This is a genomic window from Pedobacter sandarakinus (assembly GCF_026240095.1).
GTDB classification, from domain to species: Bacteria; Bacteroidota; Bacteroidia; order Sphingobacteriales; family Sphingobacteriaceae; genus Pedobacter; species Pedobacter sandarakinus.
Genome location: NZ_JAPIVG010000004.1, coordinates 230,686 through 461,371, shown reverse-complemented (window position 1 = coordinate 461,371; position 230,686 = coordinate 230,686). Strand labels below are relative to the sequence as shown.

Annotated in this window: 223 protein-coding genes and 2 tRNA genes (2 of these 225 running past the window's edge); 98 read left to right on the top strand and 127 right to left on the bottom strand. The window is 38.7% G+C overall.

The genetic code is table 11. The features are described from left to right. From accC to OQ268_RS13485, 4 genes are all read left to right on the top strand, one after another. Positions 1–329: the 3' end of an acetyl-CoA carboxylase biotin carboxylase subunit gene (accC, locus tag OQ268_RS13500; RefSeq protein ID WP_265856751.1), read on the top strand. Its footprint begins 1,189 nt before the window's first position; the window shows 329 of its 1,518 coding nt (coding positions 1,190–1,518); the start codon falls outside the window, past its left edge; its stop codon occupies positions 327–329. A gap of 47 nt (positions 330–376) precedes the next feature. Continuing rightward, a complete protein-coding gene (locus tag OQ268_RS13495) occupies positions 377–961 on the top strand; it encodes a riboflavin synthase (RefSeq protein WP_265856749.1) in 585 nt (194 codons plus the stop codon). A 106-nt stretch (positions 962–1,067) separates the two neighbouring features. Continuing rightward, positions 1,068–3,710 (top strand): glycoside hydrolase family 78 protein, encoded by a 2,643-nt coding sequence (locus OQ268_RS13490; protein ID WP_265856747.1) that lies wholly within the window; start codon positions 1,068–1,070, stop codon positions 3,708–3,710. A 43-nt stretch (positions 3,711–3,753) separates the two neighbouring features. Then, on the top strand, positions 3,754–4,215 hold the full coding sequence (locus OQ268_RS13485; RefSeq protein WP_265856745.1) for a DUF4268 domain-containing protein: 462 nt from the start codon (positions 3,754–3,756) through the stop codon (positions 4,213–4,215). Positions 4,216–4,219: 4 nt separating this feature from the next. Here the strand turns inward: OQ268_RS13485 and OQ268_RS13480 are convergent, their stop codons facing one another. Further along, the gene (locus tag OQ268_RS13480; protein WP_265856743.1) at positions 4,220–5,362 is read right to left on the bottom strand and encodes a tetratricopeptide repeat protein; all 1,143 of its coding nucleotides are present in this window, start codon (positions 5,360–5,362) and stop codon (positions 4,220–4,222) included. A gap of 134 nt (positions 5,363–5,496) precedes the next feature. Between OQ268_RS13480 and OQ268_RS13475 the strand changes: the two genes are divergently transcribed. Next, positions 5,497–5,793 carry a hypothetical protein gene (locus tag OQ268_RS13475; RefSeq protein ID WP_265856742.1) on the top strand — a complete coding sequence of 99 codons (297 nt, stop codon included), beginning with the start codon at positions 5,497–5,499 and terminating at the stop codon, positions 5,791–5,793. 23 nt (positions 5,794–5,816) lie between these two features. Then, a complete protein-coding gene (locus OQ268_RS13470; RefSeq protein ID WP_265856740.1) occupies positions 5,817–6,407 on the top strand; it encodes a porin family protein in 591 nt (196 codons plus the stop codon). A gap of 59 nt (positions 6,408–6,466) precedes the next feature. Here OQ268_RS13470 and OQ268_RS13465 read toward each other — a convergent pair whose 3' ends face one another. Together OQ268_RS13465 and OQ268_RS13460 are read right to left on the bottom strand one after the other, a co-directional pair. Next, the gene (locus OQ268_RS13465) at positions 6,467–7,393 is read right to left on the bottom strand and encodes a YihY/virulence factor BrkB family protein (protein WP_265856739.1); all 927 of its coding nucleotides are present in this window, start codon (positions 7,391–7,393) and stop codon (positions 6,467–6,469) included. Between the two features lie 65 nt (positions 7,394–7,458). Further along, positions 7,459–7,857, bottom strand: coding sequence for an META domain-containing protein (locus tag OQ268_RS13460; RefSeq protein WP_265856737.1), 399 nt, complete (start codon positions 7,855–7,857; stop codon positions 7,459–7,461). A gap of 277 nt (positions 7,858–8,134) precedes the next feature. On the opposite strand from OQ268_RS13460, the gene OQ268_RS13455 reads away from it, so the two are divergent. Next, a complete protein-coding gene (locus OQ268_RS13455) occupies positions 8,135–8,935 on the top strand; it encodes a hypothetical protein (protein ID WP_265856734.1) in 801 nt (266 codons plus the stop codon). Positions 8,936–8,938: 3 nt separating this feature from the next. Here the strand turns inward: OQ268_RS13455 and OQ268_RS13450 are convergent, their stop codons facing one another. Next, positions 8,939–9,547: an alpha-ketoglutarate-dependent dioxygenase AlkB family protein gene (locus tag OQ268_RS13450; protein WP_265856732.1), complete on the bottom strand. Its 609-nt coding sequence runs from the start codon at positions 9,545–9,547 to the stop codon at positions 8,939–8,941. A 291-nt stretch (positions 9,548–9,838) separates the two neighbouring features. After that, complete coding sequence (gene fmt / locus OQ268_RS13445) at positions 9,839–10,747, bottom strand: methionyl-tRNA formyltransferase (protein ID WP_265856730.1); 909 nt, start codon at positions 10,745–10,747, stop codon at positions 9,839–9,841. 87 nt (positions 10,748–10,834) lie between these two features. On the opposite strand from fmt, the gene OQ268_RS13440 reads away from it, so the two are divergent. Continuing rightward, the gene (locus OQ268_RS13440; RefSeq protein WP_265856727.1) at positions 10,835–11,881 is read left to right on the top strand and encodes a DNA topoisomerase IB; all 1,047 of its coding nucleotides are present in this window, start codon (positions 10,835–10,837) and stop codon (positions 11,879–11,881) included. A gap of 21 nt (positions 11,882–11,902) precedes the next feature. Beyond that, positions 11,903–13,771: a PAS domain-containing sensor histidine kinase gene (locus OQ268_RS13435; protein ID WP_265856724.1), complete on the top strand. Its 1,869-nt coding sequence runs from the start codon at positions 11,903–11,905 to the stop codon at positions 13,769–13,771. Between the two features lie 89 nt (positions 13,772–13,860). Here OQ268_RS13435 and OQ268_RS13430 read toward each other — a convergent pair whose 3' ends face one another. Together OQ268_RS13430 and OQ268_RS13425 are read right to left on the bottom strand one after the other, a co-directional pair. Beyond that, positions 13,861–14,067, bottom strand: coding sequence for a hypothetical protein (locus OQ268_RS13430; protein ID WP_265856722.1), 207 nt, complete (start codon positions 14,065–14,067; stop codon positions 13,861–13,863). Positions 14,068–14,199: 132 nt separating this feature from the next. Next, positions 14,200–15,471, bottom strand: a complete 1,272-nt coding sequence (locus OQ268_RS13425) for an exo-beta-N-acetylmuramidase NamZ family protein (protein ID WP_265856720.1) — start codon at positions 15,469–15,471, stop codon at positions 14,200–14,202. A gap of 151 nt (positions 15,472–15,622) precedes the next feature. Between OQ268_RS13425 and OQ268_RS13420 the strand changes: the two genes are divergently transcribed. Next, complete coding sequence (locus tag OQ268_RS13420; RefSeq protein ID WP_265856718.1) at positions 15,623–16,843, top strand: ABC transporter permease; 1,221 nt, start codon at positions 15,623–15,625, stop codon at positions 16,841–16,843. 152 nt (positions 16,844–16,995) lie between these two features. On the opposite strand, the gene OQ268_RS13415 is transcribed toward OQ268_RS13420, so the two are convergent. The 7 genes from OQ268_RS13415 to mdh form a co-directional block, all read right to left on the bottom strand. Next, a complete protein-coding gene (locus tag OQ268_RS13415) occupies positions 16,996–17,922 on the bottom strand; it encodes a bestrophin family protein (RefSeq protein ID WP_265856716.1) in 927 nt (308 codons plus the stop codon). A 25-nt stretch (positions 17,923–17,947) separates the two neighbouring features. After that, complete coding sequence (locus tag OQ268_RS13410) at positions 17,948–18,442, bottom strand: hypothetical protein (RefSeq protein WP_265856714.1); 495 nt, start codon at positions 18,440–18,442, stop codon at positions 17,948–17,950. A 134-nt stretch (positions 18,443–18,576) separates the two neighbouring features. Then, on the bottom strand, positions 18,577–19,929 hold the full coding sequence (locus OQ268_RS13405) for a sensor histidine kinase (RefSeq protein WP_265856713.1): 1,353 nt from the start codon (positions 19,927–19,929) through the stop codon (positions 18,577–18,579). Further along, entirely contained in the window at positions 19,929–20,606 is a 678-nt protein-coding gene (locus tag OQ268_RS13400; protein WP_265856712.1) for a response regulator transcription factor, read from the bottom strand. Before OQ268_RS13400 ends, OQ268_RS13405 begins: the two co-directional genes overlap by 1 nt. Before the next feature lie 332 nt (positions 20,607–20,938). Continuing rightward, positions 20,939–21,475 (bottom strand): SRPBCC family protein, encoded by a 537-nt coding sequence (locus tag OQ268_RS13395; RefSeq protein ID WP_265856711.1) that lies wholly within the window; start codon positions 21,473–21,475, stop codon positions 20,939–20,941. Between the two features lie 503 nt (positions 21,476–21,978). Beyond that, entirely contained in the window at positions 21,979–22,416 is a 438-nt protein-coding gene (locus tag OQ268_RS13390; protein ID WP_265856710.1) for an aspartyl protease family protein, read from the bottom strand. 13 nt (positions 22,417–22,429) lie between these two features. Further along, positions 22,430–23,368 carry a malate dehydrogenase gene (mdh, locus tag OQ268_RS13385; protein WP_265856708.1) on the bottom strand — a complete coding sequence of 313 codons (939 nt, stop codon included), beginning with the start codon at positions 23,366–23,368 and terminating at the stop codon, positions 22,430–22,432. Positions 23,369–23,485: 117 nt separating this feature from the next. On the opposite strand from mdh, the gene OQ268_RS13380 reads away from it, so the two are divergent. The 6 genes from OQ268_RS13380 to OQ268_RS13355 all read left to right on the top strand — a co-directional run bounded on the left by OQ268_RS13380 (position 23,486) and on the right by OQ268_RS13355 (position 31,721). Beyond that, entirely contained in the window at positions 23,486–24,028 is a 543-nt protein-coding gene (locus OQ268_RS13380) for a lipocalin family protein (protein ID WP_265856706.1), read from the top strand. Positions 24,029–24,060: 32 nt separating this feature from the next. Further along, the gene (locus tag OQ268_RS13375; RefSeq protein WP_265856705.1) at positions 24,061–24,513 is read left to right on the top strand and encodes a lipocalin family protein; all 453 of its coding nucleotides are present in this window, start codon (positions 24,061–24,063) and stop codon (positions 24,511–24,513) included. An 89-nt stretch (positions 24,514–24,602) separates the two neighbouring features. After that, on the top strand, positions 24,603–25,280 hold the full coding sequence (locus tag OQ268_RS13370; RefSeq protein WP_265856704.1) for a type 1 glutamine amidotransferase domain-containing protein: 678 nt from the start codon (positions 24,603–24,605) through the stop codon (positions 25,278–25,280). A gap of 190 nt (positions 25,281–25,470) precedes the next feature. Continuing rightward, on the top strand, positions 25,471–29,904 hold the full coding sequence (dnaE, locus tag OQ268_RS13365; protein ID WP_265856702.1) for a DNA polymerase III subunit alpha: 4,434 nt from the start codon (positions 25,471–25,473) through the stop codon (positions 29,902–29,904). A 167-nt stretch (positions 29,905–30,071) separates the two neighbouring features. After that, on the top strand, positions 30,072–30,392 hold the full coding sequence (trxA, locus tag OQ268_RS13360; RefSeq protein ID WP_322974008.1) for a thioredoxin: 321 nt from the start codon (positions 30,072–30,074) through the stop codon (positions 30,390–30,392). A gap of 129 nt (positions 30,393–30,521) precedes the next feature. Continuing rightward, positions 30,522–31,721 carry a PQQ-dependent sugar dehydrogenase gene (locus OQ268_RS13355; RefSeq protein WP_265856701.1) on the top strand — a complete coding sequence of 400 codons (1,200 nt, stop codon included), beginning with the start codon at positions 30,522–30,524 and terminating at the stop codon, positions 31,719–31,721. 280 nt (positions 31,722–32,001) lie between these two features. Here the strand turns inward: OQ268_RS13355 and OQ268_RS13350 are convergent, their stop codons facing one another. Next, positions 32,002–32,205: a hypothetical protein gene (locus OQ268_RS13350; RefSeq protein ID WP_265856699.1), complete on the bottom strand. Its 204-nt coding sequence runs from the start codon at positions 32,203–32,205 to the stop codon at positions 32,002–32,004. A gap of 286 nt (positions 32,206–32,491) precedes the next feature. Between OQ268_RS13350 and OQ268_RS13345 the strand changes: the two genes are divergently transcribed. The 3 genes from OQ268_RS13345 to OQ268_RS13335 all read left to right on the top strand — a co-directional run bounded on the left by OQ268_RS13345 (position 32,492) and on the right by OQ268_RS13335 (position 34,457). Next, positions 32,492–33,409: a DUF58 domain-containing protein gene (locus OQ268_RS13345; RefSeq protein WP_265856697.1), complete on the top strand. Its 918-nt coding sequence runs from the start codon at positions 32,492–32,494 to the stop codon at positions 33,407–33,409. Positions 33,410–33,473: 64 nt separating this feature from the next. Beyond that, a complete protein-coding gene (locus tag OQ268_RS13340; RefSeq protein WP_265856694.1) occupies positions 33,474–33,932 on the top strand; it encodes a redoxin domain-containing protein in 459 nt (152 codons plus the stop codon). A gap of 6 nt (positions 33,933–33,938) precedes the next feature. Next, positions 33,939–34,457 (top strand): DsbA family protein, encoded by a 519-nt coding sequence (locus OQ268_RS13335; RefSeq protein ID WP_265856692.1) that lies wholly within the window; start codon positions 33,939–33,941, stop codon positions 34,455–34,457. A gap of 253 nt (positions 34,458–34,710) precedes the next feature. Here OQ268_RS13335 and hppD read toward each other — a convergent pair whose 3' ends face one another. Continuing rightward, the gene (hppD, locus tag OQ268_RS13330) at positions 34,711–35,841 is read right to left on the bottom strand and encodes a 4-hydroxyphenylpyruvate dioxygenase (RefSeq protein WP_265856691.1); all 1,131 of its coding nucleotides are present in this window, start codon (positions 35,839–35,841) and stop codon (positions 34,711–34,713) included. A 90-nt stretch (positions 35,842–35,931) separates the two neighbouring features. Further along, positions 35,932–37,098 (bottom strand): homogentisate 1,2-dioxygenase, encoded by a 1,167-nt coding sequence (locus OQ268_RS13325; protein WP_265856689.1) that lies wholly within the window; start codon positions 37,096–37,098, stop codon positions 35,932–35,934. Positions 37,099–37,447: 349 nt separating this feature from the next. On the opposite strand from OQ268_RS13325, the gene OQ268_RS13320 reads away from it, so the two are divergent. From OQ268_RS13320 to OQ268_RS13310, 3 genes are all read left to right on the top strand, one after another. Further along, entirely contained in the window at positions 37,448–38,443 is a 996-nt protein-coding gene (locus OQ268_RS13320; protein WP_265856687.1) for a fumarylacetoacetate hydrolase family protein, read from the top strand. Between the two features lie 222 nt (positions 38,444–38,665). Next, a complete protein-coding gene (locus tag OQ268_RS13315) occupies positions 38,666–39,553 on the top strand; it encodes a flavin reductase family protein (RefSeq protein WP_265856685.1) in 888 nt (295 codons plus the stop codon). A gap of 17 nt (positions 39,554–39,570) precedes the next feature. Then, complete coding sequence (locus OQ268_RS13310) at positions 39,571–40,176, top strand: YdeI/OmpD-associated family protein (RefSeq protein WP_265856683.1); 606 nt, start codon at positions 39,571–39,573, stop codon at positions 40,174–40,176. A 1-nt stretch (position 40,177) separates the two neighbouring features. On the opposite strand, the gene OQ268_RS13305 is transcribed toward OQ268_RS13310, so the two are convergent. From OQ268_RS13305 to OQ268_RS13285, 5 genes are all read right to left on the bottom strand, one after another. Next, the gene (locus OQ268_RS13305; protein WP_265856681.1) at positions 40,178–40,726 is read right to left on the bottom strand and encodes a C40 family peptidase; all 549 of its coding nucleotides are present in this window, start codon (positions 40,724–40,726) and stop codon (positions 40,178–40,180) included. A 166-nt stretch (positions 40,727–40,892) separates the two neighbouring features. Next, positions 40,893–41,594: an SDR family oxidoreductase gene (locus OQ268_RS13300; RefSeq protein ID WP_265856679.1), complete on the bottom strand. Its 702-nt coding sequence runs from the start codon at positions 41,592–41,594 to the stop codon at positions 40,893–40,895. A gap of 36 nt (positions 41,595–41,630) precedes the next feature. Beyond that, complete coding sequence (locus OQ268_RS13295) at positions 41,631–43,448, bottom strand: aromatic amino acid hydroxylase (RefSeq protein ID WP_322974007.1); 1,818 nt, start codon at positions 43,446–43,448, stop codon at positions 41,631–41,633. Positions 43,449–43,824: 376 nt separating this feature from the next. Further along, positions 43,825–44,343, bottom strand: coding sequence for a GtrA family protein (locus OQ268_RS13290; RefSeq protein ID WP_265856677.1), 519 nt, complete (start codon positions 44,341–44,343; stop codon positions 43,825–43,827). Positions 44,344–44,390: 47 nt separating this feature from the next. After that, positions 44,391–45,080 (bottom strand): CAP domain-containing protein, encoded by a 690-nt coding sequence (locus OQ268_RS13285; RefSeq protein ID WP_265856676.1) that lies wholly within the window; start codon positions 45,078–45,080, stop codon positions 44,391–44,393. 135 nt (positions 45,081–45,215) lie between these two features. On the opposite strand from OQ268_RS13285, the gene OQ268_RS13280 reads away from it, so the two are divergent. Further along, positions 45,216–46,412: a C40 family peptidase gene (locus tag OQ268_RS13280; protein ID WP_265856675.1), complete on the top strand. Its 1,197-nt coding sequence runs from the start codon at positions 45,216–45,218 to the stop codon at positions 46,410–46,412. A gap of 49 nt (positions 46,413–46,461) precedes the next feature. Here OQ268_RS13280 and OQ268_RS13275 read toward each other — a convergent pair whose 3' ends face one another. From OQ268_RS13275 to OQ268_RS13260, 4 genes are all read right to left on the bottom strand, one after another. Beyond that, on the bottom strand, positions 46,462–47,226 hold the full coding sequence (locus OQ268_RS13275) for an SDR family NAD(P)-dependent oxidoreductase (RefSeq protein ID WP_265856673.1): 765 nt from the start codon (positions 47,224–47,226) through the stop codon (positions 46,462–46,464). 89 nt (positions 47,227–47,315) lie between these two features. Continuing rightward, the gene (locus tag OQ268_RS13270) at positions 47,316–47,723 is read right to left on the bottom strand and encodes a helix-turn-helix domain-containing protein (protein ID WP_265856672.1); all 408 of its coding nucleotides are present in this window, start codon (positions 47,721–47,723) and stop codon (positions 47,316–47,318) included. A 142-nt stretch (positions 47,724–47,865) separates the two neighbouring features. Further along, positions 47,866–48,738 carry a DUF6252 family protein gene (locus OQ268_RS13265; RefSeq protein ID WP_265856670.1) on the bottom strand — a complete coding sequence of 291 codons (873 nt, stop codon included), beginning with the start codon at positions 48,736–48,738 and terminating at the stop codon, positions 47,866–47,868. A gap of 251 nt (positions 48,739–48,989) precedes the next feature. After that, positions 48,990–50,636: a glycine--tRNA ligase gene (locus OQ268_RS13260; RefSeq protein WP_265856668.1), complete on the bottom strand. Its 1,647-nt coding sequence runs from the start codon at positions 50,634–50,636 to the stop codon at positions 48,990–48,992. 327 nt (positions 50,637–50,963) lie between these two features. Here OQ268_RS13260 and OQ268_RS13255 point away from each other — a divergent pair, with 327 nt between their 5' ends. The 9 genes from OQ268_RS13255 (at position 50,964) to OQ268_RS13215 (ending at position 59,107) form a co-directional block, all read left to right on the top strand. After that, on the top strand, positions 50,964–51,881 hold the full coding sequence (locus OQ268_RS13255) for a glycerophosphodiester phosphodiesterase family protein (RefSeq protein WP_265856666.1): 918 nt from the start codon (positions 50,964–50,966) through the stop codon (positions 51,879–51,881). 52 nt (positions 51,882–51,933) lie between these two features. Continuing rightward, positions 51,934–52,641 (top strand): ATP-binding cassette domain-containing protein, encoded by a 708-nt coding sequence (locus OQ268_RS13250; protein ID WP_265856664.1) that lies wholly within the window; start codon positions 51,934–51,936, stop codon positions 52,639–52,641. A 3-nt stretch (positions 52,642–52,644) separates the two neighbouring features. Beyond that, positions 52,645–53,184: a hypothetical protein gene (locus OQ268_RS13245; RefSeq protein WP_265856662.1), complete on the top strand. Its 540-nt coding sequence runs from the start codon at positions 52,645–52,647 to the stop codon at positions 53,182–53,184. Between the two features lie 76 nt (positions 53,185–53,260). Further along, positions 53,261–53,986: a gliding motility-associated ABC transporter permease subunit GldF gene (gene gldF, locus OQ268_RS13240; protein ID WP_265856660.1), complete on the top strand. Its 726-nt coding sequence runs from the start codon at positions 53,261–53,263 to the stop codon at positions 53,984–53,986. Continuing rightward, positions 53,965–55,671, top strand: a complete 1,707-nt coding sequence (gene gldG / locus OQ268_RS13235; RefSeq protein ID WP_265856658.1) for a gliding motility-associated ABC transporter substrate-binding protein GldG — start codon at positions 53,965–53,967, stop codon at positions 55,669–55,671. Before gldF ends, gldG begins: the two co-directional genes overlap by 22 nt. 33 nt (positions 55,672–55,704) lie before the next feature. Beyond that, positions 55,705–56,829 (top strand): DNA polymerase III subunit beta, encoded by a 1,125-nt coding sequence (dnaN, locus tag OQ268_RS13230; RefSeq protein WP_265856656.1) that lies wholly within the window; start codon positions 55,705–55,707, stop codon positions 56,827–56,829. A gap of 84 nt (positions 56,830–56,913) precedes the next feature. After that, a complete protein-coding gene (locus tag OQ268_RS13225) occupies positions 56,914–57,591 on the top strand; it encodes a DUF4397 domain-containing protein (protein ID WP_265856654.1) in 678 nt (225 codons plus the stop codon). Positions 57,592–57,649: 58 nt separating this feature from the next. Further along, a complete protein-coding gene (locus tag OQ268_RS13220) occupies positions 57,650–58,348 on the top strand; it encodes a DUF4397 domain-containing protein (protein ID WP_265856652.1) in 699 nt (232 codons plus the stop codon). 72 nt (positions 58,349–58,420) lie between these two features. After that, the gene (locus OQ268_RS13215; RefSeq protein WP_265856650.1) at positions 58,421–59,107 is read left to right on the top strand and encodes a DedA family protein; all 687 of its coding nucleotides are present in this window, start codon (positions 58,421–58,423) and stop codon (positions 59,105–59,107) included. 9 nt (positions 59,108–59,116) lie between these two features. Here the strand turns inward: OQ268_RS13215 and OQ268_RS13210 are convergent, their stop codons facing one another. The 4 genes from OQ268_RS13210 to OQ268_RS13195 all read right to left on the bottom strand — a co-directional run bounded on the left by OQ268_RS13210 (position 59,117) and on the right by OQ268_RS13195 (position 64,831). After that, the gene (locus OQ268_RS13210; protein WP_265856648.1) at positions 59,117–60,073 is read right to left on the bottom strand and encodes a zinc dependent phospholipase C family protein; all 957 of its coding nucleotides are present in this window, start codon (positions 60,071–60,073) and stop codon (positions 59,117–59,119) included. A 111-nt stretch (positions 60,074–60,184) separates the two neighbouring features. Beyond that, positions 60,185–61,216 (bottom strand): Atu2307/SP_0267 family LLM class monooxygenase, encoded by a 1,032-nt coding sequence (locus tag OQ268_RS13205; RefSeq protein WP_265856646.1) that lies wholly within the window; start codon positions 61,214–61,216, stop codon positions 60,185–60,187. Positions 61,217–61,490: 274 nt separating this feature from the next. Then, complete coding sequence (gene hscA / locus OQ268_RS13200) at positions 61,491–63,347, bottom strand: Fe-S protein assembly chaperone HscA (RefSeq protein ID WP_265856644.1); 1,857 nt, start codon at positions 63,345–63,347, stop codon at positions 61,491–61,493. 257 nt (positions 63,348–63,604) lie between these two features. Continuing rightward, a complete protein-coding gene (locus tag OQ268_RS13195; RefSeq protein ID WP_265856641.1) occupies positions 63,605–64,831 on the bottom strand; it encodes a glycosyltransferase in 1,227 nt (408 codons plus the stop codon). A 154-nt stretch (positions 64,832–64,985) separates the two neighbouring features. Between OQ268_RS13195 and miaE the strand changes: the two genes are divergently transcribed. Continuing rightward, complete coding sequence (miaE, locus tag OQ268_RS13190; RefSeq protein WP_265856639.1) at positions 64,986–65,567, top strand: tRNA-(ms[2]io[6]A)-hydroxylase; 582 nt, start codon at positions 64,986–64,988, stop codon at positions 65,565–65,567. Between the two features lie 90 nt (positions 65,568–65,657). On the opposite strand, the gene OQ268_RS13185 is transcribed toward miaE, so the two are convergent. From OQ268_RS13185 to OQ268_RS13175, 3 genes are all read right to left on the bottom strand, one after another. Beyond that, positions 65,658–66,725 carry a DUF3810 domain-containing protein gene (locus OQ268_RS13185; RefSeq protein WP_265856637.1) on the bottom strand — a complete coding sequence of 356 codons (1,068 nt, stop codon included), beginning with the start codon at positions 66,723–66,725 and terminating at the stop codon, positions 65,658–65,660. A gap of 185 nt (positions 66,726–66,910) precedes the next feature. After that, entirely contained in the window at positions 66,911–67,102 is a 192-nt protein-coding gene (locus tag OQ268_RS13180) for a hypothetical protein (RefSeq protein ID WP_265856635.1), read from the bottom strand. Positions 67,103–67,132: 30 nt separating this feature from the next. Beyond that, positions 67,133–68,467: a dihydroorotase gene (locus tag OQ268_RS13175; RefSeq protein ID WP_265856633.1), complete on the bottom strand. Its 1,335-nt coding sequence runs from the start codon at positions 68,465–68,467 to the stop codon at positions 67,133–67,135. A 397-nt stretch (positions 68,468–68,864) separates the two neighbouring features. Between OQ268_RS13175 and OQ268_RS13170 the strand changes: the two genes are divergently transcribed. The 3 genes from OQ268_RS13170 to OQ268_RS13160 all read left to right on the top strand — a co-directional run bounded on the left by OQ268_RS13170 (position 68,865) and on the right by OQ268_RS13160 (position 71,400). Beyond that, the gene (locus OQ268_RS13170; protein ID WP_265856631.1) at positions 68,865–70,208 is read left to right on the top strand and encodes a DEAD/DEAH box helicase; all 1,344 of its coding nucleotides are present in this window, start codon (positions 68,865–68,867) and stop codon (positions 70,206–70,208) included. Between the two features lie 384 nt (positions 70,209–70,592). Next, a complete protein-coding gene (gene gldC, locus OQ268_RS13165; RefSeq protein WP_265856629.1) occupies positions 70,593–70,928 on the top strand; it encodes a gliding motility protein GldC in 336 nt (111 codons plus the stop codon). Between the two features lie 70 nt (positions 70,929–70,998). Next, the gene (locus OQ268_RS13160) at positions 70,999–71,400 is read left to right on the top strand and encodes a hypothetical protein (protein ID WP_265856628.1); all 402 of its coding nucleotides are present in this window, start codon (positions 70,999–71,001) and stop codon (positions 71,398–71,400) included. Here OQ268_RS13160 and OQ268_RS13155 read toward each other — a convergent pair. The 9 genes from OQ268_RS13155 to OQ268_RS13115 form a co-directional block, all read right to left on the bottom strand. Then, on the bottom strand, positions 71,397–71,900 hold the full coding sequence (locus OQ268_RS13155; protein WP_265856627.1) for a lipocalin family protein: 504 nt from the start codon (positions 71,898–71,900) through the stop codon (positions 71,397–71,399). The genes OQ268_RS13160 and OQ268_RS13155 overlap by 4 nt on opposite strands. Before the next feature lie 52 nt (positions 71,901–71,952). Then, positions 71,953–73,017, bottom strand: a complete 1,065-nt coding sequence (locus OQ268_RS13150) for a hypothetical protein (protein ID WP_265856625.1) — start codon at positions 73,015–73,017, stop codon at positions 71,953–71,955. Then, positions 73,004–74,659, bottom strand: a complete 1,656-nt coding sequence (locus OQ268_RS13145; protein WP_265856623.1) for an FAD-dependent oxidoreductase — start codon at positions 74,657–74,659, stop codon at positions 73,004–73,006. The genes OQ268_RS13150 and OQ268_RS13145 overlap by 14 nt, the downstream gene beginning before the upstream one ends. Then, positions 74,637–76,148: a polyamine aminopropyltransferase gene (locus tag OQ268_RS13140; RefSeq protein ID WP_265856621.1), complete on the bottom strand. Its 1,512-nt coding sequence runs from the start codon at positions 76,146–76,148 to the stop codon at positions 74,637–74,639. Before OQ268_RS13140 ends, OQ268_RS13145 begins: the two co-directional genes overlap by 23 nt. A 1-nt stretch (position 76,149) precedes the next feature. Continuing rightward, positions 76,150–76,374: a DUF350 domain-containing protein gene (locus tag OQ268_RS13135; protein ID WP_265856619.1), complete on the bottom strand. Its 225-nt coding sequence runs from the start codon at positions 76,372–76,374 to the stop codon at positions 76,150–76,152. Between the two features lie 182 nt (positions 76,375–76,556). Beyond that, on the bottom strand, positions 76,557–77,873 hold the full coding sequence (locus tag OQ268_RS13130) for a DUF4178 domain-containing protein (protein ID WP_265856617.1): 1,317 nt from the start codon (positions 77,871–77,873) through the stop codon (positions 76,557–76,559). Further along, entirely contained in the window at positions 77,873–78,226 is a 354-nt protein-coding gene (locus OQ268_RS13125) for an S-adenosylmethionine decarboxylase family protein (protein WP_265856615.1), read from the bottom strand. Before OQ268_RS13125 ends, OQ268_RS13130 begins: the two co-directional genes overlap by 1 nt. Before the next feature lie 78 nt (positions 78,227–78,304). Next, positions 78,305–78,604: a cupin domain-containing protein gene (locus OQ268_RS13120; protein WP_265856613.1), complete on the bottom strand. Its 300-nt coding sequence runs from the start codon at positions 78,602–78,604 to the stop codon at positions 78,305–78,307. Between the two features lie 98 nt (positions 78,605–78,702). After that, entirely contained in the window at positions 78,703–79,182 is a 480-nt protein-coding gene (locus OQ268_RS13115) for a methylated-DNA--[protein]-cysteine S-methyltransferase (RefSeq protein WP_265856611.1), read from the bottom strand. 196 nt (positions 79,183–79,378) lie between these two features. On the opposite strand from OQ268_RS13115, the gene OQ268_RS13110 reads away from it, so the two are divergent. From OQ268_RS13110 to OQ268_RS13050, 13 genes are all read left to right on the top strand, one after another. Beyond that, positions 79,379–80,044 (top strand): heme exporter protein CcmB, encoded by a 666-nt coding sequence (locus tag OQ268_RS13110; RefSeq protein ID WP_265856609.1) that lies wholly within the window; start codon positions 79,379–79,381, stop codon positions 80,042–80,044. 55 nt (positions 80,045–80,099) lie between these two features. Continuing rightward, positions 80,100–80,762: a cytochrome c biogenesis protein CcsA gene (gene ccsA / locus OQ268_RS13105; RefSeq protein ID WP_265856607.1), complete on the top strand. Its 663-nt coding sequence runs from the start codon at positions 80,100–80,102 to the stop codon at positions 80,760–80,762. Between the two features lie 66 nt (positions 80,763–80,828). Next, positions 80,829–81,035, top strand: a complete 207-nt coding sequence (locus OQ268_RS13100) for a CcmD family protein (RefSeq protein WP_265856606.1) — start codon at positions 80,829–80,831, stop codon at positions 81,033–81,035. A 145-nt stretch (positions 81,036–81,180) separates the two neighbouring features. Further along, on the top strand, positions 81,181–82,602 hold the full coding sequence (locus OQ268_RS13095; RefSeq protein ID WP_265856605.1) for a Glu/Leu/Phe/Val family dehydrogenase: 1,422 nt from the start codon (positions 81,181–81,183) through the stop codon (positions 82,600–82,602). Positions 82,603–83,023: 421 nt separating this feature from the next. Beyond that, complete coding sequence (locus OQ268_RS13090; protein WP_265856604.1) at positions 83,024–83,458, top strand: cytochrome c maturation protein CcmE domain-containing protein; 435 nt, start codon at positions 83,024–83,026, stop codon at positions 83,456–83,458. Between the two features lie 4 nt (positions 83,459–83,462). Beyond that, positions 83,463–85,928 (top strand): heme lyase CcmF/NrfE family subunit, encoded by a 2,466-nt coding sequence (locus OQ268_RS13085; protein WP_265856603.1) that lies wholly within the window; start codon positions 83,463–83,465, stop codon positions 85,926–85,928. A 2-nt stretch (positions 85,929–85,930) separates the two neighbouring features. Continuing rightward, on the top strand, positions 85,931–86,695 hold the full coding sequence (locus OQ268_RS13080; protein WP_265856602.1) for a Rossmann-like and DUF2520 domain-containing protein: 765 nt from the start codon (positions 85,931–85,933) through the stop codon (positions 86,693–86,695). A gap of 40 nt (positions 86,696–86,735) precedes the next feature. Further along, positions 86,736–87,068: a 2Fe-2S iron-sulfur cluster-binding protein gene (locus OQ268_RS13075; protein ID WP_265856601.1), complete on the top strand. Its 333-nt coding sequence runs from the start codon at positions 86,736–86,738 to the stop codon at positions 87,066–87,068. Between the two features lie 80 nt (positions 87,069–87,148). Next, positions 87,149–87,394: a Fe-S cluster assembly protein IscX gene (gene iscX / locus OQ268_RS13070; protein WP_265856600.1), complete on the top strand. Its 246-nt coding sequence runs from the start codon at positions 87,149–87,151 to the stop codon at positions 87,392–87,394. A gap of 50 nt (positions 87,395–87,444) precedes the next feature. Further along, entirely contained in the window at positions 87,445–87,972 is a 528-nt protein-coding gene (locus OQ268_RS13065) for a KdsC family phosphatase (RefSeq protein WP_265856599.1), read from the top strand. 105 nt (positions 87,973–88,077) lie between these two features. Beyond that, positions 88,078–88,479, top strand: a complete 402-nt coding sequence (locus OQ268_RS13060; RefSeq protein ID WP_265856598.1) for a hypothetical protein — start codon at positions 88,078–88,080, stop codon at positions 88,477–88,479. 71 nt (positions 88,480–88,550) lie between these two features. Then, the gene (locus OQ268_RS13055; RefSeq protein ID WP_265856597.1) at positions 88,551–89,114 is read left to right on the top strand and encodes a Maf family protein; all 564 of its coding nucleotides are present in this window, start codon (positions 88,551–88,553) and stop codon (positions 89,112–89,114) included. Positions 89,115–89,251: 137 nt separating this feature from the next. Further along, on the top strand, positions 89,252–89,917 hold the full coding sequence (locus tag OQ268_RS13050) for a carboxypeptidase-like regulatory domain-containing protein (RefSeq protein ID WP_265856596.1): 666 nt from the start codon (positions 89,252–89,254) through the stop codon (positions 89,915–89,917). A gap of 5 nt (positions 89,918–89,922) precedes the next feature. On the opposite strand, the gene OQ268_RS13045 is transcribed toward OQ268_RS13050, so the two are convergent. The 6 genes from OQ268_RS13045 to OQ268_RS13020 all read right to left on the bottom strand — a co-directional run bounded on the left by OQ268_RS13045 (position 89,923) and on the right by OQ268_RS13020 (position 96,497). Next, positions 89,923–90,837, bottom strand: coding sequence for a Ppx/GppA phosphatase family protein (locus tag OQ268_RS13045; RefSeq protein ID WP_265856595.1), 915 nt, complete (start codon positions 90,835–90,837; stop codon positions 89,923–89,925). Between the two features lie 151 nt (positions 90,838–90,988). After that, the gene (locus tag OQ268_RS13040; RefSeq protein WP_265856594.1) at positions 90,989–91,519 is read right to left on the bottom strand and encodes a hypothetical protein; all 531 of its coding nucleotides are present in this window, start codon (positions 91,517–91,519) and stop codon (positions 90,989–90,991) included. After that, positions 91,516–93,828, bottom strand: a complete 2,313-nt coding sequence (locus OQ268_RS13035; RefSeq protein ID WP_265856593.1) for a patatin-like phospholipase family protein — start codon at positions 93,826–93,828, stop codon at positions 91,516–91,518. Before OQ268_RS13035 ends, OQ268_RS13040 begins: the two co-directional genes overlap by 4 nt. Positions 93,829–93,862: 34 nt before the next feature. Continuing rightward, positions 93,863–94,336 carry a TspO/MBR family protein gene (locus OQ268_RS13030; protein WP_265856592.1) on the bottom strand — a complete coding sequence of 158 codons (474 nt, stop codon included), beginning with the start codon at positions 94,334–94,336 and terminating at the stop codon, positions 93,863–93,865. Between the two features lie 21 nt (positions 94,337–94,357). Next, the gene (locus OQ268_RS13025; protein ID WP_265856591.1) at positions 94,358–95,707 is read right to left on the bottom strand and encodes a M20/M25/M40 family metallo-hydrolase; all 1,350 of its coding nucleotides are present in this window, start codon (positions 95,705–95,707) and stop codon (positions 94,358–94,360) included. A 256-nt stretch (positions 95,708–95,963) separates the two neighbouring features. Continuing rightward, complete coding sequence (locus OQ268_RS13020; RefSeq protein WP_265856590.1) at positions 95,964–96,497, bottom strand: OmpA family protein; 534 nt, start codon at positions 96,495–96,497, stop codon at positions 95,964–95,966. A gap of 215 nt (positions 96,498–96,712) precedes the next feature. Between OQ268_RS13020 and tatA the strand changes: the two genes are divergently transcribed. Next, positions 96,713–96,904 (top strand): twin-arginine translocase TatA/TatE family subunit, encoded by a 192-nt coding sequence (gene tatA / locus OQ268_RS13015; protein ID WP_265856589.1) that lies wholly within the window; start codon positions 96,713–96,715, stop codon positions 96,902–96,904. Positions 96,905–97,122: 218 nt separating this feature from the next. Here the strand turns inward: tatA and OQ268_RS13010 are convergent, their stop codons facing one another. Beyond that, entirely contained in the window at positions 97,123–101,124 is a 4,002-nt protein-coding gene (locus OQ268_RS13010) for a hybrid sensor histidine kinase/response regulator transcription factor (RefSeq protein ID WP_265856588.1), read from the bottom strand. Between the two features lie 166 nt (positions 101,125–101,290). On the opposite strand from OQ268_RS13010, the gene OQ268_RS13005 reads away from it, so the two are divergent. Genes OQ268_RS13005 through OQ268_RS12970 form a run of 8 tightly spaced genes read left to right on the top strand, consistent with a single transcriptional unit; the run spans position 101,291 to position 113,950 of the window. Beyond that, positions 101,291–103,000: an arylsulfatase gene (locus OQ268_RS13005; protein ID WP_265856587.1), complete on the top strand. Its 1,710-nt coding sequence runs from the start codon at positions 101,291–101,293 to the stop codon at positions 102,998–103,000. 12 nt (positions 103,001–103,012) lie between these two features. Next, positions 103,013–104,236: a hypothetical protein gene (locus OQ268_RS13000; RefSeq protein WP_265856586.1), complete on the top strand. Its 1,224-nt coding sequence runs from the start codon at positions 103,013–103,015 to the stop codon at positions 104,234–104,236. Positions 104,237–104,255: 19 nt separating this feature from the next. Beyond that, on the top strand, positions 104,256–107,345 hold the full coding sequence (locus OQ268_RS12995; protein ID WP_265856585.1) for a SusC/RagA family TonB-linked outer membrane protein: 3,090 nt from the start codon (positions 104,256–104,258) through the stop codon (positions 107,343–107,345). A 17-nt stretch (positions 107,346–107,362) separates the two neighbouring features. Further along, positions 107,363–108,838, top strand: a complete 1,476-nt coding sequence (locus OQ268_RS12990; protein WP_265856583.1) for a RagB/SusD family nutrient uptake outer membrane protein — start codon at positions 107,363–107,365, stop codon at positions 108,836–108,838. Between the two features lie 60 nt (positions 108,839–108,898). Beyond that, on the top strand, positions 108,899–109,963 hold the full coding sequence (locus OQ268_RS12985) for a glycoside hydrolase family 2 TIM barrel-domain containing protein (protein WP_265856581.1): 1,065 nt from the start codon (positions 108,899–108,901) through the stop codon (positions 109,961–109,963). Positions 109,964–109,976: 13 nt separating this feature from the next. Continuing rightward, positions 109,977–111,155: a family 43 glycosylhydrolase gene (locus OQ268_RS12980; protein WP_265856579.1), complete on the top strand. Its 1,179-nt coding sequence runs from the start codon at positions 109,977–109,979 to the stop codon at positions 111,153–111,155. Continuing rightward, positions 111,152–112,321, top strand: a complete 1,170-nt coding sequence (locus OQ268_RS12975) for a hypothetical protein (protein WP_265856577.1) — start codon at positions 111,152–111,154, stop codon at positions 112,319–112,321. The genes OQ268_RS12980 and OQ268_RS12975 overlap by 4 nt, the downstream gene beginning before the upstream one ends. 51 nt (positions 112,322–112,372) lie before the next feature. Continuing rightward, a complete protein-coding gene (locus OQ268_RS12970) occupies positions 112,373–113,950 on the top strand; it encodes a sulfatase family protein (protein WP_265856575.1) in 1,578 nt (525 codons plus the stop codon). 170 nt (positions 113,951–114,120) lie between these two features. On the opposite strand, the gene OQ268_RS12965 is transcribed toward OQ268_RS12970, so the two are convergent. After that, positions 114,121–114,192, bottom strand: a tRNA-Arg gene (locus tag OQ268_RS12965). Positions 114,193–114,525: 333 nt separating this feature from the next. On the opposite strand from OQ268_RS12965, the gene mgtE reads away from it, so the two are divergent. Both mgtE and OQ268_RS12955 read left to right on the top strand, forming a co-directional pair. Beyond that, positions 114,526–115,902 (top strand): magnesium transporter, encoded by a 1,377-nt coding sequence (mgtE, locus tag OQ268_RS12960; RefSeq protein WP_265856573.1) that lies wholly within the window; start codon positions 114,526–114,528, stop codon positions 115,900–115,902. Between the two features lie 9 nt (positions 115,903–115,911). Further along, a complete protein-coding gene (locus tag OQ268_RS12955; RefSeq protein WP_265856571.1) occupies positions 115,912–116,523 on the top strand; it encodes an HAD hydrolase-like protein in 612 nt (203 codons plus the stop codon). Positions 116,524–116,640: 117 nt separating this feature from the next. Here the strand turns inward: OQ268_RS12955 and ychF are convergent, their stop codons facing one another. Continuing rightward, positions 116,641–117,741 (bottom strand): redox-regulated ATPase YchF, encoded by a 1,101-nt coding sequence (ychF, locus tag OQ268_RS12950; protein WP_265856569.1) that lies wholly within the window; start codon positions 117,739–117,741, stop codon positions 116,641–116,643. A gap of 189 nt (positions 117,742–117,930) precedes the next feature. Here ychF and OQ268_RS12945 point away from each other — a divergent pair, with 189 nt between their 5' ends. Continuing rightward, complete coding sequence (locus tag OQ268_RS12945) at positions 117,931–118,392, top strand: hypothetical protein (RefSeq protein WP_265856568.1); 462 nt, start codon at positions 117,931–117,933, stop codon at positions 118,390–118,392. Positions 118,393–118,489: 97 nt separating this feature from the next. On the opposite strand, the gene OQ268_RS12940 is transcribed toward OQ268_RS12945, so the two are convergent. Next, on the bottom strand, positions 118,490–118,813 hold the full coding sequence (locus OQ268_RS12940; protein ID WP_265856567.1) for a DUF3276 family protein: 324 nt from the start codon (positions 118,811–118,813) through the stop codon (positions 118,490–118,492). A gap of 78 nt (positions 118,814–118,891) precedes the next feature. Continuing rightward, complete coding sequence (locus tag OQ268_RS12935) at positions 118,892–120,682, bottom strand: ABC transporter ATP-binding protein (RefSeq protein WP_265856565.1); 1,791 nt, start codon at positions 120,680–120,682, stop codon at positions 118,892–118,894. A gap of 262 nt (positions 120,683–120,944) precedes the next feature. Between OQ268_RS12935 and OQ268_RS12930 the strand changes: the two genes are divergently transcribed. The 8 genes from OQ268_RS12930 (at position 120,945) to OQ268_RS12895 (ending at position 126,784) form a co-directional block, all read left to right on the top strand. Beyond that, a complete protein-coding gene (locus OQ268_RS12930; protein WP_265856563.1) occupies positions 120,945–122,033 on the top strand; it encodes a Glu/Leu/Phe/Val family dehydrogenase in 1,089 nt (362 codons plus the stop codon). Positions 122,034–122,080: 47 nt separating this feature from the next. Further along, the gene (gene nusB, locus OQ268_RS12925; protein WP_265856561.1) at positions 122,081–123,031 is read left to right on the top strand and encodes a transcription antitermination factor NusB; all 951 of its coding nucleotides are present in this window, start codon (positions 122,081–122,083) and stop codon (positions 123,029–123,031) included. 1 nt (position 123,032) lies between these two features. Beyond that, positions 123,033–123,476, top strand: coding sequence for a DUF1573 domain-containing protein (locus OQ268_RS12920; protein WP_265856560.1), 444 nt, complete (start codon positions 123,033–123,035; stop codon positions 123,474–123,476). 54 nt (positions 123,477–123,530) lie between these two features. Continuing rightward, positions 123,531–123,854 (top strand): preprotein translocase subunit YajC, encoded by a 324-nt coding sequence (gene yajC / locus OQ268_RS12915; protein ID WP_265856559.1) that lies wholly within the window; start codon positions 123,531–123,533, stop codon positions 123,852–123,854. 144 nt (positions 123,855–123,998) lie between these two features. After that, entirely contained in the window at positions 123,999–124,946 is a 948-nt protein-coding gene (locus OQ268_RS12910; protein ID WP_265856558.1) for a YbbR-like domain-containing protein, read from the top strand. Then, positions 124,946–125,554, top strand: coding sequence for a dephospho-CoA kinase (gene coaE, locus OQ268_RS12905; RefSeq protein WP_265856557.1), 609 nt, complete (start codon positions 124,946–124,948; stop codon positions 125,552–125,554). The genes OQ268_RS12910 and coaE overlap by 1 nt, the downstream gene beginning before the upstream one ends. A 66-nt stretch (positions 125,555–125,620) precedes the next feature. Beyond that, the gene (locus tag OQ268_RS12900; RefSeq protein ID WP_265856556.1) at positions 125,621–126,562 is read left to right on the top strand and encodes an exonuclease; all 942 of its coding nucleotides are present in this window, start codon (positions 125,621–125,623) and stop codon (positions 126,560–126,562) included. Positions 126,563–126,640: 78 nt separating this feature from the next. Continuing rightward, on the top strand, positions 126,641–126,784 hold the full coding sequence (locus OQ268_RS12895) for a DUF5522 domain-containing protein (RefSeq protein ID WP_265856555.1): 144 nt from the start codon (positions 126,641–126,643) through the stop codon (positions 126,782–126,784). 536 nt (positions 126,785–127,320) lie between these two features. On the opposite strand, the gene OQ268_RS12890 is transcribed toward OQ268_RS12895, so the two are convergent. Genes OQ268_RS12890 through OQ268_RS12880 form a run of 3 tightly spaced genes read right to left on the bottom strand, consistent with a single transcriptional unit; the run spans position 127,321 to position 129,332 of the window. Then, positions 127,321–128,037 (bottom strand): ZIP family metal transporter, encoded by a 717-nt coding sequence (locus tag OQ268_RS12890; RefSeq protein ID WP_265856554.1) that lies wholly within the window; start codon positions 128,035–128,037, stop codon positions 127,321–127,323. Positions 128,038–128,040: 3 nt separating this feature from the next. Beyond that, positions 128,041–128,604 (bottom strand): phosphatase PAP2 family protein, encoded by a 564-nt coding sequence (locus OQ268_RS12885; protein WP_265856553.1) that lies wholly within the window; start codon positions 128,602–128,604, stop codon positions 128,041–128,043. After that, the gene (locus tag OQ268_RS12880) at positions 128,601–129,332 is read right to left on the bottom strand and encodes a class I SAM-dependent methyltransferase (RefSeq protein WP_265856552.1); all 732 of its coding nucleotides are present in this window, start codon (positions 129,330–129,332) and stop codon (positions 128,601–128,603) included. Before OQ268_RS12880 ends, OQ268_RS12885 begins: the two co-directional genes overlap by 4 nt. A gap of 431 nt (positions 129,333–129,763) precedes the next feature. On the opposite strand from OQ268_RS12880, the gene glmM reads away from it, so the two are divergent. The 8 genes from glmM (at position 129,764) to gyrB (ending at position 139,086) form a co-directional block, all read left to right on the top strand. Next, positions 129,764–131,149, top strand: a complete 1,386-nt coding sequence (glmM, locus tag OQ268_RS12875) for a phosphoglucosamine mutase (RefSeq protein ID WP_265856551.1) — start codon at positions 129,764–129,766, stop codon at positions 131,147–131,149. 87 nt (positions 131,150–131,236) lie between these two features. Further along, positions 131,237–132,385, top strand: a complete 1,149-nt coding sequence (locus OQ268_RS12870) for a cysteine desulfurase family protein (RefSeq protein ID WP_265856550.1) — start codon at positions 131,237–131,239, stop codon at positions 132,383–132,385. Between the two features lie 216 nt (positions 132,386–132,601). Next, positions 132,602–132,805 (top strand): hypothetical protein, encoded by a 204-nt coding sequence (locus OQ268_RS12865; protein ID WP_265856549.1) that lies wholly within the window; start codon positions 132,602–132,604, stop codon positions 132,803–132,805. A gap of 134 nt (positions 132,806–132,939) precedes the next feature. Further along, the gene (locus OQ268_RS12860) at positions 132,940–133,143 is read left to right on the top strand and encodes a hypothetical protein (RefSeq protein WP_265856548.1); all 204 of its coding nucleotides are present in this window, start codon (positions 132,940–132,942) and stop codon (positions 133,141–133,143) included. Positions 133,144–133,214: 71 nt separating this feature from the next. Then, positions 133,215–134,114 carry an MBL fold metallo-hydrolase gene (locus OQ268_RS12855; protein WP_265856547.1) on the top strand — a complete coding sequence of 300 codons (900 nt, stop codon included), beginning with the start codon at positions 133,215–133,217 and terminating at the stop codon, positions 134,112–134,114. Positions 134,115–134,291: 177 nt separating this feature from the next. Further along, positions 134,292–135,608 carry a cytochrome ubiquinol oxidase subunit I gene (locus OQ268_RS12850; protein ID WP_265856546.1) on the top strand — a complete coding sequence of 439 codons (1,317 nt, stop codon included), beginning with the start codon at positions 134,292–134,294 and terminating at the stop codon, positions 135,606–135,608. 52 nt (positions 135,609–135,660) lie between these two features. Then, positions 135,661–136,665, top strand: coding sequence for a cytochrome d ubiquinol oxidase subunit II (locus tag OQ268_RS12845; RefSeq protein ID WP_265856545.1), 1,005 nt, complete (start codon positions 135,661–135,663; stop codon positions 136,663–136,665). Between the two features lie 462 nt (positions 136,666–137,127). Further along, positions 137,128–139,086, top strand: a complete 1,959-nt coding sequence (gene gyrB / locus OQ268_RS12840) for a DNA topoisomerase (ATP-hydrolyzing) subunit B (protein ID WP_265856544.1) — start codon at positions 137,128–137,130, stop codon at positions 139,084–139,086. 645 nt (positions 139,087–139,731) lie between these two features. Here gyrB and truA read toward each other — a convergent pair. Then, the gene (gene truA, locus OQ268_RS12835) at positions 139,732–140,535 is read right to left on the bottom strand and encodes a tRNA pseudouridine(38-40) synthase TruA (protein ID WP_265856543.1); all 804 of its coding nucleotides are present in this window, start codon (positions 140,533–140,535) and stop codon (positions 139,732–139,734) included. Positions 140,536–140,611: 76 nt separating this feature from the next. Between truA and OQ268_RS12830 the strand changes: the two genes are divergently transcribed. Then, on the top strand, positions 140,612–140,983 hold the full coding sequence (locus OQ268_RS12830) for a YchJ family protein (RefSeq protein ID WP_265856542.1): 372 nt from the start codon (positions 140,612–140,614) through the stop codon (positions 140,981–140,983). Positions 140,984–141,009: 26 nt separating this feature from the next. On the opposite strand, the gene OQ268_RS12825 is transcribed toward OQ268_RS12830, so the two are convergent. The 6 genes from OQ268_RS12825 to mnmD all read right to left on the bottom strand — a co-directional run bounded on the left by OQ268_RS12825 (position 141,010) and on the right by mnmD (position 145,768). Continuing rightward, entirely contained in the window at positions 141,010–141,408 is a 399-nt protein-coding gene (locus OQ268_RS12825) for a hypothetical protein (protein WP_265856541.1), read from the bottom strand. A gap of 10 nt (positions 141,409–141,418) precedes the next feature. Beyond that, positions 141,419–142,225 carry a nucleoside triphosphate pyrophosphohydrolase gene (gene mazG, locus OQ268_RS12820; RefSeq protein WP_265856540.1) on the bottom strand — a complete coding sequence of 269 codons (807 nt, stop codon included), beginning with the start codon at positions 142,223–142,225 and terminating at the stop codon, positions 141,419–141,421. Positions 142,226–142,235: 10 nt separating this feature from the next. Next, positions 142,236–142,685: a DoxX family protein gene (locus OQ268_RS12815; protein WP_265856539.1), complete on the bottom strand. Its 450-nt coding sequence runs from the start codon at positions 142,683–142,685 to the stop codon at positions 142,236–142,238. 17 nt (positions 142,686–142,702) lie between these two features. Then, positions 142,703–143,812 (bottom strand): AI-2E family transporter, encoded by a 1,110-nt coding sequence (locus OQ268_RS12810; RefSeq protein WP_265856538.1) that lies wholly within the window; start codon positions 143,810–143,812, stop codon positions 142,703–142,705. Positions 143,813–143,892: 80 nt separating this feature from the next. After that, positions 143,893–144,840, bottom strand: coding sequence for an aldo/keto reductase (locus tag OQ268_RS12805; protein ID WP_265856537.1), 948 nt, complete (start codon positions 144,838–144,840; stop codon positions 143,893–143,895). Positions 144,841–145,099: 259 nt separating this feature from the next. Continuing rightward, positions 145,100–145,768 (bottom strand): tRNA (5-methylaminomethyl-2-thiouridine)(34)-methyltransferase MnmD, encoded by a 669-nt coding sequence (gene mnmD, locus OQ268_RS12800; protein WP_265856536.1) that lies wholly within the window; start codon positions 145,766–145,768, stop codon positions 145,100–145,102. A gap of 107 nt (positions 145,769–145,875) precedes the next feature. Between mnmD and OQ268_RS12795 the strand changes: the two genes are divergently transcribed. Further along, on the top strand, positions 145,876–146,232 hold the full coding sequence (locus OQ268_RS12795) for an MmcQ/YjbR family DNA-binding protein (RefSeq protein WP_265856535.1): 357 nt from the start codon (positions 145,876–145,878) through the stop codon (positions 146,230–146,232). A gap of 2 nt (positions 146,233–146,234) precedes the next feature. Here the strand turns inward: OQ268_RS12795 and OQ268_RS12790 are convergent, their stop codons facing one another. Beyond that, on the bottom strand, positions 146,235–146,951 hold the full coding sequence (locus OQ268_RS12790) for a DUF2625 domain-containing protein (RefSeq protein WP_265856534.1): 717 nt from the start codon (positions 146,949–146,951) through the stop codon (positions 146,235–146,237). 259 nt (positions 146,952–147,210) lie between these two features. Next, positions 147,211–149,244, bottom strand: coding sequence for a M13 family metallopeptidase (locus OQ268_RS12785; protein ID WP_265856533.1), 2,034 nt, complete (start codon positions 149,242–149,244; stop codon positions 147,211–147,213). 532 nt (positions 149,245–149,776) lie between these two features. Between OQ268_RS12785 and OQ268_RS12780 the strand changes: the two genes are divergently transcribed. The 6 genes from OQ268_RS12780 to OQ268_RS12755 all read left to right on the top strand — a co-directional run bounded on the left by OQ268_RS12780 (position 149,777) and on the right by OQ268_RS12755 (position 160,923). Beyond that, entirely contained in the window at positions 149,777–151,747 is a 1,971-nt protein-coding gene (locus tag OQ268_RS12780) for a heavy metal translocating P-type ATPase (protein ID WP_265856532.1), read from the top strand. Between the two features lie 343 nt (positions 151,748–152,090). After that, positions 152,091–154,769 (top strand): valine--tRNA ligase, encoded by a 2,679-nt coding sequence (locus tag OQ268_RS12775; protein ID WP_265856531.1) that lies wholly within the window; start codon positions 152,091–152,093, stop codon positions 154,767–154,769. Between the two features lie 955 nt (positions 154,770–155,724). Beyond that, on the top strand, positions 155,725–156,636 hold the full coding sequence (locus OQ268_RS12770; protein WP_265856530.1) for a sugar phosphate isomerase/epimerase family protein: 912 nt from the start codon (positions 155,725–155,727) through the stop codon (positions 156,634–156,636). Between the two features lie 26 nt (positions 156,637–156,662). Further along, positions 156,663–158,018, top strand: coding sequence for a Gfo/Idh/MocA family protein (locus OQ268_RS12765; RefSeq protein ID WP_265856529.1), 1,356 nt, complete (start codon positions 156,663–156,665; stop codon positions 158,016–158,018). 40 nt (positions 158,019–158,058) lie between these two features. Next, positions 158,059–159,423, top strand: coding sequence for a 3-keto-disaccharide hydrolase (locus OQ268_RS12760; protein WP_265856528.1), 1,365 nt, complete (start codon positions 158,059–158,061; stop codon positions 159,421–159,423). Between the two features lie 333 nt (positions 159,424–159,756). Next, on the top strand, positions 159,757–160,923 hold the full coding sequence (locus OQ268_RS12755; protein ID WP_265856527.1) for a Gfo/Idh/MocA family protein: 1,167 nt from the start codon (positions 159,757–159,759) through the stop codon (positions 160,921–160,923). 25 nt (positions 160,924–160,948) lie between these two features. Here OQ268_RS12755 and OQ268_RS12750 read toward each other — a convergent pair whose 3' ends face one another. Beyond that, on the bottom strand, positions 160,949–161,407 hold the full coding sequence (locus tag OQ268_RS12750; protein ID WP_265856526.1) for a type I restriction enzyme HsdR N-terminal domain-containing protein: 459 nt from the start codon (positions 161,405–161,407) through the stop codon (positions 160,949–160,951). Between the two features lie 89 nt (positions 161,408–161,496). On the opposite strand from OQ268_RS12750, the gene holA reads away from it, so the two are divergent. Together holA and OQ268_RS12740 are read left to right on the top strand one after the other, a co-directional pair. Then, on the top strand, positions 161,497–162,519 hold the full coding sequence (gene holA, locus OQ268_RS12745; RefSeq protein WP_265856525.1) for a DNA polymerase III subunit delta: 1,023 nt from the start codon (positions 161,497–161,499) through the stop codon (positions 162,517–162,519). A gap of 34 nt (positions 162,520–162,553) precedes the next feature. Next, positions 162,554–162,916 carry a VOC family protein gene (locus OQ268_RS12740; protein WP_265856524.1) on the top strand — a complete coding sequence of 121 codons (363 nt, stop codon included), beginning with the start codon at positions 162,554–162,556 and terminating at the stop codon, positions 162,914–162,916. Here OQ268_RS12740 and OQ268_RS12735 read toward each other — a convergent pair. Both OQ268_RS12735 and OQ268_RS12730 read right to left on the bottom strand, forming a co-directional pair. Next, positions 162,913–163,275 carry a hypothetical protein gene (locus OQ268_RS12735; RefSeq protein WP_265856523.1) on the bottom strand — a complete coding sequence of 121 codons (363 nt, stop codon included), beginning with the start codon at positions 163,273–163,275 and terminating at the stop codon, positions 162,913–162,915. The genes OQ268_RS12740 and OQ268_RS12735 overlap by 4 nt on opposite strands. A gap of 70 nt (positions 163,276–163,345) precedes the next feature. Continuing rightward, positions 163,346–164,809 carry a S41 family peptidase gene (locus OQ268_RS12730; protein ID WP_265856522.1) on the bottom strand — a complete coding sequence of 488 codons (1,464 nt, stop codon included), beginning with the start codon at positions 164,807–164,809 and terminating at the stop codon, positions 163,346–163,348. A 264-nt stretch (positions 164,810–165,073) separates the two neighbouring features. Between OQ268_RS12730 and OQ268_RS12725 the strand changes: the two genes are divergently transcribed. The 3 genes from OQ268_RS12725 to OQ268_RS12715 all read left to right on the top strand — a co-directional run bounded on the left by OQ268_RS12725 (position 165,074) and on the right by OQ268_RS12715 (position 166,450). Beyond that, positions 165,074–165,451, top strand: coding sequence for a nuclear transport factor 2 family protein (locus OQ268_RS12725; protein WP_265856521.1), 378 nt, complete (start codon positions 165,074–165,076; stop codon positions 165,449–165,451). Between the two features lie 172 nt (positions 165,452–165,623). Further along, positions 165,624–165,953, top strand: coding sequence for a hypothetical protein (locus OQ268_RS12720; RefSeq protein ID WP_265856520.1), 330 nt, complete (start codon positions 165,624–165,626; stop codon positions 165,951–165,953). Next, positions 165,953–166,450, top strand: coding sequence for a DUF2231 domain-containing protein (locus OQ268_RS12715; protein ID WP_265856519.1), 498 nt, complete (start codon positions 165,953–165,955; stop codon positions 166,448–166,450). The genes OQ268_RS12720 and OQ268_RS12715 overlap by 1 nt, the downstream gene beginning before the upstream one ends. A gap of 161 nt (positions 166,451–166,611) precedes the next feature. Here OQ268_RS12715 and OQ268_RS12710 read toward each other — a convergent pair whose 3' ends face one another. After that, positions 166,612–168,609 (bottom strand): PAS domain-containing sensor histidine kinase, encoded by a 1,998-nt coding sequence (locus OQ268_RS12710; protein WP_265856518.1) that lies wholly within the window; start codon positions 168,607–168,609, stop codon positions 166,612–166,614. A 780-nt stretch (positions 168,610–169,389) separates the two neighbouring features. Here OQ268_RS12710 and OQ268_RS12705 point away from each other — a divergent pair. Next, entirely contained in the window at positions 169,390–169,794 is a 405-nt protein-coding gene (locus OQ268_RS12705) for an EVE domain-containing protein (RefSeq protein ID WP_265856517.1), read from the top strand. Between the two features lie 21 nt (positions 169,795–169,815). Here OQ268_RS12705 and OQ268_RS12700 read toward each other — a convergent pair whose 3' ends face one another. Together OQ268_RS12700 and OQ268_RS12695 are read right to left on the bottom strand one after the other, a co-directional pair. Beyond that, positions 169,816–171,006: a cation:proton antiporter gene (locus OQ268_RS12700; RefSeq protein WP_265856516.1), complete on the bottom strand. Its 1,191-nt coding sequence runs from the start codon at positions 171,004–171,006 to the stop codon at positions 169,816–169,818. Between the two features lie 69 nt (positions 171,007–171,075). Then, entirely contained in the window at positions 171,076–171,597 is a 522-nt protein-coding gene (locus OQ268_RS12695) for an acyl-CoA thioesterase (RefSeq protein WP_265856875.1), read from the bottom strand. A gap of 191 nt (positions 171,598–171,788) precedes the next feature. On the opposite strand from OQ268_RS12695, the gene amyA reads away from it, so the two are divergent. Further along, a complete protein-coding gene (amyA, locus tag OQ268_RS12690) occupies positions 171,789–173,279 on the top strand; it encodes an alpha-amylase (protein ID WP_265856515.1) in 1,491 nt (496 codons plus the stop codon). A gap of 49 nt (positions 173,280–173,328) precedes the next feature. Here the strand turns inward: amyA and OQ268_RS12685 are convergent, their stop codons facing one another. From OQ268_RS12685 to OQ268_RS12660, 6 genes are all read right to left on the bottom strand, one after another. Continuing rightward, complete coding sequence (locus OQ268_RS12685) at positions 173,329–174,255, bottom strand: hydroxypyruvate isomerase family protein (RefSeq protein WP_265856514.1); 927 nt, start codon at positions 174,253–174,255, stop codon at positions 173,329–173,331. Positions 174,256–174,278: 23 nt separating this feature from the next. Then, positions 174,279–175,226 (bottom strand): FAD:protein FMN transferase, encoded by a 948-nt coding sequence (locus tag OQ268_RS12680; RefSeq protein WP_265856513.1) that lies wholly within the window; start codon positions 175,224–175,226, stop codon positions 174,279–174,281. 47 nt (positions 175,227–175,273) lie between these two features. Beyond that, positions 175,274–176,593, bottom strand: coding sequence for a Gfo/Idh/MocA family protein (locus OQ268_RS12675; RefSeq protein WP_265856512.1), 1,320 nt, complete (start codon positions 176,591–176,593; stop codon positions 175,274–175,276). 27 nt (positions 176,594–176,620) lie between these two features. Further along, positions 176,621–177,586 (bottom strand): formylglycine-generating enzyme family protein, encoded by a 966-nt coding sequence (locus OQ268_RS12670; protein WP_265856511.1) that lies wholly within the window; start codon positions 177,584–177,586, stop codon positions 176,621–176,623. A 132-nt stretch (positions 177,587–177,718) separates the two neighbouring features. Then, the gene (locus tag OQ268_RS12665; RefSeq protein WP_265856510.1) at positions 177,719–178,996 is read right to left on the bottom strand and encodes a type IX secretion system plug protein; all 1,278 of its coding nucleotides are present in this window, start codon (positions 178,994–178,996) and stop codon (positions 177,719–177,721) included. A 149-nt stretch (positions 178,997–179,145) separates the two neighbouring features. Then, positions 179,146–181,053: an ABC-F family ATP-binding cassette domain-containing protein gene (locus OQ268_RS12660; protein ID WP_265856874.1), complete on the bottom strand. Its 1,908-nt coding sequence runs from the start codon at positions 181,051–181,053 to the stop codon at positions 179,146–179,148. A gap of 119 nt (positions 181,054–181,172) precedes the next feature. Between OQ268_RS12660 and OQ268_RS12655 the strand changes: the two genes are divergently transcribed. The 3 genes from OQ268_RS12655 (at position 181,173) to OQ268_RS12645 (ending at position 183,491) form a co-directional block, all read left to right on the top strand. Beyond that, positions 181,173–181,583: an Rrf2 family transcriptional regulator gene (locus OQ268_RS12655; protein ID WP_265856508.1), complete on the top strand. Its 411-nt coding sequence runs from the start codon at positions 181,173–181,175 to the stop codon at positions 181,581–181,583. 130 nt (positions 181,584–181,713) lie between these two features. Beyond that, a complete protein-coding gene (locus tag OQ268_RS12650; RefSeq protein WP_265856507.1) occupies positions 181,714–182,364 on the top strand; it encodes an NAD(P)-dependent oxidoreductase in 651 nt (216 codons plus the stop codon). A gap of 95 nt (positions 182,365–182,459) precedes the next feature. Continuing rightward, positions 182,460–183,491, top strand: a complete 1,032-nt coding sequence (locus OQ268_RS12645; protein ID WP_265856506.1) for a quinone-dependent dihydroorotate dehydrogenase — start codon at positions 182,460–182,462, stop codon at positions 183,489–183,491. A 410-nt stretch (positions 183,492–183,901) separates the two neighbouring features. Here OQ268_RS12645 and OQ268_RS12640 read toward each other — a convergent pair whose 3' ends face one another. The 33 genes from OQ268_RS12640 to OQ268_RS12480 all read right to left on the bottom strand — a co-directional run bounded on the left by OQ268_RS12640 (position 183,902) and on the right by OQ268_RS12480 (position 211,328). Further along, positions 183,902–185,383: a cryptochrome/photolyase family protein gene (locus tag OQ268_RS12640; protein ID WP_265856505.1), complete on the bottom strand. Its 1,482-nt coding sequence runs from the start codon at positions 185,381–185,383 to the stop codon at positions 183,902–183,904. A 222-nt stretch (positions 185,384–185,605) separates the two neighbouring features. Continuing rightward, on the bottom strand, positions 185,606–186,547 hold the full coding sequence (locus OQ268_RS12635; RefSeq protein WP_265856504.1) for a hypothetical protein: 942 nt from the start codon (positions 186,545–186,547) through the stop codon (positions 185,606–185,608). A 4-nt stretch (positions 186,548–186,551) separates the two neighbouring features. Then, on the bottom strand, positions 186,552–187,310 hold the full coding sequence (locus OQ268_RS12630) for a DUF3667 domain-containing protein (RefSeq protein ID WP_265856503.1): 759 nt from the start codon (positions 187,308–187,310) through the stop codon (positions 186,552–186,554). Positions 187,311–187,564: 254 nt separating this feature from the next. Continuing rightward, positions 187,565–188,281, bottom strand: coding sequence for a phytanoyl-CoA dioxygenase family protein (locus OQ268_RS12625; protein ID WP_265856502.1), 717 nt, complete (start codon positions 188,279–188,281; stop codon positions 187,565–187,567). A gap of 222 nt (positions 188,282–188,503) precedes the next feature. Beyond that, positions 188,504–188,947, bottom strand: a complete 444-nt coding sequence (gene arr, locus OQ268_RS12620) for an NAD(+)--rifampin ADP-ribosyltransferase (protein WP_265856501.1) — start codon at positions 188,945–188,947, stop codon at positions 188,504–188,506. 99 nt (positions 188,948–189,046) lie between these two features. Further along, positions 189,047–189,559 (bottom strand): molybdopterin-binding protein, encoded by a 513-nt coding sequence (locus OQ268_RS12615; RefSeq protein WP_265856500.1) that lies wholly within the window; start codon positions 189,557–189,559, stop codon positions 189,047–189,049. Between the two features lie 330 nt (positions 189,560–189,889). Continuing rightward, entirely contained in the window at positions 189,890–190,270 is a 381-nt protein-coding gene (locus tag OQ268_RS12610) for a DoxX family protein (protein ID WP_265856499.1), read from the bottom strand. A gap of 230 nt (positions 190,271–190,500) precedes the next feature. Then, complete coding sequence (locus OQ268_RS12605) at positions 190,501–190,962, bottom strand: MarR family winged helix-turn-helix transcriptional regulator (protein WP_265856498.1); 462 nt, start codon at positions 190,960–190,962, stop codon at positions 190,501–190,503. Positions 190,963–191,385: 423 nt separating this feature from the next. Beyond that, a complete protein-coding gene (locus OQ268_RS12600) occupies positions 191,386–191,748 on the bottom strand; it encodes a VOC family protein (protein ID WP_265856497.1) in 363 nt (120 codons plus the stop codon). Positions 191,749–191,839: 91 nt separating this feature from the next. Further along, positions 191,840–192,193 carry an MmcQ/YjbR family DNA-binding protein gene (locus OQ268_RS12595; RefSeq protein WP_265856496.1) on the bottom strand — a complete coding sequence of 118 codons (354 nt, stop codon included), beginning with the start codon at positions 192,191–192,193 and terminating at the stop codon, positions 191,840–191,842. Positions 192,194–192,469: 276 nt separating this feature from the next. Then, positions 192,470–193,132 (bottom strand): hypothetical protein, encoded by a 663-nt coding sequence (locus OQ268_RS12590; protein ID WP_265856495.1) that lies wholly within the window; start codon positions 193,130–193,132, stop codon positions 192,470–192,472. Positions 193,133–193,454: 322 nt separating this feature from the next. Then, a complete protein-coding gene (locus OQ268_RS12585) occupies positions 193,455–193,892 on the bottom strand; it encodes a hypothetical protein (protein ID WP_265856494.1) in 438 nt (145 codons plus the stop codon). Between the two features lie 331 nt (positions 193,893–194,223). Beyond that, positions 194,224–194,946 carry a DUF4240 domain-containing protein gene (locus tag OQ268_RS12580; RefSeq protein WP_265856493.1) on the bottom strand — a complete coding sequence of 241 codons (723 nt, stop codon included), beginning with the start codon at positions 194,944–194,946 and terminating at the stop codon, positions 194,224–194,226. Between the two features lie 76 nt (positions 194,947–195,022). Beyond that, positions 195,023–195,430 (bottom strand): FEKKY domain-containing protein, encoded by a 408-nt coding sequence (locus tag OQ268_RS12575; RefSeq protein ID WP_265856492.1) that lies wholly within the window; start codon positions 195,428–195,430, stop codon positions 195,023–195,025. Between the two features lie 381 nt (positions 195,431–195,811). Continuing rightward, positions 195,812–196,405, bottom strand: a complete 594-nt coding sequence (locus OQ268_RS12570; RefSeq protein WP_265856491.1) for a hypothetical protein — start codon at positions 196,403–196,405, stop codon at positions 195,812–195,814. 180 nt (positions 196,406–196,585) lie between these two features. Then, a complete protein-coding gene (locus OQ268_RS12565) occupies positions 196,586–197,071 on the bottom strand; it encodes a hypothetical protein (RefSeq protein WP_265856490.1) in 486 nt (161 codons plus the stop codon). A 189-nt stretch (positions 197,072–197,260) separates the two neighbouring features. Then, entirely contained in the window at positions 197,261–197,752 is a 492-nt protein-coding gene (locus OQ268_RS12560; RefSeq protein WP_265856489.1) for a hypothetical protein, read from the bottom strand. A 160-nt stretch (positions 197,753–197,912) separates the two neighbouring features. Further along, positions 197,913–198,815 carry a YwqG family protein gene (locus OQ268_RS12555; protein ID WP_265856488.1) on the bottom strand — a complete coding sequence of 301 codons (903 nt, stop codon included), beginning with the start codon at positions 198,813–198,815 and terminating at the stop codon, positions 197,913–197,915. Positions 198,816–198,982: 167 nt separating this feature from the next. Then, positions 198,983–199,351, bottom strand: a complete 369-nt coding sequence (locus tag OQ268_RS12550; RefSeq protein ID WP_265856487.1) for a hypothetical protein — start codon at positions 199,349–199,351, stop codon at positions 198,983–198,985. 308 nt (positions 199,352–199,659) lie between these two features. Next, positions 199,660–200,769: a leucine-rich repeat domain-containing protein gene (locus OQ268_RS12545; protein WP_265856486.1), complete on the bottom strand. Its 1,110-nt coding sequence runs from the start codon at positions 200,767–200,769 to the stop codon at positions 199,660–199,662. Positions 200,770–201,148: 379 nt separating this feature from the next. Further along, positions 201,149–201,856, bottom strand: a complete 708-nt coding sequence (locus tag OQ268_RS12540; RefSeq protein ID WP_265856485.1) for a hypothetical protein — start codon at positions 201,854–201,856, stop codon at positions 201,149–201,151. Between the two features lie 158 nt (positions 201,857–202,014). After that, the gene (locus OQ268_RS12535) at positions 202,015–202,296 is read right to left on the bottom strand and encodes a hypothetical protein (protein WP_265856484.1); all 282 of its coding nucleotides are present in this window, start codon (positions 202,294–202,296) and stop codon (positions 202,015–202,017) included. A 42-nt stretch (positions 202,297–202,338) separates the two neighbouring features. Further along, a complete protein-coding gene (locus OQ268_RS12530) occupies positions 202,339–202,650 on the bottom strand; it encodes a hypothetical protein (protein WP_265856483.1) in 312 nt (103 codons plus the stop codon). Between the two features lie 346 nt (positions 202,651–202,996). After that, positions 202,997–203,701 carry a hypothetical protein gene (locus tag OQ268_RS12525; protein ID WP_265856482.1) on the bottom strand — a complete coding sequence of 235 codons (705 nt, stop codon included), beginning with the start codon at positions 203,699–203,701 and terminating at the stop codon, positions 202,997–202,999. Positions 203,702–204,085: 384 nt separating this feature from the next. Further along, positions 204,086–205,051 carry a DKNYY domain-containing protein gene (locus tag OQ268_RS12520; protein WP_265856481.1) on the bottom strand — a complete coding sequence of 322 codons (966 nt, stop codon included), beginning with the start codon at positions 205,049–205,051 and terminating at the stop codon, positions 204,086–204,088. Positions 205,052–205,290: 239 nt separating this feature from the next. After that, positions 205,291–205,455, bottom strand: coding sequence for a hypothetical protein (locus tag OQ268_RS12515; protein WP_265856480.1), 165 nt, complete (start codon positions 205,453–205,455; stop codon positions 205,291–205,293). 2 nt (positions 205,456–205,457) lie between these two features. Then, positions 205,458–207,878 (bottom strand): AAA family ATPase, encoded by a 2,421-nt coding sequence (locus tag OQ268_RS12510; protein WP_265856479.1) that lies wholly within the window; start codon positions 207,876–207,878, stop codon positions 205,458–205,460. Positions 207,879–207,887: 9 nt separating this feature from the next. Next, a complete protein-coding gene (locus OQ268_RS12505) occupies positions 207,888–208,031 on the bottom strand; it encodes a hypothetical protein (RefSeq protein WP_265856478.1) in 144 nt (47 codons plus the stop codon). Positions 208,032–208,242: 211 nt separating this feature from the next. Then, positions 208,243–208,671, bottom strand: a complete 429-nt coding sequence (locus OQ268_RS12500) for a hypothetical protein (RefSeq protein WP_265856477.1) — start codon at positions 208,669–208,671, stop codon at positions 208,243–208,245. Positions 208,672–209,044: 373 nt separating this feature from the next. Then, positions 209,045–209,926 (bottom strand): hypothetical protein, encoded by an 882-nt coding sequence (locus tag OQ268_RS12495; protein ID WP_265856476.1) that lies wholly within the window; start codon positions 209,924–209,926, stop codon positions 209,045–209,047. Positions 209,927–210,233: 307 nt separating this feature from the next. Next, positions 210,234–210,404 carry a spore protein gene (locus OQ268_RS12490; protein ID WP_196100435.1) on the bottom strand — a complete coding sequence of 57 codons (171 nt, stop codon included), beginning with the start codon at positions 210,402–210,404 and terminating at the stop codon, positions 210,234–210,236. 34 nt (positions 210,405–210,438) lie between these two features. After that, positions 210,439–210,512, bottom strand: a tRNA-Cys gene (locus OQ268_RS12485). Positions 210,513–210,578: 66 nt separating this feature from the next. Beyond that, a complete protein-coding gene (locus OQ268_RS12480; protein WP_265856475.1) occupies positions 210,579–211,328 on the bottom strand; it encodes a TrmH family RNA methyltransferase in 750 nt (249 codons plus the stop codon). On the opposite strand from OQ268_RS12480, the gene tamL reads away from it, so the two are divergent. Continuing rightward, complete coding sequence (gene tamL / locus OQ268_RS12475; RefSeq protein ID WP_265856474.1) at positions 211,319–213,730, top strand: translocation and assembly module lipoprotein TamL; 2,412 nt, start codon at positions 211,319–211,321, stop codon at positions 213,728–213,730. The genes OQ268_RS12480 and tamL overlap by 10 nt on opposite strands. Positions 213,731–213,882: 152 nt before the next feature. On the opposite strand, the gene dnaJ is transcribed toward tamL, so the two are convergent. The 6 genes from dnaJ to OQ268_RS12445 form a co-directional block, all read right to left on the bottom strand. Then, complete coding sequence (gene dnaJ / locus OQ268_RS12470; protein ID WP_265856473.1) at positions 213,883–215,049, bottom strand: molecular chaperone DnaJ; 1,167 nt, start codon at positions 215,047–215,049, stop codon at positions 213,883–213,885. A gap of 171 nt (positions 215,050–215,220) precedes the next feature. Beyond that, positions 215,221–215,802: a nucleotide exchange factor GrpE gene (locus OQ268_RS12465; protein WP_265856472.1), complete on the bottom strand. Its 582-nt coding sequence runs from the start codon at positions 215,800–215,802 to the stop codon at positions 215,221–215,223. A 190-nt stretch (positions 215,803–215,992) separates the two neighbouring features. Beyond that, positions 215,993–216,676, bottom strand: a complete 684-nt coding sequence (locus OQ268_RS12460) for a cell division ATP-binding protein FtsE (protein ID WP_265856471.1) — start codon at positions 216,674–216,676, stop codon at positions 215,993–215,995. Between the two features lies 1 nt (position 216,677). After that, positions 216,678–216,881, bottom strand: coding sequence for a fructose-6-phosphate aldolase (locus OQ268_RS12455; RefSeq protein ID WP_265856470.1), 204 nt, complete (start codon positions 216,879–216,881; stop codon positions 216,678–216,680). A gap of 156 nt (positions 216,882–217,037) precedes the next feature. Beyond that, complete coding sequence (locus tag OQ268_RS12450; protein ID WP_265856469.1) at positions 217,038–218,918, bottom strand: T9SS type B sorting domain-containing protein; 1,881 nt, start codon at positions 218,916–218,918, stop codon at positions 217,038–217,040. 69 nt (positions 218,919–218,987) lie between these two features. Next, on the bottom strand, positions 218,988–220,007 hold the full coding sequence (locus OQ268_RS12445; RefSeq protein ID WP_265856468.1) for an acyl-CoA reductase: 1,020 nt from the start codon (positions 220,005–220,007) through the stop codon (positions 218,988–218,990). A gap of 78 nt (positions 220,008–220,085) precedes the next feature. On the opposite strand from OQ268_RS12445, the gene OQ268_RS12440 reads away from it, so the two are divergent. After that, positions 220,086–220,436, top strand: coding sequence for a 4Fe-4S dicluster domain-containing protein (locus OQ268_RS12440; RefSeq protein ID WP_265856467.1), 351 nt, complete (start codon positions 220,086–220,088; stop codon positions 220,434–220,436). Positions 220,437–220,490: 54 nt separating this feature from the next. Here the strand turns inward: OQ268_RS12440 and OQ268_RS12435 are convergent, their stop codons facing one another. Together OQ268_RS12435 and OQ268_RS12430 are read right to left on the bottom strand one after the other, a co-directional pair. Then, positions 220,491–221,768: a serine hydrolase domain-containing protein gene (locus tag OQ268_RS12435; protein ID WP_265856466.1), complete on the bottom strand. Its 1,278-nt coding sequence runs from the start codon at positions 221,766–221,768 to the stop codon at positions 220,491–220,493. Then, positions 221,761–222,210 carry a universal stress protein gene (locus OQ268_RS12430; protein WP_265856465.1) on the bottom strand — a complete coding sequence of 150 codons (450 nt, stop codon included), beginning with the start codon at positions 222,208–222,210 and terminating at the stop codon, positions 221,761–221,763. The genes OQ268_RS12435 and OQ268_RS12430 overlap by 8 nt, the downstream gene beginning before the upstream one ends. Positions 222,211–222,320: 110 nt before the next feature. Here OQ268_RS12430 and OQ268_RS12425 point away from each other — a divergent pair, with 110 nt between their 5' ends. Continuing rightward, the gene (locus OQ268_RS12425; RefSeq protein ID WP_265856464.1) at positions 222,321–223,106 is read left to right on the top strand and encodes a C40 family peptidase; all 786 of its coding nucleotides are present in this window, start codon (positions 222,321–222,323) and stop codon (positions 223,104–223,106) included. Positions 223,107–223,122: 16 nt separating this feature from the next. Here the strand turns inward: OQ268_RS12425 and OQ268_RS12420 are convergent, their stop codons facing one another. The 9 genes from OQ268_RS12420 to hisD all read right to left on the bottom strand — a co-directional run. Beyond that, positions 223,123–224,022, bottom strand: a complete 900-nt coding sequence (locus tag OQ268_RS12420; RefSeq protein ID WP_265856463.1) for a WD40 repeat domain-containing protein — start codon at positions 224,020–224,022, stop codon at positions 223,123–223,125. 12 nt (positions 224,023–224,034) lie between these two features. Next, on the bottom strand, positions 224,035–224,409 hold the full coding sequence (locus tag OQ268_RS12415; RefSeq protein WP_265856462.1) for a hypothetical protein: 375 nt from the start codon (positions 224,407–224,409) through the stop codon (positions 224,035–224,037). Positions 224,410–224,486: 77 nt separating this feature from the next. Continuing rightward, entirely contained in the window at positions 224,487–225,089 is a 603-nt protein-coding gene (hisIE, locus tag OQ268_RS12410; RefSeq protein WP_265856461.1) for a bifunctional phosphoribosyl-AMP cyclohydrolase/phosphoribosyl-ATP diphosphatase HisIE, read from the bottom strand. Between the two features lie 60 nt (positions 225,090–225,149). After that, positions 225,150–225,905 (bottom strand): imidazole glycerol phosphate synthase subunit HisF, encoded by a 756-nt coding sequence (gene hisF / locus OQ268_RS12405; protein WP_265856460.1) that lies wholly within the window; start codon positions 225,903–225,905, stop codon positions 225,150–225,152. 302 nt (positions 225,906–226,207) lie between these two features. Next, on the bottom strand, positions 226,208–226,957 hold the full coding sequence (gene hisA, locus OQ268_RS12400; RefSeq protein WP_265856459.1) for a 1-(5-phosphoribosyl)-5-[(5-phosphoribosylamino)methylideneamino]imidazole-4-carboxamide isomerase: 750 nt from the start codon (positions 226,955–226,957) through the stop codon (positions 226,208–226,210). Between the two features lies 1 nt (position 226,958). Then, positions 226,959–227,552, bottom strand: coding sequence for an imidazole glycerol phosphate synthase subunit HisH (gene hisH / locus OQ268_RS12395; protein WP_265856458.1), 594 nt, complete (start codon positions 227,550–227,552; stop codon positions 226,959–226,961). Positions 227,553–227,885: 333 nt separating this feature from the next. Continuing rightward, positions 227,886–229,019, bottom strand: coding sequence for a bifunctional histidinol-phosphatase/imidazoleglycerol-phosphate dehydratase HisB (gene hisB, locus OQ268_RS12390; RefSeq protein WP_265856457.1), 1,134 nt, complete (start codon positions 229,017–229,019; stop codon positions 227,886–227,888). Position 229,020: 1 nt separating this feature from the next. Beyond that, on the bottom strand, positions 229,021–230,061 hold the full coding sequence (hisC, locus tag OQ268_RS12385; RefSeq protein WP_265856456.1) for a histidinol-phosphate transaminase: 1,041 nt from the start codon (positions 230,059–230,061) through the stop codon (positions 229,021–229,023). A gap of 64 nt (positions 230,062–230,125) precedes the next feature. Continuing rightward, positions 230,126–230,686: the final stretch of a histidinol dehydrogenase gene (gene hisD / locus OQ268_RS12380; RefSeq protein WP_265856455.1), read on the bottom strand. 735 nt of this gene lie beyond the right edge of the window; the window shows 561 of its 1,296 coding nt (coding positions 736–1,296); the start codon falls outside the window, past its right edge; its stop codon occupies positions 230,126–230,128.

Sequence of the window (230,686 nt, the reverse complement as noted above, 5' to 3'; positions counted from 1 at the left end):
CAAAGCTCATAACCTATGGTAAAGACCGGGAAGAGGCTATTGCTAGAATGATAAGGGCTATCGACGAATATGAGATTACCGGGATACAAACTACCTTGGGTTTTGGTAAGTTTGTAATGCAACACGAGGCCTTTAAGTCGGGCCAGTTTGATACTCACTTTGTATCAAAATATTTTACCCCAGACAGGCTGATGGCACAAAATGAAGATGAGGCTATAATTGCAGCCCTGGTGGCAAAAGCATTTTTTCAAACTAAAAAGCGTGTTGATGTAACTGCTCCAATTGTTGATGAACCATCTAGTTGGAGAAAGAATAGATTGAAATTTTAACAAATCATCCCGATAGGTTTAATATTTATTGGGCAGCAAATAGAATTATGTTTACCGGAATTATTGAAACCCTGGGTGAAGTTAGCGCCATAGACCGCGATCAAACAAATATCCATTTCACGATCAAATCGCCAATTAGTCATGAACTAAAGATCGACCAAAGCGTAGCACATAATGGTGTTTGCTTAACAGTTGTTGCGCTACAAGACGAAAGTCATACGGTTACTGCAATCGATGAAACCCTAAACAAAACAGCCTTAGGGCAATTAAAGCTTGGGAGCAAGGTAAACCTGGAACGCTGTATGCAGATGAATGCACGCCTGGATGGGCATATTGTACAAGGGCATGTAGACCAAACGGCTACTTGTATCAAAAGAGAAGCATTGGACGGCAGTTGGGAATACCGTTTTAAATATGATGCCAGTTTAGGTAATGTAACGGTAGAAAAAGGATCTGCGTGTGTTAATGGTATCAGTTTAACGGTAGTAAATGCTGCTGTTGACGAATTTTCTGTCTTCATTATTCCCTATACTTTCGAGCATACCAATTTACAGGAAGTTGCTGTGGGTGATTTGGTTAACCTGGAATTCGACATTATTGGCAAGTACGTTGCTAGATTGATGAATCGATAAGGATAGTATCATTAACCAGAATATGCATAACAGTGCATGATGGTTAGTTGCGGAATATTTTCGATTATCGTAAAACTAAACCACAACTGTTACAAAACTAACCAATATGAGCTTCTTACGTCGTAGTCTTTTAATTGTATTTATTAGTGTTTCGTTCTTTCCTGTAGCAACCTTTTCTCAAAAAATTGAGACTCGCGGTCTTACAGTCGAGCATTTAGTAAATCCGCTTAGCATTGATAGCGCTACGCCAAGATTTAGTTGGAAGCTTGTTTCTACGGTGAAAAACACAACGCAAACAAGTTACGAAATTCGCTTAGGCACATCACCCTCATTTTCGAAAAAACCGATCTGGATCTCTAAAAAAACGAACGATCAATCGGTTCTCGTTCCATACACAGGTTCAGCATTACTGTCGAAAACTAAATATTACTGGCAGGTTAGGGTAAGCGACAACCATGGCAACAAATCTGCCTGGTCGCCTGTACAGTTCTTTCAAACGGGACTGAAGGCACAGGATTGGCTGGCGAACTGGATTACTGTCCATGGCAAAGATACAGTTCAGGCTAGCCCAATGTTTAGGAAGGAAATCAATATAACTAAAGCGGTTCGATCTGCCACAGCATATATCACCGGAAAAGGACTTTATGAAGCCAGCTTAAATGGTAGTCGCATCAGTAATCATTATTTCGCACCGGGGTGGACTAGTTATAAAGATCACCTTCAGTACCAGGTTTACGATGTAACGAACCAGATTGCGAAAGGTAAAAATGCAATTGGGGTAATGTTGGGCGATGGGTGGTATAAAGGTAGAATCGGCTTCGCCAACCAACAGCATTTCTATGGTGATACAAGAGCACTGCTTTTCCAGTTAGAAATATCGTTTAGCGATGGTACCAAAAGTACTTTTTGTAGCGATAGCACCTGGAAGATGGCTTATGGTCCCATAATGGCATCAAATATCTACGATGGTGAAACTTATGACGCTAGAAAAGAATTAGGTGGTTGGAACAATGTGGGGTTTAACGCTAACGACTGGAAATCCGTTCGAGTAATACCCGCCGGAAGTGAAAAACTCGTAGGTATGAGCGGTCCGCCCGTTACGAAGCATGAAATATTTAAAGCACAGAAGCTTATAACAACACCAAAGGGAGAAAGGGTAATCGATTTTGGACAAAATTTGGTTGGATGGGTAATGGTTAAAGCAGCTGGCGAGCGTGGCAAAGCGATCACCATAAGCCATGCTGAGGTTCTAGATAAAGCAGGAAATTTTTATACTACCAACTTACGCTCTGCCAAGCAACAGAACAAGTATATTCTAAAGGGAGGAGATGCACAGGTTTTTGCCCCTCACTTCAGCTTTCAAGGTTTCAGGTATATTAAGGTGGAGGGTTTTACCGAGCCTTTGCATCTAGAAGATTTTAACGCAGTAGCGCTCTATTCTGATATGACTGAAACAGGTCAGTTCTCTACCTCTAATGCTTTGTTAAACCAGTTGCAACACAACATCCAATGGGGACAAAAAGGCAATTTTGTTGATGTACCCACAGATTGCCCACAACGAGATGAGCGTTTAGGTTGGACTGGTGATGCCCAGGCATTTGCGGCTACGGCAGCTTATAATATGGATGTGGCTGGGTTTTTCAGCAAGTGGCTTAAAGATGTAAGTGCAGATCAACACCAAAATGGTAGCGTTCCATACGTTATCCCCGATGTGCTAAAAGAGTGGGATGCTGGTTCGGCTGGGTGGGCAGATGTTGCCACCATTATACCATGGGATATGTACGTCGCCTATGGAAACAAGGGGATCCTGGAACAACAGTATAGTAGCATGCAGAAATGGGTAGATTATGTTTCTACGAAAGCCAACAATCACCTTTGGAATAGTGGTTCCCATTTTGGAGATTGGCTTTTCTACCGACCTAACGATGATAACGATGGTAGGGCAGCGGTAACGGACAAATACATGATTGCGCAATGTTTTTACGGACACTCACTTCAGTTGATGATCAATACTGCAAAAGTATTGGGCAAAGAAGACGATGTTGCGAAATACGAGAATCTACTGAAAGAGGTTAAGCTCGCTTATCTTAAAGAATATGTTACGCCAAACGGAAAACTGGTGTCAAACACACAAACGGCTTATGTTCTTGCTTTACAATTCGATATGTTGCCAGAGGAGCTTCGGGCACAAGCCGCCTTGCGCTTGGTTGCAAATATTAAAGATTATGGCAACCACCTTACCACGGGCTTTTTAGGTACACCCTACTTGTGTCATGTTTTAAGCAAATTCGGGCATGATGATGTAGCTTACGATCTTCTTATGCAACAAAGCTATCCGTCTTGGCTTTATCCGGTAACGAAGGGTGCAACAACCATTTGGGAACGCTGGGACGGCCTTAAACCGGATGGATCTTTCCAAACAGCAGACATGAACTCATTTAATCATTATGCCTATGGCGCTGTGGGAGACTGGATGTATAAAAATATTGCCGGAATTATGCCTATAGTAGAACATCCAGGCTACAAAATGTTTAGCATCGCACCAAAACCTGGCGGAAAACTAACCAGTGCAACGGCAACATTCGAAAGTGTATATGGCTCCATAAAATCTTCTTGGGCTGTTGAGAACGGGATATTTAAAATGGATGTCGTTATACCTGCAAATTCTAGCGCTACCATCATTTTTCCTACCAATAAAGAAAAGCAAACTGTTGGTTCTGGAACCTACCATTTTGAATCTAAGTATTAATGCTTTAATATTGCAGCTCGCCGGATAAAGGCAAGATATCGCAATGTATAGTAAAGAAGAGGCGGCTAGGCTAAAGCAACAATTTTGGATCAGTTTTGGACAATATATGAAGCCAGTTCCTTCTGCAAGTGGGAGTACCGTTCACTGGGTAAACTACAAAACAGGGGTCAAAAATATTTTCTTCAAATTAGATGTAAACAATAAAAAAGCAAAAATTGCTATCCAGTTAAGCCATCCCGATTCAGACATCAGGCATCTTATTTTCAATCAATTTGAAGAATTTAAGTTGTTTTTTACCAACACACTTAACGAGGAATGGGAATGGCATCAGGATTTTACCGATGAATATGGCAAAACTATAAGTCAAATCTGCATCAATTTAGAAGGCATTAGCGTATTTAACCAACAACACTGGCCAACATTAATTTCATTCTTTAAGCCAAGAATTATTGCTTTGGATGAGTTTTGGGATCATGTAAAACCTGTGTTCGAAAGCTTGGTTTAGTGTTTTATTCGAGTTGGGCTACCCTTTTTTTAGTAAATTCAATTTCGGCTTGGTCCTCCTTTGGGTCTGGTTTACTTTTCAAATATAAATTATAGTAGTTTTTGGCGGTCTTGGGCTGATTAAGTTTAGTGTCATACAGTGTAGCCAGGTGATAATATATGCTCGGTATCGTTTTAAATTGGAGGCCTTTTTTATAAGCTGCGTTGGCCAACTTATATTGGCCGCCTTCCTCGTAGCTTAGCCCCAATAGGGCATAGTAGTTTGCCGTGTTTGGCGAAATTGCCTCATCAATCGTTTTTTTTGCGTAAACTGCTGCCATTATATAATTCTTCAGAAGCCGATAGCTTAAACTGGTAAAATAAAGTGTATTCTCATTTTGCATGCCTTTCTCTTCCAATAGTGTAAACAGGGTAATGGCCCGACTAAAATTACGGGTATAATAGTAAGCTTTTGCCACATCTTTTGCTACGCCGGCATCAAAACCATCCATTAAGAGCGATTGGCCTGATACAATTACTTCTTTGTATTTTTTCAGTTGGTTAGCCAATGGGAGTATAGTACGTTGCAATACCAGATTTTGCGTGTCTGCTTTTATCGCAACCTTCAATACTTCATAAGCCTGATCATACTTTTGATAAGCCGCATGCACCTCTGCTAGGTCTATGGCAACATCAGCATCCTGCGGGTTCAAAAGGTTTGCTTTATTTAAGTATACCTGTTTCAATGAGTCTTTGGTAGAAGAATAAAGATTCGCCAGAAGTTTGTAAACACTAAAATTACTGCTATCAATACTTACGATTTGCTTATATAGGGTGCGTGCTTTTTCTGTATTCCCTCTTCGGGTATTAATACTGCCCAAACTAAACAAAACGGGCAAACTGTTTGGTGTTAGAGCCTGCGCCTTTAAATAATATTTTTCGGCATCCGGTAAATTGCCAGCCATTAAATAGCAATAGGCAATCTGATTGATAACTTTGATATCTGATACCTCATCTCCATAGGTTGCGGTTAGGTAAGCTGCAGCATCAGCATATTTTTGGCTCTGGTAAAAGTCGAAGAGTTTATCCTTATCTATCGCAATGTTTTGCTGTGCCATACAAAAACTGGTTATTACCATTAACAGCGTTACTGATGTGAAGAATCTCATATTCTAATTATTTTAAACTAAAATATTAGTTGTTTTTGATAAATCCAAATAATCCTTCTCTCAAGTCGATAAAAAACAATTCTGATAGCTAAACGTTTATAGTGTATTAAGTATAAACTTTAAAAAAAAGACCTATGAATACGTTAAAAAAATTCGAATTAATGGAAAAAATTGTACGTGAATTAGAAGATGTACAAAATTCGCAAACTGCTCTAATTCAGAAAATTGGAAAGATTGAAGTAGATAATATAGAGCTGGGAGATTCGAGATTAGAAAAAGATTTACCAGATATTCATCAGAATTTAGCAGATAACCTGGAAACAATTTCAGGTATTATGGCTTATTTTGCGGATAAAACTCAAAACTTTGGCGATAAAAATAATGTTGATGCTTTGAAAGAACAAGAAGCTATCAACAACGCAACTAGCTAAGTAATTTTTAAACATCCCATTATATGAAATCGATATTTCTAACCTTACTTTGTGCATGTGCATGCGTCATTGCAAGCGCACAAGTACTGCCATCTGTACAGTTTGGACTAAAAGCTGGCGCAAACTTTTCTAAATTTGACAGTGACAACACCTTCAGCAGTGAAAATCGTACTGGTTTTTATGGTGGACTATGGGCAAGGGTTGGCGCAGCTGGAATACACTTCCAACCTGAGCTTTACCTCTCAGGCAAGAAGACAAATTTAGTAAGCGAAGCTACTGGACAGGTTAATAAAGTAAGTTTTACAAGTTTGGATGTACCTCTATTAGTGGGAACGAAGATTGGTGCTGCAGGTATTGGCCTAAGGTTAAATACGGGACCCATGTTCTCACTTATTTTAGATGAAAATCAAAGCTTTAGTCAGGCGGCTGGTAATGTTTTTCAAGCTAACTTCAAAAACCAAGCCTTTGCCTGGCAGTTTGGGGCGGGTGTTGATCTTAAAAAATTAAGCGTTGAAGCCCGCTATGAATTGGGTTTATCTAAAATTAACAAGGTAGGTTATCCGGATACTAAACTAAATCTTTTTACAGTTGGCTTAGGATATCGACTTTTCTAGAATTGGTGATAACAATACTAAATGCCGCATCGAAAATAATGATCGATGCGGCATTTTTTTTATTCACTCCTGCTTTGACCAATTTCTGTCAGCTCGTAAGCAAATGAACCATTTTTCGGGATGATTGGTGTTTCACGTCCGATGCTTAAAGCTTTAATATAAGATGCACCGAAATAGAAAATTAACGAAGAGTAGAAAACAAACAGCATGATTACGATAATAGATCCTGCGGAGCCATAGATGTTGCTAATGTTACTTAACGGAAGCAATATGCGAAGGATATATTTACCAATTGTGAATAAACAGCCTGTTAACAAACCGCCAGAAAAGGCAGCCTTCCAGGTAGGGCGACCATTCGTTAAATATCTGAACAACATGGTAAACCAGGTGGTAACAATGATCACAAAAATAACTTGATTGAGAATGGAAGTTAGTACCAGGCTGAAGGATGGGGAATTACTTTTAAGGTAAGCCCCTATAAATGCCTGCACACTATCAGCAAGCAAACCGATAAAAAATAAGATGCCGGCGAGCAAAATAATGGTTACCGATATGGCTCTCGATTTTAGTGTAGTAATGATCCCTTTCTTATCCTTATATCCAATATTCCAAATTTGTTCTAACGAATTTTTAATCACATTAAAAAGTGTGGTTGCAACAAAGAGAAAAAACACAAAACTAAATAACGTAATGTACCATGCCTGATCTACGCCTCTAATATTTTTAAGTGTTAGCCTAATTTGTTTAATGCTGTCATCATCTAGTATGTTAGCCAATCTTTCGAAGATATGCGTTACCAGCATGCGCCTGTCGGTAAACATTCCAAACAGCCTGATCAAAATAATCAATATTGGAGGCAGCGCAAAGTTGGTAAAAAAGGCGGTTGCGCCAGCTAAACGCAAAGGATCATTTTTTTGGAATAGTTGAAAAGCATTTTTTCCAGTGGAGAAAAAGAAACTTACTTCAGCTTTAATTTTTGATAGCATGTTAATTTTATAAAGGGCACAAAAGTAGGCAAATTTTGCCAAGCTAACATTTGGACGTCGTGATTCTAATTAACCCGGTTAAAAACGAGCAATTTCTTAGTTCCGTGGAAGAGTTGAAGTTCATCTCCGGAAACCTTTGCCATGTTTACTTGATTCATCGCCTGCAAATATGCCCGCTCTGCAGCATCACTATCCTGACAAAACATTTTTGTGCCATAGATATTTTTAAGGGTAATACTTTCTTTATCGGCAACAGCTTGGCCGCCATAGCTATTGCAAAAAGATTTGCCACTTAATTTTAGGCTATCGCCAAAATTCAAGGTTGCTTTGGTATTTTCAGGAAGCTTAAGACCTGGCAGTTCTTTTAATTCCCAGCGGGTATTTTCGATATCCTTAGGATTAAATTTTTCAAGACAACTGCTTAAGAGCGAAATTATTAATAAACAAAAGAAAACGTTTTTCATAGTAAAATAGATTTTTACCGATTGCAACAAAAACTAAACCAAGTTATGTTGATGAACCCATTTAACCAAAGGTTGAATGCGAATAACTCGAATTTAACGATTTAACTAGCGCCTGTTGGAAAAAAAAACAGCATTCACAAAGAGGACCACCCGTTGGTTTAGCTAAGCGTAGGGCCAAAGCCAGATTTTGTACAGCATTTTTGTGCGGTTAATCAAATTTTTGATAATTTAACAGTTTGAAATATTAACTTAATCATTAGCACAATTTGCTACTACTATGAAGAAAATAACATTTTTAGCATTTCTATTCTGCACCGCCTTGGTTGCTTGCAAGCCAGGTGTAGAAGAAAAAACATATGAAGCCAGGCAGTATACTAGTGAAGATTTCAATGAGCCGCCTAAGTCGAAACTTTCTGTATTAACAATAGAAGATGTTATCTCTAAAGATCCTGAAGAAGAAGAAGAAAGCGGTATGATGATTAAGTATAGAGACACTACAATTGCTATTGCAGATGGAAAAAGACCGGTGGCTAAAATTTTTAAAGATGCCAGGTTTATTAATACCCAGAAAACAGCTGCATTGGTGCAGGTGGAAGACGGAGTAGGCTTGGTATCTCCATTCTACATTATTTCGTTAAAAGATGGTGTTGTTGGCATAACCAGCCTTAATAAACCATCGAATGGTAAAAATGATAAGAAATATACCAAAGGGATTGAAGACATTAGCATCAGCAATATTATTTTGAATAATGATTTCGCTATTGCCCTGGTAAATGGAAAAGTATATCCAATAAAAAGGGAGAACGAGCGTGAGCGTATACAGGGTGATTTTTTATTTAATTCGATGGATAAGCGAACCCTTGTTTTTGCAACGGCTAATTCGCTCTACCAGGTAGACTACAAAAGCGGCGAAACACAAGTGTTGCCTTTACCAGAAAGCATAGCTAAAAGCGATTTTGTGGGTGATGAAATTCGTGCCCGTTATAGTTGGGGTGTTAATGAGAAAGGCACATCGTTTCTAAAGAAAAATCCTGATGAAAATCGCATCGTAGATATCAGCGAGTTTAAGAAAAAATAAGCGTCAACTGAGCATCGTTCTAAAAGTGAGATTTATTCTTGCCCCCTTTATCTTTTTTGTGGGCGGTAAACGATGCAGCCAAAATGTTTGTGTAGCATCTTTCATTTCTAGTAGACTACCATTTTCGAGGTATAAGCCTACCGTTTCTTTAGTTGTTTTATGTTTGAAGAGAAATTTCCTTTCTTCCCCGAAACTCATTGAAGCAATACTCGAATTGGGTGCCAGCGATTTTTCATCGTCACTGTGATACGCCATACCCTCATCTCCATTGTGGTATAGGTTTAGGAGGCAGGAATTATAAGATGCTCCTGTATGTTTCTCAGCGATTTGTTTTAGCAGAAGCAAATGATTTGTAAATGGAAGTGCAAATTTAGTGGCTTTAGAGTAAGTGTAAGGGAAGTTTTCTTCGCCGTACCAGGCCACTTTTCTTTTGGTGATAATGTGTTTGCCCATTATAAATGCCTCATCATTTTTCCATTCGATGGAAGATAGCAGATTTTGAAAGCAGGCGTTTGCTTCCGCGACGGTATACAAAGAACCGAAATATTTTACCGTACCATCGTATGGCAAGAGATTTTTATCCTGATTGATATGTGTGCTAAATAAGTTCATTTCCTTTACACAAAATTATAGTAAAACAACATTTTAAGCTTATTTCTGCGCAAAAAAATAAAAAAGTCAGTAAGGAATAATGAGCCAGTTATCGATTGATTTTTTGGTAACCAAGAATTTGTCGCTTTTTTGCTGGACTTAATGATGATTTGCCTCCATAGTGCTTGGTTGTGGCCTGCACTAATTTTGTGTTTAAACCCGATTATAGCGGGCACGAAGTGTAACGAAGTAAAGCGGAAAGCGGGAGCAAACATTGAAAAGATTTACTGGCATTGCTTTCCTCAATCTTTTTTACAGCCGCATTCCACGCAAAAAATCTTCAATCAACATGCGCTTTTTGCCCTCATATTGAATATCTAGCAGCTTTATAAATCCATCTTTAGCTGCAAATTTCAGGTAAGTTTTGCCATCAGAAAGAAAGCCTCCGGCCGAAATTCCGGGTTCTGCTTCCTCGATTTCTGCATTAAATATTTTAAGCGTTTTGTTGTTTAAAAGCGTAAACGCTGTAGGATAGGGACTTAAACCCCTTATTTGGTTATAAATTTTTTGGACACTGTTGTTCCAGTCGAGCTTGCAGTCCTCTTTAAATATTTTGGGTGCATGTTTTAGCGTATCGCGTTGAGGTTGTGCTTGTTCTGTATAGCTGTTTTGTGCAATGGCCATAACAGTTTTAACCAGCAAATTAGCACCAAGGTTCATTAATTTATCATGCAATTCTCCTGCAGTTTCATTGGCAGTGATAGCAACTACATCGCTAAAGATGATGTTTCCTGTATCTATTTCGTGTGTTAAAAAAAATGTAGTTACGCCGCTTTCGGTTTCGCCATTAATAATGGCATGGTTAATTGGGGCTGCGCCGCGATAATTTGGGAGTAGAGAGGCATGCAAATTTATTGTTCCCTTTGGCGGCATGTTCCAAACTACTTCTGGGAGCATTCTAAAGGCAACCACCACCTGCAAATCGGCCTGATAAGATTTTAATTCGGCTAGAAAATCGACATTTTTTAATTTCTCTGGTTGCAAAACAGGGATGGAATGTTCGATTGCATATCTTTTTATGGCGCTTTCGCTCAGTTTTTGTCCGCGGCCAGATGGTTTATCTGGTGCGGTAACAACAGCAACAATGTTAAAATTGGCTTGTAATAAAGCATCTAAGGAAGCAACGGCAAAATCGGGCGTGCCCATAAAAACTATTTTCATATGCAAGTGTTGTGTTTCTACTATTGCGTAGCGTACGTTTTGTGTTCCGCAAAATAACTAAAAATTAAATCAACCTTAAAGCTAAAAATGGTACAAGGCGAAGAAGTGGTTAAAGAACATGGCTTGGTTTATGTAACCGATGCGATGCCAGGTTTTTACAGAAAAGGCAAGCCAGCCAAATTTCATTATGAAGATAAGAAAGGCAATAAAGTTGTTGATGAAAAGCATCTGCAGCGAATTAAAGCCCTGGTAATTCCGCCGGCATGGCAAAATGTTTGGATAGCCAATAAGCCGAATGCTTATTTGCAGGTTACCGGTATAGATGCTGCGGGCAGAAAACAATATAGATACCACCAAAAATGGACCTCGAGGAGATCGGACCATAAATACTACCGACTATATGAATTTGGTAAGATATTGCCAGTGGCAAGGAAACAAATAGCTAAAGATTTAAAAAGGAAAGAGTTTGATGAACGGAAGGTTTTAGCCATTTCGCTTGATGTTTTACAGAAAACGTTAATTAGGGTAGGCAATGAAAATTACAAGCAACTTTATGGTTCGTTTGGTTTAAGCACACTTAGAGACAAGCATGTAAAAATTAATGGTAGCAAAATTAATATCGATTTTGTTGGCAAAAAAGGTGTGCGCCAAAATGTAGAGTTGAATGATAAAACACTGGCCAAGCTGGTAAAGAAGTGCCGTGATATACCAGGGCAGGAGCTCTTTCAGTTTTATACTAACGGTAAGGAACATAAAGGTATAGATTCTGGAAAGGTGAATAACTACATTAAGGAGATTACCGGTAGTGATTTTACAGCCAAAGATTTTAGAACCTGGGGCGGAACTTTAGAGGCATTACGACAATTTTCTAAGTGCTCGGTAGACCAGGATTTGAAACTGAATACCAAAAAAACGATTGTAAATGTACTCGATTGCGTAGCTAAAAAATTAGGAAATACTAGAGCCGTGTGTAAAAGTTCGTATGTTTATCCGCTATTAATTACGGCGTATGAAAATAATGAACTGGAAAAGTTTATGAAGAAGATGAACAATAATAAAACAATCGGAAAAATCAATCTGGAACACGATGAAAAGGTTTTGCTTTCATTTTTAAAAGCTACTGGCAGTAAATAATACGCTATCTTAGTTGTTTATATGCGAATAGATCCAAAATATAAGGGCGACATTTTTAACGAACTGATAGAAGAATCTGAGATGCCCATAGCACTTTATGCAGGCGAAAATTTAAACATCAGCATTGCTAATAAAGCCATGTTACAGGCTTGGGGAAAAGATGAAAGTGTTAAAGGTATGCCGCTTGAAATGGCTTTGCCAGAACTAGAGGGACAGCCATTTATTCAGATATTAAAAGATGTTTTTAAAACTGGAAACCGTTACGAGGCAAAAAGGGATAAGGTTCTTTTAGAAAGCGGTGGTGTTTTACGAACTTTTTATTTTGATTTTGTCTACAAGCCTTTGTTTGATGAAAATGGCAAAGTTTGGGGAATTTTGAATAACGCCAACGATGTAACAGAATTGGTAAGTGCGCAAATTAGAAGTGAAGAAGGGCAGGAGCTCTTCAGGCAAATGATATATGATGCGCCTATTGCGATAGGGCTTTTAAGTGGAGAAGATTTTATTGTAGAAGATGCCAACGATGACTTGCTTCAGATTTGGGGTAAAGGGAAAAATATATTGGGCTTAAAGGTTACTGAAGCTTTGCCCGAGATCGTTGATCAACCTTTTCCAGATATATTAAGGCAAGTGTATCGTACCGGTATTGCGCATTATGGTTATGAAACTCTGGCTCGTTTGGAGCGAAATGGTGTAACTTCAGATTATTACTTCAACTTTGTTTACGACCCAATATGGAATAAAAATACCAATACCGTTACCGGCATTATGATTATTGCGCATGATATTACACTGCAGGTAAATGCCCGGTTCGAATTTAAAGAAAGCGAAGATCGCTTCAGAAATCTGGTACTTGAAAATCCTATGCCTACTGCTTTATATGAAACAGAAGACATCATTATAAAAATCGCAAATAAGGAGATGCTCAAACTTTGGGATAAAGATGAGCGAATTGTGGGCAAACCGATGATTGAGGGTATTCCTGAATTGGAAGGGCAGCCTTTTATAGGAATTTTGAAGGACGTTTTCCTTACAGGGGTTCCTTACCATGCCGACCAACAGGAAGCTAAATTGATGTTTAATGGCAAACTGCAAAGCTTTTGGTTCAATTTTACATATAAGCCTTTAAGAAATGCTGAAGGTAGGGTTTATGCAATCTTACACGCTGCGATTGACGTAACGCATCAGGTGCAACTTCAAAAACAAAAAGATGAGTTCTTGGGAATAGCCAGTCACGAATTAAAAACGCCAGTAACGAGTATAAAAGCTTATGCACAGGTACTAGAAAAAATGATTAGAGCCGAAGGAGATGAGCGAAAGGCACAAATGGTGCACAAAATGGATCTTCAATTGAACCGGCTAACTCATCTTATTGGAGATCTTTTAGATGTAACTAAAATCCAGTCTGGCAAAATGGCTTTTAACCCAACTAAATTCGACTTCGATAATTTAGTAGGAGAAATTGTAGAGGAAATTCAGCATACCACTTCTAAACACAAAATAATTACCGATTTAACTTGCCAGAGTTTTGTTCTTGCTGACCGGGAACGTATCGGGCAGGTGATTACGAATTTTTTATCTAACGCAATTAAATATTCTACCGATGCAAATAAGTTAGATGTTCGTACCACTCTGGTAGGCAATGAAGTAATTTTAGCCGTTCAGGATTATGGTATTGGTATCTCTCACGAGCTGCAAGATCTTGTATTTGAACAATTTTACCGTGTTGGAGGAAGCTTGCAACACACTTACCCTGGCTTAGGTTTAGGACTTTATATTTCCGCAGAAATCATTAAAAATGAAGGTGGCAGAATCTGGCTGGAAAGTGAAGAAGGTGTAGGCTCAACTTTTTACTTCGCCTTGCAAATTACCAAATCAGTTAATATTTAAAAGGTCTTAATAATCTGCTAGCCGAAGATTAATCGTTTAGTAATAAAACATAACCAACTTACTCTACCACCTAGAAATGGTATGGGCCGCTATTCTTTTGGTGCCTTTTTAATGGGATGAACAGGCTGCTCTTCATTCTCTCTTTGTGCTGCCGGATCTTCAGTTTTTGGTGGCCTTACGGGATCTGTATCGTTTTCTTTGCGTACGGTTTTATGGTCAACAGGTTCGCGGCCTTTTGGTACTTCTTCCTGGTAGTTGCTACCAGGGTTATCATTTGTTTCTTTAGGTCCGGTCATGGTATTTGAGTTTTGATATAAATAGAAGCGTTGAAAAGTTCACGCTTCCACTCAATAACAAATGCCTTTAAAGTATTGTTTTATTCACTTTTATTAACAGGCTATCTAACTACCCAACAATCGTTGCCAGAACTAGTTATAGAGCAAATACTTTTTGCGCATTTTCTTGTATGCACTAAGCCCCGGTTCCCAGCTCGCTCTGATCTCTTTTTCACTCTTGCCACCAATTACCTGCGTCCTGAAATCTGCTACACCAACCAACCGCTCTATAGTACCCATTTCTTTGCTTAATTTGGTGTTGAAGAAATCCTCTTTTTTTGGTGAAGCATTGTAGAGTTCTATTAACCAAGAGATATTAATCTGCCCAGATTTTCTGAGTTGTTTTGTATCATAGTTTCTTAAATCTAAGCCATAACAAATCTGGTCTTGAAATAAGGGTGTTTCAGACATTCCCTTAATGCTTTTTGGTATATAATTGAACTCAAATTTTCCCTTAAGATAAGGTGCGCCAACAATGGTAAAAGGGAACATGGTGCCTCTCCCGTGATTTAAGTAGGTACCCTCAAACAAGCATGTTGATGGATAAAGCAAGATAGCCTGTTGTGTATTTAGGTTTGGCGATGGTTTCACAGGTAGGGTATATTCCATACTGTGGTTGTAATTTAAATTTTTGATGATGGTAATTTTGCATTTCAACTTATCTTTTAACCAACCTTCGCCATTCAACATTTGTGCATATTCGCCAACGGTTAATCCATGTGCAATCGGAATCGGTTGTACGCCAATGCCCGACTTAAATTTTGGATCCAAAATAGGTCCGTCGATCAAATATCCGTTAGGATTAGGCCGATCTAGAATAATTAATTCCTTGTTATTTGTGGCACAAGCTTCCATAACATGTTGCAAAGTATTAATGTAAGTGTAAAAGCGAACGCCCACATCCTGAATATCAAAGATCATTATATCAATATCTGCTAAATCTTCTGCAGTAGGTGTGCTGTGCTTGCCATAGAGGGAAACCGCTTTAATTCCTGTTTTCGTGTCAACGGCATCATCTACCTTAACACCCGCACTTGCATCGCCCCTGAAGCCATGCTCTGGTCCGAATATTTTTTGAATTTTAACGCCAAGTTTTAGCAAACTGTCTACCGAAGTTTCTTCCCCAATTACTGAAGTTGGGTTTACTACCATACCTACTCGTTTCCCCTTTAATAGTGGAAGGTATTTTTGTGTTTGTGCAGCACCAGTAAGTATATTGGATGGCAGTTTAAGATTATCTTTAATAAGAAGTTTTCTAGCTTGCGGTTCTTGTCTATTTGTTTCCTGATTGGTAGGTTTTTGTGTTTGTCCACAGGCAGATAAGGCAACCAGGCATCCAACCGCTAGGCTATAGTATTTTTTCATAGATGGATATTTTGTGTTCCAGATATTTATTTCAGCAATGAAAACAATTGCGTACGATAATGATTTACTATTAAGCTGACGCTAATATATTCCAAATATATGCCATTTTTAAAAAGGATTTAAGCATTTTTGCTGTTACATAATTAATAAATTGAATTTCGAATATTTTATAGCGGGGCGTATTGCCATCAAGTCTGAGCGCACATTTTCTAAACTAATTGTGCGCATAGCCATTACCGGGGTAATGCTTAGTCTTGCTGTGATGATTTTATCAATTGCCATCATCAAAGGTTTCAAAACCGAAATTCAAGATAAGGTTCGGGGCTTTTTGGGCGATGTACAGGTTACTCGCTACGACCTTAATAATTCTTTCGAGCATTCTCCATTTATATTGGATGCTAAAACCAATAAACAACTTAAAGATAATCCTGCAATAGATTTCTACTATCCATTTGCAACCAAGCCAGCCATTCTATCAGCAAATAACGAAATTGAAGGTATCAATTTCAAGGGGGTTGATAAGAATTATAATTGGGATTACATTAAAAAGCACATCATTAGCGGCACCATTATCGATTTCAGAGACAGTACAGCGGCCATGCAAGAGCTTTTGGTTTCTAATTATACCGCTAAGCGATTAAAATTAAAAACCGGCGATGATTTTATTATGTATTTTGTTCAAAACCAGTTGCGACCTAGAAAATTTAAGATCGTTGGGGTGTACGATATTGGCGTAGAAGATATCGATAAGGGCTTTGTACTGGGTAACCTGAACATCATTAAGCGCTTAAATAATTGGAAGCCTGATGAGATTGGTGGCATCGAGATTCGCATAAAGAATTTTAAAGAACTGAAACCTGTTTCGGATCAAATTTTCGAAAGTCTTCCGCAGAATCTAAGATCGTTTTCTATTAAAGAAAATTTTCCAAATATTTTTACATGGCTGGGTTTGCTTGATGTAAATACCAATGTATTATTGATTTTAATGTTAGTTGTAGGTGTAATTAACATGGTTACGGCCCTATTGATTATGATTTTAGAACGTACCAACATGATTGGAATGCTCAAATCTTTTGGTGCAAGCAATTGGAGTATCATGAAAATATTCCTATATAATGCTGCTTATCTAATTGGGATCGGACTATTGCTAGGCAACATTCTAGGTTTAGGTTTAGGCTTTCTCCAACAATCTACCCATATATTTAAATTAGATCAGGGATCGTATTTCTTATCCTATGCACCTATAGAATTTCATCTTCTGGATATTGTAGGCTTAAACGTGATAACAGTAGTGGTTTGCCTGACTGTTCTACTCATTCCCTCACTATTGATCAGCAAGGTCTCCCCTTTAAAAGCCATCCGTTTCAAGTAATTTATCATTAGCAAAATAAAAAATGCGGAAGGTGAAATGCACCCCCCGCATCAGATTATTATTATTGAACTTGCCATTATAGCTTCTCTCCATCCAGAGAGAAGACTTATGGCTTTAACTAACCATTCCAAACAGGAATAGAACTAAGAATTTTATAAAATATAATACGAACCTATCGGGGCAAGTGCGGTTTGCGGCTTGTCTTCGTATATTTTGTTATCATCAATCATTTGAAGCAGATCTCGCTCAATGTTTCTACAGATGGTGGTAGTGGGCGTGTCTGTTGGTTTATTTTCAAATGGATCTTGAAGATGAACAGCCATTTTTTCAACAAGTAAAAAGAAGGCGGCAATAGCAATTACAACTGGAACTTCTACATATCCAAAATATTCAATCAACCCAAAAGGCAAAAGCACAATAAATAGGTGAATAGACATGTTGATGTACTTGCTATAAGTTACAGGGAAAACAGTATTTTTGATTCTTTCCGAGCCCCCCATGTGGTTACAGAGTGCGCAGAGCGTTTTGTCGATTTCCACTTGTTGGTACTTATTAATATAACCTTCCATCAATGCTTTCTTCAAATCCATAGCGTGTAATTCTAAAAGTGATGTGGTTACATTGCGTCGTTTCTTAATAAACGCTAACTCCTCTGGCGAGAGGTATTCCTCTAATCCTTTACGTGCATTAAAACCTCTCAAAGCCTGGCTTAATGCATAGCACCAACCAATCTGCCTTTTTATAAAACGCTCTTTAAAACGTTCAACTTCGGGTAAATTATAGGGGTTCTCTACAAAAGACAATATCTGGCGGGAAACGGATCTGGAATCGTTAACTATGGAACCCCAGAGAATCCGGGCTTCCCACCATCTATCGTATGCTTGGTTAGACCTAAAAGCCAGTAACAGAGAAATAATTGTTCCTAATAATGCTGGTACGGCAATAGGAATGGAGATTCGAGTAACATGGAAATTTTGGTATAGCACTACAATTCCAACCGAATATGCAATTACAAAAAGTAATTCTTTCTTGATCTTACCGAATATATAAGTGAGCGGAATATTATTTCGTAACAGCATAATATAATTATTTATGGGTTATAAGTTAAGCGTTAACTGCTGCTAACTTGCGCTCTTCAATTTTCGTATCAATCAGGTTTTCCTGATGATGTAGTGATAAAATATTTAAAGCCAACACCTGGCAACCGCAACGCGATGTTAGCAATTGAGGATCTATACTATACTTATTTATCGTTTTAAACTGATAGTCTTTAGGATAAGCAATATAAGAGATAGCCAGGTTCTCTATAAAGTTCTTGAATGCATAAACTGTACTTCCATAGAAATACTCAATGCCTATGCGCTCTACGCTGGGGTATTGCTGTTTTATATCGTTTAGCTTCTGGTAGAACGTGTCGCTAACGTTTTCGTAATCTCGGCTTCTACGGCTCAACATCAGCATATCTGTAATCGAATCCGACAATTTAAAAGCATGAAAAAAAATGATATTCAGCTTTTCATCAGGCTGGGCATTTACGAGGGCATCAATAATTTTTGTACTTTCTAAGCTAAAGTCGGTTGGTATTAATACTGTTTTCATGGCCAAACTTGTTTAAATAAGGTGGATGTTTATTTATACAAGTATAGGCAGGGCTTATTACAGCGAAATAAGAATAGGATTAAAATGAGATTAGAATTTAGGTGGTTTAGATAAATAATCACCAAGCCAATTATTTAGTTAAAATATGGGAGGATAATTTTGATTTCTGTACCGATGCCTTCCTGCGATTTAATGCCAATACTACCACGGTGCATGCGTATGATGTTTAGCGATAGTGGAAGCCCAACGCCATATCCCTTGTATGCGTTAGTGTTGGATGCTCTGTAAAAAGGCTCGAAAATATGTTGAATGTCTGACTGCGGGATGCCAATTCCCCTATCAGTAACAGCGATGGAAAGGCTTTTGTAATTGTGCGCTATACTAACAGTTACTGGCTGCTCATTTGAATATTTACATGCATTGCTTACCACATTGCTGATGGCAAGTTTGATCAGGTTTTTATTTACCCGTAAAGTTAGCAGTGATTCATCTTCAGGAAGCTCACTAAAATCGACTAAAATCTTACTATTTGGATGTACTTGATTAACAGAGGCTTTAATCTCCCAAAGCAATTCATCCATTCTTACTTCTTCACGTGGCTGGTTTTTACCATTAAAACCAGATTGAGCCAATCCAAGCAAGCTTGTTAATATGTTTTCCAGGCGTTCAGTCTCGCCTTTAATTTTGGATAGTGCTTCATGCTGTTTGCTAACATCCTGATTGGCTTTGAGCGCTAATTCAACCTCGCCGCTGATGACTGTGAGTGGCGTTCTCAACTCGTGTGATGCATTGCTGATGAAGTTGTTTTGGGTTTCAAAAGCGGTTTCCAACCGGTTAAGCATATTATTAAAAGTTTCGGCAAGTTGCGACATCTCATCGCTTCCTTTCTTAACTTCTAAACGCATGTGTAAATTTTCGGCTTTAATTTTCTTTACGCTTCTGATTACTTTTCGTAATGGCGTGAGCATATAATTTGAAAATCTCCATCCCACAATAAATGATAAAAGTATAGATAAGAAGAAGCCAATAATGAGCGTCTTCTGCAGGTCTCTAAGTTCCCTAAACCCAACAGGATCATTTGCGGAAATGACTACAATATAATTTCCTTTAGATGTTTTAAAGAATTTACCGGCATAAAAATGGTTTTCTACTCTATAACGGGCCATTGCTCCGGCACCGATCTTTTTATAGAAACTATTCGGTAGATCTAATTCGAGTCGTGGCAGGGGTTTTCTTGGATCGATGATAAACTCTTTCTCAGAGGGCAGCCGCTCCAGGTAACGGTTGCGCATAGTAGCATAAGCTGTGTTATTATCGTCTTCGTATAATTTTAATTGGGCTGCAATGTTAACCCTGGCTTCCAGTCGCTTATAAAAATCTTCAAAAGCAAACTCATTAGAGAAATACCACACAAAGCCACTCAGCAATGATATAATGACTGCAGATAGGATAGCGAAAAGAAGGGTAATTTTTTTAGCTATCTGCATTATTTTTCTTTAAGTACATAGCCCAAACCCACTGCGGTATGAATTAACTTTTGAGTGGCATTTTTATCTATTTTCTTTCTTAGATAGTTTACATAAACATCTACCACATTAGTTCCAAGGTTAAAATCGATATCCCATACGTGTTCAAGAATATCTATGCGTGAAAGAATTTTGCCTTTATTTTTCGCAAGATAAGCGAGTAAGCGATATTCTGTAGCAGTAACCGCAATTTCAATATTGTTTCTTTTAACCGTTTTTGCACTTAAATTGATCTGGAGATCTGCAATGTTAATAATTTGATCTCCATTTACCTGCCCGCTATATCGCCTAAGCAACATTCTTATTCGTGCAAAAAGCTCGGCAAATTTGAAAGGTTTGATCAGGTAATCATCTGCACCATTGTCAAGCCCGTTTACTACATTCTCTGTAGTACCTAAAGCTGTGAGCATAATAATTGGTGTACTTGGTTTCACTTCTTTTACCATTCTGCACAACTCCAAGCCATTTATTCCTGGTAGCATAATATCTAGAATGATTAGGTCGAAATGATTTTCCAAAGCCATTTGCTTACCAACGTTGCCATCGGGCGCAATGCTAACAATAAAACCTTCGTCGGTTAAACCTCTCGAAATTATCGATACCACATTTGGCTCGTCTTCTACTAGTAACAAATTCATTTAAGCACAAATAATCGTAAAAATTACCAAATTACAAAATGTAATTCGACGGCCGTGGTGGTTTTTAATATTTCTTAACGGCGTAAGTAATCATTTGTTTGACGCACAAATTCTTTATTCACAATAAAGAGGCTATACTACAGGTAAATAAGATTTTCGAAATAAATCTTTTGATGCAGATTTTGGCTGATGAGTAATTGTTGCCAGGCTAAGCTTGTCGAAGACTTTTTTATGGCGCTTCAACAAGCTTAACATAACAATTGCTGGAGTTATTTTGGGTAATCACCAGCAGAAATTACCTTTTATAAAACCGCTAATATTGCAAAGAAACATTACATTTTTTGCTCTGATTTTTCTTTTAATCCCTTAAGGCCGTTTTCGAAATCCTTGCCAACCATTTTATCCATGCTCACAAAAACGCACATCCATTTGCCAATCATGTTATTGGTGCCACTCATTGTCCAGGTAACTTTGTTGCTAGTACCCTGGGGCAATATCTCAAATTTTGTGTCTGCCATGCTTTCAAACGGCTCGATAAATTTCAAATCCATGTCAATCATTTTGTTGGTTTCTAATGATTTGATTTTCATGTAACCCGATCCCGTTTCATTGCCCTTCCAATCATACTGATGGCCAATGCTCTCGGGAGCGCCTTCAAATGAAACCTTTGCCGATGTCTCCATCTTAGCCCATGGATTCCACTTGTAGAATTCGCGGAAGTCGGCTACATTTTTATAGATTACACTGTCGGGTGCATCTACAATTATTGATCTGGTTACAACGTAAGTTTTTGGTAGTAAGAATGATCCTACCACGAATATTATTGCTAATACTGCAACAATACCTAGTAATACTTTTAAAATTTTCATGTTTGTTTATTTGGTAACTAAAAATAATGATAAAGACCTATAAACAAGAAAGTTGTTAATTAATTTCTTTTGTGTAAAGAAGGGTATTAAACCTACGAATGAACTAAATCGGCCAAAGATTGTGCTTTCGGCATAGTTATATCCGCATTTTATCCATAAACCATTTCATTCACAGTTTCTGAAAAAAATTTTTACAGGCCTCGAATTCCAGCGCATTAAAGATTTTTCGCCTAAAGCGAAATGTGTGGGCATCGAATTTAGTTTACAACCCGCTTTTCCAAAAGCACACGATCACCGCAAGCATACACCCGAGCTAAAAGATGGGTTCAATCAGCCTAAGCTTTACCTGTGAAAATAATTCCGATTTAGCAATCATTTTAATGCCTTGATAGAAGTTATCACCAGCTGGATGAGATCTTTCTTCTGATATCACTTTTTACAAGAACGGTATTTCGCTGTGCATCAAATATCAATCAAAAATTGATTACACTCATTTAATTAAATTACTTAAAAAGCTTTAAGCTAAGTTTTTTGTAATGAATGATTGCTTGATGTTCCATTAGAATATCGCCACCAATAATACAAGCAATGGGAGGATGGCCAAACTGCTGGTAAGTATCACTAACCGATTGCAGATCGAAGGCAACTGTTTCGTAATTTTTAAGTTTTAGTGAGCCAAGCTTAAAATTGGGGATGGTGGCCTGAATAGTTGTGGTGGTGGTAAAAAGCGTGGCTGCATTAATTTCATCAGAAACATGCAGCGTGCCCGCGAGGTGCGTTTCGATCAGCTTCTTATCGAAAACTGTTCTCGATGCGCCCGTATCTAAAACAGCAAAGTGCTTTTCTTTGAAAACAACAACTTCCACCAGCAGGTGGAAGCCATCGTCTTGTAAATTAATCAATCGTAATGGAATTGATATTCGTTTCTTTTCTTTGGCCATTAAGCAAGGCAGATTAAATGAGGTTCATTTCTGCCAAAACACTATTCATATTTCTTACTGCTTCGGCACTTTTATTAAAAGCGGCTTGCTCATCATTGGTCAGCTTAAAATCGATAATTTTCTCCCAGCCGTTACGCCCAATAATTACAGGAACGCCTAAACAGATATCTTGTTGTCCATATTCTCCATCTAGTGATACGCAGCATGTGAAAAGTTTCTTTTCATCTCTCAAAATGGCTTCAACCAACGCTGCGCCTGCCGCCCCTGGTGCATACCATGCTGAGGTTCCAATAAGCCCGGTTAAAGTTGCTCCACCAACCATTGTATCGGCAGCAACCTTATCCAGCGTAGCCGCATCAAGCAAATTGCTTACAGGCAAGCTTTGGTAAGTCGCTAAACGTGTTAACGGAATCATTGTGGTATCGCCATGGCCGCCAATTACAAAACCTTGCAAATCGTTAGGGTTACAATTTAAGGCTTTTGATAGGTAGAACTTAAATCTTGAACTATCCAGCGTGCCACCCATGCCAATGATTCGGTTTTTAGGTAAGCCCAAAGATTTTAGTGCCAAGTAAGTCATCGTATCCATTGGATTGCTGATGATGATAAAAATAGCCTCTGGAGAAAACTTTAAAATATTTTCTGCAACACCTTTAACAATTCCGGCGTTAATGCCAATAAGCTCCTCACGGGTCATTCCAGGTTTCCTCGGTAAACCAGATGTAATTACAACTACATCAGATCCGGCTGTCTTACTGTAGTCGTTAGTAACTCCAGTAATATTGGTATCAAATCCTAAAAGCGTGGCCGTTTGCATCATGTCGATGGCTTTGCCTTCTGCAAACCCTTCTTTAATATCTAATAAAACAAGCTCATTTGCTAATTCTTTACGTGCAATGTTATCTGCACAAGTTGCGCCTACTGCGCCTGCTCCTACAACCGTTACTTTCATATATCTATATTTTATGGTTTGCTGTTAATCACCTATCGAAGGTATAAATAAATATAGGGTTTAAAAACCCTTTTGAAAACTTTCTAACTATCAAAATGTTATGTTGTTAAATGTTTTATGAAAGCTACATCTGCTAAAATTTATTGTTTTTCATTACTTGTTATAATTGCTTTTGGGTTTTCTTCATTTAAACAATCTACTGTTTTTTTTAGTGTCGATAACAGACCGGTAGAGAAAATTAACTTAGAGAAATTTCAAGGTGAATGGTATTCGTTAACGAGTATTCCTACTTTCTTAGATAAGAAGTGGCGACAGACTATAGAAAACTATACGCTCAAGTCCGACCATTTTGATGTACTTACCACTTATCATAAAATCGGAAATCCCGAACAGCAATCGATTAAATCAAAATTATTTTTTTATCCTGATAAGGCCGCCGGAGAAATGAAAGCCCAGTTTGTTTGGCCAGTCAAAGTTGGCTATCGCATTATTGAGCTTCCAGAAGACTATAGCTACGTTGTTATTGGCCACCCGAACCTAAAATATCTTTTCATCATGTCTCGAAAACCATTATTAGGAAAAGAATTGATGGATCAGATTATAAAACGATGTGCCGAGAGGGGATACGCGGTAACAAAACTGGTTAGCCAAGAACACTAATAAAATTTATAATTATCAAGAAATATTATATTATGGAAAATAAACCCGTTTCAAATTTAGATTTACAGGCCTTTGAAGGCAAATGGTACTCGCTATATTCTATTCCAACTTTAATGGATAAAAATTGGAAGCAAACAACGGAAACGTACACGCTTAAGACTGATGATCATTTCGATGTATTAACAACCTATCATAAAGATGGTAAACCCGAAGAGAAAACAATCACTTCAAAATTGTTTTTTTATGATGATAAGGCTGACGGCGAAATGAAAGCGCAGTTCTTATGGCCTTTCAAAATTGGTTATTGGATCATTGAAATTGATGAAGCTTATAGCTATGTTGTAGTTGGCCATCCAGATGAAAAATACTTATTTATTATGGCTAGAGAACCTAAAATGGAAGCAGACTTGCTTGCTGATATTATAGAGCGCTGCAGACAGAAAGGTTATAATGTAAGTGAATTGGTTAGCCAGGAACATTTTTAAGGTTGTTCGTAAACGGTTTGTCAATTTTTGATCTAAGCCTAACATCGTTATCATACTATTGTTAATCGAATAATAAAATTTAAAAAGACATGAAAGTATTGATGATATTGACATCGCATAGCGAACTTGGAAATACTGGGGAAAAGACAGGATTTTGGATTGAAGAATTTGCCGCACCTTATTATGTGCTGGCAGACGCTGGAGTAGCGATTACTGTTGCTTCTCCCAAGGGTGGTCAACCACCAATTGACCCAAAAAGTGATGCGCCAGATGCACAAACCGAGGCCACTAAAAGATTCAAGGCAGATAACAAATTAAAGGATATTCTAGCGAATACCGTAAAGCTGAGCGAGGTAAATGACCAGGATTTCGATGCAGTTTTCTATCCAGGCGGACATGGGCCACTTTGGGATTTGGCTAATGATGAAAAGTCAATTAAGTTGATTGAAGATTTCTACCAGGCAGAAAAGCCTATAGCATTTGTTTGCCATGCACCAGGTGTGCTTATCAAAGTGAAAGATGCAAGTGGCGAACCCCTTGTTAAAGGAAAGGAAGTTACCGGATTTTCAAACACTGAAGAAGATGCCGTGAAATTGACAGATGTAGTTCCGTTCTTATTGGAAGATGAATTGAAAAATTTAGGTGCCAATTATACCAAAGGTGCAGACTGGAGTTCTTATGTGAAAAAAGATGGCCTGCTCATTACCGGCCAAAACCCGGGGTCTTCAGAGGAAGCGGCCAAAGTTTTATTAAATACCTTGAAATAATTAAACCATATTGGTTCTTAGAAAGGCTAAAGCATTCAGTTGTTTTAGCCTTTTTTTTGTAATAGTGTCGACACGATAAGGTAAGCCAAATTACTTTTTGTTGATAAAATAACCATAGCATCCAATTTCAAATTCCCTACTTTTGAAAAACCGTGATGATGCTGCAACGGCTAATTCTTTTTAACACACTATGTATTTAATTTTCGATACTGAAACCACGGGTTTGCCTCGTAACTATAATGCACCTATTACCGATACCGATAATTGGCCGCGTTGTATTCAAATTGCCTGGCAGCTACACGATGAGATGGGAAGGATGGTGGAACATCAAGATTATTTGGTTAAGCCAGAGGGTTTTAATATTCCGTACGATGCTGAGCGCATTCACGGAATTTCTACCGAATTGGCAGCTGAGCAGGGCGTAGCTTTGGCAGAGGTGTTATCGAAATTTAGTATGGCGCTTTCTAAATCCAAGTTCATCGTGGGCCAGAATGTAGGCTTCGATGTAAACATTATGGGTTGTGAGTTTTATCGTTTCGGCATCGAAAATCATCTGGCAGAGATGCCGGTTTTAGATACCTGTACAGAAATCACCGCCGATTTACTGAAACTTCCCGGCGGTAGGGGGGGCAGATTTAAATTGCCCACTTTAACAGAGTTGCACGGCTACCTTTTTGGAGTGCCATTCAACGAAGCCCACAATGCTACAGCCGATGTAGAAGCCACTACGCGATGCTTTTTAGAGCTCATCAAAAAAGAAGTTTTCAAAAAGGAAGAACTTCTTGTAGACGCTGAGTATTTTCCACGTTTTAGGGAGTTTAACCCGGGCGCTATCCCGAGTTTTGGTATCCAGCATATTAATCTCAAAGCTGCGTCTGATGAAATTCGCAAACGCCTTCAAAAAGAAGAGGGTGGGGGTGTGTCTAAACAAGAGTTAGCCAACAATAAGCAAGAGCTAGCCGCTGCTACATTCGTGCATCTTCACAACCACACCCAATTTTCAGTTTTGCAGAGTACCATTAGCATCCCTGCACTGGTAAAGGCAGCGGCATCTTTAAAGATGCCAGCCGTAGCCATGACGGATCATGCCAATATGATGGGTGCTTTTCATTTCGTGAACAACGTACTCAACCATAATAAAGCTGCAGAGGCGAAAAATGCAGCCGCTATTGAGGCTGGCGAACGGCCTACCGAAGTAATCATGACGCCCATTGTTGGGGTTGAATTCTTTGTATGTGATAATCACCTCGATAGAACTGCAAAAGATAATGGATACCAAATGGTGTTGCTGGCCAAAAACAAAAATGGCTACCATAATTTGGCCAAGATGTCGTCAATTGCTTATACTAAAGGGTTTTACTATGTGCCCCGTATCGATAGGCAGGTAATCGAGCAATATAAAGACGATATTATTGTGTTATCTGGAAACCTTTCTGGCGAAATTTCTAACAAAATCTTAAACATGGGCGAAAACCAGGCAGAGGAGGCGCTGCTATGGTGGAAAGCTCAGTTTGGCGATGATTTCTACATAGAGGTTATGCGCCATAATCAGGAAGACGAAGATCGGGTAAATACCGCATTGATTGCTTTATCGAAAAAGCATGAGGTAAAGCTGGTAGCCACCAACAATACCTATTACATCAATAAAAAAGATGCTAATGCACACGATATTTTACTTTGTGTAAAAGATGGCGAGAAACAGGCAACCCCTATTGGTCGTGGTCGCGGCTACCGTTATGGCTTGCCTAATCAAGAATACTATTTCAAGTCTGGTGATGAAATGAAGGCGCTTTTCGCCGATTTGCCAGAGGCAATTTTAAACATACAGGAAATTGTTGATAAAATTGAAACTTACAAGCTTGCTCGCGAAGTATTATTGCCAAAATTCGATATTCCTGAGCAATTCCTGGTTCCTGAAGATGAACTCGATGGTGGCAAAAGGGGGGAGAATAAATTCTTAAGACATTTAACATACGAAGGTGCTAAAATCAGGTATGGGGAACTTACTCCACCAGTAATCGAACGCTTAGATTTTGAATTGGCTACCATAGAAAAGACAGGCTACCCGGGTTATTTTTTAATTGTTCAGGATTTTATTGCCGAAGCACGGCGGAGAGATGTATCAGTAGGCCCCGGCCGTGGTTCTGCTGCTGGCTCTGTGGTGGCTTATTGCTTATGGATCACCAACATCGACCCTATAAAATACGATTTGCTTTTTGAGCGTTTTCTAAATCCAGATCGTGTTTCGATGCCCGATATCGATATCGACTTTGATGATGAAGGTCGTGGAAGGGTAATGGAATATGTAATCAATAAATATGGTTCCAGTCAGGTAGCCCAAATTATTACTTATGGCACCATGGCTGCCAAGTCTTCTATTCGGGATACAGCGAGGGTGTTAGATTTGCCATTGTTCGAGGCCGATAAAATTGCCAAACTCATTCCTAATATGAAGTTAGCGAAGATCTTCAACCTCGATGAAAAGAGTTTAAAGGATGCGCTTCGCCCAGATGAGTATGAACGTGTTGTTGAATTAAAAAACCTTGGTGGTTTAAAAGATTTAAGTGCAGAAACCATTCAGCAGGCACAGGTTCTGGAGGGTTCTTTGAGAAATACCGGTATCCATGCCTGTGGCGTAATCATTACCCCGAGTGATATTACGAATTTTGTTCCCGTTGCAACAGCTAAAGACTCTGATCTTTATGTAACCCAATTTGACAACTCTGTTGTAGAAAGTGCTGGCTTACTAAAGATGGATTTCCTAGGCTTAAAAACCCTTACGCTTATTAAAGACACGGTGAAGTTGGTTAAGAAAAGACATGGTATCGAATTAAATCCAGATAATTTTCCTATTGATGACGTCATGACTTACGAGCTTTTCCAGCGAGGTGAGACCATTGGTATTTTTCAGTATGAAAGTCCTGGAATGCAGAAATACATGAAAGAGCTGAAACCAACCGTTTTCGACGATTTAATCGCCATGAATGCCTTGTATCGCCCAGGCCCGATGGAGTATATTCCTAGCTTCGTACGGCGCAAGAATGGTGAAGAAGAAATTCAGTACGATTTGGATGCCTGCGAAGAATACCTTAAAGAAACATACGGGATCACCGTTTACCAAGAGCAGGTGATGCTTTTATCGCAAAAACTAGCAGGCTTTACCAAAGGTGAGGCAGATGTTTTGCGGAAAGCTATGGGTAAGAAACAGAAAGATGTTCTGGATAAAATGAAACCCAAGTTTGTAAAACAAGCGGCAGAAAAGGGACATGATGCCACTACATTAGAAAAAATCTGGAAAGATTGGGAAGCTTTTGCATCCTATGCATTTAATAAATCGCACTCTACCTGTTATGCATGGATTGCTTACCAAACAGCTTATTTAAAAGCACATTACCCGGCAGAGTATATGGCTGCTGTGCTTTCAAATAACATGAGCGACATTAAACAGGTAGCGTTTTTTATGGAGGAATGTAGGCAAATGGGCGTAACCGTATTGGGTCCAGATGTTAACGAATCTGATTTGAAATTCTCTGTAAATCAAAAGGGAGAGGTACGGTTTGGCATGTCGGCGGTTAAAGGTGTTGGCGAGAAAGCGGTAGAAAGTATTATTGAAGAACGCTTGAGCAATGGCGCCTACCAGTCGGTGTACGATTTTGCCAAGCGATCTAACACGCGTATTGTAAATAAGAAAGCTTACGAAAGTTTCGTCTACAGCGGTGCATTTGATGCGTTTGGCGGGCATAGGGCGCAATATTTCTACATTGGTCCCCATGATAAAATGAATGGAATCGAAAAAATTATCAAGTTTGCCAACGACTTCCAAAACAATGAAAGTACATCTCAGGGATCGCTGTTTGGAGGCTCTAAGGCCGATTTAATTTTGGAACCTTCGTTGCCGGTTTCGCCAGAGTGGGCACTAATGGATCGTTTAAAGTATGAAAAAGACGCCATTGGGATTTTTCTCTCTGGCCATCCTTTAGACAACTATAAACTTGAACTCGATCGCTTTTGTACCCATAATGTAAAGCAGCTGAGCATTATTAATAAAGTGCGCATGGGCGATAGCAACGAAGAGGTACTTGCAGAATTTGATAAACTTAAAAATCGCGAACTTTGCGTAGGCGGCTTGGTTGTTTCTGCATCTCAACGAATCACGAAAACAGGTAAGCCCTTTGGTACCTTCGTTTTTGAAGATTATGACGATGCCTGCGAAATGGCCCTGTTTGGAGAAGACTTTCTAAAGTTTAAGTCCTTTTTAACAGAAGGGTATTTCTTGCAGATAAGGGGACGAGTTGGCGAGCGTTTTGGCAAGGCAGGCGATTGGGAATTTAAAATCACGGCCATTAACCTCATGTCTGAACTTCGAGATAAGTTAACCAAAAGTTTAACCATTCAGGTACCTATAGAAAGGGTAAATGATGAGCTTATGCGGGAAATCGAAGCCATACTTGCAGACAATAAGGCAAATACCGAACAGCAAAACTGTCAGTTAAATTTTGCTGTATTCGATAATGAGAAACAAATCATGTTAGACTTGCCTTCGAAAAATCTGAGGATTAATCCCAATAACAAGTTCTTAGAACAATTGCTGGGGTTGAATGTTGTGAATTATAAGCTTAACTAGCGCTGTCCTATCATTTTATTAAAGAAGCAATATGTTTTAGGCAAATAGATGGGGGAAGGTGCTTAGTGCTTCATGATGCTTCAAACGTTTAACTAATGTCAAATTGACATTACAGATGTGTTGGCATTGCAATTGAATACATATATTTGAACATAAAAAAAAGAATTATGGCATTAGAAATCACAGATGCAAACTTCGAGGAGCTTGTATTGAAATCAGATAAACCCGTATTAGTAGATTTTTGGGCAGAGTGGTGTGGCCCATGTCGCATGGTTGGTCCAGTTGTAGAAGAGATTGCTAAAGAGTACGATGGCAAAGCAGTTGTAGGAAAAGTGAATGTTGATAACAACCCGCAAATTTCTATGCAATTTGGTATCCGTAACATCCCAGCTTTATTATACTTCAAAGACGGTCAAGTTGTTGATAAACAGGTTGGTGCAGTTCCAAAATCAGTTTTAGCTGAAAAATTAAACAAGCAAATTGTTTAGTTGGCACAAACAAGAGAATACTAAAGCTGTTAAGCTTGTAACATATTTAAAACCCAAGTTCAATTACCGACCTTGGGTTTTTTAATGCAAAAATATTTTCGTTTCTTTAATCAAAATCTAACTATACAAATGCACCCATTTAATAAAAAGAACCTAAGCCTGCTGGTGGCAGGTTTTGCGTTTAACATTGCAAGCGCATTTGCGCAGAAACCTGTAGAAACCAATCAGCCATCTGCAGATTACAAGCCAGCCTTTGCAGGGCAAACACGTATTGCAGGTGTTAAAACCACTACACCGTTAAGTATATCAGTTCTTAACGAGAAATTAGATCGCCCGTGGGCCATTTCAGTACTTCCAAACGGTGGCTTTTTAATTACCCAAAAAGGTGGAACCATGGTGGTACTTACTGCCGAGGGAAAGTCGAGCAAAGTAATTACCGGCTTACCAAAAGTAGACGATTCCGGGCAAGGTGGTCTTTTAGATGTTACCATCGATCCTAACTTCGCTAAAAACAGAATGATTTATTGGGCTTACTCAGAGCCACAAGATAAAGGTGTGTTGCTTGCTATTGCCAAAGGAAAGCTATCAGCTAGCGAAACTGCAGTAGAAAATCAACAGGTAATTTATCGTGCAACACCATCCTATGGAGGTAAACTGCAATATGGTTCCAGAATCGTGTTCGATAAAAGCGGTAATTTGTTTGTAAGTACGGGCGAGCGCTCTGGTGGCGACATCCGCATTCAGGCGCAGTACCTTAATTCTTCGTTGGGTAAAATTCTACACCTTACTACAGATGGAAAACCAGTAGCCAATGGCCCTTTCGCTGGTAAAGGCGATGCTAAACCAGAAATTTATGCTTTGGGTTTACGTAATCCTGATGGATTGGCGATTAATCCCCTAACAGGCGATTTATGGGAAGCTGAATTTGGTCCAAAAGGTGGCGACGAAGTAAACCTTATAAAGCCGGGTAAAAACTACGGTTGGCCAATTATCACCTATGGTACCGAATATAGCGGCAAAAAAGTCGGCGACGGTATTCAACAAAAGGAAGGCATGGAACAGCCCGTGTATTATTGGAACCCAAGTATTTCTCCAGGCTGTATCGCTTTCTATAACAGCACTGCTATCCCGGAGTGGAAAGGTAACCTTTTCGTTGGCGGCTTGGGTGGTTCTCACATCATTCGCCTGGTTATTAAAAACGACAAGGTTGTTGGCGAAGAGCGGTTGTTAGAAGGTAAAGGCGAGCGTTTTAGAGATATGGTAGAGAAAGACGGAGCCATGTATTCAGTAACCGATAACGGCAAATTATACAAAATAACCAAGCAATAGGCTTATAAAATAAACCATAATAATCCTTACGATTAGAAAATGAGCGGGATGGTGTTTCTTCGGGAAATGCAGTCCCGCTTTTTGTTTCAATCTTTTTGCTATCGGCATCGTAAAACAGCAAGGTATGTACAGCAAAAAGTATTTTCACGTCAATCGGGTTTAAGTGGATACTTTGGCTTACTATTTTCGTTTCTATACCATACGCAAAAATAAGAAGCTTGCGATAAAGGGGGTTCAGTAATACTTCTCATTAATTCATTAATATCTGCATCGATAAATTTTAAAGCAGTTTTATCAGGGCATTTATTTTCTTATTGGCCCAAACATAGAATAGCACACCAAATACCGCGGCTACATAAACCGCTGGTGCAAAGGTTTCTTCGTAGTACCCAAACAGATAAGCAATTTGGATCACTGTCAATACAATAATAAAAAATATCAGACTGTACAATATGGCCACTACCAAATCCTTTAATTTTGGCAAATCGGCTTCGCGTGCTTTTTGAATGGGTAAATGCCTAAAGCAATATCCGGAAAATACAATACCTGCAAGGATATAGGAAAAACGTTGGCAATCTCTGCTGTCTTAAAAGTTTTTAGAAGTTCAGTAATTATGCCCACCGATACAGAAAGCGTTAACAGCGAAGAGATAAAATGATGAGGTTGAGAAGGCGATAATCTTGTTTGTTCATGATGATTTTGTTGCAAGCTAAATATGGAAAATCATTGCAAAAGAATTAAATTGGCGATATATTTTTTAGTTTTACGATATGGATGCAATAAATTACGAGAACAATACAAGCTTTGGAAACCTCGAATTATTAGCAAGCCAAGTGGTAGAAGGATTTATCACCGGTCTCCATAAAAGTCCTTTCCACGGATTTTCTGTAGAATTTGCCGAGCATCGCCAATTCAATGCCGGCGACAATGTTAAAAACATCGATTGGAAATTATATGCTAAAACCGACAAGCTCTACAGCAAGCGTTTCGAAGAAGAAACTAATCTGCGTTGCCAGTTTGTGATCGATGTTTCATCCTCTATGTATTTTCCGGCGCCAAAGGAAAACAAATTTACTTTTGCAATTCAAGCCTCTGCAGCACTAATGTACATGCTTAAAAAGCAAAGAGATGCATTTGGGTTAAGTTTATTTACCGATGAGATTTTGCTCAACACGCCTGCAAAGTCCACTACGGTACACCAAAAATATTTGTTTGCCAAACTCGAAGAATTATTGGAAAGGCCTAAAGCCAATGCAAAAACCAACATCAGCGAGGCGCTGCACCAAGTTGCTGAATTAGTTCATAAACGTTCGCTGGTCATCATTTTTAGCGATCTATTTAATACCAAAACCGATGATGCGGAAACTGATGCATTTTTTGATGCATTACAGCACCTAAAATTCAACAAACATGAAGTGGTGGTTTTCAATGTATCAGATAAACCAAAAGAAGTTGCATTCGAGTTTGATAATCGCCCATACCAATTTATAGATATGGAATCTGGTGAAAGTATTAAAGTGCACACCAATCAGGTCAAAGCTAATTATGTTGCTGCCGTAGATATTTATAGAAAAAAAATTGCCATGCGCTGCGCCCAATATAAGATTGATCTCATCGATGCAGATATTAATGAAGGGTTTTATCCCATACTTCAATCGTATTTAATTAAGAGGCAGAAATTAGGTTAAAACCAACAATGTAAAACAGCTCATTCCTTATGTTGTTAAGTAAAAATTAATAGAATTAATCCCCATGTTATCACCAGGCACTACCGCACCAGATTTTGAGCTAAGCGCAGCTCCAAATCAAAAAATAAAGCTATCAGACCTCAGAGGAAAAAATGTAATTTTAGCATTTTACCCGGCCGATTGGAGCCCCGTTTGTAGCGACCAAATGGCATTGTATAACGAAATGACAAGCTATTTTACAAAGCACAACGCAGAAATCTTTGGCATATCAGTAGATGGTGCATGGTGCCACCTTGCCTTTGCTAACGATCGAAAATTGCAGTTTCCACTACTAGCAGATTTCGAGCCTAAGGGTGAAGTAGCTAAAGCTTATGGTGTTTACGATGAAACAGCTGGTATAAGTAAAAGGGCACTCTTCGTTATTGATAAAAAGGGACAGATTGCCTGGAGCGACCTCTCAGCAATGGATATTAACCCTGGAGCCGACGGGATTTTAGATGCACTTGAGAAATTAGAGAAATAGCAGCACATGAGCACATTAAAACCACCTGTTAGTGCCAACGACCATATCGTGGGTCTAGAGAATGCACCCGTTACCATTGTAGAGTTTGGCGATTACCAGTGTAGGTATTGTGGCGATGCGTTTCCCATTATAAAGGAAATTCAGGATGCTTTTGGCGATCAGATCAGGTTAGTCTTTAGGCATTTTCCTATGCGCCAAGCGCACGAAATGGCTGTGCCTGCTGCAATTGTTGCCGAGGCTGCTGCAATGCAGGGTAAATTCTGGGAAATGCATGATGCTATATACGACAATCAATATCGTTTAGAAGATGCACTTTTTAACGAATTAGCCGAGCAACTCGGACTAGATTTGCAGCAATTTCAGCAAGACCGTATATCAAAATCGGTAATCGAAAAAATAGAAAATGACTTTGATAGTGGCGTTCGAAGCGGTGTGAATGGTACCCCTTCATTTTACGTTAATGGAACCAAATTCGATGGCGGAGCAACTGATCTCCATCAAATGCTTAAAGAAAGTACATCATAAAAAACCTCATGTATTTTGCAACACATGAGGTATCAGATAAGGGTAACCGGAAAACTAAAAAACTAAGTATGAGTTTTTAGAATTTAACAAAACGGAAATCGCTTCTGGTGTTTTGTTAAATCAAAGGTGCGTTTCAATTATGAAGTTTTAGTGAAGATAATGGTTAACTGCAAAATAAGTACGGCGGTGAAATCCATGTATAAAAAAAGCAAGCCATATTATGCGCTTGCCTTCCTTTACATGCAAATTTAAATTATAAATTGCCTCTTAACTCTTGTTCCCTTTCCAGCGATTCAAACAACGCTTTGAAATTTCCTGCACCAAAACTTTGGGCACCTTTACGTTGTATAATTTCGAAAAATAACGTCGGTCGGTCTTCAATCGGTTTTGTAAAAATCTGGAGCAGATACCCTTCTTCATCACAATCTACCAAAATCCCTAGTCGCTCTAGCAAAGCAATTTCCTCATCTATTTTGCCCACACGCTGTGGCATCATATCGTAATAGGCTTCTGGAGGCGCACTTAAAAATTCAACACCTCTGGCTTTGAGTTCCTCAACAGTTTTCACAATGTCTTTTGTGGCTACCGCAATGTGTTGTACACCTTCTCCTTCGTAAAATTCAAGATATTCTTCAATTTGCGATTTCTTTTTTCCTTCGGCAGGTTCGTTTATAGGGAATTTAGAAAAGCCATTTCCATTGCTCATCACTTTGCTCATCAACGCCGAATATTCGGTATTAATTTGCTTATCATCGAAAGAAAGGATGTTTACAAATCCCATCACCTCTTCATACCACTGTACAGCCTCATTCATCCTGTTCCATCCTACGTTACCAACACAATGATCTATGTACAACAATCCCGCATCTGCAGGATTATAGTCGCTTTCCCATACGCGGTAACCTGGTATAAAAGGCCCATTATAGTTTTTTCTTTCGATAAACAGGTGTACGGTTTCGCCGTAGGTATAAATGCCACTCATGCGTACCTCTCCATGTTCGTCACTAATCGTCTTGGGTTCCATATAAGGTTTTGCACCGCGTTTTGTGGTCTCTTCAAAGGCACTATAAGCATCGTCTACCCATAAAGCTAAAACCTTAACACCATCGCCATGTTTTTTAACATGTTCCGAAATAGGGTGTTCTGATTTTAATGCTGTCGTTAAAATTAGTCTGATTTTTCCTTGCTGAAGCACATAAGAAGCCCGATCTCTTACGCCAGTTTCTGGTCCGGAGTAGGCCAAACTTTGAAAGCCAAATGCAGTTTTGTAATAGTGGGCAGCCTGCTTGGCATTACCCACATAAAATTCTACGTAATCAGTTCCGTTAATTGGCAGAAAATCCTGTGCTTTTGCTATTTTTTCTGCAAATGTTTGTGTTTCCATTTTTGTATGTTTTTACCCGAATGTAATCTCTAAAGACTGGGTATGATTTTAATTATTGTTTTAGCCAATAGGCTTGGTCACCATTTCTCTTTACTCAATGTTAATTTGCCAGCTTTTGTGGTAATTTTCATCTTCAATACTTATGGCATAATCTGTAAGCATTAGCGGTTTAAAAGGGTCGATCATTACGGCCAGTTCTTCTGTTTTTTCTTTTCCAATAGATTTCTCTACAGTACCCGGATGTGGGCCATGCGGTATGCCACCCGGATGCAGGGTAATTTGTCCTTTAACTACGCTTTTTCTACTCATGAAATCCCCATCTACGTAATACAAAACTTCATCACTATCTACATTGCTGTGGTTATAGGGTGCCGGAATAGAATCCGGGTGATAATCGTATTTGCGTGGCACAAATGAGCAAATCACAAAATTTCGTCCCTCGAAGGTTTGATGAACCGGAGGTGGTTGATGCAAACGGCCAGTTATGGGTTCGAAATCATGAATTGAGAATGCATATGGGTAATGATAGCCGTCCCAACCCACGTAATCAAAAGGATGAGTGCCGTAGGTGTACGGATAAATTAAACCCTGTTTTTTTATCAACACTTTAAAATCGCCATACTCATCGTGTGTTTGCAGGTTTTCTGGTAAGCGTAAATCACGCTCGCAATAGGGCGAATGCTCCATCAATTGACCATATTGATTTAAATAACGTTTTGGCGGTCTTAACGGACTAAAACTTTCTACAATAAACAGGCGGTTTTGAGCATCGTTAAATTCCAATTGATAGATGGTTCCCCTGGGGATAATCAGGTAATCGCCGTAACTAAACTTAATTTCGCCAAAGCCTGTTTTAAGTTTTCCAGATCCTTCGTGGACGAAGATCATTTCATCAGCCTGACTGTTTTTGTAGAAATAGTCGGTCATCGATTTCTTTGGGGCAGCAAGCACGATATGTAAATCATCATTAACCAGTACTGGCTTTCTGCTTTCCAGGAAATCATCTTCAGGCTTAATATTAAAACCAATTAAGCTGGTATGTTTCAAATGTTTTTCACGGGCAATGGTTGGTGCTACACTATATGGCTCGGCCAAATGTTTTACTATGGTCGGCGGGTGGCAGTGGTAAACGAGCGAATATAAGCTCGAAAATCCCTCTGTAGATACCAGTTCTTCTGCATAAAGATTTCCATCGGGTTTGCGAAAAACAGTATGACGTTTCGCTGGAATTTGCCCCAATTTGTGATAAACAGGCATATTGATTTATGTTAGGTTAGAAAATAAAGTCTAAAAGACTAAACAATTAAAACGGCAGGACGTTTCAATTAAGCGTGATGCAAATGAAATTTTATAGAGAATATTGAGCCATGATGAGTTTGGAAAGCATCTTGTAGCGACGAGCTGCAATGGCATCGTTAACTAAATTGATATGTAATGCTTTTAAAATCATGGTCTTGATGTGGCTAAATTACTGAAATTATTTTGAACTAGAAATTTCTTTGTTTTTTACATGGCTTATACGATAAAAAAAATGGCTACAGCGTTACATAGCGTTTTGATTACTCTCTTAAATTATTAGCTTTACCCCGTATTTTAACCAAATCTTATGAAATTAGTATCCTACAAAACAGAAGACAGCGCACACTTGGGCATTTACTTAAATGGCCATATTTATAACTTAAATAGTTGCGATAAGTTGATTCCTGACAATATGAACGAATTTTTGCAAGGTGGAGAAGTATTGATGGAAAGAGCAAAAAAGGTTAACGTACAATTACAAGATGGGAGTTTAAAAGCCAAAGAAGAAGTTTTTTATGAGCTTCTGGCCCCTGTTCCACAACCTACTAGTTGTAGAGATGCTTATGCTTTTAGACAACACGTAGCTGCCGCCCGCAGAAACCGTAAGGTTGAGATGATTCCGCAGTTTGACGAATACCCTATTTTCTATTTCACTAACCATAATGCAATACAAGGTACAGGCGAAATTACTTGCATGCCAGATCATTTTGAAAAACTCGATTTTGAATTGGAACTGGCCATTGTTATCGGTAAAAAAGGAAGAAATATAAAAGCCGAAGAGGCTGATGACTACATTGCGGGCTACATGATCATGAACGACATGAGCGCCAGAACTTTACAAATGGAGGAAATGCTATTGAACCTGGGACCGGCCAAAGGAAAGGATTTTTCTACTGTTATTGGCCCCTGGCTGGTTACGCCTGATGAATTGGAGAAGTATAAGGTTGCCGCAAAGGATGGCCATGTAGGCAATGCTTACGATTTAAAAATGACTTGCCGCGTAAATGGCATCGAAGTTTCGAAAGGAAATGCAGCAGACATGGATTGGACTTTTGCTGAAATTATTGAGCGTTGTGCTTATGGCGTTGATGTTTTACCTGGCGATGTGATCGGTTCTGGAACAGTTGGTACAGGCTGTTTTTTAGAGCTTAATGGCACGGGCTTATTAAACAACCCTGATTATAAAGTGCAATGGTTGCAGCCTGGAGATATTGTAGAAATGGAGATTACGGGCTTGGGCGCTTTAACCAATAACATTGCTAAGGCTGATACTGATTTTTCCATATTGGCATTAAAAAAATAGACCGTTTAATTGCTTGATGGGCAATGATAAGGGTTGATCGCTCTAAAGGAATCGAAATTACTTAAGTTTACCGAACTTACTAAACCCGACAGGCGCAACTATCCTTTTTTGGTATAGAAAGTTTGGTTAAAGCACTGGCCTTGGCAAAAAAGATAGTGCAGATGGCGGGACTGACTTTAACCAGGCTGTTGCAATTGATTTTCAAACATTTATATTTTTACTGTGCTCACTTTAAAAACTGAAGATTTAAGTGCTATGGAATTGCAAAATTATTTGCAATATGCCGTGGCTCCCCGTCCGATTTGCTTTGCTTCGACAATTGATGCTGCGGGGAATATCAATTTGAGCCCGTTTAGTTTCTTTAATATGTTTAGCACGAAGCCACCAATTTGCGTGTTTTCGCCGGCGAGGCGAGTGCGTGACAACACGACTAAGCATACCTTAGAAAATGTATTGGAGGTACCGGAATGCGTGATTAATATTGTGAATTACGAAATGGTACAACAGATGAGTTTGGCCAGTACCGAGTATGCGAAAGGTGTGAATGAATTTGACAAAGCGGGCTTTACCATGTTAAAATCTGATTTGGTGAAACCGCCTAGGGTTGCCCAAGCACCAGTGCAAATGGAATGTGTGGTTAACCAGGTAATTCCGTTGGGAGATATGCATGGGGCAGGAAACTTGATTTTAGCTGAAGTAAAACTAATACATATTAATGAAAATATCCTGGATGAAAGCGGCAAAATAGACCAGCAGAAAATAGATTTAGTGGCCCGTTTGGGTGGCGATTGGTATTGCCGCGTTACGGCGAACAATTTATTTAAAGTGGCAAAACCGTTATCTACCCTGGGCCTCGGCGTAGATGCGCTGCCCAAGTCGGTACGTTTTTCTAAAGTATTAACCGGTAATGATTTGGGGATGTTAGGGAATGTAGAACAGCTCCCTAGTGACGTTGAGATAGATTTGATTATGCAGCAACCAGAAGTGAAAGAAATTTTGGATGCCACTATAGGCGATGCAACCAACCGGGAACGGGAACTGCATGAGCTAGCCAGGAAATGTCTAGCAGAGGGGAAGGTAGCATTAGCACTAAAAATTGTTTTGTTGTAACCAGTAGATTTTTTGTAATGAAACACAATGTTCAGGTAGACCGCTACATTCTTGAAGCAGCACCATTTGCGCAACCAATTTTAAATCATTTACGTACGCTGATTCACATTGCTTGCAGCGATATTGAGGAAACAATTAAGTGGGGTATGCCTTTTTTCGACTATAAAGGCTCAGTATGCCATATTGCAGCATTTAAAAACCATTGTGCACTTGGTTTTTGGAAAGGTAGCCTGATGGAGGATGAGCAGAAACTTTTCCAAAATAGCACCAATGCCATGGGGATGCTTGGCAAAATTAAGTCGCTGGCAGATTTGCCTGATGACGAAACATTGATTGCATATATTCTGAAGGCTGTAAAGCTAAATGAGGATGGGGTTAAGTTGCCTCCAAAGGTGCAATCTAAAGAGAAGCAGGAATTGGTTATACCCAAATATTTTTTAGCCGCATTAGCGGAAAATACTGCAGCCTTATCGGTATTCCAGGATTTTAGCCCATCTAAAAAGAAAGATTATGTGTTATGGCTAGAAGAGGCAAAAACTGAAGCTACAAAACAGAAACGACTTGAGACTGCCATAGAATGGATAGCCGAAGGTAAAAGCAGAATGTGGAAATACGAGAAGTAATTTAGATAATGCTTACGATTTTCATAAAACGGCTTTTATAATGCCCGTTTAGTTCGGTAATGGTTACGCCATGGGCTTTGCCAGATGAGGCGTGGATGAATTTGATGCCATTCTCATCGATAGAATAGACTATACCAACATGGCCAATGCGCCTAACCTTCGAATTGCTACCCGTAAAGATTAATACATCGCCAATCTTGGCATTTTCGAGGCTGGTTTCTTTACCAGCTCCGCTAAATTCTCTTGATGATCGTGGCACTTTGAAACCAAAATTGCTAAACACATAATTCACAAATCCTGAACAATCGAAGCCTAATTTCGGGTTGCTCGTGGCATAACGGTAGCGAATACCCAACATGCTTTTCGCAAAATCAATCAGGGTTTCTGAGCTGGTTTCTTGCTTGTCGTAATTATTGTTTTTGGTTTCTTTTGGTAGTGAACTTACCAATTTTTTGACCATCTCTTGGTACTGTGCCGGGATAATTGTTTGTGCTTTAACTGCTGCTGCAGACAAAATGAAAAACAGAATGGATACTATTATTTTCTTCATATGTTGGTTTCAAAGATATAAAAATTATCTAAAGCCAATTAAAATGTTGAAAACGAGTTCAAACAATATGCAGCTTCACATCATTCTGCTAAAAGAATAAATTTAGACAACAGCATAGATTTTTTACATCAATACTTTAATCTTACATCATAAAAACCTGGAACTACTACGGGGTGGTTACGGCTACGGGCAGAATTTTTCCATTGAAAAATTTATGACCGGTTTTTGCAAAGTCGGCTACATATTTACCCATTTCGAAAGCCATTACAGGACTTTGATAGCCTGGAAAAGCTGCCTCGAGCATTTCTGTTTGTGCAGACCCCAACGCCAGACAATTTATTTTTATGCCTGTGTCTGCAAGTTCGAAGGCCAGGCATTCCGTTAGTGTATGCAATGCCGCTTTGCTTGCAGAATATGCGGCCAAACCTGGAAACTTCACGCTACCCTGGAAACCGCCCATGCTGCCTATATTAACAACATGACTGCCGTTTTGCAACATAGGCAATATATTCTGGATCATTTTAAAATGTGCAATAACATTGCTTTGGAGCATTTCGCCCAAATCAGTTTCAGTAGTTTCTAGGAAAGGTTTATTAATTAGTGAACCAGCATTATTAATTAGGATATCAATATGCCCTAATCGTTCTTTCAGGAAAGGAATTAGTGCTGCATAATCATCATGTACAATATCAAACTCCACAGGTAAAAGCGTACAATCGGGGTTTATCCCTTTGGCAATTTCTAATAATTTTCGCAGTTTATCTGCCGACCTTGCAATGGCAACAATTTTATTTTCTTTTTGTAAGCTAAATTCTAAAGCTGTTTCGAAACCGATTCCGCTGCTGGCACCCGTAATAATAATGTTCATGTGTGTTCTTTAATTCAATGGTAAATTTGTGCAAAGCTAATCATTAACAAATAACTGGCTAACCGGATTTTTAATCACGTATAAACCATCATTAATGAGTTTGGTGTATTCCGTGAACGTACTGGCTTTCATTTCGAGGTAAACTTGAATTTCTTTTTCCAACTGGTGGTATATTTTCTTGTGGTAAATAATTTCCAGTATTTCCAGCGCACAAAGCCAATCGTGTCGGTGTACAAGTTTCAAATCTTCAAAGATGGCTGCAAGCGCTTCCAAATTTTGGCCACTTTCTCGAATATTGCGTACCTGCTTATATAATTCATGCAGCTGCAACGTCTTGTCATCGTAGTCGATCAAGTGTGTTTTTTCTTTACTCACTAATGTAATCTCTTCGTAGGCATCTTTATCTGCAGCACTATTAAATACTGAAACAATATTCTCCCCAACGGCCATATCGTAAATGCCCCATTCGGGTTTAAATAAGATGTTATTGTTGCTTTCGGTAACCGTACAGTTTGTAAATGTGATAATTAAAATCTTGCCATCTTCGCGGTAGATTTTGGTAATTGTACCGCTCACCCTTATGCCGCTTTCGAAAAACAATGTAGTAATGCTATCCTCACCTATAATTTCATCATCGCTAAAGTCTTCCAGCGGCTTGTTCGTATTTTTCAGTCGGCCCACTGGCGAAGAAAAACCATCTGTATGGTAGTTTTTACCATGGTTTGCCAGTTGCTTGCCTTGGTAAGCCAAAGCAGAAGGACCTGTAGTTTTCAAAAAGGTAAGCTCATCAGCACCATCGATACCTACATCTGTAAATACGCCTGTTACCTGCAATCCAGAAGAGTATACAGCAGTAGCTACGCTTTTGCATGCAATGGCTTTCATAATGCTCTCTGTGCCGCCGCGGCGAAAAGCCATGGTATTGGCAAATTGCTCTAAAACATCGATTAAGTTTTGAAAGGTTTCCGTTACAAAAAGCTGCGGCTGTGGCTTGGTAATGTCGTACTGATAATTAATGGTATCGATATTATACCAAATCTTTTTAACGTTGGCGTGCATACAACTGGCACTTTCGCCAATAGAAGATAGCAAACCAGCGCCATAAATTTTTGGATTTTCTAAGGTTCCAATCAAACCATATTCTACCGTCCACCAGTGAAGACGGCCAAGCAAAGCCATTTCTGATGGTTCTCCCATGTTCTCGCTTACATAACGCAGTGTTTTTTCAGCTTTGGCAATCTCTGCCTCGTCTACATCTACTGCTTCCTTTAAAATTGATAGTTTTCTAATACACTCGTAAAGCTCGAAATCTTTGGCAGAAAACATGGCTTTGGCACCAATAGAACCAAAATAGCTGAGATAATTGTTATAATCGGCGTCGGCAATTATTGGTGCATGACCGGCACTTTCGTGAATAATATCTGGTGCCGGAGTGTATTCAATATGGTTAATTTGTCTAATATCAGCAGCAATAACCAGTACACGATACGCTTGGTATTCCATAAACGCTGCTGGCGGGATAAAACCATCTACCGTAACGGCGCCCCAGCCAATCTTGCCGAGGTTATCATTCATGGTTTGTAAATCTGGAATATATTCAATGCTTAGGCCCGCTTTTTGCAGTCCTTTTATGTAAGGATAGTAAGCAACGTTTTTTAAGTAACTATAGTTCTGGCGCATTACGTAGCGCCAAACGGCTTGGTCTATGGGCGTATATTTCTGGTAATTCTGGTTAACAATGAATTGCTTTAAATGATTGGGCAATTTTGCTACCTGCGCATTATTAAAATCGTTAAAATGGCTCATTGGTATGCTGAAAATAAGTTGGTCGGTTACTAAGTTAGCTTGTTGCATTAATGTTAACAAGCATTAAGTCGTTAATTTGTTGCATAAAGTTGCCGGCAATTTTTTTTTGGAAATGAAAGTGTGCCTAACGTCGGTAATTGTAGCCGGGCTGTACGCTAAATGCCCAATGAAAAATTGGGCGATACCGCTTCCATCCCGTTTAGACACTTAAGCCTGTTCTTAGCACAAACAAATCTGCCAGTGCTATGAAAACGGACATAGTAGCACTGCTTAAGCCACTTAAACCCAATAGCAACGGAAATCCTTTTTGTTGTGTTTACTCATTTCCATATTCTGGTAACGTAACAACAAAAAGATTGGAGTGAATAGTGGGAACAAGGTAAAATAGTTGCTGGTATATTGCTTTTCTAAAAATGTAAAACCACTAACTTTTACCGCCAATTTTTTTTACGCTGAAGGTAAAATAATGTTGGTATAAATAGCTAAAAAGCGCCATTAAAACCGAAACAGCAATTCTAGAAAGCATAGAAAGTGTTGGGTAATCTCTTAGTAGCTCTAATAAAAATTTAAGTAATACATAATTCGCCAGGATATTAATTAGCTGGAGGTTTAAAAACCTGAAAAGTTGCACACGGCCTTTAAGTTCGCTGTGGGTGAAAATGATGTATTTGTTAAGGAGAAAACTGGTGGGTATGGCAACTGAATAATCTACCAGGAGCGATGCTGTTTCGCGTTGCAATACAATTAGGCCGAAATTGACCTCCGGGGTTTTAAAAATGAAAAAGTAAGCGAAATAATAACTCAGAATGCCCAATAGGAGCGTGCCACCGCCTGTTGCCAGGTACCTGAAATTATGAAGCGAAATGAATCTTTTAAAAGGGGGGTAAAAAAAATCGATAATGGATAGAATGGCCTTGCGCATTGGTGTGGTTATGTTGGCCAAAAATATAAAGAATTGCTGCAAAAGTTATATTTTATTTGACCTGTGTTTTACGGTTTAGCTGTTAAATAAATGGGTTGTGCAACATAATCGATTACAGCACACCAGCTATATGAAGGATGGGGTTGAATGCTAATGCCAACAGTGTTCAGTTTGCTGCGCTGATCGATAATGTTAAAGCGATGGCCAAGTTCGGGTACGCCGCAGTCGAGTAGTAAATGGCAAACAATGTCTAAGCTATTCGAGTAACCAAAATCTATACTTTCACTGCCTGCACGGTTTGGAAAATACCTGGCCAATCTTTTAATAAATTTTGTGCCATTACTACTTTCATGGGTATCTAAATTATTGCGACTGAGATCTTGCGCATGGTTTCTGCTCATGTTTGTCAGCCGCTCATCGGGCAAAAAAAGGGGAAGATTTTTAACGCCGCGTAAATGTTTTAATAGAGAAACATAATAAGCGTTGTTTGGTGTTATGGATAACTCCTTGTAGTTGCGGTATTTTCTAACCTTAGCGTTATAGTTGCTGATGTAATCTGCCAAAAAAGTGTAGTAAAACTTTTCGCCATCTATGCGAACGAGATTCATATACATTACAATGTTTTTCTCTTCGTTGGTAAGGTAAGATGCGCTAGCCGCAGTATTTGCTCTGGCAAAGTCGGCATTTGTCCAGCTTTGTGCCTTTGCGTAAGAAGCCACAAAATACAAAGAGAATAGTACCATTAGGCTTTTGCGCATGTAATATATTTTGTAGGATAACGGTGTTTTGTTTGGTTTATTTTGGAGATGCCGAATTTTGAAAAAACTTTAAGTAAGCAATTAGTTACAGGTTAGAATAAGTGTTGGAATGGCTTTATTTGTAGTTTTGATTTTATGCAGAAATTGATTTTTTTCGTTTGTTTTTTACTTTTTAATTCGGCCTCAAAAGCACAGGTAGATACTGCGGGGGTACGATTGGCAGCTAATGCACTAAAAAAACAGTTTGCGCCAGACAAGCGATCGGTTTATTTCCAAGTTCAATTTAATGGGGATACTGTTTTTGCAGAAAGTACCTCGGCAGAGATTCTATCGCATTTGGCTGAAGAGAGGCAACATTTTGCTAACCTGATAGTGGTGAATGAGCTTTTGCCTGCTAAAAATTTAAATGGCTTAACATTCGGATTGGCAAATCTTTCCGTTTGCAACAATAGGGCTGCACCAAATAATGCCGCAGAGATGATGACGCAGATGATTTTGGGTACCCCAGTAGAAGTGCTCAAAAAACAAGGTGGTTATTATTTAGTAAGAACGCCAGACGGATATCTCTCTTACACGGATGCTACAGCTGTTAGCCTAATGGATAAGACTGCTTTTGATGATTGGAAAAGCACAAAGCGAATAATGTACGTTGCAGATTACGGGCATGCTTACCGAGATGGAGATGCGAAAGCCGAACGGGTATCTGACTTGGTTAATGGCAACATTTTGGTGGTTACAGGTGAAGCAAAAAATTTTTACAAGGTCGAATTTCCTGATAAAAGAACTGGCTTTGTAAAGAAAGATGAAAGTGTACTCTTTTCTAAATGGCTTAAACAAGCTAACCCTAATGCGAACGCCATCTTAAACACGGCTAAAACTTTAATTGGTGTACCTTATCTGTGGGGCGGAACTTCTGTAAAAGGGGTAGATTGCAGTGGATTTACCAAAACCAGTTATTTTCTTAATGGCATTGTGATTCCAAGAGACGCCTCGCAACAAGCATTAATAGGTACCGAAATAGAAGTGCTAGAGAATGATTCCATCAGTATAGATAAATGCTTGCGGAATTTAAGGCCGGGCGACTTATTGTTTTTTGCTATAGCAAAATTGCGTGGGGTAAGCGGTGGTAAGGTTACGCATACAGCAATCTATATGGGAGATGGCGAGTTTATTCAAGCTGCGGGCATGGTACGGGTGAATAGCTTAAAACCCGATGCCAATAATTTCGACGAGCGTGAATATAAAACGTTGGTTGGTGCAAGGAGAGTTTTAACCGATATTGGTAAGCCCGAAATCTTACGGGTAGCTGCACACGCTTGGTATGGGAGGTAAAATGTTTTCGAACCTGCCACATTGTAATGGTAAGCAGGTTCGAAATTTCTTATAAAAACATACCGCCTGAAGCCTCGATTCGTTGTCCATTGATCCACCGAGCCTCTTCTGTGCATAAGAAAGCTACAACTCCACCAATATCATCTGGCAAACCTACTCTACCCAATGCTGTTTGCGATGCGATAACTGCATTTAGGTCTGCGTTATCTCGCACAGCACCACCGCCAAAATCTGTTTCAATTGCGCCGGGCGCTATAATATTTACCCTAATTCCTCTTGATCCCAATTCTTTAGCCTGATATTTGGTTAGCGTTTCCATGGCACCTTTCATTGCAGCGTAAGTTGCATACCCGGGTAGTGAAAACCGGGCTAAGCCGCTTGAAATATTAATAATGCCACCGCCATCATTTAATAATGGCAAAGCTTTTTGTGTTAAAAAGAAAGGTCCTTTAAATTGAATCTTCACTAAAGTATCGAACTGATCTTCAGTAGTCTCTGCAAATGGAGTGTGGATACCAATGCCAGCGTTATTCACTAAATAATCAAGTTTTGTTACGTTGAACTCCGCTTTCAAAAGAGATGCCGTGTCGCTCAGAAAACGATCAAAGGTATCGCTCTTTGCAACATCTAGCTGCAAAGCTGCAGCATTTACGCCCATTTCTTTAAGGATCCCAACAGTCTCATTGGCCTCAGCTTCTTTAGATTGATAGGTGATAATTACATTTATACCTTTCTTCGCCAGATGTATGGCAGCATTTTTTCCCAATCCGCGACTGCCACCTGTTATCAGTGCAATTTTATTTAGTTGTTCCATGTTCTTTTATTTTGATAAACAAAACTAAAGCAAAACGGAGTGTAAAAATGGTGATTGTTTAAGTTTTAATGGTGAGTAGTTAAGTTTATTTACCTGCTGATAGCTTCTTGTTCGGGAAGCAACGACAAAAAATATTCTTCGCGATATTGCTTAGGCGTTTGCCCCGAAAAGTGTTTGAAAAACTTGGTAAAATTCGAAGGATCGTAGGTTAATGTTCTGGCCACTTCGGCAATGGGCGTGCGGATATTTTGCAACATTCCTTTTGCTATTTCCATTATTTTTTCTTCAAAAAAGAAACATGGTGAATGACCGGTGGCTGCTTTGATGGTATTACTTAAATGGGTAGGATGAACGTGAATTAACGAGGCAAAGTCTCTAACTTCTAACATTTCACTTACCCGGCCAGCCACTAAGTCGTCAAGGTGCTGATCTAAGGCTTTCAAGTAATCGGCCGCAATTTCATGGCGGCGAGCAAAGAATTTTTGAGGAATGGGCATATCAGATTCAAGAATAAAACAAAGATATGTTACAATTGTGCAGATTTCGTTTTTTCGCGATATGAAATTTGTCAAGATTAATTAAAACAAAAAAATCCACTTAGGTTGTCGCTAAGCAGATTATATTATAGTTTAAAGTATCTTATTTTTTGCTAAGTGGCACATCGAAAGTGCCATTGGTAACATTTACTGATGTACCCACGGTAGCATTCTGGTTTGGCCCTTTAAAAGAAAATGTTCCTTTTAATCTTCCGCCGCTTTCACTGGTGATAACCAGGGTTCCTGTTTCTGCATAAAATGATCCGGTGGCAGATTGATCTTTTGAATAGCTGGCCTCGCCATCTTTTGCAATGTCATACGTGCCAATTCCTTTGTAGCCAATAAGCGATAGTGTAAGGCGTTTATCTCCATTAACCGCAATTACACTCAAAAGGTTTCCAATCGGACTGCTAATAGAAATAGCTTCACCGGTAAAACTGGCAGCCGCACCATCTACATTAGCATTTAAATTGGTATTGCCTGGCGTAACCGCAGGAACTTTTACAGGTACTAAACTAATGCTGAACTGGCCTTCGGTTATTTTTTTGGTTGCAGAGGTTAAGATATTAGCGCCTTGAAATTCGAATGTTCCTTTAATTATTTTGTCAGGCGTGTAAGTTGTAATTTTAATGGAACCATTCGCCGAGCTTAAATAAGCATTTTTTATTCCATTTAACGACTCAGCATAAATCCCCAAATTATTGTCGCTTAAATTATAAGTGCCCGTACCTTTAAATTCGTTTATCATCAAACTAAAAGCCATTTCACCTTTACTTCCAATAATTTGTAGGGTGTTTTTACCATTAACAGGAAAAAACTGCGCTGTGGCCATTGAGCATGTTACCAAGGTGCCGTCTGTTTTGGCGCTCATTGTAGCAAGATCCCATTCAGGGTGGTAATCAATCTCCTTTTTACAAGATGAGATAATTGTAAGGCAAATAATAGCCGAAAGAAATAGTTTAATCCGAATCTTCATGAGCGAAATTTTAAATTTTGGGCAAAGATAAGTTTTTCTAATTATTTGACAGATTTTAAGTTAAGAATTCATCCGTTCCAATCGTTAGCTACTAATCAGTTAGCCAACCCATGTATTTTGCCAGCTGTTTATATGAATGAAAAAATAACGAAGGGCAATAAACGGTACAAAATTGAATAAAAAAACCACAGGAAAATACCTGTGGTTATATCACTTATTAGCTTCTAAAGCGGGCTAAATGTTTTGTATATCTACGCCAGCAAAGTTTTCCAACTTACCGCCTTACCAATTAGATCAGTTAAATCAGCAATAGCTACTCGCTCTTGTTCCATGCTATCACGGTGGCGTATAGTTACGGTATTATCCTCTAAACTCTGGTGATCTACCGTTAAGCAGAATGGGGTACCAATTGCATCCTGACGGCGATAACGTTTACCAATGGCATCCTTTTCTTCGTAAATGCAGTTGAAATCGAATTTAAGTGCATCCATAATTTCTCGTGCCTTTTCTGGCAAGCCATCTTTTTTAGTTAAGGGGAAAACAGCAACTTTGTAGGGTGCTAATGCAGGGTGCAGGCGTAACAGTGTACGGCTATCTTGCTTATCTTCAGTACTTAAATCTTGCTCTTCAAACGCGTTAATCATTGTTAACAAAAACATGCGGTCTAAGCCAATAGATGTTTCTATAACATAAGGAACATAATTTCCGTAAGGTTTGCCGTCCTCATTTAGGTCGTTATCAAAATATTGCATTTTCTTACCAGAGTACTCCTGGTGTTGCGTTAAATCGAAATCCGTTCTACTGTGTATCCCTTCAACTTCCTTAAATCCGAATGGGAATTCAAATTCGATATCAGTTGCGGCATTGGCATAGTGCGCTAGCTTAACATGGTCGTGGTAACGGTATTTTTCTGGGCTGGTGCCCAAAGCCTGGTGCCATTTTAAACGGGCTTCTTTCCAGTATTCAAACCATTTTTTATCCTCGCCGGGGCGAACAAAAAATTGCATTTCCATTTGTTCAAACTCACGCATGCGCATTATAAACTGGCGGGCAATTACTTCGTTACGGAAAGCCTTACCAATTTGTGCAATACCAAAAGGGATCTTCATCCTTCCAGATTTTTGAACGTTTAAAAAGTTTACAAAAATACCTTGAGCCGTTTCCGGACGAAGGTAAACTTCGTCACTTCCTTCTGCCATTGCACCAAATTGTGTGCTAAACATCAGGTTAAACTGGCGAACATCCGTCCAGTTACTCGTCTTAGAAATCGGACAAATTACTTTATAGTCAACAATCAGATCCTTAAGCTGCGCTAAGTTCTCAGATTTAAGCGCAAGGTTCATCTCTACTTCCAGTGCTAATCCTTTTTTCACAAACCTCCAGCTCGCCTCATCCATGAAAGGATAAATATTCCTATCATATCCATCTGTTTCGGAATTCTTAAATCCAGAAATCCAACCCGCTTGATTTTCATCTGTCCAAGAAAGAATTTCCTGTTGAAATGCTTCAAACTTTGCTCTGTTGTCTGCATTAAAATTGGCCAATTCCGAATATAGCTCATCAATTTTATTTTCCAATAATTGGTCGGCACGGTACCGTTTTTTCGAGTCCTTATTATCAATCATCGGGTCGTTAAAACCATCTACGTGTCCGCTGGCCTTCCACACTTTCGGGTGCATAAAAATTGCAGAATCAATACCCACAATGTTTTCATGCATTTGTACCATGGCTTTCCACCAGTACGATTTAATATTGTTTTTTAATTCGGCACCCAGTTGGCCGTAATCGTAAACGGCACTTAAGCCATCATATATTTCGCTGCTTTGGAATACAAAACCATATTCTTTTGCATGTGATATTACATTTTTAAATTGTTCGTCGTTATTCTTTTGAGCCATAATGGAGGCAAAGATAATAAAAAGGTGGAGGGTTTAAAGGCATAAGCTACAAGGTTTTTGGAGGCTATTTTTAAGTAGCCGTGGTCTGCCTTTTCGATGCGATTTTTCGAAATTACTCTTAGTCTTGCAGCGCAAAGTTTTTAGAAAAGCAATTTCAATGCTTCTAGGTTCTTTTGCCTCCCGCTTTCCGCTTTACTTCGTTGCACTCCGTGTTCGCTTCAATCTGGTTTAATTGGCCAGTGTTGTTATTCTATCAGCCGAAAAATGGCAATATGCCCAGAAATCAGTTATGTATCTTAATCTTCCATTTTTTCCTATTTTTGAACCATGAAATTTCAATACTTACTTTTCTTATTCATCATCATTGCTTTCAGCTCATGCAAAGAAGAAAAAGTTCATCACTATATTAAATTCAATAACAACAAAGAATTATACCAGTTTTTAAAATGGACTCCTGAAAATCGTTTCCCATTAATCAGTGCACATAGGGGTGGTCCAATGCCTGGCTTTCCAGAGAATTGTATCGAAACCTTTGAAAATGCCACAACTTATAACCCGATGGTTATCGAGTTTGATATCGCTTACAGCAAAGATTCCGTTTTAGTGATCATGCACGATGATCAACTAGATCGTACATCAACGGGTAAAGGACTCATTGGCGATTACACTTACGAAGAATTGAAAGCTTTCAATTTGAAAGATAATGACGGGAAAGAAACCAATTTTAAAATCCCTACGTTAGATAGTGTGTTAAATTGGAGCAAAGGGAAAGTACTGTTAACAATCGATTTAAAAAAAGGGGTGTCTTACGCAAAAGTAATTGAAAAGGTAAGACAGTATCATGTAGAAAGCAACTCCATTATCATTACGTACACCGCAAACCAGGCGCAAGAAGTGCATCAGTTAGCGCCAGAATTGATGATATCGGCATCGGTTCAAAAGCAGGCAGAGTTAAAGCGGCTCAACAGTTTAGGCATACCCAACAATAGAATCGTAGCTTTTGTGGGCGTATCTGCACCAGATAGAGAATTGTATCAATTCCTTCATGAGAAAGGAATTACCACGATATTAGGTACTATGGGCAATATCGATAAAAGTTCCATTGCAAGTCCGGCTAGGAATATTTACTATCATTTGGTTAACAATGGGGCAGATATCCTTTCATCAGATAATATCGGCCAGGCAGCAGAACAATTAGACAAATTTAGGTACAACAAAAAAATAACGTCTCCTTACATTAATTAGTGGCTTAATAATACGCAGTTTGTTAATGCTTCTGCGGTATTGAAAGATAAATATGGGTATTTCAGTTAAAAATCTGTCTAAACATTACGCTCAACAAAAGGCTGTAGATTCAATCAGTTTTGAAGCCAGTCCTGGGCGTATTTTAGGTTTTTTAGGTCCGAATGGTGCCGGGAAATCTACCACCATGCGTATGTTAACAGGCTATTTAACACCAACTTCAGGCGAAGCCGAAATTGCTAATAAAAATATCTCAACGCAAACTATAGAAGCCAAGAAACATATCGGTTACCTGCCAGAGCATACCCCGCTGTATCCGGATATGTATGTAAAAGAGTTTTTAAGCTTTGTAGGGCAGACGTATAAACTTAACAATCTTCAGCATCGTATTGATGAAGTAATTAAGATGGTAGGTTTAACCCCAGAGCAACACAAGAAAATTGGTATGCTATCAAAAGGTTATCGCCAAAGGGTAGGGCTGGCGCAGGCTATTATTCATAACCCCGAGGTATTAATTTTAGATGAGCCAACTTCGGGTTTAGATCCAAATCAGCTGGTAGATATCAGGGCATTGATTAGAGAACTTGGTAAAAACAAAACAGTCGTTATCTCTACCCATATTATGCAAGAGGTTGAAGCCATTTGCGATGACATCATCATCATTAATAAAGGAAAGATTGTGGCAAAAGACTCCCTGTCAGGAATCAAGGCAGCAAATAACCAAGATTCTCTAGAAGATATTTTCAGAAAACTTACCGCATAACCAATGTTAAAAATCAAACTTTATTTATTCGTTTTATTGTTATTCGTGGGCACCTTCGCTATGGCGCAAAATACAACTAGCGTGGATATCGGCGCAGAAATCAACTTGCCTTCTGGTAATTTTTCTAACGTTTCAGCTATTGGTTTAGGCGGATCTGTTAAGGCTAGCTTTCCCATTTCGAGTGCATTTGCGTTAAGTCTAAATGCAGGCTATACCAATTTTTTTGGTAAGCGAACGCAAATTTTAAGTGTTCAAGATCTAAGTTATATCCCTTTAAAAGGAGGACTCAAATATTACCTTGGCGAAACCTTTTATGTGGAAGGACAACTTGGTGCTGGCATTCCAGTAAATGACGGCCAGAACAAACTTTTTATATGGTCGCCAGGAATTGGCAATCAGTTTCGGGTGTCAGGCGATAGTAAGCTCGATTTTGGTATCAGGTACGAAAGTTGGAATGGCAGAAATGACCGAATCTTAGGCTTGAATGGAACAAATTCTAAAGGATTTGCGGGTTTACGCATTGCTTATCTTTTTAACCTTTAGCGAGATCCGGATATTGGGTTTTACTCGTGTAAAAGGCATTGCTTTTTATTTTATTAACTTCGGCATTTAAAGTATCATGTACGCAGTATTCAAAAGGGAATTATTCAGTTTTTTAAGTTCAATGGTTGCCTATATCACCATCGGTATATTTCTGTTGGTATCTGGCTTATTGTTATGGGTTTTTCCCGATACCTCAATATTAGAATATGGATATGCAGAATTGGGTGGTTTTTTCAGTTTAGTGCCATACCTTTTTATGTTCTTAATTCCAGCCATCACCATGCGGTCTTTTGCCGAAGAGCGCCGTGAAGGCACCTACGAATTGCTGATTACACGCCCCATAACCTTATGGGAAATTATCACGGCAAAATACCTGGCAAGTTTGGTTATAGTTCTCTTCGCCCTGGTTCCTACTCTTGTTTACTATTACGCAATATACCAACTTGGTTTTCCAGAAGGTAACATCGATTCTGGAGCGGTAACTGGTTCATACATTGGGTTGTTCTTATTGGGCGCAGCTTTTACTTCAATGGGGATTTTTGCTTCTGCGCTCACAAAAAATCAAATCATTGCATTTGTGGTTTGTGCCGGATTATGTGCTTTTGCTTATTTGGGTTTCGATTATACTAGTCAGCTATTTGCTTTTCAAGGTCTTGATACCATCATTATGCATTTAGGGATTAATCAACACTACACATCCATTAGTCGCGGTGTGTTAGACACTCGAGATTTGCTCTATTTTATCAGTTTTACCGTAATATTTTTGTTGATTACCAGGTTATGGATAGGAGGAAAGCGTTGATGAAAAGAAATAACAAATGGATTAGCCTGATTATAATTGCCTTAATCCTGATTGCAGTAAACATTCTTGGCCAATACATATTCTACCGATTTGATTTCACGTCAGATAAGCGCTTTACCTTAAGTGAAAAGACAAGGAAGGTATTGAAAGAGAATTCAAAACCGATCATTATAACTGTTTTTCTAGATGGTGAACTTCCTCCTGCATTTAAAAGATTACAAGCTGCGGTAAACGATCTGCTAACTGATTACAAAGCTTATTCTAAAGCAGATTTGCAAGTGGTTTTCGTTGATCCTTTGGCCGGTTTAAATCAGGCAGATCAAGATACGGTAATCAATAATTTATTTGAAAGAGGAATAGAAGCCACTAATTTGAACGTTAAAACAGAGGCTGGACTCACGCAGAAATTGGTCTATCCGATGGCCATGATTGAAAGCGATAATAAGGAATTTCCTGTTAAATTATTTCAAAATCTTGATACCCGTGGCAGTTACGAAGACAATATAAACCGTGCTGTAGAAAACCTGGAGTATGTTTTTACATCTAGCTTAAAGAAAGTGATTTCTGGAAAAAATCCCCGAATCGGGTTTACGGAGTCTAATGGAGAACTTAGTGATCTGCAACTTGGAGATGCCATTCACACCCTTTCATCAAGTTATGAAGTGGGGCGCATTGATTTAAATAGCATTGACCAAGCAGGGTTAAATAAGCTTCAAATGATGGTAATTGCCAAGCCGACTAAACCTTTTACAGAAACTGAAAAGTACAAAATAAACTATTTTGTAATGCATGGGGGCAGTGTTCTTTGGAGTATAGATCAAGTCACGGCAGAACTAGATAGCTTAAGGGGTAGAAATGCGCAAATGGCAGTTAACAAAGAACTGAATTTGGATGATATGCTATTTATGTATGGCGCCCGGATCAACTACAACATCCTGGCCGATCCGGCTAACGCGGCTGAAATCCCAGTGTCTACAGGCACCGTAGGTGGGCAAAACCAAATGGAATTGCTTCCATGGATTTATTATCCGATTTTACTTGGTGATACAAGCCAAAGCGTGGTAAAAAAGTTAGATGGTATTAAAACCGAGTTTCCCAGCAGTGTCGATTCTATTGGTGTAAAAGGTGTAAGTAAATCTTACCTATTAAGCACATCACCATTTAATAAGGTATTCAGCGTTCCAAAGCTTTTTAGCATGCAAATGGTTGGCGAACAACTCAACCCACGCGATTTCCAGAGTGTTCCCCAACCCGTAGGTTTGTTGTTAGAAGGGAATTTTCCATCAGTTTTCGCGGGCAGACCACTTCCCGAGGGAATCCAAGCGCCTTATACAAATGAATCGCGTAGCAAGCTTAACAAAATGATTGTGATTGGGGATGGAGATGTGTTCAAAAATCAAGTATCAGAAACAAATGGTTTGCCTTTTCCTTTAGGGTACGATCGCTTCAGTCAGCGCACTTTTGGCAACAAGGCACTTCTTCTTAATATTGTAGATTATTTTACCGATGGAGATAATCTTATCTCACTTCGGGATAAAGAAATTAAAGCAAGGTTACTTGATAAATCGAAGATAAAACTCGAAAAAACAAAGTGGCAATTGATAAATGTAGTTGCACCTTTGCTATTGTTAATATTCTTTGCGATTTTTCAACATTATTACCGTAAATACAAGTACGCTAAATAATTTTTATATTTTTGAAGAAGACTAATTGATATCATGAGATTTATTGTATCCACATCAACTTTATTAAAACACCTACAAACCGTAAATGGTGCCTCAAGCAGCAGTACGGTTTTACCTATACTTGAAAATTTTCTTTTCGAAATTAAAGACGGAAACTTAACAATCTCTGCTACTGACCTTCAAACTAGCATGACAACATCTTTGGCTGTAGAATCTAAAGAAGAAGGAAAAGTTGCCGTTCCATCAAAAATTTTATTAGATACCCTTAAAACGTTACCCGACCAACCTATTGCTTTCAATATTGATGATAGCACTTTTGCAATTGAGATTAGTGCAGGTGACGGTAAGTATAAACTTAGCGGAGAAAACGGAGATGATTTTCCGAAGATTCCGGTGGTAGACAATGCCTCATCAGTAAATTTGCCTGCATCTGTTTTAACCGAAGCCATTACAAAAACCATATTCGCAGTAAGCAATGATGAGTTACGCCCGGCTATGACAGGCGTTTTCTGTCAGCTCTCGCAACAGCACATTACTTTTGTAGCTACTGATGCACATAAATTAGTGCGTTACCGCCGCATGGATAGCAAAGCCGATAAAGCAACGTCATTTATTCTGCCTAAAAAAGCGCTAACACTTTTAAAGGCAGCACTTCCATCAACTGATATCAATGTATCTGTAGATTATAATGCAACAAGTGCTTTCTTCAAATTCGAGAATATCAATTTGGTGTGTCGTTTAATAGACGAACGCTATCCAGATTACGAAGCAGTAATTCCTCAAAACAATCCAAACAAATTGGTTATCGATAGGGGATTATTTTTAAATACACTGCGCAGGGTAGTTATTTTTGCCAACAAAACAACCCATCAGGTAAGGTTAAAAATTAACGGAAGTGAATTGAACATCTCCTCTGAGGATTTAGATTTTGCCAATGAAGCACATGAGCGTTTAAGTTGCCAATACGACGGCGAAGACTTAGAAATTGGCTTTAATGCAAGGTTTTTAATTGAAATGCTGAGCAATTTAAGTGGCGATGAAGTGACGCTAGAACTGTCTACACCGAACAGGGCTGGTTTATTAATCCCGCAAACAAACGACGAAAATGAAGATGTTTTGATGTTGGTGATGCCCGTGATGCTCAACAATAGTTATTAAAACAAATTTAAGGTTTAATAGATTTTCAAAATGGCTTGGTTTTTGACCAAGCCATTTTTGTATAAAACCAAATACAACACATCTATGAAATCTTACGCCTCTCGCTCTGCTGTCTCTTTATTAATTGCACTCTGCTTTTTAATGCTTTTTTCGTCTTGTAAAAAAAACGATCCCAATGGGGTAGTAAAAGGTGAAACTAAAGTGAAAATGGTTAATGCAGCAATAACAGAAGTGCCGCAAAACATTTATGCCGATAACGTGATGGTGTCGTTAGCTCCTATTGCTTTTTCGGAAACAACAGATTATATTAAGCTTGCATCTGGAAGCAGGGTCCTTAGATTCAGTGGCGATAATGGCATGCAAACAGAACGCACTATGGCTTATACTCCTGCCATAACCTACACCACGTTTTTAATAGCCGACAGGCAGGGCATAAGAGATTTGCTTAGCTTTGAAGATAATTTAAGCAATACCGAAAGTGGTAAAGCAAAAATAAAACTGATTAATTTAACGCCATATTTTGCAACCGGCATCAATGTAAGCGTTCAGGCAGGTACGCAGTTTGTAAACGGACTAGCATATAAGCAGGCCTCGGCATACTTTGCGGTAGAACCGGGTATAAACCTGAGATATAATGTTGTTGGCGGTGGAAATGCGAAAACGTTGGATGGTACTGCGATGGAAGCAGGAAAAATTTACACCATCTGGTTTAGTGGAACTACTGCAGCAACTTTAGAAGCACACATCATCACCGATAATTAATTTAAGACTTTTATATGCATTGTACTATCTTTACGTTTTAATTGCATCGCATATATTTATGAAAAACATAACATTGCCTATTTCGAAATTAATTGCTGTTGCCTTTTTAATCATGTGCTTAAGTGCATGTATTAAAAATGACAATTTCATCGAGGGCGATACCAAAATTCGAGTTTTCCACACATCTGCGCTTGATACCACACAGAACTTTTTTTTAAATGGCAAGTCTTTCGGCTCTGCAGCAGCTTACGGTACCAGTAGCGCCTATATCGTAGTGCCTGGAAGAACCAGCTATCAAGTTAGTTCAAGAAATATAACCGAATCGGTAGATTTGACAAGCTTGCCGGCAGATTCCTTTAACATTGGGAAGAATTATTCGATTTTCTTTACCCGAGAGGGCGTTAATGCTAAACCACGTTTGCTGAGGTTTGAAGATGATGTTTTGATAAACCGCGATAGCGTTAAACTTACCTTTTTTAATTTAGGGTATACTTTGAAATCGACCGTTGTTGTGGTTGATTCTGCCAACTCTTTCCCAAAATTTACCATTGGTTACGGCCAAAGGATAAATAAGAAAATTAAGGTTTCAGATTCTACGAGGATATCTTTTACGCTTACCACACCTACAACAACCAATCCACAGCCAGTGGTGCCCATACTTACCAGCAACACCATCCAAAATGGTCGGGTATTGATGGTACTCATAGATGGCTCCAAAACTGGAGAACTTCAACAAAGGGTTGTGTCTAGTAACTAACCATTGTCATTTATCAAGTTTAGTAACAATTAATCCCTATCATATTCATACTTTTGCCCAAAATTAAATAACTTGGAATTACTACAGCAACTCTTAGATTTTATTCTTCATATTGATGTTCATTTAGCACAAATTGTAAATGACTATCAAACCTGGACTTACCTGATCTTATTCCTGATCATTTTTGCTGAAACTGGCTTAGTGGTTCTGCCATTTTTACCCGGCGACTCATTATTATTTGCCATGGGAGCGCTTATTGCAGGCGAGCATGAAACCGGTTTAAGTATTTGGCTAATGCTAGGCATTTTAATTGTTGCAGCAGTTTTAGGCAATACTGTAAACTTTAAGCTTGGCAGCGTACTTGGCGCAGGGGTTTTTAAAGAGGAAAATAAAATCCTAAAACTGAAGTACTACGAGCAGTCGCATGAATTTTTCGAAAAACATGGCGGTAAGGCGATCATTTTTAGTCGGTTTTTACCGATTTTTAGGACTATAGCACCATTTGTAGCTGGGATTGCGAAGATGCCTTTTGGTAGATTTACATACTTCAATATTATTGGCGGAGTGGCTTGGATTGTTGCATTGCTTTTAGGCGGCTATGCACTCGGGCAAATTCCGGTTATCAAAAATAATTTCGAACTGGTTATCGTTTTTATTGCCGTTGTTACTTTTGTGCCTGCCGTTTGGGCTGCCGTTAAAAGTAAAATGCAACCTAAAAAACTAGAGAAGATAATTGAAGGAGAAGAGCCGAAGCATTAGGTTATTAATTTAAATTTCCCTTCCAAGCGATTTTCCTTTTTGATATTTTAGCTCTGTATTGGTTTCTTCTTTTATTTCATCGGGAGATAAGGGTGTTATTATTAGGTTCTTAAGTATCGGCTGCCCAGCATCTACCCAGGCAGAATACCAGAAACTTCCTATAGATAAGATAGCATGGCGCATCTGTTTTTCAACCATATGGTTCATTTCTTTGTGGTAAGCATCTGAGTAGGCAAGAGAATACTGTTTTAACACAGCACCATTTTTTTCTGTGAAGCTGAATTTTTTGTCAGATGGAAATTTTTTCGACAAGCTGGCTTCGAGGAGCAAAACGCTATCTACCAATGTCCGGGTATGTTTTAGGATCAGCCAGGCCTGTGCAAGTGGATCTTCAATATATACGGCTTTTCCTACCACAAAATTATAGTTGCCCGAGAACAACTCCGGAAGTCGGCTTTCCCAAAAGGCATGAATACCTACCTGATTGCTAAGTTGGCCATTGTGGTTTGCTGTGGTGTGAAGTGGTACATGAGCATCCCCAATGTAATGGCCTAAGTCGGCAGAATACTTCAAAATCTTGATCGAGTCTTTGGTTTTGAATGCTTTAACTAAGCTATAGTATGTACGTTGAATTTGCCAAGGTACAACTCCGTTCTCATTTAAATGTTTGAGGCCATATTTTTTTAGCGCATCGTTGTATTTTGGTGGTATGCTATCGATTGTTGTTTCATAATTTTCTACGTCTAAGTAGTGCCTTGGCGCTTCCAAAGTGTCGGCATAGCGCCGCTTATCAGGATCGACTGCATGTTCTGTAATATATTTGATGTTCTTTTTATAAAAGCCAATCATTTCCGAAGGTAGAGTAAATACGGCAAGATTATTAATACGCTGATGCGCAAAGAATCCCCATGCGGTACAAATGATTAGTGGGATGATTAACGTCATGATAATCGTTAATCTTTTCATAATGGAAAGATAACAAAAAGCACCCGTAATGGAAAGGTTGGCGCAACAAAAACATCCCTCGGCAATCAGCAGTAAAAGACGATTACCAATATGCTATTATTATCCCTTATCTTAGCTATTAAGTGCTTCCCGAACGCGGGGCGCTATCTGCGTTCCAAAAATCTCTATTGATTTCATCATCGCCGAATGAGAGGGGCCGCCAACATCCATATGGGCAGAAAAGCGGGTTAAACCAAACATTTCTTTCATGGCTAAAATTTTATCGACTGATTCATTGGTATCGCCAATAACTAATGCACCACCTTTGCCTATTCCGGCATCGAACTGGTTTCGTAAATATGGCGCCCAACCGCGAGAGCGGCCGATTCTATTCATCTGCGCCGAGTAAAGGGGAAAATAGTAATCTGCAACTTCTTGACTATCATTTCCAAAAAGCGAATGCATGTGTACACCTACTTCAAACTTGCTCATGTCGTGGCCATAAGCTTGATAAACCCGCTTGTAATAATCGAATAAGGGTTTAAACTGCTCCGGTTGTCCGCCAATGATGGCAAACATTACAGGCAAGCCCAATCTACCAGCTCGTTCTACCGATTCTGGTGTTCCACCCACAGCAACCCATATCTTTAAATGATTGTTCACAGCCCGGGGCAAAATTTCTTGATTCACCAATTCTGGCCTAAACTTTCCTTTCCAGCTTATCTTAGGTGTGCTATTTATATTCAGAAGCAGTTCCAACTTCTCTTCATAAAGCTCATCATAATCTTGCAGGTTATATCCAAATAGCGGGAATGATTCAATAAAGCTTCCTCTTCCAGCCATTAGCTCGGCTCGGCCATTAGAAATTAAGTCTATGGTACTAAAATTTTGGTATAGCTTTACAGGGTCTGATGAACTTAGAACTGACACGGCGCTGCTCAATTTGATGTTTTTGGTTACAGATGCTGCGGCAGCTAAAATTATTTCGGGGCTCGAAACTGCGTAATCTGGCCGATGGTGCTCGCCAATTCCATAAAAATCTAACCCTACTTCGTCCATCAGCTTAATCTCTTCAATAATTTCTTGAAGACGTTGTTGTGCTGATTGAATTTCTCCATTTGCATTAATCTGCAAATCGCCAAACATACCGATACCTAATTCCATAATACAAAAATAAGCTATTCAACTTAAGTAAATTTTGATGTATGGTAAGAAAGCGGTTAAACTTGATTATCTATACCAGGAATTAAGATTGGTGATGAGCGTATTTTGTAGTTTCTTGCGTTATCTAAACCCGAGTGAAGTGAAAATACTTTTGATTAAACCAATAAGGTTTGAGAAAACCTTATTGATTTGAAAAAGATTGAAACGGAAAGCGGGGCTATCGAAGCCGATAAGCACGGGTTTTGCTTTACAAAAAATCAGCATTAGGTTGATGTTATTCTATTTTTTTACCCTTCATGGCAGTAGAAATTGCCGCATCCATTACACGCTCTGCAAACGGACGGGTAAATTCATTTAGCTCGTCGGCCTTTTTTAAAATGGCATCTTTTTCAGCGCCGGCCAAAGCACTTTTTAATGCTGCTATGTAATTTTTAGTTTCTTTAATTTCGGCTTCAGTTAAATGCTCGGCATGCTTGTCTATAAAGCGCTCTGCGGTGTAGAGCAACTGTTCGCCCTCGCTGCGGGCCTCTATCAGCATTCGCTGGGCTACATCACTTTGGGCATGGGTAATGCTATCGATGAGCATTTTTTCAACTGTATCGTCGCTTAAACCATAGCTAGGCGTGATTTCAATTTCCTGCTTAACGCCAGAACGCAACTCAATTGCCTGAACCGTTAAGATACCATCGGCATTTAACAAGAAATTAATATCAACTTTTGGCAAACCTGCCGGCATCGCCGGAATTCCTTTCAGCTCGAACTCTGCCAGCTTGCGGTTTTCTTTAACCAAATCTCTTTCGCCTTGATAAACTGAAATCTTCATGTTCACCTGTCCGTCGATAGAAGTGGTGTACTGTCGGCCAGCCTTGGTGGGCACCTTACTGTTGCGGGCAATAATCACATCCATCAGGCCGCCCATGGTTTCTATGCCTAAAGATAGCGGGGTTACGTCTAGCAAAAGAATATCAGACCGGTTGCCGGCCAATACATCGGCTTGGATAGCGGCGCCTAATGCCACTACCTCATCGGGGTTGATATTGTCTTGTGGTTTCTTCCCGAAGAAAGTCTCGACCGCTTGTTTTACAAATGGCGTGCGGGTAGAACCACCAACTAGAATAACCTCATCGATAGCAGTGGCATCTAAATTGGCATCTTGTAGTGCATTTTTACAAGCCGTTATGGTTTCATCTACCTTGCTTGAAATTAATTTTTCGAAAGTTTGTTTATCAAGCGTACACCAGATGTCGCCAATTTTTTCGTTGTATAAATTTTGTGCAGACAATGCCTTTTTAGCCGCCTCAGCTTGCAGGCGCAAGGTTTGCATCAATATGTTATCTTGGGCCAGAAGCGAAATGTCTAGATTATTTTTCTCTATCCAATGGTTTACAATAGCCCGGTCAAAATCGTCGCCGCCCAAATAAGTGTTTCCATTTGTAGCCAAAACCTCAAAAATACCGTTCTGGATTTGGAGAATAGACACGTCGAATGTACCACCACCCAAATCGTAAACGGCAATGGTTTTTTGTTGCGATGGATCTAGACCAATTCCGTAGGCCAAACTAGCTGCCGTGGGTTCGTTTACGATCCGCATCACATCTAATCCCGCTAGCTTCCCGGCATCTCGGGTTGCCTGCCGCTGACTATCGTTAAAATATGCTGGTACAGTAATAACAGCCCTGTTTACCGGGGTTTTTAACGCGTGTTCTGCACGGGCTTTGAGCTCTTTTAAAATTTCGGCAGATAGTTCAATCGGGGTATAAAAGCGATCTCCGGCCTGAATTTTTACCAAGGCATCGGTATCATCATCAATTATTTTGTAGCTGAAAATATCGCTGTGTTCGGCAACGTCTTTGTAAGAACGGCCCAATAATCGTTTTACCGAGAAAATGGTATTTGTTGGATCTGTAGTAAGATAAGTTTTAGCTTCATTACCAATTTCAGCATCTCCGTATTCATTAAAATGTACTACAGAAGGCACTAAAACTCCTTTTCCAGCATCGTTAATTACTTGTGGATTTTTGCTTGGATCGATAAAAGCCACCAAACTATTTGTGGTGCCTAAATCTATGCCAACTATAATTTCTTCCTTTTGAAAGGAACCTGTAGCAAGGTTAATTGATATTTTTGCCATGGTTCAAAGTTACAAGAATGTTGTAAGCTTTTGGGCTTTTGAATGTTTAAATGTTGTAAAGAAAGCAAGCTGGTTTGCTCAGGAATAAGTTTCTGTAAGCTAAGACATTTTTTTGGAAATGAGCAGTTCTGTAATGCTTAGGATTCTTTAGCCCTGCTTTTGGTACAAGCCAAACAGAAAAAGTTTGGGCTTTCCCCGTCAATCAGGTTTAAAAACTATGTTCAGTTGCTTTTAGGTTCCTGCAAGTTCGTAAATAGCTACTTCTTGTTCTTCTCCTCAATCCAAAGCGACATGTATTTAGTGCTTTGTGCTGTATGATAATTTAAAATTTGACCGATAAAATTATTCTGACGGTGCTTTTTTAAGTCAATTTCTTCGATGAGTGAAATAAAGTCATGGCCGAATTTTTTGTCAGCGTATCTTTCATTAATAATGGTTATCCCGTTTTGCTGCGCAGCAAGCCAAGCCGCTTCATCTAGATACAGCGCCACAGCCTTTTCGGCAAAGACCTCCAAATCATTTTCGATAAATCCATTCCATGCTAAATCTCCTGCCATGGCCTCGGCACCAACTGAAGTAGTTAGCGAGGGTGTGCCTGCCTGCATCGCATCGATAAATTTACCTTTAACACCGGCCCCAAACTGAATTGGCGCCAGTAGAATTCTGTGCTTAGAAAGCGTAGCTCGGGCATTTTCAGCTCTGCCTTTTATCAAGAACTTTTCGGCTTTATTACTAAGCTGAAATACTTTTTCGGTAGGATAGGCCCCATAAATATTTAAATTTACGCCAGGCAGCTTCTTCCGTAAAATTGGCCAAACTTTCGTTTTCAGTGTTTGTACCGTATTCCAATTAGGCTCATGTAAGAAATTTCCAATAAAGATAAAATCTGATCGATCTTCAAAACTCTGCCAATTTTTTGTGATTTCCGTATCAATGTTATCCTCTAAAAATGGGAGGTAGTGCAACAATGCTTTGTCTATTTTAAAGGTTTCGCTTAAGATTTCCACCTCTGTTTCTGAAATGATGAGGGATAAATCGCAGCGTAAAACAGCAGCGATTTCGCGTTTAGCCACTTCGCTAAAGAAATTTAGATCCGTTTGTTTTTTTTCGCTTTGCTGGCGTGCACTACGTAGGCAATGTAAATCTTCGGTATCTAGAATCCGAATGGCATCGGGGCATTCCTGCTGTACCCGCCAACCGTATTGCTCTTCAATCATAAAACGATCGAACAGTACTATAACCGGATTTAAAGTTCTTATAAAATCATTAAAGCTTTCGTCGTTTAGTTTAATTTGCTGTTCGGTAACGCTGGTGCCCGAGAAGTTATGACTGAAATCACTTTTAGAAGCTGCTGAAGCAAAAGTAATTTCGTAACCGTGGCGCAGAAAGAGTTCAACTAATTGAATCATCCTCGTTCCCGCTGCCGATGAGGTAGGCTCCGGCCAAACCAACCCAATTATTAATAGTTTCTTCGCGACTGTCATTTATTTATATGCAAAATAAGCGCTTTTTTTTTGCTTCCGAAGACTGATATGATTTTGAATAACTATAATCATTATTCCGTAATCGTATTTAATGTTTGGTGAATACAAACCTATCTTAAATATTCTTAATTTTGCCGTTCAACAAAAATCGTAAATGTTAGGCTTAAAATTGTTAACAGACCCACGCTGGGCAAATATTGCTGAATCTAATCTCGAAGAAATTTTATCTGACCATGCCTGGTGCGAGCAAAAAGCTGCATCGAATGCGATTACTTTAATTACACAAAATTCTGAGCATCAAGATTTAGTTGATGAACTTACCGCCATTGCCATTGAAGAGATGCAACATTTTCAAATGGTTATCGACATTATTAAACAACGCGGGTATACTTTGAGTCGTGAGCGGAAAGATGATTACGTTGGCCGTTTAGTGAAGTTTAGTAAAAAAGATGGCAGCAGAAACCAGGCTTTTATCGATAGGCTTTTATTTGCAGCTATGATCGAGGCCAGGAGTTGTGAACGTTTCCGTGTACTTTCATTGAATATTAAAGACGCCGAACTGGCCAAATTCTACCATGAATTAATGGTTTCTGAAGCTGGGCATTACACCACGTTTCTAAACTTTGCCCGTAAATACAGCACCGATGTTGATGTAGATAAACGTTGGAAAGAATGGTTGGATTTTGAAGGTGAGTTAATACAAAGTTTCGGAACAAAAGAGGCGATACATGGTTAGTACTTTTATGTTGTAGGTTTTACGTTCTACCTCATAAGTTTTCCGTTTTAAGTTGTAGGTTTTTAAATTCTTCGTTCTTCGTTTTACTTTTTATTGTAACTCACTTTTGTGTATGTTCCACAGCCAGATTACAATATCTTGATAACTGTCTATGCCTTTCGGTTGGTTATTCAGTTTTAGAAAACGATCAAAAGCTGCATCCATGTAGCCAAACATTTCGCCATTATATTTACGCCAGAACTCTTTTTCAGCTTTAAAATCTGCTAAAACCTGAGGCAGTAAACGATCGTGCAGCAATTTATAATCGTCTGGAGATTTCATTCTGATTTCGAACAGGATGTACCTTAACATTTCGTAATTAGCTGCATATTGGTAACTCACATCGGGGCTATTACTTGCTGTTAAGTAACCCAATAAGTTGGCTTCATCTTCATAAGCAATACCGAGTTGGTGTGCAATTTCGTGGCACGAAACATAAGGTTTAACAAAATCGGGGAGTTTCATATTCATATTTGCTTCTCCGGTTAACGGTGCATAATAACCTTCTATGCCAGCTTTACTAACTAAATAGGGAATCGAAACTGATTTTAAACATGGATTTGCATATCGGAATAGCGCATTTTGTTTGGCTTGCAACAGGTAGGCAGCGGCAGATTTTTGTTTTAATTCATGGATGAGATAGGGGGGAACGCTACGCTGCATTACCTTTAAGCCATTGGTTTTTTTAACGAAATAATCGCCCAACAGAACCAGTTCTTTTACACTGTATTTTTCATTGGCTATGCCTAATTCTTCGCTTATGCTAGGCCGACTATAATTTAGACCCCAAACCATTTTGAAGACGATATACAGGATTAGGAAAAAATTTAAAATTTGAATTGGTACAATAAACCGGTCTTCCTTTTTTAGTGCTCTGCGTTTTTTAATGAATCTTATGATTTTATAAAGCACAAAGCCTATTAACAGGGCGTACACAATGTCGCCTACTGCAAATGGACAACTAGATGAAATGAACCTCAGCGCTGAGGATATTAAGGGATAAAAACCTAATGAATAGTATTTTTTTACGGCCATTGGGAACAGACCGAACAGAAAAATTAAAAGCGCTAGACCAAATAGCGCTAAAAACTTAAAAAAAATAGGTTTCGTTTTTCGCATTTAGAATAGCATAGCAACAATTAAAATAATTATTAAAAGTATAAATATTGGTCTTAACCAAACTTGTTGATTTGCCTTTGTTTCAAAGCCGTCTTTCCTCAGTTCCCAAGAAATCAGTACCTCGAAAAGAGTTGCACAGGGGTTAACAACAGATTCTAAGATTGAATAAGATTCTTTCGCCTTTCTCAGGTCTCTAAGTTTAAGTTTTTTTTATGTGAATATTTAGCTTGTTTTATTTGCTCCTCCGTAACACCTCGAGCCTTCAACGCTTCTAGCGCTTGAAAAAGCGCCTCTTGAGTCCACTCTTCGGGGTTACCCGCAATCAAGAGAAGTTGCTTTGTGGTACGTGTTTCTATTGGAGGAGAAAGGGTGTCCAAGATTAAAAAATTATTATTTTACAATTGTTGTTATCTCGCAAATGTTAGCCTTTGCCCAATTTGGTCGGTTGTAAACCTGCCTTTATGGTACGCCAAATTGCCTGATACAAATGTATGCGTAATGCTGGCTTGAAAAGTATCTCCATCAAAAGGGCTCCAACCACACTTATAAAAGTTATTTAATTTGGTTACTTTCCAGGCATCATTCAAGTCAACCAATACTAAATCTGCCCAATAGCCCTCTCTAATAAATCCCCGTTTTTCGATATCAAAACAAATGGCCAAGTTATGAGCAGTCTTTTCCACTATTTTTTCCAGAGAAATTTTTCCTTGCAAATGCATTTCTAATAGGGCAGGTAAAGCATGTTGTACCAATGGTCCGCCAGAAGGAGCTTGGGTATATGGTTGGTTTTTCTCTTCTAAAGTATGCGGGGCGTGGTCGGTAGCAATTACGTCGATCTGGTCGTTTAAAACACCCGCCAAAATTCCGTTTTGGTCTTCAGCAGTTTTTACCGCGGGGTTCCATTTAATAAAATTGCCTTTCGCTGCGTAATCCTGATCGTTAAACCAAAGGTGATGTACACACGCTTCGGCGGTAATTTTTTTATCTTTTAATGGAATACTATTATCAAAAAGTGCAATTTCCTTCGCGGTAGATATGTGCAAAATATGCAAACGTGTTTTGTAGCTTTTGGCCAGTTCTACCGCTAACGATGATGATTTATAACAAGCTTCTGCACTTCGAATGAGCGGATGCATCTCGATGGTTAGCGCTTCGCCGTACTTGGTTTTAAAGTCTGCAAGGTTCTGGCGAATGGTGGCTTCGTCTTCGCAATGGGTAGCTACCAATATGGGTGCTTTACTAAATATGTTTTCTAAAGTTTTTTCGTTATCAACCAACATATTTCCGGTTGAGGATCCCATAAATACCTTTATGCCACAAACATTTTTCGGGTTGGTTTTTAAAACCTCTTCAATGTTATCGTTACTTGCGCCCATGTAAAATGAATAGTTGGCTAAAGAGGTTTCTGAAGCAATTTGGTATTTATCAGCAAGTAACTCTTGCGTTAAGGTATTGGGTACGGTATTGGGCATTTCCATGAAGGATGTGATTCCTCCAGCTACGGCAGCCATGCTTTCGGTAAAAATATCTGCTTTATGAGTTAGCCCTGGCTCACGAAAATGAACCTGATCATCGATCATTCCTGGTAAAAGATACAATCCTTCTGCATTAATTTCTTCTGCACCAGTAGCAGTAAGATTATGACCAATCTTAGCTATAAATCCATCTTTGATTAATACATCGGCAACGATTTTTTCTCCTTCATTAACAAGTGTTGCGGCTTTTATCAGGTAAGTATTCATGGTTTCAAAGGTAGTGTTTTAGTAAAAAGTTTAAAGTAAAAAGTATAAAGTAGAAAGTATAAAGTTTAAAGTAGAAAGTTTAAAGTAAAAAGTATAAAGTAATGAGTATAAAGTATAAAGGTTAAACGGATGAAAGGTGCGAATTAAGTTTGATGTTGCTGTTTTGAGTTAAATAAACCTGATAAAGTGGAAATCCTTTTTGTGTGCAAGTCTATAACATACTTGTACAAACATTGACAAAAAGATTGGAACGATAGCAGGACTACCCAAACCTAAGCATTAGTGGAATTGCTTTACAATTAATTCTCCTGAAGAAGACGCTAAATTTAGAAATGGGGTTTAAAGCCACTATCTTACGCCTTCAAACCCTCAACCTTAATCACTATCTTTGTGGGCTATGGCAAAATCGTTCGAAGAATTTAAGTTAAACAGGCAGATTTTAAATGCAGTTGCCGATGCAGGTTATACCGTTGCCACGCCGATACAAGAAAAAGCAATTGCTCCTGTACTATCTGGTCAGGATATTTTCGGTATCGCGGAAACGGGAACAGGTAAAACCGCTGCTTTTGTTTTGCCGATTTTAATGCAGCTGAAATATGCACAGGGCGAAAACCCCAGGGCATTGATTTTGTCGCCAACCCGGGAGCTGGCCATGCAGATTGCAGAGCAAGTGAAGCTTTTCTCTACATATACTGATTTGCGTTCGCTGGTGATTTTTGGAGGCATTGGACCGAAAACACAGAAGGAACAGATTGCAAAGGGCATTGATATTTTAATTGCAACGCCCGGACGGTTTTTAGATTTGTATTTGGCAGGAGATATTAATACCCAAAGCTTAAAATTTCTGGTCCTCGATGAAGCCGATAAAATGATGGATATGGGCTTTATTGGCTCGATACATCGTATCTTGGAAATTGTACCGAGGAAGCGTCAGAACTTATTGTTTTCGGCTACCATGAGCGATTTGGTACAGAAAATAGCTGGTGATTTTTTAAAAAATCCGGTAGTCATTGAAGCTTCGCAACAAGCTACCCCAGCCGCAAACGTTACCCAAACCTTGTATTACGTTCCGAATTTTAAAACCAAAATAAATTTATTGCAACACCTGTTGAAAAATGATGAGACTTTTAATCGTCTGATCATTTTTTGCAAAACAAAAACGGTAGCCGATAATATTTTTAGCTTTATTGAACGGCGTTATGGTGCCGAAAATGTTCGGGTAATTCACGCAAACAAAGGACAAAACACCAGGATAAATTCTATTAACAGCTTTAAAGAAGGAAATATTAGGGTTTTGGTAGCTACGGATGTGGCCAGTAGAGGGATAGATGTAAGCGATGTGAGCCATGTAATTAATTTCGATGTACCCATTATTATTGAAGATTATGTGCATAGAATTGGGCGTACGGGCAGGGCTTTTGCCAAAGGCGATGCCATAACTTTTGCTACCGATGCCGAGAAATATTACATCCGTAAAATTGAGAAACTGATTCGCCAATACATCCCAGTGGCAGAAATACCCGAAGGTGTTTATATTGATGAAACACCTTACGAGGAACGCCAGCATATTGCTCGGGAGATTGATATGCAAAAAAGAAAGGAAGATCCGGACTTTAAGGGTGCTTTCCATGAGAAAAAACATGCTGCGGCAATAGAAAAGAAAGTGAGGGAAAAAGCCAAAGCCAAAGCAGGAAAGCAAATTAAGTCGTTTAAAAAAGGTAAAAAATTTGATAAGAAATAGTAATGACTTTAAGGATTACCCCTTTGAACATTATTGGTGCAGCTAGTTTAGGTTTGGTTTCATACCATCTTCTAACTAAACAAAACCTAGCACCGAAGCAGATAGATATGAGTGGGTTTTACCTGCTTATATTAAGTTGTCTCATTTTAGTAACGTTTATTACCGACTTGGTTTTTAGGTACACGTTAAAAGACCTGAAACGCATTTGGTTGGTGGAATGTATTTTTATCGTTATTACTGCGGTGCTCATTCTAATTATTCAGCGGCTCTCGTAATATAATCGTAAAAATTGTTCAACATCGATTCTGGCAGCTTAAGCAAACCAAAAAATAAGCATCTTTGCAGCCAGGAATTGGGTGAGCGCTTCGCTCAAAAAAAGATAATATGAAGACAGCGGAAATAAAACTAACAGTTGAGTTAGACGAAGGAAATAATCCAGATAGTATTCTTTGGGAAAGTAGCGACGCAAAAAATAGCGATAAGGTGCCTGCCAAAGCCATGTTTTTATCGGTATGGGACCATAACTACCAGAACACGCTAAAAATCGATTTGTGGACGAAAGATATGCCTGTGGACGAGATGAAGCGTTTTTTCTATGAAACCTTACAAACTATGGGCGATAGCTTTTTAAAAGCTACTAACGAAACTTTAATTGTGGAAGATCTACGCGATTACTGTGCGCATTTTGCCGAGAAAATGGGTATTACTGAAGGAAAGTAGCGCTACATTTGTAACTTATTGCAGGGGTCTATTTTAAACTGTTTCTAAAAAATATAAATTGCTTAATTCCATGTTGATTTTAAATAAATTCAGGGCCTTATTGGGGATTATTCTTTGTGCCATCGCTGGCTTTTGCCCTATCTTGAAAGTGCCTTTGAAAGGTAACTGGAATCTATATCAATCTGATGCAAGATTGTTTTTTATTACTTATATCATGATAGCTATTCTGGTGCTATTTCTGTTTATTAGAAAGGCCGGTGCTGTGCGTTTTATGAGTGTAGCAATGGCCATTTGGTATGTTTTATCTCTCGCGGCCGTCTTTTTTACCAAGAATAACTATACTAAGTACGGTTTCGCCAATAAACTTATTGGTAAAGTCGTTCATTTTCAATGGGGATGGATTGTGTTGCTAGTAGGGATTTTGTTTCTGCTCTTCAGCACAAAAAGAGCGGAAAAGATTGCTTCGAACTAGCCTTTAAATTGTGCTGTTAGTTTGGCAACATCGTAACCTTTAGCTTTGCAACGAGACACGATTTCATCGTGGGTTTTTTTTGGCATTGTCTGGCTACGACTCATAATAAATAAAAATTTATGATCAGGATGACCAACTACAACGTAAGAGTAGTCATCGGCAAGTTCAATAACCCAATAATCAATTTTTATTGGCCAAATGAATTGTGCTTGTAATTCTCCACGATCGCCATCTTCTGAAGGAAACATTTTCGAGTTTCTTGAATAAACCTTTTCATCATTTGGTTTTTTGTAGGTAGTTAATACATCGTAATATCCATCTTTGTTAAGCGTATACTTTGTAGTGGTCTCTCTGCTTCCCTTATCAAAAATGGTAGGAATAGAATATAGGGAATACCAGGTTCCGGAGTATTTTTTTAAATCTAACCTGGCAACTGGTGTATTTTTTTCTGCAGGCAAAAAACTAAATAACATCAGGAAAAGGGCGCATATCGCTTTCATAATAACGTGAATTGGTTAATATGATTTACGATAAGAAGGTTTTTATAGTTTTTTAAAATTTGTTTTTGGCTTTCCAGATAAAGCCATCCAGTACGTAATGCGTTGCTTGTGGAAGTGCAAGTAGCGGAATGATTAAGGAGAGGAGCTCTTGGCTGCTGATGCGCGGTAAGTTGGCAAATGGTTTGAAAACTGCCTGATGTTCTTGCCATATAAAGCCATCCCAAAAACCTTCTTCAACATAGGCCAGTGCAACCAAGACAATGAAGAAGATGATTAATCCATAACGGCCAAATGATAATTTCATTAACTTGGAGTTTCTTTTTCCAGACTGATATTTTTTCTTTTCGAAAAACCAAATCAGCGCCATGTACGGGATGCCATGAGAAAGTACATTCAGCGTGGTAAAGGCCATATCTCCATTAAAATAAACAATACCAAAGTACCAAGAAAGAAAGGTGCCAAAAATTAGTAGGTTCCGGGGAATGTTAAGCCATTTTTGGCGATAGACTGAAATGACTTCTTTGGTTAAATAAGCTAAGATAACAGCAACATATAGCCATTTTGCCATTTGAAGTAGAGGCTCGTTTTGAAAGTTAAGAAAGTCCCCGGCAATGAACCAGTTAAAATTTCTGGAACTATTGAGGTGCCAAAATAGTAATGGATATAGTGTTGCTACATAGATGGCAGTTTTATCTATAAAGTGAATAAGTTTTGAGCTGTCCTCGTTGCGGGTATATAAACGCATAAAACCGTATTGCTGCCGCACGAAATGGTAAACCGCTAAGTAGGCTAGTATCCTCCAGAACCAAAGTGCATCGAACTTATAGACGAACACACCACTAATGTAGCATATTACTGGAATTAATAATAATAGTGTGCGCTGTTGTTTCAGGGTACTAATATTGAAGTATGTTCGATAAAGGGTGCTGTAAACATGCGCAACATCTATAAACACAATTAAAAACACCCAATATACCAAAGGAATATCTATAGTGTGCTGAAACTGTGCTGGAAACATAAATACCAACAAAAGTGACAAGAAAGCAGGAGCGAGAATGAACAACAAGTCACTCCATGCAGTGTTTAGCCAAGGCTGTTTGTGGTTAAGATTTAGCATTTAACACTTGTTTAGCTGCATTTATTCCCTGGTGAAATGCTTCTTCAAAAATAGAAATTCCACTAAGATCTGTATGGGCAAAAAAGATTTTATCTGCCATAGATTTTCTGGCCTGCTGAAGGTTTTTGCTCCAGATGAAGTTTTTAGTTGGTGCAATCATTCCGTGTCCCCAAATCCAAAAGTCGATGTTTTCGATGCTATTTGAGATTCCTGGGTGCATCAGTTCTAATTCTGGCATTACGATCGCCAACCATTGTTCGTAGCTTCTGCTATAAGCTGCCAGTCTGCTTATTGCTGGTTCATGATCACACAGAGGTAGGTAATAGGTAAATACTTTTCTGTCTTCAGCCAATTGCAGTTGTTGCTGCGTAGCGTTTACATAGCCTACAGACGGCGTATTGTATACAACATTATCCCAACAAAGGTTTGTACCCTTAGCACTTGGAAGTTGGTCAAGCGTAATATTGGCCACCAACCATGGGGAATAACTGAACTGCTGGTAGTCAATTGGCCGTTCAATATCTTTTAATAGTCGATTATTTACAAATTGAGGCGTGGCTAAGATCACATGATCTGCCACTATACATTGGGTGTTGTGTGCCTGAACATCATAAATTAAAGCATGAACTTTTCCATTTGATTTAATCTCTAGCTCACAGCACATTTGTGAGGTCTTGATGTGATTCTTGAGTTTTTGCTGCATCTGCTGCACTAACCATCCATTGCCTTGTGGCCATGTAATGATTGCATTCTGCTCAGCGTTGGCGGAAGTGCCTCTTCGTGAAGCAAAATAATGTAAGCCTGCCCAGGCAGAGATTTTTGTTGCTTTCTGACCATAATCATCCTTACAAGCATAGTTTAAATACCAAAGGAGATATTTGGAATTAAAACCTTTAGCTTTCAAGTATTGGTCAAAACTGATCTGATCTAATTTTCTAATACTTTCATCTGTAGATGATTCTTTAACTGGAATTTGGAAGAGAAACTTTCCATCCGAGCCTTTGGTGTTCTTAAGTTTTTCTACTTCTGCAAAGAAAGCTTTGATCTGTTTTTTATCCGCTGGCGGAACACCAAAATCTGGAACTAAACCTTCCTGCCATTCGCCATTAATTAACAGCCGCTCTTCTGGATCAAAAGTTAAAAAGTACTCGTTATAAAAGGGAAGTTTGTTTTCATAATGCGTGATAACGTTTATTTCGTGTAAAAAATCCAATAGCAGTGTATCATCGTTATTGGCTACGGTAATGTAATGTGCGCCTAGAGGGTGTGCTGTCACCTCGTTTTGGCCGAAATGCGAATTTCCGCCAACATAATTCTCGAGGTCGATGATCTCAAAATCAGTTTCGCCGTTTTGCTTCAGCCATCTCCCTGCAGAAAGTCCAGATATTCCACCTCCGACAATTAAAGTTTTTACCTTTTTTACTGCGCCAGGTTGTGGTAATTTTGTTTTGTCCCGAAGAATATGGCCTGCTTTTGCATTGGGTCCAATGAGGTTTCCACTTATGTTGTATGCATTTTTTTTAGCCTTTTGATAGCAACCATTAAGGAAGATACCACCTGTTACCAAGCCCAGCCGCAGGAGAAAAGCACGCCGTTTTAAAAAACTGTTAACTTGATCTTTATAAAATGTTTGCCCACTCATCTTCGAAATACTTTACTAAAATCTGGTTATTGAGCTTGTTAATGTCTGTTTCCACCTTACTCATATCCTTCGGAAAGTAAAGCATAAGTTCAAAACTTTCTTTAGATATAAATTTTAACCCGGGTAAATATTGCAGAGGTTTTTTATATGGGTTTTCTGGTCGCGTAGCCATTATGTAACCCCATTCGCCAAACGATGGTACATAATTGTGGTATGGTATGGTTTTTAAGCCAACACTTTCAAGTGTTTTATTTACAGTCCAAAAAGATTTTGGCGCTACATAGGGCGATGTAGACTGGATTACCATCAGCCCCTTCGGCGTTAATAAGTCCTTCACCAGGCGATAAAAAGAGTTGGTATAAAGCTTTCCAACTGCGTAATTGGAGGGATCAGGGAAATCGATAACAATAAAATCAAACTTGCGGTGCTGTCCTTTGATCCAACTAAACGCATCCGCATTAATTACTTTCACCCTTGGAGACAAGAGGGAATTTTTATTTAGGCGTGTTAATATTTTGTTTGACTGGAAAAGACTCGTCATGCCTTTATCCAAATCTACTAGCGTTACTGATGACACGTTCGGGTACTTTAGAATTTCCCTTACAGCCAAACCATCGCCGCCTCCCATCACTAATACGTTCTTTGCAAAGGGCAACGCCTGCAGTCCAGGATGTACTAAAGCTTCATGATAACGGTATTCATCATCGGAACTAAACTGCAAATTGCCATTCAGGAAGAGGCGCAAAATTTTGTTTTTCTTGGTAAGGATGATTCTCTGATAAGGGGTGCTTTTGGTATAAATAATCGTGTCACTATAGGTTTGGCTTTCAGAAAAGCTTGTTATTTTGTCTGCGTAGACGAAGCCTATCGTTAAAAGCAAAATGCTGATTATGGATGCAGTTTGAAGGTAGTTAACAGCTTTTATCTGCTTTTTGAAACTAATGCAAACAATTAGTGCTACCGCAACATTCAGCATCCCAAACAAATACGCTGTTTTTACCAAACCCAAATGTGGAATAAGCAATAGCGGAAAAATTAACGAAGCCAACAAAGCCCCAATATAATCAAAGGTAAATACTCTTGATACCAGATCTTTGAATTCGTATCGATCTTTTAGAATACGCATCAACAACGGAATTTCTAAGCCTACCAGTATCCCCGTTAAACTTACAAAACCATACAGCACAATTCTGAAAGAGGCAATGCTTTCGAACACGAGGAAAAGAATAGTAGCACTGAAACCACCAACCAAACCAACCAGAATTTCTATCTGTATAAACCAGGAAAGAATATTCTTTTCAAAATACTTTGATACCCATGAGCCAATGCCCATAGAGAACAGGTAAACCCCGATAATGGTTGAAAATTGTGTAACCGAATCGCCGAGCAAATAACTGGCTAATGTGCCTGCTATCAACTCGTAAATTAATCCGCAAGTTGCTACAACAAAAACAGAAATTAATAAAAGTGCCGGTAACTTTTTATTCATTTTAACTGTGTATAGCAGAGCTTATAATCATGGCGATGGCAATAATAAAAGCTGCAAATACAATGGCAAGAGCTACATTTTGTTTTTCCAATATCTCTTTCCAGATATTTTCGGGCGTAATTTTTTCGATAACCCAAAATGCAAGAAATAATACAACTATACCCAAAATCGAAAAAACGATGGAAGCAATAATGTATTTGATGTTAATCAATTCGTTTAAACTCATGTGATAATTTATTTATGGTAAAACCTATTTATATGTCCGGAACGGCCCTTATTACCTGAATACTCCGTGTTTTTTTCTACCCTATCTTGATAGTAGGCAGCTCCTCTAAACCCGCTATAGCAGTAGTACCCGATTAAAATCAGTAAAAAGGCAGCGTAGTATGCGATTGATTTTATATTCATTTAATCTTCTGTTACAAAAGGTGAATAGTCGCTGTTATTCCATCTTTTTTTCTCATAATTGCGCATTAGATACCATGCGATAGTAGGGTATATACAGATCAAAAGTATCGAAATTAGCGTATTGCGCCACAAGGGAACGTTACATGTAGCCTTAATGTATAGGCTATTTCTATATATATCTCCTGATGATGGGTACACATTTAGGTGATATTTACCTTTTGGAATTTCCGATATAAGGATAGATTGGGTTGTAGAGCCCTCACTCCACTTTTCGCCATCTTCGTACCCATGGTAGTACTCTATTCCTTTGCTAACTTCCCAAGTTTTATTATCTATTTCATTAACCAACATGATGGTAGCTTCAAGCCAATTATTGTCTACTGCCGATGCAATTTCAAATGCTAAGTTAGAAGATTCATCATCGATGGTAAATGCAGGTGTAACGAAAGGTTTAAAGGTATCTGTTCCGCTACTTCCATCGTAAGTAATCAGGAACGTATCATTGATGAGCTCTTTTTCAGGTTTGGCATATCCAAGGAGTATGTGAATCAATAAAATGATAATGAGGGCGACGCCGCTCGCCACTAACGCCGATGTCCAGTTCTGATATGCCTTGGAAGGTTCGTTTGCTCCGATATCTATTTTTTCAGGCAACAGTTCCCGGTTTATTCCGAAAGCATTGGCAATATATTCTGGCTCTAGATATTCGCCGATGTAATAATTTCTTTCTCCGACATTATTCCGGTTGGTCTCTTGCACAACCATAAAGGGCGGTGCAATGTATTCACTTGCTTTAACTCGTTCGCCTATCACATCCCAATCTGCTTCACCAAGCATGGCCGTAACAACCGGGGTATATTTATTAAAAAGTTTGTACAACACCCCTTTGTAATCAATGCTGTCGCCATAGCTCATGGGTTTCTTATAGTCGGGTAAAAATTTTTCACCTGCTATAAAATTCCAGTGCCCATTAAATTCTGATAAAGTCACGTAACCCTTATCGGAACTGCTAAGCAAATATTCTCTCCAACTATAAACGGTATTCGATTCTTTTTTTTCCAGGTAGGCAATTACTTTTAACGTGTCTCCGTGCAATTGTACGGTAGTACCCAGTTTTAAAGCGGGTTCTTTTTTTGGTTCTTCTAACTGCTTTCTTTGTTTTAACACGCCAGTAGCTACAATTTGCCAATAAACATGGCAAACGCTGCAGGAAGCAAACTTACTTTTTGGGTAATCATATAATATGATTTCGTGCTTGCAATCTGGACAAGTTACCGTTTCAGAAAGTTTAAAAACTGATGTAGCTGGTATCTCCATTAGCGTATGACCTCTGTTTTTTGCAATTCTTTTCCATGGAAAAACTGTATAACCGATTGATAAATGGCTTTAACTTTTTCCGTGTTATCTTTCTGGTAGTTTGATAAGAAAATGTCAAAGGTTGCAAGATCGAATTCTGGCCATGTGTGAATGGATAGATGAGATTCTGTTAAGCAAACCACTGCCGTGAAGCCACCATCGGGAAAATCGTGGTAAACTTCTCCAACTTTTTGTAAATTATTTTCTCGGATTAGCTGATCAAAAAGCGTTCGACATGCCTCAGAAGAGGTCAGTTCTGCTGATTTTTTAGAAGAAAATTCTGATAAAATGTGTAATCCTGGAGTGTATTTCATCGAGCGTTTGTTGTTTCCAAAAATATCATTTTTTTTAAATTATCACCATTTTGGAAAGAAAAATGGATTAAATATAAATCACCCTGCTTCGAATGCATCTGCTTCTCCATCGGCTATCGGGATATAGATTCGTTCCCACTTTCTGCCTTCTAACATTTCCCAGCTATGCCCTTCGCCCAATGTGTCTGCCGCTATCAACACTATGCCAGGTTCTAAAATAAAGGTTTCACCATTAGAAACGGTAAATCTCAACTTTCCGCTAAGGGTAATTACATATTGTCTGCGGGGAGCAGGGTGAAGCGATTTTTCTAAAGAAATATCACTGTGTGCAAAAAAGTATCTGGCATCAATATGCTTTTTGAGGGGTATTTTACCCATCTCAAACGTGCATCTGTTACCTACTGTATTTATTAGTCTGATTGCTTTTATAAAATCCATCTGATCAGCAGGTACAGGTTCCCTTTTAGTTTATAGGTTTAAAATTTTAGTTCTGTTTGTCCTTTATTTGCGATTTCTCTTTCATGCTGAAGCAGCCACTGCTTGCGCCATAACCCGCCTGCATATCCTACCAATTTACCACTGCTTCCAATCACCCGATGGCAAGGAACTACAATCGCAAGATCATTTTTCCCATTCGCTGCGGCAATCGCCCTAATTGCTAGCGGTTTGTGTGCCGAAAACTTTGCGTAGGAAGTTGTTTCTCCGAACGGAATGTTGAGCAATTTTCTCCAAACTTCTTGCTGAAAATCTGTTCCTTTCTGTTGCATCGGGAAATTAAATGCACTTAAATTACCTTTAAAGTATGCCTCCAATTGTATGGCTACATTTCTGGTGAGTTCGTTCTCCATCAACCCATCAACGTCTTTTTCTGCAAAAGTAATGGCATAGACAAAATCATCTTCAGCAAGAATGGTTATTTTCCCTATGGGCGATGAAATAAAAGATGCGTAGCTCATAATTGTTAGATAGCGGAAATAGCGTTGGATGGAATAATCTTATCAATCTTATATCCGCCTATAAGTATAATGTAATCCTCCTTGATTTTTTAATGAGTTTGTTCTTTAAAATTCAGCAGTTTAAGATCAACACAAAATTACAACAATCCAACAATTTAGTCGCTCATTATTTATCAATAAAAGTATCTTTGCGGTTATGCAATTGGCCAAAGAGGTTAAATATTTAATCCACAAGGAAGTACTGTTAGAGTGGCGTTCCAAATATACCATCAACGGCGTATTATTGTATGTAGTTTCGACCATATTTACCTGCTATTTATCATTTGTAACCATAGGCGATAAACTTACCTGGAATGCTTTATTCTGGATTATTATGCTTTTCGCTTCCATAAATGGTGTGTCTAAAAGTTTTTTGCAAGAAACTAAAGGTCAGCAATTATACAGTTATATTTTGGCAAGTCCAGCGGCAATTTTAATAGCCAAAACGGTTTATAATACGCTGCTCATGGTTGTTTTAACTACTATCGCATTAGGTTTTTATGCTATGGTGTTTGATACTTTTACCCCGCCAGATATGCTGCTGTATTATGTTGCAGTGGTGCTTGGAAGCATCAGCTTTTCGACTGTATTTACAATGGTTTCGGCCATTGCTAGTAAAGCTGGGAACGGTGGAATGTTGATGGCTATCTTAAGCTTTCCCATAATTATTCCCGTATTAATATTGTTGATAAAATTGGCAAAAAATGCGGTCGATGGGCTACCATGGGAGAATAGCTATGATGAAATTGCGATGATTTTAGTGGTGAATGTATTAACCGTTGCTACCTCATTATTGTTATTTCCTTACCTTTGGCGAGATTAAAATAATATCTCAAAATGTCTTTTACAGTTAAACTGCCTGATCTAAATAAAAATATATGAATAAAACTTGGTGGAAAATTTTAGGCTCTGTTTTGGTTATATACACCGCCATTGCTGGTTTGTTGCTTGGCGTACCGCGGTTACCGATTTTAAATGAGTCTATCCGTAATTTGTATTTCCACGTACCCATGTGGTTTGCCATGATTGTTTTGTTCTCAATTTCTGTTTTTTACAGCATTAAATCTTTAAGTTCTAAAAGTGAAATTGATGATTTAAAGGCGGTAGAAAGTGTAAATGCAGGTATCATCTTCGGCCTTTTAGGTTTGGTAACCGGAGCCATTTGGGCCAAATATACCTGGGGTCAGTTTTGGAGTTTCGACCCCAAACAGAATTTTGCAGCAATTTCTGTACTGCTGTATTTTGCCTATTTAATTCTTCGCAATGCGATAGATGAAGAACAAAAAAGGGCGAAAATTTCGGCCATTTACAACATCTTTGCTTTCCCGATGATGGTGGTATTACTTTTCGTTTTACCTCGCTTAAAAGATTCATTACACCCGGGTAACGGTGGTAACCCTGGTTTTAATAGTTACGATTTAGATAGCCGAATGCGGATGGTTTTTTATCCGGCCTGTTTAGGTTGGATATTAATTGGCTATTGGATTTACACCATCCGCTTTAGAATCCGTTCCATTGAAAACAAACAACAAGCTAACTAAAAACTATACAAGCTGAAAACACACATCTATTCGATTAAAGCTTGTTTATATAAAGACACCTATAAAATGAAAAAGATACTCTTCTTCCTGATATTCATACTTACATCAGTTCAGTTATTTGCACAAGATAATGGTGTAGAAATGGCCGATAAGTTGCGTAGCGATGGCAAAATTTATGTTGTTGTAACTTGTATTGTGATAATTCTGCTGGGTTTGCTCGCCTACCTTTTTACTATCGATAAAAGATTAAAAAAAATCGAGAGAGAAAAGTAGTACCAAAATCTTAGTTTAAGTTGTTTAAAGCTGTTTTTTAAAACAAAATGCATTGGTGTTTGCTTTACACTAAGTATTTTTCCATTTGGATATATGCGTTTTTTTTAGGCAATTTTGCGGCATACTTAATTCATAAAAATAAAAAATGGCTAATCTAGCAGACGAGAACAAGTTTTTTGCTGATGTATGCAAGAACTTTGACAGTGCGGCTCAATTTACCAATCATCCAGAAGGTTTATTGAACCAGATTAAAGCGTGTAATAGTGTTTACCGTTTCCAATTTCCAATTCGTCGTGGAAACGGTTTCGAAGTAATTGATGCATGGCGTGTAGAGCACTCCCATCACATGAGCCCAACAAAAGGCGGTATTCGTTACAGCGAGATGGTAAATGAAGACGAGGTAATGGCGCTTGCGGCATTAATGACTTATAAATGTGCCATTGTTAACGTACCTTTCGGTGGTGCAAAAGGTGGTATTAAAATCAACACCAAACAATATAGCGTAGCAGAATTAGAAACGATTACTCGTCGTTATACTACAGAATTAATTAAGAAAAACTTTATCGGTCCTGGTATAGATGTTCCTGCACCAGATTATGGGTCAGGCGAACGGGAAATGAGCTGGATTGCAGATACCTATATGACTATGAATCCGGGTCAGTTAGATGCTTTAGGTTGCGTAACGGGTAAACCAATTGCCCTACATGGTATCCGCGGGCGTAAAGAAGCAACCGGTCGTGGCGTGGCGTACGCCGTTCGCGAATGCGTTTCAGTTGCAGAAGATATGCACAAAATTGGCTTAACAGCTGGTTTAGATGGAAAAAGAGTGATTGTTCAGGGCTTAGGTAACGTGGGTTACCATTCTGCAAAATTCTTGGCCGAGTTTGGCGCAACCATCGTTGGTTTGTGCGAATATGAAGGTGCTATCTACAATGCAAATGGTTTAAATGTAGATGAAGTATTTGCACATCGCAAAAATACTGGTTCTATTTTAGGTTTTCCTGGCGCAAAAGATTTTAAAAATTCAATGGAAGGATTAGAGCAAGAATGCGATATCCTGGTTCCAGCGGCTTTAGAAAATCAATTCACAGAACTTAATATCCGCAACATTAAAGCAAAAATTATTGCCGAAGGTGCTAACGGACCAACTACACCAGAAGCAGAAGCCATTTTCACCGAGATGGGCGGCATCATTATCCCAGACATGTATTGCAATGCAGGTGGTGTAACCGTTTCCTATTTCGAATGGTTAAAAAACCTTTCACACGTGGCTTTCGGTCGTATGGAAAATCGTTATGCGGCTAACTCTAATGCTAACTTAATCAATACGTTAGAAAATTTAACTGGGAAAACCATTCTTCCAGAGCACCGCCTAATGATTGTTAAAGGCGCCTCAGAAATTGAACTCGTAAACTCGGGTTTAGAAGATACCATGATTCATTCATACCACGAGATTCGTGAAACCAGAATGCAAAAGCCTGGTACGCAAACCTTAAGAACTGCAGCTTTTGTAAACTCAATCGATAAAATTGCCGTTTCTTATATGACATTGGGCGTTTGGCCATAGTCTGCGTTACAAAAGGCAACTTATTATAAAATTTCAAATCCTTGCAGATATATCATTTGCAAGGATTTTTTTGTTTTGGAAATGTACGGTTCTTGCGGTTGTAGGGTAGGGCCGGTCCCGCTATTGTTTCAATCTTTTGCGAACGCTGCTGCCTTGTTCGGGGTATGCTGCTCCAAAAGTATTTTCACGCTATCGGGTTTAGGCACAAAGGTTGGTACATCATCCCAGATCTCAGCTCATAATTCAGATAGTTTCGGTTTTATACCTTAACTCGTACTGCTCCATATCATTTCACCAAGAATATCCCATTCCTAAATTATTAATCACTTAATTGTCAATATAAAGACAAGATAATTGTTAATGAATGCTTGCTTAGCCTATTTTTCTATCTTTGTTGCCAGCTTTTACAACGATACACAACATGAAAAAAAGTGCCATAATTGGTTTAATAACCATAGCCATTTCGGTAGGGATCTTATTTAGCTTAAATGCCAACACCGATACTTATTCTAATTTTAAAGAGGCAGCAAGCTCCAATAAAGAAGAGCATGTAATGGGTTATTGGGAGAAATCTAAAGGCATGTATTACGATGCACAAAAAGATGCCAACCATTTTGCTTTTCATATGAAAGATGAGAAAGGAGAAGTTAAAGAAGTTGTTTACAGTGGAACAAAGCCTCAGGATTTCGAAAAATCTGAGAAATTAGTTTTAATTGGGAAGATGGATGGTGATAAATTCTATGCATCAAAAATATTAATGAAGTGTCCATCTAAATATAACGATAATCTGGTTGAAGTTAATCAGGATGGAAAAGTAGATACGGTAGGGAAGTACGGCGAGAAAAAATACAACTAATTTAATGGATATTCAATTTATAGGAGAAAGCCTTTTGCCGGGTAAAATCGGGCAGTTTTTTATTGTACTGGCGTTTAGTGCATCATTGCTTTCAACCATTGCGTATTTTTATGCCAGTCGCGAGAAAAATTTAGCAGATAAATCTTGGCAGAATCTCGGTCGAATTGGATTTTTAATAAACTTCGCATCAATAATAGGAATTGGTGTAACCCTTTTTTATTTGGTGCTAGGCCATTATAATGAGTACAATTATGTTTACTCACACTCATCTAAACAGCTTCCCGTTTATTACATTATTTCTGCTTTTTGGGAAGGCCAGGAAGGCAGTTTTTGGCTTTGGGCATTTTGGCAATCTTTTTTAGGAACACTTCTAATCTGGAAAGCCAAAACATGGGAGCGCCCAGTGCTCACAGTTGTTGCGTTTTCGCAGGTTTTTTTAACCTCTATGCTTTTGGGGGTAGAAATCTTTGGCGAACGTATTGGTAGCTCTCCATTTATCTTGCTTCGAGATGCGGTTGATTTAAAATCGCAGGCGCCAGTCGTGTTTGCAAATCCAGAAAATTACAAAAACTATCTTAAGTTTATTACCGATGGTAAAGGCTTAAATCCTCTTTTACAAAACTACTGGATGGTTATTCACCCGCCAACCTTATTTTTAGGTTTTGCAAGTATGGTCGTTCCTTTTGCCTACGGCATTGCTGCCTTGTGGCAAAAGCGTTATAAAGAATGGATCAAACCCGCCATGCCATGGACACTTTTTGCGGTGATGGTTTTAGGTACAGGTATCATCATGGGTTCTTTCTGGGCGTATGAAGCATTAAATTTCGGTGGTTTTTGGGCCTGGGACCCGGTAGAAAATGCATCGCTTATCCCTTGGTTAACATTAATCGGTGCCGTACATGTAATGATAGCTTATAAAAATACCGGTCATGCGTATTTTACTGCCATTGCTCTTGTATTCCTAAGTTTTTTATTGGTTCTATATGCTTCGTTTTTAACAAGGAGCGGCATTCTGGGTGATACTTCCGTGCACTCGTTTACTGATATGGGCATGTTTGGCCATTTGGTTTTGTACAATGTAGTATTTGCCGTACTCGCAATTGTGTTGATAGTGTTGCGTTGGAAAGAATTGCCCATCACCACAAAAGATGAAGAAACCTATTCTCGTGAATTTTGGATGTTTATTGGTGCACTGGTGGTTACCATTGCCTGCATACAAGTTATCTTCTCTACGTCCGTGCCGGTTTTTAACAAAGCATTTGGCACTAATTTTACGCCTCCAATTGATGCGATTAAATACTACAACCAGTGGCAAGCGCCGTTTGCGGTTTTAATTACGTTAATTTCTGGTTTCTCGCAATACCTTAAATACAAACGCACCGATCCTCGCAAATTCTACAGCAGCTTGGTTTCTGTTATTCTATTTTCACTGGTATTAACTGCCGGGTTGGTTTGGGTGGCAGATATATATACTAATACGATGTATATCTTAATCACTTTCAGCTGCTTGTTTGCGGTATTATCTAATGCGGCAATCCTGTATCAAGCTTTCGGTGGTAAAGTTAAACTGGCAGGTTCTGCTATTGCCCACATCGGTTTTGCATTTCTAATATTGGGTGCTTTAATCTCGGCAGCTACCAATAAGCCACTTTCTATCAATCGCAATAATTTTATCCCTGTTAAAGATTTCGAAAAAACCGAGAAACCAAGAGAGAACATTATGCTGTATAAGAATGAGCCAAAACAAATGGGCAAGTACACGGTAACTTATGTTAGCGATACAACCGAAGCGCCCAATACGATTTATACGCTTAACTTTAAGGTTTTAGATAAAGAGGGCAAGGTTAAGGAAGATTTTAACTTACACCCGCATGTGCAGGATAATGAGAAGATGGGTTTAATTGCATCTCCAGATACAAAACACTATCTTACCTATGACGTTTATACGCACATTACGAGTGCGGCCATTAAGCAAGCTTCTCATGATGATCATGAAGGGCACTCTGATGATGAAAACTACAAAGCTCCTCGGATTATTAAAGTTGCGGTTGGTGATACCATCCATACATCTAGTGGCATTGTAACGGTTAAGGCACTTAACAGTAAGCCTGTTGCAAAGGATTTAGTGTTGGCTCAAGGAGATTACGCTGTCGGTTTGCCATTGGAGATTAACTCTGCCGGAAAAATTTACAATGCAGAACCAATGTTTTTAATCAAAGGGAACAATACTTTCGACTTTGCACGTAAGGTTGAAGGCTTGGATTTAAAGTTTCGTTTTACCAAGGTTTTACCTGATGAAAAAAAGGTCGAACTCCAGATTTTTGAGAAGCCGCAACAAGCTAAAGACTGGGTAGTATTTAAAGCAATTGAGTTTCCTTTCATCAATTTATATTGGGCGGGCACAGTGGTAATGGTTATTGGTTTCTTATTCTCAATCTTCAGACGACGGAAAGAGGCTAAAATAGCGTAGAGATGAAGATTGTACTGCTCGGATCTGGGAATGTTGCTACACAGCTTGCCTATGCTTTAAAAGATAAAGGACAAGAAATTATCCAGGTTTACAGTTTTCAGCTTGCTCATGCAAAAGCTTTAGCAAGTGTTATTAATTGCGAAGCGGTAGATAACCTTGGCAACATAACACCTGATGCCGACCTATATATTATAGCGGTAAAAGATGATGCCATTTCCGATGTTGCTTCAAAGCTTGGAGCCGTTAAAGGCTTGGTTGTACATACATCTGGCACCACAGACATCAGCATACTTGCGCAGCATGTTAAACTGGCTGGTGTTTTCTACCCATTGCAAACTTTTTCGAAGGCAAAACCCGTTTCTTTTGCAGAGATACCAATATGTATAGAAGCTACCGATGAGGTGCAATTGGTTAAATTACAGGAATTTGCTAGAGAATTATCTTCCCTTGTATATTCGCTAGATGGCGAGAAGAGGCGAATATTGCATCTATCTGCAGTATTTGCCTGCAATTTCACCAATCATTTATACGCGTTGGCGAACCAACTATTAATTAAAAATAGTTTAGATTTTGAAATCATTAGGCCTTTAATTGCTGAAACAGCTAACAAAGTAATGAATAGTTCTCCACAAGATGTACAAACGGGTCCGGCTGCCAGGGAAGATGAGCGTACCATAAAAAGGCATTTAGGCATGTTAAATGATTTGCCTGAGTTACAACACATTTACCAAACTTTAACCGAAAGCATAAAATTAACGCTGAAGTAGCGTATTTACCGCTTTTGCTTATTACTTTTGCAAAATAATTATGAGCATTTTTAAATTAAAAATAAATTTCGAAGAGGCAGATCACCAATCGGTAGAACTTCCTATTGCTGCGGGAGAATCTGTTTTAGACGTTTGTTTAGACAATGGAATTGATTTGCAACACAATTGCGGTGGCGTATGTGGCTGTAGTACATGCCATGTTTACGTAACCCAAGGGATGGATAATATAGCCGAGATTTCTGATAAAGAAGAAGATTTTATAGATAGGGCTGTTCGTCCGCGAATTACTTCTCGTTTGGGCTGCCAGTGCGTTGTAATAAACGGCGATATAGAAGTAACAATACCAGATCAGTCTGGATTTATGGGGCACTAAGCCATTCATTTTCTGAGATTATCTGCACTCCGCTTAAACTAAACGTTACAATTACAAGAAATTTAAAAAAAACCGATAACATGAATAACGATAAATTTGATTTGCCTTTTTATTGGAATGACTATGAAGACATTGCCATTTCTCTTTACGAGAAATTTGGAGATGAATTTGGCGAGAATAAAATTTACCGCATAAGATTTACTGATTTACTAGAGTGGGTACTTACGTTACCTAATTTTAAAGGAACCAGGGAAGAGAGTAACGAAGGTCACTTAGAGCAAATTCAGTCGGCATGGGTTTATGAGTGGAGAGACAACCAAGACTAATAGAACAATTAGCCATAACCAATAAATATTACCTGTTTAACCTGCTACATATGTTTTTTCAAAAGCTTAAAGGCATTACCACTTTTATTTTTGATGTAGATGGGGTTCTTACAGATGGAACTGTTCAGGTAACAGATAGCGGGCAATCATTGCGGACTTTCAATATCAAAGATGGCTACGCATTGCAATTGGCCGTTAAACATCATTATAATGTTTGCATCATTTCTGGAGGAGATGGTGTAGCCATGGGTAAACGCTTTGAAAATCTTGGCGTTCAAGATGTTTTTTTAGGTGCTGGTGATAAGGTTGAAATATTCAATCAGTATTTGCTGGATAAGCAAATCTCTGCTGAGGGGGTGCTTTATATGGGCGATGATATTCCGGATTTAAATGTGATGAAGCTTGTCGGTTTACCAACCTGCCCGGCTGATGCAGTAGAGGAAATCAAAGCAATTTCTCAGTTCGTATCTCCTTATGGCGGTGGCAAAGGTGCTGTTAGAGACATTATGGAGAAGGTGATGAAAATTCAACATAAGTGGATGGATGCCCAACCTAATGCTTCCGATTCTGGAAAATAAACACAACAAAAATATTTTCTTTTTGCAACAGCGAAGTTACATTTTTGGATTAAACTTTGCCCTTGTGCCGCACTCCAATAAGTCTAAATTTCAAAACAAAAAGACATGAAAAAATTAATGATGATTTGTGCACTGTTATTCTCGGTGGTAACTTTTGCAAATGCGCAGCAAGGTGGCGGACCAGGTAGAGGTGGCATGATGATGAAACCTGAGGATAGGGTTAAGCAAATGGATGAAAAATTAAAGCTTAGCGACGACCAAAAGACCAAACTAACAGCAGTTTTTACTGAACAGGCTGATGCCATGAAAAAGATGCGTGAAGAGAACCAAGGTGGCGACAGGGATGCAATGAGAGAAAAAATGCAAAAATTTCGTACAGATGGTGAGACTAAAATTAGTGCGCTATTAACAGAAGATCAGAAAAAAATGTATAAAACCTGGCAAGATGAGCAGCGTGCAGAAATGCAAAAACGTATGCAAGAGCGCCAAGGTGGTGGAAACAACTAGTTAAACCATATTTTAACATACAAAAGCGGCTTTTAAGCCGCTTTTGTTATTTTAGCAGTTTACAAAACCTTATGCTAAAACACTTATCAATTGTACTTGCTTCAAAGTCGCCCCGTAGGCAAGAATTATTATCCCTTATGGGCTTAAATTTTAAAGTAGAACTTAAAGACGTAGACGAAAGTTATCCGGAGGGTTTAAGTCCGGCAGAAATTGCCGTATTTATTTCCGAAAAGAAAGCAAAGGCTTTCACATCAGATAATGAGATTGTAATTACCGCTGATACTATCGTAGCCTTGAATGGTGAGATTTTAGGAAAACCCATCGATCGAGCGGATGCACAACGCATGCTAGGTAAACTTTCGGGTAACAAACATGAGGTTTATACGGGTGTAACAATCGTTAGCGGTAATCAAATAAAATCGTTCTACGATAAGACGATTGTATACTGCAAAACGGTTTCGGCAACCGAGATTGATTTCTATATCGATAATTACAAACCATTTGACAAGGCAGGTAGTTATGGCGTACAGGATTGGTGGGGTCTTGCGGTGGTACAAAGAATTGAAGGGTCTTATACCAATGTGATGGGCCTGCCAACTGAAAAATTATATCAGGAATTGCTAAGTTTTGCTTAGGATAGCATTTCTATAAAGTTGCTTAAACTACCAATGCGGTACAGGTTATCATAATCCAAACGGGCAAAGCAGGGGCTACGATTGCAGCTTTTATGGAATTTGTAAGGAAGTTTCATCATGTTAGAAAATACACACTGATGAAAGATTCGCCTATCAACGTACGCATCGAAGAACCCTGCATGCAAAATTGGGATGAGATGGAAACCAAAGATAATTTTAATTTTTGTACGGCATGCAGCAAGAATGTAATTGACTTTACTGGATATACAAATGCCGAAATTATTTCAGTTCTAGCCAGTTCGGGTTCTTCAGTGTGTGGACGGCTGACGGAAATGCAACTAAACCAACTTAACTATTACCTCATTGTTAAACCCGCTAATAAGAATTGGATGAAATACCTTGGCGTTTTAGCCATAGGGGCTAGCCTTTTTACCCAGGATGCGCAGGCTGCCAAACTTAAACCAGAAACAGTTTTTGTAGATACGATTAATAGAAACATTGTTGATAATAACCCTAAAAGCGTAACGAAACTGACAGGAATGGTGCTGGATAGTAATGGAACAACAGTTCCTGGGATTTTAGTGATTGTTGAAAACACCAAATACGCTGCTACTACAGATGGAAATGGTTGCTATACCATCTATTTAAAAAAGGCAGCTGATCTGCAAGGAAAAATTTTAAAGGTAAAAAGCCTACGCTATTCGGCTAGCACGATTATCGATCTTAAGCATGAAAAACAGGCAGAATTGCGGTTGAAAGATGAACCAATGATTATGGGTAAGATTGCCTTCACGCCAAGGTAGGGTGTTTAGAAGGAAATTGCCAAAACCCCCATTTTTAAATCGTATGTTGATAATTTAAGGCGATTTATTTTCAATCTGCCCAGGATATAGTTTGTGATGAGGGCCGCGATTACGATAAGATCTACCCGAAGCGGAATGATGCCTGGCATTTCTACCCGTTGTTGATGCGTAGCATTGATGATTTTGATGGACATGTCGATGTAATCATCGAAATTAAAAACGTATGATTTCACTTCACCAATATTTATAGTTTGGTTTTTAGTTGATGTAACAAGTTGGGCAAAGGTTTCGAATGCACCCGCCGAACCGATAAGTGCCGTAGGTTGCTGGACTTCGCATACCTCAAATAGATCTTGCAATTCGCCTTGTAAATGGGCGAGAATGGCTTGCTTATCGTAATCTGATATCGGATCAGAATGAAAAAATCGTTGCATCAGCCGAGCTGCGCCAATGTTATAGCTCTTTTTCCAAATTAAATTTGCACTGTCACATAGAATGAATTCTACACTTCCACCTCCGATATCCATGATCAATGATGTTTCTGAAATGCTTCCGCTTAGCTTTACACCTTCGTAAATGAGGCTTGCTTCATCATCGCCACTTATTACTTTAATTTCAATATTTGCTTCAGCCTTCGCTGCCGATACAAAGACGTTACCGTTTTTGGCGCTTCGTACAGCCGAGGTAGCTGTCGCCTTTACCTGATCTACCTTATAAGATAAAATGGTTTGGTTAAAAGTTTTAAGACATTCTATTCCGCGTTGCATTGCTTCAGGAATGATAATATTATCGTTTAACCTTCCTTCTCCTAACTTTACCGGGACATTAGTTTTATATAGTACTTCGAAGTTTTTATTTGCAATTTCGGCTATTAACAGGTGAAAAGTATTGGTGCCGAGGTCGATAATGGCAATGCGCATATTTTTAGGCTTTTTGCAATTTTACCCTACATAGTTGTAGAGACAGGTGTATTTAAACTGGATTGCAGCGGCATCGCCCGATTTTTCATCGGGCATACAGCGGAAAGCCAGAGGTACATTAAGTTTTGTAGTTGATTGCTTTCCAAAAAAATCAGACGAGATTTCTCAAGGCATCGAAAATGCTCTCGAAAAAAGTGGAGATATTTAGGCCGGCACTGTGATTGAAGTAAACAAAAATTAAGAAAGCTATAACAATGAAAATGATTAGTTTCCTGAATGCGAAGGCCAGTATGACTAAAACAATTGGAATGATAAATAACCACAAACTGTTGATGGTGTATGGGTTTAAATCGCTTTCTTTTTTATACACGTAAACTAGTTTGCTATGCGTGCCGAAATCGTTTTGGTGTTTGATGTAGACGAATGTTGATTTGGCAATGGGTAGGGGCAATACCGCTATTCCATCGTTAAACTTAAGTACTTGGGTAAAGCCACTAACGCTAAAAGTGTAGCTGCCATTAATGTTTTCGTTTGGAACATTTAGCGAATCTGCGGCAATTATGGCAAGTTTATTATTTTTTAAGAGGTTTTCTTTGACTAGAAAATTGTTTATGGCTGCATTTTGAGCATAACCTATTAAACTAATTAAACAACATGTAAGTAATAGGAAGATTCGTTTCATTCGATTGAACGTTTATTGTAAATTAAATAACCGATGTGCAATAATACACCATTTCTTTTTACTGCATCGTTATATAAATTATAACTTAAGCTAACGGGGCCGAGTGGGCTATGGTAAACCAAGCCCGCGGTTGCTGCGTAGCGGATTTTTGAGATTGCTTTCGCATAGCTAACATCTTGGAAATTATTTAGTTCGAATTCTTTATGGGGAAGGAATAAATAGCCTTCTAGCCTGAAGTCGAGATTTTTTTTCACGTTATAGATATTTTTGATGCCTCCCGCAGCATAAGTTGTTGCCCTGAATTTATCTAAAAATAGCGAACGGCTATCTTGAAGCGGATAAAATGCCGGCGCAACTAAGAGGGTTGAATAATAGTTATAAAATAGGGGCTGATTAGAGAAAACACCTTCGACGATGTAGCCTAGGGTATATTTGCGGAGGTGCAGAAAATAATTCTCCTGGGTTAATTTAATACTACCCCAATGCTGCAACCGACTGGCAGCAGGAACCCTTGTGAAACCAGGGTTATTTCGAAAAATATTGCCCGGGTTATAATTCTCTCTGCCAGTGGTATAATTGAAACTTAATGAAAAACTCTGCCCTTTGCTAGCATATTGCTTGCGATTTAATGAGTTCTTTTCGAGATTTAATGATCCTCGAAAGCCATTGAATATGGTTTGGTCAAGCAGATCGCCAACGGCAAAGGTGTTATTTGGGCTATACCGATCGTTATTATTGATAAAGGTGGCATGCATAACAATTTTAGTGTTATAGTTTAATGGAACACCCATCATTAAATCTATTTTCCGATCAGATTGTTCGATGTAAATTGGGCGTGGGTTTTCAATAAAGATTTGGCTGGTGTTGTAGAAATTCCAATGATTATAGGTGAGTTCTCCTGCTAAAAACAGTGGAAGTTTTGTAGGATAATCTATGCGGCCATTTATTTGCACCGATTCGTAGAACCGACCGGAATAGAAGCTTGTACCAAATGTATATGCTTTTCTGTTGAGGTAATTGTATTCTGCACCGAGGAAAACATTACTGACAGGCCTGGTAGAAATATTGCCACCAAGCTCGAGCTTAATGCTTTTTTTAGGTTGCGCCACCACTTCGAATGTGTAACTGTCTGTAAGCGGCTGGTAAGAAATTTTGGGATATACAGTTTCGAAGGTTTGATCGGCTACGAGTTTGTAATACCCTCTTTTAATATCTTCCAGGTTAAATGAAGGTTTATCGCTTTTAAAGAGGCGCTCTACATATTTTTTCTGTTGCTCGTTAACGCCCGAAACGGTGACGGTGCTGAAATTTAAATCTGGTTTTTTGGCGTTAAATGCCGCTCTTTTCTTGGCTAGCTCTTCGGTACTTACCCTTCGCTTGATTAGTTCTTTAATTCTTGGCATATCTGCCATGGTTGCCTCATAGCCTTTTTTTATCAAATCTTCGACAGGGGCAAAATTGGTAACGCTATAATCTTTCACATCTGGTTGAATGTAAACCCCGTTCTTCCCCAACATGGTAGAGTCTGATTTGGAAAGAAACATGTACACCAAAAAGCGATTCATGAGGCGGTCGTCGGTACTCTTAGGGTACTCGTTATAAATTTTAGACGAAACATTTGCGCCAATCATATAGTCTGGACGGAACTCCCTTTCCATTACATCTGCCGGGAAGTTGTTGTATAGACCGCCATCGAATACGTATTGGCCATCGAGTTTTATAGGTCGGTAGATGATGGGTACTGTCATTGTTGCCCGAACGGCTTCTGCCAGGCTGCCTTTGCTTACCGTAATGCTTTTTTGCGATAAAACATCTGCCACCATACAGCGGTAGGGTACAAAAAGGTTATTGAAGTTGTCTTTTGATACGGCCGAGGCCTGCGAAAAAAGCTCGAGGAATGCGAAGTTTAAAGGAATATCGTTGATGAGGTTAGACCTGAAACTAAAATGAAAACCAGTATCTACTGCAACTTTTGCAGCCAACATTGATGCATTTGGCGCATTTTTCTGAAAATAGTAGGTATAATCGCTGGTGTAGCGGCCATTTACCCAATTTTGAAAATCGCTGCTGGTTGCTATTTTTTCGATCTCGGTGGGAGCGTAGCCTGCGGCATACATGGCGCCAACAATCCCTCCCATAGAAGTTCCGGTAATGTAATCGATAGGGATATGATTCTCTTCAAGCGCTTTTAATGTACCAATATGGGCTAAGCCTTTGGCGCCTCCCCCACTAAAAACCAATCCAACCTTTTGCGCACTAACTTGTACGCAGCAAAAGACGAAAAGTATCAGCAAATATTTTTGAAGCATTACCACTCTTCTAAAATAAGCTTTTATTTTAAAATTAATTCAAAGTGAGTATGTTATATGTTAAAATGGATGCAAAACTCACCCATAAAATATATGGAATGAACAATAATCCTGCTACTTTATCTACCTTATAAAACATTGCCGCGTTTACAATAATCACTGCCAGCATAATCAGCATTTCTGCCAGCGCAAAATCAATTTCATGCAGATAGAAAAAAATGAAAGACCAAGCCAAATTCAGAATTAATTGAATAAGGTATATAGCTACCGTTCTGGGGAAATGGGTAATGGTGTCTCGTTTTGTCCAAACCAGGTAGGCCGCTATACCTATTAAAATGTAGAGTGTTGTCCACACCGGGCCAAACAACCAATCTGGCGGATTGAAGCCCGGCTTATTTAAATCTTTATACCATGTTTTTACTGAGGTAGAAGTAGCCCACCCCCCTGCAGCACCAATGCTTAAAGTGAGTAAAATATTTACAATTAATGCCAGTGGCCTAAATTTCATAGCGTTATTATAACTTTTCAATTATCTCCCTATTCCAGGCACTATCGGTAAGCTTTCATTGTCTTCTGCACCAACACTTTGAACAGCAAATAGATAATTGTCTTTACTATAAGGAATTTTTAATTCGGTTGCTGTTGTGTAGAATTTTTTTTCCCAAACGGGGCTACTTGTTTCCCTCATTAAAACATAATAACCTTTAGCCTTGCCATTTAAGGGTGCTTTCCAATACAAGAAGCTAGCGTTACTTAAATTTTTTACATCTATTTTTACTTCTGTTGGCGAAGCAGGTCCTTTAGCCAAATTGGCCAATACAGCAATATTTACAGCTGTGTTTTTTCTTAAATATTCGAAATCCATGAACTCTTGCAAATCTCCATATCTAATGCCGTTTTCGGTTCTAAGATCTTGATGCTGATGATCGAAATTTTCGTTCATTTCAGTGATTCTAACTGCAGTGAAACCGTTTTCGACGAATGGAGTATGATCGCCACCGCGTAAAAAGCGATCGTTCCTGTAGATCAGTTTAACTTCCAACTGGTCTACATAGCGTTCGCCAACCTCTTTAACGTAGCGTGCCAATTGCCTGCTTCTTCCATCGTTTTCCAGTCCAAACTGCCTGATATTTTTTGCATTTTTTTCCAGTTCGTAACTCGGCAAACCTTCGCTAAACACCCGCAATCTGGTATTGTCTATAATCTGGGTTTCGCTGCTGTTGTTGCTGCCAATCATATCATTGTTTAGCATGGCATCGATGTTCCAACCTTCTTTTTTTGCTTTGCCAGCCATGAAACCGGAGCCCAATAGAGATTGTTCTTCACCACTAACTGCAACAAAAATGATAGTAGCACCAAATTTGTATTTGCTCATAATTCTTGCTGCCTCTATAACACCTGCCACGCCACTACCATCATCATTGGCGCCTGGTGCGTCGCTTGTCCTATTCATTACATCGGTTACCCTGCTATCGAGATGTCCGCTTACTACATATACTCGCTTATCATTGGGGTCGGTACCTTTTAAAATAGCTACAGCGTTGCCCAACAAAGTAGGTTGATCAACACGCCTGCCATCGGGTTTAAAGGTTGTGGTATCCAAAAATGCCGATAGGCGTCCATCGCTTTGTTTTGCAAACTGGGTAAATTTACTTACTACCCAAGTTCTGGCTGCTCCAATACCTTTAGTTTTACTTTTGATATCGCTTAAAGTGTTTCGCGTACCAAAAGCTACCATTTTTGAGATATAAGATTTGAGGGAATCTTGATTTACTGCCTTGACCATAAGGTCGATTTCCTGATGGCGGTTAACAGTAGTTTGGGCCTGGCTTCCAAAAGTCAAAGCCGAGCATATTAATAAGGCGTAAGTTTTTTTCATCTATAACAAGCAAAATTATTTAGCTAATATATCGATTGGTTGATGAATCTGACGACTAAATGGTAAATCAGCTTGTAAAATGATTGATTGATATCTGAGATGGTGCTGCAAAAACAGTGCTTGCGAGGATAAGAAGCAATTCACTTAAATTCACACTCATATACCTGGCATGGTTGTATCAAAAAAAAACATACAGCGTTTTGTTTTCCCAATTACCGGGTTTTCGCCGTATGTTTTTTAATTTTGGCAAATTAAACTATTGCTGAACTTTTATTTCAGTCCTCCTGTTTAAGATTCTTCCTTCTTCGTTATTGTTTGTGCTGATGGGTTCTTTCTCGCCATGACCGATGATTGTGAAGTTCGAAGCATTGAACCCAGCATTTACAAAATACGATTTCACGGCATTTGCACGATCGACAGATAGAGACATATTATGCTCTGGTGAGCCTTCAGCAGAAGAATGTCCGTGTAACTCAAATTTCGTAGTGGGTGCCTTTTTCATTTCTGTAACCGCTTTATCCAAAATTGAAAAAGACGAGGTTTTCAGCACGAATGAATTGAATTCAAACTGAATATTATCCAGGTTGAAGTTTGGCTTCTCTACCGGAGCAGGTTTTTCTGGTGCTTCTTCTGGCACTGGTGCAGGTTTCTTTTCTTCAACCGGCGGTGCTGGTTTTGATACTGGTGCGGGTGCAGGTTTTGCAACCATTTTCTTGGTTTTGCAAGAATAAATAGAGAGTGAGCACAGTACGATAAAGGTGGGTAAAAGAAGTTTTTTAACGATGTTCATGTTTAAAATTGATTTATGGTTAATTGTGTGTTCGCTTCAAACATACAAAAATCTGATTACAGCTATAACGATTCTTTTGGGTATAACTTATATGCGTGGCCAATTCCTTTAGGGAAAGATTGTTTTCAAGGCAAAACAAATTGTATAATAATGTAGGATTTCGAAAACCAAGGTTAAACTTTTAGCGTATATGATTTTAACGAAACGATTTACCTATGAAAGACGTAACTATTGCTGCATTATTAGGCGGCCCAGAAATGATTATTCTTGCCATTGCCATACTATTATTGTTTGGCGGAAAGAAAATTCCTGAATTAATGAAAGGTTTAGGAAAAGGAATTAAAGAATTTAAACAGGGCCAGGAAGGCGAACCAGTACCAGTGAAAGCTGAAGAAAAAGTAGTTTAAGTCGCTTTAGACTTTCTACTACTGCTTATTGAGAGAAAATTAGGTTAGAATTTAATAAATGAGGCCGCATTCCTTTTAGGTTTGCGGTTTTCTTTTTTTTAAGTACACGGAGCCAACATCGAGCAGGATGTAAGACCACGGTTGAATGTGAGACCACAATTCGCAGCGTTTTTACTCGGCCTTCAACCATTTTAGGTTTTCACCAAATACAGATAGCCTTATTCGGTATGGATTTTTCTCTTAAAGTTTTGCGGTGTATCTCCGTAGAACTTCTTGAATACACGGCTAAAATAATTGGGATCAGCGTAACCGCAATAAAAGGCAACTTCGTTTATCGGCATGTTATTTCCAAGCATAATTGCAGCTTTTTTCAGTCGATATTCATTCAAAAGTTCAGACGCATTCTTGTCCATAACTCTCTTTAGGTTCAGGTGCAATGATGTTCGGCTGGTGTTCAATTCGGCAGCAATGTCTTCGACACTTAATGTTGGATTGCCGAAGCCTTTTTCCAGCACCCGGCTGATGTTTGAGAGAAATTCCTGATCCTTGTTGTTGCTTGGTAAATTATTAGAAATGAGTGTTGCAGAACCGATGACATGCTCTCGCAGTTTAACCCTGGAATTAATCATATTTGAGATTAATAACTCAAATTCTTTAAGATTAAAGGGCTTGGCAATGTACGCGTCGGCCCCAACATCGAGTCCATCTAGCCTGGTTGCTTCCCCATTGCTATCAGATAGCAGTATGAAAGGGATGTAGTTGTATTGCTTATTTGTTTTTAGTTTTCTACATAGCTCAATGCCATCCATTTTTGGCATTTTAACATCACTAACAATAACATCTGGAGGGGTCTTGCCTATTTTTCTCAATGCAATATCTCCGTTAGTTGCAGTTATTACTTCATATGCTCTAGAGAAATGGTTAGACAGGAAAGTGAGCAACTCCCTATTATCCTCAACTATAAGTAGCTTGAACCTGTTTTTGGCATTTATCAATGGCGGTTGAGTTGTATCTATTTGAGTTCTCGCCGCATAGGTGTCAATTTTTAGCTTGTGCAATCTGTGATCGCCAATTTCTTCTAGATGTATGGAGACCGGAATGCTCAACCTCACGATGGTGCCCACCTTTAGCTGGCTCTCTATCTTAATTTCTCCATCTAAATACTTCACCAGACTATTAACCAAGGCCAGTCCTAAACCGCTATCTTGTTGGTTTACTTTATGTTTGGGCGATTTAAAGAAGGGATTAAAAATATTTTCAAGGTCGTCTGGCGACATACCATTTCCCGTATCTTTTATCATAATGTTTATTGCCTTCTGATCATTGTTTCGATCCAAAATATCCAACACCACTTCGATACTGCCATCTGTTGTATTTTTTACCGCATTTGATAGCAAATTATATAATATTTTTTCTGTTTTATCCTGATCAAAAAAACATTGCAGGTTTGGTTGTGACGATTTAAATGCTAGCGAAATGCCTTTTTTTAGCGTAATGGTGTCGAAGTTTGATACGCAATTACCAACGAACTTAACCAAATCTGCGCTCGATAAATTGATCGCATCATGGTCGGTTTCAATTTTCCTAAATTCCATTAGCTGCTGTATCAGCTTAAACAAGATAGAAGCATTGCTTTTAATATTTACTAACTCACTGCTCTTTTTAAACTCCAAACTTTTTCCATCCAAAAATTTATCGATAGAGGCGAGGATTAGGGTTAATGGCGTTTTAAATTCGTGCGATATGAAAGTGAAAAAGTTTAGCCTGTGTTGCGTAAGTTCTTTTATTTTTTCCTTCTCTATCCGTTCGAGCTTTACCTCTAACTTTTTATGCTGGAGAAATTTAACAAAGCGGGTATATATCAATATTATTAAAATGATCAAAACAAAATAAAATAGATATGCGACTTTGGTGAGGTAAAATGGAGGAGCAACAGTTATTTTCAACGTTCGTTCCGCACTAGATAGTCGGCCAGAGCCATCTATTGCCCTAACATGGAATTCATAATCGCCTGGGGAAAGGTTGGTATAAGTAACACTGATTTTATTGCCGACATTATTCCATTTACTTTCGAAACCCTTCAAAAAATACTTATAATTTGTGCTTCCTGGATTGGTATAATTAATGGCAGCATAGCTGATGGTGAATACGTTTTGGTCATAATCGAGAGAAATTTTATCAACAGCATCTATTTGTTTACTCAACACTGATGAAGTAGAAGGTGCAATACTCTTATTAAATAGTTGGAAATCGGTAAAAACCAGAGGAAATTGAGTTTGCGCTCTCCCAATAGCAGATGGGTCGAAGATGCACAACCCATTAATACTACCAAAGTACAACAGACCTTTGCTATCTTTTAAATATGACCTAAAGTTGAACTGGTTTGATGGCAAGCCAACCTTACTATCATAATTAATGAATTTTTTTGTCTTGATGTCGAGTTTCGAAATTCCGCGATTTGTGGTTAACCACATATTCCCATCACTATCTTCTAAAATTCCATATACATTGTTATTAGCCAGCCCATTTTTTATCGTCAGGTTTTTGAAGATATTTTTTGTTGGATTATAATAACTTACGCCACCATCTAATGTTCCAAACCACATATTCTTTCTGCTGTCGATGTAAACACTTATTACCTGGTTGCTTAATAACACAGGATTTGGGCCATTAGCCCGATAATTAATCAATTTATCGTTACTTGGGTCGTACCTGAAGATGCCGTTTTGACGTGTACAAAACCAAAGGTTGCCAACAGAATCTTCGATAATATCGTAAATGAACTTGTTGCCCAGAATGCCTGGTTTAAACAAGCTGAATTTTTTGTTGCTATAATTAAAAAGGTTTAATCCATTTTGGGTTCCGATCCACAACTTGCCTTTGCGATCTCTGTAAATGGAATATACCTGATCATTAGAGAGCGCATTTAAACTATTTTTACTTGTGCGATAGATGGTAGTCGTATTCGCTTTAGTATTAAATTGATGAAGCCCCCCTAAAAATGTGCCCACCCAAATATTTCCATACCCATCATCGTGTATGGCATGCACATTGTTCGTGGTTAAATGAAACGGGCGTGTATCTTTGTTAATTGGCGTAAATTTATCTCTCGTCTTATTTAAAATAGCAATGCCTCCATCTTCACTTCCAATCCAAATTCGCCCTTGTTTATCCTCCATCATTTGGCTGATGGCTTTGCCATTTAGGCTGCTTGCATTATCAGATGGCATCACACTTGTAAATCCGTTCGATTCTGAAGGAATATAATTTATTCCCCCGAAGTACGTGCCAATCCAAACTGAACCATCATTAGCAACAAAGGTAGAATAGATGGCATTATCGTTAAGTTTCTTGGGATTGAAGCCAAAAGATTGTTGATAATTTTTTACTTCACCCGACTTTAAGTTGTAAACAAAAAGTCCTTCTTCTGTGCCAATAAAAAGATGATCTTTTCCATCTCTTGCAACAGACCTTACAGTGCTGCTTTCAGGAGAGGAAGAGCCAGCAAAATAAATTTTCGTTAAAGTTTCGCTTTCCTGGTTGAAGTTAAATAATCCCCTATTGGTTGCTAACCAAATCTTACCTTCAAAATCTTTTGTAATATTAAACACAGCGGCCCCAGCCATCCTTTCGAGGGTAGATTCCCCAAAGGTTTTGATGGTGTTCCCCTCGGAATCAATAATCTCAATTGCCTCATTTATCGCTAAAAGAAACTGTCCTTTTCCAATCGGACACATCGCTGTTACAGCGGCTCCTTTCTTACTTATTCGCTTTGCATGCCCTCGGTTAATTGCGTACAACCCATCTGTTGTTCCTACAAATATCGACTTCCCCTGCGATGCTAGGCACAATACAGATTGTGATGAGGGCAACACCACAGATTTCTGGAGTTCATCAGTCTTAACATCATAATAGTAAAGTCCATCATCTGTACCTGCATAGATGGATCCATCCAGGCTGAGAAGAGCGCTAATCCTATTGGCAGAGCCACCTGGTCTCGAATCTTTTACATAATAGGTTTTAATATTGTAACTATCATATCGATTTAATCCTTCCCGGGTTGCAAACCACATCATTCCGCTTTTATCTTGCGCAATAGCATATACCGTATTATGTGAAAGTCCTTGGTTAGATGTAATCTTCCTAAACCTGATGTCTTGAGCAACTACGTACCCAGGAATCAAGATAATAAAGAGAAGAAGGATATATGGTATTCTCATCAATCGAAAGTTATTTGGTTAGCTAATTTGTTAAATAAAAATCGCATTCGTGGTTAAGCTTACACTGAAAGGCGTGTTTTGAACAAAAATCCCTATTAATTAAACGTAGGTGCTAATGAGAAATGTGGGATTGATTTAATATTGCTCAACCAAATATGAATATCTTATGAGAATTTCACAACTCAAACAAGCGACATTTTTTTTAGTACCCTTATTTATTACCACGACTGTCTTCGCTCAGAAAAATCCATCAAAAGTAAAAAAGCCAAATATCATCATCATCTTGGCAGATGACCTTGGGTATAGCGACTTGGGTTGTTACGGTGGAGAAATCAGTACTCCAAATCTGGATTGGTTGGCAAAAGGCGGTATCAAAATGACAAGTTTCTATAACGCCAGCCGCTGCTGCCCTACCAGGGCATCATTACTAACTGGCCTGTATCCTCATCAGGCGGGTATCGGCAATATGACAACGAATCAAAACCAGCCAGGGTACACGGGGAGCTTATCTGCCAATGCAGTAACCATTGCACAGGTGCTTAAACAAGATGGTTACCAAACCGGTATGGTTGGCAAATGGCATGTTTCAGAAACCAATGCTTTCCCCGATAAGCAACAGCAACTGCTTTGGCTCGACCATAAAATCCAGGACAAGGATTTTGCTGATACGCTTTCTTATCCTACACACAAGGGCTTCGATAAATTCTATGGAAATATCTGGGGTGTCGTAGATTACTTTGATCCGTTTTCACTTGTTAACGGCAGCAAGCCAGTAAAAGAAGTGCCCAAAAACTTCTATTACACCAATGTTATTGGAGACTCAACAGCTAATTACATCAATGGTTTCTCTAACAAGGCCAATCCATTTTTCCTTTACGTGGCATTTACAGCACCCCACTGGCCTTTGCAAGCGCTAGAATCTGATATAAAGAAGTATGAAAATACTTATAAAAAGGGATGGCAATATACTAGAGAACAGCGCTATAAAAGAATGATAAAAATGGGATTGCTTGATCCTAAAACGGAGGGGCTTTCGCAGTTCATGTATCCGGAAAAAGATTGGGCAAGCAACCCAGACAAAAACTGGGACTCAAGAGCCATGGCTGTTCACGCAGCAATGGTAGACTGCTTAGATCAGAATGTAGGTAAGCTGATCAAGCAATTAAGAGCTAATGGGGAGCTGGATAATACCCTCATAATGTTTCTTTCTGATAATGGTGCGAGTCCAGAGCGCCCGGAAGTTTTCGGCCCCGGTTACGATAGGTCTGGAACAACAAGATCTGGAGAGAATATTGTTTTTCCTGTCGATAAAAAGGTTCTTCCTGGGCCCCAGACTACGCATGCGGGTATAGGTCAGGAGTGGGCAAACGTATCATGTACGCCATTTAGGTATTGGAAGTCTAAGGAACACGAAGGGGGTATTGCAACACCATTCATTGCTTATTGGCCCGAAGAGATAAAGGCTGGGCAAATCAGCAATGCACCTGCCCATGTTATCGACCTTATGGCAACCTGCTTACAGGTGTCTGGGGCGAAATACCCATCTACTTTTGAAGGCAATACAATAATCAAAAACCCAGGGAAAAGCCTTTTCCCAGTTTTTGAGGGCACTGCAACCAAGGCTTCAGATAGAACGCTCTTTTGGGAGCACAATGGCGCAGCGGCGCTAAGGGTTGGTGATTGGAAAATTGTCAGAACAACAGCTAAAGAACAATGGGAGCTTTATGATTTGCATACAGACAGGTCAGAAATCCATAACCTATCTGCCGAATATCCTGAAAAAGTCCGCCAGATGACAGCGGCATGGACCAATTTGGCAGAAGAATACAAGGTATTCCCTAAGCCACAAGCAGTGAAAAATAACCATGACAACTAACCACTATATATTATGATCAAGTTACTAAACTTATTTCCTTTATTGGTAATCCTGATGTTTGGACTCTCCTGTAAGGACAAAAATGCCCTAATCACGATTAAGGAACCGGATCTGCCACAACAGCCCATTGATTACAGTTATAAAATGGGAATTAACCTAAATGAACAGGTTGATGTAACCGATTACAATGACTTAGCCGATAGCAAGACCAAATGGGTAAGGTGTTTCGTTGAGGTTATTGATGTGTATAAAGCCGGATCTTTAAATATCGATCCTAAAATTGCTGCTTATAATTTATTAAAATCCAAAGGATACAAAACAGTACTAAATCTAAAATTTGACTTCAAGCAGAATGGTTTTCCCGCAGTTAATAGCACTGAATGGAACAATTACTTAAATTTTATCCAGCCATTGCTTGCTAAAGTAATGGCAAACACTGATGTCTTAGTTGTTGGTAACGAACCTTTTATTGAGGCAGATCAGGCGAGTTGGAATGAACCATTAAACAGTTTTTATCGTGCCGCTTGTGAGAGGGCAAATAATTATTTCACTCTAAATAACATCAAAAAGCCAATGTTTTTAGGCGCCTTGGATAGGTTGGATGAGGCAAACAGGCAAAACGATCCCGGACATAATAATCTTTTGGCTTTTGTTAAGGCTACTCCATACCTTGCTGGGGTAGACATCCACAGTCACCATGCTGCGGTTGAGCTTTTAACATCAGCAATAAATTTCGCCAAAAGCAAGATCAGAGATAATCAGAAAATCCTGGTAACAGAATTTTCACTTATGCCTTACTGGAAAAGTAATAACAATGCAGCAATTTCTTCTGCATTCATCACAGCAGCAAATGCAAGTGCTACAGACCGAATTTTTACACCTCCCGCTAATGTTACTACCAATTTCCAGTATATTGATTATGCGCTTAAAAATCCTCGACCAGCGGAGGAATGGTATGCCTTCTGTAGAAATTCACCTTATATAGAAAGCAGGAAGAACTATTTGTGTGCCGCCTATAACATCCTGAAAAATGCCGGAAACGTTTACCTTTCATTTTATGCCCTCAGGCAGTCCTATCCATTAAATACCGACTTCACCGCAACAACAGATCCGTGGGTATTGAATGGGCTTTTTATGAATAGATCGGTTGAAATGCTGAATGGACGAAGCCAAAAATCCTACAGCTTTTTAGATCTCTTTCTAAAGATTGCTGTTGATGAAAATCCTTGTAACTAACCAAATAAATATATATAATATGAACAAAATCAATACGCAATTCATTAGCAGTCTCAAGTTTCTGCTCATGTTTTTCCTGATTGTCTTATCCTTTGGGCTCTATGCGCAAAAGACAGCAGTTAGTGGCAAAATTACCGATCGAAGTGGGGGAGGATTGCCTGGGGTAAGTGTGAAGGTAAAAAATTCGGCCGGAGGTGCGGTTTCTGATAATAAAGGAAATTATACGATCGGCCTAAACGGTACCAACGAGACGCTTATATTCAGCTTCTTGGGCTATGCAACGAAAGAAGTAGACGTTAATGGCCGAACGCAGGTGAATGTAGTGCTCGAATCGGAAGATAAGACTTTGAATGAAGTCGTAGTTATTGGGTATGGAACAGTAAGGAAAAGCGATCTTACAGGTTCTGTGGCTTCAATAAAAGCTGAAGATCTTACCAAGGGTGCCAACATAAACCTCCAGCAATCACTGCAGGGTCGTACCCCTGGTGTGCAGATCTACCAAAAAAGTGGAGAACCTGGCGCCGCTATGAGTGTGCAGATACGTGGTATAACTTCAATTACGGGCAACAATGCGCCTCTTTATGTAGTGGGTGGAATGCCGATCAATGATGCGGCTGCAATTGGTGCGGCCAGTACAGGTGGCGCAACCAGCAACCCAAACAACAGATCTCCGCTCAATGCACTCAATCCATCAGACATTGCATCCATCGAGATTCTTAAAGATGCATCTGCTACAGCAATCTATGGTTCAAGGGGTGCCAATGGTGTGGTTTTAATCACAACAAAAAAAGGCAAGGAGGGCAAGATCAATGTATCTTATAATGGCAGCTACGGACAACAAAGGGTTGCCAATACCCAGCGCTTTATGAACGGCGAGGAATACACCAGAACAATCAATGGTATTATAAACGAAAATAACCTAAACACCGCAAATTATCCGCTTGTTACCGGAACAAATTACAATACCGACTGGCAAGGCTTACTATTGCGAAATGCCCCGATACAGTCGCATGATATTTCTTTCAGCGGCGGTGGTAACAACACCAAGTTTTACATCTCGGCAGGGTATTTTGGTCAAGATGGTATTATGCTCAATTCAGCCACTAAGCGCTACAATGCCAAGGTAAATATCGAAAACGGAATAGCATCGAAATACAATGTCGGGCTAAGCCTTACCACATCTTACAACAGGGATAATTATAATGCTAACGGAACGGGGTTAAATGATAATGCCAGCGCTTTGTATATGGCCCAAAATTACGATCCTACTTCACCAGCATATAATCCAGATGGCAGTTATTACCGCTCGCCACTTATGGCACCGATGGATAATCCATTGGCTGTAATAAATGGGCAGTATTCTATAGGAGATACCTACCGTACTTTTGGAAATATCTATGGAGAATATTTTATTGCACCAACGTTTTCCATCAAAGGTAAATTGGGCGCTGATTTCAACAATACCATGAGATCATTCTGGATTGATCCGTCGACCTTAACTGGCGCATCTTATGGAGGCTATGCTGATGTAAGGGACGGAAAGCGTGGATATTACCTTTTCGAGGGCACACTTAATTATAACGAAGAATTCGGACACCACCGCATTTCTGCTGTCGGCGGAGCTACATATGAACGGTACACCTCTAGTTCTTTGGTCGCCAACGCCAGGTCTTTTGCCCTTCCCGACCTTACCTACTATGCATTAGGATCAGGAGTCTCTACCCTCAATGGCGTATCTAACGGTGTTCAGGAAAATATACTATTGTCTTACCTTGGACGGGTTAATTATTCTTTCATGGGCAAATACCTTTTTACCGCATCTTTCAGAGCAGATGGTTCTGCCAGGTTTGGGCCAGAGAATAGGTTTGGCTTCTTTCCTTCTGCAGCGTTGGCTTGGAAAGTAAAAGAAGAAAACTTCCTTAAGGCCGCAACCTTTATCGATGATTTAAAACTTAGGGCCAGCTATGGTGCCATCGGCAATCAGCCTAACGTTAATTACCTGTATTTCACTACCTACGCTGGAGGAAGAGATGCCGTGTTCAATGGTCAAAGAGCAAGCTCCCTTGCCCCTTCACGTAGTCCAAATCCTGCGTTGCAATGGGAATCAGCACGTCAGCTCGATTTTGGATTAGATTTTGCCTTTTTTAAATCAAGAATTTCCGGAACAGTAGAATACTATCAGCGAAAAACATCTAATTTACTATATAGTGTTCCTCAACCATTAAGTACTGGCTTTGGAGCAAGAACAGAGAATGTAGGAAGCATGAAGAATTCTGGTATGGAATTTTCACTGAATGGAACAATATTGAATGGAGATAAGGTAAAGTGGGATGCCGGATTCAACCTCACCACGCTAAAAAATAAAATCCTTAGTCTTGGTAGGGTAACCCAGTTTATAGGTACCGGCCCCGGTAGTATCGGAGAGTATAGCATTCTAAGGCCAGGCGAATCGATGGGTTCATTTTATGGATACATTATAGATGGTGTTTGGCAAACTGGTGATGATTTTTCTACTGCTCAGCCTGGTGTTAGGCCTGGGGATTTTAAATACAGAGACATCGATGGAAACAGACTCATCAATCCTCAAGATCGCGTAATTTTAGGCAACTCACTTCCAGATTTTTATTATGGATTTAATACTAATGTGAGTTACAAAGAACTATCGCTGGCAGTTTTCTTAGAAGGCTCTCATGGCGCCAAAATGCTTAATAGTAGTTTGGTAGATTCTTATTATCCTGTAGATTTTAGAAGAAATAAGTTGGCTGATCTCTACCTGAATAGATGGACTGCCACTAATCCAAGCAATGAATTCCCATCTTTTATTCCAGGCGACGTGCAGGGGCAAAGGCAGGTAAATAACAAAACTGTGGAAGATGCTTCATATTTAAGGCTCCAGGCGGTAAGACTATCCTATAAGCTGCCGCTTCCGAAGAATAAATTTATCAGCAATGCGGTAATCTTTGTAAACGGACAAAACTTGTACACGATTACAAATTACAAAGGCGCCGATCCGGCGGTGAATGCTATTGGTGATGATATTTTAAGGGTAGACTACAATTCCTATCCTTTAACCCGAACCTTCACCTGTGGTATTAATCTTCAGCTTTAATTAAAATGAAAAATAACATGAAAAATATTTCGATATATATGTGCCTGATTGGTCTGCTTATGTTACAGACCTCTTGTAAAAAGATGCTGGAGGTGTCTCCGAATTCAGAATTTGCACCCAGCAATGTACTCACTTCAGAAAACGGCATCCGCTCGCTGCTCTTTTCTGCATATGCCGAGCAACAAACACAGCAGAATTCCAGGTTTGTAATTAACGATTCAGAGGTTTGTACAGATATGGCCTTCAATTCTGGAGGTGCCGAGAATGCACAATTGCTTCCAATTATCAATTTTACATGGAATACTGATTTGCTTACCTTTCAGGCCGATGTTTGGGCACCAAACTACAGGTGTATTAGAGATGCCAACGGGGTAATTGAAAATATTGATAACGTTAACACTTCAGATGCCAGGAAGCGCCTGTTCAGGGCAGAGGCAAGAGTGCTTAGGGCCCATGCTTACGCAATACTTTACAACTGGTTTGGGCCAGTTCCATTAAGAACAAGCACTTCACAGGATGCTAATTTAGCAAGGGCAACTGATGATGAGATGAAAGCTTTTATCGAAGGGGAAATCTCTCAATCGATTGCAGATCTTCCAGACCCCGGAAGGGAGGAAGCTTACGGTAGGTTTAATAAAGGAAATGCAAATGGTATACTTGCAAAGTTCTTTCTAAACACCAAACAGTGGCAAAAGGCAGCAGATGCAGCAAAAGCGGTTATCGATTTTAACTACTATTCTACAACTCAGTTGCAGTTTAAAGATCTGTTTAAGGTAGAAAATGAAGGCATTAATAATAAGGAAATGATGTTGGTACTTCCTTGTAGAAATGAGGTTGATTTCGGCAATTGGTTTATGGCAGGTGCACTTCCTCCGGCTTTTAAGAGCACACCACAAGTTCCCGAATTTATTTACCAGGCTACCATGTCTAACTTCGCCACCCAGTATCGTTTACGTACAGCGTTTGTAAACAGCATGGCAGCCAACGATAGGAGACGTTCATTAATTTGTACCAGCTACATTAACTCAAGCAACGCTACCATCAATATCCTTACAGGAGACAATGCCCGAAGTTTCAAATATTTTGATAACGCAACCATTGGAAATAACAGTGGGAACGATGTGCCATTGCTTAGGTATGCCGATATTTTAATGGCCAGGGCTGAGGCACTTAATGAGCTTTCGGCAGTGCCAAGCACGGAATGTTTTTCGTTGATAAACCAAGTGCGGGCTAGAGCCGGTATTAATAACCTTACCTTAACAGATGCCCCAACCAAAGATGCTTTTAGAGATGCCATATTTAGAGAGCGTGGATGGGAATTCATTAGTGAGGGTAAGCGCCGTGAAGATTTAATCAGGCAGGGAACATTCTTGTCTGCAGCAATCTCAAGGGGCATCAGTGCAAATTTAGCGACCAACAATAAGCTATTGTTCCCCATTCCACAATCTGAAATACAAGCCAATAATTTGATCGTTCAAAACCCGGGTTATTAATATGCTCACAATGGGAATGGTATCTGCCATTCCCAATTTTTAATCTAAAATCCATAAAATATGAAAAGAAATATCCTGATTGTTTTGATGTTATTCCTAGCAGCTTCTGTAAATGGACAAAATCAGAAATGGTCTGCCGCAAAGGCCAATGAATGGTATAAGAAACAAGCTTGGCCAAGGGGCTGTAATTTTCAGCCTAGTACCGCAATTAACCAATTGGAGATGTTTCAATCGGCAACTTTTGATCCACAAACCATCGATAGAGAATTGGGATGGGCCTCCAACCTTGGATTTAATACCATGAGAGTCTATCTGCACCACCTGTTATGGACTACAGACAAAGCGGGTTTCAAGAAAAGGTTAGATCAATACCTATCCATTTCTCAAAAACATGGAATAAAAACCATTTTTGTATTTTTCGACGATTGCTGGAATGATAGCTATGCAGCAGGAAATCAGCCTGAACCAAAACCAGGTGTCCATAATAGTGGCTGGGTAAGAGATCCGGGAACAAAGCTTTATAGCGAACCCGAGTTATTGAATGTTTTGGAGAGCTATGTAAAAGATGTCATGGAAACCTTTAAAAATGACAATCGCATTTTAGCATGGGATTTATATAACGAACCAGGGAATAACAAAAATTTCGATAAAAGTCTTCCACTTTTAAAGGCAGTATTTCAATGGGCGAAACAAATTGATACCCAGCAGCCAATAACTTCTGCCATCTGGAACCATGGAGAAAAATTTAAAGTACTCAATCAGTTTCAGCTAGAAAATTCTGATATCATTACCTATCATAACTATGCCTACACTGATAACCATAAAAACGAGATAGCAGCACTGAAAAAGTATGACAGACCAATCATCTGCTCGGAGTATATGGCGAGGAGAAATGGCAGTCTTTTTTCGAACATTATGCCCCTCTTAAAAGAAGAAAAAATTGGTGCTATAAACTGGGGATTTGTTTCAGGTAAAACCAATACCATTTACGCTTGGGATACACCAATGCCAGATGGTAGAGAGCCAGAACTTTGGTTTCATGATATCTTAAGGAAAGATGGAACGCCATTTAGTGCATCAGAAGTCGAAACTATAAAAAGAATAAATGAAGTAAAAAATAAATAGAAACAGAGATTAGATGTCGGTAAATGTATTTTGCAGTAGAGTAGCCAAAGTGCTACTGCTGCTTTTGGGGCAACATTTTTTTTTGCACGCCCAAACAATTAAAGAAAGACCATCAAAACCAGCCTTTAGCAATCCGGTTGCACCAGTTGGAAACAGTACGCTTAAAATGCCATCGTCTGTTAAACCCATATTGGACATTTGGATGCGGGATACCTACGTAACAAAAGGTCCAGATAACTACTTCTACTTAACGGGAACCACGGCTTCACCAGGGCGCATTTTTCCTGGTCAGATCCACTGTTGGGACTACAACGATGGGTTGTATCTCTGGCGATCTAAAGATATGAAATCATGGGAAGCTTTGGGTGCAATCTGGACCTTCGATAAGGATGCCGCCCCGTGGCAAAAGAAAGGAAAACCAATTAAACCCGGATCAAAATCATTAAATGGAGATCCATTGGATTCAATTTATAGGGCGGTTTGGGCACCAGAACTTCATTACATCAAAAGTCAGAAAAAATGGTTACTTGCGGCCTGTCTAAATGGTGCAAATGGGTCTTTCGTACTCGAAAGCGTGTCGGGAAAACCCGAAGGGCCATACCGAAATATTAAAGGCAACCAGGATAAAGCGATTTTTCCAAACATAGATCTGGGAATTTTTGAAGACACCACAGGCGAGGTTTATTTGGTAGGGCATAACCACTACATTGCAAAAATGAATGCAGACCTTAGCAACATTGCAGAGCCATTTCGAAATTTTAGGGAAACACCCTACGAAACCGAACCTTATATAGAGGGGGTTTGGCTAGATAAATACAACGGAAAATACCAACTTCTGCAGACTGTTTGGTCGATAAAAAAACCAGATGGAACGTTTACTTATCTCCGAGATGAGAAAAAAGATAAAGCGTTATATAGCTACGATGTTGTTGTGGCAGAATCTACAAATATATACGGCCCATACGGACCGCGATATCCGGCAATTCTGGAAGGTGGACATAATAACTTATTTAAGGATGCAAGAAATAATTGGTGGTCGACCACATTTTTCAATCCAAGGGGGATTATGGGAACCAAATTTGACGTAACATGCAGGCCGGCAGTAGTGCCGATGAAATGGGTTAATAATAAGCTAATGCCTGATGCAGAACGAGCCAGGATCTTTTACGGCGACCTAAAATCGATCAAATGAAGAAAGTAGTGATAGTATTGTTACTTACAACCTTGTTTCTTTCGAAGGTTAGTGCGCAACAACTGGGCTTAAATTTTAACCACAATCCCGAGAACATCGACCTGAACTACGTAAAAAAACTTAATGTTAAACTCATTAGGACTACGCCACGTATTTTGGATTATGTCGAAGGCAAACTCCACCCAAAAACGGACACCGCATTGCAAAAAGTTATAGATGCGGGTAAAATGGGCTATGAAATTGCTTTTGGTTTTAGGTGGGACTTCAAAGCCCGAAAACAGTTAATGCCCTTACCAGATTCCGCTCAAGAGAAGGAATACTTTACCGTAGTGGATGAGATTTTGGACCGGGTAGCGCCTTACATTAAAACTTTTAAATTGGGTAACGAACCAAACCTTGAAACAATGGAGTCTGACCTGCAATTTAATAGCAATGGCAATGTGCCACTAGTTATTTTTACCAATCGGTTGCTACAGCATGTAAGGGCATATTATCAAGGTCATCAACAACTAAAAATGCCTGATTTTTATGCCGGTTCCTTGCCTGCCCTTTTTGAGAAAGCCCAACAGGAGAAACCCGGGGTGTTAGGGTTGATCAAACTGGCACAGGAAAATGCTGACATTAAAGGACTTGCGGTGCATTTGCATATTGCAGATACACTTCAGATTGATCAGGCATTAAGTTTTGTAAGGAAATTAATGCCCAGCAAACCCATTGTTGTTCCAGAATTTTCCATGTTCAGGTTATACAACAAACATTTCGGCGATCTTATCGCTTCCTCTAAGCAAGGAATGACATTTATTAGGCAAAACAATTTGCCTGCAGACCTTAAAGTTTACGAATGGCTGGCCCTGGCGAATAATGGAAAAGTACCCTACAAGCAATGGTTAGAGATGTTTAGCTCGCAGGATTGGTACGTACCGCACTACCTCAATACATTTTATCGATACTATCAAATCTATCATGTTAAATGGGCAACATATCCGCTCTTCCAACAGGGATACGAGAAAGATGTAAAAGTAACATCAGCCTCATGGTTTTTAAACCCACTTTTCTTGCAAAAAACTTTTGGGTTTAATGATAAACAGGAATATTATAGAAACCCCTTGTCTTACCCAGATTTTATTGATTTATTAGGTAAATTTAGCCTGTCGACGAGCCAATAATTGGTTCTAGGTAAGTCATCTAACCATCTATAAATTTATATGCTCATGAGGATGAAACATTCTTTTTTATTGAATAAGGTTATTAATTTAGTGCAATCCCAATTAGGTCTAACTTTTGTTTCAGCATGTATTTTAGGACTGGTTGTTTCTTGCGTGCACCGGGATGAAGAGACAACAAGAAAACCAAACATCTTACTCATTTATGTGGATGATTTGGGTTACGGGGATCTAGGGTGCTATGGAGCCAAAGGTGTGAAAACACCCAATATTGATAAATTGGCGAGTGAAGGACTACTGTTTACCAATGCATATTCCAGCGCCTCAACCTGTACGCCATCAAGATATTCGCTCCTCACGGGGAATTATGCTTTTAGAAATAACGCGGCCATTCTTCCTGGGGATGCACCACTCATCATTCCAAAAAATCAGCCAACTATTGCAAGCATGCTCAAAGCTGCTGGTTATAGAACAGGCGTGGTTGGGAAATGGCACCTGGGTCTTGGAGATGGAAAGATAAACTGGAATAGTGAAATTAAACCCGGCCCCCTCGAAATTGGTTTCGACTACAGTTTCATCATTCCTGCTACGGCAGATCGGGTACCCACAGTTTTTGTTGAAAATCATCAGGTTGCAAAATTAGATCAGTCAGACCCGATCCTGGTCGACTATAATAAAAGAATTGGCTCCGACCCAACAGGAACGGAAAATCCAGGTTTACTTAAAATGAAAGCCGATGCGCAGCACAGCGGAACAATAGTAAACGGCATCAGTAGAATCGGCTATATGAGTGGAGGGCATCAGGCATATTGGAAAGATGAGGATTTTGCAAATGTACTGTCCAAACAAGCTCAAGCATTTATTACTTCCAGTAAGAATCAGCCTTTTTTTCTGTACTACGCATTGCCTAGTATTCATGTGCCCAGATCTCCAAATGCAAAATTTGTGGGCGCCACCAAAATGGGCCCACGTGGCGACGCAATTGTGGAGATGGATTGGATGGTTGGGGAAATAATGCACGCCTTAAGTATCAAAGGGTTGGATAGGAATACGCTAGTTATATTTACAAGTGACAATGGCCCGGTACTCGATGATGGGTATGAGGATGGCGCAGCTAGTTTAGTAGGAAACCATACTCCAGCTGGGATATACAGGGGAGGGAAGTATAGTGCTTACGAAGGTGGAAGTAGGATGCCAACGATAACCCGATGGCCTTTGAGGATTAAAAATGGACACAGCAGTGCAGTAATTAACCAGGTAGACCTCTTCGCTTCTCTTGCAAAACTTGTAGGGTCAAGCTTCGCCTCTAAAGAAGTTGCCTTAGATAGCCAAGATCTTTTAAGTGCGTTCATGGGAGACACCAAGATTGGGAGGCAGTCTATGATACAAGAATCATTTACATTAGCAATTAGGATTGCAGAATGGAAGTATATTGCTCCTGTAAGTAAGGTGCCGCCACCTTGGCTTAATAATAAAGCTATCGAAACAGGCTTAACTCAAACAGACCAACTGTATAATCTTAATAATGATCCCTCCGAATTGCATAACCTTGCAACGGAAATGCCAGAGCGGGTAGCACAAATGCGAAACCAATTAGCTCACGCCGTTGCAAAACCATCAGGTAGAGATTAGTTGGGCAACAATGAAACATTAAGCAATGTTCGGAATATTGCTTTTTATCTCTAATGAAGCTCAACCAGCCCAAGTTAGCCCTCTACCCGAGACCTTGATCAAATTATATTCTATTTGTTTTTTAACAAAAAACGAGACAAACAGCTTAAAAACTGGTTTGTCTCGTATAGTGCTCCCGACGAGATTCGAACTCATATCGATGGTACCGGAAACCATAATTCTATCCATTGAACTACGGGAGCTTGCGGCTGCAAATATAGAAAATGAAAACTTAGTTTTTTCTAAATCCAATTTAATTTTTGCATGGTTAACTGGCGAAGTGAAAGGAAACCAGAAAGCATAACATTTAGTAAATGCTAAACAGTGTTTTATGCTTTAACGGAATAATCGTCTGGTCAATCTTCAGGACATTGAATTCATGAGGATTCATTGTTCGGAATTGTATCGCTTTACATTGGCAGTTTATTAAAAAATAACTTCTCCTTAACGTCAACATTGGCTTTTTTAGAAATAAAAATGCACCTTTGCCAACCGCAATAAAGGTTTAGGCATGTAAGGATTTAAAATAAAGGTTTATGGAAGAAATGGTTGTAGAAGAGGTTCAGGAATTGCTCGAGAAGGAAAACGATAAGGCACTTAAGCGTTATCTCGATGAGCTGAACATCTCGGATGTAGAAGAACTCATTGATGAGTTTCCACAACATGCAGCCAAGTTTATCGAAACCATATCTTTAAACCGGGCCGTAAATGTTTTCCGCATTCTGGATTTCCCTACCCAGGAGCGGATCATCAAGAAACTAACCGGCAACAAGCTCAATCAAATTATAAAAGACTTACCTCCCGACGACCGGACAGCGCTTTTTAGTGAATTAAAAGGCGATGTGGTAAAGAAGATGATTACCTTATTGCCTCCTGAAGAGCGGAAGGAGTCGCTTGCTTTACTTGGTTATAACGAATACAGTATTGGACGTTTAATGACGCCCGATTACATTGCTGTAAAACCAGAATGGTCAGTAACCCGGGTTTTGGCTCATATTAGGCGTTATGGCAAAAATTCCGAAACTATTGATGTGGTCTACGTCATCAATAAGGATGGAGTTTTATTAGATGATATCAGAATTAGGGAAGTTTTACTTGCCGATCCGGAGGCCATAATTGGCGAGCTTACTGATAAAAGATTTATCGCTTTGAAGGCCAACGACCCACAAGAAGATGCCATCAGCATTTTCAGGATGAATAATCGGGTAGCCTTACCTGTAGTTGATGAAAATAACGTACTGCTGGGGATTGTAACTGTTGATGATATTCTTTGGATTGCAAATGAAGAATATACCGAAGACATGCACAAAATTGGAGGTACCGAAGCGCTGGATGAGCCTTACCTGGATACCTCAATCTTTAATTTAGTAAAAAAACGCGTAGGTTGGCTAGCAATTTTAATGCTTGGCGAAATGCTAACCGCTACAGCAATGGGTTTTTTCGAAGGGCAGATTCATAAAGCAACGGTTTTGGCATTGTTTATTCCGCTAATTATCTCTTGCGGAGGCAATAGTGGTTCACAGGCATCAACACTTATTATCCAGGCTATGGCGCTTGGCGAAGTAACAATAAAAGATTGGTGGAGGGTAATGAACCGGGAAATTACTTCGGGCTTTCTTCTCGGCCTTTGCCTGGGCATAATTGGGTTCCTGCGTATTTTTGTATGGCACCTGGCTGCCCCGCAGGTTTATGGAGAACATTGGGTTTTAATTGCAGCAACCATAAGCGTGTCACTAATTTTTGTGGTATTGTGGGGCTCTTTAAGTGGATCTATGCTTCCAATTTTGTTAAAAAGATTAGGGGCCGATCCAGCTACATCATCAGCACCTTTCGTGGCTACACTTGTAGATGTTACCGGTTTAATTATTTATTTCAGCTTTGCTGTATTATTCTTAAAAGGCGTTTTACTTTAAAATAAGGTTATGCAAAAGATTACCACACTTTTCACAGACATTGGAGGCGTATTACTTACAAACGGATGGGATAGGCAGGCGAGGGGAGAGGCTGCGGTGCTTTTTAATTTAGATTCTGTTGATTTAGAAGAACGACATCATTTAACTTTCGATACTTATGAAGTCGGTAAATTAACTTTAGATGAGTATTTGGAACGGATTGTTTTCTTTGAAGAACGTTCGTTTAGTTACGATGATTTTAAGGCTTTCATGTTCGAAAAGTCTTTGCCATATAACGATATGATTTCACTTATTTGCGATTTGAAAAAGAAATACAACCTTAAAGTTGCCGTAATTAGTAATGAGGGTAGAGAGTTAAATCAATACCGAATCAACACTTTCAAACTCAATGAATTTGTCGATTTTTTTGTTTCCTCTAGTTTTGTTCACTTCAGGAAGCCTGATGCCGATATTTTTAAAGTGGCGATAGACATCTCGCAAAGCGATGTAGAAACGAGTTTATATATCGATGATAGGATGCTTTTTGTACAGGTTGCAGAAAGATTGGGATTAAAAGGGATCCATCACACCTCTTATGAAGATACTAAAGCGCAATTGGCTAGCTTTGGTTTAGCAATTTAATGGTGTAGAAAAAAGACTTCCTTAAAGGAGACTAGATCATATATTAAAACATGAACATGTAAAACATTAAAAGCCGCTTAATCAGCGGCTTTTAATGTTTTGTTGGATTATCTGTAGTTATACGTTAAACCGGAAGTGCATAATATCTCCATCTTCTACAACATAAGTTTTGCCTTCAACGCCAAGCTTACCTGCATCCTTACAAGCATTTTCAGAGCCAAGGGTTACAAAATCGTTGTATTTAATTACCTCTGCACGGATAAAACCTTTTTCGAAATCGGTATGAATTACACCGGCAGCCTGAGGCGCCGTAAAGCCTTTAGTTATGGTCCAGGCCCTAACCTCTTGTACTCCAGCAGTGAAATAGGTGTAAAGGTTTAACAATCTATATGCTGCACGGATCAATTTATTTACTCCAGATTCATCCAAGCCTAAGTCGGCTAAGAATTCCTGGCGCTCTTCATAGCTTTCCAACTCAGCAATTTCAGATTCTATTTTAGCTGAAATCACCAACACTTCTGCATTTTCATCTGCAACATTGGCTTTAACCAGGTCTACATATTTATTTCCTGTAACAACAGATGCCTCATCAACATTACAAACATACATTACTGGCTTCTGCGTTAACAAACCTAAATCCTCAATAAAATCGAAGTCGTCTTGGGCCAAAGGCGCAGTACGGATAGATTTTCCGCTTTCTAGATGGGATTTAACCACTGAAAGAATTTCGTAAGTGCGTTTTGCGTCCTTATCTCCTCCGGTTTTAGCCATTTTTTCGACTTTCTGAATGCGTTTATCAACGGTATCTAAGTCTTTGAGTTGTAATTCAGTGTCAATAATTTCGCGGTCGCGGATAGGATCTACAGAACCATCCACGTGGATAACATTTCCGTCATCAAAACAACGCAAAACATGTATGATGGCATTCGTGGCACGAATGTTCCCTAGAAACTGGTTTCCTAAACCTTCACCTTTCGATGCGCCTTTAACCAAACCTGCAATATCTACAATCTCAATTGTATTGGGCTGAACTTTGTTTGGTTTTACTAGCTCAGCAAGCTTTGTTAACCGTTCATCTGGTACAGTGATAACGCCAACATTTGGTTCTATTGTACAGAAAGGGAAGTTTGCTGCTTGCGCCTTTGCGTTAGATAAACAATTAAAAAGTGTCGATTTACCCACATTCGGTAAGCCAACAATACCACATTGTAATGCCATTTATATTATATTATAATTTATTTACGATTTACGACCTTCCACCTTCCACCTTCCACCTTCCACCTTCCACCTTCCACCTTCCACCTTTTTTAGGCGGCAAAGATAAGCTTTTAAAATGTTTAAATAAAGCAGGTAATTTGCGGCAAAGTGATATTTTGTCTAAGTTTATCGAAATTTAGTTTTTAGGATATGGAAGATTTTGAGCAAGAAGTACCCCAACCAGTTAAGTTGGTAGTAACGGAAGAAATGCGTAGTTATATTTACGATATTACCAAGTGGGCGAAATTTTTAGCAGTGGTTGGCTTTGTTTTCGCTGCTTTGCTTGTACTCATTTCATTTAGTATCCCTTCGTTAATTGCTAATAATCCGGCGGTTTCAAAACAATTTGGTGCTTTAGGGCAAGGAGGCTCAAGCATTATTACCGTCATTTATCTTGTACTTGCGTTGTTCTACTTTTATCCTAGTATGTTATTAATAAAAATAGCCGCTAAGGGTAAACAGGGCGTATTGTTTGGCGATCAAGAGAGCTTAAATACTGCTGTACAAAATGTTAAATCGCTATTCAAATTCTGGGGAATAGTAACGATTACGATTATTGTAGCTTATTTTCTATTGGTATTGTTGGTTGGGGCGGGTATTGCAGCAGCTTAGAAACCACTTATAAACTCAAATCATAAAAAAAATATCATCATAAAAAAAATGCCTCTGCGAGAGCGAAGGCATTTTTTTATATCAAAATTCTAATCAATTAGAATGAAAAATCGTCAGTAGCTCTTGTATTGTGCTCGCCATTTTCAGAGTATTCGTAGCGCTTTTCTACTACATCCTGATGAGATTTAATATAGTCGACAGTTTCGTTTAAGCCTTCAGTAAATTTTTCAAAATCCTCTTTGTAAAGAAATATTTTGTGCTTTACGAATACGCCGTCCTCTAATCTTTTCTTGCTCTCGGTAACTGTTAAATAATAATCACCCGATCTAGTAGCCTTCACGTCGAAGAAATAAGTTCTCTTACCTGCTCTTACTTTCTTTGAAAAAACTTCTTCTCTTTCCTTGTTGTCGAATTCTCCCATGGTTGGTATTGATGTGGTTTTTGGTTTCGGTAAATATAAAGCAAATATTTAAAGTACAAAATACAATTTTGATACAATTTATATCGATTTGCTTTCTTCCTCCAAAAGTTGATTGTTGTAAAGTTCGGTATAACTTCCATTAAGGCTAAGAAGCTCGTTATGTGTGCCTTGTTCAATAATTTTCCCATCATCAAGCACCAGAATTTTATCTGCATTTTTTATGGTAGATATTCGATGTGCAATTAAAATGCTGGTTTTCCCATCCATCAATTTACCTAGGTTTTGTAGAATTTCTTCTTCTGTTTTGGTATCTACAGCAGAAAGACAATCATCAAATATTAATATTTTAGGCGATTTAATTAATGCCCTTGCAATAGATACGCGTTGTTTTTGGCCTCCAGACAGCGTAATTCCTCTTTCTCCAAGCATGGTTTCAAATTTATTATCGAAATCTAAAATGTTCTGATAAACCGAAGCGGCTTTTGCTGCATCGTAAACCTCCTTATCGGTCACTTCATCTAAACCAAAAGCAATGTTGTTTCTAATGGAATCAGAAAAAAGAAATACCTCTTGTGGAACAAAGCCTATTTGGCTGCGGTAATTTTTTAAGTTTAGCGATTTAATAGACACCCCATCTATACTTACATCGCCTTTTTCTACATCGTACATGCGCATAAGCAGGTTTGCCAGCGTAGATTTTCCCGAACCTGTTTTGCCAATAATTGCCACAAACTCACCCTGCTTAATGCTGAAATTCACATTTTTCAACGCCACAATTCCAGTATCCGGATAGGTGAAACTCACATTTTTGAAGTCAATATTACCTTCAATGGTTTTCTCCTCTGGGTTGGTTGATTGAATATCAGATGGAATATCTAAAAATTCGTTTATCCTTTTTTGCGATGCAGCTGCCCGCTGTATTAGCGAAGTTACCCAGCCTAGCATGGTAACAGGGAACGTAAGTTGGTTGATGTATATGATAAATTCAGCAATGTTTCCTGCGGTGATGCTGCCATTCATTACTTGCATGCCGCCAACGTAGATGGTTAAAATGGTGCTTAGGCCGATTAGCAACAACATGGTGGGATAAAAAAGCGCCGAAACTTTAACTAAGCTCATCGAGTCCCTTTTGTAGTTGTTGCTTTGCACCTCAAACAAATTTCGTGTATAATCTTCCCTTACGTAAGACTTGATGATGCGAATGCCCGAAAAACGCTCCTGCACAAAACTGGAAAGGGTAGATAGTCTCTCCTGGATTTTTCCGCTTTTCTTGAAGATTAATGTGTTTACATAATAGATGATTATCACCAGAAACGGTAAAGGAAGAAGACAGTAAATGGCCAGTTTAGAATTAACATCAAACATCGACCAGATAATTAGTACCGATAAAACAAAAGTATTGATGGTATACATAATTGCTGGTCCAACGTACATCCGTACCCGATTAACATCCTCGGTAGCTCGGTTCATTAAATCGCCGGTATTATTTCGCCTGTAAAACCCTAAGCTAAGCTCCTGATAATGCTGGTAGATTTCATTTTTCATGTCGAATTCAATATGCCTAGACATGAGAATGATGGTTTGGCGCATAAAGAAGAGAAACAACCCCCGCATGATATATAGCGAGATTACCAGCAAACCAAAATATAGCAGGTTGCTGCTAAAGATGCTGTAAATAATTTCTTGCCGATCGAAACCATTGAAGAGGTTATAGATTTGAACATTTTCAGTGATGAGGTCTACTGCATAGCCAATTACCTGTGCAGGTACCACGCCAAAGATATTTGTAATCACAACAAAAATGCTTCCCGGAATAATCCACCATTTATATTTAAGGAAGTATTTATTTAATCGCTTTAAATGTTTCATGAAATACAAACTTATGCAAATTTGTTCTTTTAGCAGGTATATTTCACTTAACGAAGCCAGCTTTTAATAAGGTTTGACACAGCAGGTTTTGGCAACCTCCATTCTGAGCTGTAAACTTTAATAATGAGGAAGTTTTGAGTGCTTGTAGCCGCTACTTACCTACCCCGTGTATAATTCAGGGCTATTTTTTTATAGTTGATGGAAAAACGTGTTTTAATGGTTTTTTATTTTAATTTTGCAACAGGAAATCCGAACGTTAAATATGCCATTAAATTCTCCGTCAGATTTATCAATTTTAGACCAGCTAAGTGCTTATGGGCATAAAAAACTGGTTTTTTGCAATGATCCAGATACAGGTTTAAAGGCAATAATAGCCATTCATGATACCACTTTGGGGCCAGCCCTTGGCGGAACACGCATGTGGAGCTACGCTACAGAAGGAGAGGCCTTGGAAGATGCTTTACGTTTATCGCGTGGAATGACTTACAAAGCTGCCATTACAGGTTTAAATCTGGGTGGGGGTAAAGGTGTTATCATCGGCGACTCCAGAAAAGATAAAACAGAAACGTTAATGCGCAGTTATGGCCGTTTTATAAAGAACCTTAATGGTGAATTTATAACTGCCGAAGAAATGGGTACCAACACCAAAGACATGGAGTACATCCGCATGGAGACTAATTATGTTACTGGTGTTCCAGAGTCCTTAGGTGGAGCAGGTAATCCCGCTCCGTTTACTGCACAAGGTGTTTATTTAGGCATAAAGGCCAGTGTTAAAGAAGTTTTTGGCACAGATATGTTGGCGGGCAGAACGATTGTTGTACAAGGAATTGGTAATGTTGGAGAACACCTGGTTGCTTTACTGCGCAAAGAAAATGCCGAGGTGTTGATAAGCGACATTAACCAAGAGCAATTAACATATGTTGCCCGCAAATATAAAGCTAAACCCATCGAGGCTGATAAAATATTTGGGGTTGATGCCGATGTGTATGCTCCCTGTGCTATGGGCGCAACGGTGAACGCCAAAACGATAGAGAAAATGAAGTTTGCAATTATTGCAGGATCTGCAAACAATCAGCTTAAAGATGAGGTTTCAGATAGTGAGTTACTTCTTAAAAAAGGAATGCTGTTTGCGCCAGATTATTTGATTAACGCAGGTGGTTTAATTGCTTGTTATTCTGAACTTACAGGTTTTGGTAAAAAGCGAACAGTACAACTTACAGAAAACATTTACGATGCTACTCGCAGCGTGATTAAATTGAGTAAATCTGAAAAAATATCAACTAATATAGCGGCTAATCGCATTGCGGAAAAAAGAATAGCAGACATAAAAAAAATTAAATCGTCATATTAATCATTATTATTAAATAGGTTGCATAAACCACACTCGTTCTTACATTCATGTTAAACAGAAGGCACTTAAGAATTAAAGCTTTGCAAAACATTTTTGCTTGGCACATGGCAGACAAAAAAGACATTAAAGGTGATCTTAAAACTTTAATGCAAAGCATTGATAGCGTGTACGAAATGTACATTTGGATGTTATCGTTAATGGTAGAAGTTACCGAATTTACAGCTAACGACGCTGCTGAACGTGCGAATAAGCACATTAAAACAGCCGACGACATTAATCCGAACATGAAGCTGTTAAATAACAGGTTTAGTGTAATGTTGCAGAAAAATCCAGAGTACGTATCTGCGGTTAAAAAATACAAGGTAGATTGGGGTTTCGATCCAGAAATCCGTAAAACTGTTTTTAATTCCCTTAAGGCATCTCCAGACTATGCAGAATATCTTGCAGATCCAAATGAGAGCTTAGAGTCATCAAAAAACATCATCAAATACATTTTCCGTAAAATCATTCTTAAAAACCAGGCCATATTGCAGGTTTTTGAGGAGAAATTTATCAACTGGCAAGTAGACCATGAGGTGATGAAAGGCATGGTTGCTAAAACCCTTAAAAATTTCACTTCTGAAGATCCTTTTAAAAATAAGCTTACAGAAATTAGCGCCGATTGGATTGAGGATAGCAAATTTGTACAGGATTTATTTGTGCATACCTTACAGAATGATGCAAAATACCAGGAGATGATTGCTGAACGTACAAAAAACTGGGAATCGGAACGTATTGCGCTAATGGATACTATTTTAATGAAAATGGCCATTTGCGAATTGCTTAATTTCCCGTCTATTCCGGTAAAAGTAACCATTAACGAATACCTGGAATTATCAAAAGATTACAGTACACCGAAAAGTAATTCATTTATAAACGGTATTTTGGACAAAATTTTAGGCGACCTAAAGAAAAATAATACCATCAAAAAAATTGGTCGTGGATTAATCGAAGATTAAAATGAGAAAAGTTTTTATCCTTGCAGTGGTCGCTATTTCTTTTATGGCCTGCCGAAATGCAAACAATTCTACTACAGATGCAACCACTAGTGATAGCAGTAATAAATCGGCTATTGCACCTGCAAATGCACCAATAATTGTTTTCGAACGCGAAGTTTTCGATTTTGGCAAGTTGGAGCAAGGCGAAATGGTTACGCACGAATTTAATTTTAAAAACACAGGTAAAAGCCCGCTAATTATTTCAAATGCTACGGCCACATGCGGCTGCACCGTACCTCAAATACCTGGCGAACCTATTTTACCCGGTAAAGATGGAAAGATAAAGGTGGTTTTTAACAGTACCGGGAAAATGGGTATGCAAGATAAAGTTGTAACGGTTACCTCAAATGCCAATCCTGCAACTACTACTGTTCATTTGGTGGGTGAAGTACTAACTAAAGAATAAAAAAGAAAGACAACAGGAAGGTTGTTAATTATAATACAAACAAATAAATATAAAATGATATCAACAGTAATTTTACAAGCTGCAGCAGGTGGTAGTAATATGCTAAGTACCGTAGTTCCCATGGTGTTAATCATGGTAGTTTTCTACTTCTTCATGATTCGCCCGCAGGTTAAAAAAGCTAAAGAGCATAAAAAGTTAGTTGCCGAGCTAAAAAAAGGTGATAAAATTATCACAACAGCGGGCATTCATGGCCGTATTGCAGATATGAATGATGCAACTTTCTTAATTGAAGTAGAAGGTGGCGTTAAAATCCGTTTCGATAAATCTGCTGTATCTTTGGATGCAACCAAAGCTGCAACTGCTCCGGCAAAAGCATAACGGTATTTCGGGTTAAGTTATTAAAGGTCGCTTGAGATAGGCGACCTTTTCTTTTTACTTCTTTGAGCAGCTATTTACTTTTGCTACATTTGGTCGTGTTGTTATCAATTAAATAGGTCTCTGCCCTAAGCTAATTTCAATTATATGCCATTTATCAGACTCACCAAGATCGAAAAAAGAAGAGTTTTTACGCTTTTGGCCTGTTTGTTTCTTGCAATAGCGGCATGGCTATTTATGGCACTAAACAATAAATACATCTACACGGCCAAAACAGTATTGGTTTTTAAAAATACCCCAACAAAAAGGGCGTTCTATCCATTACAGTCAGATACGGTAGATCTACAAGTTGAAGGAACCGGGTGGCAGTTGCTTTTTTCTCGTTTAAGGATCAGCCCGCCATCTATCTCCGTTAACCTTAGTCAGCTCAATACCAAAGATTTCGTAACTTTTTCAGATCAGCTCTACAATGTTAATCGGCAATTAGAAAGTACCCAAAAGGTCATTTCTGTTAAACCAGATACACTATATTTCGATTTTACGAAGCGAACGGTTAAAAAAGTGCCAGTAAAGCTCGTTTCCCGGTTAGATTTTGTAAGTCAATATGGTATATCCAGTGATATTTTACTCACCCCAAAAAGTATTAAGGTGGCAGGGCCTTCAGAAGAGTTAGCAAAAATAACATCCTGGCCAACAGATACCCTCATTTTAGATAAGATTCAATCAAGCAGCACCATTAGGATAGGATTGCAGCACAGTATTCATAAAAATGTAAGCATTTACCCATCTTCGGTTGAAGTTAAGCTACCCGTTGATGAATTTACAGAGAAAACTATCGATGTGCCTTTAAAAATCATCAACAATAAAAATTATAACAGCATCAAGCTCTATCCGAAAAAAATAAAAATTACCTTTTTGGTGGCGTTAAGCAATTATAACGTAGTGAATGAGAACTTTATTGATGCAGTTGTTGATGCGAATGAGTGGGTCGTTTTAAATCATAAACAGCTTACGGTAAAGCTTACCCAGTTTCCATACTACTGTAAGCTCGTAAAGATAAGTCCTTCAAAAGTAGATTTTGTGATAGAAAAATAATGTACAAAGTAGGTATTACAGGCGGTATTGGCAGTGGAAAAACAACTGTTTGCAAGGTTTTTCAAGTTTTGGGAATCCCTGTTTTTTATGCTGATACTGAAGCGAAATTAATAATGGTTCGAGATGATTTGTTGATTGATGGAATTAAATCTGCTTTTGGAAAAGATAGCTATCTAAGCGACGGAAGACTAAACAATAAACACATCGCTAAAATTGTATTTAATAACGAAGATGAATTGGCTAAACTTAATGCGCTGGTGCATCCAGCTGTTTTTAGGGCCTACACAACCTGGGAGCAACAGGTAGACTCGAAAGTGCCTTACACCCTTAAAGAAGCAGCTTTACTCTTCGAGAGTGGATCGTACAAACTCTGCGATACAAGTATTTTAGTTAAGTCTCCTTTAGCGCTAAAGCTAGATCGTGTCATGAATCGTGACGGAATATCGGCGCAAGATGTGGCTGCCCGAATGGATAAACAGCTTAGTGATGATGAAAAGGAAAAAATGGCCGATCACTTATTACTCAATGATGAAGCACATGCTATTATTGATCAAGTTATGGTACTCCATCAACATTTCTTAAAAATAGCTAAAACAAAAATAGCCTAACATATGCCTGCCTTAAAACCCTTTGAAACATGCCCAACCCCTGTTCACATTTGCAAAGCTTGGTAAATGATTTTAGATAACTTCATTACGGTTACAAGCCTTGGATTGTATTGTGCTTACGGAGATTTTTACCTCGATCCTCAACAACCCGTAAGAGATGCCGTTGTTTCGCACGCCCACGGCGATCATGCTATCGGCGGAAGTCAGAATGTGTATTGCACAGCTCCAACTGCAAGCTTTATGCAACATCGTTACCGCAAATTTGCGGCTGTTGATTTTCACTTAAAAACCTATTCCGAATCTTTTAAAATTAAAGATGTAACCATTACGTTTTTCTCTGCTGGTCATATTTTGGGTTCGGCACAGGTTTTAATGGAGTATGATGGAGTCAGCTATCTTTATACCGGCGACTATAAAATTGAGCCAGATCTCACCTGCGAGCCTTTCGAGTTTGTTCCAGCAGATGTGCTGATTACAGAAAGTACATTTGCCAATCCCGAAACCAAGCATCCATCTCCGGTCGGCGAGATTTTGAAATTGAACGATACCGATGCAAACATTATGCTGGGCGCTTATGCTTTAGGTAAAAGTCAGCGAATTATTCAGTTACTAAGCCAGCATTGTCCATCCAAAAATGTGATGGTTCACCACAGCATTATGCCTTTTGTTAAAATCTATGAAAACTTTGGCATAACCCTCGGAAATTACAAAATGTACGACCGGAAAACAATGAAAAACCAACAACAGCACCAGGTATACATTGTACCGCCCATGGTTTTTCATAGTTACCATAAAGCCATAAATGTGGTGCGGGCGTTTGCCTCTGGATGGAAAAATTTACAACAGCAGAACGGTATTTCGCTTTATATTTCCGATCACGCAGATTGGGATGCCATCTTGGAAACCATTGCAAAGGTTAAGCCTAAACAGATTTGGACACTCCATGGTGATGGAAAGCAGCTCAAAGCCCATTTAAGTGGTCAGATAGAGGTTAAAATTCTCAATTAGAAAGGTTTATCATTTAACTCCATCTAAACTGGGTCGGGTTTCGCAATAACTTAGGTGTTCGTGTAACATAATTTAATAATGAAAGAAGGTGAAGATTTTTATATCAACGAAGACGGATACATGGTGTTTACAACCAACTACCATTTAAAACGTGGCTATTGTTGTAAAAATAAATGCAAACATTGCCCCTGGGGTTATGGTAAGAAGAAAGAAAAGAAATGATTAAGATTGAACCTTAACCCCATGGTACATCTCATCAAGCGAGACTCTAAAAACCATGGAATTTAAATTTCGTTTAAATCATTGAAAGAAATTAATTTCCAGTTGTTTTCTATTGATAGAAAATGAATCAACTTAAATTGATTCGCAATTAATCACGATACACTCAAGGAGAATGGAGATATCTCGATAAAGATTGAACTTATTTTCCCGATAATAATTTTCTTTAAATGCGATAAAATTTTGATGATTAACGCAGGCTTTCATGCGCATATCTTTTTCTAGCAACTCAGTTGTTACAATAAGTCTAGATGTCTGGGTATTAAACAACGAATTTTTTGGGATATGCAATCTCATATCGCTCCCGTGAGGTCTGCAAGTCTTACCCTTTAATTTGCTAGCTATTTCTAGAAATGAGTTTGAAAAGATTTCGTTATGACTTTAACTCGCATCAGCAATTGGCTCTTTCACAATTTATTCCATCCCAAAATAAAATACTCACGGCCAAGTTTTAGCAAGCTTTAATTATTAGCGCTCAACTAGTGGCCTGCGAAGAAACCAATTAAGGCGACGCCAATTCCGAGCAATACGGCGATCATTTTGCGGATGTTTATTTTATGGTCGGCACTCGATTCGAACAAAATAGTTGTAGAAATATGTAGGAAAATTCCAATTACTACACCCATTATTTTATTAAAGTAAGCCTCTACGCCACCAATACTTCCATTACTTAAACCCATGCTTACCCAAAAACCTAAAGGGGCCATAATGGCGAAAATCAGAAGGTAAATTATGATACTGCTTCTTTTAAAATGATTTTGCATTAAAATACTTCCTAGCGCAAATGCTGCGGGAATATGATGCAGAGATATACCGAAAATAAGCTCGTTGTGCTGCTCTTTCGCTAAAGGCATTCCTTCTAAAAATGCATGCAAGCATAAACTAATCATGATGCCAAATGGAAAAACATGACCATCGTGATGTTTGTGAATGTGTCCGTGTTCTACGCCTTCGGAAAACTGTTCCAGAAAAACCTGTAGTAAAAACCCTATGAGAATAAAAATTCCAATTTCGCTTTTATCTGGTCCGCTAAAGGCATCGGGAATCAGGTGTAAAACAGTTATGGCAAACAAATAAGCCCCACTAAATGATAGGATGAGCTTTAAAAGTTTCGATTTATCGCTTTTAACTAAGAAAATTGCTGTTCCGCCGAGGAAGGCACAGAAAAAGAGTACACAAAGTTTCCAGATTTCCATAGCTTAAAAATCAGGTTGTAATTTTTTAAAAAACTGCGAACACAAGATTCCTATAACTGTACCTAATAAGGCTCCCGCAGTTACATCTAAAGGATAGTGAACCCCTACATACACTTGAGCAAAGCTGATGATAAAAGCCCAAAAAATTCCCAAAGGAAGAATAGGTTTCCATTTAGGATAAAATATGCAAATTAAAAAGACTGCAATTGCGAAGTGATTGGTGGCGTGCGACGAAGGAAAGCTTAAGCCACTCCCACAGGGTACCCGGTGTATAATTTGACTACTTAAACTGAAATCGTTGCATGGTCTTACACGGGCTACAAATGGTTTGATTAATTTAGATGCAACGGTATCGCCCACAGCGAAAGTGAATAATATAGTGGCTATGATATATAAGCCCTGTTTTTTATAATGTCTAATGCAAAAAACAACAATAAAAAGGTAAAGTGGCGACCAGAAAAAGCGGTTGCGAAGCAAAGGCATTAGCCAGTCGAAAAAGCCATTAGATAGCCCTCGATGTATCTTAAAGAAAAGATTTACATCAAACTGCTGTATGCCTTCTATCATCCTTTTTTACAAATTAAAATTAGCCGATCAGAGGTACATTCATCGAAATCTTCTAGGCTATAGTTGCCAAAGGTGTGTTTGATGGTGAGTCCTGCTTTACTAAGCATGCGTTCAAAGTCTGACAAACTGAACGCCTGCACACGTTCTTCGAAATTATAGGTATTGCCTTTATCGTTGAAAGAAATTTTCTTGATAATTTTACCTTCAATAACACGCTTTGTGATATTGAAATCGATTCCATCGAGCGATTTCACCTCGCATGAATTTAGATTTCTGATAATTTTCTCGGTATTGAAATAATCTAAAACCAAGGTGCCATCTGTCTTTAGGCATTTCCTGAAGGTTTTAAGGGCATTCACATGGTCTTTTTCTGTATCGAAATAACCAAAACTTGTAAATAAGTTTACAGCAACATCAAAATAATTGATGTAAAACAACTTACGCATATCGTGCTCCAAAAAATGTAAGTGCTCATTTTCGAATTGTTTAGCATACTTAATACTCTGTGCCGATAAATCTATACCCGTTACGTTAAATCCCTTTTTGTTGAGGTAGATGGAGTGTCGGCCTTTTCCGCAAGCGATATCCAGGATTTTTGCGCCAGGCGCTGGTATTAGAAACTTGCTTAAGTTATCAATAAAAAATTCGGCCTCGGCATCATTTCTTTGTTGATATAGAATATGATAATATGGTGAATTAAACCAATATTGAAACCATTTGCGTTGCATGTAAAAAGCCGTTTGGAATATAAAGCTGCAAATATAAGGTTTTACATTTGCTTGCGAAGTGTTAAATTGGGTTTATGCAACATAATTGCATAACTAGATTTTATTGACGATGGTGGGTAAACATTAAGTAAGGGAGCTTAAACTTTTGTAGCGGCCTGATGGTTTTAAACCCGACTTAGTGAAAAACCCGCAGGTGAGGAACGAAACGAGGCTTTGAAACGAGGGCGGGACTGAAGGCAAACCGTAGCGCTGCCATTGCTTTTCAAAACAAAAAATAAATACTTTGGAATACATTTATCCTGTCCAATTCCTATAAAATACATCGTATAAATAGATATAAAAATAGTGTAAATAAACTTGGACAATGTGGTCAAAGTGCCTGCCATCTTGTTTTTTTTCTTATTTTTGGAACGTAAATTAAAACGCACAAAGTGACTTTAATTAAATCTATTTCAGGAATAAGAGGAACCATAGGCGGCCAGGCAGGAAACGGCTTAACCCCACTTGATATTGTGAAATTTACTGCTGCTTTCGGGAGCTGGGTAATTCAAGAAACAGGCAATAAAAGAATTGTTTTAGGCAGAGATGCGAGAATTTCTGGCGAAATGGTGAATAATTTGGTTGTTGGAACCCTGCAAGGTTTAGGCATGGAAGTAATTGATTTGGGCTTGTCTACTACGCCAACTGTTGAAATTGCGGTACCCGCAGAGCAGGCTGGGGGCGGTATTATTTTAACTGCCAGCCATAACCCAAAGCAATGGAATGCGCTTAAGTTGCTCAATGCAAATGGTGAATTTATTAGTGATGAGAATGGTAAAGCAGTATTGGACTTGGCTGAAGCTGCTGCATTTGAGTTTGCAGATGTAGACCATTTAGGAAAAGTAGTAAAAAATGAAACTTACCTCCAAAAACACATCGATGCTGTTTTAGCACTTCCCCTTGTTGACGTTGAAGCCATAAAAAAAGCCGATTTTAAAGTTGTTATTGATTGTGTCAACTCTAGCGGTGGAATTTTTATCCCGGCCTTGTTAAAGGCGTTAGGGGTAAACCGAATTACAGAATTATACTGCGAACCCAATGGGCATTTCCCACATAACCCAGAACCGCTGCCAGAAAATTTAACAGAAATTTCTAAAGAAGTACAAAAACAAAATGCCGATTTGGGTATTGTTGTAGACCCAGATGTAGATCGATTATGCTTCGTGAATGAAGATGGTAGCATGTTCGGCGAAGAATACACATTGGTTGCCGTTGCCGACTATGTCTTGAAAAATACACCAGGCAACACAGTTTCTAACCTTTCATCTACCAGAGCATTGCGAGATGTAACCGAAAAATCAGGGAACGAATATCATGCATCTGCAGTTGGAGAAGTGAATGTGGTGAATAAGATGAAAGCAACAAATGCTATTATTGGTGGCGAAGGAAATGGCGGTGTCATTTATCCTGAATCGCACTTTGGTAGAGATGCCTTAGTTGGAATTGCCCTATTTTTAACTCACCTGGCGAAGTTCGGTAAGTCGATTTCAGTATTACGCAGCAGCTATCCACAATACCATATTTCTAAAAATAAAATAACCCTTACACCCGAAATGGATATAGACCATTTGCTTAAACAGGTTGAGGAGAAATATAAAAACCAACCTTACAGTACAATAGACGGTTTAAAAATTGAGTTTGATAAAACTTGGGTACACCTACGTAGATCTAACACCGAACCAATTATTCGGATTTACAGCGAAGCTGAAAATGAAACAATTGCCGAGAATTTGGCCAATAAAATTATTACAGATATAAAAGAAATATTGCATTTGTAAATTAGTCTTAGGCTAATGGCTTATCGCCATTCAATAATAAAAGCAAATGCGGGCCTTGGTGCCATACAACTAACTTATTTAATAGAGATGAAGAGGGTTTATTTAGATAATGCAGCTACTACGCCGCTAGATAAGGCAGTAATTGCAGAGATGACGAACGTGATGGAGAACTATTTTGGTAATCCATCGGCAATACATGCGCTCGGACGAGAGGTGAGGACCCTTGTTGAAAAGGCACGTAAAAGTGTTGCAAACCTTCTGGGAGCTTCACCATCAGAAATATTTTTTACCTCTGGCGGAACTGAGGCCGATAATACTGCTATCCGCTGCGGTATTGCTGCTTATGGCATTAAACACGCCATCACTTCTAAAATAGAGCATCATGCGGTAGAACACACCCTTAACATGATGTTGAAGAACGGCGAAATTGATAAACTTAGTTTCGTAAATATTGATGAGAAAGGGAATGTAGACTATGCTCATTTGGAAGAGCTATTGGCCAATAACGAACGCACATTTGTTTCGTTAATGCATGCTAATAATGAGTTAGGCACTTTAACCGATATGATTAAAGTAGGCGACATCTGTGAGAAATATAATGCCATCTATCATGCAGATACGGTGCAAACCATGGGGCATTATGCACATAATGTACGTGCTTTAAAAGCGCATTTTTTAGTGTGTGCTGCTCATAAGCTTCATGGTCCGAAAGGTGTAGGTTTCCTGTTTGTAAATAGTAATGTGAAAATACCACCGATGATTTATGGTGGCGCACAGGAACGTAATATGCGTGGAGGAACCGAAAATGTTTATGGCATTGTAGGTTTAGCAAAGGCATTGGAAATTGCTTATGCAGAAATGGATGCGCATCAGACTTATATTCAGGGGCTTAAAGATTACTTAAAAAGCCAGTTAGTAGCTGAAATACCTGGTATCTGTTTTAATGGCGAAACGGATGCCGACAAGAGTTTGTATACCGTGCTTAATGTATCCTTCCCAGAGATGGAAATGGCAGACATGCTATTATTTAATCTTGATATTAATGGTATCTGTGCCTCTGGTGGCAGTGCATGCTCTTCGGGCTCTAACATTGGGTCACACGTTCTAAACGGCATTAATGCCGACCCTAATCGCCCTTCAGTACGCTTTTCGTTTAGTAAATTTACCACTAAAGAAGAGCTTGATTACGTGATCGATAAAGTGAAAATGGTTGTAAAACAAAATGCTTTGGCATAGGAAAGATCTTTTTTCTTTACTGTAAAACTAAGATTGAAATGATGAGAGACAGGCCTAATGCCTGTCTTTTTTTTGTTTTGGAAATTCGAAATAAAGCTGTATATTTAATAAGAAAGCAATTAATTTGCGAATGCCGATCTTCCTTAAAGCCTTATCAATACTTCCCATTTTAAGGTTAAGCCATGTTTATTATTAAACCTCAATAAATTTTGTGCTATGGAAACCAATCCCGAAAACCAACCTCAAAAAAATCTATCAAACGCTGATGAAACACCGCTATCGCGAAAACACATCTACAAATTTATTTTAGATCCATTCTCTTTTGAATCATCCCATCATTTCAATAAGATCCACAAGAGGCGTTTTAATTCATTTGGTTGCATCCACGAGCTAGGTAAATTACCTGGGGCTATGTTTTAAGAGATTGGTTCTAGACGGGGAATATCTTCTGGGTAGCTGGTTCAGCTTGCCCTTTTTTATAGCTATTCCAAATCGATCCGGGAAAACAATATCATTTTTCACTTGTTCATATTATACATCAATTGATATACATTATGGAAACAAATAAAGAAAAAGGTAAAGTTGTTGAGAACGATTTACTGAATAAGACAGCTGAAGATGTTAAGGATGATAGAAAGTTAGATGAAAATAAATCATCGAAGGTTGCTACAAACTTATTTAACAAAGATAAAGACCGCAAAAACAATTCATTCGGACCCGGACACGAGCCGGGAACAACCCCTGGATCTGGAATTTAATTGTAGCTATTTCAGTTAAAAGTTATAAATTTAAGCCACAACAGATGTTGTGGCTTTTTAGGTTTTATCAAATGGAAAGAAGAAACTTTATTAAAAATTCAGCTTTGGCAATGGCCATGCTCTCATTATCTAAAACCAATTTGTTTGCAAAGGATTTTAGTCAAAGTAATTACAACTTTAAGCCTTTGCGTAATAATGTTGGAGTTTTTACTGAACAGGGTGGCACAATAGCGTGGCTTAATGCCGCAAATGGTTTTGTAGTGGTAGATGCTCAGTTTCCTAATACGGCACCACATGTTATTGCAGAATTGCAGAAGCTGGGTGATAAACCTTTTAAATATTTGCTAAACACCCATCACCATGGCGACCATACTGCCGGAAACATCGCATTTAAGGGTTTGGTAGGTAATGTGGTAGCGCATCAAAACGCACTGGTTAACCAAAAAAAGGGCGCCGAGAAGGCCAACAGTTTAGAGAAACAGCTGCTACCAGACACTACTTTTGGTACGGGATGGAAAGCACCTGTGGGCGAAGAAAAAATTAGCGCCTATTACTATGGTTCTGGTCACACCAATGGCGATGCCATTTATCATTTTGAAAACGCCAATATTGTACACGTGGGCGATTTGGTTTTCAATCGTCGCTTCCCATTCATAGATCGTGAGAACGGCGCCCACATTGGCAACTGGATCACTGCATTAGATAAAATTCATACTCAGTTTGATCAGGATACAATGTTTATCTGGGGACATGCTTTAGATCCAGAAAAAATAACGGGAACCAAAGCAGACGTAAAGGCTTTCCAAAACTACCTGGAGCAGTTGCTTAGTACAGTAGGTAAAGAGATTAAGTCTGGCAAGTCTAAAGAAGACATTTTAAAAATCGCAACCATTCCTAATGCACCAGAATGGAAAGGGGATGGGATTCAACGCAGTTTAACTGCTGCTTATGAAGAATTAAAGGGAATGTAACAGTTTCAGGGCGCTCTAAACGGGTAGATTTTCTTAAGATACTGATTCATATTTTATGCAAATTTATTATTAATTTAAAAACATTCTATATTTTAAATAATGCTAAACTAGCGGCTTAAATCGGCTACATCTAAGTTGGTATCGGTTATATTTGCGATACACCAAATCCAATTCACTATGGATGATTTTTTAGCGGCCCGCTCTCAAATGGCCTTATCCTTAGGCTTTCACATTATATTTTCCTGCATCGGTATGGTTATGCCATTTTTTATGGCGGTTTCTCATTACAAATGGTTAAAAACGAATGATGAGGTCTATAAAAATCTTACTAAAGCATGGAGTAAAGGCGTTGCCATTTTCTTTGCAACAGGTGCGGTTTCTGGCACCATGCTTTCCTTTGAACTTGGTCTGCTTTGGCCTAGGTTTATGGAACATGCAGGACCTATTTTTGGTATGCCTTTTTCCCTGGAGGGTACAGCATTCTTTATAGAAGCCATTGCGTTGGGCTTTTTTCTGTATGGATGGAATAAATTGAACAAGTGGTTTCATTGGTTTACAGGTATGGTTGTTGGCGTAAGCGGCCTGGCATCTGGTATTTTGGTGGTTGCCGCAAATGCCTGGATGAATAGTCCCGCTGGGTTCGATTTTGTTGATGGGCAATACCTGAATATAGATCCAATTCAGGCAATGTTCAATAAAGCTTGGTTTTCGCAGGCCTTGCACATGTGCCTGGCTGCTTTTACCGCTACGGGTTTCGCTGTTGCCGGCGTGCATGCGCTAATGATTTTAAAAAACAAGAACAAAACCTTCCATTTACGTGCATTTAAGATTGCAGCTGTGTTTGCATGTATTGGTGCATTGCTGCAACCACTTAGTGGCGATATTTCTGCTAAAGATGTGGCCAAACGCCAACCGGCGAAGCTAGCTGCAATGGAGGCCTTATACAAGACAGAGAAACCCGCTCCTTTGTTAATTGGGGGCATCGTGAATGAGAAAACGGAAACCATAAGTGGAGCCATTAAAGTGCCCGGAGCATTAAGTTTTCTTGCCCATGGCGATTTTCAGGCAGAGGTAAAAGGTCTCGATCAGATTCCTAAAAATGAACGCCCACCTGTAGCCATTACACATTACGCCTTTCAAATTATGGTAGCGATTGGAACGTTATTGCTCTTCATCGCATTGCTTTATTTTTTCAATTTACTTACGAAAAAGCCACTCTTGCAAAAACGGTGGCTACTGAAGTTGTTTGTCTTTGCAATTCCTTTAGGCTACATAGCGCTAGAAGCTGGGTGGGTAGTTACAGAGGTAGGCCGCCAACCCTGGATTATTTACGGCATCATGCGTACTAAAGATGCCATTACGCCGATGCCTGGCATTGCATATTCGTTCTATATTTTTTCAGCCATCTATGTATCGCTAAGTATCATTGTTACCTTTTTGCTTTATCGCCAAATTAAGATGGTTCCTGAGGTGTACGATAAAATCAATGCTTAATTATTTAGTTAGCTACAGCAACTGAAATCTATTAAAACATTAAAATATAATTATGGACTACGTAGTGATTGCTTTTTTATGTTTAGGAATTTTGCTTTATTTCTTGCTTGGTGGGGCAGATTTTGGCGCTGGCATCATCGAGTTGTTTACCTCTAGTAAAAATAGGAGCAGAACCCGCAAAACCATGTACCAGGCCATTGGTCCGGTTTGGGAGGCCAACCACATGTGGCTAATTATTGCCATAGTAATTCTTTTTGTGGGTTTTCCACATATATACACTACCATGTCGGTTTATTTACATATTCCCTTGCTTATTATGCTCATTGGCATTATTGCCCGTGGCACAGCATTTGTTTTTAGGCATTACGATGCAATTAAAGACGACATGCAATGGTTGTACAACCGCATTTTCAGGTATTCGAGTTTCATAACCCCCTTGTTTCTGGGTATTATTGCAGGCAGTGTCATCTCGGGTCACATTGATACACAAGCTAAAGATTTTGCTTCGGCATATATCTATAGTTGGCTAAATTGGTTTTCTATCGCAGTAGGCTTGTTCACGGTAGCTTTATGCGGCTTCCTTGCTGCTATTTACCTTATTGGTGAAACCGATAACCTGAACGATAAACAGCGTTTTATTAAAAAAGCAGAATATATGAACATTGCAGCGGTGGTTTTTGGTGCCATGGTGTTTATAGCTGCGCAGGTAGACGGCATCCCGCTCCCTAACTGGCTCTTCGAAAACGCAGTAGGCTTAACGGCCATTATTTTAGCAAGCCTATCGCTCGTATTACTTTGGTACTTACTTGTTAAGGGTAAAACAAAAATTATTAGGGTGTTGGCTGGTTTTCAGGTTACTATGATTTTGGTAGCCATCAGTTACGCACACTTCCCAAGCTTTATCCGATTAAAAAATGGCGATGCCATTTCCCTATATGAAACCATAGGACCAGAAAGGACAATTTTTACTTTAGGCATGGCCCTAATATTGGGCAGTGTTTTAATTCTTCCCTTTTTGGGCTATCTTTTTTATAAATTTCAGAAAAAAGAAGAATAGGTTCTTGGTGTTCTTCGAAGTTTTTTTTCGAATCGACTTAAAAGATTTGGAAAGCAAAGCTTGTGGTGCTGATGTTGCATTGGCCCTGCTAAACGCTTTACTTCGTGTTCGCTTTTATCAGGTTTAGGTTGCAGGGTCCGTGCTAGTATTGGCGGTTACAGGCATAACGCACAAAATACCTTCGGCTGCTAAACCGTGTGAGATAGGAATTTTGTAGTGAATAGTAGCAGGTTTTTAGCCACTTAAACCCGATTGAAATGGAAAGCGGCCATTCTTCTTGGCCCTTGGAATGTAAAGCGGGAGTAACGATGCTACGGTGTGGAGGTTTTGCTTTCCAAATCTCATTTTAAACACTTATGGAGGCATGTTATAAGCTAAGTTGCAATAGGTGAAACTTATCCACATATTAGTTTAAATGGCAAAATTTGCGTATTTTTGATACTTATAGTTTTTAATCAAAATATGAGCGAAGAACAAGATTTAAAGTCAAATTATTCGGCAGATAATATACAGGTTTTAGAAGGTTTGGAAGCGGTGCGGAAGCGCCCTTCAATGTATATAGGTGATACCGGCGTTAAAGGTTTGCACCATTTGGTTTACGAGGTTGTAGATAATTCGATTGATGAGGCGCTAGCTGGCCATGCTGATACGATTGATGTTAGGATTTTAGAGGGAAACTCCATCCGCGTAGAAGACAACGGTAGGGGTATTCCAACGGGAATTAATAAAAAAGAGAATAAATCGGCATTGGAAATTGTAATGACCGTTTTGCATGCCGGTGGTAAGTTTGATAAGGATACTTACAAAGTTTCTGGTGGTTTGCACGGTGTAGGGGTAAGTTGCGTTAATGCATTATCTACCCATTTAAAAGCCGAGGTACACCGTGAAGGTAAGATTTGGATGCAAGAGTACAACATTGGTAAACCATTGTACGATGTAAAGGAAGTTGGTACTACTGAAAAACGTGGTACGATTGTAACCTTTAGCCCGGATTCGACCATTTTTACCCAGACTACAGAATATAAATATGATACGTTGGCTAGTCGTTTACGCGAACTGGCTTTTTTGAATAAGGGTATTACCCTCACCTTAACTGATGAGCGTGAAACTTTGGAAGATGGTTCTTTCTTATCAGAAGTTTTCCATTCTGAAGGTGGGTTAAGAGAATTCGTAAAGTTTTTAGATGGCACAAGAGCCTCATTCCTACCTGAGCCGGTTTATATTGAAGGCATAAAGAATGGCATTCCGGTAGAGCTGGCATTTCAGTATAATGACAGTTATTCGGAGAATGTTCACTCGTACGTAAACAACATTAACACGCACGAAGGTGGTACGCATATCGCAGGTTTTAGAAGGGGTTTAACGCGTACGCTAAAAGCCTATGCCGATAAATCTGGTTTGCTTAAAAACCTAAAAATGGAAATTACTGGCGATGACTTTAGAGAAGGTTTAACCGCAGTGGTTTCTGTGAAAGTGCAAGAGCCACAGTTTGAAGGCCAAACAAAAACCAAGTTGGGTAACAGCGAGGTAATGGGTGCGGTAGATGTTGCAGTTGGTGAAGCATTGGGGATTTACCTCGAGGAAAATCCAAAGGAAGCTAAAATGATCATCAATAAGGTGATTTTGGCGGCTACGGCACGTGCTGCGGCACGTAAAGCCCGTGAAATGGTACAGCGTAAAAGTGTAATGGGTGGTTCTGGTTTGCCTGGAAAATTGGCCGATTGCTCTGATAGTGATCCAGAGAAATGTGAGATTTACCTGGTGGAGGGAGATTCGGCTGGTGGAACTGCAAAGCAAGGTCGCGATAGAAACATACAAGCTATTTTGCCTTTAAAAGGTAAGATTTTGAATGTGGAAAAAGCGATGGAGCATAAGATTTACGAAAATGATGAGATTAAGAATATGTTTACGGCTATTGGCGTAAGCATTGGTACGCCAGAAGACGACAAAGCGCTAAACTTAACCAAACTGCGTTACCACAAAATCGTAATCATGACGGATGCTGATATTGATGGTTCGCACATTACAACCTTAATCTTAACATTTTTCTATCGATATATGCGGGCTTTAATTGAAGCTGGATATGTTTACATTGCCTCGCCACCGCTTTACCAGGTTAAGAAAGGTAAAGATTTCGAATATTGCTGGAACGACACCCAACGCGATGCAGCGGTACAGCGATTAAAAGGTGCAGGTAAGGAAGATAGTGTGCACATTCAACGTTATAAAGGTTTGGGTGAGATGAACGCCGAGCAGTTGTGGGATACAACTTTAAACCCAGCTACCCGTACCTTGCTCCAGGCAACTATCGAAAGTGCAGCGGAGTGCGATCATACTTTCTCGATGTTAATGGGCGATGAAGTAGCACCACGTAGAGAGTTTATAGAGCGTAATGCAAAATATGCAAAGATTGATGCTTAGCCTTTAGCTGAAAGACTGAAGCACAATGCGAAAATAGAATCCTTCAAGTTTATTCTTGGAGGATTTTTTTATCTCAAAAGTCGGCATACTGAAGCCAATCTCCATTGATCTTGGCAATCTTCCCACAATTTCTTTAACCACAGCGGTAATATCAGTTCATTGAAGCAGCGATGTTATTTTCTTAAATGCTTTATATGGTAATTTAGCATAGAATCTATTGTTTTTCTAACCATAAAGAGATATAAGTTTATTGAAGCGGCGATGTTGTATTTTCTTGCATGCCTTATATGGTAATTAGAAGAGCATTCATGTTTTCTTAAACCATATATTGGTATAAGTTCATTGAAGGAGAAATATCAGCGAGATACTTTTCTTAACTAGCCTCCTTACATCGACCTTGAACTTTATGATCTAATAGCGTGTTAGGACGTTATTTTTAGGTTTTAACCTCTCACAGTTTTAAAGTTCAACAGCATTAGTTTTTGTGATAATCTATATTGTTACACATTTAAGACAGCAGCTATTGGCAAAAGAGAAAGTGAATTGCTAATGGAGAAATACAAGCTACTAAACTACTAACAAACTATCTCCGAACAAACCCCTGGTTAAAATTGCTTTCGTCAAAAAGTAGAGATTAGTGTTTAGTTAAAAAACGCTTAACCATTCTGTTCCTTCCATTGCAGTTAAAAATTCAGTTTTCGGTGGTAGGTTAAGGTAAGGGTAGGTTACCTTACTTAAATACAAACCCGTTGGGTGCGCTGGATCCAGGATTTTAGGCGTTTCCAGGCTAGTGAGCATATGTTCGAACTCCTCTACGCTCATCTCTTTCTTGCCAATTTTGAGCAGTTTTCCCATCAAAATTCTGATCATTTTACTCAGAAATCGGTTGCTTGCAATGTGAAAGCGAATTCTGTTCCCGGCTTCATTCACGAATAAATCTGCTTCCATCACATTGCAAATAGTATGTTCATATTTGTTAGGTTGGGTGCAAAAAGCCCGATAATCCTTGTACAAGGGCAACAGATTAACCGCTTTTTTCATAGCAAGTAGATCTAGCGAAGGTTCTAAATAAAAAGAACTCTGGTTTGCTAAGAAAGGATCTTTGTAGGTATGGATGAAATAATCGTACTGTCGCTGTACAGCATCGAAACGAGCATGCGGCAGGCCTTCCATTCTGATGATGTCGAAAATGGCAATGTTTTGAGGTAAGGTCTTGTTCAATCGGTATACCAAATCGAAATCGAATTCTTGTGGTAGATCTACATGAAAAAAATACTGACTGGCATGCACCTGGGCATCGGTTCTGCCACAGCCGTTAATGGCTATTGGTGCCTTTAAAATTTTGATAAGCGCCTCCTCAATAACACCTTGTACGCTAATGGCACCTGGTTGTTTTTGCCATCCGTTGTAGTGTTGCCCCTGGTAGGCGATGTGAAAAAAATATCTCATTATCGTTAAATGCAATTTTACGTAAATTTTAGGAGGAAGGATATTTATTCCTAATTTTACCTCTCAATAAATCGATATGAATTGTCCTTGTGGAAGTAATTTCATCTATGCAGCTTGCTGCGAGCCCTATCATTTAAAATTAACCTTTGCTCCAACAGCAGAAGGATTAATGCGGTCTCGATATTCGGCATTCGTATTGGCTAAGGCAGATTACCTATACGAAACCACGCATCTAAGCAAGAGAAAAGAAAACAGTAAAGATGCTTATCTACAAAGTGCCAGGAATACAAAGTGGCTAAAGTTAGAGATTGTTGCCGCAAGCCATAACCAAGTTGAGTTTAAGGCTTTTTACTTAAACAAATCCCTGCAAACTGAAGTGCTCCATGAGAAATCTAATTTCAAACTAGAAAACGGAAAGTGGTATTATGTTGATGGTGTGTTCTACTAATTGCTTAAAATACTTAAGATCAAGTATTATGCATCGATATCTAGTACCACTTCAATTTTGCCAGAACTGTTTTTATAAACATCTAGTGCCACTAAATCTAAGGCAGCAATATCAAAATTTTCTCCATCAGCGTTAGCAAAAGCAAGAAACTGTTCTCTTATTTCTACTAGAAGCAATTTTCTCGAGAAGCCTATAGATGAAAATAAGTTGAAGGCAGTTGGTTTAGACAATGGGTAATCTACCGATATCGTGATTTCATGTTCAGAAATAACTAGCTCATCGGCATCAATTAAATTTAGAATTTCCTCATTTGCCCTACCAATATTAATCCAAGGTAAAACACCTCCATCGACGGTTTGCGTGGCCATTACATTGAATGTAACGATGTTGATGAGGTTATCAGGGCTTGTATTTGCTAAATCCACAGGCTTTAATTTACAATTTCTTCGCTTCGTTCCAATAGATATCCATCTCGGCGAGGGTCATCTCCGCAAGTGCTTTTCCATTATCTTTAGCTTTATTTTCAAGGTACTGGAAGCGCTTGATAAATTTCTTATTCGTTTTCTCTAGTGCATTTTCTGGGTTGATGTTGATGAAGCGGGCATAATTAATTAGCGAAAACAATACGTCGCCAAACTCAGCCTCAGCTTTTTCCACATCTATTGCTGTTTGCTCTGCCACGTTAAATTCTGCTTTAAATTCTTGTAGTTCCTCTTCTACTTTCTCCCAAACCTGGTTCTTGTTTTCCCAATCAAAACCCACACCTCGGGCTTTCTCCTGAATTCTTGCAGCCTTAACAAGCGCTGGCAAAGAGCTCGGTACCCCAGCCAATACCGATTTGTTGCCTTCCTTTAATTTAATTTGCTCCCAGTTTCGTTTAACATCCTCTTCATTTTCTACTTCAACATCACCATAAATATGTGGGTGCCTGTTCACCAGCTTATCACATACGCCATTTAATACATCTACAATATCAAAATGATTGGTTTCTGACGCAATCTTCGAGTAAAAGACCAAATGCATCATCACGTCGCCCAACTCTTTCTTAATTTCATCTAAATCTCCATCTAATATGGCGTCGCTCAGCTCATATGTCTCTTCAATCGTTAAATGGCGCAGCGTTTCCATGGTTTGTTTTTTATCCCAGGGACATTCTGTACGCAGCGTATCTAAAACGGTAAGCAGACGATTAAATGCATCGGCCGGATGCTGTGCAGTAGCTGGAATTGGATGGTTTGGCATGGTGTTTTAGTTATCGAACGCTAAAGTACCAAACCCAGGCGATTAAGAAAAATTGAAAAGGAATTCTAAACCATAAATATTTCAATCCTGGGCCTGTTTTGTATAGATCTTCGTAGCTGATGCGATTTTTTGCGGCGTAAATGTTAGCAGGCAATATCAATATCAAGAAAATAATAAGCGCAATGCCGGTGAAAACCCTTGTACTTGCTATACATAAGCCTATAGCAAAAAGTATTTCAAGCACACCTGTTATCAAAACAATTTCCACTTTTTTGGGAATGAAAAACGGTATCATAGCGGCCATCGCAGTTTTATATTTAAAGTGGCCTACAGCCGTAAAAAGTAACATTATGCTCATAGCCAAGTTGCCGGCAAAAACATCACCCTTATCAAAAGGGGTATGACCGTTGAAGGCTGTAACCAGGATATAAACAATCAGTAAAACAAATAATGGCTTCATTGCAACATTTGTTTGCGCTAATCGCGTTCTTCTAGTTTAATTTTTTTGGTTATCTGGTAAACACGCTTTTTCTTTTCGGGCTTGGGTTCTTCACCCATTAAAAGCCCCCAGGGGTTTAAATGATCTACCCGATCGAAAATAATCTTTAAAATTGCAAGGTATGGGATACACAAAAACATACCCGAAATGCCCCAGATCATTTCGCCAACTACGATACCTAAGAACGCAAATAAAGCATTAATTTTCACTTTAGAGCCCACTACGAGAGGCATTAAAATATTACCATCAATGGCATGCACTACAATATAAACAACCAGCACCAGTAACACCTTACCAGCACCAGCGGTGGCGAAGGTAATAAGGCAACTCACTAATAATGCAAAAAAGATTCCGAGATAGGGAATAACATTGAAGATACCCGCAACCAAACCGAGCAGGATTGCATATTTTATCCCTAATATGCTCAAAATAGCAATCATCATTACCGAAACAATAAACATTTGCAGAAACAAGCCGATAATATATCTCTTAATAATGTATTGAATTTGCGTAACTATCTCCGTTACTTTTTCTTTATGTTCTTCCTTAAATACCGACGTTAAAAAAGTGAATAAAATGCGACGATAATTTAAGATGAAGAAGGTAAAAAGCAAGGTAAAGGCTAAGAATAATAAGGTAGAAGAGAGGGTTGCCAAGGTAGTAGCTACGATGGCAGCGCTGGTAGCTAATGCTTTCTCGGTACTATCGTTAAGGTAGGCCAGCTGCTTTTGCGTGTTTACATGAAATGTTTCAGATATCCAATGTTGCAATTCATGGTAAGATACATTGGCTTTCGCCTTCAGCAATGGCCAATCGGCCCATAAATCACTTAGCTGGTTGCCAAAAAAATAAATAACTCCACTAATTACGCCAATCATTAACACTACCGATACGATAGTAGAAAAGCTTCTTTTAAACTTAAATCTTTGCTCTAGAAAATTACTCACGGGCAGCAATAATATAGCCATTAAAAAAGAAAATAATAACGGCGCCAGCAAGGTGTGACCTAAAATTGCAATGTATGTTAAGCTAATCAGGCAGAACAGAATCAGCGCAAGTTTAGGTAGGAAAGTCAGTTTTTCTTTCATGGTTATTTAGAATCCATTTTAATACAAAATGCCCGATTAATTGTTTGGATAATCGGGCATTTAAATTTAAAATAATATTTCTAATACTTGCTTGCTTTGTCGAGCATTGTTAAGTCTGCTGCAGTTAGTTGTAAGTTTGCTGCTTCCATAAAAGATGCAAGCTGTTTCGTATCGGTTACGCTTGCAATTGGAGCAGTAACCGATGGACGGTGAATTAGCCATCCCAATGCAACTGCTGCGGGCGTTACCTGGTATTTTTCTGAAACCTGGTCTAAAGCATTTAAGATGTTCAAACCTCGTTCATCCAAATATTTTTTTACGCCTGCGCCACGTTTGCTTTTGTCAAGATCCGCTTCGTTTCTGTACTTTCCAGAAAGAAAACCGCTAGCCAGCGAGAAATAAGTTACTACGCCTAAGCCATTGTCGACACAAATTTTTTCATAGCCTTGCTCAAATTCAGCCCTGTCATACAAATTGTATCCAGGTTGGTACACTTCATACCGAGGCAAATTATGATCAGCAGAAAATTGCAACGATTCTTTTAGACGCGATGCTGAAAAGTTAGAGGCTCCAAGCCAGCGGACCTTTCCGTCTTTAATTAGCATTTCATACGCACTCAGCGTTTCTTCAATTTCGGTACTTTCATCATCAAAATGAGAAAAATACAAATCAATGTAGTCCGTTTTCAAACGCGATAACGAGTGTTCAACTTCATTGATGATGTAGTCTTTCTTTAACGATTTTCCGCTGCCCATGTCAGAACCCACCTTGGTGGCTAAAATCACATCGTGGCGTTTGTTGTGCTTTTTCAACCAGTTACCAATAATTGTTTCCGATTCGCCACCTTCGTTTCCAGGTACCCAACGCGAATATACATCTGCAGTATCTATAAAATTAAATCCCCGTTCAATAAATTCATCCAGAATCTCAAACGATTTCGATTCATCAATTGTCCAACCAAATACGTTGCCACCAAAAACAATTGGTGCTGTAGCCAGGTCCGTTTTACCTAAAATTCTTTTTTCCATGGTCAAAATCTTATTATACCCTAACAAATTATTAACGTTGCAGTTTGGTATTATTCAGGTTAAGCGCTACATAGCATAATTTTTTTTTGGAAAGCACTTGCACCACTTCATTTAAGCGTTCGTCCCTGTGTTACGCTGTACCTTTAAATTTATACAACTGCGTTGAAAATTTAAAGGGTGCCGCTTCACCCAGGTTTAGGTACCTCTTTTCGTGCTGGTGGTTCAGGTTTACAGGCCAAGATCATATAGCCAATCGGCATTAAAAAACCTCCTTTGTTGCCCTTAGCATCTCTCTTTTCCCTGGGGCACCTGGAAGTTTTTCTATCTGAAATCCGCAGGCTTTAACGGCACGTTTTAGGTTTCCGGTAATGGCATAGGTTACGAAAATCCCTCCCGGTTTTAAAAAGCTGCAGGCATGTGCAATTATTTCATCAGTCCACATTTCTGGCTGGTGTTGTACAGAAAAGGCATCATAGTAAATTACATCAAATTTCTGTTCGCTGTTAAAAGCAGCCAGCGTGGTGTGTGCAATTTCTAATTTGCACAAGGGCGACGGATTTTGTGGAGTTTTCAGACTTTCTTTATAGTTAGCTATAAATCCATCCCAAATCTTTGATGGAACATATTGCTCGTAACCCGTTTGCTCAATTACATCAAGCGTAAGCGGAAACGCCTCAATGCTGGTGTAATCTAAATGTATGTTTTGTTCTGTAGCATATTCAAAACTCAAAATAAAGTTTAATCCAGTACCGAAACCAACTTCTAAAATCGAAATCTGCTTTTCTGCTTCCAACTTAAATTTTAATCCAGCATCAATAAAAACATGTTTGCTTTCTTGTAGTGCGCCATGTTTGCTGTGGTAATGCTCACCAATAGTTTCATTGTAGAGCGTATTTGATCCATCGGCGGTAGCGGTAATAACATTCATAGTCGAGAATTGGCGGTTAAGAATTCATTAATTTGTTCAGAAATCTTATTTTTGTGTAAAGCTGCAAACATAGTGAAATTTCAATTTTTTCCCCAAATTTAGCCATAATGGACATCGAATCATTTAGAGATTACTGTTTAAGCTTACCTGGAACCACCGAAGGAATGAAGTGGGGGCACCTCTGCTTTATGATCGAGGAAAAGATTTACCTGATCATTGCTATAGACAATGGGAACAAGTTTTCTATTAAATGTGATCCTAATGAATTTGATACCCTCACAGCAAGAGATGGAATCGCTCAGGCATACCATCTGGCAAAAAGGCAATGGATTCAGGTCGAAAACCTGGAAGTGTTATATACTAAAGAACTGAAAGAAAGAGTTGCCACTTCAAGAGCATTGGTATTGGCCAAGTTGCCTAAAAAAATACAAGCTCTTTATGTAGGCCTTAACGGCAGCGCCTAATATTACTGTTTACTATCATCTTTTTTTATCCCTTTCTCGGCATTTAATTCTTTAGATTTCATAATGTTAAAACGATACATCTCTTCTATTCCTATCAGCTTTCTGCTACATTTTTCAATGTCTGTACCCTCCTCCCATAAATAGGGGCGGAAGCTGTAAGTTTTAGTGCCATCTAAGTTGGCAATAAACTGATTCCAACTGCTCCATCGTAAGCCCTTATAAAACTTATCTAAATCACTATCAAAGCAAAAGATTAAGAATTCTCCATACCCAGCACCTAGTGGTTGCCAGGTTAGCGAATTGGGTTCTAAATAGTAAACGTTTTTAACATCAGGACCCAAGCCGCCATAATTGATGGCAAAAAAACCGCCAACGGCATCGTCAGCAATTAAAAGATAAGGAACATTATCTCCATAGTTGGCAAGGGTCTTGCCCTTATTCCAATCGGCAATATTCCTGGTTAGGCGGTTGCTTCCCGAACCTAAAATCCTGATCCATCCATTATCTACCATTATGCCACCAGTATTGTAAATCACAGCGCCCAAAGTTGCATAGGTTGTCATCTGTGCGTTATACAACACCTCATTGGCCTTTGTAGTATCTACAGGTAAAACCTCTACCTTGTTTTTAGCTACATCTATCCATTTTTGCACCAATGGCCAGGCTGGGTCAGTTTTGTTGATTAGCTTGTCTAAGCTGATTAAGGTATTCTGAGCCATACACAATGAAGCTAACGAGCTGAAAGCAAAAATTAAACAGATTTTTATAGTGCCGTTCATCGGGAATTGTATTTCTTGTTTATCAAATATAGTACGATAATCAACAAGTTACTTGCGCTATCGTTTTTGTTGAATAAAAAAAACGTCCTGAAATTTTTCAGGACGCTCTTCAATATAGGTTTGATATTCCTCTCTGGGATGAAAAACTTAAGTTAACGTAATGGGATGTAGTCTATAGTTTTCAGTCCTGCAGTTAAATTTACCACATTCTAATTCTATCTTCTGGTTTTTTATACAACTTGTCTCCAGGTTTTACATCAAATGCAGTGTACCATGCATCCATATTTACAGGTGCACCAATTGTACGGTATGGTCCTGGCGAGTGTGGGTCAGTTTTAATTAATTGTGCTGCGCTTTCTGGTAAAATATTTCCTCTCCAAACTTGTGCCCAAGCTAAGAAGAAACGTTGATCTGGCGTAAAACCATCAATCTTTTCATTGCTTTTCCCTTGTTTAGTCATTTTAAACGCGGTATATGCAGCATTCAGGCCACCTAAATCGCCAATGTTCTCACCCATGGTTAGTTTACCAATTACATGTACGGTATCTAACACGGTATAACTATCAAATTGTTCGCCAAGCGCTTTTGTTCTTTCCTCAAACTTTTTACGGTCGTCGGCTGTCCACCAGTTTTTCAAATTTCCAGAAGCATCGTATTGGCTACCGCTGTCATCAAAACCATGACTCATTTCATGTCCGATTACAGCGCCAATGCCACCATAATTTACAGCATCATCTGCATTTGGATCGAAGAAAGGGAATTGCAAAATTCCGGCAGGGAAAGTGATTTCATTCATTGTTGGGCTGTAAGATGCATTTACCGTTGGTGGTGTCATGCCAAAACGGTTACGATCTACCGGTTTGCCCAGGCGACTAACATTCTCGTTATACCCCCATTTGCTGGCGTTACGCAAGTTTTGGAAATAAGTATCTCTCTTAATGTCTAGGCCTGTGTATGTTTCCCATTTTGTAGTATAGCCTACTTTTGGTCTGAATGCAGCTAGTTTTTCTAATGCCTTTTTCTTAGTTTCGGCACTCATCCATTCTAAGCCATTAATTCTAATTTCAAAAGCTTTACGTAGGTTGGCAATCATTTCATCCATGCGGGCTTTAGCTTCTGGTTTAAAATATTTAGCTACATAAAGTTGGCCAAGCAATTCGCCGATGGTGCCATCTGTTAATGATGACATGCGCTGCCAGCGTGGTGTTTGTACTTTTTGTCCGGTTTGCGCCTGTTGGAAAGCAAAGCTTGCTTTTACAAAAGGAGAACTTAAGCTAGATGCAGATCCCTTTAAAATATTCCATTCCAGGTAAGTCTTCCAATCGGCCACTGAAACAGATTTTAACATGTTATCTAAACTTGCCATAAATTTTGGCGATGATACCAATACCGTATCCTGACCTTTAATATTAAATTTAGGTAAGTAGGTAGCCCAATTAATGTCGGGTGTTTTTTGGCTCAATTCGGCAACAGTAAGCTTGTTGTAAGTTGCATAAGGGTCACGCATTTCCAGGCGACTCATTTGTGCTTCGGCAAATTGCTTCTCAATCTTAAAAACCGTTGCTGCTTTTTGTTTTGCTACCTCCGGGCTGCTACCTGTTAAAGTGAAAAGTGTAGTCATGTAGGTATCATATGCCTCACGAATTTTAACACTTCTGGTATCGTCTTTTAGGTAATAATCGCGATCTGGCAACGTAGTACCGCCCTGACCAATGTTGACCATATATTTGTTACCATTTTTGCGATCCTGTCCTACACCAACGCCAAACATGGGTCCGCCAAGGCCGTTTACACGCATGTAAGCAACTTGGTTTAACACGTCCTGAATGGTTTTAATTTGATTGATTTTTTCTAGATCGGCTTTAATCGGCGTATAGCCCAATTTTTCGATGGTAACCGTATCCATTGCTGCGGCAAAAAAATCGCCTACCCGTCTTTTAACCGATCCTGCAGGTGCATTCTTGTCGGCCGCCGCATCTTCCACTAAAGATTTTACAGCATTGATGTTAAAATCGCGAAGTTCGTTGAACGATCCCCAGCGTGTTTCTTTAGCAGGTACCGGATTATTTTTAATCCATGTTCCACTTGCATATGTGTAGAAATCGTCACCTGGCTTAACAGATAAATCCATGTTAGCCGGGTCGATAAATTTTTTCGACTGTGCATTTGCGGAAAAGCTTGCCGCAATAATGCCCAATGCAGCAAAATATCTTTTCAAATTTTGGTATTTCATTCGCTTAAATAAGTTAGTATTAAGCCGAAATTTATGAAATAACAATCAATTTTGAAACAATATATTAGAAATATTACTTATTAAACCAGTAGTAAATTCTGGTGAGGCCAAATCTTCTTAAAAATTCAGCTGGCGAGAAATGGAATTTAAGGGATTTCATGTTTTTAGAACTTTATACACTATTAACATTTTTTAACATCATTTATTGTGTGTAGTCAGATTTTTTTGTTATTAATAAAGATTCTTAATGATGACACTAATTAATTGGTAAGTAGTTTTTAATTTACAGGATTTGGAAATGAACGGCACGATTTTCATAGGAGTAAGCTGCCCCGTCATTCACTACAATCTTTTTTTCAACCCAAGCTTGCGTATCGATTTTCGGAACCAGGTAATCTTTGTGGCGTGTATTTTAACTCAATAAGCGGTGGAAAAAAAGTATTTTCGTTGCTGCCGGGTTTATTAACAACGGTTGTCCCTGGCGTTCTCATACGACAAAAAGCATAAATTGTTAGCATTGAATATTAAAACAATGAGCCATAACCATAATACCGCAGACAGTTGCTGTCAGCACAAACATAACGAACACCAATACGAGCACCATAACCATGATAGTGGCGACGAGCATAACCATGGCGGCGACCCCGGTGCTTTTAAAACATATGCACCTGCATTAGTAACCTTGGCAATGTTACTAATAGGCATTGCATTTGATTATCTTTTGAAATGGCCAGCATTTAAAGTCATTCGCCCTTATTGGTATTTTGTGGCTTATTTGCCAGTTGGGGTGCCCGTTTTGAAAGAAGTTTGGGAAACATTTAAAGCAAAAGACTTTTTCACCGAATTCTCCTTAATGTCTATTGCTACCATCGGAGCTTTTGCCATCGGCGAGTACCCAGAAGGGGTTACCGTAATGTTATTTTACACTATTGGCGAGCTTTTTCAGCTGGCAGCCGTAAACCGGGCTAAAAATAATATTACCGCTTTATTAGATGTAAGGACGAACGTAGCCCACGTATTACGCGGCAATGAATACGTTACGGTAAATGCACAGGATGTAAAGCCAGGCGAAACAATACAGGTTAAAGTTGGTGAAAAAGTACCCTTAGATGGTTCATTAATTAGTGGTGCGAGCAGTTTTGATACCGCTGCGATAACAGGTGAAAGTAAACCCCGCACCATTAGCAAAGGAGAAATCATTTTAGCGGGCATGCTCAACCTAAAACAGGTTGTAGAAATGGTGGTTGATAAAGCATTTGCCGATAGTACAATTTCTCGTATTTTAGAGATGGTACAAAATGCCAGCACCCGCAAAGCCAAAACAGAACTATTCATCAGGCGTTTTGCGAAAATTTATACCCCAATTGTTTTCTTTTTGGCTCTGGCCTTGGTAAGCGTACCAATGCTTATTTTAGGTAGCAATTACCATTTCCAAACCTGGCTATACAGGGCTTTAGTTTTTCTTGTGATTTCCTGTCCATGTGCGCTGGTAATTTCCATTCCACTGGGGTATTTTGGAGGTATCGGTGCATCGTCGGCACATGGGATTTTGTTTAAAGGAGCTAATTTTTTGGATGTTGTAGCCAAAGTAAATTCCGTCGTAATGGATAAAACCGGCACCTTAACAAAAGGCGTTTTTAAAGTTCAGCAAGTAGAAACATCTATTAACAGGGAAGAATTTATAAGTTACCTGGCGGCAATAGAAGCGAAATCTACCCACCCAATTGCTAAAGCAATCTCGGCTAATGCGGGTAAACAAGTGCCACTTCAGGTAACCGATGTTTTGGAGATTCCTGGGATGGGACTAAGTGGCGTAGTCGATGGTAAAACTGTACTTGCAGGAAATATTAAGTTGTTAGATAAATTTCAGGTGAATTACAAACCTGAAATTGCCAATATTCATGAGGGTATAGTTCTTCTAGCCATCAACGGGCAATACGCAGGCCATGTCTTAATTGCTGATGAAATAAAAGACGATGCACTTGTAGCGGTTGGGCAGCTCCGCAATCTAGGCTTAAATAAATTAGTAATGTTAAGTGGAGATAAAACGGCGGTTGTTGCTGAGGTGGCCAGTAAGCTAGGAATTAATACTTACTATGGCGATTTGTTGCCCGGCGACAAAGTAAAGAAAGTAGAAGAGCTTAAACAGGATAAAAAGAATATTGTTGCTTTTGTTGGCGATGGCATTAATGATACGCCCGTACTTGCACTGAGCGATGTTGGTATAGCCATGGGAGCGATGGGGAGCGATGCCGCTATTGAAACTGCTGATGTAGTCATCCAGACAGACCAACTAACAAGCATCATTACAGCTATAAAAATTGCAAAGGCAACCAGAAAGGTTGTATTGCAAAATATCATATTAGCCTTCGGAGTAAAGGCAGCCGTTTTGATTTTGGGTGCAAGCGGTGTAGCCACCATGTGGGAAGCCGTTTTCGCCGACGTTGGCGTTGCTCTGCTGGCGATTTTAAATGCCATCAGGATTCAGAAAATGAGATTTTAGTTTTTGTTATTCCAGGCTTCTTTTTATGTTATAAATTTGACTTCAGAATAAAACCGATTGTTAACAACTGGCCCGGGTTTGTAAACCTGATTGTCGTGTAAATCCTTTTTGAAGCAGTGATTTTCGAAGTTGAGGCCGACTTTCACAAAAAGATTGCAACAAAAGCAGGACAGACGTTAAAATAAAATGCTGCAACTGCTTTCCAAATTTCATACAAGATATTTCTAATCAATCGACCCATTTTAGTGGCCTTGTTTGATTCCGTTAGCACTGCAAAGCTTTCTCTTCTTTAAGTTTTCAGCTTTGCGCTTATTTAGCTATTTTTGGGCTTTTAATAAAATTCATGAGCATTTCCACCAAGTACAATCCTGCAGAAACCGAAGATAAATGGTATAGCTATTGGCTATCTAAGAAATTTTTTCATTCAACGCCAGATGAGCGTGAGCCATATACTATTGTAATTCCGCCACCGAATGTTACTGGTGTTTTACACATGGGGCACATGCTCAACAATACCATTCAGGATGTTTTGATTAGGAAGGCCCGGATGCAAGGTAAAAATGCTTGTTGGGTGCCTGGTACAGATCATGCCTCAATTGCTACCGAGGCGAAGGTGGTTGCCATGCTAAAGGAAAAAGGTATCGACAAAAAAGATCTCTCGCGTGAGGCGTTCTTAAAGTATGCCTGGGAATGGAAGGAAAAATATGGTGGCATTATTCTAGAGCAGCTGAAGAAACTTGGTGCCAGTTGCGACTGGGATCGCACACGTTTTACCATGGAGGATGACCTCTCTGAAGCAGTTATTGATTCTTTCATTCACTTGTATAAAAAAGGGTGGATATATCGAGGTATAAGAATGGTTAACTGGGATCCGGCGGGCAAAACTGCCGTGTCTGATGAAGAAGTGATTCGTAAGGAGGTTAACCAAAAGTTGTACTACATCAAGTATCTGGTTAAGGGGGAAAATGATGATGAGCCCGCTACCTTTTTAACCGTTGCCACAACCAGGCCCGAAACTATTATGGCCGATGCGGCTATATGTATTAACCCTAACGACGAACGCTTTCTACATTTGAGGGGTAAAAAAGTTTTTGTGCCATTGGTTAACCATGAAATACCGGTGATTGAGGATGAATATGTAGACATTGAATTCGGTACTGGTTGCCTGAAGGTTACACCTGCGCATGATTTGAATGACTACGAATTGGGTGTGAAGCACAATTTACCTGTAACGGATATTTTAAATGACGATGGCACGCTAAATGAACTGGCCGTAATTTTAGTGGGTGAAGATAGATTCGTTGCCCGAAAAAAGATTGCCAAATTGTTGGATGGGGCAGGACATCTGGAGAAAGTTGAAGATTACAAATCGCAGGTGGGATTTTCCGAGCGTACCGATGCGGCCATCGAGCCTAAGTTATCGATGCAGTGGTTTGTTAAAATGAAAGAGCTGGCTCAACCTGCTCTTGATGATGTTCTGAATGGAAATATCAATTTAATTCCAAATAAATTTGAAAATACCTACCGCTATTGGATGGAGAATGTTCGCGACTGGAACATTTCTCGTCAGCTTTGGTGGGGGCAGAGAATACCTGCATGGTACGATGATAAAGGAAATTGGGTAGTTGCTAAAACCAAAGACGAGGCTTTAGAGGCCTTTTGGGAGAAAAAGCATTTAGATAGCGAAGGCGTGGAAGCGGATAAAGCAGGTTTCAAAAATCAATTGGCACCTTTTATAAACCAAGACGATGATGTAATGGATACTTGGTTTTCATCGTGGTTGTGGCCAATTTCGGTTTTCGATGGTTTCAAAAATCCAGATAATAAAGACATAAATTACTACTATCCAACTAATGATTTGGTTACAGCCCCAGAGATTTTGTTCTTTTGGGTTGCACGGATGATAATGGCAGGACATGAGTTTATGGGTAAAAAACCATTTACAAATGTTTACCTCACGGGTATTGTTCGCGATAAGCTGGGCCGTAAGATGTCTAAATCGCTGGGAAATTCGCCAGATCCGATTGGCTTGATAGAAAAATATGGCGCTGATGCAGTTCGTGTAGGTATGTTAATGTCGTCGCCAGCTGGTAACGATTTAATGTTCGATGAAAGCTACTGCGAACAGGGCCGTAATTTTGCTTCGAAAATTTGGAATGCATTTCGCTTGGTGAAAGGTTGGGAGGTTGATGCTAGTTTAGCAAATCCTAATGAGCAGGCTATCAGATGGTTTGAAAATCGATTCAATGAGTCTTTGGTAGAAATTGAGGCTAATTTCAAGCAGTATCGTTTGTCTGAAGCACTGATGATTACCTATAAATTGGTTTGGGATGATTTCTGTGCATGGTACCTGGAAATGGTTAAGCCAGCATATCAACAGCCAATAGATGCTGCCAGCTATAAAGCTACTGTCGCATTTTTTGAAGACATTATTAAACTGTTGCATCCTAACATGCCTTTCTTAACCGAAGAGTTGTGGCATGATGATTTGTTTGCAGCTCGTGGTGAAATGGATTGTTGTATCGTGGCCGAATATCCGAAAGGTGGTGAAGTTGATGTGCAATTGCTGAAAGATGCAGATGTGGTTAAAAGCGTAATTGCAGAGATTAGAAATGTGCGTAACCAAAAACAAATTTCGCCTAAAGAAACGCTGCCATTAAGCTTAAAAGTAAATTCTGATGTGAACTACGATAAGTGGCTAAATATTATTTATAAGCTTGGTAATGTTGCGGAGGCGGTTTTTGTTAGCGAGAAGGTTTCGGGTGCTACTGCATTTATGGCTGGTAAAGATGAATTCTTTATCCCGCTGATGGAGAACATTGATGTGGATGCTGAACGTATTCGTTTAAATGCCGACCTTGTTTACTTGCAGGGTTTTCTAAAATCTGTTGATGCAAAGCTTAATAACGAGCGTTTCGTACAGAATGCAAAACCAGAAATTATAGCCAACGAGCGAAATAAGAAGGCGGATGCTGAGACTAAGATTAAAATAATTGAAGAAAGTTTGGCTGCCATTGGATAGGCACTAGTTAGTTAAGCTTTTTCTGAGAAATATGGAGCCTCCTGTTGTCATTCAGGAGGCTTTTTGTGTTTCGGGTTATTGCCCTGCAGAGTTATACCGAGTCTTTTATTCTATCTGGGGGGATTGTTTTTGATATTTCAGATACGTTTAGTCTGGCGGCGGTTTTCTCCCGAGGATTACATGGATGCACGCAGATTTTTACAAGATTGCTGGGGCTTTAGGTTCATCACCATTTAGTTTAGCGGCTGTTTTTCTCCCGCGGATTACACGGATGAACGCAGATTTTTAAATTGCTGGGGCTTTAGGTTCATCACAATTTTGTTTCGATGACTTTAATAATAGTATTTCAGATGGGTTTAGTCTAGAGGCTGTTTTTCTCCCGCGGATTACACGGATGCACGCAGATTTTTACAAGATTGCTGGGGCTTTAGGTTCATCACCATTTAGTCTAGCGGCAGTTTTTCTCCCGCGGATTACACGGATGAACGCAGATTTTTAAATTGCTGGGGCTTTAGGTTCATCACCATTTTGTTTCCATGACTTTAATAATAGTATTTCAGATACGTTTAGTCCGGCGGCCGTTTTCTCCCGAGGATTACACCGATGCACGCAGATTTTTTACACAATGGCTAGGGCTTTAGGTTGTTTAAGTGCATGTTGAGAAAGCTGAGTGAGTTCTATTGGTAGTCTGGCTTTATTGAGTTTGTAAAAGGTTTTAGTTCTGTTTAGATCGTTGTATCAGAAATTCACTATTTCAAACGTTTTCCTAAAATTTTTCGCATCAGAAAGGTTGTTCCTAAAGAAAGGTCTCAGACCCTCTTAACAAAGAAAATGCCGGTTCTTTACCTGTTAGTTTCAAAAAAATTACGTGGACAGATTAAGGGTATTGCGATTAAAATATTATTTTAGGTGACCAATACGATTTAGTAAAATCGAATCTAACCATTACACTTCTATGTCAGACGGCTACATTCTACTTAAAGCAACACATGCGCAGAATTCGCGACTGAAAGTAGTGGTTGGTTTGCTCTTCTTTGTTCCTCTGTTCCTCAGCTTCCAACTTCCACAGCGAAATTTTTTGGCGTTGGGTATCGTTGCGCCAATGGAAAAAGACAGTTTAGTTGCTGCTGTAGGATTTCGAATGTTTGGAGAAACGGTGGGTAAAACAATTGCACCCGCGCTTACAGAAGAGGCTTTTCAGCGGAAATTAGTTGAATTAAAAGCATCGAAAGCTAAATTGTACATGTGCAATATTATGTTTTCGGGAGATATGAAAATTGCTGGTCCGGATGTAAACGAAGATCGGGTACTTCGCTATTCGGATGTGTTATTACGACGGGCACAGCAGGCAAACGTAAAAGTTGTAGTATTGGGAAGTGGTGGTGCACGGCGCTTGCCAGAAAATTATGATGTAAAACAGGCTACCCAAAACTTTGTCGCCCTAGCTAAAAAAATTTCAACCCTTGCATCAAAATATAATGTAAAAATTGCTTTAGAGAACCTGCAGCGTAAAGAAACTAACTTCTTAAACACGCTTAAGGAAACTGCTGCTATCGTTAGGTTAGTCAACCATCCTAATTTCGGCTTAAATGCTGATATTTTTCACATGACACGGGAAAATGAATCGCCACAAAATATTGTCGATGCAAAGGATGTGCTCATCCACTGCGAAATTGCTGAAAATGAAGAACGTACGTTGCCAGGCATAAAAGGTGATGATTTTACGCCCTACCTTGCTGCACTAAAAAAAGCCAATTACAAAGGGCCAATTTTTATAGAAGCTGCCAGCAACTACACGCCAGCGCAATTGGCATATGCCTTTAAATTTTTGAATCAACAAATTGATGCCGTTTATCGAAACCGGTAAATGCATATTTTATACATCAGCACACTATGGAAAATTCTAGAAGAAAATTTATTAAACAATCTGCAATATTTGCTGCTGCCACTTATGCGGGTACCATGGGTATGAGCGCCAAAAGCTATGGAAGAATTATCGGTGCAAACGATAGGGTACGGGTAGGCGTTGTAGGATTTTCAGATCGTTTCAAAGATACCTTGCTCCCCTGTTTCTTAAACCATAACAAGGAATTAAATTTCGATGTTGTTGGGCTTTCTGACCTTTGGAGCTATCGCCGTAATTTGGGAATTGCGCATTTAAAAGAGAAGTTCGGTCATGATATTAAAGCATGCCGCAACAATGATGAGCTTTACGCCACCAAAAATTTAGATGCTGTAATTATAAGTACTGCAGATTTTCAGCATGCACTCCACACCATCGAAGCGGTTAAGGCCAACTGCGATGCATATGTAGAAAAGCCCTTCGCAGAAACCATGGACGATGCCAAAGCTGCATTAAAAGCTGTAAAAGCTACAGATAGAATTGTACAAATTGGTTCGCAACGCAGAAGTGGAGAAAATTACGCCAATGCGGCAAAGTTTATCCAGGAGGGGAAATTCGGTCCCATCACGGCGGTAGATTTAGTGTGGAATGTAAACCAGCCGGGTCGCTGGCGCAGGCCAGATTTAGTTGCTAAATTAAAAGAAGAAGACATAGACTGGAAGCGCTTTTTACTTAACCGCCCGGCAGAAGCGTTTGACCCTAGAAAATATCTGGAATATCGCCTATTCTGGCCTTATTCGTCTGGTATGCCGGGGCAATGGATGTCGCACCAGATTGACACCGTACACTGGTTTACCAACCTTAAACATCCACGCAGCGTTGTGGCAAATGGTGGCATTTATACCTGGAAAGATGGCCGGAGAAACTGGGATTCCATGGTGGCTGTTTTTGATTACGGCACGCCAAAAGGCGATGACGGTTTCCAGGTTACTTTTACTTCAAGAATGCAAAATAGTGTAGGCGACGTAGGTGAGGTTTACTATGCTAATGGCGGTGAGCTCAACTTAATTACCAATAAAGTGTCGCCAAAAGGTGGCTTAAAACAACAAGAAGCATCGGCAATGGGTATGCAACCTAACCTATTACCCGAATTTGATTTAAGCAAAACTGCTGTTAAAGCAGCAACAGGTGCAAATATGGGTGGCGACCCGCTTACATCAGGGCATATGCGTAACTGGATGGAGTGCGTTCGCAGCCGTAAAACCCCCAATGCGCCAGTAGAGGCGGGTTACTCGCACTCAATTGCCAATATCATGACAAACGCCGCTGTGCATACCGGTGCTAAATCTACGTTCGATGAAAGCAAGCAGGAAGTAATGGCAAACGGCAAAGTGTTTAAATATTAATTCAGCTGCAAATTTATACTATCCGAAACATCAAATTATCATGTACAACATTAGAAAATATAGTATTCTAGCGCTCTCCCTTATTAATTTCTCGGCCTTTGCACAAAAAGCAAAGCCACTTTTTGATGGTAAAACCCTAACCGGCTGGAAAGCTGTTGCAGGGGCGGCACCCTACAAGGTAGAAGATGGTATGATTGTAGGTACCATGACTAAAGGCACACCAAATTCATTCCTAATTACTGAAAAAGAATACGGCAATTTTGTGCTGGAGCTTGATGTAAAACTGGAAGGCGAAACTACTAATTCTGGTATACAAACCCGCAGTCACCTAAAACCCGAAGGTAATGATGGTAAAGGCCTGGTGTTTGGTAGACAGGTAGAAATAGACCCAACGCCCCGAGCCTGGACAGGCGGTATTTACGACGAGGCACGCAGGCTATGGCTTTACCCCTTAGCGTTAAATCCCCTGGCTAAACCATTGTACAAAAAGAATGAATTTAACCATTATAAAATAGAGTGTATTGGTAACGAAACCAAAACTTGGGTAAATGGCGTTCCTGTGGCATACGTAATCGATACCTTAGATCAATCTGGTTTTATCGGCCTGCAGGTGCATGGCATAGGCAATAACCTCGAAAACGATGGTAAGAAAGTTTATTTCAAAAATATTAACATTCAAACTGGTAACTTAAAAGCAAGCGTGTTTCCAAAGGGTGTTTATACCGTTAATTTTACCCCGAACAGCTTATCTGCTTACGAAAAATCTGAAGGATACCAGTTGCTTTTCGATGGTAAAAGTAACGCGGGCTGGGTTGGCGCATATAAAGCTGCATTTCCGGCTAAAGGATGGAAGATTGACAATGGACTTATTAGCGTGGAGCCATCCGGCGGAGCCGAATCTACTAATGGAGGAGATATTGTTACCAAAGAAGAATTTGCTGCTTTTGATATGTCTTTCGAATTTAGACTTACCCCAGGCGCAAACAGCGGGGTAAAATATTTCGTAACCCTAAGCGAAAAGAATACCGGATCTGCCATTGGTTTGGAATACCAGGTGCTAGATGATGTACTACACCCCGATGCCAAACTCGGCCGGGATGGCAACAGAACGCTGGCCTCGCTTTACGATTTAATGACTGCGAAAAAAGAAGCACGCTACCTTCGTCCGATTGGGAGCTGGAACAACGGCCGTGTGGTGGTTTACCCTAATAACAAGGTAGAGCATTATTTAAACGGCGTTAAAGTATTAGAATACCAACGCGGTTCGGCAGATTTTAAACACCTGGTGGCCATAAGTAAGTACAAAGACTGGAAAAACTTTGGCGAAGCTGCCAAAGGACATATCTTACTGCAAGACCATGGGAATAAAGTTGATTTTAGAACCATTAAGTTGAAGAAATTATAAGCTAAAGGTTTATATTGGCGCTTTCATTTGTTTGAAAATTAATGTGCGCAAAGGTGGCGGCCTTCAGCCCCGCTATTGCTTATAGTCCTTGCTCGTAAACTCGCTGCGGGCTATTTAGCGCTATCGGGTTTAGGTTTAACGTTTGTGCAAAAAAACCAACCAAAGTGGCAATTGCATTGCAAATTAGCCCCGACATAAACGAAAATACCCCGATTTTTCTTCGGAGATTGAAGTATTGGCGGGAGGAGCTTTAATACCAAGTACTGCAATTGCGCTCCAAAATAAGAGAAAGAGAAAATGATGCATCGTCGATCGTTTATAAAAAATACTGCTTTGCTTAGTTCAGGGCTTTTTGTTTCAGATACTGTTTTTGCAAGCCTTGGCGGCAATAAAGAAAATAAATTAAATATTGCAATGATTGGTTGTGGCGATAGGGGCAAAGGCGTTCTGTCGGTTATAAAAGGCATGCCAGATAAATTTACGACCGTTGCTTATTGCGATGTGCTCGATTTTAGGTTAAAACAAGCCGAAAAATATGTTCCCACGGCTGCCAAAGCGTTTAAAGATTACCGTACCATTCTCGATGATAAAGCTATTGATGCCGTTTTTATTGCCACACCTTTAAGTGAGCATTATAAAATTGCGAAGGATGCGGTGCTTGCCGGAAAGCATGTGTATGTGGAAAAAACCATGACTTACAACATCACTGAGGCATTGAGCCTGAGAGAAATCGTAAAGAAACATCCTCAACAGATTTTCCAGGTTGGTTACCAATACCGTTATTCGCCACTCTATTTCAAGGTAAAAGATATGATTCAAAGTGGTTGGTTGGGCAAGGTTTCTCAAATAGATTGCAGGTGGGATCGCAATGGCAACTGGCGGCGTGCAGTTCCGGATCCAAGCCTGGAACGTAAAATTAACTGGCGGATGTACAAGGCCTATTCTGGTGGTTTAGCAGCCGAGCTATTGTCGCACCAGATTGATTTCATTAACTGGGCCTTCGAAACTCAGCCAGACGAAATTATGGGTGCAGGCGGTATCGATATTTTTAAAGATGGCCGGGAAACCTACGACAATATTCAATCCATACTTCGCTACAATGAAAAAGGGATGGTGGGCAATTTTGGAGCTACTTGCGGCAATGCCCGTGATGGGTATTTGTTTAAAATTAAAGGCACAAAAGGTTCTGTTTCTTTGCTTACTGATACAGGAGTTTTCTATCCTGAAGATAGCACAAAGAAGGAATTAGGCATTGTAGATGGTGTAACCGGAGCAACAAAAATTGTTGTAAATAAAGATGGCGGCGTGCCCATTTTAGATAAGGCCACGCAGGATGGCACTACCTATGCCTTAGCAGAATTTTATTTATCTGTTACAACGGGAAAACGACCAGCATCTAACATCGATACCGGTACCCAGGCCGCTATATGCGTGGCCATGTGTAACGAAGCCATATATACAGGCAATAAACAACTTTGGAAAAAAGAATACAACACCTAAAATACACACAAGGTTGTTTGATATTTTACAAATCTGAATAACAAGGCAAAGCTTCTGTATACACAAAGGTGCCATTTTGGTTATTCATTTTGGCATACACATGTTGCAGTCCATTGGTAAGTACTATCCATTTAGCTTGGTGAATAGAATTGTACCGGGAGGCCTGTTCGAAAACTGCAGGTGTAATTTTAACCTTCGGCGCTTTACATTCTATCAATACCAGTTTTTCACCTTTTGAATTGAAGATGAGGATGTCGCTTCGTTTTTGCAACTGGTTTAAAACCAATCCGCCCTCTATCTGTATTAGCGTTTTAGGAAATTGATAATGGAGGATTAGGTTTTGAATAAAATGTTGCCTCACCCATTCTTCTGGAGTAAGTACCAGGTGCTTTTTTCTTAACTCATCGAAAATGTACACCTGCCCATTATTACTTGTTATTTTAAACGGATAGGTTGGTAAGTTAAGAGGTGTAGGATTAAACATTTTTAGTAGGAGTTTGCCTGCAATTTTACGATAAAACATTTTAACAATAAAACAATCCAACATAAAACCTAAATCGTAATTTTACGGCAATGACTGCTGCCGAAATTATTAAAGATTTAAAATCGAGAAAATATAAGCCCGTTTATTTGCTGCATGGCGAAGAGTCTTTTTACATCGACCAAGTAACGGATTTTATTGAAGATAAGTTGCTGAGCGATGCCGAGAAAGGGTTTAATCAAACCGTATTATACGGCAAAGATACCGATATGGCTACGGTTTTGGGAGCAGCGAAACGCTACCCCATGATGGCCGAATACCAGGTGGTTATTGTAAAAGAAGCACAGGATTTGAAATGGGGTAAAGAAGATGCAGGCAGTAAAGAGGCCGAATTCGTACTAAACTATTTTGAGAAGCCCTTGCCCAGTACCGTACTCGTTATGGCTTACAAACATGCCAATTTCGATAAGCGTAAAAAGATTTACAAAGCCATTGCTAAAAGTGGTTTAATATTTCAATCAGATCCAATCCGCGATTATAAGATTGTTGCATGGATTGAAGATTTTATCAGGGAAAAGGGTTACAAGGTAGATCAGCAGGCGTCTGCACTTATGGCCGAATACCTGGGTACCGACTTATCTAAAATTGCCAACGAGATAGAAAAGCTAATGCTCAATGTATCTAAAGAAACGGTAATTAACGCCGATCTAGTACAGAAGAATATTGGAATTAGCAAAGAATACAATGTTTTTGAATTGCAAAAAGCACTGGCAATTAGGGATGTACTGAAGTGCAATAAAATCATTAATTATTTTGCCAGTAACCCGAAAGCGAATCCTATGGTAATGGTTCTTGCAAATTTGGGGGGCTATTTTACTAAACTGCTTAAATATCATTATGTACCCAACAAGGCAGATGCAGCATCTGTGCTAGGCGTGCCGCCTTTCTTTATTAAAGATTATGAGGTAGCGGCAAGAAATTATCAGCCAGGCAAAGTTTTTCAAGTAATTAGCTTGCTAAGGGAATACGATTTGAAAAGTAAAGGATTAGAGAGTTCGGGAAATGTGGGCGATGGAGAATTGTTGAAAGAATTAATTTTTAAAGTTATACATTAACATCAATTGCATAAAGTCGAAAATATATTAAATCATGTTACAGGGACTTAGAACGATAGTTTATCATGTTGGCGATTTGGATGCAGCCAAAGTATGGTACAAAAATGTATTCGAAATAGCGCCTTACTTTGATGAGCCTTTTTATGTTGGTTATAACGTTGGCGGCTTTGAGTTGGGTTTAGACCCAGATGGTGAAACTTATAGCGCCGGAAACCACGCCATAACCTATTGGGGGGTGAAGGATATCAAGATTGCTTTCGAAAGGTTTGAAAAGCTCGGCGTAACCATACACGAATTACCGAAGAATGTAGGCGGGCCCATTTGGGTTGGAAGCATCTTCGACCCATTCGGCAACGTCATCGGGCTTATTGAAAACCCCGAATTTCAACTTCCTTAAAGTGCAATAACCACAGTGATAACGGTGAATAGTGCTGCTGCGGCAGACAAGGTAAGGTATTCTACAAAACCTTTGCGTAATGAAGTTTTGTTGTAAGCAATGTTTCTATACATTTTAACGTAGGCAGAGTCTGCCAATAGGGAGGTATCGCTTACATCTGCTGCTTTGGGTTTAAAGTAGTCTGATGTGCGGCCGGTTCTGCCTTTTCGATATAATTTTAAGTCGGCCTTACTCAGCTTAAAGTCAGCAACATCTGTGCGTACAATATTTTCGAGCTTTGTATTCCTTTGTATTTGCGAAAAAACGGCATCACCGTTTAGGCAAAATAGTAGCAGAAAAAGTAAATGTTTTAGTTTCATGGAGACGGTACAAATATCAATATTATAAATTATTTACGGTAAATAAAAACCAGAGAAAAATGAAAATTTTTTATTTGCCGTTGATCCAAATTTTTGCCTGGTTTATGGCTGCATCATCCGTTGCAGAGGATTTTACTAAGACATCAGGTATAATCTTGCTGCGGTATTCTTTTTTGTTTCGGTCTGCGGTATAGCTTACTGCCAGATACAGAAAGGATCCGTCTGATAATTCGAAGCCAGCATTCGCAGAAGTATATCCTCCGGTGGGTTCGCCAAATAGTTTTACATTTGATTTTCCAATAAATGAGATGGCGGTCATTTCGCCACTACTGCTTGTTTTGGGTCCAACAAGCACAGCTATTTTAGGATTTGAGTTTTTCAATGTATAGGGTGCTGTAATATTAACGCCCATTGTGGCTTTATTTTTTTTAGTTGCCATATAGTACCAAGGGTTTACCTTCTTCTCATCACCATTTCTGGCCATGAAATAACCTAATGTTCCGCTTCCGGTAAGCGGACCCAAACCGGCAATCATGGGGTACATATTTCCTCCGGTATTCTCTCTCAGATCTACAATCCATCCGTTTATAGTATGCTCGAGATCCATTTTTCTAAGCTCTTGTTGTATGTTATTGGCAAAAACATCTTTGGTTTTCTGGTCTAAAGAACTAAAACCAGGAACCGAAATGTAGCCAATTGCGCCGTCGAACAAGTCGAATTTTAATTTTTCGGGATTCATATTACCGCTGGCATATTTCTGTGCAGTAACTTTAGATTGTATAAAAGAATGGTTATCTCCAACATTTTTAAGTGCCGCCATTAAATATCCGGTTACAGATTTTGAATCGTCAATGGTTTTGAGTCCCATAGAGAGGTATTTAAGATCTACATCAATATCGGCCCAATTTAATGAGTCCTTATATATCGAATTATTTTTTATGATGTTCTTAAATTCATCAACATATTTTGCTACTTCATCACTTGGCGCTACACTGGGCATTGGCAGTTCTACTATATCAAAATCGTCCAGCCAAACAGTACCTTTTCCCATCAGATAAAAACCAAAAAGCAACTTTCGTGTTTCCCTCGGTAAGGTTAGTTCCAGGCTGTATTTTTTCCAGTCTGCAGTTCCCTGTATCTTACCGTGCTGACTTTGCGTGTTCTGGAAACCAATAATTTTATTGTCTTTATCCCAAATTTGGCACCAATAGGCAACATCTCCCGCTACTGCTTCAATCTTTGCGTAGCCACTTACAGTCACTTTTCTAATTCCGGAGGGTTGCAATGCAATTATCTGATACACGCTCTGGAACGTGTTTGGCTTAACCAAATCCGTCGCAGCGATCTTAATTGAGGTCTTGCCAGAATGAGCGACAGAATCATCAATGTTAACATTATAGCCTTCAATTAACTTGGTTCCCCAATCTGTAGGCAAGCCGGTTTGGCCTTTAAATTCAAATGAACTATTCTGAATCTGGCTGTAGGAGCAAATACTAGTCAATAGGATGAGCAATGTTGAAAGCGTTTTTTTCATGTAAATATACCTAGGTCTTTTGGGATGAGTTACCTTATCAAATATAACTTTTCAGTTGAGTATAATGTAACATTCTTTTCAATTGCAATGTGATTTTAGTCAAAAGTGATTGTGCTTTTTTCTGGTGCAGTAGTTTCTTTTTCCACGGCGTTTAGTCGGTAGTTGGCAAACAAAAAACTATTAACCTGATTTAATGTTTATTGCTGAAATTATGGAGTATTGGCTTTAAAGAAAACTATTGATAACACAATTTGTTTAATTTTTATGCCTACTACAAGAGAACTTATCAGTAAGATCAATAAGATCTTTGAAGAGAACAAAATTGAAGAATTTATTACACTTCTTTCGGACGATATTGTTTGGGAGATGCATAGCTCTTCAACAGGACATACCACGCTAAGTGGTAAAAACGAAATTAAAAATATGGGCGCAGGAGATAAGCTGCCAAAGCGCATGTTTTTCAAATTCGGAACAATCATTATTGATGGGGAAAAGGCTTCGGTAGAATGCACCACATCAGGTGAGATGCCTGACGGAAGTCAATACAAGGGGTTTTCATGTGATATTTATCATTTTTCTGATGAGAAAGTGGTACGCATTATTTCTTATGTGGTAGATGGCAACATGCAGTCATCTAATTAATGCATGCTATAGTGTTAAATACTCACAAGTAAGCACATGTTGATGTATGCAAAATGCTATTCATCATGATACAAAGCAAAGCATTTCAAAAGCTTCAATGCTTGACAGCACAAGCTATGATATGCGGCTTGAAACTTTTAATCGTCTATTAATAACTATAAAACACAATGTAATGAGAAAATCAATGATTGCCCTAGCTTTGGCTGCCGCAGGTATGTTTACCTTACCATCATGTAACGATGAAAATGAAAAAACCGACATCGTTGAATCTGGAACTTACCAAGGCACAGCTGAAAAAGTAGATGGCGATGAAAAGGAAATTTATGTAAGAACAGCCGACAATAAATTACTTGAATTATACCTAACGGATAGTACTACACTAACCAAAGGTGGAGCAACGGTGCCATTCGATTCAGTTAAAAAAGACGGTATGTTAGAGGTGAGGGTAGAGAAGAGAGGTAACAAAATGGCACCTTTGGCTGTAGACATCTTACCTAACTAATGAACCAGATTCCATCAATGTGGCGAACTGAGTTATGGCATCCCATGCTCGTTCATTTACCCATTGCAACCCTGCTATTGGCAACAGTGGCAGGGCTTATTGCTGCCTTTTTAAAGAAGGGGAGGGTGAAGTTAGCACTTGCTGATTTTACTTTCATTTTGCTTACAATTGGTGTGATTACGATTTGGATGGGAATTTATACCGGCTTACTGGCCTATAAAATTGAGGTGAGGACACTGTGCGATCCTCAAGTGCTAAAGACACATCAATATTGGGCTTATATTGCAGCCTATATCTATACCTTTGCATTAGTGGTTCAGCTTATTTCTTTCCGTTTTTCCCGCTGGAAGATCTGGTTTAGGATAGTTCGTAATTTACTGCTATTGGCGGGTTGCCTTGCACTTGGATATTGCGGGCATCTGGGCGCTTCGGTAGTTTATCAGCAAGGCGGCGGCGTCTATAAGCCCTCAGTAGGGTGCAAAGAGTTTATCAAATAAAATTGGCTTATTAATGATTGATTAATCGCCTCAAATTCTGTTTTTAAATCGGATTTTCTGTCGATGAATGAGCTTCTTTGCGTAAATGGAAAACGCGAAGGTATTGTCATTCATGAATTAAAATCTTGATACATATGGTGCTTTAGAAAAAAATATCGCTTTTAGCTAACAGGAATGCGAATTATAAATTTTGAACCTTTGCCAGGCAGGCTTTCTGCCCAAATTTCACCACCGTGTAGCGTAATAATCTCTTTGCATACATACAGCCCTATTCCAAAACCAGCAACGGTCATCATCTCCCTACTTTCAGCACGATAATAGGGTTCAAAAATCCGGTTGATATCTTTCGCTGCAATGCCCATCCCATCATCACAAACCGATATGGATGCATAATGATCAGACTCTGTACAGGCTACCCGAATAACGCTACCCAAAGGAGAATATTTAATTGCGTTACTAATAAGGTTATGAACAACTTGAATTATTTTATCTCCATCTGCATAAATCATCACACTTTCTATTTCATCGAATAAAATCGTATGGCTAAAAATGCTGGTGTAAACATCATCCTTAACCTCATCTAAAAGCGCCTTGAGATTGGTCTGATCGCGATGTATGGTTATTTTTCCCGATTCAAGTCTAGAAAGATTCAGGAATCCATCGATCATTTTGGCCATTTTGGATGTTTGGTTATCCGCCTTGCGGATGGCGACAATTGCTGTTTCGCTAAGCCCTTCACTTAATCTATTCAACGCAACTTGTATAAAAGCCTTAGTCGATGTAATTGGCGTTTTCAGCTCATGGCTAACCATGCCTATAAAATCGTTCTTTCGCAACTCGTCATTTTTTTGCTCGGTAACATCCATCAATATGCCTGCAATGAGGCCATTTTCTTCTGAAGGTGTACTGCCACCAAAGTCACCTATTGCCCGTATCCAGCGAAGGCGGTTATCTGGAAGTAACCGAAGTGGGAATGAAATATCAAATGTGGAGCGCATCCTTTTTGCTTTATTTAGGTCTTGAATTACAGCCTGACGAAATTCCCTATCAATACGGTTCGCAATTGATAGGAGACTGATTTTTTCATTAGGGCTGCAATCCAATAGTGTTTCGCCACGTGCATCGATGGAAAGCGTACTAAGTAATCCATCAACAGACCATGTGCCAAAATTGGCGGCATCAATTGCCTGACGTAGCGCAGTTTGTGCTTTGGAGACTTGTTTTTTTGCCGCTTTTAATTCATCATTGGCCACCAGTAACAGCCCATTGGCAGAAACCAGGTCTACATTTGCTTCAACCAGCTTTTCGTTGGTTGTTCCTAAGTCGTTACTCGATAGCTGAAGCAATTCTAAAGCCCGCCTTAACTCTGTTACGTCTCTGGTTGTACCTGCTATACTCCGAACCTTTCCATCTGTTCCAAAGACCGGCGTAAATATGTAATCATAGTAGCGTGTACCTTCAATGGCATGGGGAAAAGTAACTTCTCCTCTAATGGGTTTTCCTGTTAATACTACCTGATCAATTTCCCGCTTATGCATCTGCGCATGCCAAGGTTCGTACCCATTTTCGAGCATTCCCTTCCCAATTGCATCTTCTGCTTTCTTTCCCCACATGGCCAGTAAAGCCTCATTGGCATAGATAAAACGATAGTCTAAGTCGAAAAGATACATTAAATCTGGGGTAGAAGAGGTGATGGTTTCGTAAGTCGTTTTCAAATCCAACGCCATTTCGTGTGAAGAAGTAAGGGAAAGCTCAGCATTTTTTCTTGCCGTGATATCCTTTGCCGTACCAACCCACTCTAAAATTTCTCCATCCTCGCTCAGTAATGGTATAGCCCTCGAGAAAGTCCAACCCGTTAAACCATTTACCTGATTTACCCGATGCTCTAATTCGAAAATCTTTTTCTCGCTGATGGCTTCTTCAATTCGTTTATTTACCAATTCCAGATCATCCACAAAAACATTTATCTCTTTCCATCCGCTAATCGGCCTGTCAGAATTCTTCAAAAAACCTCTACCATCTAACTCATGCATAACCTCCCAGTCGGCGCTCAATCGGTAAACGATGTCAGACGTAGCCTCAATAAAAGCCGCAAACCGCTGAACAGGTGTAATTCCACGGTCCTGGTTTAAATATGAAGGTTCATTGGTCTCTTCCATTCCTAGTCTCAATTTTTCATGGGGATTTTTGCGATTGTTTTTAGTTACCTAAGGGTTTTGGTAAAGATGATGATAACCATTGTTAAATTTGTCATAAATGTGAATACAAGGTGGAATTTTTTAAGCAGCTCAAACATTATGGTCAACATATATTAGCTGAAAATATCCACTGAATTATCACTCCTTCCCTCATGCCAACTCAATCTCCAACAAAAATTTTCCGGTATTCTGAAACGTTAATCGCACATAAATTAACACATGGCGTGGCTATTTGTTCTAATTATTCACGATTAATCAGGAGAATGTTTCAAGGCAAAAAAGAAAAGACTTCAACTTTGTTGCATAGCAATTTAACCTAGTTAATTAGCATGCAAGGTCTTCTTTTCGAAAGAAAATTCGGCATTTCCAGATAAGTGATTTGGGGAACAGTTGTTTCCAATACGAAGTCTGTTTAGCACTCACATTCCATATCAAAGTGGAGGATGTAATGGTTTAAATAAGGTGCCATCATTTTGGAGATCAATTGATCCATTTTAGCTTTCTACCATTTTTTAGAATGTGTTTTCTAATCCGTTCAGTTTTATTAGTTTTGGGATCATGATTGCAAAAAGTACCAAACAGAATGTTGCTGTTATATTTTAGGATGCCTGAACGAAACTTTAAATCTTCTAAAACTGGATTGGTTAGTTATGTTCTGAGATTTTGAAAAAGTGGCTTTTTGGCCAATTTGAATAAGAATTATATTGTGCTTTTTTAAGTCGTTTAAAAAAATTAAAACAAATGAATCATTGGTTAGTAAAGTCAGAGCCTTTTAAATACAGTTGGGAAAAATTTAATGAAGATGGTCGTACTTTTTGGGATGGCGTTCGCAATTACCAGGCAAGGAATAACCTTAAAGATATGCAGGTTGGCGATTTAGTGCTTTACTATCACAGCAATGAGGGGAAGAATGTGGTTGGGATTGCGAAGGTGGTCAAAGCGTATTACCAGGATCCCACAACCGAAGATGCAAACTGGGTAGTGGTAGATTTAGCGCCTGTAGAAAGTCTAAAAAATCCTGTTTCCTTAGCGCAAATCAAAGCCGAGCCTAGTTTGGCTGATATTTCATTAATTCGCCAGGGCCGATTATCTGTGATGCCCCTGAAAGCGTCAGAGTTTGATAAGATACTGGAAATGGGCAGTTGATGCTCATTTCGGATAATACGATCACCCTGTAGGAATTTCTTCTGATGAGGTTTTGCTAAGAGTAATCCCTAAGGTCATTACAATACTTGTTCCTAGTACTACCAAAAACAAGAATGAGGGACCAACCTCGGGCATTTTCAAAAAATCTGGTATGTTGAAGTAAAGCAAAATGCTAATTAATCCCCGTGGGGCAATATAGGCGATGGGTGTAATTTCTCCTTTTTTAAAAATTCTGAGAAAGAAAAAACGTACTGCAAAAATTGTGGCAAGGATAAAGAAACCATTTGCTAACACCGGCTGATCATTCAGTTCCCTAACATTCATGGTGAAGCCGAAGATCACAAAGAAAAATGTGCGTAAAATAAATGCACTTTCTGCTGAGAGTTGGTAAAGTTGTGATAAATCTGCAGTGAGGTTTTTGTACAGGAATACACTTCTAAACCAGGTATGCTGGATGGTATCAACGTTGTTCAAAAATAATCCGGTACTTAAAATTAGTACCAGCGATGATAGGTGGTAAGATTGGCCAATGGCGTAAACTAAAATTAAAATCGAAATGATTAAGAAAAATTTGATGTGATGCACCAATTTACCCATAATGTAAAGCAATACCACACAAGCTACTGCAGATAGGAGAATGATTAGTGAAGTGCTTAACCCCAAACCGATAAATGCAGATGTAGAAATGGAATGGTTGGTAATGGCGAAGTTAAACAAGATAATGCCCAGGATATCTGAAAAAGAAGATTCATAAATGACGAATTCCTTATCCTGCTTGCCCAATGCAGCGGCAGTAGGTATAGCAATTGCAGAACTAATTACACTAAAAGGTATGGCGTTTGCAATGCAGGCATATAAACTTTTATGGCTGATTTGATAAATAATGAGCGTAATTACTGTTGCGCTCACCAGAAGAATGGTTAAGGCAGAGAAAAAAGCACTCTTAATGATGGCATTTTTCTTTCTATCGTATTTAAGCTCCAACGAACCTTCAAAAACAATCAGGATTAAACCAACTGTACCCAATGTAGGCAAAATCGATAAGAAATTGAAGGTTTGAATCTTAAGGTAATCTACTAAAAAGCGCAAGCCAATACCAAGCAATAACAAGAGTAATACTGATGGAATTTTTGTTCTACTCGCCACCAAATCAAAGAGATAGGAGAATATCACTAATCCGCTTAATACAATAAGGATGGTGTATGTTGTCATATATTTAGCGAATGATGATTTGCTAAAATAACGCAAACACGTTAAGTTAAGCGAAATTTTTTGTAAAAATTATGCTTTGAAGAATAGCGCCTTCAACTCATTGGCATCGTCGGGATGCATTTTACCTCCTAAAACTAAGCGAAGTTGCCTTCTGCGCAAGGCGCCATCAAAGAGGTTTATTTCCTCGGGCGTTTCCGGAATAACTTCAGGAACGGGAATTGTTCTGGCGCTTTGATCTACAGCAACAAATGTATAATAAGCTTCATTACTTTTCTGACGTGCCCCACTCGGAATATTTTCTGCCCAAACATCGAGTCTAACTTCCACAGAGGTGTTAAATGCCCGGGTTACTTTAGCTTCTATCGTAATCACGTCGCCAAGTTTTATGGGATGTTTAAAAGAAACATTGTCTACCGATGCTGTAACCACAATGCGGTTACAGTGTTTTTGAGCCGAAATTGCAGCAGCAATGTCCATCCAGTGTAGCAAACGGCCACCCATTAAGTTATTTAAGGTATTGGTATCGTTAGGTAATACCAACTCATTCATCACTGTAAAACTCTCTTTTGCAAATTTCTTTTTTAAGCTCATCATTTAGCGCAAAAGTAATTAAATTGTTCCTAAAATTACGTAATCTCAAAAAGCATCGTTCAATGGTAATTTCGATAAGTTACAACAGTTTATTAAGGGATGATAAAGCATACAGAATTGCCCTAAATGGGGAGTAAATTTTAGCAAAACAAAACAAAGTGTATCCTGTTATCTAGCTTAAAACCCATCAAATGCAAAATCAAACGATCATTCAATATTTTCATTGGTATTACAATGAACAAGATAACCTGTGGACAAAAGTCGCCAAGGAGGCTTCCAATTTAAAAGAAATTGGCATTACTGGTGTTTGGTTACCGCCCGCTTATAAAGCCAGCACAGGAGGTTATTCGGTAGGCTACGATGTTTACGACCTGTTTGATTTGGGCGAATTTGACCAAAAAGGGAGTGTAAACACGAGATATGGATCCAAGGAAGAATATCTAACGGCTATTAAATCTTTGCAGGAACAGGGCGTTGCCGCTATAGCAGATGTCGTTTTCAATCATAAAGCTGGAGGGGATGAACTTGAGAAGGTGAAGGTAAAAACTGTAGATCCTGATAATAGAAATGAATTTACCAGCGATATTTTTGAAATTGAGGCATGGACGAAATTTACATTCCCCAACCGTGCGGGAAAATATTCTGAGTTTATCTGGGATCACCAGTGTTTTAGCGGGGTAGATTGGGCAGAAGATAGACAGGAAACGGCAATTTTTTCTATTCAAAATGCTGTTGGCGAGGGTTTTGAAGAAGTGCCATCCGTGGAGCATGGCAATTACGACTACCTGATGTATGATGATATTGATTTCAGGAATAGGGCAGTAGTAGAAGAGCTGAAATATTGGGGCGAATGGTTAGTAGATACGACAAATGTTGATGGGTTTAGGTTGGATGCAGTAAAACACATCAACCCAGATTTTATTAAAGAGTGGATTACACACCTGGAGGCAAAATATAATAAACAGTTTTTTATTGTTGCCGAAGATTGGAACGTAGAGAATGCTGATTCGCAGCTAGAGTACATCGATCTGATGGAAGGCAGAACTCAGATTTTCGACTCCCTGTTGCATCATAACTTCTTTTTGGCCAGTAAAGCAGGTAGCGAGCACGACATGAGGACCATTTTTGAAAATACTTTAGTTTCTATTAGACCAGAACTAGCAGTAACTTTTGTAGATAATCACGATTCGCAGCCATTGCAGGCCTTAGAAAGTTATGTAGATTTCTGGTTCAGACCTATAGCTTATGCCTTAATCTTACTACGTATGCAGGGTATCCCATGCCTGTTTTTCCCAGATTTATATGGCGGAATTTATGATGATAAAGACAATGAAGGCCAAGAGGCACATGTAGAACTTGCTGTTTTACCTTCGCTAGAGGTGATGACTAAAGTAAGAATGTACGCCGCTTATGGGGAACAAAATGATTACTTTGATCATGGAAATTGTGTAGGATGGACCAGAAGTGGCGATGAAGAACATGAAAACAGTGGCTTAGCGGTATTGCTGAGCAATGGCGAAGAAGGATTCAAGTATATGGAAATCGGCCAACAGTTTTCTGGGAAAACTTTTGTAGATGCATTAGGTCATCTTGATCATGAAGTAGTGATTGATGAGAACGGCGGTGCAGAATTCCATTGCAATGCCGGCAGTGTTTCAGTTTGGGTACTGCAAAATTCATAATATAAAAACACCCACAGCAATTCAATAATTCGCTGTGGGTGTTTTTGGATCATAGAAAAGCATCTTCATGTCGGTAGGCAGCGATTAATGCCATTTCGCCTTCTTTACCCGATTTTGAGTTGCCATGCTCCATGCCCAAAACACCTTTATATCCTTTTTTATGGAGGTGCTTAAAAACATTTTTATAATTAATTTCCCCGGATGTGGGTTCGTTTCTGCCTGGATTGTCGCCGATTTGAATGTAAGCAATTTCATCCCAGCAACGGTCTATGGTTTTGATTAAATCTCCTTCAGTGCGCTGCATGTGATAGATATCATATAAAATTTTGCACGCCGGACTTTGTACGGCCTTGCATACCGCATAGGTTTCGTTTGTTTTCTGCAGAAAAAGTTCGGGGGTATCGCTTAGGGTTTCTAAAACCATGATTAAACCATGGGGCTCGAAAATCTCAGCGCCAGCACGCATGGCATCAATCACATTGGCAAATTGGTTGCCATAAGGCAAATTGCGCTCGTAAAAACCAGGTACAACAGTTAACCATTTTGCATTGCAACGTTTTGCTGCTTCTACAGATCTTTTGCAGGTATCTATAAATTTATCTTTGAACTCCTTTTTTCCGGTTGCTAATGAGGGTTTCCAATTGTCTCCACCATCTACAACAAAAACGCCCATCCGCATTCCAAGTTTAGCTAGTAATTGGCCTATTTTCTCCTGGTCGGCTACTGGCCGGTTTAAATAGCCATTATCTTCAATAGACCGAAATCCACTATCATAAATAAACTGAATTTGATCAAGAAAATTTTTGCCTGCATGGTTCGAGAACATCCCATCGTGTGGTGCATAATCCAGGTTAAAGGGTTTGTCAGCCAATAGATTTTGCTGAGTGTAAGGGTGGCCTGCTACTGCGGTACCAAAACCAGTGGTTATCGCACCAGCAGTAAGCAAGGTATTTCGAATGAAGTCACTTCTTTTCATGTCGTTATTAGTTTAAAGCTAAGTTAATTTTGGATTAATTTTTTGAAACCAACGGTAAGTGTATCTGCTATGGATCCATCCTTTTTCCGATAAACAAAATAAGCCTCAAGCGCTTTACGTCGATTTACAAATTCCATCGCTTCCGGCAAATGCATCGCCATCAATGCATTATCGTAACCATCTGCTGTTATTGCATCACTGGCATAAACGGTCACACTAATCATTTCATTATCCAGTGGAAATCCTGTTCTTGGATCGATAAGATGCGATAGCTTTTTCATTCCATTTTGATGAAATTTTCGGTAGTTACCTGAGGTAGTGATGGCACCCCTGTTGATCTTAGCAATATGCCTGATGATAGGCTGATCTTTTTGATCAGGTCCTTCTATCCCAATTTTCATTGGGCTTCCATCAGGTTTGGGCCCGGCAATTCTTAATTCGCCACCAAGCTCTACCAGGTAGCTGTCAATGCCTCTATCAGCAATAAGTTTGGCAAGCAAGTCTACACTATAGCCTTGCGCAATCCCATTTAAATCTATCTGAATGCATGGTTTTGATTTATAAAGGATGTCGTTTTTTAGCGATAAATGCTGCATCCCGATACATTGCATAATAGATGAAATGGTTGTTTTAGAGGGCTCATTGTCTGTAGCCTTTGGTCCGAAACCCCAAGCTTGCACCAATGGTGCTACGGTAACATCAAAAAGACCTTTGGTATCTTGATTAATTTCTATGCTCCTTTTTAATACCGCACTCAAATATAAATCTGCGTGTAGCTGTTCTGTTCCAGTGTTGAACTGGTTTATCAGGGAGCCGGGTTTATAAAGCGACATCGAGGCATCAATTTTATTTAAAAGATTATCGATGTCGCTTTTGGTAACTGCACTGTCTGTGGCAAAATACGTGATGCTATAATCGGTGCCCTGTGCATAGCCACTAATTTTGTACTGTTTTAAGGGAGGTTTTAACATTCCGCACCAAAACAAGGTAGCAATTACCAACAGATATTTATTCAGCATTATAGAACCTTAGTTTGCCCTGGTGTTGGAATTGGATACAATCCATTTGCATCGGGCATAAGTTTTGGGTTAGCATCCCAGGCGAAGCGTTCGGGTAGGAGGCTGTTATTTGCGGCTAATGCCTCTTTCCAGTTAATTGTTTGACCTGAATAAGTGGCGTACCGACCAATTATTCCCGAAAAGGTTGTGGTTGCACCATAATCTGCATTGGTAAATTTGTACTCATTTTTCGAGATGGCTTCGAAAAGCTCATCATGTTCAGTTTGATAAGGGTTAGCATTTCCACGCGTATTGTGGTTGTAGATTTCCTTTCCTTTTGCATCCCAAATTATAGCCTGATTTCCACCTGACAAGTAAATTTTTCCTTTTGTGCCCTGGAAGGTCTCATCAACTCGATTGCTGATTCCTTCAAAATGTCTACACTGGCTATATACCACTACGCCATTAGGGTAGGTAAATTCATTTGCGTGGTTATCGTAAATTTCGCCATAGTCCTTACCCGTCCGCCAAGCCCGGCTTCCAGTTCCCTGTACCGAGACCGGACTGTTGCCAGTTATCCAGTTTGCAATATCGATGTTATGGACATGTTGCTCTACAATATGGTCGCCACACAGCCAATTGAAATAATACCAGTTGCGCATTTGGTATTCCATCTCGGTTTGGTTTGCTGTTCGCGGACGAACCCATACGCCACCGCTATTCCAATATACCTGACCCGAAACAATATCGCCAATGGCGCCATCCTGAATGCGTTTCATCGCTTCGCGATAGTTGCTCTGGTAACGCCTTTGTAACCCAACCACTACATTTAATTTTTTCTTTTTTGCTTCTTCGGCAGCAGCCAGAACCCTTCTAATTCCGGGGGCGTCTACGGCAACCGGCTTCTCCATAAAAATGTGTTTGCCTTGTTTTACGGCTTCTTCGAAATGAATGGGTCTAAAACCTGGTGGCGTAACCAGTAGCACAACATCTGCCAAGGGAATCGCTTTTTGGTAGGCGTCGAAGCCTACAAACTGGCGTTCTTTGGGTACATCCATTTTTGCAGCAAACTTGCTACTTAACGATTGATAACTGCTATCTAATCGGTCTTGGAAGGCATCAGCCATGGCAACCAATTTTAAGTTAAATTTTGTGCTCAGCGCCTGGAATGCAGCACCTGTTCCTCTGTCTCCGCAACCAATAAGTGCTATTTTGATCTCATCGCTTCCCGATGCATATGCGCCAGCCAGGGGAATGCTGCTTAAGAAGGCGCCGCCGGCCAGCAGGGCTGATGTTTTTAGAAAGTCGCGACGTTCTTGTGTGTTTGGTTCTTTTCTCATATTGGTTTTATCTGGTTTTTGTGTTGATTAAAAATCTTTAATAGGCTGCTTATTGTAATAAGCATCTATTTCATCTTTCGATGGTGTTTTAAAAGGCCTCACTATGCGCATTCCAACAAAGGGTGCTTCTGGAAACCACCAATTGCTTTTCGGGATTTGTGGATCAAGCTGTTTCCAGGAAGGATCTGAAGCCAGTCGTGATGTTGCAGTTAATTGTGCAGGTGCTTCATCGTAAGAACCTCCACGTACTACATTCGGGTACAGTTTATCGGGAACAGCAACCGGGTTATCTAAAATTTTGTCCTTACCCTGGGTATAAATGTCTGCCACGTATTGGTCGTAGGTCCATTCTGCCACGTTGCCATGCATATCGTATAACCCCCAGGCATTAGGTTTTTTTTCGCCAACCTTATGCGTTTTATTATTGCTATTTCCTTTATACCAGGCATAATCAGCCAATGCAGATTCATCATTTCCGAAAGCATATTTATCGTTAGAACCTGCTTTGCAGGCATATTCCCATTCTGCTTCGGTTGGTAAACGGTAGAAAACACCGGTACGAACGTACAACCACTTACAAAACTGAATGGCGTTGTATTGTGTCATGGCAATTGCAGGCTGGTTATCTTTACCCATGCCGAAAGTCATATCGAGATAAGGCTTTGTGGGTCGCGTTACAGCATCTACGGCTGCTGAAACAGCCTCTGTGCTTGCCTGTTTTTCAAAGTCACGGTATAAGAAAGGTTCGAAAATATTCCAGGTAACTTCATATTTACCTATCCAGAAAGCATCTATTTTTACCTGATGTACCGGCTGCTCGTCTGGCTTGCCAGTTGTAGAGCCCATACTAAATTTCCCAGCCGGAATTGCTTGCATGTCGAATGTGAGTTTCGTTCCCTTGATGGATTCTGTATAAGATTTCTGTTCCTGGGCAGTGGTTTGTTTGCCAAAAACTAAAATTAATGCAATGGCAAAAAAGATTCTTAACATCATAATTGGTTAGCATGCTCGGATAGCATGTTGTTTGGCTAATTAACTAATTACTAAATTAAGTGTCTGGTGCCAAAACAAAGAAAATTTTTGTAACAATAAGCGTGAAATAGACAATTAATATAGGTTAAGTAATCATTTGTATCCTGCAGCCCTGTTAGTTAGATTGGTATAGCCAATCAGCGTGTCCCATCTGGCACCGGGCTTACGATAATATACCAGTATCTGATAGCTGTTTTCTGTTTGAAAAAATGTGCCTTCAAAGGTTTGTATTTCAAGGTTTTTGGTGTCTTTGTTGTACCAGGCATATTGGTAATCGTACAAGCCTTGTTTTAAGAGTATGTTGCCATAAAATTGCTTCCTGCCACTATCGTAGATGAGCTTATTTTCGGCATTCAAACTATAATTATTGAACCTCCCGATCACGTAAGCATCACCAGCGGCATTAGGAGCCGGTGCATTGAGCGTAAACAGTACGCCCATGTATTCCGCCTCGGTATTGTCGTCTCTGCCATCGGTATTGCGCACATAAAAATTGCCATTTTCATCAAGCTGATTTCCAAAGGCACCCATATTTCTCGGTGCATCCTGAAATAAAATCACATTTACGGACTCATTATCCCGGTAAATATCTTTTACATTTTCGCCTTTAAAACGCAAACTTCTGGTGTCGAATTTCCTAAACTCGTTATTTCCCCAGAAATCGTTGGTATTTAAATCGTTATAAACCAATTGGTTTGGGCGAACAAATGCAGGTTTGGTATTAATCTGTGCGGTAAATGGATTAAAATTTTGCATCACTACCGCCTTAATGTCAAGGTAGGGATTGGCAATTGGCATAGGGTGGTTAATGGTAAAATTGATCTTCTGTTTCGTATTACGGTCTGCTACTTGCAATGAGTTGGTTATTTCTCCATTTATCGCAACCTGGTTATCTAAAATGTAAAATCGCTGTGAAATTACAGGTTTTCGCTTGTCTGCATCCAGATAAATTTTCAGGAGGTAGTTACCGCTAATTTTGGGTTTGATTTGCGTATTTGGGAGTGAAAGCTCGTAGTGGGTATATTTACGAGTGGTGTTAGCAGAATAACGATAATCAATCACACGATCTTCATTAAAACCATCTAAATAATCAGTGGTAGAAATCTTCGAATTTTGCCAATCTGATGTGCAATGCTCTATGGTATACCAATAGTTTTGAGTTCCGCCCAGTAAATCATCAAAAGAGAAGATAATCTTTTCTGGAGAATTAAGTGTAATGATTGGAAAACTTTGTTCCTTGCTGCTATTGCTACAGCGTACGGTTTTAATATGAGGAAGGTAGATTCTATTTTCTGTTGTAAAGGTTTGATCTGATTGCGCAAATGACAGGAAAGGCATGAGCAATAACAGTACAATGAGTATTTTCTGCATGCTTAAATGTACAGCCAATTGCGCAGAGTTTAAAAATATTTGCAATTTTTTCGGTTAACGGCGGTATTATTGCACAAAAAAGGTATACCAAAAAAATTAGACGAATGCCTTTTTCAATATACCTTTTTTTAAATTTGATTATGATCGGTTTAACCTTCGAGAGCCATAATCTCTGCGGCCAGGTTTTCCCATTTATGCTGATTAAGATCTAATTCTTGTTTGGTACTTTGATACCGTTTATTCGCTTCCGCTAATTTAGCTGCATTGCCATAAACCTGCTCATCTGCCAGCTCTGCTTCAATGTTTTTAACAGCTTGTTCTTCTTCCGAAATCACCTGCTCAATTTTTTTCAACTCGTCGTTAAGTTTTTTTAGCTGGTTAACTGTATTCGGGGCAACGGTTTTGGGTTGTTCTTTTGGCTTTTCAGGCATTTTAACCGGAATAGGTTTCGAAACCGGGATCACCCGTTTGCTGTTCCATTCTTCGTACTCTGCGTAAGTGCCTGGATATTGTTTTATTTTCTCATTTTCGATAAACCAGATTTTGTTGGCCACATTATCTAGAAAATACCTATCGTGAGAAACAGCGATAAAAGTACCCTCAAACTGGTCTAAGGCCTGGATAAGGATATTTACCGATTGAATATCCAGGTGATTGGTCGGCTCATCTAAAATTAAGAAGTTGGAATCTGTAGTTAACGATTTCGCTAAAGCCACACGAGATTTTTCCCCTCCGGATAAAACTTTTATCTTCTTGAAAACATCATCACCCGTAAACAAGAAACAACCTAAAATACCCCTTAGTTCAGTATCTGAATGTTTTGGTGCGAAGGCTTGCAGTTCCTCTAGGATGGCATTTTCGAGGTGTAACGATTCTAACTGGTGCTGTGCAAAAAAGGTTGTTGATACGTTATGGCCTGTTTCACAGAAACCATCGAATTTTTCTGTTCCCGCAATCATCCGCAACAAGGTAGATTTTCCTTTACCGTTGGCTCCAATCAGCGCAATTTTATCACCTTTTTCAATTATTGCTTCAGCATCTTCTAAAATATGCACATTCGGATAATGTTTGGTAGCGTGTTCTATGCGCACTACATGTCTGCCAGATGGTTTAGTAAATTTAAAACTAAAGTTTACGGTTGGATTATCATCATCTACATCATCAATACGCTCCATTTTGTCCAAAGCTTTCATCCTCGATTGGGCCATTTTGGCTTTAGATGCTTTCGCTTTGAAACGTTCAATCAATCGTTCTTCTTGCTTTATTTTGGCTTGCTGATTTTTAAACTCACCTTTTTGAATCTCCCCACGAAGCGCTTTTTCTTCTACATAAAAGCTGTAGTTTCCGGCATAGACTGTCAATTTTCCTTTGCGGGATTCGACCGTACGGTTTACAATCTTATCTAAAAAGTACCTATCGTGAGAGACAATTACAATGGCTCCCTCAAAACCCATTAAATAGTTTTCTAACCATTTGATGGAGGGTAAATCCATGTGGTTGGTGGGCTCATCAAGCAATAAAATATCCGGATCTTGCAATAGAATTTTTGCCAGCATTACCCTCATGCGCCAGCCTCCAGAAAAGGTATTAAGTGGACGGTGCTGATCTGCAGTGCTAAAACCTAGTCCTGCAAGAATCTCATTTGCCCTATATTCAATGTTATAGCCATCCAAGGCCTCGAATTCCTGCTGCTTATCACTTAATTTGTAGAGCACATCCTCGCTGTAATCTGTCTCTATTTTTTTAAGCAATTCTTCAATCTCATCATGAAGCTGATTTTGGCGTTCAAAGGCCTCCATTGCAACATGTAAAATGCTATGGTGAGAATCGTAAGAAAGTAGATCTTGGTTTAGATAACCGATTTTGAGGTCTTTAGACATCGAAACCGTTCCCGAAGTTGGAGCATACTCACCTACAATAATTTTTAAAAGTGTTGATTTTCCTGTTCCATTGGCACCAATTAAGCCAGCTCTATCGCCAGGTTTAATATGCCAATTTGCTTCATCGTATAAGGCTCTCGAGCCGATTAGGAATGTTAAATTATTTATTGAAATCATTTCGGCTGCAAAAGTACGAATTTTAAAAGGGTTTTGCTTTGCAGCAAACATTCAATCAAAAATATTTTGCTTTATTAAGAAAACGGTTACCTTTGTACTGTAATAAAAAACATTACAGTATGAATAATAGCCGGTTTTCGATATCCTTACACATTTTAACATTGCTTGCTGATGCAGAAGGGGCTGTAGTAAGTTCCGGATATCTGGCTGGCAGTATTAATATTAATCCGGTTTTGATACGCAAGGAAATCGCCAATTTGCGTAAACATGGATTTGTTGATAGCAAAGAGGGGAAAGGTGGAGGTTCATACTTATCTAAAAATGCGTCGGATATCAATTTGGCAGATGTATACAAAACCTTGAGTGGGACTAAAATTTTAGGGCAGCATAAGAATGAACCCAACCCAAAATGCCCCATTGGAAGGCAAATTAATCAACACTTAACAACGCTTTACAGCGATGCGGAAAGAGCTTTGATTGAGAACTTAGGCAAACAAAGCCTGGCAGACTTCGCATTTCGGTTTAAGTAATTTTTTTTGACTATAACTGTAATAAAAACTATTACAATTACATGCATGGTAAACGACTGGAAAAAATATCGATGGCGATAACAAAGCCGTCGATAATTAAATAACCAATGATAATTTAAAATTTAAAAAGATGAAAGTAGCATTAATAGGTGCCTCAGGATTTGTAGGCAAAGCACTCTTGAATGAATTAGTAAGTCGTGGCAACGAGGTAATTGCCATTGCCCGCGACACCACAAAAATTGAAAACGACAGCGAGTATGTTACGAAAATTGCTGTTGATGTTTTAGATACTGAAAAACTTACTGATAGTTTAAAAGGCGCTGATGCGGTAATTAGTGCATTTAATGCAGGCTGGAGTAACCCAAATCTTTACAACGACATCGTTGCGGGCGCCGAAGCCATACAGCAAGCTGTTAAAGCATCTGGTGTTGAGCGTTACATATTTATTGGTGGGGCAGGAACCTTACAAATTGAAGGTAAGCAATTAGTAGACGGGCCAGATTTTCCGAAGGAAATTTATCCGGGTGCATCAGCTGTGCGAGATTATTTTAACACCCTGAAAAAAGAAACGGCATTCGATTGGTTGTTTTTTAGTCCGGCCATTGAGATGCATCCCGGCATAACCATTGGCAAAACCGGAAAATATCGATTAGGCAAAACATCTCCGGTATTTAATGAGGATGGTCGCTCGATTTTATCTGTAGAAGATTTAGCGATTGTTTTAGCTGATGAACTGGAAAATAATGCCCATCATCAAGAACAATTTACCGCGGCATACTAAGTAAGTTTAGGTGGAAAATGCGAAGGCCTTCAATAGGCGATTGCCTTTGGCATTTTCCATCTTTACATTTTCTAGATTTTATTTATCTTCGTTGCATGTATCGCCTTATTAAACCCATCTTTTTCAAATTTGACCCTGAGCACGTACATTATTTTGTGGTAAAGCGGTTAAAGTGGTTTAATGATAAATTTCCGTTAGGTAAAACCATTATTCGAAGCAGTTTCGATGTTCACATTAAAGGTTTAGAGAGAGAAGTTTTTGGTATTAAGTTTAGAAACCCTGTGGGTTTGGCCGCCGGTTTTGATAAAAATGGCGAGTACGTAGAAGCCCTAAGTAATTTAGGATTTGGGTTTATAGAGGTAGGCACAGTTACACCAATGCCCCAACCTGGTAATGATAAACCGCGAATGTTTCGCTTACCAAATGATGAAGCCTTGATTAATAGAATGGGTTTCAACAATAAAGGCGTAGATGTAATGGCAGAACGCTTGCGCTTGTTAAAAGATCAACATCCTGGCATTGTAGTAGGTGGAAACATTGGAAAGAATAAAGCTACACCAAATGAAGATGCGGTAAACGACTATATCAAATGCTTCGACAGGCTGTTTGATGTGGTTGATTATTTTGTGGTGAATGTGAGTTCGCCAAATACACCCGGTTTGCGGGCACTACAAGAAAAGGAGCCGCTCAAGCATATCTTAAATACCTTACAGCAGCGAAATCTGAAGAACAACATCTCTAGACCGATTTTGTTGAAGATTGCACCAGATTTAACTGATGCGCAACTCGATGATATTATTGACATTGTAGCTGAAACGAAAATCGCCGGCATTATTGCGACCAATACAACCATTAGCAGAGAAAACCTGGCAACAGCCAAGGGACTGAAAGATGAGGCTGGCGGTTTGAGTGGTAAACCTGTGAAAGAACGTTCGACAGAAGTTATCAAGTACTTATCAGAAAAATCCAATCGAGCTTTTCCAATTATAGGCGTTGGGGGCATTCACTCTGCAAAAGATGCGCAAGAGAAACTCGATGCAGGTGCCAGTCTGGTTCAACTGTATACCGGTTTTATTTACGAAGGGCCGGGCCTGATTAAGTCGATTTGTAAAGCCTTGGTAAAGTAGGGGCGGAAGTTGCTTTATCATAACGAAATCTCTTTAATGCATATTATTGCTCAAATAATAGAGCATGGCTGCATAACTGTGTTTTGCCATTCATTGTTGTCTATTTTTTTAATCAGTTATGTAAAAATCTCCGAGCATTCAAAAACGAATATAGACCTTAGCTTCTAAATATTAACTGTTTAACGCATATTTCAGCTGAGGTTTTAATTACGGCATTTGAAGAATAAACCTGATGGAAATGAAGATACCCCGATGATTACCAGGAAGCTAATGAACTGGTACTTTGCTGTCCTATTGCACAGGCTTTATCGGGGGATTGTAATATACAGCAGGACTAACGTTTAAAATGAAATGCTGGTTTTGCTTTCCAAAAAAATAATGGGGGAGTTGGCTTTTTTTGTTGATAAAAACTATTTCAGGTTATTTAAAAATTCCTCGGCAATTTGGTAAACGTTGGCTTTTTTCTCTTCAGGCCATTTGTCGTAAGTTCTAATGAGCATACCTAGACGTGGGTTTTTCAGGAAAAAGTCACGCTGTTTATCCATAAAGCGCCAAAAGAGCGCATCCCATACCTCTTGCCATTTGCCTTTTGGGTAATCGCTCATTTTTATTAAATAATTGCTACCGCTGATGTAGGGCTTGGTAGCCAAAATTCCGCCGTCGGCAAACTGACTCATGCCGTAGACATTGGGCACCATTACCCAATCGTATGCATCTATAAACAGTTCCATAAACCACTGGTAAACATCGTTTGGGTCTATTTCGCAAAGTAGCATGAAGTTACCCAAAATCATTAGGCGTTCTATGTGGTGGCAATAGCCTGTTTTTAAAACTTTTTTAATGGTTTCATCGAATGGTATGATTCCTGTGGTGCCGTCGTAAAAGGAATTTGGGAGCTTGCGGGTAAAGCCCCAAAAATTTTTAGTGCGTTCTTGCCGGCCTTTTGTAATGTACACACCCCTGATAAATTCTCGCCAGCCAATAATTTGCCTGATGAAACCCTCTACAGAATTAATGGGCGTTTGGTGTTTGCCTGCATGGGTTAGCGCCGCATTAATAACCTGCGGCGGTGTGAGTAAACCAACGTTGAGCATTGGCGTTAGCAAACTGTGGTTGAGCAGCATTTCTCTCTGTACGATGGCATCTTCATAATCGCCAAATTCGTTGAAACGGGTGTTGAGGAAATCATCGAGCCATTTCTTACTGTCTTCGAAGTTTATGGGATAGTGGAGATCTTGATTTAACGAACCAATGTTTTTGCCAAAATGTGCCTTGGTATACCCTACGGCTTCTTTGGTATATGGGTTAGCTTTTGGCAGGTTCACCTGTACTGCCGCTTTGCCTTTGGGGAACTTTTTGCGGTTTTCTTCATCAAAACTCCACTTGCCACCAGTAGGTTCATCTAAACCTTGTACCAGAATTTTTTTACTGATGCGTTGTTGTTTGTAAAAAGCAGTTTGGAAATAGGTTCGCTTATTGGGGTTAAAAAACTCAGCTAAATCGGCAGGTGTGTTTAAATACATGGGCGACTGCAACAAGCGTATTTTGATGTTTTTTTTAGCTGCGGCCGATGTGATTCGGCGTAGCAACCAATCATCAACTGGATCGATTAGGTTAATCTGGCTTGCATTTTCTTTTGCTAAAAATGAAATCAACTTTCGAATATCTGCATGGGTATGGTTAGCCTCGATGTACTTTACCTGAAATCCTTTTTGTTGCAAATACTGCTCGTAGCTTTTCATGGTAGCCCGATGGAAAGCGATCTTTTGCTGGTGGAAATTATATTGAGTGAAAAAAAGATTTTCTTCGATGAGGTAGTACTCGCCATCAAGATCGAAAAGTGCATTGTCTTTAAAGAGTTGATGTGGAAAGATGAGGTTAACAACATTCATATCTGATGGGAATAGGCTTATGGTTATAAACCTAAATTAACAAATTAAAACGCGTTTGGATTTGCTGGAATCCTTTTTATATCGTGTTTTTGATCTACAGGTAAAGCTTTCTCTATATTGGCGCATGGGTTCTTCCAAGTTAAACAAGTGCTTTTACAAATGGGAGATATAGAAAGTGTTTTAGCAGGATGTATTGTCGGATAAGACTTGCTATTGAGGATTTTATTTGCGCCTGAAAGATAGAATCACCTTTTTTATATCTGCAATTGCCTGATTGCTTCCTGAAAGATAAGTTCCAACGAAAAGGAAATACCCACCGCCTTCTTTAAATAAAATTACCTGGTACATTTCTTCATTGGCCTTGGCGTTATTTTTGGCGAAAAGTGCATATCCTTTTAAGCTATCAATTTCAATATTACTTATTCCTTTGCTGGTGATGATGGAATAATCTTCGGGATACTTTTTGAGCCTGGAGATACAGAATAATTTTTGGTTTGCGATATCTACCTTCGCAAACGATTTATCTGTTATTAATGTTGCTTTATCAACACTCTCGGTTGGTGTTTTTAAATCTCGGTTAAAGATCAGGCCATTGCCAATAACGGCTTTGAATTTCAAATTTCCACGATGTTCATCTAGTGAATAATCTAGTGCTTCTCCCGGATTGGTCTTGAGACCGGTATCTAATAATGCTGATAACACACTTCGCTCTATTTGTTTTCCATTTTCTAACGAATCTTTTAAATAGACGCCATTTACTAGTGTTGTAGATTTTTCGTTGCCATAAATAAGGATATGCTTCGAAAACATCATTCCGTTAGCCTGTTGATCTAATTCAATGAGCATAGCATTTAAGCCGGCTAAAGAAGTTTCCTTTTTTACTTTCAATTCCATCCCTTTTGCTTTAAGCATTTCTGCATTAAAACCTGTGCTTATTTTTGAGTAGGGGCCAGGAATTTCGACAATCATAATCATTGAAGTTGGGTCGAGCGGGTTTTGGAAACCCTTAAAATTTTTAGACGGTAGATAGCCGAACGGCGGAACCATAAAAATATTTGTTCCGTTGATTTGCTGGTGATTTACAGATTTGGTTGTTGGGAATTGTTGGCCAAGGCCAGCCAGAGAAGCAGCAACCAACAAAATGGTTATTATAATTTTATACATATCGCTAGAAAGTATAGGCCTTAATAATTAACTCGAAAAAATTAGTTGCACCAGATTGCTGATACATATCGTTTCCGAAAAGTAAATAACCGGTAAGTAAATGATTGGCAATAATGATTAGGTTCGATACCAAAAGCAGTAAAATGATATTGATCCATTTCCTGTTTGCAAATACAAGGATGAGATGGGTGAGCAAAACCAGGTATTGTACAAGTCTGGCAAACGTATCTATTGTATTTTTATGTGAGATGAAGGCAAAATAAAGGGGTGTAAGCAAAATCTGAATGGTGAACAAAAAGCCATTAAGATAGAGCCAAAAGACAATATTTTTAGCCAAGTTGTATCTTCTGCGAAACAAGACCCAGGTTACAAGGATCTCAAATGGAAGCATCAATAGCGTTTTAAATTTGGTTTCTATTAAAGCATATCTGCCAAATTCATTAAATTCTTTGGTGGTATAATCTTCATAATCGAAAATTTTGACGCCAAGGAACAAAAGGATGGCGGCCATTATTAAAAAGAAAGTAACAGGACTAAAGTATGTTTTACGCTGGCCAGCGAAATAATTAAGGTAGACGCTTTTTGGCCGAAGAAATAAATCTTTAACCAGTTTTAATATTCCATGATCGGTATGGGTAATGGCATGCCACGATTCGTGAAGAACATCATGCAAGGTTAATTCGCTTACGCTTGCTTTTTGGCCACATTGGTTACAGAATTTACCCTCAAATACCGTTGTGCAATTTTTACAAGTAATTACCATTTATGCGAAGCGTTTAAGTTCAACGCGGAGATATCGATGATTTTCAGGATTACCGAAGATTTGAGCATTCTTTTCAATTTCATTTGAAATGTTTATTTAGACATTAATTGAGCGGTTTCGTTGTTGCCTTAAGCTGGCATTTCAAAACTAAAGTTCGAATTGAAGCAGATGTTTTGCTCCCCTAATTTAGGCAAATAATTTGAGGAATTAATATGTGATTTTGACTTCATGTTGAAGTGTTTGGTTTTTCGCTTTTAAGTGATTCGTTCTGCCCAATTTATCGGAGTTGGCAATTCTTTGTTTGTAAATTCAATATGAATTACACGTCGTTTTTTATTGTTCGTTGTTCTGCCTGAAGTGTGCAAAATTAGTGGTTTCATAATCATTATTCCTCCTTTTTTCACTTTGCAAATGGTCTCTTTTTCTCGGGTCCAATCGATGGTTTCTGGTCGGTATATTTTTTTTAAATGAGATTTTGGAATTACCCTTAGCGCACCATTATTTTCGTCAGTTTCATCCAGATGAATTCTTATGGTATAGATGTTTTCCATGATCTCGATTGGTGGTTGAACTGCAAATTGATTTTGCTTGGTTGTCCAGGGACCGAATTGGTCAAGCGCTACTTTTTTATCTACCGAAATTGTTAAATCTTGATGATAGGGAACATACCAGTTTGAAGTTTCGGGTTTATCAAAATATATGCTTTTAACCACAAAGTAATCATCACCAAATAGCTGTTTGATTGTTGTTTTCAGATTTTCGTTAAATACCAACGCTATTGTGGCCGGCACCTCTTTGAAAAACTGTCTGATGGCAAAAACATCTTCCGATTTTCTGAAAGTTTCCCTATTATGATCAGCCTGTTCAATGCTCTGTAAAATCTCGTTGACCTCTTCATTCGAATATATATCTGGTATAATTGAAAATCCATTCTCCGCAATTTCGCCTTTAACTTTTTCTGCTGGTTCCATTTTTTATATTAATGTGATATGAAATAAGTAGTTAGAAACACAATACTTAAATATGCCCAAAGGATTGACATCATTGCAAGTAGCAACTCAGACATAAAACATATTTTACACAGCGAAACAAATGATTCAAATTATTTATAGTACCTGTGGTAGCTTTCTCTCAAATCAAATGTGATATTTCATCTATAAAATAACAAATTTTATCTCCCTTTAACCCGCTAATCAATCGTTTAATGAGTTGATGCCCTCTTCCTTAAGTTTTTGCAATTGTTCTTTCATTACCTGTACCTGAGTAAGCCGGTGTCCCTGCCAAATCGTAACTTCTCCCACAATACGGAATGGTTCTTTCGAACGGTAAGATTTTGTAGGATTGCCAGGAAATTTTTTGTCTGTCAAGTCTGGATCATTCTCAACCTCTCCGGTGGGTTCTACCAAATAAATTCTCTCCCGTCCGTTGCCAGATGCAAGTTCAGCGCCCCAAATTGCGGCATCTAGTGTTGCTGATAGAAAAATATATTTTGCATTTTTCCTTTGGCCGAAGTTTGAGTTATAACCTGCTTCAATAAGGTCACCCACTTCTAAGTCGGCCTTCGTGCCATGAAAAAAAGTTTGCGCAAAAGCTGTTGCACTCCGCTTTTTTAGTTTATCATTTATGTTGGTTCCCATTGGATTCTCTCTTATCACTTTTTATAAAGACATTTTGCCAATACTGTCAATAAGATCATAGTTCAACAAAATATTGATCTGATCAACCGCTCAGAAGTATCAGATTCTTCTAATCTCGATATTTGCCAAACCTTTAATATGTCTTCGCCCGGTTTTAAAATCCTTGGTAGATATTAAAAGAATTTTTTCAGTAGCAATTTTTTGACTTTTATTATCTGCCTCAACAACCAGATAAAACGAGTTTCCAATTTCCGTATTAAAAAGTTCATTCCAGGAAACTACAGCTGAATAACCATCTGAAGCCTTAAGAACAAGATAATATTCGCTTAAAAGCTTCGGGCTTGTGGCCTTAATATTTAGGTTTTTGAGTAAGTCTAAAAGTGAAACCCCTTTTACATTTTTATACACTCGTTTAAACTCGCCTAAATGGTTGGTTATCTTAAAATCGCCAATGTTAACAATTTTCTGTTTTTCTAAATCGGCGTAAGTTATTTTTAGTGGCTGATCTACCAAACCAGAAACGGTAAACTCGTTTGTTGCAACAACCTGCGTTTGCGAAAATCCAAAGTGAGAAATTAATATTAGTGCGGTAGTTAGGATGGCTTTAATCATGCTTTTTAAGGTAATATGTTATCAGTTGGTGTTTGCTAACACCAAAAGGTTTAAAATTTTTTGGAATTGGGTTCAACTTATGTTAGGCTTTTGTAAAGTACCAAATTGCTTGGAGTTTTGGAGACTCAAGTATAAGTACTTTAACAATAGGTATCATCATTTTTGAATCTCTGGCGAAGATTAAAATTCGAATTGGGTTTAACCGTGTTTAAAGGTGAAGGATTTTCGTTTTTTTTAAAAAAAGCAGCATATTTTCTTATCTAAAATGCTAAGGCCTACAAAGGGTTTAATCTATTCTGATTTTGGCAGGCCAGCGATGTATTCGATAAGTTATAAATCTTGGCGCTTATCTGCGTTCAATTTGTGATAGTATATGTACGATACTGCTAAGATTGCGAATACAATCAACGGAAAAAATGTTTGTACGTTTATACCATCAATTGCGCCATGACTTATTGTTGCGAATAGAAAATCGAAAGCAAAACCTGCGTAAGCCCATTCTTTAACTCGTTTAGGAACCTGTGGAATCACCAATGATAGTACTCCTAAAAACTTGAAAATAACCAATGCATTGCCAAAGTATTCTGGATAACCTAAATGTCTGATGCCTTCCTTTGCAAGTTCAGTTTGCGAAGTCAACGCTGGCATTACGCCTTCAAATAAAGCGATGATGGTTGTAGCTGTCCAGTAAATTACTTTGTCTTTTTTCATTTTGATTATGGTGTTTAACGTTATTCGTTTCGGTCAGTTCTTAAATTGGCATTAATGATACGGTTTAACTTGCTATCTCAAGATTGTAAACCACTAATTTACACAAACCAATTAAAACTTTCATAGGGTGAATGCGCTTTAGTTCCAACATAAATTGGTGATAGTAGAGCATTTAACGATTTTAATGCGAGGGAGGCTTTGATCATCAAATGGGGTACTAGCGGTTATTTTTAATCACCCTTATTTTTGTCGATGAGTTGCGCCATGGTTTTGTTGAACGGCGATAGCTCAATGTCTGGTGAAGTAAAAAAATCGATGTCGGCAGTTTCTATTTCTACGATTGCCATCTGCAAAACCGTTTCTCCATCGTGAGTTAAACTGATGGTTTTTGCTCTCGTGTCTGTATGATGTTCCTGTCGGGTTACAAATTTCTTATCTTCCAGCGTTCTTAAAACTTTAGATACCATCATTCTATCAAAATTAGTTTGATTTGCGATGTCTATTTGTGTTACGCTACTGCTGTTATTTGATAGCCACGCTAGCGCACAAAGGAGCGCAAATTGTGTTTGTGTTAGATTTAACGGGTCTAACACCTTCTTTTGTTTCCTTTGCCATAGTAGGGTAGTTTGTCCCAGCAAGTATCCTGGGCTGTCATTCGGACTTTTAAACTTGAATTCAATTTTTTTAGTCATAATCTTAAGTATTTGTGGTTAAATCAAATCAATGGTTCACTTGATTTAAAAAAGGGCACAGCGCCATAAAAATACAGCGCTGTTTACAAATAATTTTAATTCATTTATCAATTAAAATAGAATGGCATCACGTTGTAGAAAATCCACTTTGTCTTAATTAATAAGAAAGCTTCCTAAGTTGAATTTCCTCAATTTCATTATTTATGGCTTTGTACTAGGCGGTTAATTCATGACAGGTACTAATCATGACCGACTTTTATTTTCCGAAATCGGATGTAAGACATTTTCTTTCTTCACTCTATTGATTAAGCTATTTAACCATAACAAATTGGCCTTGTTTCCGAGGTTAAACCATTTTTATCCAATTATTTCAAAACCAGAATTATCGAGCACTTGCGATTTTTGCAACCGTAAATTGCAATTTTATTTTGTTGCTAAAAATGTAATGATATAACCATCAGGATCTTTTACCATTAATGTTTCGCCGAAGGGTGTGTTGTTTATTGAACCTAAAATGACTACACCGTTCTCCATTAATTGGGTTTGTAAATTTTCAATCTTTTCATCAATAGCAAACCAGAGCGAGGAACCAATGCCAAGTTCTTTCCCTTCTATATTTCCAATCGGTGTTCTAATTGCAAAGCTTGCTTCACCTTTGGCGAATTTGAAAACATAAGCATAAGGGTTCGACAATTCCGACACTTCAAATCCTAACTTGGTTGTGTAAAAGTTTTTTGATACTTCTAAATCTCTTACCTGAAGAGATGCAAATTCTAATTTTCTCATTTATACATTAATTTTGTTGTTGCAAATATAATAAACACGACAACAATTATTGTTTATTTCGAAATTTTAATTTGACATGGCAGTTTCTTAATTATTGCTCACTTTCATTTGGTCTAATTTGTTCTGCAAGTTTCTTTGGTGCTACTTCACAATATGCTGTTGTAAGAGCATCTTTAAATAATTCTTTACCAATTCTTTGTAACTCAATAAGTGTCCAACCTTGTTTGCCCCATTTGTTATCGACTGGATAAATGATTGTTTTATCAGCAGAAGCAAAAACATGTTGGTCAATTTCAGAGAGTTTTATACAGGCTCTGTTATTCGCTTCGTCAAAAGTTGCAAAGATTTTCTTTTTCACTCTGAAAGAAGTTTTTTCAAAATGAGGTTCCTCTGTCGCTTCGGGAAACGAAAGTGCTAGTTTTCTAAAAGTATCTATTGAAATCATATATCAAATTACTTTTATAATGGCGTTAAATGCATCAAAATAATATACTTTTTAATTTCCTCATCTTTCTTAGAGATCATAGCACCACTAAAGTTGTGTTCAATTTATTGAAAATATCTATTAATCCTGGTGTTGTCGCATTCACTTTTGTTCGAAAGCTTATTTAACGATAATTGCATTCGTTTTGAGTATTGCCGAAAGCAGGTATTTTAGCATTTAAGTTGAATAGAAGCACCAATTTTTATTATAACGAAGTTTGATACAAGTCCCTAAAAACTACTTATGGCGATATCCTGTTGGCGGTGGTGCTTTTATCTGTCCGTTAATAAGTAATAGGTGTGAAATTAAAACAATCGGCACTACACAAGTTGGTAGAAAACAATAAGGAAATTCCAAAACTGCAATATTTGGTTGCTCAAATGCAAATTGTTGCACAGGTAATGGAGATGATAAGATAGCCAGTGAAACAATGATGAATAGGAACGCGATTCCTACAAAGTTCCAAATTTTTAAAAATTGTATGTTGATTTTTCTTTTCCTTATCAACCTAAAGATTAAAATTACCAAAGCTGAAAGTCCAATTAAAATATCTAAATTCCAACCCTTAAACGTCATAATTATAGGGATTTTTTGCATTAAGTAAAGCTGAAATAGAATCAATTCAACTGGTATTCTCAAAATGTGAATGGCTAGTAGCATTTCAGGATTCAATTTTTGTTTGTCTATTTGTTTTAACGAAATAAAAACCAGAGCGACTGTTCCTATAATTAGTAACGGAAATAGGTTTGGCTGTTTTTCGAAAATTTTTAAGATAGCGAGTGTTCCCACAACGGCTTGCCAGCTGATGAAAAAAAGCAAAAGTTTCTTGTTCCTACCTGTTCCATAATTGAGTAGAAGCAAAGACATAAGACTGACGATGATGAATGCGATTTGTCTCATTTAGCTTATTGGGATTAGTGTTTGTATTTCGATCGAGGCTTTATGAAGCACCGGTTACTTGCATTAAATTTCTGTTAAATTACAAATTTGCTCGGAGTTTGCGAAGCTTCGGGTATGGCAAAACGCAAATTGCACTTAACAATTTGGAGCTACAAAACGTGGGCAATTAGAGGTAAAATTGCTAAAGTTTGGCACAGTTGCAGAAGAAAATTCTTCCACTTTTTGCCAAGGCGGTGTCATGTGACACAATTTTTGTCCTGATTTTTAATCCTTTTATATTATCGATATGTTCTAACGCTTAAGTTTCGGAGTATTCACTTTCCTATTTGTCGTTTTCAGAAAAAAACAAAATAAAGAATGGTAAAATCATTATTGTAACTAATAACAAAAATGAAAATAGTCTATCCGATACTCTTACATGATTTCCACCACTAAGTTTGTTGTCGTCGATTTCACTAGATCCTCTTAACCATAGGTAGAGATCTCTATTATGTAATAAGTAGCTTGCTTTTAATAAAGCATAGTCGATAACTGAAAATGCTAATGGTGTGATAAATGCCCATTGAATTAATTTTTGATCTGTTTTATTCTCAGAGATAGTTGAACCGTTGAACAAGAATATGCCTATTAAGGATAATGCAAGAAGGATGATCCACTTGTATTTATTTTTCACCCATGCTTTTTTCCGATTAAATAAAAGAAGGAAATTAATCAACATGGGAGCCAGAGTAATCATTGCTTTAATTTCCTCATTTTTCATTTTCAAAGTTAATTTCAGATTTTATTAGTTTATATATGTCTATGGGATTGTAGAGTACTGACATATCATGATTTGGGGCTTTGCGATGAATTCCAACGAATGTCAATATTAAAAGCCCTATGAATAAAATTTCATCCCATTGTTATTTCCGTCTGTTTAACGTGTCGGTTTAGAATGCTACAACATTTTGGGGTTACCCGAAGGTGATTTTCACCATCAATATTGATGCGGAGAACCAATTTCAATTAGCCATCCTACACCTGCGGGATTTGCAGCGCACTGAACCGCCACTTTTGCCAAGCGCCTGTTGGCGGTTCGTTATTGTCTCATGTCAAATACTGTCGCAATATTTCGCATATAGCTTAGGAAATATTTTTTGCAAGTCATCACCTTCTTCCGACCATTCTTTTCCTGTAGTGTTGTGATTTTCTTGAAATGGATATGGCATTTCTTGTCCTGTTAGTTCTTCAAAAACTGTCGAAGGCACATAACCTAAGCCTTCCCACTCAACATCTTCAATTTTCCCAGTCTCAACTTCAACTAAGCCCTCAGGATTTTGAATTGTCTTATTATAAAAGTCTTTACCTTGTCCTATTACCCACTCTCTAAAGTCGTTAAAGCTGTCGTCACTGCAACCACCGTGAATGATGTAAATTGCTCCCCAAAGTTCCCAGGTGTTTGCTTGTCCTCTGAAAAACCTAAATCTGTTTCCGAATAAAATTATTTCGTCAGGATTCAATTTACGAAGTTCGTTTGCTAACTCATCTTGTTGTTGCTCGTAATCTCCTTTGGATTTGTCCTTAGTAGTCTCAATGATTTTCCAAAAAACTTCTTCGTCCATTAGTTTGTCTGAGGTCGTAAAGTTTGTAATTTCAGGTGGTTCTGTATTTTTTGTTCCACCGAACAGTTTGTCAAATAGTCCCATTTTGCAAATCTTAATTTTGTTTTTGATTGGTTTGTCCGTCTTATTTAAGGGTTGCCCTACAATGACAGCTAACGTTTTGAAAATTTGCGCAGAAATGGCATTGCTTGCACAACCTTTGTCGTAACGCACCAAATTGAGTAAATAATTGAGGACTGAATGTAAGCACACTCAACCATTATTGTGCAAATTTGCTGTTATCAGCCGTTTATTTTTGCTTCCATTGTTTCAGTCCGATAACGTCGTTTCTAACTTCTTTTTTCCATTTATTTCCGTACATCCTTGTCAGGTGTCTAAAAACAAGTTCGTTATAAGTTTTCACACATTCTGTGTTTGGAGCATTGCAACCAAAGTCATAATAATATACCTGATATTTATTTTCGAAATTCTTATCTGTCGTAATTACAACTGGCGAAATTCCGCTTTGAAGTAACAAAAATATAGTTTTCGTGTTCAAATCAGCTTTAAAAAGATTTTCTACCTCATCACACTTTTCAATAAATGTCATTTTAATCGGGCCGCTATTATTGAAATCTTCATCAGCCAATATTCGATTCTGGCCAAACACAACTTGATTAAATGTCAAAAGCAGTAAAATTAATAACGTATTTTTCATTGTATTTCGATCAGGTCAATGGCTTATAACGTTCCGAGGCTTTATGAAAGCACCTTTCCCTTGCATTAATTTTCAGTTAAAGTACAAATTTGCTCGGAGTTTGCGAAGCGGGAGGTCGTAGGTCGCCCGGTGATTTTAGAAAACCTGTTGTTAGGTGTAGTTTTTGTTTTGTCTTTTTGCCTTGGCTAAAAAAGAGACCGAGATAGAGCTTCGGGCATGGCAAAACGAAAATTGCAGTTAGCATTTTAAAAATTTGCGCAGAAATGGCATTGTTTGCAGAACCATTGTTGTAACGCACCAATTAAGTAAATAACTGAGAAATTAACGTAATCTCCGTCGGCGATTTTTGTGCAAATTCGCTGTTATAAGCCGTTTATTTTATTACCGTATATGTTCAATTAAAGATTCAAGTTCCTCTTTCTTGTTTCTATTTGCTTCTATACGACCAATTCTCTTAGATACGAAACCACTTAAAATCTTAGTCGGGCCAGAAGAATGATTTTTACTTTTCATTTTACTGTTCAAGATTAAAGCCTGTGAAGTTCTTATTATTCCCCAAGGAATTCCCCACCAGCCAAACAAAGCTGTTTTAATCATTGCGTTATTATGTAACTTGTCGAGACATTTTGGACAAGCTATTTTAATGCCTTTTTCGTAGTTCGTAATTATAATAAAGCTCACAACACTCCCTGTAATAGTCGCATTTAGCTTTTCAGAATTAGATTTGCAAACAGGACAAGGAAGGTTTCTAAGTAGTTCGGTATATTCATTTAAAGTCTCTTTGTCAACTTCTTGAAATTGAACTTCTACACCTTTCAAAATGTCTTCTGAAAGATTTCTTTCTTTAATAATTTCCTTTACCAATTCAAGTGCTTCGGGTCTTAGAGAAGTAGCTTCTTCTGTCGCAATACGAATTAACTTTCTGTCGTCGAAACGTTCGTAGTTTTTTCTTAATTGTTCAATATTTGGTTCCATTGGATCGATTTAAAATGCCATATAACGTTATGCTGTTTGCGCTATTGGCGGCTTTTAGCACTGTTCATACAAATATAGGCGAAATTTTATTTCACCAGCGTAAATTCCTAAAACGCCCTAAACGAGCCACTGGTGCTTACTGCGGTTATCGGCTGGCTTTATTAATTTGCATTAAATCTTCTAACCAATCATTATTTTGCTATAATCTTTATTATTCTCGATTTCTATTACTATAAAAGATTCCCATATCATTCTATCTTCAATCCCGAGAAGATCTATCATAAGTTCGTTTTCAACATTATAGATTGCAATCGTAAAATACTCACTTAGATATTTTTCAACTGATCTTATTGGTGGTTCTTTACAGTTTGATTCATTCCCAAAGATAGATGCATTTTCGTGGTAGAATGTCCAATCAACTACTTTGCACAAGTCTTTTTGTTTGGATGTGTTGTAACTATAAGTAGTTAATGTATCTTTTTTAAAACATGAACTATCAGTATTATCAAATTGCCATGGTCGACTCGATGGTAAAGAGAATTTTCCGTTTTTAATTTCGAGTTTACTTTCCTTAATAATTTTTTTCAGCAAAGTTTTCGTTATCCCATTTCGCCCAAATAAATAGATTGGAAATATGAATGTGATAAAAAGTAAATACTTCGTCATTTTAATTTATTTTATCTTTATAAAAAGGGGCGAAGTAAGCTTGTCGATAAACTTTGCAAGTTTAAGTTGACGCTCATTACCTGCAAAACAGAACCTGTTGCACTAACTAAATAAAATGCTTCAAATCCTTGTGTTGCCACTTAGGGAGAGGCTTAGCTTAACTACTGTTATAGGCAGTTTTAATATTAATTATTTTGATTGAAAACTAAAAACATCACCCTCATCTTTTTCACAGTTTCTGAAAAGTTGTTTTGGTAATCCATTTTTCAAATTAATTGCTGTCGTTTGGTTTTTTTCACAGTCACCGACGGAATTTTTAAATATAAGGTTTCCATTTGTTAGCTCATTGGGCAGTTCGTGAATCATTGTCAATAAATAGTTGCCCAAGTATTTATTTTCGTTATTGAAAATCAAAATTCTAGAAGTTGCTCTTTTTGAAAGTCCCCAAAGCCATACAGAATTTACAACTTTAAGGTTTCTTCCTGTTTTTGTTTTAACCTCTCCCAAGTAGGTCAGTTGAGTTTCAGTTCCGCCATTTTCAGTCCATTTACCGAATACGAACGTTTTATTTAAAACTCGTTTTTGGAAAACTAGGAGTCTAATATTTTCGTCGTTAGTTTGAGCATATTTAGATAAGGTCTTAAATAACAATAATATGATTAAAAATGATGTTCTTAGCATTGTCTTAAAATTACCTATAAGGGTTTACGGCTTGGCGATGGTGGGGCAATCGAAGCACAAATGTTCAGTTTTGCACAAAAGTCAAACAGAATTACTAATGTTGAATTTACAACTGTCTGCCCAATTATTGCCAAACCCATGTTAGCCGTTCGTTTTTTATCTAACTGCATTGTAAACTGAACCAAGATTTGTCAAATTGTTTGTTTAAGAGGTCGTCCTTCTTTATCCAAAAGTAAAGTCGTCCACAGTCGCCCCACATCATTTCATTTTCTTCATTACTGTCAATTTGTAAAAGTAGTCGCCAATTTTTTGCATTTGGTTCAAGTGCTTTTGCTCTTGGGTCATTGTAACCTGATTGGTCTCCGCAATAAAGTCCATTCGTTACAAGTTCACACTCCAACTCCATTTCATTTTGTATGTTGTCCGAGTAACCTAAAAGTTTATTTAGATTTCCGTCATTATAAACGTCTTCCCAAAATTTATCATCTTCTCCATCTGCAAAGTCTTCATAAACTTCGTGTCCATAAGAAGGTAAACTAACTTCTGATGCTATGTCTACCGAACAGGGGTTATAAGAAGAATTTTCAGGCAAATCTGTTGGAAAGTTAACTCTTGAAAGTTTTTTAAAGTCTCCGTCCCAATAAATTACTTTGAATTTATTTTTGTCAATATAGTCAAAGCCCCAAACTTCTTGTTCTGCCGAATAGAAAAAGTATAGAAGTCCTTGCTTTGGTAGCAAGTTGTCTTTGTCAAATAATGAGGTTTCGGATAAATTTATTTGAGCAATAAAAGAAAGTGGTTTCGTTATTGTTTCTTCCTTTTTACTGTTAAAAATTAAGAACTTTTTTTCTTTCGTTTCTACAATGTTCGTTTCTGTTACCCAAGAAATTTCTTTTGGCAAGTCTGGTCTACCGCCAATTTTTGTCTGTCCAATAGCTATATTGTTTTCGTCTGTGGCTTTTTGGTAAAGTCTGATTGTGTTACGCAAAAGAGGTTGCAACTTGTCAAAATATTTTCCAAGTCCGTTAGTATCAAGTCTATTTTTAAATTCTTCTATATTCATTTTGGTGTCGCTTTAAAATGACGGCTAACGGTTTGGGGCTTTGCGAATTTTTGATGTTGCTTATTCCAAATACCCAAACCACTAACTTAATAAATAATTACTGAACTCGCATATCGCTTTTCGCCCAAAAAATTAGCAAAACCACTGTTAGCAGAAGTTCTATACTTTTACAGTAACTTTTTGATTTTTGTCCACCTTGGGTCGTGAAACGATTTATAATTAAACGATATAATTCTATTTGCGTCATTTTTGATTTTCTCCAAATATTGGGTAGTAGGTCTTTCTAATTCTGCATATATTATAATGTCCATTCCTTTATCAGAAACCAGCCTTGAAACCAGATGACAAATACAAATTTTATTTAGTGTATCAGAAAAAAAATCTTCGATTGTTCCCATATCAAGGTCAGAATTGTTAATGGCTATTTCGTCAGTTAGGTCAATCTCTATCTGGATGTTATATGGGCAAAATTCTTTATAATTGTAATTTTTATAGCTTTTGTCAACCCAACCTGTACCCATTTCCCCATTTTTCATTGTTAATTTAAGTATTGAAAATGAGTGTTTTGGAAATGCTTTGTCAGAGTTTTTGACTTCGTCCCAATTTATAACGCTTTTGTCTTGCCTGAAAAATTAATTAAAAAGGTTCAATATGTTAAGTTCTAATTTTAAAGTAATTCTTTGGCTAGTTGTTTAGGCATTTCTGCTAACGTTTCGGGGCTTTGCGATGGTGGGGCAATCGAAGCACAAATCTTCATTTTTTTACAAAAGTTGAACCGAAGAACAACCGTTGAACTTTGCAGTTTCGCCCCACTATTGCAAAACCCTTGTTAGCAGAAGTTTTTTTACTTAAACTCAAGTTGTGCATTTGGAAGAAGCTTTTTCAATCTTTCTTGCTCGTAATAGTCAAAAGAATTTCCATTTAGCCAAAAAGTTTTTACTTGTGTTAAATTTTCAAATCCATTTGGCATAATTGATAATCCACAAGAAGGAAGCCCAATTCGTCTTAAATTTTTATTTTTTGAAATTATCGCAAAAGTTTCAGACCAATTAAATTTGTTTAATGAAACCAATCCAAGTTGCTCAAGTTTTTTGAGTTGTGAAACGCTTTTTGGAATTGATTTCAATGGATTAATTCCAATTGATAATCGTTTCAATTGTGAAAGATTTGAAACTTCTGTCGGCAATTCAGATATGTTGTTATTTTCTATTTCTAATTCTTCAAGATTTATCAATTTCCAAATAGGTTTTAAATTTTCAGTTTCCAAACTGTTATTTCTAAGTGATAATTTTTCAAGTTTGCTAAGTTTTGAAAATTCTTTTGGTAATTTAGATATTTTATTTCCTTCAAGATTTAAAACCTTGATATTTTTTAAACTCCCAATTTCTTTCGGAATTTTTTCAACATTACTATACCACATTACGATATATTGTAAATTTCTTAAGTTAGCCAATTCAACTGGAAAATCAGAAAAGTTGTTATAACATAAATCAATAGATTTAAGTTTTGGTAAGTCATTTTCGGTAAAAGAAATTTTAGAAATATTGTTGCCAAACAATCTTAAATATTCAAGTTTTTCTAATTTCATAATGCCATTTGGAATTTCGGAAAAGTTATTTTCGTCAAGCCAGAGTTCTTTTAGATTTTTAATCTCGGAAATATTTAGAGGTAATTTTTCTAAATTGTTTTCTTGAAGATAAATAGTTTTTAATTTTTTATTGTTTTTTAGAATATTAAAACTCTGTTCTAAGTTTAGATTTGGGTTTTGACCTAAATCAATTTCTTTTAAGTTTCTATAGTTGGATATTTGTGTAGGAAGAAGTTTTAAATCACGGTTTGATAAATCTAATATTTCTACTTTGTTAGGATTTTTTTCTGCTTGTTCAACGGAATTAAATTGTTGTCCAAATACGGAAATATTTATGAAAATGAGAAAAATTAGTATTGTTTTCATCTTTTGCGATCTTTGGGTATAAAATTTCTGCTAACGTTCCGGGGCTTTATGAAAGCACCTTTCCCTTGCATTAATTTTCAGTTAAAGTACAAATTTGCTCGGAGTTTGCGAAGCGGGAGGTCGTAGGTCGCCCGGTGATTTTAGAAAACCTGTTGTTAGGTGTAGTTTTTGTTTTGCCTTTTTGCCTTGGCTAAAAAAGAGACCGAGATAGAGCTTCGGGCATGGCAAAACGAAAATTGCAGTTAACGTTTTTCGGCTTGGCGATGTGGCGATTTCGAAGCACCTCACTGTCAACTAAGCACAAACTTTGATAGATGCACAAAGCTTGATTTAACCACTTTTGGGTAGGTGCTGTTATAGGGCGTTTTTCTTTTTGTCTTCATTGTGGCTTGTAAATTATTTTAATGTCGTCGCCACAAAAGTATGCTCGTTCGTCTTGCTTTGTAAATTCAATGTTTTTGTCGTGTGTTACTTCTAATGTTTCACTGTCAATCCATTTTGCTGAAATGTTTTTCCCTTGTCCTGTGAAATACAAGACTGAACCCCCACCTCCGTTTATGAATACTTTGTCAACTCCTGGTTGCCACATCATCAGTGAACCTGTGTGCTTATAAATTTCATTTGTAAAATGCTCGCTTACCGTAAATCGCTTTTTGTTGTCAGGTGCCATTAAATTCACCAAGTCAACTTGCATAAATCCAAACTTAGGTCTAACTCTGCGTTTCTGTTTTTCTCTTTCTGTTGAAATTTGAGTTAGGAACTTGTCAAGTTCTTTTTTGCGTTTTTCTATTATCTTGTCGTCCGCACCAAGTCCTTTCCAAACTTCAAGGTCGTAATCCGTTTCAATAATTTCTTTAACTTTTTTATAAACTGTCGGGTCAAGGGATTTTGTTTCCCATTGTGCTAATGCAAGTCCAAATAAACTGTTGTTGCGGTCGTCATAGTCGTTAAAAAATTCAAAAAAGTCTTCTTGGATTTGTTTAGAAATGTCCGCAGGATTTTGTCCTTGATTGTATAAGTCAAAGTAGTTTTGATATATTTCTTGAAAGGTGTCGTTCCCGTTTATTTTCGTATTCCAAGTTCCCATTGTTCTGTCTGTTTTCGGTCTATCTTAAAATTCCCTATAACGGACAGGGCTTGGCGTTGGTGGGCTTTTGAAACCGTAGACTGTCTGCCAGCGCCAACGTTTACTAAATGCTCAAATGTTTCTATTCGCACTGTCCGCCCACTAATGCAAAACGCATGTTATAGGGCGTTTTTTATTTTGTCCATTGTTTTTGTGTCAAGTCCTGTAGATTCGACATAAATTTCGTCAAACTCTGCCGAGTCCGTTATACCAATACCGCCCTCTGGTTTTAATTCATAGCTGTTTGCAAGAACAATGCGAAAATTGAAATTGTCAATATTGGAAATTCCTTGTTTCTCAAAATGCTGTTGAATTTTCGCCTGATACTTTTTATAGTTTTCGTTAGCAATTAAATTACCGCCAATAGCACCCATGCTTTTGTCAATGATTGAAAAACTCACCTCTCCAATATTGTCGTTGTCTATATATAGAATGCCTTTCGTTTAATCTTCTCCTTCAATTGTAATGTCAAGAAATTCACTTCCAATTTTTAGTCCGAGTAATAGGTCAATTGTTTCAGTGTCGCCCGAAACAATCAAAAGTTTGTATTTATTAGCTTCGCTTGAAATTTCAACGTCCTCAATTGCTGTGATCCGAATAGTCATTGAAAGTGATTTGTTGAATGAAACATTAATAAACCATTTCTCTTGAACTGTCCCCTCTTTTAGCTGTCCAATGAGATAAAATTCATTTCTGCTCCTAATAGCAAAACTGTCAATTACCTCAAATTGTCCTTGTCTTATTTTCGTGTCCATTGTCTGTCGTCCTAAAGTAGCACATAACGTTCCGGCATTAATTTTCTGTTAAAGTACAAATTTGCTCGGAGTTTGCGAAGCTGGAGACCGCAGGTCGCCCGGTGATTTTACAAAACCTGTGTTAAGTGTAGTTTTTGGTTTGCCTTTTTGCCTTGGCAAAAAAATAGCGACTGAGGCGGAGCTTCGGCCAGGGCAAAACGAAAATTGCACTTAACGTTTTCGGGCTTTGCGTTCGGGCGGGTTTCGGAGCACCAAACTTTCAACCAGCACTGAACCTGAATAGATGCACAAAGCTCCAAGTTTGCACGTCACCCCGCCTGACGCAAAACCCGTGTTAGCAGCAGTATTATTTCCTTTTTCGTTGTCCAAGATAGTCAGATGCATTTATCCAATAATTAATGTCTGTGGTCTTTGATTGAATTTCGTCCCACCATTCTTTTGATTGATTGTCCCCATACCTAGCAAACTCGTTTAGTTCCCAAACAAGAACCTCCGTTGTCTGCGGCAAGTTACCCTTAAATTTTCGCCATCCGTTGTCAATAGGTTTTAGGTCATGAACAACTCCCTTATCAAGTAAGGATTTATAGTTGCCGATGCTGTCTATTGATGTCCAAGTCAAGGTGTCAAAATTGAATGTTAAGTTTGTCGGCTTAGAGAAATTCTTTGTGGGATATTTATTATGCTCTTTTCTCTCGGGAATTTGGTCATCACTAAATTCTATTTCAATTCGGTCGTCAAAGCAGTGTCCGTCCAACACCCAAACATTAATAAAAGGTATAGCTGCAAATGTTTTTGTGTGAGTGTCATAAATGAAAAAGCTGTCAGATGGAAGGCCTATTGATAAAGAAAAAAATCTGGAACTGTCCGTCCAAGAGGTTGAGTGTCCTTTGTAACCAAGTGTCATAAGTGGTTTAAACATCACTTTGTCTTTTGTCCGCAAGTCAGTCAACGAAAATTTGCTCATTGTCATACCCATTCGAGGTTCTATGTCGTCATAAAAGTGCAACTTAAAGTTACTGTCAGGTGATAATATTTCTTCTGTGTCGGTCATGTCCAAATATTGCTGCTAACGTTCCGAGGCTTTATGAAAGCACCGGTTACTTGCATTAATTTTCAGTTAAAGTACAAATTTGCTCGGAGTTTGCGAAGCGGGAGACCTCATGTCGCCCGGTGGTTTTACAAAACCTGTGTTAAGTGTAGTTTTTGGTTTGCCTTTTTGCCCTGGCAAAAAAATAGAGTCTGAGGCGGAGCTTTGGCCGTGGCAAAACGAAAATTGCACTTAACGGACAGGGCTTGGCGATGTGGCGGAAATCGAAGCACAAATGTTCAATTTAGCACAAATGTTGATTAGAAATCCGTGTGTTCAATTTAGCACTGAACCCGCCATTTTGCCAAACTGCTGTTAGCGGCTGTTTTTTTGTTCTGCATTTCTATTTTATTTCGCTTCACAGTATATTCTTTCTGTTACTTTAAATATGTTTTTTGTTTCAGAAGGTTTTCCATAATCGTAACGATAAAGTTTTTCAACAATACAATTACATTTTTTATTTGTCATAGAAGCTCTGATAATTTTTGATTCTCCACCCCAATCTAAATACTTCGTATCAATTAATGTAAATCCCACTTGTTTAAGCTTTTCAACAATTTCAATTGGTTTATTTTTGTCTTCGTTATATGAAACTAAACTGTCATAAACATCTATGAATACAATCGGTTCAGTTTGGCAGAAATCTTTATTAGCAAAATCAAAATTTTTGAAACTAACTTTTTTAAAATCATCTTCATTAATAATTCCGAACTCGTAATTGAACCTTTTGTCTTTACCTTGAAAAGTACTTGTGACTTTAAATGTTTCTACGTCTGCTCCGTATAAAATTTGATTGTTATTAATTATGTGTTTTTTTGTCTTTCCCCAATCTTCATCAATCGGAACAAAATCTTTAATGTCGTCAACATACACTGTGTCGTGTCCGTGAATTAAGAAGTTGCCTGCTTTAGCCCAGCGATATTTAATTAGTTGAATTTGGTTTGGCTTAACTCCTTTTATTGCACAGTCGTTCAAATTGTTATAAAAACCAAAAAAGTACGCTTTGTCTTTGTCGGCAAATATGTAATTACCTATGAATTTAAAGGTCTTCGGATCAATATCGTTTATTGGTTCTCCGTCTATGAATAAATGATTTTTGTCTTTGCCAAAATCAAAACTACAATCACAATCAAATTCTACAGTTTGAAAAGTCGTAGCGTCTGCTTGCTCAATTAAACGTTTTCCTTGTCCACTACCTTCGTTCCAATATTCATAGTAAACTTTATTATTTTCAACTTTATAGCCTTGTCTGCAACTTGTCAAAAACGAAATTGTCAAAATTGTAATAAATATTTTTATATGTCTTGTTGTCATTTCCGATGTCGTTTTTAAAATAGCCGCTAACGTTCCGAGGCTTTGTGAAAACACCGATTACTTGCACTAATTTTCAGTTAAAGTACAAATTTGCTCGGAGTTTACGAAGCGGGAGACCGCAGGTCGCCCGGTGATTTTACAAAGCCTGTGTTAAGTGTAGTTTTTGGTTTGCCTTTTTGCCTTGGCAAAAAAATAGCGACTGAGGCGGAGCTTCGGCCAGGGCAAAACGAAAATTGCACTTAACGTTTTGCAGCTACCCGAAGGGCGGGATTTTTACCACTAAACTTCATTCGGAGAACTGAACTTTCGGCTACCACAAAACTGTCTGCGAGGCAAGAAACCCCGCCTTTTGGGTAGGTGCTGTTATCGGCTGCCTTTCTATTTGTCCATTTGTTGTTTTTCATTGTCAAGCAGGTACACATTTATTTGAAAAATCATTTAGTTTATTCAGGTCTGCCTCGGCTTTTGTCGTGTCGGGTGGTGTTGGATTTAGTCCAGCAGCAGCATCGTGTATCCAACTTGAGCTTTCGGTCATTCCAATTTCAATGTCTTCTAGTAACTCATCTGTAATTACTACTTTTTTTAACTTTTGAGTTTGAACTCCTAATGAAAATCTTTCTACAACACCTTTAAAAAGTCTTTCTTCAACAGCCCTTTCCCAACCTTCACGTAATAATCCATACCAAGACTTTGCTGCAAATAAATATTCATCCTCATTTCCTGATTGTTCGATTTTCTTTAATCGCACAAGCCTGTCACGAAGTGTTCCAATTCTTTGTTTAACTGGTTGGGCAGTCCAAGGTAAGTCTGGGCTGATAATTCCTGGATTTCCTCCGATATTTCTAATAGTTGTAAAGCTATATGGAGTTGCGGTTGTATCTGCTGCTATTTTCAAACGAATGAAAAAGGCGATGTCGTGAGTAAAGACAATAACCTGCTTTTGCAATGCAAGTTCAATTAATCTTTCAGCAATTTTTTCTCGTCTGTGATGGTCTTGAGATGTAACAGGGTCGTCAAAGAAAACTCCTTTGTTTGTAGGGTTCATTTGAACTTCAGTTAGAAAGTCTGCCAAAGAAATTGCTCTTTGTTCCCCTTCACTTAAAATACTATTCGCAACCACGCCAGCAACTTGTAGTTTTCTTAATGTAGTACCTCTTGCGTTTCTTTGTGAAATTTCAACAACACTTGGAGCATTAAGGTTTCTGCACTCTTTATTGAAAGTTTCAGTGTATTTATCTGTGATATGAGTTGAAAACAATTCTCCTTGTTTAATTGTAATAGACCTTGGATTAAATGCAGAAGCAGAGCTTTCTGCTTTTGCAGCCCACTTGTGGGCTGCGACAAAAACCAAAACTTGTTCAAGTAATTTATTTAATAAATTTTTGTCTGTTAGAAATTGAATTTGTTTTTCTAATTCTTCCAATTCTTTTGAAGGATTTTTTTGAAATAAATCTTCAATGGTCGCCTTTAATTGTGCAATAACCTTATCAAACTCATTTGTTGAAACTGCAAAATGAGGCATTGGTAAGTCAAGATTTCTATTTACTAAATTGGAGATTATATTCTGTCTTGCTGTTTCAGATAAGGAAACGATGTCCTTCCATTTTGCAGCGAATGCTGCATCATAAATATTTACATATTCAAAAAGGGTTGTGGTTTCATCAAACTTTACAGGTAGCAGTCCTTTGAGTTTCTTTTCTAATTCTCGCATTGCTTGAATTATTCGGTTCAGTTCACCTTCTGCTTCACTCTTTAATAAATTCCAGTAGGAATTTATTAAAGAGTTTTCCTTTTCTGTAAGGGGTTGCAAACAGAACAAACAGTTGTCGTTTTCAGAAGGATAAATTTTCCCATCCCTGTTGGCTTCAATTGCAGAAGCATAATTTTTAGATGCTCTAACAAATTCTTTCCATTCGTTGCTTCCTAAACCTTCAATGTTATAGTCCTCTAAACTTTTTACGCCTTCTTGCTTTGCTAACTCTTGAAATTTGTGAAATGAGGTTATCAATAACTTGTAATGTTCAATATCCTCGGGCTTCAAGCAATCTAATATTGCTTGAAGTCTGTTTGTAAATTCAGTAAGTTGCGAAAGAAGTTTTTGAAGTTCTGCGATTTTTTTGGGGATGTCAAGGGCTTTCAGTTCTTCTCGTTTAGCAATTAGTTCTGCAAGTTTTGCTGCGTCTTCTTCTGTGTATGTTCCTAATGCTATTAGTTCTTCTTCATTTGAATTTGCCCCAAGATTTGCAATCGAATCTTTTATTGCATTGTCATTTACGAAAAATTTTTCAAATTCATTTACAGGTCTGTTTGCTTTTATCTCTGCGTAAAGTTTTGATTTTACAGCTTCGTATAGTTGCAAAATCTTTTCAAAAAATTCAAAACCGATCGGTGTGAAGTCAAGTTTATTGTCTTGTTCTAAAAGCACCCTAATACTGTGAGTGTCAAAAACTGAATATTGTGAAAATTCTATATTGCTTTTCTGCAATGGATAAGCTAAATCGTAGGGTACGGATGTTGATTGAAAAGTAAATTTACAAGCTGGTTCACCAATAGCTGCATCAGAAAAAACATTTGGAAGAATTTGTTTGTCACCTCTTGAGCTAAAGGCATTATTTAGTAATCTAACATAACCTGATTTTCCCGTTCCGTTTCCGCCATAAATGATTGTCAAGTTTGGATTGATTGGGATTGATTGTCCTGTTGCAAGTGCATTTACATTTTCAATTTCCTTTATCAATTGCAGTTGCAGGTTTCCTGCAACTGCTGCTGCATCAGCAACAACTTCATTAAATATTATTTCAGCTCTTTCGCCTTCAGTAGATTTCAAAGCATAATCTTATTTGAATAATTGATATGTCGTGTCTGCTAAAGCATCACTAACATTTTCGCCTTCTAATAGTCGGTTCCCTGCATATTGAAACCAGTAGTCGTAACCTTTAAGCCACGCAATGATTTTATTTTTTAAAGGTGTCTCTGGCATCGTTGTTTAATTATTATTGTCAGTTTGTCGAATGTTGCGGTGATGTTTCTTAAGGTTGCCGATAACGGTTTGCAGGTTTAAGTTGAGCCTTATTATTTGCACAACAGAACCTCTTGCACTAATCTAAATAAATAGCTTCAAATTTTCGTGTTCTCACTTCGCCCGAGGCTTAACTTAAACCTGTTGTTATACGTAGTTGTAAATAGCTTTATTAAGGTTTATATCTTTTCAGAAGCTTATTTATTTTCTTGTCACTAATACTTAAAACTATAATCCCTGTCCAAGCTTTGTTTACATAAAGTCCTTCTGGTTCCTTTTCTACTATTGTAATCTGAACTTTATCTGTCGTAAGTTGAGCAGCCAATAAACTCTTCAATTCGGTGTTTACTATTTCATTTACTACAATTCCATTTGCGATTACCACTGGAATAGCGGTGTTTGTTGACTTGGTAAAGTCTTTTCTTTTAAAAAATCTATTTTGAATTAAAGTTAGTTGTGTTCCCTTTTCCGATGATATGACCCTCTTTAGCCATAGCTCATTTTCTTCAGCAGTCAGTCCGTAAGAACTGTTTGGAAAATCCTGACCAAACGAAAATGTCGCTATAAATAGAAGTAATATTACAGATGCCAGTGATTTCATTTTGTCGAGCAATTACGTATAACGTTCCAAGGCTTTATGAAAGCACCGATTACTTGCATCAATTTTCAGTTAAAGTACAAATTTGCTCGGAGTTTGCGAAGCGGGAGACCGCAGGTCGCCCGGTGGTTTTACAAAACCTGAGTTAAGTGTAGTTTTTGGTTTGCCTTTTTGCCTTGGCAAAAGAATAGAGACTGAAGCGGAGCTTCGGCCAGGGCAAAACGAAAATTGCACATAACGTTTTGCAGGTTTAAGAATTTACGAAATTACTTGCAGAAACTTTGTCAACCTGAGATGAAGATAATAAAAAGGGGTGATGAAAATATAAGCACTTCACCCCGCAAATTTTTAAACCTGTTGTTAGCAGGAGTGTTTTTTATCTCGTCCAATTTTCAATTTCTCCATCTTCTTTAGTCCAAATCTCAATGTATATATCTTCAGACATTGCCTTTCCCTTATCTTTTATAATGTCAAATTTGAGTTTCTTCAATCTTTTGAACATTGTATTTACACAATAATTATATTCAGCTCTTTCCCAATTTTGCTCAATTTTTTCGGTAGTATCATAACCTATAATTTTGATTTTTGAAACATTTCCTAATTCATTTATAGTCACAAAGTATTTTTCTGAACAGTCACAATTATCAGCTTTTTTCCATTTTTTATGATGCAGTTTTTCGAATAATAGTTCAGAAATTTTATCCTTATATCTTCTGTCTATTCGACTTGGGTCATCAATATAGTTTTCAAAGTCTTCAACTTTTTGAACAGCACCTTTTGAAATGTTAAGCACTCTTTCTTTTTCAAAAATTTTATAGAAAACTCCATCCCACCTCAATAGTCTATTCGTCAATGGAAAATTGACGTCTCCATCAAACCAATCAATGCATACTTTTCCATTCGTAAACTTTTCGCTAAAAATTGATTTCATTTTTTCAAAAGATTGCTTTTTGTCAATTTTTCCATTTCTAAGTTCTCCGCAATTAATTATATCTACTAGAAATAAGCGGTTATTTTCTATTTTATATATCGCTTGATAACCTCTCCAACAACTAAAAGACGAACCATCACGAAAACTTAATCCAAATAATTTGTCGGTCTTTGTTGAGTCTAGCTTTTGTAAATAAGTTTCAAGTATGAGGTTATAGGTGGCAATTGTGTCTTTTCCATAAATGATGTAGTCAGGCATTTGAGGACTTGCAAAAAGTCCAAAGGGCCATATTAAAAATAATAATGTCGAAATTATATTGCTTTTCATTTAATAAGGTTTTTCGCTCGGCTAACATTACGCCTAACGTTCCGAGGCTTTATGAAAGCACCGATTACTTGCATTAATTTTCAGTTAAAGTACAAATTTGATCGGAGTTTGCGAAGCGGGAGGTCGTAGGTCGCCCGATGATTTTACAAAACCTATGTTAAGGGTAGTTTTTGGTTTGCTTTTTTGCCTTGGCAAAAATACACGATGAGGTAGGGCTTTGCTACTAGCTAATCAAAAAACACAACCACAAAAAAAAGCATCCTTTGATCAGAAGGATGCTTTAGTATTTTTAGAAGTTGACTAAAAACTATTTCGCTAAGCTAGCTAAAACAGCATTGTTTTTAGCTAACTGATCGTTTTTAGGTTGAGCAGAGCGACTACCTAACTCAATGTTAGTTGCTCTCTTTAAAAACGCTACCTCTTGGTGAGCGGTGTTTTTATTTCTTCTGTCTTTTCTTTTTAATCTGGTAACTGCCATGGTAATAACCTTTTAATTATTTTATTTGTACAAATGGAGGTCGAGAGCGGATTCGAACCGCTGTAGAAGGTTTTGCAGACCTCTGCCTAGCCACTCGGCCACTCGACCCTTAAATTCAAGGTTGCAAAAATAGCAATTATTAATTAGCCCGCAAATAATAAGGAAAGATTTATATTAGAAATTTTTAACCCTCACTATTTCAGCGCAAAAAATTGCCGCACTTACGGCAACGTTTAAAGATTCAGCCCCTCCAACCCGAGGGATGGTAACGGGTTGGTTTACTTGGGCGATCACTTCTGCAGAAATTCCTTTGCCTTCATTTCCCAAAACAATTATTCCTTCATTTCCCCAATTGGTTTCATAGATGGATTTCCCATCTAATAGGGCGCCAAAAACAGGTAGCGTATTTTGCTCAAAAAAAATGTTCAAATTCTCGTAATAAATATTTATCCGCGGTAGCGAACCCATCGTAGCCTGTACAGTTTTCGGGTTATAAGCTTCAACACTGTCTTCCGAACAAATAATATTCTCGAATCCGAACCAATCTGCTGTACGTATAATGGTGCCCATATTTCCTGGGTCTTGTACGCCATCTAGCACCAACGTAAACCTGTTAGCCAAAGTGCTAGGCGCTAATTTTTTTGTTTCAGGTGTTTTTATCAATGCCAAGAAACCCTGTGGCATTTGTAACGTACTAATCTTGCCTAAATCAGCGTTGTTTACTTCAAATAAGTTTATATTTGCGGGTAATTTGGGTAACAACGCAGATTGCTCGCTAACGTAGTAAATGGAATCGATCTGGTATTTAGAGTTTATGTATTCTTTGATGGACTTTAAACCCTCAACCAAAAACAAACCATGTGCTTTACGGTACTTTTTTTGATGTAACGACTTAATAAAACTAATCTGAGATTTTGAAAGCATACCAATCCTCTAACTATTATAAACTGAAAAGTGCAATATTACTATTAATTATTGTTTTAATTCAGGGCTGCTCTTCAACAAAATACATCGCAGATTATCAGGCAATCGTTAAAAAAGTTACCATAGATAGTGTAGACACAAGATTTGAGGAGCAGGCTTACAACTATGTGCAAAAAGATATCAGGCCAATTTCTGCATTCAGTATCAATGTGCCGCTTTATAACCTTTTCAACACCAAAGATGGCAGATATAAAACCAGCAACATCAAATCTTTTGGTACACCCCCGGCAATATTGGATAGTACACTCGTAGAGATTTCCAGAAACCAGATAGAGAAGTTTTTAAAAGGTAAAGGGTATTTCCAGGCGAAGGTAACCGCCAACATCCAGGTAAAAAATAAAAAGGCAGAAATTAATTTTAAAGCCGATCAGGGTAAAGCGTCATATATTGATCAGATATCTGATGAAATTTCCAACAACACAGTTAAAGACACATATCATGCTAATAAGCCAGCTTTCACACGCTTACACGAAGGGATGCAGTACGATGTAGATTCGCTCACCTACGAGCGTGAACAAATCTACCGCGTGATGAAGGAAAATGGCTACTTTTATTTTTTACGACCATATGTGAACTTCGATGTTATTGAAACAGAGAAGCCGGAAAAAGTTGATTTAAGACTGAATATTACCAATCCTGCAACCGGACCACACAAGCAGTATAATATCGATTACACGCATATGATCATTGCACCAAGTCCTGATGGGTTTCCAGATTCTGTGCGCACAAAATTGAGCAAGGATACCGTTAACGGCATAATTTTTACCGATTTTTCTAAACGATACCGACGCAACCCAATTGTGCGGTATGATTTTTTAAAACGGGGTGAACGCTACGACATCAGAAATGAAAATTTAACTTACGATCGGCTTTATGAGCTTAATATCTTTAAAAATGTTAAAATAGATTATTATAATCGCGATAGCACATCAAATAAAATTATTCCCATTATTTTACTTACGCCACAAAAAGTGATGAGTAATAGGGTAGAGGGAGAGGTGCCCTTTAATGGCGGAACGGTTGGTTTTAACCTAAGTAATACCTATTCTAACAATAATTTGTTTGGTGGGGCAGAGCGTTTCGAGTTGCAGGTGAAAGGTGGTTTGCAGTCTCGGCTTGGTAATGGGTCGAAACCCTTCAGCGATATTTACCAAAGGGATTTTTCCATCAGCGCCAGCATTTCTGTACCTCGGTTGATTATCCCCTTCTACAACCCTGTATTGGGTGCCAATGGCATGCCGCACACCACATTCTCTTCCAGTTATATTTATGCCTTGCAGAAAGATGTTTCGGTACGGAATATATTTATAAATTCGATAACCTACGATTGGTTCGAAACCAAGTCTAAGCTCCACTCATTTACGCCCCTAAATTTCGAATACCGGTTTGGAAACCTGCAACCGGGTATAGACCAAACCACGCTGATTAATAACCTATATTATGCCGCACTGTTAGATCGGAAAGACTTTACCCTGGGCATGAAATATGTATACACCTTAAATAACGATAAATTAAATCAGTATAGAACTTTTGTTTATTTAAGGGGAGGAATTGACATTGCCGGCAACCTGTTACAGGCCATTACCAGTATTACGGGTGCGCAACGCGATCCTGAGAACAGTAATACTGCAAAGTTTTTAGGTCTTCCCTTTAACCAGTATGTGCGGCCTGAAATAGATTTAAGATGGTACAAGCATTTGGGTGGCGAAAAGCAATTTATAGCAAGGGTAAATGCTGGTGTAGGTTACGCTTATGGTAATTCGATAGATTATGGCATTCCATTCGAGAAGTTGTTTTTCGCAGGTGGCGCAAGCGGAATTAGGGCGTGGCAGGCCAGAACACTTGGACCAGGTAATTATAATCGGGAGGTAATTAAAACTCCCGAAGGCCGTCGTGCTTTTTTTGGTCTAGACCAGCTAGGGGAGATGAAAATCGAAACCAATTTCGAATATAGATACACCATGCTGAAGAAGTTTTTTGGAGGCACGCTTAAGGGAGCCGCTTTCGTAGACGCCGGAAATATTTGGAATTTGAATAACTCTAGCTTCTTGCCTGTTACCGATGATTCGGTAAGAGAAAAAGCCTTATTTAAACTAAGTAAACTGGCTCAGCAATTAGCAATTGGTACGGGTGTTGGTTTTAGGTACGATGTACAATACTTTGTTTTTAGGTTCGATATTGGCCTAAAACTCAAAGACCCACAATTCAATGGAAGTGAACAATGGGTTATTGGCAAATTTTTATCTGGTGGTAGAGACTTTAAAGATAACTATTATAATACCCACTCGCCAGATACTTACCGTTTCTTACAGTACAATTTTGGTATAGGTATGCCTTTTTAACTTATTTGCCGAATATTGGTGTAACGAAAGCCTTGGGAAAACCATTTGGTCCATCATCATTATGGTGAATGAAATTGATGGATAAATTTTCGCATATAAAAAAACCAATGGTAAAGCCATTGGTTTTTTAAAACGTTGTTCAAAAACATTAACTATTCAAAATATTCTTTCATTTTTTCGAAGAAACTCTTGTCGTTTTTTCCTGGCTGTGGCTTAAAGTTTGGCGATTCACGAAGTTTTTCCAATGCGGAACGTTCTTCACTACTTAAAGCTTTTGGCGTCCAAATGTTGATGTGAATAATTTCATCGCCTCTATGGTATGAATTTACTTCTGGTAAGCCTTTCCCTTTTAAACGGAGCAATTTGCCACTTTGCGTACCAGGTTCTATTTTTATTTTTGCTTTACCATCAATTGTTGGTACTTCAATACTCATACCCAACGCTGCATCTACAAAACTGAGGTGTAAATCGTAAACAATATTATTGCCTTCTCGCTTTAGCGTTTCGTGTGGCGTTTCTTCAATTAAGATAATTAAATCGCCTGGTATGCCGCCATTAGGCGCTGCATTGCCTTTTCCACTCATGCTTAACTGCATGCCTTCGCTAACACCGGCAGGAATGTTAATCGTAATGGTTTCTTCTCCACGTACTACACCATCACCATGGCAAACATTACATTTAGACGTAATTTGCTGACCACTTCCGTTGCAGGTAGGACAAGTAGAAGCTGTTTGCATTTGACCTAAAATGGTGTTGGTTACTCGGCGTACCTGGCCACTGCCACCGCAAGTACCGCAAGTACTTACTGATGATTTATCTTTTGCGCCAGAACCATCACAAGTTTTACAAACGATTAATTTGTTAACTTTTATTTTTTTCTCAGCACCATGTGCAATTTCTTCTAAGGTAAGCTTAACCTTAATACGTAAGTTAGTGCCTTTGGCTACACGTCTTCCCCCGCGTTGCTGGCCACCACCGCCGCCGCCACCAAAAAAGCTTTCGAATGGATTATGGCCACCGAATATATCTCCAAAGTTACTGAAGATGTCATCCATGTTCATATTGCCGCCACCGTAGCCTCCAGATGCACTACTCCCAACACCCGCATGGCCAAACTGATCGTATCTTTGTTTTTTATCGGCATTGCTTAAGACTTCGTAAGCCTCTGCTGCTTCTTTAAATTTATCTTCGGCTGCCTTATCTCCCGGATTTTTATCTGGGTGATATTTGATAGCCATCTTACGATAAGCTTTTTTTATTTCATCAGCTGCGGCACTCTTGTTAACGCCCAGGACGTCGTAATAATCTCTTTTACTCATCTTCTTTATAGCATGATTGAATGGTAGAAAGCTAAAAACACAGAATCCTAAGATTCAACGTTTCAATAATTCTCCCCTCAATAATTATGTCTGTATAAATATTTAAATGATCAACTGCTTTAAAAACTAAAATAGATTCAATCGTTTAAGCATTATCATTTAACAATTTTTTTATGCCCCAACAACAACTTTAGCAAAGCGGATTACATTATCATTTAATGTATATCCTTTCTCCACCTCGTCAATTACTTTTCCCTTCAAGTCTTCAGTAGGTGCAGGGATATTGGTAATAGCCTCATGGTAATCCGTATCAAAAGGCTGATTAATGCTCTCTACATCTTTCAGGCCCTTTTGAGCCAAAGTGTTTTTTAGTTTAGTGCTTACCAGTAAAATGCCTTCTTTAACTGGAGCTACATCTGCTGCAGTTTCCATAGCTTTTAAGGCACGATCGAAATCGTCTAGAACAGGCAATAAAGATACGATGACATCTTTCCCGGCAGTTTGTAATAACTCTACACGCTCTTTTTGCGTACGGCGTTTATAGTTATCAAACTCGGCATATAATCTTAAGTATTTATCGTTAAGTTGCTGTACTTCTGCTTGTAACTTATCTTCTGCACTTAACTCAACAACAGGTTCTGTTTCATTTGTTGTAGCATCAGCATTTTCTAAATTCTCTGTAATATTTTCCGATGCGTTTTCAGGATTAGTTATATTTTCTTCTTTATCGTTATTTTTCTTCTTATTGAACATAATACTAGGCTGAATTTTTTTGAGGGTATTCTCAACTATTTTGCCATAAACGTAAATCAGCCAAGCTGTCAGATTTGAGTTGATTTATCTGAACAGTTTGGCTGATTAGCTGACAACAAATTAATGATTTGGGTTTATCCTCGTCAATGGTCATGCTTACAAGCGTAACCATTTTCTAGCGGATTATATTTTATGCGATCTGAGCCCCCTCTTGTACAAGGCCATTTTCGCATTTGATAATACGAGATGGATAGGTGCGGATAATGTGGTAATCATGTGTCGCCATTAAAACTGCGGTGCCGTTCTGACTAATTTGCTTTAGTAGCGTAACAATTTCTTCTGATGTTTCCGGGTCTAAATTACCTGTTGGCTCATCAGCGAGAATAATTTCTGGATCGTTAAGAAGCGCCCTTGCAATAACAATACGCTGCTGCTCTCCACCAGAAATTTCATGAGGCATTTTTTTTATTTTAGAGCGAAGTCCCACCTTGTCTAGAACATCTTTAATACGCTCATTAATCAGTTTTTGATCATTCCATCCTGTTGCCTTTAGTACAAATTCAAGATTTTTTTCAATCGTTCTATCAGTTAGTAATTGAAAATCTTGAAACACAACACCGAGTTTCCTGCGCAAGAAAGGCACCTGACTTTCTTTTAGGTTTTTAAGATCAAAACCTGCAATATTTCCTTCGCCGTTACCAATATGTAAATCGCCATATAAGATTTTAAGCAAGCTACTTTTCCCCGAACCTGTCTGCCCAATTAGAAAAATAAATTCATCTTTCTCGATGTGTAAATTTACATTTGATAGTACTAAGTGTTTTTGTTGAAATACATCAACATTGCTCAAGTGGATTACTGCGTTTCCTGCCATATTATATTTCTAATTTAGCAATTTGCCCGAAAGGCAAATCTTTAACCATTTCCATAATGTATTGTTGTTTGTCTCCCAAGCCCAGCTTTTCTAAAGATTTATCGGGTCTGTCTACGCGAAAATAGGCCAAGAGGGTAAACTTATCATCTCTCAACTGCACGTAATCTGGAATTTTGGCGATGCCTTTAACTTTGACGATATACATTGTGCCCAAAAATAGCATTTCAATTTTTAAAATCCTCAAAAATCAGTTTAAAATGAATTTATCTCCCAGGAGACTAATTGTAACAGGCTTTATAAAGACGAAGTACTGAACCATAACGAACCATTTTAGGATTGGAAAAAATGTTATCTCCAGCAGTTAACGAATTAAATTAATCCAGCCGGTGTAAGTTTTAAAATCTTCATTAAAATAAATAGTGTAATAGTAAACCGCCGGAGGTAATTCCCTACCATTGCTTTTTCCATCCCAGGGTTTAAAGGTGCCCGTACTTTCGTAAACCAATTTGCCATAACGATTAGTAACCTTTAAAATGGGGTTGGGGAATGCTGCGGCGGCTGGAATGTTCCAGGTATCGTTAACCGAATCGCCATTTGGCGAAAAAGTATTGGGAATTACAATTTTAGGATAAACCCTAATAAATACAGCGTCGCTACTCATCGAACACCCCAGTTTTGTGGTAGCATTAAGCGTGTAAGTAATATCGGTAGGTGGACTGGCAGTTGGCGTTAAACTATTGGGATCATCAAGGTAATCTGAGGGTGTCCAGTAGAAAGTTTCATAATCTCCAGAGAGTTTACCGTCTAAGATCACTGATTGTCCTGAAATAATCTTCTGGTCAGCTCCTGCATTAGCAATTGCATTTTTAACTACATTCACCGTTATCGTTGCTGTTTCAAAGCATCCACCGTTTGATACCGTTACCGTGTAAGTTGTGGTATCTTTCGGAGATGCAATTGGGTTGGCAATCCTGTCGTTCGATAAGCCGATCGCCGGGCTCCATTGGTAGGTTGTGCCACCGCTTGCCATTAATGGGATAGCGGTGCCTTCGCAAATCGTTACGGTGTCTTCACTTGTAGAAATCTCGACGGGTGGAAATACAGATATCGTTGTGCTTGCTGTTGCAGTACATCCATTCTGCGTTACCGTAACAGTATATGTACCTGCCATGGAAAAATCTGCGTTTGGCAACGTGGGATTTTGGAGGTTAGACGTGAAGTTAGGACCAACCCATTCGTAACTTGTTCCTCCTGTTGCACTAAGTTGGATATTTTGCCCCAAACATGCTGGTCCGCTATTGGTTGCTACAGCCACAGGAGTGGGATTTACGAGTATGCTAATTGGTGATGAGGCAACCCTACAATTGGGTGAATTGATGTTTTCTGCTTCTGCCACTACCAATCGATATTGATAGCTTCCAGGCTTTGCTTGCAGAAATTCAGCGAGATATGCCGTTGTATTGGCGCCAGCTATATCATTCCATCCATTGCCATTATTTAGTTGCCATTGGTATCTGGGATTGGCATAAACACCTGTAGACACGTCTGCTTTGATTGCAAAAGTATCGCTTTCTCCCTCACATAAACTAAAATGATCGGTACTTACATTATTTACTGTCGATGTGATGATGGGGCCACAAGCCCTGAATGTAATATCATCAAGCGCAATGTCGTTACCAATTCCGCCTTGACCAGCATTTATAATTTTTAACACCAAATCGGTTTCGCTTCCTGTGGTAAATACCGTTGAATATTTAATCCACGTAGGGCTTGTTCGCTCAGGAATATCGCCAGTATTGTATGTTTTTAAAATCTGGCCACCCCTGGTTTCAATTTGAAAAGTAACGTTTGGCTTGATGCCCGAATAATTTAATATGTTAATCACCCACGCTGCAAATTCGTAAGTGGTGCCCGAGCAAAGTGGAGGTAAATTTGTCTGGTAAAATATGTCAGAAGTGAAGGATGCGTTTACCACCATCATATAACCATTTGGATCGTTCGGTGTATGATTGGTAATTTGGTGCCAACCTCTAGGCTCGTTATGCATGCCAAAGGTATTCTTTGCAATAGTGTATTGTCCATCATCTGGCGAACCGTTTATGAACTTATAATTGGTAACGCTGCCTAAACTGGGGCCTATAGTTGATGTGCCAGAGCCAAAATTGAAGTTAACGACCGGATCGCCAAGCGCACCATTGCATTCCTGTGCAGACACAATACTCCCACACAGTGCAAAATGCATGAAAATAATGAGCTTAGCGATACAACGCATAGACGAGGATGTGTATAAAAAAGTGATTAAATTGTAGATTTAATTTTCTAAATCTTTTAGAAAATCTATCGTATTAACATTATCTGCATAATCCCATAGCTTTGGATGTTGGCTTTCTCCAAAAGCAAAGGTCTTTGTTTCTAAGTTACCTTTAGTAACGATGCATTGTATGTTTTGTGTTTCTTGCTGTAATCTTTCTTTTAAAGATATTAGATCTGAATACTCCTCGTAAAATAAAACCGCTAGCGGAGAAGCTAAGTTAACGTCTTCCTTTAGTAAGAGAAACCCGTTATCGTAATGTTTCGCAGCGTTAACCAGGTAGATAGATTTGTTATAATCGTAATTATTTTGATACTTGAAGTGATTAATCACTGGTAGGAAATGTTCAATCCCCTCATAGAACTTAGCAATATCGTATCCTTTAGGGAAGAAAATCTTGGATACATTTCTACAGCCCAAACCAAAATAATCAAATATATCAAAACCAAGATTTGCGAAATCTGCAGTAGTTTCCGTGCCATCTAAAACAGCAATACTATTTCTGTTTTTCCTGATGATATTGGGTACCTTGCCAAAATAGTAATCAAAATATCTTGATGAATTGTTGCTCCCAGTAGCAATAACCGCGTCGAAATCTTTGAGGCGTTCTACGTAAACAACTTTATTCTCGAACGAAGGTTCAATCTCGGTAAGTAGATTGATAACCGCTTTGATCAATTGATCATCTGTTGAGGAAAGTTTGATGAGCGCAACATTTCCGGTAGCCAGTACGCAAAGTACATCGTGTAGGCCTACCATTGGGATGTTTCCCGCCAATATCAAACCAATTTTTTTCGGCGTATTGGTGTAAGACATGTTTGCAAACCAGGCATCAATATCAGCGCTATTGAGCATTTCAGCAAAGGAAAGAATAGCTTTCTTAATATTATCTGCAGTAAACCAAGCATTGCTACCTTCTGCACGAGCTATGATTGCTTCCAACTTTTCTGATGGTTGAGTAAGCTTAATACCAAGTGCTTTAAATGCAGAAATTGCTTTTTCTTGAGTTAATGCTGACATATTTAGAATTATTATTAATGGATTATATCTTATATTTGCAGCGCAAAGGTAAACTAAGCAAAAGAATTAGACGAAGACATGGCGATTAAAATAACAGACGAATGTATAAATTGTGGGGCTTGCGAACCAGAATGCCCAAATAATGCAATTTACGATGCCGGAACTGCATGGCGTTTCTCTGATGGTACCAATCTTAATGGGATCATCGATTTTGGTAATCAACAAATCGAAGCCGATACCGCTCAGGAAGCAGTTTCTGATGAAGTATATTATATCGTTTCTGATAAGTGTACAGAATGTAAAGGATTTCATGATGAACCTCAGTGTGCTGCTGTTTGTCCGGTAGATTGTTGTGTGGATGATGAGGATATCCGGGAGACAGAAGAGGAGTTACTAACAAAGAAAGCTTGGTTACACCAGGAAAACTAAGTTTTATAAATAATTAAAAATCCCGCTTCTGGCGGGATTTTTTGTGTTTATTATTTATTTTTCAAAAGCTTGGTAAATAAGTTTTTTGAATCGATCTGAAAGCTCACCATGTTTAAACGGCCATTGTTGGATGTAAATTTGCGCCACAATCTTTTTCTCTGGATCTACCCAATAGGTTGATCCGAAAAATCCACCCCATCCGTAAGAGCCAGCACTTTGCCCGAGTTTTTTACTTCCCTGCGGCGATGTGATCTCAAATCCTAAACCAAAATAATTACCGCCGAAAGGAATCTTCCCGATTTGGTTTTCTGTCATCAACGCTACACTTTGTTTCGATAATATCCTCTTACCATTTAGTTCCCCGCCATTTAAAAGCATTTGCAAGAAGGTGCCGTAATCTTTAGAGGTGGAAACCAAACCTGCGCCACCTGCAAAGTAGCCATTGTTGTTAATAGGATAATTGATTGTTGCCCCAGGAAATGCGCCATCTTTCCACGGTTTTACTGTTCCAGATCGAGGATCTTCGGTATATACTGATGCTAACCGATTTTGTTTCTCCTTTGGAAGGGCAAAATAGGTATCGTCCATACCCAAAGGAGCGAAAATTTTCGTGCTGAAAAACTTGTCGAGTGTTAGGCCCGAAACTACCTCAACTAATCTACCCAAAACATCTACACTCAGACTGTACTGCCACTTTTGACCTGGCTGGTTTGCTAATGGGAGCTTTGCAAGCTTATCAATTTCTGTTGCTAAAAGTTTTTTGTTGATTACGAAACCCGCCTCTATGCCCGCTTTGGCGTAAATGGCATTCATTTCGGGCGAACCAATTTGTGCGTAACCTAAGCCCGATGTATGGGTAAGTAAATCTTTTATGGTGATTTCTCTCTTTGCGGGCGTAGTGGTGTAGGTAGTATCTAGAGCGTTGAATTTTAGCAATACCTTCGGCGACTGAAATGCCGGGATATATTTACTAATCGGGTCTTCAAGTTTCAGTTTACCTTGATCATATAGCATCATTATCGCTACACTGGTGATGGCCTTAGTTTGGGAAGCTATCCTTAAAATGTCATCTGTTCTAAATGGCTTGCCAATCTGGTTACCAAACGCTTTGTTGTATACTGTTTTGCCTTCAAAAGCGATGTTTGCAGTTACACCTTTAATCCATCCACTATCTAAATACTGTTTAAGGAGAATATCTATTTTCGCCAGCTGGCTTTTAGAAATGGATTGTTTTTGAACTTGCGCTTGTCCATTAGCGTTCGAAATAACAAATAAGAACGCAAAAAGCATTGTCAGGCAACTCTTCCGCATGGTTGTACTAACATTAAACATCGGCTTTATTCGGAATGATAAGTACCGGACAAGCAGATTTTCTGGCAACGTGTTCCGCAACGCTTCCCATTAAAAAATGATATAAACCGGTTCTACCATAGGTGCCGATCACGATCAAGTCAGACCCCCACTCATCAGATTGCTGGATAATACCGTGTGCGGCCGTATCAATCACACTCAAATACTGAGTTTTAATACCACCACTGAACTTGTTTTCTATTTCCTTTAACAAAATGTGGCTGTTTTCTTCGCTGTTGTCGTAAGTTTCTAAGAACACGGGTGCCAGGGTTAAATCTGGATTTACATTAGCTGGTGCAGGTTCGATAATATTTACCAAGGCTACTTCTGCTCCAAACTTTTCGGCCATCTCGTATCCAGCTCTGGCAGCTTTCTCAGAACAGGTACTGTTATCAACGGCAATTAATATTTTCTTGAAATTCATATAGAGAAGATTTTGGTTTCGTTTGTTATAAAAATAACAATTTAAGCTGCAAAATGTTAGCCTACAAATTAATTTATTAGTTTTACCGCACCTTTTATCACAAGTATTAAATGGAAAATCAATATGGAATTTGCAGGGTTGCAGTTGCACCCCTAAGGGCAGAAGCATCAGACAAGGCAGAAATTGTTTCACAGTTGTTATTTGGCGATCATGTTGAAGTAGTTGGGAAAGAAGAGCGCTGGTGGCTTATCCAGAATGGTTATGATGGATACCAAGGTTGGATGGATTTTAGACAACTGGCAGCAATTTCTAAAGATCAATTTGTGCAATTACAAAACTGCAGTTTAATGGCTCCGTTAAGCTTTAATAACGTTCTAACTGCTGCGGATGGTAGCTTGTATCATTTGAGTCCGGCTAGTAACCTACCATTTTCAAATGATGGTTTTTGCTTTGCCGGGGCAGAAAAATTTAAATTAAATTTTGAGCCACATAATAACAGTCAGATAGCTTTCGATAAAAATATTATATCTACAGCCCATTTTTTCCAGAATGTGCCATATTTATGGGGGGGAAGACATTTATACGGGATGGATTGCTCTGGATTTGTGCAAACAGTTTTTAAACTTTTAGGTATTAAGCTAAATAGGGATGCTTCGCAACAGGCAGAGCAGGGAGAACTGGTAGGTTTCTTAGCAGAATGCCGGCCTGGTGATGTTGCTTTTTTTGATAATGCAGAAGGAAAGATTACGCACGTTGGCATAATGCTTAGCCCGAATGAAATTATCCATGCTTCGGCTAAAGTTAAGATCGATCCTATTGATGATCAGGGAATCTTTAACCTCGAACTTGGTGTTTACAGTCACAAGTTAAGGATTATAAAACGATTTGTGGAATAGTCAATTGGGTTAGAGATTACTCTTCCATCTCCCAAACCATTACTTGCCTATCGTCGCCCGTAGAAATCAAATACTTTCCGTTTGGGCTCCAAAGCAGTTTATTAATGGAATGGGTATGCCCAATCCCCGTTTTCTCCAAGCTTAGGATTTTGTAAAGTTTAAAGTTTTCAGCATCCCAAATTTTAATACTTTTATCTTGACTACCTGTTGCAAAGTACGGTAAACTAGGGTGGAAGACGATGTCATAAACGGTAAACATGTGTGCAGGTATCGTTTGCATCAGCTCATATTCTGGTAAACTCCAGACCTTTAATTGAGCATCTCTGCAGCCAGATATCAAGTATTTCCCTGTTGGGTGGTAGGCTAAAGCCGTAACAGGTAGGGTGTGTCCCTCTAAATTTTGTTTAAGACTATAATCAGCCAAGTGGTATATTTTTATCAGGTGGTCTTTACATCCGAAGGCAACTTCACATTCATCAGGTGATACGGCAATTGTCCGAACGGTATCGTAAGCTGCCTGAAAGCGATAAATTTCAGTAAAATCTGTTAACGACCAAACTGCAACGGTGCCATCTTCGCCTGTTGTTAAGAGTTCATTCTTAGATTCAATCGTTTTAATATTAAAGATTGGCTTGCTATGGGCACTAATTCTGGCAACAACCGTTTGCGATGTTAGATCGTACACACTAAAAGCACCACTGCGTTCGCCAATAAAGAGTTGGCTATCGTAATGATGAATGCAGTAAACCGAACTTTGCACAGGCATTTTTACTTTCACAAAAGCCATTGCCTGTAGCGACCATTCTACAACGCCTTTATCGTTCCCGGCGCTAAAAAAAATGCCGTCCTCATCAGCATTTGCTAATGCATAAACCGGATTTTGGTGGCCTGGAAGTGTTTGTAGGTGTTGCAACATAAGGTGGGGTCTTTAAAGTTTGGTAGCTAATTTTTTGCTTGCCTTAAATGCGACTACAAATTGGTAGATGATGAGCATGCCAAATATTATCCTGGTGGCGATTATAAAGGTCGGGAAATTACCCATCACTTCTCTTGATAAAAACGTAAACAAAGATTGAAGCATAATGAGTATGGTTGCTATAGCGAAAAACGTACTGAGAATTCCTACATAAAGGTGCCATTTTTCAAATTTTTGGTCATTTCTTAGCAAGTGAAATAGCGTAAGCCAATTGAAGAACACTGTTGGTAAAAGCAATGCCAAATCTAGGTAATCGCCATTGTTTTTTGCTAATGCAATGAAAATAATTCCTAAGAAAAGGTTTAAATAACTAAGGTATTTAAGCATTTTTAATAATCTGGATTTTATGAAGTTTAGTTTCTTTGCGAATGGTTAACATAATTAAACCTTCCAGCCCTTTATCTCTATTTGTGCCTCTTCTCCAAATGCTTAGCGATATCTGCGATTGATAAGCCTTTTTCTTTTAATAAGAACAACAAATGAAAAACCAAATCCGATGCTTCACCGATTAACTCTTCTTCGGTTTCTGCCAATGCGGCAATAACAGTCTCAACACCTTCTTCGCCTACTTTTTGTGCAATTTTATTCAAGCCCTTACCACGCATCTTATTGATGTATGAACCCTCAACGGGGTTTTCATAACGGTCAGCAATAATGTTTTCAAGCTCGAAAATAAAATTTTGATTAAATTCTGTTTTGAAACAACTACGACTTCCCGTATGGCACGTTGGTCCTACGGCATCTGCTTTAAGTAAAATCGTATCGTTATCACAATCTACAAAAAGCTCTTTAACATATAGAAAATTGTTGCTGGTTTCCCCTTTTGTCCATAGGCGGTTCTTCGACCGTGAAAAGAAAGTTACTTTGCCTTCAGTCTGCGTTTTTTCTAGCGCTTCAGCATTCATGTAACCCAGCATTAAAACCTCTAGCGTTTTATAGTCTTGAATAACTACAGGAAGCAAGCCTCCCGTTTTTTCCCAATCAAGGGAACTGGTATTAATTGTCATTTTATTTCTTTATTTCGGAAAAGTCAACACCTTGCGATGAACTGCCAACTTCAGCCTTATTTATAACCTTACAGGGATATTATTGCTTTTCAACTCTTGTTTCAAATCAGGTATCAAGATTTCACCATAATGAAAAACCGATGCAGCCAGCGCGGCATCAACATTCGCTTTTTGAAACACCTCAGTAAAATGATCCATACTTCCGGCACCGCCAGAGGCGATAATTGGAATATTGATCATTTCATTGATTTTACCAAGCAAACCGCAATCGAAGCCTGCTTTGGTACCATCATGATCCATTGATGTTAGTAGAATTTCTCCTGCGCCTAAGTCTTCAGCCTGCTTAATCCAAGTCTCCGTCTCCAATTCAGTTATCAACCTTCCTCCGTTTAAGTGTACCATGTTTTTGCCATCCACATATTTGGTATCGACCGCTAAAACTACAAACTGAACGCCAAATGCTTTGGCTAGTTCTTCAATAAGTTTTGGATTACGAACAGCAGCAGAATTGATGCTAATTTTATCTGCGCCGGCGTTTAACAAAGCTTCTGCATCGGCAATTTCAGTAATGCCACCACCAATGGTAAAGGGAATATTCAATTGCCTGGCAACTGATTTCACCATTTCAATCATCGTTTTTCGTCGCTCGTGGGTAGCGGTAATATCTAAAAAAACCAACTCATCTGCGCCTTGTTGTGCATATTGTGCTGCCAGTTCTACCGGGTCGCCTGCATCGCGTAAATCAACAAAGTTTACGCCCTTTACCGTGCGACCGTCTTTAACATCTAAACAGGGGATTATTCTTTTACTCAGCATTTGTTTGGGTTTTCGTTATAAAGGGCCACAGTGCGAAACCAAAGCAACCAGCTACCCTGGTAACACTACTTCGTGCCTAGCAATAACGAGTGTATTAATTTTTTTTCTTAATTCGCTAATGATCAAAACTATTGCAATTATAAAAACTGGTATGCAAAGAAGGAAACACCATAATCCGGTGGCACCCATAATCTTCGTATAATCTCCTTGAAAGGTAAACATGTGCATGCCCCACAGAAACATCAAAAACTGGTTGGTAGTAAGGCCCATCCAATTCTCGAAATTTTTTTTGCGATCATTACTTATATACTACTCAAGGCTTTCAAATTCCACTCTTTAATTTGCTCAATGGTAATTCTGTCTTCGTAGATTGCTTTGCCTACAACAACGCTTCTTATTGGATATTTCGCTAACTCGTAAATGTCATCCATCGAACTTACACCACCCGATGCAATTAACTTTATCATTGGAGAGTGCTCTAGTAGTTTTTTGTAGAGCTCTATAGCAGCACCGCCTAATTTTCCATCTTTACTAATATCTGTACACAAGAAACGGAAGAAACCTAAAGCCAAACATTTATCAACGTAATCCATCAGTTTAATCGGCGAACTTTCCATCCAACCTGAGTATTTAATTACCTCATCTAAAACATCAATAGCAATTACAATGCGGTTGGCATAGTTGTCTTTTTTAGCAAAAGCCTCACTCAGTTGCTGCAAAAACGTTGGGTTGGTAATCGCTTGGGTACCTACAATCACCCTGTGAATTCCCGCATCCAGCAGATTTGTCACCTGCTCAATTGTACGAATGCCACCACCATATTGCACTTTCATTTCGGTCTTTTTAATGATCTCGAAAAGTGATTTTTGATTGCTAAAATCGCCTTTAGCTCCATTTAAATCGATAATATGGATAAAGTCTGTTCCGTTCGAGCGGTATTTTTCGATCATCTCTGCAATAGAAACATCATACTCGGTTTTTTGGTTGTAATCCCCTTCACGCAGGCGAACCACTTTTCCATCCAAAATATCAATAGCAGGAATTATGTACATCTTATAAGCTTAAGTTTGAAAAATTCGTTAAAATCTGTTCGCCAGCCTTTCCAGATTTCTCTGGGTGAAACTGTACGCCGTAAAAATTGTCCTTTTGTATTGCCGCAGAGAATTTTAATCCATAACTAGCCGCCGCAATATCAAAAGTAGGGTTATATTCAATAAAGTACGAATGAACAAAGTAAAATTGTGCATTATCTTCAACACCCAAAAATAACGGGTTGTTTTCATGTGCAACAGCATTCCAACCCATGTGCGGTATTTTGATGTTCAACAACTTATCAAATTTTCTGGTTTTCACTGGTACAACGTTCAATAAATCGGCATCGCCTTCTTCAGAATGCGCCGTAATGAGCTGCATGCCCACACAAATCCCAAGAACTGGTTTAGTTAACTTTTTAATTGCATCAACCAGGCCGGTACTTTTTAATTTTTCCATGGCAGCGCCTGCATGGCCCACACCTGGAATAATGATATGACTATACTTTTCGAGGTCGTTTTCTGTGTTAACCATACCGTAGCCAACCATTAAACGGTCTAATGCTGCGGTAAGGGAGAAGATATTGCCCGCTCCGTAGTTTACTATTCCAATCATTTTTTTTGGTGTTTCTTATTAGGCTCCAGAACAAAAGTCCATCACCCGCCGGTTAATTAATTTATTTATAACATCTGAAAACGAATGTCAGTTTTTTATGGCCATTGCAGCCCCGCTATTCGTTTCAAGTCCCGAAGAAAAATCGGGAGCTTTCCACTGCTATCGGGTTTATTTAACCAGGTTCTCCATTTCAAATGAAATCTTCACAATCACCCGCAAATTAAACCGATTTTCCGTTGCAAGTCCTTTAAAATTAGCTTACGGAAAATGTTTTCAAGCTTTGGTAAAAAATAAAGTTTTCGTTATTCATCGGCGGTTTCGCCTTTGTTATTTTTAAAGCATTCCTTTGGTGCTTGGTAAAACCATTTTTTCAGCATCTCGTTTTATTGCCATTTTAATTGCTTTTGCAAAAGCTTTAAAGATCGCTTCAATTTTATGATGTTCATTATCGCCTTCAGCTTTGATGTTTAAATTGCATTTTGCAGCATCGCTGAAAGATTTAAAGAAATGGTAGAACATCTCGGTAGGCATATCGCCAACTTTTTCACGTTTAAATTCCGCATCCCAAACAATCCAGTTTCTGCCGCCAAAATCAATGGCAACCTGCGCCAGGCAGTCGTCCATAGGCAAACAAAATCCATACCTTTCTATCCCTAACTTATTGCCTAAACCTTTTGCAAATGCCTCACCTAGGGCAATTCCAGTATCTTCAATTGTATGGTGTTCATCTATATGTAAATCGCCTTTGGCAATTAATTCCAAATCTACACTTCCATGCCTGGCAATTTGGTCGAGCATGTGGTCGAAAAAGTTTAAGCCTGTTTCTATTTTCGCCTTGCCCGTACCATCCAGATCTAAATTAACAGTAATGTCAGTTTCGTTTGTTTTGCGAACATGGCTAATTTTTCTGCTACCACCTTTAAGCAAATTGTAGATGTCTTCCCACTTTTGTGTTTCAAGAATGATAACATCCAACAAGGTTTCATGTTTATCTAAAGCTTCTGTGGAACCCAATGCATCGTTTTGACGAAGGAAGATGGCTTTAGCGCCTAAGTTTTTGGCCAACACCACATCATTAAGCCTGTCACCAATCACGTATGAGTTTTTTAGGTCATATTCTTCACCGAAATATTTTGTAAGTAGGGCAGTACCAGGCTTACGGGTAGGGGCATTGTCTTTGGCGAAGGTTCTATCAATTACAACTTCGCTAAAGTTTACGCCTTCGCCCGCTAAGGTATCTAACATGAAATGATGAATAGGCCAAAAGTTCTCCTCAGGATTTGATAATGTACCCAAGCCGTCCTGATTAGTAACCATTACCAATTCATAGTCCATTTCTGCAGCAATCTTCGAAAGATAATAAAGTGAACGTGGATAAAATTTCAGTTTTGCAAAACTGTCTACCTGCTCATCATCGGGTTCTATATTTAGCGTCCCATCACGATCTATAAATAGTACTTTCTTCATTTTATAATTTTTTCAAAATGCTTATCAATTTATCATTTTCTTCTAAGGTGCCAACAGTAATTCTCAAACAACCCTCACACAAAGTAACCTTAGATCTATCGCGGACAATGATTCCTTCGGTTACCAAAGTGTTGTAAATCCCTTCTGCATCGCTCACTTCAGCCAGTATAAAATTAGCATCAGATGGAAACACTTTTTTAACCAAACTTAGCGTATTTAATTCAACAGAAAGTCGGTCTCTTTCTGCAACAGATTCTTTGATCCACTGGTTCACCTGCCCGATGTTTTTAAGGGCTTCGAAAGCTAAATCCTGGGTAGCCTGGTTGATGTTGTATGGCGGTTTAATTTTATTTAAAATATCGATAACTTTTCGCGAAGAAAATGCCATGCCCAAACGCAAAGCTGCAAGTCCCCAGGCTTTAGAAAATGTTTGCAAAACAACCAGGTTTGCATACTCAGTTAGCTCTTGAATAAAGGTCTTTTGGCGGGCATAATTAATGTACGCTTCATCAACCACAACAATGCCTTTAAAGTTGGTTAAAATGGTCTCGATATCTTCGCGATTGATAGAGTTTCCGGTTGGATTATTCGGTGAGCAAATGAAGATTAATTTGGTATGTTCATCTATGCTTTCTGCAATCTTTTCCATGTCTAACTGGAAGTTTGGCAAAAGGCTTACTTTTCGGATTTCTACGTCATTGATATTGGCCGAAACTTCATACATACCGTAAGTTGGCGGCAGTACAATAACGTTGTCTTTTCCAGGGTTACAAAAAGCACGAAATAGCAAATCTATTGCTTCATCGCTACCATTTCCCAAGAAGGTATTTTCGATAGGTACGCCCTTAATCTTACTTATTGCATCTTTCAAATCAAGCTGCAATGGATCAGGATATCTATTATAGTTTGCAGGTAGGGGAGAACCATAACTGTTTTCATTGGCATCTAGAAAAACTGAAGCTTGCCCTTTAAACTCATCTCTTGCCGTAGAATAAGGTTTCAGTTTTTTAATATTTTCTCTTACTAAATCGTTAATGTCCATATTATATCTTTATTTCAACCAGCGCCAGGATTTGTATTTCAAAACCCTATTGCTAAGTGAAAGTTTAATCGTTTTTTATTATATCCTTTAATCTTAGGGTTACAGCGTTTCGGTGGGCTTGTAAACTTTCGGCCGCCGCAAGTGTTTCTACCGTTGCACCAATGTTCTTTAAACCATTGTCAGTTAAATACTGAAAGGTTATCTTTTTAAGAAAAGCATCAGTTGAAACACCGGAATAAGCTTTAGCAAAGCCGCTTGTGGGCAAGGTATGATTTGTTCCAGATGCATAATCTCCCACGCTCTCCGGAGTTAAATTTCCTAAAAATACAGACCCGGCATTGATTATCAAGGGGATAAGCATTTCAAAATTATCTGTTGCCAAAATGAGGTGTTCTGGTGCATACTGGTTTGAAAAATCCATTGCTGACGCGAGGTCGTCAACCAAAATAGCATACGAATTGTCTATTGCTTTAGTTGCAATAGCCTTTCTAGGTAGTACATCAAGCTGTTTATCAACTTGTTTCAATATTTCATTTATTATTTCAGCTGAGGTAGAAACCAAAATAGACTGACTATCAATACCATGTTCTGCTTGTGCTAGTAAGTCTGCAGCTACAAATGACGG

Coding starts and splice junctions, on each gene's coding strand:
- OQ268_RS12540 (WP_265856485.1), bottom strand. CDS start 201,856: ATGGGAACTTGGAATACGAAAATAAACGGGAACGACACCTTTCAAGAA.
- OQ268_RS12895 (WP_265856555.1), top strand. CDS start 126,641: ATGAAAGAAGGTGAAGATTTTTATATCAACGAAGACGGATACATGGTG.
- OQ268_RS12555 (WP_265856488.1), bottom strand. CDS start 198,815: ATGAATATAGAAGAATTTAAAAATAGACTTGATACTAACGGACTTGGA.
- OQ268_RS13085 (WP_265856603.1), top strand. CDS start 83,463: ATGGATATTCAATTTATAGGAGAAAGCCTTTTGCCGGGTAAAATCGGG.
- OQ268_RS12480 (WP_265856475.1), bottom strand. CDS start 211,328: ATGCTTTCAAAATCTCAGATTAGTTTTATTAAGTCGTTACATCAAAAA.
- hisF (WP_265856460.1), bottom strand. CDS start 225,905: ATGCTGAGTAAAAGAATAATCCCCTGTTTAGATGTTAAAGACGGTCGC.
- OQ268_RS12650 (WP_265856507.1), top strand. CDS start 181,714: ATGAAAGTAGCATTAATAGGTGCCTCAGGATTTGTAGGCAAAGCACTC.
- OQ268_RS13140 (WP_265856621.1), bottom strand. CDS start 76,148: ATGAATAAAAAGTTACCGGCACTTTTATTAATTTCTGTTTTTGTTGTA.
- OQ268_RS12455 (WP_265856470.1), bottom strand. CDS start 216,881: ATGTATATCGTCAAAGTTAAAGGCATCGCCAAAATTCCAGATTACGTG.
- OQ268_RS12550 (WP_265856487.1), bottom strand. CDS start 199,351: ATGAAAAATGGGGAAATGGGTACAGGTTGGGTTGACAAAAGCTATAAA.
- OQ268_RS12935 (WP_265856565.1), bottom strand. CDS start 120,682: ATGAAACATTTAAAGCGATTAAATAAATACTTCCTTAAATATAAATGG.
- gyrB (WP_265856544.1), top strand. CDS start 137,128: ATGAGCGAAGAACAAGATTTAAAGTCAAATTATTCGGCAGATAATATA.
- OQ268_RS12990 (WP_265856583.1), top strand. CDS start 107,363: ATGAAAAATATTTCGATATATATGTGCCTGATTGGTCTGCTTATGTTA.
- iscX (WP_265856600.1), top strand. CDS start 87,149: ATGAATAACGATAAATTTGATTTGCCTTTTTATTGGAATGACTATGAA.
- fmt (WP_265856730.1), bottom strand. CDS start 10,747: ATGAAAATAGTTTTTATGGGCACGCCCGATTTTGCCGTTGCTTCCTTA.
- OQ268_RS12570 (WP_265856491.1), bottom strand. CDS start 196,405: ATGGAACCAAATATTGAACAATTAAGAAAAAACTACGAACGTTTCGAC.
- OQ268_RS12425 (WP_265856464.1), top strand. CDS start 222,321: ATGGAAAATCAATATGGAATTTGCAGGGTTGCAGTTGCACCCCTAAGG.
- OQ268_RS12790 (WP_265856534.1), bottom strand. CDS start 146,951: ATGGCTCAGAATACCTTAATCAGCTTAGACAAGCTAATCAACAAAACT.
- OQ268_RS13065 (WP_265856599.1), top strand. CDS start 87,445: ATGTTTTTTCAAAAGCTTAAAGGCATTACCACTTTTATTTTTGATGTA.
- OQ268_RS12515 (WP_265856480.1), bottom strand. CDS start 205,455: ATGAAAAACAACAAATGGACAAATAGAAAGGCAGCCGATAACAGCACC.
- OQ268_RS12715 (WP_265856519.1), top strand. CDS start 165,953: ATGAACCAGATTCCATCAATGTGGCGAACTGAGTTATGGCATCCCATG.
- OQ268_RS12740 (WP_265856524.1), top strand. CDS start 162,554: ATGTTACAGGGACTTAGAACGATAGTTTATCATGTTGGCGATTTGGAT.
- OQ268_RS13450 (WP_265856732.1), bottom strand. CDS start 9,547: ATGAACTTATTTAGCACACATATCAATCAGGATAAAAATCTCTTGCCA.
- OQ268_RS12420 (WP_265856463.1), bottom strand. CDS start 224,022: ATGTTGCAACACCTACAAACACTTCCAGGCCACCAAAATCCGGTTTAT.
- OQ268_RS12995 (WP_265856585.1), top strand. CDS start 104,256: ATGAACAAAATCAATACGCAATTCATTAGCAGTCTCAAGTTTCTGCTC.
- holA (WP_265856525.1), top strand. CDS start 161,497: ATGACTGCTGCCGAAATTATTAAAGATTTAAAATCGAGAAAATATAAG.
- OQ268_RS12430 (WP_265856465.1), bottom strand. CDS start 222,210: ATGAATTTCAAGAAAATATTAATTGCCGTTGATAACAGTACCTGTTCT.
- OQ268_RS13405 (WP_265856713.1), bottom strand. CDS start 19,929: ATGCAGATAGCTAAAAAAATTACCCTTCTTTTCGCTATCCTATCTGCA.
- OQ268_RS12590 (WP_265856495.1), bottom strand. CDS start 193,132: ATGAGACAAATCGCATTCATCATCGTCAGTCTTATGTCTTTGCTTCTA.
- OQ268_RS13470 (WP_265856740.1), top strand. CDS start 5,817: ATGAAATCGATATTTCTAACCTTACTTTGTGCATGTGCATGCGTCATT.
- OQ268_RS13440 (WP_265856727.1), top strand. CDS start 10,835: ATGGTACAAGGCGAAGAAGTGGTTAAAGAACATGGCTTGGTTTATGTA.
- OQ268_RS13185 (WP_265856637.1), bottom strand. CDS start 66,725: ATGCGAAAAACGAAACCTATTTTTTTTAAGTTTTTAGCGCTATTTGGT.
- OQ268_RS12695 (WP_265856875.1), bottom strand. CDS start 171,597: ATGAGCTTAAAAAAGAAATTTGCAAAAGAGAGTTTTACAGTGATGAAT.
- OQ268_RS12615 (WP_265856500.1), bottom strand. CDS start 189,559: ATGATTAAAGCCATCCTAACTACCGCACTAATATTAATTTCTCACTTT.
- OQ268_RS12765 (WP_265856529.1), top strand. CDS start 156,663: ATGGAAAATTCTAGAAGAAAATTTATTAAACAATCTGCAATATTTGCT.
- OQ268_RS12910 (WP_265856558.1), top strand. CDS start 123,999: ATGCCATTTATCAGACTCACCAAGATCGAAAAAAGAAGAGTTTTTACG.
- OQ268_RS12735 (WP_265856523.1), bottom strand. CDS start 163,275: ATGAAACTAAAACATTTACTTTTTCTGCTACTATTTTGCCTAAACGGT.
- OQ268_RS13160 (WP_265856628.1), top strand. CDS start 70,999: ATGTTGATTTTAAATAAATTCAGGGCCTTATTGGGGATTATTCTTTGT.
- OQ268_RS12900 (WP_265856556.1), top strand. CDS start 125,621: ATGATTTTAGATAACTTCATTACGGTTACAAGCCTTGGATTGTATTGT.
- OQ268_RS12860 (WP_265856548.1), top strand. CDS start 132,940: ATGGAAACAAATAAAGAAAAAGGTAAAGTTGTTGAGAACGATTTACTG.
- OQ268_RS12845 (WP_265856545.1), top strand. CDS start 135,661: ATGGACTACGTAGTGATTGCTTTTTTATGTTTAGGAATTTTGCTTTAT.
- OQ268_RS13335 (WP_265856692.1), top strand. CDS start 33,939: ATGAGCACATTAAAACCACCTGTTAGTGCCAACGACCATATCGTGGGT.
- OQ268_RS13010 (WP_265856588.1), bottom strand. CDS start 101,124: ATGAGAATACCATATATCCTTCTTCTCTTTATTATCTTGATTCCTGGG.
- OQ268_RS12665 (WP_265856510.1), bottom strand. CDS start 178,996: ATGCAGAAAATACTCATTGTACTGTTATTGCTCATGCCTTTCCTGTCA.
- OQ268_RS13265 (WP_265856670.1), bottom strand. CDS start 48,738: ATGAAGATTCGGATTAAACTATTTCTTTCGGCTATTATTTGCCTTACA.
- OQ268_RS12445 (WP_265856468.1), bottom strand. CDS start 220,007: ATGTCAGCATTAACTCAAGAAAAAGCAATTTCTGCATTTAAAGCACTT.
- OQ268_RS12730 (WP_265856522.1), bottom strand. CDS start 164,809: ATGAAAAAAACGCTTTCAACATTGCTCATCCTATTGACTAGTATTTGC.
- OQ268_RS12565 (WP_265856490.1), bottom strand. CDS start 197,071: ATGACGAAGTATTTACTTTTTATCACATTCATATTTCCAATCTATTTA.
- dnaE (WP_265856702.1), top strand. CDS start 25,471: ATGTATTTAATTTTCGATACTGAAACCACGGGTTTGCCTCGTAACTAT.
- OQ268_RS13040 (WP_265856594.1), bottom strand. CDS start 91,519: ATGAAACGAATCTTCCTATTACTTACATGTTGTTTAATTAGTTTAATA.
- OQ268_RS13060 (WP_265856598.1), top strand. CDS start 88,078: ATGAAAAAATTAATGATGATTTGTGCACTGTTATTCTCGGTGGTAACT.
- OQ268_RS13285 (WP_265856676.1), bottom strand. CDS start 45,080: ATGCGCAAAAGCCTAATGGTACTATTCTCTTTGTATTTTGTGGCTTCT.
- OQ268_RS13295 (WP_322974007.1), bottom strand. CDS start 43,448: ATGCAACAAGCTAACTTAGTAACCGACCAACTTATTTTCAGCATACCA.
- OQ268_RS12490 (WP_196100435.1), bottom strand. CDS start 210,404: ATGGCAGTTACCAGATTAAAAAGAAAAGACAGAAGAAATAAAAACACC.
- OQ268_RS13415 (WP_265856716.1), bottom strand. CDS start 17,922: ATGCTGTTACGAAATAATATTCCGCTCACTTATATATTCGGTAAGATC.
- OQ268_RS13460 (WP_265856737.1), bottom strand. CDS start 7,857: ATGAAAAACGTTTTCTTTTGTTTATTAATAATTTCGCTCTTAAGCAGT.
- mgtE (WP_265856573.1), top strand. CDS start 114,526: ATGGAAGAAATGGTTGTAGAAGAGGTTCAGGAATTGCTCGAGAAGGAA.
- OQ268_RS12940 (WP_265856567.1), bottom strand. CDS start 118,813: ATGGGAGAATTCGACAACAAGGAAAGAGAAGAAGTTTTTTCAAAGAAA.
- OQ268_RS13120 (WP_265856613.1), bottom strand. CDS start 78,604: ATGGGTAAAATACCCCTCAAAAAGCATATTGATGCCAGATACTTTTTT.
- OQ268_RS12660 (WP_265856874.1), bottom strand. CDS start 181,053: ATGATTTCAATAAATAATTTAACATTCCTAATCGGCTCGAGAGCCTTA.
- OQ268_RS12495 (WP_265856476.1), bottom strand. CDS start 209,926: ATGAAAAGCAATATAATTTCGACATTATTATTTTTAATATGGCCCTTT.
- OQ268_RS13045 (WP_265856595.1), bottom strand. CDS start 90,837: ATGCGCATTGCCATTATCGACCTCGGCACCAATACTTTTCACCTGTTA.
- OQ268_RS13130 (WP_265856617.1), bottom strand. CDS start 77,873: ATGGAGATACCAGCTACATCAGTTTTTAAACTTTCTGAAACGGTAACT.
- dnaJ (WP_265856473.1), bottom strand. CDS start 215,049: ATGAGTAAAAGAGATTATTACGACGTCCTGGGCGTTAACAAGAGTGCC.
- nusB (WP_265856561.1), top strand. CDS start 122,081: ATGTTAAACAGAAGGCACTTAAGAATTAAAGCTTTGCAAAACATTTTT.
- OQ268_RS12870 (WP_265856550.1), top strand. CDS start 131,237: ATGAAGAGGGTTTATTTAGATAATGCAGCTACTACGCCGCTAGATAAG.
- OQ268_RS13380 (WP_265856706.1), top strand. CDS start 23,486: ATGAAAGCTACATCTGCTAAAATTTATTGTTTTTCATTACTTGTTATA.
- gldG (WP_265856658.1), top strand. CDS start 53,965: ATGGATAGGAGGAAAGCGTTGATGAAAAGAAATAACAAATGGATTAGC.
- OQ268_RS13275 (WP_265856673.1), bottom strand. CDS start 47,226: ATGGAACAACTAAATAAAATTGCACTGATAACAGGTGGCAGTCGCGGA.
- amyA (WP_265856515.1), top strand. CDS start 171,789: ATGCAAAATCAAACGATCATTCAATATTTTCATTGGTATTACAATGAA.
- OQ268_RS12850 (WP_265856546.1), top strand. CDS start 134,292: ATGGATGATTTTTTAGCGGCCCGCTCTCAAATGGCCTTATCCTTAGGC.
- OQ268_RS12865 (WP_265856549.1), top strand. CDS start 132,602: ATGGAAACCAATCCCGAAAACCAACCTCAAAAAAATCTATCAAACGCT.
- OQ268_RS13465 (WP_265856739.1), bottom strand. CDS start 7,393: ATGCTATCAAAAATTAAAGCTGAAGTAAGTTTCTTTTTCTCCACTGGA.
- OQ268_RS12985 (WP_265856581.1), top strand. CDS start 108,899: ATGAAAAGAAATATCCTGATTGTTTTGATGTTATTCCTAGCAGCTTCT.
- OQ268_RS12880 (WP_265856552.1), bottom strand. CDS start 129,332: ATGCAACGCAAATGGTTTCAATATTGGTTTAATTCACCATATTATCAT.
- OQ268_RS12775 (WP_265856531.1), top strand. CDS start 152,091: ATGAGCATTTCCACCAAGTACAATCCTGCAGAAACCGAAGATAAATGG.
- OQ268_RS13080 (WP_265856602.1), top strand. CDS start 85,931: ATGAAGATTGTACTGCTCGGATCTGGGAATGTTGCTACACAGCTTGCC.
- OQ268_RS13075 (WP_265856601.1), top strand. CDS start 86,736: ATGAGCATTTTTAAATTAAAAATAAATTTCGAAGAGGCAGATCACCAA.
- ychF (WP_265856569.1), bottom strand. CDS start 117,741: ATGGCATTACAATGTGGTATTGTTGGCTTACCGAATGTGGGTAAATCG.
- OQ268_RS13260 (WP_265856668.1), bottom strand. CDS start 50,636: ATGGCTCAAAAGAATAACGACGAACAATTTAAAAATGTAATATCACAT.
- OQ268_RS13150 (WP_265856625.1), bottom strand. CDS start 73,017: ATGCTAAATCTTAACCACAAACAGCCTTGGCTAAACACTGCATGGAGT.
- OQ268_RS12605 (WP_265856498.1), bottom strand. CDS start 190,962: ATGACTAAAAAAATTGAATTCAAGTTTAAAAGTCCGAATGACAGCCCA.
- OQ268_RS12610 (WP_265856499.1), bottom strand. CDS start 190,270: ATGAAAAAAGACAAAGTAATTTACTGGACAGCTACAACCATCATCGCT.
- OQ268_RS13175 (WP_265856633.1), bottom strand. CDS start 68,467: ATGAATACTTACCTGATAAAAGCCGCAACACTTGTTAATGAAGGAGAA.
- OQ268_RS12635 (WP_265856504.1), bottom strand. CDS start 186,547: ATGTATAAAATTATAATAACCATTTTGTTGGTTGCTGCTTCTCTGGCT.
- OQ268_RS12725 (WP_265856521.1), top strand. CDS start 165,074: ATGCCTACTACAAGAGAACTTATCAGTAAGATCAATAAGATCTTTGAA.
- OQ268_RS12830 (WP_265856542.1), top strand. CDS start 140,612: ATGAATTGTCCTTGTGGAAGTAATTTCATCTATGCAGCTTGCTGCGAG.
- OQ268_RS12500 (WP_265856477.1), bottom strand. CDS start 208,671: ATGAAATCACTGGCATCTGTAATATTACTTCTATTTATAGCGACATTT.
- OQ268_RS12460 (WP_265856471.1), bottom strand. CDS start 216,676: ATGGCAGGAAACGCAGTAATCCACTTGAGCAATGTTGATGTATTTCAA.
- OQ268_RS13300 (WP_265856679.1), bottom strand. CDS start 41,594: ATGAACATTATTATTACGGGTGCCAGCAGCGGAATCGGTTTCGAAACA.
- truA (WP_265856543.1), bottom strand. CDS start 140,535: ATGAGATATTTTTTTCACATCGCCTACCAGGGGCAACACTACAACGGA.
- miaE (WP_265856639.1), top strand. CDS start 64,986: ATGTTAGGCTTAAAATTGTTAACAGACCCACGCTGGGCAAATATTGCT.
- OQ268_RS12520 (WP_265856481.1), bottom strand. CDS start 205,051: ATGACAACAAGACATATAAAAATATTTATTACAATTTTGACAATTTCG.
- OQ268_RS12465 (WP_265856472.1), bottom strand. CDS start 215,802: ATGTTCAATAAGAAGAAAAATAACGATAAAGAAGAAAATATAACTAAT.
- OQ268_RS13280 (WP_265856675.1), top strand. CDS start 45,216: ATGCAGAAATTGATTTTTTTCGTTTGTTTTTTACTTTTTAATTCGGCC.
- OQ268_RS12645 (WP_265856506.1), top strand. CDS start 182,460: ATGTATCGCCTTATTAAACCCATCTTTTTCAAATTTGACCCTGAGCAC.
- OQ268_RS12575 (WP_265856492.1), bottom strand. CDS start 195,430: ATGAAAAATACGTTATTAATTTTACTGCTTTTGACATTTAATCAAGTT.
- OQ268_RS12595 (WP_265856496.1), bottom strand. CDS start 192,193: ATGATTTCAATAGATACTTTTAGAAAACTAGCACTTTCGTTTCCCGAA.
- OQ268_RS13305 (WP_265856681.1), bottom strand. CDS start 40,726: ATGAAGAAAATAATAGTATCCATTCTGTTTTTCATTTTGTCTGCAGCA.
- hisC (WP_265856456.1), bottom strand. CDS start 230,061: ATGGACATTAACGATTTAGTAAGAGAAAATATTAAAAAACTGAAACCT.
- OQ268_RS13345 (WP_265856697.1), top strand. CDS start 32,492: ATGGATGCAATAAATTACGAGAACAATACAAGCTTTGGAAACCTCGAA.
- OQ268_RS12435 (WP_265856466.1), bottom strand. CDS start 221,768: ATGTTTAATGTTAGTACAACCATGCGGAAGAGTTGCCTGACAATGCTT.
- mazG (WP_265856540.1), bottom strand. CDS start 142,225: ATGCCAAACCATCCAATTCCAGCTACTGCACAGCATCCGGCCGATGCA.
- OQ268_RS13135 (WP_265856619.1), bottom strand. CDS start 76,374: ATGAGTTTAAACGAATTGATTAACATCAAATACATTATTGCTTCCATC.
- OQ268_RS12955 (WP_265856571.1), top strand. CDS start 115,912: ATGCAAAAGATTACCACACTTTTCACAGACATTGGAGGCGTATTACTT.
- coaE (WP_265856557.1), top strand. CDS start 124,946: ATGTACAAAGTAGGTATTACAGGCGGTATTGGCAGTGGAAAAACAACT.
- hisB (WP_265856457.1), bottom strand. CDS start 229,019: ATGAAGAAAGTACTATTTATAGATCGTGATGGGACGCTAAATATAGAA.
- OQ268_RS13495 (WP_265856749.1), top strand. CDS start 377: ATGTTTACCGGAATTATTGAAACCCTGGGTGAAGTTAGCGCCATAGAC.
- OQ268_RS12675 (WP_265856512.1), bottom strand. CDS start 176,593: ATGAGAAAAGAACCAAACACACAAGAACGTCGCGACTTTCTAAAAACA.
- OQ268_RS13035 (WP_265856593.1), bottom strand. CDS start 93,828: ATGCTTCAAAAATATTTGCTGATACTTTTCGTCTTTTGCTGCGTACAA.
- OQ268_RS12625 (WP_265856502.1), bottom strand. CDS start 188,281: ATGGAACCAGCAGAAAAAGTTAAAGGCGAAATTGCGGAGAATGGATTT.
- mnmD (WP_265856536.1), bottom strand. CDS start 145,768: ATGAATGTTATTACCGCTACCGCCGATGGATCAAATACGCTCTACAAT.
- OQ268_RS13090 (WP_265856604.1), top strand. CDS start 83,024: ATGAAAAAAAGTGCCATAATTGGTTTAATAACCATAGCCATTTCGGTA.
- OQ268_RS12640 (WP_265856505.1), bottom strand. CDS start 185,383: ATGAATGTTGTTAACCTCATCTTTCCACATCAACTCTTTAAAGACAAT.
- OQ268_RS12600 (WP_265856497.1), bottom strand. CDS start 191,748: ATGAGAAAATTAGAATTTGCATCTCTTCAGGTAAGAGATTTAGAAGTA.
- tatA (WP_265856589.1), top strand. CDS start 96,713: ATGAAAGACGTAACTATTGCTGCATTATTAGGCGGCCCAGAAATGATT.
- OQ268_RS12750 (WP_265856526.1), bottom strand. CDS start 161,407: ATGTTTAATCCTACACCTCTTAACTTACCAACCTATCCGTTTAAAATA.
- OQ268_RS12770 (WP_265856530.1), top strand. CDS start 155,725: ATGTCAGACGGCTACATTCTACTTAAAGCAACACATGCGCAGAATTCG.
- OQ268_RS13145 (WP_265856623.1), bottom strand. CDS start 74,659: ATGAGTGGGCAAACATTTTATAAAGATCAAGTTAACAGTTTTTTAAAA.
- OQ268_RS13095 (WP_265856605.1), top strand. CDS start 81,181: ATGGCTAATCTAGCAGACGAGAACAAGTTTTTTGCTGATGTATGCAAG.
- OQ268_RS13055 (WP_265856597.1), top strand. CDS start 88,551: ATGCTAAAACACTTATCAATTGTACTTGCTTCAAAGTCGCCCCGTAGG.
- OQ268_RS12815 (WP_265856539.1), bottom strand. CDS start 142,685: ATGAAGCCATTATTTGTTTTACTGATTGTTTATATCCTGGTTACAGCC.
- OQ268_RS13205 (WP_265856646.1), bottom strand. CDS start 61,216: ATGGAATTAGGTATCGGTATGTTTGGCGATTTGCAGATTAATGCAAAT.
- OQ268_RS13370 (WP_265856704.1), top strand. CDS start 24,603: ATGAAAGTATTGATGATATTGACATCGCATAGCGAACTTGGAAATACT.
- OQ268_RS12780 (WP_265856532.1), top strand. CDS start 149,777: ATGAGCCATAACCATAATACCGCAGACAGTTGCTGTCAGCACAAACAT.
- OQ268_RS12685 (WP_265856514.1), bottom strand. CDS start 174,255: ATGAAAAGAAGTGACTTCATTCGAAATACCTTGCTTACTGCTGGTGCG.
- OQ268_RS12785 (WP_265856533.1), bottom strand. CDS start 149,244: ATGAAATACCAAAATTTGAAAAGATATTTTGCTGCATTGGGCATTATT.
- hscA (WP_265856644.1), bottom strand. CDS start 63,347: ATGGCAAAAATATCAATTAACCTTGCTACAGGTTCCTTTCAAAAGGAA.
- gldF (WP_265856660.1), top strand. CDS start 53,261: ATGTACGCAGTATTCAAAAGGGAATTATTCAGTTTTTTAAGTTCAATG.
- OQ268_RS12670 (WP_265856511.1), bottom strand. CDS start 177,586: ATGATGTTAAGAATCTTTTTTGCCATTGCATTAATTTTAGTTTTTGGC.
- OQ268_RS12630 (WP_265856503.1), bottom strand. CDS start 187,310: ATGGTAATTACTTGTAAAAATTGCACAACGGTATTTGAGGGTAAATTC.
- OQ268_RS12945 (WP_265856568.1), top strand. CDS start 117,931: ATGGAAGATTTTGAGCAAGAAGTACCCCAACCAGTTAAGTTGGTAGTA.
- OQ268_RS13125 (WP_265856615.1), bottom strand. CDS start 78,226: ATGAAATACACTCCAGGATTACACATTTTATCAGAATTTTCTTCTAAA.
- yajC (WP_265856559.1), top strand. CDS start 123,531: ATGATATCAACAGTAATTTTACAAGCTGCAGCAGGTGGTAGTAATATG.
- ccsA (WP_265856607.1), top strand. CDS start 80,100: ATGAATAAAACTTGGTGGAAAATTTTAGGCTCTGTTTTGGTTATATAC.
- OQ268_RS12700 (WP_265856516.1), bottom strand. CDS start 171,006: ATGACAACATACACCATCCTTATTGTATTAAGCGGATTAGTGATATTC.
- OQ268_RS12680 (WP_265856513.1), bottom strand. CDS start 175,226: ATGTTAAAACCTCCCTTAAAACAGTACAAAATTAGTGGCTATGCACAG.
- OQ268_RS13000 (WP_265856586.1), top strand. CDS start 103,013: ATGATCAAGTTACTAAACTTATTTCCTTTATTGGTAATCCTGATGTTT.
- OQ268_RS12975 (WP_265856577.1), top strand. CDS start 111,152: ATGAAGAAAGTAGTGATAGTATTGTTACTTACAACCTTGTTTCTTTCG.
- OQ268_RS12545 (WP_265856486.1), bottom strand. CDS start 200,769: ATGAAAACAATACTAATTTTTCTCATTTTCATAAATATTTCCGTATTT.
- OQ268_RS13210 (WP_265856648.1), bottom strand. CDS start 60,073: ATGAAAAGATTAACGATTATCATGACGTTAATCATCCCACTAATCATT.
- hisA (WP_265856459.1), bottom strand. CDS start 226,957: ATGTACATAATTCCTGCTATTGATATTTTGGATGGAAAAGTGGTTCGC.
- OQ268_RS12760 (WP_265856528.1), top strand. CDS start 158,059: ATGTACAACATTAGAAAATATAGTATTCTAGCGCTCTCCCTTATTAAT.
- OQ268_RS13430 (WP_265856722.1), bottom strand. CDS start 14,067: ATGACCGGACCTAAAGAAACAAATGATAACCCTGGTAGCAACTACCAG.
- OQ268_RS12930 (WP_265856563.1), top strand. CDS start 120,945: ATGCCATTAAATTCTCCGTCAGATTTATCAATTTTAGACCAGCTAAGT.
- dnaN (WP_265856656.1), top strand. CDS start 55,705: ATGAGATTTATTGTATCCACATCAACTTTATTAAAACACCTACAAACC.
- OQ268_RS13250 (WP_265856664.1), top strand. CDS start 51,934: ATGGGTATTTCAGTTAAAAATCTGTCTAAACATTACGCTCAACAAAAG.
- OQ268_RS13310 (WP_265856683.1), top strand. CDS start 39,571: ATGAAACACAATGTTCAGGTAGACCGCTACATTCTTGAAGCAGCACCA.
- OQ268_RS13435 (WP_265856724.1), top strand. CDS start 11,903: ATGCGAATAGATCCAAAATATAAGGGCGACATTTTTAACGAACTGATA.
- OQ268_RS12720 (WP_265856520.1), top strand. CDS start 165,624: ATGAGAAAATCAATGATTGCCCTAGCTTTGGCTGCCGCAGGTATGTTT.
- trxA (WP_322974008.1), top strand. CDS start 30,072: ATGGCATTAGAAATCACAGATGCAAACTTCGAGGAGCTTGTATTGAAA.
- OQ268_RS13490 (WP_265856747.1), top strand. CDS start 1,068: ATGAGCTTCTTACGTCGTAGTCTTTTAATTGTATTTATTAGTGTTTCG.
- OQ268_RS13480 (WP_265856743.1), bottom strand. CDS start 5,362: ATGAGATTCTTCACATCAGTAACGCTGTTAATGGTAATAACCAGTTTT.
- gldC (WP_265856629.1), top strand. CDS start 70,593: ATGAAGACAGCGGAAATAAAACTAACAGTTGAGTTAGACGAAGGAAAT.
- OQ268_RS13425 (WP_265856720.1), bottom strand. CDS start 15,471: ATGAAAAAATACTATAGCCTAGCGGTTGGATGCCTGGTTGCCTTATCT.
- OQ268_RS13100 (WP_265856606.1), top strand. CDS start 80,829: ATGAAAAAGATACTCTTCTTCCTGATATTCATACTTACATCAGTTCAG.
- OQ268_RS12505 (WP_265856478.1), bottom strand. CDS start 208,031: ATGCCAGAGACACCTTTAAAAAATAAAATCATTGCGTGGCTTAAAGGT.
- OQ268_RS12585 (WP_265856494.1), bottom strand. CDS start 193,892: ATGAAAAATGAGGAAATTAAAGCAATGATTACTCTGGCTCCCATGTTG.
- OQ268_RS12855 (WP_265856547.1), top strand. CDS start 133,215: ATGGAAAGAAGAAACTTTATTAAAAATTCAGCTTTGGCAATGGCCATG.
- OQ268_RS13475 (WP_265856742.1), top strand. CDS start 5,497: ATGAATACGTTAAAAAAATTCGAATTAATGGAAAAAATTGTACGTGAA.
- arr (WP_265856501.1), bottom strand. CDS start 188,947: ATGGGAACCAACATAAATGATAAACTAAAAAAGCGGAGTGCAACAGCT.
- OQ268_RS13020 (WP_265856590.1), bottom strand. CDS start 96,497: ATGAACATCGTTAAAAAACTTCTTTTACCCACCTTTATCGTACTGTGC.
- OQ268_RS13320 (WP_265856687.1), top strand. CDS start 37,448: ATGAAATTAGTATCCTACAAAACAGAAGACAGCGCACACTTGGGCATT.
- OQ268_RS13325 (WP_265856689.1), bottom strand. CDS start 37,098: ATGCCTGTTTATCACAAATTGGGGCAAATTCCAGCGAAACGTCATACT.
- OQ268_RS12710 (WP_265856518.1), bottom strand. CDS start 168,609: ATGGAAGAGACCAATGAACCTTCATATTTAAACCAGGACCGTGGAATT.
- OQ268_RS13410 (WP_265856714.1), bottom strand. CDS start 18,442: ATGAAAACAGTATTAATACCAACCGACTTTAGCTTAGAAAGTACAAAA.
- OQ268_RS13110 (WP_265856609.1), top strand. CDS start 79,379: ATGCAATTGGCCAAAGAGGTTAAATATTTAATCCACAAGGAAGTACTG.
- hisIE (WP_265856461.1), bottom strand. CDS start 225,089: ATGACAATTAATACCAGTTCCCTTGATTGGGAAAAAACGGGAGGCTTG.
- OQ268_RS13485 (WP_265856745.1), top strand. CDS start 3,754: ATGTATAGTAAAGAAGAGGCGGCTAGGCTAAAGCAACAATTTTGGATC.
- OQ268_RS12705 (WP_265856517.1), top strand. CDS start 169,390: ATGAATCATTGGTTAGTAAAGTCAGAGCCTTTTAAATACAGTTGGGAA.
- OQ268_RS12810 (WP_265856538.1), bottom strand. CDS start 143,812: ATGAAAGAAAAACTGACTTTCCTACCTAAACTTGCGCTGATTCTGTTC.
- hisH (WP_265856458.1), bottom strand. CDS start 227,552: ATGATTGGAATAGTAAACTACGGAGCGGGCAATATCTTCTCCCTTACC.
- hppD (WP_265856691.1), bottom strand. CDS start 35,841: ATGGAAACACAAACATTTGCAGAAAAAATAGCAAAAGCACAGGATTTT.
- OQ268_RS13170 (WP_265856631.1), top strand. CDS start 68,865: ATGGCAAAATCGTTCGAAGAATTTAAGTTAAACAGGCAGATTTTAAAT.
- OQ268_RS13255 (WP_265856666.1), top strand. CDS start 50,964: ATGAAATTTCAATACTTACTTTTCTTATTCATCATCATTGCTTTCAGC.
- OQ268_RS12885 (WP_265856553.1), bottom strand. CDS start 128,604: ATGATAGAAGGCATACAGCAGTTTGATGTAAATCTTTTCTTTAAGATA.
- OQ268_RS13400 (WP_265856712.1), bottom strand. CDS start 20,606: ATGAATTTGTTACTAGTAGAAGACGAGCCAAATGTGGTATCGATAATT.
- OQ268_RS12890 (WP_265856554.1), bottom strand. CDS start 128,037: ATGGAAATCTGGAAACTTTGTGTACTCTTTTTCTGTGCCTTCCTCGGC.
- OQ268_RS13375 (WP_265856705.1), top strand. CDS start 24,061: ATGGAAAATAAACCCGTTTCAAATTTAGATTTACAGGCCTTTGAAGGC.
- OQ268_RS12795 (WP_265856535.1), top strand. CDS start 145,876: ATGGACATCGAATCATTTAGAGATTACTGTTTAAGCTTACCTGGAACC.
- OQ268_RS13030 (WP_265856592.1), bottom strand. CDS start 94,336: ATGAAATTTAGGCCACTGGCATTAATTGTAAATATTTTACTCACTTTA.
- OQ268_RS12530 (WP_265856483.1), bottom strand. CDS start 202,650: ATGGACACGAAAATAAGACAAGGACAATTTGAGGTAATTGACAGTTTT.
- OQ268_RS13455 (WP_265856734.1), top strand. CDS start 8,135: ATGAAGAAAATAACATTTTTAGCATTTCTATTCTGCACCGCCTTGGTT.
- OQ268_RS13225 (WP_265856654.1), top strand. CDS start 56,914: ATGAAATCTTACGCCTCTCGCTCTGCTGTCTCTTTATTAATTGCACTC.
- OQ268_RS12560 (WP_265856489.1), bottom strand. CDS start 197,752: ATGCTAAGAACATCATTTTTAATCATATTATTGTTATTTAAGACCTTA.
- OQ268_RS13355 (WP_265856701.1), top strand. CDS start 30,522: ATGCACCCATTTAATAAAAAGAACCTAAGCCTGCTGGTGGCAGGTTTT.
- OQ268_RS12655 (WP_265856508.1), top strand. CDS start 181,173: ATGAATAATAGCCGGTTTTCGATATCCTTACACATTTTAACATTGCTT.
- OQ268_RS12525 (WP_265856482.1), bottom strand. CDS start 203,701: ATGACCGACACAGAAGAAATATTATCACCTGACAGTAACTTTAAGTTG.
- OQ268_RS13195 (WP_265856641.1), bottom strand. CDS start 64,831: ATGACAGTCGCGAAGAAACTATTAATAATTGGGTTGGTTTGGCCGGAG.
- OQ268_RS12415 (WP_265856462.1), bottom strand. CDS start 224,409: ATGCTTAAATACCTTAGTTATTTAAACCTTTTCTTAGGAATTATTTTC.
- OQ268_RS13270 (WP_265856672.1), bottom strand. CDS start 47,723: ATGCCCATTCCTCAAAAATTCTTTGCTCGCCGCCATGAAATTGCGGCC.
- OQ268_RS13220 (WP_265856652.1), top strand. CDS start 57,650: ATGAAAAACATAACATTGCCTATTTCGAAATTAATTGCTGTTGCCTTT.
- OQ268_RS13340 (WP_265856694.1), top strand. CDS start 33,474: ATGTTATCACCAGGCACTACCGCACCAGATTTTGAGCTAAGCGCAGCT.
- OQ268_RS13050 (WP_265856596.1), top strand. CDS start 89,252: ATGAAAGATTCGCCTATCAACGTACGCATCGAAGAACCCTGCATGCAA.
- OQ268_RS13025 (WP_265856591.1), bottom strand. CDS start 95,707: ATGAAAAAAACTTACGCCTTATTAATATGCTCGGCTTTGACTTTTGGA.
- OQ268_RS13155 (WP_265856627.1), bottom strand. CDS start 71,900: ATGAAAGCGATATGCGCCCTTTTCCTGATGTTATTTAGTTTTTTGCCT.
- OQ268_RS13395 (WP_265856711.1), bottom strand. CDS start 21,475: ATGAAAATTTTAAAAGTATTACTAGGTATTGTTGCAGTATTAGCAATA.
- mdh (WP_265856708.1), bottom strand. CDS start 23,368: ATGAAAGTAACGGTTGTAGGAGCAGGCGCAGTAGGCGCAACTTGTGCA.
- OQ268_RS13005 (WP_265856587.1), top strand. CDS start 101,291: ATGAGAATTTCACAACTCAAACAAGCGACATTTTTTTTAGTACCCTTA.
- OQ268_RS12970 (WP_265856575.1), top strand. CDS start 112,373: ATGAAACATTCTTTTTTATTGAATAAGGTTATTAATTTAGTGCAATCC.
- OQ268_RS12920 (WP_265856560.1), top strand. CDS start 123,033: ATGAGAAAAGTTTTTATCCTTGCAGTGGTCGCTATTTCTTTTATGGCC.
- OQ268_RS13115 (WP_265856611.1), bottom strand. CDS start 79,182: ATGAGCTACGCATCTTTTATTTCATCGCCCATAGGGAAAATAACCATT.
- OQ268_RS12980 (WP_265856579.1), top strand. CDS start 109,977: ATGTCGGTAAATGTATTTTGCAGTAGAGTAGCCAAAGTGCTACTGCTG.
- OQ268_RS13390 (WP_265856710.1), bottom strand. CDS start 22,416: ATGGCCAAAGAAAAGAAACGAATATCAATTCCATTACGATTGATTAAT.
- OQ268_RS12450 (WP_265856469.1), bottom strand. CDS start 218,918: ATGCATTTTGCACTGTGTGGGAGTATTGTGTCTGCACAGGAATGCAAT.
- OQ268_RS13245 (WP_265856662.1), top strand. CDS start 52,645: ATGTTAAAAATCAAACTTTATTTATTCGTTTTATTGTTATTCGTGGGC.
- OQ268_RS12440 (WP_265856467.1), top strand. CDS start 220,086: ATGGCGATTAAAATAACAGACGAATGTATAAATTGTGGGGCTTGCGAA.
- OQ268_RS12805 (WP_265856537.1), bottom strand. CDS start 144,840: ATGGAAAAAAGAATTTTAGGTAAAACGGACCTGGCTACAGCACCAATT.